Origin of the sequence: Rhodococcus sp. IEGM 1370 (assembly GCF_033142325.1) — a bacterium.
Lineage (GTDB): Bacteria > Actinomycetota > Actinomycetes > Mycobacteriales > Mycobacteriaceae > Rhodococcoides.
Window position 1 is genome coordinate 113,392 of sequence record NZ_JAWLRY010000001.1, and the last position, 230,183, is coordinate 343,574.

221 protein-coding genes, 4 tRNA genes and 1 pseudogene (2 of these 226 only partly in view) are annotated in these 230,183 nt (G+C 64.3%); 127 read left to right on the forward strand and 99 right to left on the reverse strand.

Annotation, left to right across the window (positions count from 1 at the left end):
• Both R4P47_RS00580 and R4P47_RS00585 read right to left on the reverse strand, forming a co-directional pair.
• Positions 1–39, reverse strand: partial view of a TetR/AcrR family transcriptional regulator gene (locus R4P47_RS00580; RefSeq protein ID WP_411567277.1) — the beginning only. 570 nt of this gene lie to the left of the window's left edge; the window shows 39 of its 609 coding nt (coding positions 1–39); the start codon lies at positions 37–39; the stop codon falls past the left edge of the window.
• Positions 36–707 (reverse strand): class I SAM-dependent methyltransferase, encoded by a 672-nt coding sequence (locus R4P47_RS00585; protein WP_317783871.1) that lies wholly within the window; start codon positions 705–707, stop codon positions 36–38. Before R4P47_RS00585 ends, R4P47_RS00580 begins: the two co-directional genes overlap by 4 nt.
• Positions 708–836: 129 nt before the next feature.
• Between R4P47_RS00585 and R4P47_RS00590 the strand changes: the two genes are divergently transcribed.
• Positions 837–1,268 (forward strand): hypothetical protein, encoded by a 432-nt coding sequence (locus tag R4P47_RS00590; RefSeq protein ID WP_188078536.1) that lies wholly within the window; start codon positions 837–839, stop codon positions 1,266–1,268.
• A gap of 71 nt (positions 1,269–1,339) precedes the next feature.
• On the opposite strand, the gene R4P47_RS00595 is transcribed toward R4P47_RS00590, so the two are convergent.
• The 7 genes from R4P47_RS00595 to R4P47_RS00625 all read right to left on the reverse strand — a co-directional run bounded on the left by R4P47_RS00595 (position 1,340) and on the right by R4P47_RS00625 (position 6,822).
• Complete coding sequence (locus R4P47_RS00595; RefSeq protein WP_317783872.1) at positions 1,340–2,824, reverse strand: carboxyl transferase domain-containing protein; 1,485 nt, start codon at positions 2,822–2,824, stop codon at positions 1,340–1,342.
• Between the two features lie 24 nt (positions 2,825–2,848).
• Entirely contained in the window at positions 2,849–4,048 is a 1,200-nt protein-coding gene (locus tag R4P47_RS00600) for an ABC transporter permease (protein ID WP_317783873.1), read from the reverse strand.
• A complete protein-coding gene (locus tag R4P47_RS00605) occupies positions 4,045–4,938 on the reverse strand; it encodes an ATP-binding cassette domain-containing protein (RefSeq protein WP_317783874.1) in 894 nt (297 codons plus the stop codon). Before R4P47_RS00605 ends, R4P47_RS00600 begins: the two co-directional genes overlap by 4 nt.
• A 16-nt stretch (positions 4,939–4,954) precedes the next feature.
• Positions 4,955–5,500, reverse strand: a complete 546-nt coding sequence (locus R4P47_RS00610) for a hypothetical protein (RefSeq protein WP_149405068.1) — start codon at positions 5,498–5,500, stop codon at positions 4,955–4,957.
• A 2-nt stretch (positions 5,501–5,502) separates the two neighbouring features.
• On the reverse strand, positions 5,503–6,033 hold the full coding sequence (locus tag R4P47_RS00615) for a hypothetical protein (RefSeq protein ID WP_149405069.1): 531 nt from the start codon (positions 6,031–6,033) through the stop codon (positions 5,503–5,505).
• Positions 6,030–6,302: a helix-turn-helix transcriptional regulator gene (locus R4P47_RS00620; protein WP_032372936.1), complete on the reverse strand. Its 273-nt coding sequence runs from the start codon at positions 6,300–6,302 to the stop codon at positions 6,030–6,032. The genes R4P47_RS00615 and R4P47_RS00620 overlap by 4 nt, the downstream gene beginning before the upstream one ends.
• Before the next feature lie 64 nt (positions 6,303–6,366).
• Positions 6,367–6,822: a MarR family winged helix-turn-helix transcriptional regulator gene (locus tag R4P47_RS00625; RefSeq protein ID WP_149405070.1), complete on the reverse strand. Its 456-nt coding sequence runs from the start codon at positions 6,820–6,822 to the stop codon at positions 6,367–6,369.
• Between the two features lie 81 nt (positions 6,823–6,903).
• On the opposite strand from R4P47_RS00625, the gene R4P47_RS00630 reads away from it, so the two are divergent.
• Positions 6,904–7,734, forward strand: a complete 831-nt coding sequence (locus R4P47_RS00630) for an alpha/beta fold hydrolase (protein ID WP_317783875.1) — start codon at positions 6,904–6,906, stop codon at positions 7,732–7,734.
• Positions 7,735–7,799: 65 nt separating this feature from the next.
• Here the strand turns inward: R4P47_RS00630 and R4P47_RS00635 are convergent, their stop codons facing one another.
• Complete coding sequence (locus R4P47_RS00635; RefSeq protein ID WP_317783876.1) at positions 7,800–9,431, reverse strand: ABC-F family ATP-binding cassette domain-containing protein; 1,632 nt, start codon at positions 9,429–9,431, stop codon at positions 7,800–7,802.
• Between the two features lie 54 nt (positions 9,432–9,485).
• On the opposite strand from R4P47_RS00635, the gene R4P47_RS00640 reads away from it, so the two are divergent.
• Entirely contained in the window at positions 9,486–10,334 is an 849-nt protein-coding gene (locus R4P47_RS00640) for an aldo/keto reductase (RefSeq protein WP_283347745.1), read from the forward strand.
• A gap of 41 nt (positions 10,335–10,375) precedes the next feature.
• Positions 10,376–11,197: a uroporphyrinogen-III synthase gene (locus tag R4P47_RS00645; protein WP_269594855.1), complete on the forward strand. Its 822-nt coding sequence runs from the start codon at positions 10,376–10,378 to the stop codon at positions 11,195–11,197.
• Here R4P47_RS00645 and R4P47_RS00650 read toward each other — a convergent pair.
• Positions 11,194–12,261, reverse strand: a complete 1,068-nt coding sequence (locus R4P47_RS00650; protein ID WP_317783877.1) for an NAD(P)-binding domain-containing protein — start codon at positions 12,259–12,261, stop codon at positions 11,194–11,196. The genes R4P47_RS00645 and R4P47_RS00650 overlap by 4 nt on opposite strands.
• A 62-nt stretch (positions 12,262–12,323) precedes the next feature.
• On the opposite strand from R4P47_RS00650, the gene R4P47_RS00655 reads away from it, so the two are divergent.
• The 3 genes from R4P47_RS00655 (at position 12,324) to R4P47_RS00665 (ending at position 15,252) form a co-directional block, all read left to right on the forward strand.
• On the forward strand, positions 12,324–13,055 hold the full coding sequence (locus R4P47_RS00655) for an enoyl-CoA hydratase (RefSeq protein WP_317783878.1): 732 nt from the start codon (positions 12,324–12,326) through the stop codon (positions 13,053–13,055).
• Entirely contained in the window at positions 13,052–14,386 is a 1,335-nt protein-coding gene (locus tag R4P47_RS00660) for an ammonium transporter (RefSeq protein WP_269594857.1), read from the forward strand. Before R4P47_RS00655 ends, R4P47_RS00660 begins: the two co-directional genes overlap by 4 nt.
• 191 nt (positions 14,387–14,577) lie before the next feature.
• A complete protein-coding gene (locus R4P47_RS00665; protein ID WP_149405078.1) occupies positions 14,578–15,252 on the forward strand; it encodes a hypothetical protein in 675 nt (224 codons plus the stop codon).
• A 73-nt stretch (positions 15,253–15,325) separates the two neighbouring features.
• On the opposite strand, the gene R4P47_RS00670 is transcribed toward R4P47_RS00665, so the two are convergent.
• The gene (locus tag R4P47_RS00670) at positions 15,326–16,273 is read right to left on the reverse strand and encodes an alpha/beta hydrolase (protein ID WP_317547782.1); all 948 of its coding nucleotides are present in this window, start codon (positions 16,271–16,273) and stop codon (positions 15,326–15,328) included.
• Between the two features lie 198 nt (positions 16,274–16,471).
• On the opposite strand from R4P47_RS00670, the gene shbA reads away from it, so the two are divergent.
• A complete protein-coding gene (shbA, locus tag R4P47_RS00675; RefSeq protein WP_068051103.1) occupies positions 16,472–17,053 on the forward strand; it encodes an RNA polymerase sigma factor ShbA in 582 nt (193 codons plus the stop codon).
• Positions 17,054–17,168: 115 nt separating this feature from the next.
• Positions 17,169–18,815, forward strand: a complete 1,647-nt coding sequence (locus R4P47_RS00680; protein ID WP_317783879.1) for a hypothetical protein — start codon at positions 17,169–17,171, stop codon at positions 18,813–18,815.
• A gap of 62 nt (positions 18,816–18,877) precedes the next feature.
• On the opposite strand, the gene R4P47_RS00685 is transcribed toward R4P47_RS00680, so the two are convergent.
• Together R4P47_RS00685 and htpG are read right to left on the reverse strand one after the other, a co-directional pair.
• Complete coding sequence (locus R4P47_RS00685; RefSeq protein ID WP_317783880.1) at positions 18,878–19,678, reverse strand: crotonase/enoyl-CoA hydratase family protein; 801 nt, start codon at positions 19,676–19,678, stop codon at positions 18,878–18,880.
• A gap of 81 nt (positions 19,679–19,759) precedes the next feature.
• Positions 19,760–21,685, reverse strand: coding sequence for a molecular chaperone HtpG (htpG, locus tag R4P47_RS00690; RefSeq protein WP_317547778.1), 1,926 nt, complete (start codon positions 21,683–21,685; stop codon positions 19,760–19,762).
• A 94-nt stretch (positions 21,686–21,779) separates the two neighbouring features.
• Between htpG and R4P47_RS00695 the strand changes: the two genes are divergently transcribed.
• The 8 genes and pseudogenes from R4P47_RS00695 to R4P47_RS00730 all read left to right on the forward strand — a co-directional run bounded on the left by R4P47_RS00695 (position 21,780) and on the right by R4P47_RS00730 (position 30,813).
• Positions 21,780–22,895, forward strand: a complete 1,116-nt coding sequence (locus tag R4P47_RS00695) for an MBL fold metallo-hydrolase (protein WP_317783881.1) — start codon at positions 21,780–21,782, stop codon at positions 22,893–22,895.
• A 19-nt stretch (positions 22,896–22,914) separates the two neighbouring features.
• Positions 22,915–25,311: an HAD-IC family P-type ATPase gene (locus tag R4P47_RS00700; RefSeq protein ID WP_317783882.1), complete on the forward strand. Its 2,397-nt coding sequence runs from the start codon at positions 22,915–22,917 to the stop codon at positions 25,309–25,311.
• A 42-nt stretch (positions 25,312–25,353) separates the two neighbouring features.
• Positions 25,354–25,542: an antitoxin gene (locus R4P47_RS00705; protein WP_068051116.1), complete on the forward strand. Its 189-nt coding sequence runs from the start codon at positions 25,354–25,356 to the stop codon at positions 25,540–25,542.
• A gap of 77 nt (positions 25,543–25,619) precedes the next feature.
• Positions 25,620–27,249 (forward strand): annotated as a pseudogene (locus R4P47_RS00710) (Na+/H+ antiporter).
• A 28-nt stretch (positions 27,250–27,277) separates the two neighbouring features.
• A complete protein-coding gene (locus tag R4P47_RS00715) occupies positions 27,278–28,471 on the forward strand; it encodes an alpha/beta hydrolase (protein WP_317783883.1) in 1,194 nt (397 codons plus the stop codon).
• The gene (locus R4P47_RS00720) at positions 28,468–29,640 is read left to right on the forward strand and encodes a sensor histidine kinase (RefSeq protein WP_094639800.1); all 1,173 of its coding nucleotides are present in this window, start codon (positions 28,468–28,470) and stop codon (positions 29,638–29,640) included. Before R4P47_RS00715 ends, R4P47_RS00720 begins: the two co-directional genes overlap by 4 nt.
• Positions 29,637–30,440 carry a LytTR family DNA-binding domain-containing protein gene (locus R4P47_RS00725; protein ID WP_317783884.1) on the forward strand — a complete coding sequence of 268 codons (804 nt, stop codon included), beginning with the start codon at positions 29,637–29,639 and terminating at the stop codon, positions 30,438–30,440. Before R4P47_RS00720 ends, R4P47_RS00725 begins: the two co-directional genes overlap by 4 nt.
• A gap of 67 nt (positions 30,441–30,507) precedes the next feature.
• Entirely contained in the window at positions 30,508–30,813 is a 306-nt protein-coding gene (locus R4P47_RS00730) for a hypothetical protein (protein WP_231893895.1), read from the forward strand.
• A 13-nt stretch (positions 30,814–30,826) separates the two neighbouring features.
• On the opposite strand, the gene R4P47_RS00735 is transcribed toward R4P47_RS00730, so the two are convergent.
• Complete coding sequence (locus R4P47_RS00735; RefSeq protein ID WP_317783885.1) at positions 30,827–31,594, reverse strand: GAP family protein; 768 nt, start codon at positions 31,592–31,594, stop codon at positions 30,827–30,829.
• Positions 31,595–31,614: 20 nt separating this feature from the next.
• Here R4P47_RS00735 and R4P47_RS00740 point away from each other — a divergent pair, with 20 nt between their 5' ends.
• The 6 genes from R4P47_RS00740 (at position 31,615) to R4P47_RS00765 (ending at position 39,526) form a co-directional block, all read left to right on the forward strand.
• On the forward strand, positions 31,615–33,357 hold the full coding sequence (locus R4P47_RS00740) for a cation acetate symporter (RefSeq protein ID WP_317532606.1): 1,743 nt from the start codon (positions 31,615–31,617) through the stop codon (positions 33,355–33,357).
• Between the two features lie 260 nt (positions 33,358–33,617).
• Positions 33,618–33,917 carry a DUF485 domain-containing protein gene (locus R4P47_RS00745; protein WP_032378306.1) on the forward strand — a complete coding sequence of 100 codons (300 nt, stop codon included), beginning with the start codon at positions 33,618–33,620 and terminating at the stop codon, positions 33,915–33,917.
• Entirely contained in the window at positions 33,914–35,581 is a 1,668-nt protein-coding gene (locus R4P47_RS00750; RefSeq protein ID WP_262498252.1) for a cation acetate symporter, read from the forward strand. Before R4P47_RS00745 ends, R4P47_RS00750 begins: the two co-directional genes overlap by 4 nt.
• Positions 35,582–35,663: 82 nt before the next feature.
• Complete coding sequence (locus tag R4P47_RS00755; protein WP_317783886.1) at positions 35,664–36,095, forward strand: SRPBCC family protein; 432 nt, start codon at positions 35,664–35,666, stop codon at positions 36,093–36,095.
• A gap of 49 nt (positions 36,096–36,144) precedes the next feature.
• Entirely contained in the window at positions 36,145–37,776 is a 1,632-nt protein-coding gene (locus R4P47_RS00760; protein WP_317783887.1) for a substrate-binding and VWA domain-containing protein, read from the forward strand.
• A 97-nt stretch (positions 37,777–37,873) separates the two neighbouring features.
• Positions 37,874–39,526 (forward strand): substrate-binding domain-containing protein, encoded by a 1,653-nt coding sequence (locus R4P47_RS00765; protein ID WP_317783888.1) that lies wholly within the window; start codon positions 37,874–37,876, stop codon positions 39,524–39,526.
• A 1-nt stretch (position 39,527) separates the two neighbouring features.
• Here the strand turns inward: R4P47_RS00765 and R4P47_RS00770 are convergent, their stop codons facing one another.
• The 4 genes from R4P47_RS00770 to R4P47_RS00785 all read right to left on the reverse strand — a co-directional run bounded on the left by R4P47_RS00770 (position 39,528) and on the right by R4P47_RS00785 (position 45,247).
• A complete protein-coding gene (locus R4P47_RS00770; RefSeq protein WP_269594595.1) occupies positions 39,528–40,265 on the reverse strand; it encodes an energy-coupling factor transporter transmembrane component T family protein in 738 nt (245 codons plus the stop codon).
• A complete protein-coding gene (locus tag R4P47_RS00775; protein WP_317532610.1) occupies positions 40,262–42,292 on the reverse strand; it encodes a DUF2232 domain-containing protein in 2,031 nt (676 codons plus the stop codon). Before R4P47_RS00775 ends, R4P47_RS00770 begins: the two co-directional genes overlap by 4 nt.
• A gap of 23 nt (positions 42,293–42,315) precedes the next feature.
• Positions 42,316–43,680 (reverse strand): DEAD/DEAH box helicase, encoded by a 1,365-nt coding sequence (locus R4P47_RS00780; protein ID WP_317783889.1) that lies wholly within the window; start codon positions 43,678–43,680, stop codon positions 42,316–42,318.
• Positions 43,681–43,903: 223 nt separating this feature from the next.
• Entirely contained in the window at positions 43,904–45,247 is a 1,344-nt protein-coding gene (locus tag R4P47_RS00785) for an HNH endonuclease signature motif containing protein (RefSeq protein WP_317783890.1), read from the reverse strand.
• A 180-nt stretch (positions 45,248–45,427) separates the two neighbouring features.
• On the opposite strand from R4P47_RS00785, the gene R4P47_RS00790 reads away from it, so the two are divergent.
• The gene (locus R4P47_RS00790; RefSeq protein WP_317783891.1) at positions 45,428–46,120 is read left to right on the forward strand and encodes a recombinase family protein; all 693 of its coding nucleotides are present in this window, start codon (positions 45,428–45,430) and stop codon (positions 46,118–46,120) included.
• A gap of 90 nt (positions 46,121–46,210) precedes the next feature.
• Positions 46,211–47,749: a site-specific integrase gene (locus R4P47_RS00795; protein WP_317783892.1), complete on the forward strand. Its 1,539-nt coding sequence runs from the start codon at positions 46,211–46,213 to the stop codon at positions 47,747–47,749.
• Between the two features lie 15 nt (positions 47,750–47,764).
• Here R4P47_RS00795 and R4P47_RS00800 read toward each other — a convergent pair whose 3' ends face one another.
• The 7 genes from R4P47_RS00800 to R4P47_RS00830 all read right to left on the reverse strand — a co-directional run bounded on the left by R4P47_RS00800 (position 47,765) and on the right by R4P47_RS00830 (position 55,340).
• Entirely contained in the window at positions 47,765–48,295 is a 531-nt protein-coding gene (locus R4P47_RS00800; protein ID WP_317783893.1) for a hypothetical protein, read from the reverse strand.
• Between the two features lie 343 nt (positions 48,296–48,638).
• A complete protein-coding gene (locus R4P47_RS00805) occupies positions 48,639–49,706 on the reverse strand; it encodes a hypothetical protein (RefSeq protein WP_317783894.1) in 1,068 nt (355 codons plus the stop codon).
• A gap of 211 nt (positions 49,707–49,917) precedes the next feature.
• A tRNA-Arg gene (locus tag R4P47_RS00810) sits at positions 49,918–49,990 on the reverse strand.
• A 115-nt stretch (positions 49,991–50,105) separates the two neighbouring features.
• On the reverse strand, positions 50,106–50,732 hold the full coding sequence (locus R4P47_RS00815; protein WP_317783895.1) for an isochorismatase family protein: 627 nt from the start codon (positions 50,730–50,732) through the stop codon (positions 50,106–50,108).
• A gap of 154 nt (positions 50,733–50,886) precedes the next feature.
• On the reverse strand, positions 50,887–53,304 hold the full coding sequence (locus tag R4P47_RS00820) for an FtsX-like permease family protein (protein ID WP_317783896.1): 2,418 nt from the start codon (positions 53,302–53,304) through the stop codon (positions 50,887–50,889).
• Between the two features lie 50 nt (positions 53,305–53,354).
• Positions 53,355–54,056, reverse strand: coding sequence for an ABC transporter ATP-binding protein (locus R4P47_RS00825; RefSeq protein ID WP_094668584.1), 702 nt, complete (start codon positions 54,054–54,056; stop codon positions 53,355–53,357).
• Positions 54,057–54,140: 84 nt separating this feature from the next.
• Positions 54,141–55,340: a PucR family transcriptional regulator gene (locus tag R4P47_RS00830; protein WP_256986296.1), complete on the reverse strand. Its 1,200-nt coding sequence runs from the start codon at positions 55,338–55,340 to the stop codon at positions 54,141–54,143.
• Between the two features lie 368 nt (positions 55,341–55,708).
• Between R4P47_RS00830 and R4P47_RS00835 the strand changes: the two genes are divergently transcribed.
• On the forward strand, positions 55,709–56,614 hold the full coding sequence (locus R4P47_RS00835) for an acyl-ACP desaturase (protein WP_149405098.1): 906 nt from the start codon (positions 55,709–55,711) through the stop codon (positions 56,612–56,614).
• Positions 56,615–56,766: 152 nt separating this feature from the next.
• The gene (locus R4P47_RS00840) at positions 56,767–57,627 is read left to right on the forward strand and encodes a universal stress protein (RefSeq protein WP_149405099.1); all 861 of its coding nucleotides are present in this window, start codon (positions 56,767–56,769) and stop codon (positions 57,625–57,627) included.
• Here R4P47_RS00840 and R4P47_RS00845 read toward each other — a convergent pair.
• From R4P47_RS00845 to R4P47_RS00855, 3 genes are read right to left on the reverse strand one after another with little or no spacing between them, the layout of a single operon-like run.
• Positions 57,620–57,946 (reverse strand): cupin domain-containing protein, encoded by a 327-nt coding sequence (locus tag R4P47_RS00845; protein ID WP_032395790.1) that lies wholly within the window; start codon positions 57,944–57,946, stop codon positions 57,620–57,622. The two genes, R4P47_RS00840 and R4P47_RS00845, sit on opposite strands and share 8 nt — an antisense overlap.
• Before the next feature lie 54 nt (positions 57,947–58,000).
• A complete protein-coding gene (locus R4P47_RS00850) occupies positions 58,001–58,510 on the reverse strand; it encodes a dihydrofolate reductase (RefSeq protein WP_149405100.1) in 510 nt (169 codons plus the stop codon).
• The gene (locus R4P47_RS00855) at positions 58,507–59,307 is read right to left on the reverse strand and encodes a thymidylate synthase (protein ID WP_149405596.1); all 801 of its coding nucleotides are present in this window, start codon (positions 59,305–59,307) and stop codon (positions 58,507–58,509) included. The genes R4P47_RS00850 and R4P47_RS00855 overlap by 4 nt, the downstream gene beginning before the upstream one ends.
• Positions 59,308–59,336: 29 nt before the next feature.
• Here R4P47_RS00855 and R4P47_RS00860 point away from each other — a divergent pair, with 29 nt between their 5' ends.
• Positions 59,337–60,203, forward strand: a complete 867-nt coding sequence (locus tag R4P47_RS00860) for an Fpg/Nei family DNA glycosylase (protein ID WP_317547765.1) — start codon at positions 59,337–59,339, stop codon at positions 60,201–60,203.
• Here the strand turns inward: R4P47_RS00860 and R4P47_RS00865 are convergent.
• Positions 60,196–61,740 (reverse strand): carboxylesterase/lipase family protein, encoded by a 1,545-nt coding sequence (locus R4P47_RS00865; protein ID WP_149405102.1) that lies wholly within the window; start codon positions 61,738–61,740, stop codon positions 60,196–60,198. The two genes, R4P47_RS00860 and R4P47_RS00865, sit on opposite strands and share 8 nt — an antisense overlap.
• 74 nt (positions 61,741–61,814) lie before the next feature.
• On the opposite strand from R4P47_RS00865, the gene R4P47_RS00870 reads away from it, so the two are divergent.
• The 5 genes from R4P47_RS00870 (at position 61,815) to R4P47_RS00890 (ending at position 67,056) form a co-directional block, all read left to right on the forward strand.
• Positions 61,815–62,375: a molybdenum cofactor biosysynthesis protein gene (locus tag R4P47_RS00870; protein WP_149405103.1), complete on the forward strand. Its 561-nt coding sequence runs from the start codon at positions 61,815–61,817 to the stop codon at positions 62,373–62,375.
• A gap of 126 nt (positions 62,376–62,501) precedes the next feature.
• A complete protein-coding gene (locus R4P47_RS00875; protein WP_269594603.1) occupies positions 62,502–63,893 on the forward strand; it encodes a GntP family permease in 1,392 nt (463 codons plus the stop codon).
• 32 nt (positions 63,894–63,925) lie between these two features.
• On the forward strand, positions 63,926–65,146 hold the full coding sequence (locus R4P47_RS00880) for a CoA transferase (RefSeq protein WP_317783897.1): 1,221 nt from the start codon (positions 63,926–63,928) through the stop codon (positions 65,144–65,146).
• On the forward strand, positions 65,147–66,070 hold the full coding sequence (locus tag R4P47_RS00885) for a hydroxymethylglutaryl-CoA lyase (RefSeq protein ID WP_317547763.1): 924 nt from the start codon (positions 65,147–65,149) through the stop codon (positions 66,068–66,070).
• Positions 66,067–67,056 carry a D-glycerate dehydrogenase gene (locus R4P47_RS00890; RefSeq protein WP_317547762.1) on the forward strand — a complete coding sequence of 330 codons (990 nt, stop codon included), beginning with the start codon at positions 66,067–66,069 and terminating at the stop codon, positions 67,054–67,056. The genes R4P47_RS00885 and R4P47_RS00890 overlap by 4 nt, the downstream gene beginning before the upstream one ends.
• On the opposite strand, the gene R4P47_RS00895 is transcribed toward R4P47_RS00890, so the two are convergent.
• Together R4P47_RS00895 and R4P47_RS00900 are read right to left on the reverse strand one after the other, a co-directional pair.
• Positions 67,044–67,820 carry an IclR family transcriptional regulator gene (locus R4P47_RS00895; protein ID WP_262498255.1) on the reverse strand — a complete coding sequence of 259 codons (777 nt, stop codon included), beginning with the start codon at positions 67,818–67,820 and terminating at the stop codon, positions 67,044–67,046. The two genes, R4P47_RS00890 and R4P47_RS00895, sit on opposite strands and share 13 nt — an antisense overlap.
• Positions 67,821–67,875: 55 nt before the next feature.
• Positions 67,876–69,306 (reverse strand): NAD(P)/FAD-dependent oxidoreductase, encoded by a 1,431-nt coding sequence (locus R4P47_RS00900; protein WP_317783898.1) that lies wholly within the window; start codon positions 69,304–69,306, stop codon positions 67,876–67,878.
• A gap of 29 nt (positions 69,307–69,335) precedes the next feature.
• Here R4P47_RS00900 and R4P47_RS00905 point away from each other — a divergent pair, with 29 nt between their 5' ends.
• On the forward strand, positions 69,336–70,094 hold the full coding sequence (locus tag R4P47_RS00905) for an SDR family oxidoreductase (protein ID WP_317783899.1): 759 nt from the start codon (positions 69,336–69,338) through the stop codon (positions 70,092–70,094).
• A 10-nt stretch (positions 70,095–70,104) separates the two neighbouring features.
• On the opposite strand, the gene R4P47_RS00910 is transcribed toward R4P47_RS00905, so the two are convergent.
• Genes R4P47_RS00910 through R4P47_RS00920 form a run of 3 tightly spaced genes read right to left on the reverse strand, consistent with a single transcriptional unit; the run spans position 70,105 to position 72,375 of the window.
• A complete protein-coding gene (locus R4P47_RS00910; RefSeq protein WP_317783900.1) occupies positions 70,105–70,350 on the reverse strand; it encodes a DUF2630 family protein in 246 nt (81 codons plus the stop codon).
• 16 nt (positions 70,351–70,366) lie between these two features.
• Complete coding sequence (locus R4P47_RS00915) at positions 70,367–71,614, reverse strand: hypothetical protein (protein WP_317783901.1); 1,248 nt, start codon at positions 71,612–71,614, stop codon at positions 70,367–70,369.
• Entirely contained in the window at positions 71,611–72,375 is a 765-nt protein-coding gene (locus R4P47_RS00920) for a crotonase/enoyl-CoA hydratase family protein (protein WP_149405111.1), read from the reverse strand. Before R4P47_RS00920 ends, R4P47_RS00915 begins: the two co-directional genes overlap by 4 nt.
• Before the next feature lie 61 nt (positions 72,376–72,436).
• Between R4P47_RS00920 and R4P47_RS00925 the strand changes: the two genes are divergently transcribed.
• Complete coding sequence (locus R4P47_RS00925; protein ID WP_317783902.1) at positions 72,437–73,039, forward strand: TetR/AcrR family transcriptional regulator; 603 nt, start codon at positions 72,437–72,439, stop codon at positions 73,037–73,039.
• Positions 73,026–74,642, forward strand: coding sequence for an acyl-CoA dehydrogenase family protein (locus tag R4P47_RS00930; RefSeq protein ID WP_317783903.1), 1,617 nt, complete (start codon positions 73,026–73,028; stop codon positions 74,640–74,642). Before R4P47_RS00925 ends, R4P47_RS00930 begins: the two co-directional genes overlap by 14 nt.
• Before the next feature lie 67 nt (positions 74,643–74,709).
• Here R4P47_RS00930 and R4P47_RS00935 read toward each other — a convergent pair whose 3' ends face one another.
• Together R4P47_RS00935 and pgi are read right to left on the reverse strand one after the other, a co-directional pair.
• Positions 74,710–75,678 (reverse strand): type IV toxin-antitoxin system AbiEi family antitoxin domain-containing protein, encoded by a 969-nt coding sequence (locus tag R4P47_RS00935; RefSeq protein ID WP_317547757.1) that lies wholly within the window; start codon positions 75,676–75,678, stop codon positions 74,710–74,712.
• 125 nt (positions 75,679–75,803) lie between these two features.
• Positions 75,804–77,453 (reverse strand): glucose-6-phosphate isomerase, encoded by a 1,650-nt coding sequence (gene pgi, locus R4P47_RS00940; RefSeq protein WP_317547756.1) that lies wholly within the window; start codon positions 77,451–77,453, stop codon positions 75,804–75,806.
• Between the two features lie 82 nt (positions 77,454–77,535).
• Between pgi and R4P47_RS00945 the strand changes: the two genes are divergently transcribed.
• The gene (locus R4P47_RS00945; RefSeq protein ID WP_094686773.1) at positions 77,536–78,987 is read left to right on the forward strand and encodes an NAD-dependent succinate-semialdehyde dehydrogenase; all 1,452 of its coding nucleotides are present in this window, start codon (positions 77,536–77,538) and stop codon (positions 78,985–78,987) included.
• 47 nt (positions 78,988–79,034) lie between these two features.
• On the opposite strand, the gene R4P47_RS00950 is transcribed toward R4P47_RS00945, so the two are convergent.
• Positions 79,035–79,325, reverse strand: a complete 291-nt coding sequence (locus R4P47_RS00950) for a chorismate mutase (RefSeq protein WP_068050144.1) — start codon at positions 79,323–79,325, stop codon at positions 79,035–79,037.
• A 296-nt stretch (positions 79,326–79,621) separates the two neighbouring features.
• On the opposite strand from R4P47_RS00950, the gene R4P47_RS00955 reads away from it, so the two are divergent.
• Positions 79,622–82,114, forward strand: a complete 2,493-nt coding sequence (locus R4P47_RS00955; RefSeq protein ID WP_317532623.1) for a UvrD-helicase domain-containing protein — start codon at positions 79,622–79,624, stop codon at positions 82,112–82,114.
• A gap of 69 nt (positions 82,115–82,183) precedes the next feature.
• Here R4P47_RS00955 and R4P47_RS00960 read toward each other — a convergent pair whose 3' ends face one another.
• Positions 82,184–83,203, reverse strand: a complete 1,020-nt coding sequence (locus tag R4P47_RS00960; protein ID WP_149405118.1) for a M23 family metallopeptidase — start codon at positions 83,201–83,203, stop codon at positions 82,184–82,186.
• A 240-nt stretch (positions 83,204–83,443) separates the two neighbouring features.
• On the opposite strand from R4P47_RS00960, the gene R4P47_RS00965 reads away from it, so the two are divergent.
• From R4P47_RS00965 to R4P47_RS01025, 13 genes are all read left to right on the forward strand, one after another.
• Positions 83,444–85,309 (forward strand): hypothetical protein, encoded by a 1,866-nt coding sequence (locus tag R4P47_RS00965; RefSeq protein ID WP_317532624.1) that lies wholly within the window; start codon positions 83,444–83,446, stop codon positions 85,307–85,309.
• Between the two features lie 146 nt (positions 85,310–85,455).
• The gene (gene sucC, locus R4P47_RS00970) at positions 85,456–86,619 is read left to right on the forward strand and encodes an ADP-forming succinate--CoA ligase subunit beta (protein ID WP_032377331.1); all 1,164 of its coding nucleotides are present in this window, start codon (positions 85,456–85,458) and stop codon (positions 86,617–86,619) included.
• A gap of 8 nt (positions 86,620–86,627) precedes the next feature.
• A complete protein-coding gene (gene sucD, locus R4P47_RS00975) occupies positions 86,628–87,539 on the forward strand; it encodes a succinate--CoA ligase subunit alpha (protein ID WP_068050146.1) in 912 nt (303 codons plus the stop codon).
• A 134-nt stretch (positions 87,540–87,673) separates the two neighbouring features.
• Entirely contained in the window at positions 87,674–88,021 is a 348-nt protein-coding gene (locus R4P47_RS00980) for a DUF2200 domain-containing protein (protein WP_317547754.1), read from the forward strand.
• Between the two features lie 68 nt (positions 88,022–88,089).
• Complete coding sequence (locus R4P47_RS00985; protein WP_188078541.1) at positions 88,090–89,313, forward strand: acyl-CoA dehydrogenase family protein; 1,224 nt, start codon at positions 88,090–88,092, stop codon at positions 89,311–89,313.
• A gap of 105 nt (positions 89,314–89,418) precedes the next feature.
• Positions 89,419–90,543 (forward strand): dimethylsulfone monooxygenase SfnG, encoded by a 1,125-nt coding sequence (sfnG, locus tag R4P47_RS00990; RefSeq protein ID WP_149405125.1) that lies wholly within the window; start codon positions 89,419–89,421, stop codon positions 90,541–90,543.
• 95 nt (positions 90,544–90,638) lie between these two features.
• Complete coding sequence (locus R4P47_RS00995; protein ID WP_317547751.1) at positions 90,639–91,850, forward strand: DUF5336 domain-containing protein; 1,212 nt, start codon at positions 90,639–90,641, stop codon at positions 91,848–91,850.
• 71 nt (positions 91,851–91,921) lie between these two features.
• Positions 91,922–93,403, forward strand: coding sequence for a DUF6350 family protein (locus R4P47_RS01000; protein WP_317547750.1), 1,482 nt, complete (start codon positions 91,922–91,924; stop codon positions 93,401–93,403).
• A 71-nt stretch (positions 93,404–93,474) separates the two neighbouring features.
• Positions 93,475–94,098: a phosphoribosylglycinamide formyltransferase gene (gene purN, locus R4P47_RS01005; protein ID WP_316629424.1), complete on the forward strand. Its 624-nt coding sequence runs from the start codon at positions 93,475–93,477 to the stop codon at positions 94,096–94,098.
• A complete protein-coding gene (gene purH / locus R4P47_RS01010) occupies positions 94,095–95,648 on the forward strand; it encodes a bifunctional phosphoribosylaminoimidazolecarboxamide formyltransferase/IMP cyclohydrolase (protein ID WP_317547749.1) in 1,554 nt (517 codons plus the stop codon). The genes purN and purH overlap by 4 nt, the downstream gene beginning before the upstream one ends.
• A 290-nt stretch (positions 95,649–95,938) precedes the next feature.
• Positions 95,939–96,667, forward strand: coding sequence for an endonuclease domain-containing protein (locus R4P47_RS01015; RefSeq protein WP_317547748.1), 729 nt, complete (start codon positions 95,939–95,941; stop codon positions 96,665–96,667).
• 116 nt (positions 96,668–96,783) lie between these two features.
• Complete coding sequence (locus tag R4P47_RS01020) at positions 96,784–98,169, forward strand: ATP-binding protein (RefSeq protein ID WP_317547747.1); 1,386 nt, start codon at positions 96,784–96,786, stop codon at positions 98,167–98,169.
• Complete coding sequence (locus tag R4P47_RS01025) at positions 98,169–100,115, forward strand: VWA domain-containing protein (protein ID WP_317547746.1); 1,947 nt, start codon at positions 98,169–98,171, stop codon at positions 100,113–100,115. The genes R4P47_RS01020 and R4P47_RS01025 overlap by 1 nt, the downstream gene beginning before the upstream one ends.
• Here the strand turns inward: R4P47_RS01025 and R4P47_RS01030 are convergent.
• The 7 genes from R4P47_RS01030 to rpmB all read right to left on the reverse strand — a co-directional run bounded on the left by R4P47_RS01030 (position 100,096) and on the right by rpmB (position 103,217).
• Positions 100,096–100,686 (reverse strand): DUF1707 domain-containing protein, encoded by a 591-nt coding sequence (locus R4P47_RS01030; RefSeq protein WP_317547745.1) that lies wholly within the window; start codon positions 100,684–100,686, stop codon positions 100,096–100,098. The genes R4P47_RS01025 and R4P47_RS01030 overlap by 20 nt on opposite strands.
• Before the next feature lie 25 nt (positions 100,687–100,711).
• Positions 100,712–101,176, reverse strand: a complete 465-nt coding sequence (locus R4P47_RS01035; RefSeq protein WP_068050174.1) for a hypothetical protein — start codon at positions 101,174–101,176, stop codon at positions 100,712–100,714.
• Positions 101,177–101,222: 46 nt separating this feature from the next.
• Positions 101,223–102,149, reverse strand: a complete 927-nt coding sequence (locus R4P47_RS01040; RefSeq protein ID WP_094639540.1) for an AEC family transporter — start codon at positions 102,147–102,149, stop codon at positions 101,223–101,225.
• A gap of 85 nt (positions 102,150–102,234) precedes the next feature.
• Positions 102,235–102,489 (reverse strand): 30S ribosomal protein S18, encoded by a 255-nt coding sequence (gene rpsR / locus R4P47_RS01045; RefSeq protein WP_008719028.1) that lies wholly within the window; start codon positions 102,487–102,489, stop codon positions 102,235–102,237.
• A 16-nt stretch (positions 102,490–102,505) separates the two neighbouring features.
• Positions 102,506–102,811: a 30S ribosomal protein S14 gene (rpsN, locus tag R4P47_RS01050; protein ID WP_068050178.1), complete on the reverse strand. Its 306-nt coding sequence runs from the start codon at positions 102,809–102,811 to the stop codon at positions 102,506–102,508.
• 2 nt (positions 102,812–102,813) lie between these two features.
• Complete coding sequence (gene rpmG, locus R4P47_RS01055; RefSeq protein WP_170944568.1) at positions 102,814–102,984, reverse strand: 50S ribosomal protein L33; 171 nt, start codon at positions 102,982–102,984, stop codon at positions 102,814–102,816.
• Positions 102,981–103,217: a 50S ribosomal protein L28 gene (gene rpmB, locus R4P47_RS01060; protein ID WP_032404320.1), complete on the reverse strand. Its 237-nt coding sequence runs from the start codon at positions 103,215–103,217 to the stop codon at positions 102,981–102,983. Before rpmB ends, rpmG begins: the two co-directional genes overlap by 4 nt.
• A 137-nt stretch (positions 103,218–103,354) precedes the next feature.
• Between rpmB and mrf the strand changes: the two genes are divergently transcribed.
• From mrf to R4P47_RS01090, 6 genes are all read left to right on the forward strand, one after another.
• Positions 103,355–104,587 carry a ribosome hibernation factor-recruiting GTPase MRF gene (mrf, locus tag R4P47_RS01065; RefSeq protein WP_317547812.1) on the forward strand — a complete coding sequence of 411 codons (1,233 nt, stop codon included), beginning with the start codon at positions 103,355–103,357 and terminating at the stop codon, positions 104,585–104,587.
• The gene (locus R4P47_RS01070; protein ID WP_094608307.1) at positions 104,584–104,844 is read left to right on the forward strand and encodes a type B 50S ribosomal protein L31; all 261 of its coding nucleotides are present in this window, start codon (positions 104,584–104,586) and stop codon (positions 104,842–104,844) included. The genes mrf and R4P47_RS01070 overlap by 4 nt, the downstream gene beginning before the upstream one ends.
• 3 nt (positions 104,845–104,847) lie before the next feature.
• Complete coding sequence (gene rpmF, locus R4P47_RS01075; protein WP_032388658.1) at positions 104,848–105,015, forward strand: 50S ribosomal protein L32; 168 nt, start codon at positions 104,848–104,850, stop codon at positions 105,013–105,015.
• Positions 105,016–105,041: 26 nt separating this feature from the next.
• Positions 105,042–106,100: a VIT1/CCC1 transporter family protein gene (locus tag R4P47_RS01080; protein WP_121870663.1), complete on the forward strand. Its 1,059-nt coding sequence runs from the start codon at positions 105,042–105,044 to the stop codon at positions 106,098–106,100.
• 317 nt (positions 106,101–106,417) lie between these two features.
• Complete coding sequence (locus tag R4P47_RS01085) at positions 106,418–107,599, forward strand: RtcB family protein (RefSeq protein ID WP_317547743.1); 1,182 nt, start codon at positions 106,418–106,420, stop codon at positions 107,597–107,599.
• Positions 107,600–107,762: 163 nt separating this feature from the next.
• Positions 107,763–109,481 carry a metallophosphoesterase gene (locus R4P47_RS01090; RefSeq protein WP_317783904.1) on the forward strand — a complete coding sequence of 573 codons (1,719 nt, stop codon included), beginning with the start codon at positions 107,763–107,765 and terminating at the stop codon, positions 109,479–109,481.
• Between the two features lie 69 nt (positions 109,482–109,550).
• On the opposite strand, the gene R4P47_RS01095 is transcribed toward R4P47_RS01090, so the two are convergent.
• Positions 109,551–110,567 (reverse strand): magnesium and cobalt transport protein CorA, encoded by a 1,017-nt coding sequence (locus R4P47_RS01095; protein ID WP_094686688.1) that lies wholly within the window; start codon positions 110,565–110,567, stop codon positions 109,551–109,553.
• A gap of 109 nt (positions 110,568–110,676) precedes the next feature.
• Positions 110,677–110,958 (reverse strand): PASTA domain-containing protein, encoded by a 282-nt coding sequence (locus tag R4P47_RS01100; RefSeq protein WP_317783905.1) that lies wholly within the window; start codon positions 110,956–110,958, stop codon positions 110,677–110,679.
• A gap of 112 nt (positions 110,959–111,070) precedes the next feature.
• Between R4P47_RS01100 and R4P47_RS01105 the strand changes: the two genes are divergently transcribed.
• From R4P47_RS01105 to R4P47_RS01150, 10 genes are all read left to right on the forward strand, one after another.
• Positions 111,071–111,685, forward strand: coding sequence for a trimeric intracellular cation channel family protein (locus tag R4P47_RS01105; RefSeq protein ID WP_317783906.1), 615 nt, complete (start codon positions 111,071–111,073; stop codon positions 111,683–111,685).
• Between the two features lie 55 nt (positions 111,686–111,740).
• Positions 111,741–112,427, forward strand: a complete 687-nt coding sequence (locus R4P47_RS01110; protein WP_032395747.1) for a response regulator transcription factor — start codon at positions 111,741–111,743, stop codon at positions 112,425–112,427.
• A complete protein-coding gene (locus R4P47_RS01115; protein ID WP_149405599.1) occupies positions 112,427–113,878 on the forward strand; it encodes a sensor histidine kinase in 1,452 nt (483 codons plus the stop codon). Before R4P47_RS01110 ends, R4P47_RS01115 begins: the two co-directional genes overlap by 1 nt.
• 101 nt (positions 113,879–113,979) lie before the next feature.
• The gene (locus tag R4P47_RS01120; protein WP_317783907.1) at positions 113,980–115,515 is read left to right on the forward strand and encodes a S1C family serine protease; all 1,536 of its coding nucleotides are present in this window, start codon (positions 113,980–113,982) and stop codon (positions 115,513–115,515) included.
• An 89-nt stretch (positions 115,516–115,604) separates the two neighbouring features.
• Positions 115,605–116,102: a molybdenum cofactor biosynthesis protein B gene (locus R4P47_RS01125; RefSeq protein WP_037191958.1), complete on the forward strand. Its 498-nt coding sequence runs from the start codon at positions 115,605–115,607 to the stop codon at positions 116,100–116,102.
• Positions 116,103–116,110: 8 nt separating this feature from the next.
• The gene (locus R4P47_RS01130) at positions 116,111–116,314 is read left to right on the forward strand and encodes a hypothetical protein (RefSeq protein ID WP_269594632.1); all 204 of its coding nucleotides are present in this window, start codon (positions 116,111–116,113) and stop codon (positions 116,312–116,314) included.
• Between the two features lie 561 nt (positions 116,315–116,875).
• Positions 116,876–117,562 (forward strand): MspA family porin, encoded by a 687-nt coding sequence (locus R4P47_RS01135; RefSeq protein WP_317783908.1) that lies wholly within the window; start codon positions 116,876–116,878, stop codon positions 117,560–117,562.
• Between the two features lie 319 nt (positions 117,563–117,881).
• Positions 117,882–118,163, forward strand: a complete 282-nt coding sequence (locus R4P47_RS01140; RefSeq protein ID WP_317783909.1) for a hypothetical protein — start codon at positions 117,882–117,884, stop codon at positions 118,161–118,163.
• Positions 118,164–118,561: 398 nt separating this feature from the next.
• Positions 118,562–119,230 (forward strand): MspA family porin, encoded by a 669-nt coding sequence (locus tag R4P47_RS01145; protein ID WP_317783910.1) that lies wholly within the window; start codon positions 118,562–118,564, stop codon positions 119,228–119,230.
• Positions 119,231–119,292: 62 nt separating this feature from the next.
• The gene (locus R4P47_RS01150; protein WP_317783911.1) at positions 119,293–120,024 is read left to right on the forward strand and encodes an MspA family porin; all 732 of its coding nucleotides are present in this window, start codon (positions 119,293–119,295) and stop codon (positions 120,022–120,024) included.
• 111 nt (positions 120,025–120,135) lie between these two features.
• On the opposite strand, the gene mscL is transcribed toward R4P47_RS01150, so the two are convergent.
• The 4 genes from mscL to R4P47_RS01170 form a co-directional block, all read right to left on the reverse strand.
• The gene (gene mscL, locus R4P47_RS01155) at positions 120,136–120,609 is read right to left on the reverse strand and encodes a large conductance mechanosensitive channel protein MscL (RefSeq protein ID WP_037191966.1); all 474 of its coding nucleotides are present in this window, start codon (positions 120,607–120,609) and stop codon (positions 120,136–120,138) included.
• 43 nt (positions 120,610–120,652) lie between these two features.
• Complete coding sequence (locus R4P47_RS01160; protein WP_317783912.1) at positions 120,653–121,315, reverse strand: SAF domain-containing protein; 663 nt, start codon at positions 121,313–121,315, stop codon at positions 120,653–120,655.
• Between the two features lie 89 nt (positions 121,316–121,404).
• Complete coding sequence (locus tag R4P47_RS01165) at positions 121,405–121,749, reverse strand: FmdB family zinc ribbon protein (RefSeq protein WP_317783913.1); 345 nt, start codon at positions 121,747–121,749, stop codon at positions 121,405–121,407.
• Positions 121,750–121,902: 153 nt separating this feature from the next.
• Positions 121,903–122,496 (reverse strand): 5-formyltetrahydrofolate cyclo-ligase, encoded by a 594-nt coding sequence (locus R4P47_RS01170; RefSeq protein ID WP_317783914.1) that lies wholly within the window; start codon positions 122,494–122,496, stop codon positions 121,903–121,905.
• 107 nt (positions 122,497–122,603) lie between these two features.
• Here R4P47_RS01170 and R4P47_RS01175 point away from each other — a divergent pair, with 107 nt between their 5' ends.
• The 13 genes from R4P47_RS01175 (at position 122,604) to R4P47_RS01235 (ending at position 132,913) form a co-directional block, all read left to right on the forward strand.
• Positions 122,604–123,557, forward strand: coding sequence for a UTP--glucose-1-phosphate uridylyltransferase (locus R4P47_RS01175; RefSeq protein ID WP_037192236.1), 954 nt, complete (start codon positions 122,604–122,606; stop codon positions 123,555–123,557).
• A gap of 33 nt (positions 123,558–123,590) precedes the next feature.
• Entirely contained in the window at positions 123,591–124,850 is a 1,260-nt protein-coding gene (gene glp, locus R4P47_RS01180) for a gephyrin-like molybdotransferase Glp (protein WP_032395737.1), read from the forward strand.
• Positions 124,851–124,922: 72 nt separating this feature from the next.
• The gene (locus tag R4P47_RS01185) at positions 124,923–125,570 is read left to right on the forward strand and encodes a GNAT family N-acetyltransferase (RefSeq protein WP_149405146.1); all 648 of its coding nucleotides are present in this window, start codon (positions 124,923–124,925) and stop codon (positions 125,568–125,570) included.
• A gap of 137 nt (positions 125,571–125,707) precedes the next feature.
• Positions 125,708–126,577 carry a gephyrin-like molybdotransferase receptor GlpR gene (gene glpR / locus R4P47_RS01190; protein ID WP_149405147.1) on the forward strand — a complete coding sequence of 290 codons (870 nt, stop codon included), beginning with the start codon at positions 125,708–125,710 and terminating at the stop codon, positions 126,575–126,577.
• Between the two features lie 55 nt (positions 126,578–126,632).
• Positions 126,633–126,705, forward strand: a tRNA-Ala gene (locus R4P47_RS01195).
• Between the two features lie 368 nt (positions 126,706–127,073).
• Positions 127,074–127,916, forward strand: coding sequence for a glycosyltransferase family 2 protein (locus R4P47_RS01200; protein ID WP_094639552.1), 843 nt, complete (start codon positions 127,074–127,076; stop codon positions 127,914–127,916).
• Positions 127,913–128,557, forward strand: a complete 645-nt coding sequence (locus R4P47_RS01205) for an acetyltransferase (protein ID WP_317783915.1) — start codon at positions 127,913–127,915, stop codon at positions 128,555–128,557. Before R4P47_RS01200 ends, R4P47_RS01205 begins: the two co-directional genes overlap by 4 nt.
• A gap of 166 nt (positions 128,558–128,723) precedes the next feature.
• Complete coding sequence (locus tag R4P47_RS01210) at positions 128,724–129,587, forward strand: glycosyltransferase family 2 protein (RefSeq protein WP_411567278.1); 864 nt, start codon at positions 128,724–128,726, stop codon at positions 129,585–129,587.
• Between the two features lie 368 nt (positions 129,588–129,955).
• Positions 129,956–130,408 carry a GyrI-like domain-containing protein gene (locus R4P47_RS01215; RefSeq protein WP_068049769.1) on the forward strand — a complete coding sequence of 151 codons (453 nt, stop codon included), beginning with the start codon at positions 129,956–129,958 and terminating at the stop codon, positions 130,406–130,408.
• Positions 130,408–130,842: a GyrI-like domain-containing protein gene (locus tag R4P47_RS01220; RefSeq protein ID WP_183130221.1), complete on the forward strand. Its 435-nt coding sequence runs from the start codon at positions 130,408–130,410 to the stop codon at positions 130,840–130,842. The genes R4P47_RS01215 and R4P47_RS01220 overlap by 1 nt, the downstream gene beginning before the upstream one ends.
• A 188-nt stretch (positions 130,843–131,030) precedes the next feature.
• The gene (locus R4P47_RS01225) at positions 131,031–131,705 is read left to right on the forward strand and encodes a ScbR family autoregulator-binding transcription factor (protein WP_317783917.1); all 675 of its coding nucleotides are present in this window, start codon (positions 131,031–131,033) and stop codon (positions 131,703–131,705) included.
• Between the two features lie 59 nt (positions 131,706–131,764).
• A complete protein-coding gene (locus tag R4P47_RS01230) occupies positions 131,765–131,935 on the forward strand; it encodes a hypothetical protein (protein ID WP_317783918.1) in 171 nt (56 codons plus the stop codon).
• Positions 131,936–132,010: 75 nt separating this feature from the next.
• Complete coding sequence (locus R4P47_RS01235; RefSeq protein WP_317783919.1) at positions 132,011–132,913, forward strand: SDR family oxidoreductase; 903 nt, start codon at positions 132,011–132,013, stop codon at positions 132,911–132,913.
• Here R4P47_RS01235 and soxR read toward each other — a convergent pair.
• Positions 132,829–133,329, reverse strand: a complete 501-nt coding sequence (gene soxR / locus R4P47_RS01240; RefSeq protein WP_068283494.1) for a redox-sensitive transcriptional activator SoxR — start codon at positions 133,327–133,329, stop codon at positions 132,829–132,831. The genes R4P47_RS01235 and soxR overlap by 85 nt on opposite strands.
• A 64-nt stretch (positions 133,330–133,393) precedes the next feature.
• Here soxR and R4P47_RS01245 point away from each other — a divergent pair, with 64 nt between their 5' ends.
• Positions 133,394–134,632: an arginine deiminase gene (locus R4P47_RS01245; protein WP_317783920.1), complete on the forward strand. Its 1,239-nt coding sequence runs from the start codon at positions 133,394–133,396 to the stop codon at positions 134,630–134,632.
• Positions 134,633–134,636: 4 nt separating this feature from the next.
• On the opposite strand, the gene arsC is transcribed toward R4P47_RS01245, so the two are convergent.
• Positions 134,637–134,984, reverse strand: coding sequence for an arsenate reductase (glutaredoxin) (arsC, locus tag R4P47_RS01250; protein WP_149405150.1), 348 nt, complete (start codon positions 134,982–134,984; stop codon positions 134,637–134,639).
• Between the two features lie 62 nt (positions 134,985–135,046).
• On the opposite strand from arsC, the gene R4P47_RS01255 reads away from it, so the two are divergent.
• The 3 genes from R4P47_RS01255 to R4P47_RS01265 all read left to right on the forward strand — a co-directional run bounded on the left by R4P47_RS01255 (position 135,047) and on the right by R4P47_RS01265 (position 136,583).
• Entirely contained in the window at positions 135,047–135,715 is a 669-nt protein-coding gene (locus tag R4P47_RS01255) for an NAD(P)H-binding protein (RefSeq protein WP_317783921.1), read from the forward strand.
• Positions 135,716–135,725: 10 nt separating this feature from the next.
• Positions 135,726–136,094, forward strand: coding sequence for a GntR family transcriptional regulator (locus tag R4P47_RS01260; protein ID WP_037191990.1), 369 nt, complete (start codon positions 135,726–135,728; stop codon positions 136,092–136,094).
• 66 nt (positions 136,095–136,160) lie between these two features.
• On the forward strand, positions 136,161–136,583 hold the full coding sequence (locus R4P47_RS01265; protein WP_317783922.1) for a DoxX family protein: 423 nt from the start codon (positions 136,161–136,163) through the stop codon (positions 136,581–136,583).
• A 72-nt stretch (positions 136,584–136,655) separates the two neighbouring features.
• On the opposite strand, the gene R4P47_RS01270 is transcribed toward R4P47_RS01265, so the two are convergent.
• Complete coding sequence (locus R4P47_RS01270) at positions 136,656–138,167, reverse strand: dolichyl-phosphate-mannose--protein mannosyltransferase (protein ID WP_317784069.1); 1,512 nt, start codon at positions 138,165–138,167, stop codon at positions 136,656–136,658.
• 107 nt (positions 138,168–138,274) lie between these two features.
• On the opposite strand from R4P47_RS01270, the gene rsmI reads away from it, so the two are divergent.
• Positions 138,275–139,099 (forward strand): 16S rRNA (cytidine(1402)-2'-O)-methyltransferase, encoded by an 825-nt coding sequence (gene rsmI / locus R4P47_RS01275; RefSeq protein WP_317783923.1) that lies wholly within the window; start codon positions 138,275–138,277, stop codon positions 139,097–139,099.
• Between the two features lie 4 nt (positions 139,100–139,103).
• Here rsmI and R4P47_RS01280 read toward each other — a convergent pair whose 3' ends face one another.
• Together R4P47_RS01280 and R4P47_RS01285 are read right to left on the reverse strand one after the other, a co-directional pair.
• The gene (locus R4P47_RS01280) at positions 139,104–139,532 is read right to left on the reverse strand and encodes an SRPBCC family protein (protein ID WP_317783924.1); all 429 of its coding nucleotides are present in this window, start codon (positions 139,530–139,532) and stop codon (positions 139,104–139,106) included.
• Between the two features lie 14 nt (positions 139,533–139,546).
• The gene (locus R4P47_RS01285) at positions 139,547–140,566 is read right to left on the reverse strand and encodes an alpha/beta hydrolase (RefSeq protein ID WP_149405154.1); all 1,020 of its coding nucleotides are present in this window, start codon (positions 140,564–140,566) and stop codon (positions 139,547–139,549) included.
• Between the two features lie 171 nt (positions 140,567–140,737).
• Between R4P47_RS01285 and R4P47_RS01290 the strand changes: the two genes are divergently transcribed.
• Positions 140,738–142,117, forward strand: a complete 1,380-nt coding sequence (locus R4P47_RS01290) for a wax ester/triacylglycerol synthase family O-acyltransferase (RefSeq protein WP_317783925.1) — start codon at positions 140,738–140,740, stop codon at positions 142,115–142,117.
• Between the two features lie 71 nt (positions 142,118–142,188).
• Here the strand turns inward: R4P47_RS01290 and metG are convergent, their stop codons facing one another.
• On the reverse strand, positions 142,189–143,733 hold the full coding sequence (gene metG / locus R4P47_RS01295; protein ID WP_068049793.1) for a methionine--tRNA ligase: 1,545 nt from the start codon (positions 143,731–143,733) through the stop codon (positions 142,189–142,191).
• A 21-nt stretch (positions 143,734–143,754) separates the two neighbouring features.
• On the opposite strand from metG, the gene R4P47_RS01300 reads away from it, so the two are divergent.
• The 3 genes from R4P47_RS01300 to rsmA all read left to right on the forward strand — a co-directional run bounded on the left by R4P47_RS01300 (position 143,755) and on the right by rsmA (position 146,805).
• Complete coding sequence (locus R4P47_RS01300; protein WP_317783926.1) at positions 143,755–144,582, forward strand: TatD family hydrolase; 828 nt, start codon at positions 143,755–143,757, stop codon at positions 144,580–144,582.
• Between the two features lie 101 nt (positions 144,583–144,683).
• Complete coding sequence (locus tag R4P47_RS01305; protein WP_317783927.1) at positions 144,684–145,811, forward strand: transglycosylase family protein; 1,128 nt, start codon at positions 144,684–144,686, stop codon at positions 145,809–145,811.
• 118 nt (positions 145,812–145,929) lie between these two features.
• A complete protein-coding gene (gene rsmA, locus R4P47_RS01310) occupies positions 145,930–146,805 on the forward strand; it encodes a 16S rRNA (adenine(1518)-N(6)/adenine(1519)-N(6))-dimethyltransferase RsmA (protein WP_149405157.1) in 876 nt (291 codons plus the stop codon).
• 8 nt (positions 146,806–146,813) lie between these two features.
• On the opposite strand, the gene R4P47_RS01315 is transcribed toward rsmA, so the two are convergent.
• Together R4P47_RS01315 and R4P47_RS01320 are read right to left on the reverse strand one after the other, a co-directional pair.
• Entirely contained in the window at positions 146,814–147,629 is an 816-nt protein-coding gene (locus R4P47_RS01315; protein ID WP_317783928.1) for a DNA/RNA non-specific endonuclease, read from the reverse strand.
• A 12-nt stretch (positions 147,630–147,641) separates the two neighbouring features.
• On the reverse strand, positions 147,642–148,631 hold the full coding sequence (locus tag R4P47_RS01320) for a YafY family protein (RefSeq protein ID WP_317783929.1): 990 nt from the start codon (positions 148,629–148,631) through the stop codon (positions 147,642–147,644).
• A gap of 182 nt (positions 148,632–148,813) precedes the next feature.
• On the opposite strand from R4P47_RS01320, the gene R4P47_RS01325 reads away from it, so the two are divergent.
• The 4 genes from R4P47_RS01325 (at position 148,814) to R4P47_RS01340 (ending at position 153,386) form a co-directional block, all read left to right on the forward strand.
• On the forward strand, positions 148,814–149,749 hold the full coding sequence (locus R4P47_RS01325; protein WP_094633226.1) for a 4-(cytidine 5'-diphospho)-2-C-methyl-D-erythritol kinase: 936 nt from the start codon (positions 148,814–148,816) through the stop codon (positions 149,747–149,749).
• Positions 149,749–151,545 (forward strand): ABC-F family ATP-binding cassette domain-containing protein, encoded by a 1,797-nt coding sequence (locus R4P47_RS01330; protein ID WP_317532635.1) that lies wholly within the window; start codon positions 149,749–149,751, stop codon positions 151,543–151,545. Before R4P47_RS01325 ends, R4P47_RS01330 begins: the two co-directional genes overlap by 1 nt.
• Positions 151,546–151,658: 113 nt before the next feature.
• A complete protein-coding gene (locus R4P47_RS01335; RefSeq protein WP_317532636.1) occupies positions 151,659–152,342 on the forward strand; it encodes a DUF4166 domain-containing protein in 684 nt (227 codons plus the stop codon).
• A gap of 45 nt (positions 152,343–152,387) precedes the next feature.
• The gene (locus tag R4P47_RS01340; protein ID WP_317532637.1) at positions 152,388–153,386 is read left to right on the forward strand and encodes an enoyl-CoA hydratase/isomerase family protein; all 999 of its coding nucleotides are present in this window, start codon (positions 152,388–152,390) and stop codon (positions 153,384–153,386) included.
• Positions 153,387–153,396: 10 nt separating this feature from the next.
• Here the strand turns inward: R4P47_RS01340 and R4P47_RS01345 are convergent, their stop codons facing one another.
• The 3 genes from R4P47_RS01345 to R4P47_RS01355 form a co-directional block, all read right to left on the reverse strand.
• The gene (locus tag R4P47_RS01345) at positions 153,397–154,056 is read right to left on the reverse strand and encodes a hypothetical protein (RefSeq protein WP_269594658.1); all 660 of its coding nucleotides are present in this window, start codon (positions 154,054–154,056) and stop codon (positions 153,397–153,399) included.
• Positions 154,057–154,203: 147 nt separating this feature from the next.
• Positions 154,204–154,857 (reverse strand): nicotinamide riboside transporter PnuC, encoded by a 654-nt coding sequence (gene pnuC / locus R4P47_RS01350; protein WP_317532638.1) that lies wholly within the window; start codon positions 154,855–154,857, stop codon positions 154,204–154,206.
• 6 nt (positions 154,858–154,863) lie between these two features.
• Positions 154,864–156,558, reverse strand: coding sequence for a peptide chain release factor 3 (locus R4P47_RS01355; protein ID WP_037192020.1), 1,695 nt, complete (start codon positions 156,556–156,558; stop codon positions 154,864–154,866).
• 146 nt (positions 156,559–156,704) lie between these two features.
• On the opposite strand from R4P47_RS01355, the gene R4P47_RS01360 reads away from it, so the two are divergent.
• On the forward strand, positions 156,705–158,339 hold the full coding sequence (locus tag R4P47_RS01360) for a fatty acyl-AMP ligase (RefSeq protein ID WP_317532639.1): 1,635 nt from the start codon (positions 156,705–156,707) through the stop codon (positions 158,337–158,339).
• Between the two features lie 94 nt (positions 158,340–158,433).
• Here R4P47_RS01360 and pth read toward each other — a convergent pair whose 3' ends face one another.
• The 3 genes from pth to R4P47_RS01375 form a co-directional block, all read right to left on the reverse strand.
• Positions 158,434–159,021 carry an aminoacyl-tRNA hydrolase gene (pth, locus tag R4P47_RS01365; RefSeq protein ID WP_317783930.1) on the reverse strand — a complete coding sequence of 196 codons (588 nt, stop codon included), beginning with the start codon at positions 159,019–159,021 and terminating at the stop codon, positions 158,434–158,436.
• Between the two features lie 105 nt (positions 159,022–159,126).
• Complete coding sequence (locus R4P47_RS01370) at positions 159,127–159,804, reverse strand: 50S ribosomal protein L25/general stress protein Ctc (protein WP_317532641.1); 678 nt, start codon at positions 159,802–159,804, stop codon at positions 159,127–159,129.
• A 242-nt stretch (positions 159,805–160,046) separates the two neighbouring features.
• Positions 160,047–160,625: a helix-turn-helix domain-containing protein gene (locus R4P47_RS01375; protein ID WP_317532642.1), complete on the reverse strand. Its 579-nt coding sequence runs from the start codon at positions 160,623–160,625 to the stop codon at positions 160,047–160,049.
• Between the two features lie 73 nt (positions 160,626–160,698).
• On the opposite strand from R4P47_RS01375, the gene R4P47_RS01380 reads away from it, so the two are divergent.
• The gene (locus R4P47_RS01380) at positions 160,699–161,649 is read left to right on the forward strand and encodes a DMT family transporter (protein WP_317532643.1); all 951 of its coding nucleotides are present in this window, start codon (positions 160,699–160,701) and stop codon (positions 161,647–161,649) included.
• On the opposite strand, the gene R4P47_RS01385 is transcribed toward R4P47_RS01380, so the two are convergent.
• Positions 161,592–162,761 carry an aminotransferase class V-fold PLP-dependent enzyme gene (locus tag R4P47_RS01385; RefSeq protein WP_317532644.1) on the reverse strand — a complete coding sequence of 390 codons (1,170 nt, stop codon included), beginning with the start codon at positions 162,759–162,761 and terminating at the stop codon, positions 161,592–161,594. The two genes, R4P47_RS01380 and R4P47_RS01385, sit on opposite strands and share 58 nt — an antisense overlap.
• Before the next feature lie 147 nt (positions 162,762–162,908).
• Between R4P47_RS01385 and egtA the strand changes: the two genes are divergently transcribed.
• Genes egtA through egtD form a run of 4 tightly spaced genes read left to right on the forward strand, consistent with a single transcriptional unit; the run spans position 162,909 to position 167,185 of the window.
• Positions 162,909–164,165, forward strand: coding sequence for an ergothioneine biosynthesis glutamate--cysteine ligase EgtA (gene egtA, locus R4P47_RS01390; protein WP_317532645.1), 1,257 nt, complete (start codon positions 162,909–162,911; stop codon positions 164,163–164,165).
• Positions 164,162–165,466, forward strand: coding sequence for an ergothioneine biosynthesis protein EgtB (egtB, locus tag R4P47_RS01395; protein WP_317532646.1), 1,305 nt, complete (start codon positions 164,162–164,164; stop codon positions 165,464–165,466). The genes egtA and egtB overlap by 4 nt, the downstream gene beginning before the upstream one ends.
• Positions 165,467–166,207: an ergothioneine biosynthesis protein EgtC gene (gene egtC, locus R4P47_RS01400; protein ID WP_317532647.1), complete on the forward strand. Its 741-nt coding sequence runs from the start codon at positions 165,467–165,469 to the stop codon at positions 166,205–166,207.
• 9 nt (positions 166,208–166,216) lie between these two features.
• Positions 166,217–167,185, forward strand: coding sequence for an L-histidine N(alpha)-methyltransferase (gene egtD / locus R4P47_RS01405; RefSeq protein ID WP_317532648.1), 969 nt, complete (start codon positions 166,217–166,219; stop codon positions 167,183–167,185).
• A gap of 104 nt (positions 167,186–167,289) precedes the next feature.
• Here egtD and R4P47_RS01410 read toward each other — a convergent pair whose 3' ends face one another.
• From R4P47_RS01410 to R4P47_RS01450, 9 genes are all read right to left on the reverse strand, one after another.
• The gene (locus R4P47_RS01410; protein ID WP_317532649.1) at positions 167,290–168,147 is read right to left on the reverse strand and encodes a DUF559 domain-containing protein; all 858 of its coding nucleotides are present in this window, start codon (positions 168,145–168,147) and stop codon (positions 167,290–167,292) included.
• 204 nt (positions 168,148–168,351) lie between these two features.
• On the reverse strand, positions 168,352–169,737 hold the full coding sequence (locus tag R4P47_RS01415) for an ABC transporter permease (protein ID WP_317532650.1): 1,386 nt from the start codon (positions 169,735–169,737) through the stop codon (positions 168,352–168,354).
• Entirely contained in the window at positions 169,734–170,486 is a 753-nt protein-coding gene (locus R4P47_RS01420; RefSeq protein WP_317532651.1) for an ABC transporter ATP-binding protein, read from the reverse strand. Before R4P47_RS01420 ends, R4P47_RS01415 begins: the two co-directional genes overlap by 4 nt.
• An 81-nt stretch (positions 170,487–170,567) precedes the next feature.
• A complete protein-coding gene (locus tag R4P47_RS01425; protein WP_317532652.1) occupies positions 170,568–171,227 on the reverse strand; it encodes a response regulator transcription factor in 660 nt (219 codons plus the stop codon).
• Positions 171,227–172,423, reverse strand: a complete 1,197-nt coding sequence (locus R4P47_RS01430; RefSeq protein WP_317532653.1) for a sensor histidine kinase — start codon at positions 172,421–172,423, stop codon at positions 171,227–171,229. Before R4P47_RS01430 ends, R4P47_RS01425 begins: the two co-directional genes overlap by 1 nt.
• Positions 172,424–172,441: 18 nt before the next feature.
• The gene (locus R4P47_RS01435; protein WP_231893907.1) at positions 172,442–173,071 is read right to left on the reverse strand and encodes a hypothetical protein; all 630 of its coding nucleotides are present in this window, start codon (positions 173,069–173,071) and stop codon (positions 172,442–172,444) included.
• 172 nt (positions 173,072–173,243) lie between these two features.
• A complete protein-coding gene (locus R4P47_RS01440; RefSeq protein WP_121870612.1) occupies positions 173,244–174,227 on the reverse strand; it encodes a ribose-phosphate diphosphokinase in 984 nt (327 codons plus the stop codon).
• Complete coding sequence (gene glmU / locus R4P47_RS01445) at positions 174,224–175,696, reverse strand: bifunctional UDP-N-acetylglucosamine diphosphorylase/glucosamine-1-phosphate N-acetyltransferase GlmU (protein WP_094670508.1); 1,473 nt, start codon at positions 175,694–175,696, stop codon at positions 174,224–174,226. Before glmU ends, R4P47_RS01440 begins: the two co-directional genes overlap by 4 nt.
• 52 nt (positions 175,697–175,748) lie before the next feature.
• Positions 175,749–175,819, reverse strand: a tRNA-Gln gene (locus R4P47_RS01450).
• A gap of 288 nt (positions 175,820–176,107) precedes the next feature.
• On the opposite strand from R4P47_RS01450, the gene R4P47_RS01455 reads away from it, so the two are divergent.
• The 4 genes from R4P47_RS01455 (at position 176,108) to R4P47_RS01470 (ending at position 182,402) form a co-directional block, all read left to right on the forward strand.
• Positions 176,108–176,746, forward strand: coding sequence for a TetR/AcrR family transcriptional regulator (locus tag R4P47_RS01455; protein WP_094613864.1), 639 nt, complete (start codon positions 176,108–176,110; stop codon positions 176,744–176,746).
• A 189-nt stretch (positions 176,747–176,935) separates the two neighbouring features.
• Complete coding sequence (locus R4P47_RS01460; protein WP_149405181.1) at positions 176,936–177,580, forward strand: ScbR family autoregulator-binding transcription factor; 645 nt, start codon at positions 176,936–176,938, stop codon at positions 177,578–177,580.
• Between the two features lie 326 nt (positions 177,581–177,906).
• Positions 177,907–181,485 carry a transcription-repair coupling factor gene (gene mfd, locus R4P47_RS01465; protein ID WP_256980718.1) on the forward strand — a complete coding sequence of 1,193 codons (3,579 nt, stop codon included), beginning with the start codon at positions 177,907–177,909 and terminating at the stop codon, positions 181,483–181,485.
• A gap of 2 nt (positions 181,486–181,487) precedes the next feature.
• Entirely contained in the window at positions 181,488–182,402 is a 915-nt protein-coding gene (locus R4P47_RS01470) for a MazG family protein (RefSeq protein WP_317532654.1), read from the forward strand.
• Positions 182,403–182,510: 108 nt separating this feature from the next.
• Here R4P47_RS01470 and R4P47_RS01475 read toward each other — a convergent pair whose 3' ends face one another.
• From R4P47_RS01475 to efeU, 4 genes are all read right to left on the reverse strand, one after another.
• Positions 182,511–183,152: a dihydrofolate reductase family protein gene (locus R4P47_RS01475; RefSeq protein WP_317783931.1), complete on the reverse strand. Its 642-nt coding sequence runs from the start codon at positions 183,150–183,152 to the stop codon at positions 182,511–182,513.
• 210 nt (positions 183,153–183,362) lie between these two features.
• Positions 183,363–184,613 carry an iron uptake transporter deferrochelatase/peroxidase subunit gene (gene efeB / locus R4P47_RS01480; protein WP_317783932.1) on the reverse strand — a complete coding sequence of 417 codons (1,251 nt, stop codon included), beginning with the start codon at positions 184,611–184,613 and terminating at the stop codon, positions 183,363–183,365.
• On the reverse strand, positions 184,594–185,733 hold the full coding sequence (efeO, locus tag R4P47_RS01485; RefSeq protein WP_317783933.1) for an iron uptake system protein EfeO: 1,140 nt from the start codon (positions 185,731–185,733) through the stop codon (positions 184,594–184,596). The genes efeB and efeO overlap by 20 nt, the downstream gene beginning before the upstream one ends.
• A 14-nt stretch (positions 185,734–185,747) precedes the next feature.
• Complete coding sequence (gene efeU / locus R4P47_RS01490; protein WP_317783934.1) at positions 185,748–186,629, reverse strand: iron uptake transporter permease EfeU; 882 nt, start codon at positions 186,627–186,629, stop codon at positions 185,748–185,750.
• A 177-nt stretch (positions 186,630–186,806) separates the two neighbouring features.
• On the opposite strand from efeU, the gene R4P47_RS01495 reads away from it, so the two are divergent.
• The 6 genes from R4P47_RS01495 (at position 186,807) to R4P47_RS01520 (ending at position 191,203) form a co-directional block, all read left to right on the forward strand.
• Positions 186,807–187,529: a lytic transglycosylase domain-containing protein gene (locus R4P47_RS01495; RefSeq protein WP_128645303.1), complete on the forward strand. Its 723-nt coding sequence runs from the start codon at positions 186,807–186,809 to the stop codon at positions 187,527–187,529.
• An 88-nt stretch (positions 187,530–187,617) separates the two neighbouring features.
• A complete protein-coding gene (gene eno, locus R4P47_RS01500) occupies positions 187,618–188,904 on the forward strand; it encodes a phosphopyruvate hydratase (RefSeq protein ID WP_037192069.1) in 1,287 nt (428 codons plus the stop codon).
• Between the two features lie 192 nt (positions 188,905–189,096).
• A complete protein-coding gene (locus tag R4P47_RS01505; RefSeq protein WP_317783935.1) occupies positions 189,097–189,651 on the forward strand; it encodes a septum formation initiator family protein in 555 nt (184 codons plus the stop codon).
• A complete protein-coding gene (locus tag R4P47_RS01510; protein WP_032377244.1) occupies positions 189,648–190,178 on the forward strand; it encodes a DUF501 domain-containing protein in 531 nt (176 codons plus the stop codon). The genes R4P47_RS01505 and R4P47_RS01510 overlap by 4 nt, the downstream gene beginning before the upstream one ends.
• The gene (locus R4P47_RS01515) at positions 190,175–191,119 is read left to right on the forward strand and encodes a Ppx/GppA phosphatase family protein (protein ID WP_317783936.1); all 945 of its coding nucleotides are present in this window, start codon (positions 190,175–190,177) and stop codon (positions 191,117–191,119) included. Before R4P47_RS01510 ends, R4P47_RS01515 begins: the two co-directional genes overlap by 4 nt.
• Before the next feature lie 10 nt (positions 191,120–191,129).
• A tRNA-Leu gene (locus R4P47_RS01520) sits at positions 191,130–191,203 on the forward strand.
• A 90-nt stretch (positions 191,204–191,293) separates the two neighbouring features.
• Here the strand turns inward: R4P47_RS01520 and R4P47_RS01525 are convergent.
• Positions 191,294–191,731: a hypothetical protein gene (locus tag R4P47_RS01525; RefSeq protein WP_317783937.1), complete on the reverse strand. Its 438-nt coding sequence runs from the start codon at positions 191,729–191,731 to the stop codon at positions 191,294–191,296.
• Positions 191,732–192,293: 562 nt separating this feature from the next.
• Between R4P47_RS01525 and R4P47_RS01530 the strand changes: the two genes are divergently transcribed.
• Positions 192,294–192,878 carry a hypothetical protein gene (locus tag R4P47_RS01530; protein WP_317783938.1) on the forward strand — a complete coding sequence of 195 codons (585 nt, stop codon included), beginning with the start codon at positions 192,294–192,296 and terminating at the stop codon, positions 192,876–192,878.
• Here the strand turns inward: R4P47_RS01530 and R4P47_RS01535 are convergent.
• Positions 192,870–193,070, reverse strand: coding sequence for a hypothetical protein (locus R4P47_RS01535; protein ID WP_317783939.1), 201 nt, complete (start codon positions 193,068–193,070; stop codon positions 192,870–192,872). The genes R4P47_RS01530 and R4P47_RS01535 overlap by 9 nt on opposite strands.
• Positions 193,071–193,399: 329 nt before the next feature.
• Here R4P47_RS01535 and R4P47_RS01540 point away from each other — a divergent pair, with 329 nt between their 5' ends.
• The gene (locus R4P47_RS01540; protein WP_317783940.1) at positions 193,400–196,495 is read left to right on the forward strand and encodes an NACHT domain-containing protein; all 3,096 of its coding nucleotides are present in this window, start codon (positions 193,400–193,402) and stop codon (positions 196,493–196,495) included.
• Between the two features lie 265 nt (positions 196,496–196,760).
• On the opposite strand, the gene R4P47_RS01545 is transcribed toward R4P47_RS01540, so the two are convergent.
• Together R4P47_RS01545 and R4P47_RS01550 are read right to left on the reverse strand one after the other, a co-directional pair.
• Positions 196,761–197,942 (reverse strand): lipase family protein, encoded by a 1,182-nt coding sequence (locus R4P47_RS01545; RefSeq protein WP_317783941.1) that lies wholly within the window; start codon positions 197,940–197,942, stop codon positions 196,761–196,763.
• Between the two features lie 333 nt (positions 197,943–198,275).
• Positions 198,276–198,875: a TetR/AcrR family transcriptional regulator gene (locus R4P47_RS01550; protein ID WP_317783942.1), complete on the reverse strand. Its 600-nt coding sequence runs from the start codon at positions 198,873–198,875 to the stop codon at positions 198,276–198,278.
• Positions 198,876–198,911: 36 nt separating this feature from the next.
• Between R4P47_RS01550 and R4P47_RS01555 the strand changes: the two genes are divergently transcribed.
• Both R4P47_RS01555 and R4P47_RS01560 read left to right on the forward strand, forming a co-directional pair.
• Positions 198,912–199,712 carry an alpha/beta hydrolase gene (locus tag R4P47_RS01555; protein WP_317783943.1) on the forward strand — a complete coding sequence of 267 codons (801 nt, stop codon included), beginning with the start codon at positions 198,912–198,914 and terminating at the stop codon, positions 199,710–199,712.
• A 247-nt stretch (positions 199,713–199,959) separates the two neighbouring features.
• Positions 199,960–201,453, forward strand: a complete 1,494-nt coding sequence (locus R4P47_RS01560; RefSeq protein WP_317783944.1) for an MFS transporter — start codon at positions 199,960–199,962, stop codon at positions 201,451–201,453.
• A gap of 35 nt (positions 201,454–201,488) precedes the next feature.
• Here the strand turns inward: R4P47_RS01560 and R4P47_RS01565 are convergent, their stop codons facing one another.
• Together R4P47_RS01565 and R4P47_RS01570 are read right to left on the reverse strand one after the other, a co-directional pair.
• Complete coding sequence (locus R4P47_RS01565) at positions 201,489–202,682, reverse strand: PrsW family intramembrane metalloprotease (protein ID WP_317783945.1); 1,194 nt, start codon at positions 202,680–202,682, stop codon at positions 201,489–201,491.
• Positions 202,679–203,305: a hypothetical protein gene (locus tag R4P47_RS01570; protein ID WP_317783946.1), complete on the reverse strand. Its 627-nt coding sequence runs from the start codon at positions 203,303–203,305 to the stop codon at positions 202,679–202,681. Before R4P47_RS01570 ends, R4P47_RS01565 begins: the two co-directional genes overlap by 4 nt.
• Positions 203,306–203,487: 182 nt before the next feature.
• On the opposite strand from R4P47_RS01570, the gene R4P47_RS01575 reads away from it, so the two are divergent.
• Both R4P47_RS01575 and R4P47_RS01580 read left to right on the forward strand, forming a co-directional pair.
• Positions 203,488–203,982, forward strand: a complete 495-nt coding sequence (locus R4P47_RS01575; protein ID WP_317783947.1) for a hypothetical protein — start codon at positions 203,488–203,490, stop codon at positions 203,980–203,982.
• Positions 203,972–204,463: a hypothetical protein gene (locus R4P47_RS01580; protein ID WP_317783948.1), complete on the forward strand. Its 492-nt coding sequence runs from the start codon at positions 203,972–203,974 to the stop codon at positions 204,461–204,463. The genes R4P47_RS01575 and R4P47_RS01580 overlap by 11 nt, the downstream gene beginning before the upstream one ends.
• A gap of 128 nt (positions 204,464–204,591) precedes the next feature.
• Here R4P47_RS01580 and R4P47_RS01585 read toward each other — a convergent pair whose 3' ends face one another.
• A complete protein-coding gene (locus R4P47_RS01585) occupies positions 204,592–204,861 on the reverse strand; it encodes a hypothetical protein (protein ID WP_317783949.1) in 270 nt (89 codons plus the stop codon).
• Between the two features lie 178 nt (positions 204,862–205,039).
• Here R4P47_RS01585 and R4P47_RS01590 point away from each other — a divergent pair, with 178 nt between their 5' ends.
• Entirely contained in the window at positions 205,040–207,493 is a 2,454-nt protein-coding gene (locus R4P47_RS01590) for an excinuclease ABC subunit UvrA (RefSeq protein ID WP_149405196.1), read from the forward strand.
• 35 nt (positions 207,494–207,528) lie between these two features.
• Here R4P47_RS01590 and R4P47_RS01595 read toward each other — a convergent pair whose 3' ends face one another.
• Both R4P47_RS01595 and R4P47_RS01600 read right to left on the reverse strand, forming a co-directional pair.
• Positions 207,529–208,842 carry a lipase family protein gene (locus R4P47_RS01595; protein ID WP_317783950.1) on the reverse strand — a complete coding sequence of 438 codons (1,314 nt, stop codon included), beginning with the start codon at positions 208,840–208,842 and terminating at the stop codon, positions 207,529–207,531.
• Positions 208,839–209,402 (reverse strand): TetR/AcrR family transcriptional regulator, encoded by a 564-nt coding sequence (locus R4P47_RS01600; protein ID WP_317783951.1) that lies wholly within the window; start codon positions 209,400–209,402, stop codon positions 208,839–208,841. Before R4P47_RS01600 ends, R4P47_RS01595 begins: the two co-directional genes overlap by 4 nt.
• 77 nt (positions 209,403–209,479) lie before the next feature.
• Between R4P47_RS01600 and R4P47_RS01605 the strand changes: the two genes are divergently transcribed.
• Genes R4P47_RS01605 through R4P47_RS25070 form a run of 3 tightly spaced genes read left to right on the forward strand, consistent with a single transcriptional unit; the run spans position 209,480 to position 211,857 of the window.
• Positions 209,480–210,277: an SDR family oxidoreductase gene (locus R4P47_RS01605; protein ID WP_317783952.1), complete on the forward strand. Its 798-nt coding sequence runs from the start codon at positions 209,480–209,482 to the stop codon at positions 210,275–210,277.
• Between the two features lie 41 nt (positions 210,278–210,318).
• Positions 210,319–211,269, forward strand: coding sequence for an alpha/beta hydrolase (locus R4P47_RS01610; protein WP_149405199.1), 951 nt, complete (start codon positions 210,319–210,321; stop codon positions 211,267–211,269).
• A 42-nt stretch (positions 211,270–211,311) separates the two neighbouring features.
• Positions 211,312–211,857: a DUF6924 domain-containing protein gene (locus R4P47_RS25070; RefSeq protein WP_411567279.1), complete on the forward strand. Its 546-nt coding sequence runs from the start codon at positions 211,312–211,314 to the stop codon at positions 211,855–211,857.
• A 235-nt stretch (positions 211,858–212,092) separates the two neighbouring features.
• Here the strand turns inward: R4P47_RS25070 and R4P47_RS01615 are convergent, their stop codons facing one another.
• The 4 genes from R4P47_RS01615 to R4P47_RS01630 all read right to left on the reverse strand — a co-directional run bounded on the left by R4P47_RS01615 (position 212,093) and on the right by R4P47_RS01630 (position 215,227).
• Positions 212,093–213,409 (reverse strand): PQQ-binding-like beta-propeller repeat protein, encoded by a 1,317-nt coding sequence (locus R4P47_RS01615; RefSeq protein WP_317783953.1) that lies wholly within the window; start codon positions 213,407–213,409, stop codon positions 212,093–212,095.
• Positions 213,406–214,191: a hypothetical protein gene (locus R4P47_RS01620; RefSeq protein WP_317783954.1), complete on the reverse strand. Its 786-nt coding sequence runs from the start codon at positions 214,189–214,191 to the stop codon at positions 213,406–213,408. The genes R4P47_RS01615 and R4P47_RS01620 overlap by 4 nt, the downstream gene beginning before the upstream one ends.
• A complete protein-coding gene (locus R4P47_RS01625) occupies positions 214,192–214,785 on the reverse strand; it encodes a hypothetical protein (protein ID WP_317783955.1) in 594 nt (197 codons plus the stop codon). It lies immediately after the preceding gene.
• A gap of 103 nt (positions 214,786–214,888) precedes the next feature.
• The gene (locus R4P47_RS01630; protein ID WP_317783956.1) at positions 214,889–215,227 is read right to left on the reverse strand and encodes a hypothetical protein; all 339 of its coding nucleotides are present in this window, start codon (positions 215,225–215,227) and stop codon (positions 214,889–214,891) included.
• A 69-nt stretch (positions 215,228–215,296) separates the two neighbouring features.
• On the opposite strand from R4P47_RS01630, the gene R4P47_RS01635 reads away from it, so the two are divergent.
• Complete coding sequence (locus R4P47_RS01635; RefSeq protein ID WP_149405202.1) at positions 215,297–216,526, forward strand: hypothetical protein; 1,230 nt, start codon at positions 215,297–215,299, stop codon at positions 216,524–216,526.
• A gap of 88 nt (positions 216,527–216,614) precedes the next feature.
• Here R4P47_RS01635 and R4P47_RS01640 read toward each other — a convergent pair whose 3' ends face one another.
• Positions 216,615–216,893: a hypothetical protein gene (locus R4P47_RS01640; protein ID WP_068046628.1), complete on the reverse strand. Its 279-nt coding sequence runs from the start codon at positions 216,891–216,893 to the stop codon at positions 216,615–216,617.
• 378 nt (positions 216,894–217,271) lie between these two features.
• Between R4P47_RS01640 and R4P47_RS25075 the strand changes: the two genes are divergently transcribed.
• The 5 genes from R4P47_RS25075 (at position 217,272) to R4P47_RS01665 (ending at position 222,584) form a co-directional block, all read left to right on the forward strand.
• The gene (locus tag R4P47_RS25075; RefSeq protein WP_411567288.1) at positions 217,272–218,060 is read left to right on the forward strand and encodes a GGDEF domain-containing protein; all 789 of its coding nucleotides are present in this window, start codon (positions 217,272–217,274) and stop codon (positions 218,058–218,060) included.
• Positions 218,061–218,082: 22 nt separating this feature from the next.
• Complete coding sequence (locus R4P47_RS01650; RefSeq protein ID WP_317783958.1) at positions 218,083–219,396, forward strand: EAL domain-containing protein; 1,314 nt, start codon at positions 218,083–218,085, stop codon at positions 219,394–219,396.
• Between the two features lie 151 nt (positions 219,397–219,547).
• Positions 219,548–221,056 (forward strand): acetyl-CoA acetyltransferase, encoded by a 1,509-nt coding sequence (locus R4P47_RS01655; RefSeq protein WP_317783959.1) that lies wholly within the window; start codon positions 219,548–219,550, stop codon positions 221,054–221,056.
• A 40-nt stretch (positions 221,057–221,096) separates the two neighbouring features.
• Entirely contained in the window at positions 221,097–221,696 is a 600-nt protein-coding gene (locus tag R4P47_RS01660) for a TetR/AcrR family transcriptional regulator (RefSeq protein ID WP_317783960.1), read from the forward strand.
• A 96-nt stretch (positions 221,697–221,792) separates the two neighbouring features.
• Positions 221,793–222,584: an enoyl-CoA hydratase-related protein gene (locus R4P47_RS01665; protein WP_317783961.1), complete on the forward strand. Its 792-nt coding sequence runs from the start codon at positions 221,793–221,795 to the stop codon at positions 222,582–222,584.
• Between the two features lie 18 nt (positions 222,585–222,602).
• On the opposite strand, the gene R4P47_RS01670 is transcribed toward R4P47_RS01665, so the two are convergent.
• From R4P47_RS01670 to R4P47_RS01690, 5 genes are read right to left on the reverse strand one after another with little or no spacing between them, the layout of a single operon-like run.
• Positions 222,603–223,916: an MFS transporter gene (locus tag R4P47_RS01670; protein ID WP_317783962.1), complete on the reverse strand. Its 1,314-nt coding sequence runs from the start codon at positions 223,914–223,916 to the stop codon at positions 222,603–222,605.
• Between the two features lie 21 nt (positions 223,917–223,937).
• On the reverse strand, positions 223,938–225,167 hold the full coding sequence (locus R4P47_RS01675) for an alpha/beta hydrolase (protein WP_317783963.1): 1,230 nt from the start codon (positions 225,165–225,167) through the stop codon (positions 223,938–223,940).
• The gene (locus tag R4P47_RS01680; RefSeq protein ID WP_317783964.1) at positions 225,164–225,409 is read right to left on the reverse strand and encodes a hypothetical protein; all 246 of its coding nucleotides are present in this window, start codon (positions 225,407–225,409) and stop codon (positions 225,164–225,166) included. The genes R4P47_RS01675 and R4P47_RS01680 overlap by 4 nt, the downstream gene beginning before the upstream one ends.
• The gene (locus tag R4P47_RS01685; protein ID WP_317783965.1) at positions 225,406–226,041 is read right to left on the reverse strand and encodes a VOC family protein; all 636 of its coding nucleotides are present in this window, start codon (positions 226,039–226,041) and stop codon (positions 225,406–225,408) included. Before R4P47_RS01685 ends, R4P47_RS01680 begins: the two co-directional genes overlap by 4 nt.
• Before the next feature lie 29 nt (positions 226,042–226,070).
• A complete protein-coding gene (locus R4P47_RS01690) occupies positions 226,071–226,823 on the reverse strand; it encodes a maleate cis-trans isomerase (RefSeq protein WP_317783966.1) in 753 nt (250 codons plus the stop codon).
• A 252-nt stretch (positions 226,824–227,075) separates the two neighbouring features.
• Between R4P47_RS01690 and R4P47_RS01695 the strand changes: the two genes are divergently transcribed.
• Together R4P47_RS01695 and R4P47_RS01700 are read left to right on the forward strand one after the other, a co-directional pair.
• Entirely contained in the window at positions 227,076–229,178 is a 2,103-nt protein-coding gene (locus R4P47_RS01695; RefSeq protein ID WP_317532666.1) for a hydantoinase/oxoprolinase family protein, read from the forward strand.
• A 20-nt stretch (positions 229,179–229,198) separates the two neighbouring features.
• Positions 229,199–230,183, forward strand: partial view of a hydantoinase B/oxoprolinase family protein gene (locus R4P47_RS01700; protein ID WP_317532667.1) — the 5' end (the start) only. The gene runs 1,337 nt beyond the window's last position; only the first 985 of its 2,322 coding nucleotides appear in the window; it begins with the start codon at positions 229,199–229,201; its stop codon lies beyond the right edge, outside the window.

The window sequence follows — 230,183 nt, forward strand, 5'->3', positions numbered from 1 at the left end:
TCGTCTGCCCTTGGCTGTTCTCGGCAGTTCCTTGCTCACGGGTCTCCGACTCCTCGGTCGATGCTGTGAACGGCGAGTTCGGTGAACACTCGTCCGTTCGATTCGACAGTCCGGCGGACCTGCAGGCCCGCCGTGACCGCCAGCGCGTACAGCGCGCTCGCGCCCACGCTGGCCCAAGTGAACCATTCGCCCACGCAGTCGTCGGTTTCCCATCGGACCGTTCGATTGCGATCGTCGACACCCGAAGCGGAATCCACTTCGACGACGGCCGTGCCGGTCTCGTGCAGCAGCGAGCGAACCGTCCGCAGAAGTGCAGCCGGGTCACCGCCGATGCCGATGTTGCCGTCCGCGAGCAGCACGTGTGACCACTGGCCCGCCCCCGGTATCGCGCAGAAGATGTCCTGCTGCAACGCGAGACCGCCGCGATGGTTCGTCATCTCCACAGCGACCGAGGACGTATCGACTCCCAGAGCGGGAACGCCGGCTCGGGTGAGAGCTTCGGTCAAACGCCCTGGTCCACAGCCCAGATCGAGGGTGGGGCCGGTGCAGAAAGCGATCGAGGCTTCGTCCGCCCTGATGTCTTCGATCGTCGAATGGGTTCCGCCCATCCAGCGCGCGATCGGAAGTTCGGTGCGGCGGCCGTCGTGATCGGTGATCCACGAGGGCAGGCCGGCTCGGCCGCGGCGGTAGACGTCGTCTGCAATCACCCGACTGAATGTACCAGTGGGTACAGTAGAGGGCATCGCGAGCCGAAGTCGTCAAATTTCCTGCCGGTGCCGTCAAGATTGCGTCAACACCTCTGTTCGACGTCACCGCGCGGAGCAAGACTGCTTCTCATGACACTTCTCGACATGCTTCCGTCCCTCGGTGCCGCCTACGTTGCGCGGTGCGATCCAGCGCTCTGGCCTGCCGACACGCACTGTGTGTGCGGCCGCATCACCGTCGACGGCGTTGCGTTGGAGGACCTGGCCGATGCGCAGGGCACTCCGGTGCAGTGGGGCTCGATTCTGGTGACTCGGGTGCGTTCGGTGATCGCCGGGGAGGTGGGCGTCGACGCCGAGTTCGGGGATCTGCGCCAGGCCGTGGTGGTCAATCGGCATTCGGTGGGCGCGGTGGTCAAGGTCGACGTGCACGGCCCGGGTCGACGCTGCGTCAGTCCGGTGGAGTTGCCCGCCGACCTGCGTGCCGGCGACGTACTGGCGCTCGTGACCTCGCAGGTGCACGGCGGAGCCTGCGGTCGTTCCGCAGGCTCCACTCCGGTCTCGTAGCAGGGGTCGAGGCGGGAGTGGAGCCTGCGGAACGACCCGAAGGCACCTCGCGCACATGCGGCAGAGCCGCTCTATCCGAGATTGCGGTAGCGGCCGAGTCTGTTTCGAGTCCGGAAGGCGGGATCGAGGGTCGACAATTGGCGGAGTTCCCGGACGATGGCGTCGGCGATGCGGCCGGAGAACGCGGCGGGCTCGTCGGCCGCATCGGGGAGTTCGGGAACGATGGCGTCGACGATGCCGTCGCGCAGCAGGTCGACCGATCTGATGCCTTGGGCCTCGGCCATGTCGGGGGCGTGAGCGGTGTCGCGGTGCACGATGGCACTGGCACCCTCGGGCGGAAGCGGTGCGAGCCAGGCGTTCTGGGCGCACAGCACCCGGTCGGCGGGGAGAAGCGCGAGCGCTCCACCGCCGGTCCCTTGGCCCAGCAGAATCGAGACGGTCGGGGTATCGACGGTGACGAGATCGGAGATCGAGCGCGCGATCTCGGGCGCCAGGCCTCCCTCCTCGGCCTCCTTGGACAGTGCCGCCCCGAAGGTGTCGATCACCAGGACCAGCGGTAGGCGCAGTTCCTCGGCCAGGCGCATGCCGCGTCGCGCTTCTCGCAGTGCCGCCGGGCCCATGGTGGCGGTGGCGGTGCTGCTGCTTCGGTCGTTGCCGAACAGGACGCAGGAGATCCCTTGGATTCGGCACAGCGACAACAGAATCGACGTGTCGGCCTCGCCCTGACCGGTGCCGCTGAGCGGAACATGTTCGCTGGCAGCGTGTTCGATGAGCTGCCGAATGCCGGGGCGATCCGCGCGACGCGACGACTGCACCGAATGCCAGGCAGACTGCTCCGGTATCTCGGCCGGCTCATCGCCGGTGAGATCGGGCCACACGGTGGCGTCGAGGATCACTCGAAGTGTGCGAATCAGTAGGTGACGCAGGTGATCCAACGGCACTACGCCATCGATGACGCCGTGCTGGTAGAGATTCTCGGCAGTCTGCACCCCGTCCGGAAAGGGCTTGTCGTACAACGCCTGATAGACCCGCGGACCGAGAAATCCGATGAGCGCACCGGGTTCGGCGACGGTGACGTGCGCCAACGATCCCCAGGACGCGAACACCCCGCCGGTCGTGGGGTTGCGCAGATACACCAGGTACGGCAGGTGCGCCGCCTTGTGTGCGGTGACGGCGGAGGCGATCTTGACCATCTGCACAAAAGCCAACGTTCCCTCCTGCATGCGCGTGCCGCCGGAGGTGGGGGAGGCGATGAGCGGCAGGCCCTCCGCGGTGGCGCGCTCGATGGCCGAGGTGATGCGCTCGGCCGCAGCAACGCCGATCGAACCGGCGAGAAACGCGAACTCGCACGCGATCATCACCACTCGCCGGCCGTCGATGGTGCCCTCGCCCGTCAGCACCGACTCGTCGACCCCGCTCTTCTCCCGCGCCTTCGCCAGGTCGCGCTGATAGGAGTCGTTGGGGTGCACATCGACCGGCTCGGAGTCCCAGGACACGAACGATCCGCCGTCGAGAACGGAATCGAGAATCTCGGCGGCGGATGTCCGTGGGCTCATGTCGGGGAGCCTACGCAGCGAACCCTAGCGAGCAAACGCTTCCTTCCACGAGACGGTCTTGCCGATCCGGAGAATGGATCGCTGGTAGATCTTCGCTGCACCCATCGCCAGGATCGCGGTGGTGACGATCATCAGGACTGCCGATCCGACGATCTGAACCGGCGAGGTCACCCCGGCTGCGATACGCAGTGGCATCATGATCGCGGAGAACGGGGGAATCCAGCTCAATGTGTTGGCCAGGGTGCTCTCCGGATCGCTGACGGAATAGAAGGCCGCGAAGAACATCGCCATGATCAGGATGAGTAGCGGCATGGTCGTCGAATTGACGTCCTCCTGCCGCGAGACCATCGACCCGCCGGCGGCGTAGAGCACCGCGAAGAAGGCGAATCCCAAGATGAACCACGCCAGCGTTGCCGCGAAGACGCTCACCGCGGCACCGGTGACCGTCAGGACGCCTGTGCCCAATCCTGCTCCTACACCGGCTGTTCCGTACAGGGCGAGCTGCAGAATGCCGACCGCACCGATACCGAGAATCTTTCCCCACAGCAACTGCAGGGGGCGGACGGTGGAGAGCAACAGTTCGACCACGCGTGAGGACTTTTCCTCGACGACGCCCATCGCGACGTACATGCCGAAACCGATGATCTGCGCATACAGCAGGAACACTGCGGACAGGGCAAGAGCAGTCCGCTGACCGGCCTCGGGATCCGGCGGATCGATCGCGTCGACGGTGACCGTCGCGGCACTTGTCGCTGCCCCGAGTTCGTTCTGATCGACACCCTGTTGCGCCAGTGCAGTATTGGTGGCCTGCGTTGCGACACTGCCTTCGACGACGGCGCGCAACGTACCGGTCAGATCGGACTCGGTGACGGCCGTGTACGCACCCGCGGTTCCGTCCGGAATCAATGCCACGTCGAGATCCCCGGATTCGACGCCGCTGCGAGCGGCCGCCGCGTCGGCGATCTCGCGCACCTCGACCGGAGATCCGACGGCGTCGCCGGTTGCTTCCACCACGGCCGCGATGGACTGGTCTCCGGCGATGCCGACGACGTCACGCTCTTCGTCACCGCCACCGGAGAAGATCGAGAACGCGATGATGCCGCCGACGATGACGGCCAGGATGATCACGTTGCTGATGACGAAGCTCTTCTTCATCACCTGAACGGTGAACTCGCGCTTGGCTATCAAGGACACTGCGCTGAAGGAGTTCAGTTGGGAGCTCATGCCACTACCGCCTCTCGGAACAGGTCGCTCAGGGAAGGTTTCTGGATGGAGAATTCGTGTACCGGACCGGTTGCCAGTGCAGCCCGCAGGATCTCCTGATCGTCGGCCCCGGGTGCCAGGCCCAGGACGGTGACGCCGTCACTGTGGCCGAGGGTGCTCACCCCGGCGATGCCCGACGCCCATCCGGGTGCCGCGTGCGGTGCATGGACGCGCAGTTGCGCATCTCCCGATCCGCGTAGCTCGTCGACGGTACCGACGGCCTTCATCGAGCCGGCGGCGATGATGCCGACGCGATCGCACAGACGTTGCACCAGGTCGAGCTGGTGACTCGAGAACACCACCGGTACTCCGGCAGCGGCCTTTTCGCGCAGCACCTCGCTCATCACGTCGACGGCGATGGGGTCGAGACCGGAGAATGGCTCGTCCAACACGAGAACCGCGGGGTCGTGCACCAGCGCGGCCGCCAACTGCACCCGCTGCTGGTTGCCCAGGCTCAGCGCGTCGACTGTGTCGTTGACGCGCTGATCGATGCCGAGGCGTTCGGTCCAGCGGATCACCGCAGCCTTCGCGTCCTTGGACGACAGGCCGTGCAGTTCGGCCATGTACGCCAACTGCGGGCCGACCTTCATCTTGGGATACAGGCCGCGCTCCTCGGGCATGTAGCCGATGGTGCGACGAACATCGAGGTCGACGGGCTTGCCGGCCAACAGAACCTGGCCGGAATCCGCCGACAAGACTCCGAGCGCGATGCGCATCGTGGTGGTCTTGCCAGCACCGTTGCTGCCGACGAAGCCGAACAGCTCGCCGGGCCGGACGTCGAAGCTGAGGTTGTCCAGGGCGATCTTGTCGCCGTACTTCTTGGAAACGGAGTCGATCGTGAGGGTGCTCATGGTGCCCTTTCGGTCGTTACTTCGGGTCGAAATCTTCGGGGTCTTCGGGGTCGGGGGTGATCCACGCGAGAATGAGTGCGGGGGTGGAGATTCCGATCATCAATGCTGCGAGCGTCCAACCGCCGCCGGCGTACGCGAGACGGGGGAGGTCGGGAAGAGTGCTGGCCAGGATGATCAGCGCGAAGACTGCGACCAAGACCAACCCCTGCGTCACAGTGAGGCCGATGGAGCGAGCTTCGTTGCGCTGCTGTATTTCCCACTCGTCGAGTGCGCCGGTGGGCGCATCACTGTGGCGGCCGGACACCGTCTGCAGTGCCGTCCAGATCGGAAGGAAGATGATTGCGGCCGGAATCCACGCGATGGCGGCCCACGAGAAGAACAGCGTCGAGATGCTGATGACGAGGAACGTCAGGTCGGCAGCAATGACTGCGATGGCGAGAATGCGGCGTCGACGCTGCGTGCGCCACTTCGGCAACCAGTGTCTCGTGTTGGCGTCGTTCTCGAGGAATCGCCGCGTGCGATACGCCTGGTAGCGGGTGAGAATGTCGGTGCGTTCGCTCATTGTCAGCCGTCCTCGGGGTCGGGGTCGGGAGTGGTCCATGCGAGAAGCATTGCGGGAGTAGCACCTCCAGTGCTCAAAGCGGTCAGCATCAGTGCGCCGCCGGAGATCCCGAGATTCGTTGCCCCGAAAATCGATCCGAGGAACAGGTACGCCGCGGCAGCGGTGCCCAACACCTGAGTAACCGTCAGGCCGATGGATCGGGCCTGGTTGCGGAGCTGGACTTCGAGCTCGTCGAGCGCTTCCACCGGTGCTTCGGCGCGCCGATTGGACACGATGCCGAGGACGATGGTCGCGAACGCGAACACGATGTAGCAGATTCCCCAGAATCCGATCGCCCACTCGAACAGCGGGTCCGACAGTGCGAAGCCCGCGGAAGCTGCGAGCAGCACCAGGAGGATGGTGACGAAGGCTCGGCGGCGTTTCTGGACTCGCAATCCCGGCAGCCAGTTCGCATAGGTCTTTTCGTTCTCCAGAAACACTTTCGTCCGGGCTTCCTGATATCTACTGAAGATGCTGGGACTGTGCGTGTTCATCGATCCTTCTCCCTTCGGAAGAGTTCGGCGGAGAGTGGTCCGAGTTCGGTGCGTGAGAACACTGCTTCGATCGGCAGATCGAAGACGTCGCAGATGCGCATCGCAAGGTCGAGGCTCGGGTAGTGGTCGCCTCGTTCGAGGGCACCCACTGTCTGGGGGTTGACTTCGACGAGTTCGGCCAGTTGCGCGCGGCTCATCTTCCGTTCTGCCCGCAGAACACCCACCCTGTTGAAGATCGGGAGCGCGGTACCGCGCTTGACGGGGCTCATGACAATGAAGTGTTGTATAAACCCAACGATCTGTCAACGGTTAATAACAGATTGCTTCCGTTGACTACGTTGCCTGTTGGTCCCGGGCGTCGGCGACGATGGCGCGCATCGTCGTCAAAAACTCGTCGATCGTTGCCCGCTGATCGGGAGTGAAGCGTGCGAGCTCGTCGACCGCCCGACCGATGACGGGGCCGAAGAACGTCGTGCCGAGTTCGGCTGCGTGTGCGGTGACGTGCAGGAGTACGCGCCGCCGATCAGCTGGGTCGGGTTCACGCGATACCAACTCGCGCTTGGCCATTCGATCGATCAGGGCGGTAACGGACGCGGATTCCAAACCCAGTTGCGCGCCGAGCCAGCCGGGTGTGGCACGCGTTCCGGCTCGGTCTGCATCCAGCAGGCAGATCAGCGCGCGGATGTCGGTCGGGTGAAGTGAGTGCTTCTGGGCGAAGCCTGCGCCGAGGAGATCGAGCTCGACGGTGAGTGCTCGCAGCTGATGCACGGCGGCGACAGGTTCGGTCATGTGCTGATCCCTCGGGAGATGCTGGACGAGCGGTCTCTCTATTGTCTACTATCTCGATCATCGAGAGAGTAGAGGGTTGTAATGTCGCTGGACGAATTCTTCTCCGCCTACGACCGGGTGCTGCTGAAGTGGCCGGCAGATACCCACGCCATCGACGTGAAGACGGTGCACGGCACCACGCGAATCAACGCCTGCGGACCCGCCGACGGCCCGGCGCTGGTGCTGCTACCGGGGGCGGGAGCGACGTCCACCGTGTGGTTCGCCAACGTCGAGGCACTCTCGCAGCACTATCGGGTGTACGGGGTCGACATCATGGGCGACGTCGGGCGCAGTGTTCCAGGTGACCATCCCATCGACTCCGTGGACGAGCTGCTGAACTGGGTGACGGCGGTTCTCGATGCACTGGACCTTCGAACTGCGGCACTCTGCGGACATTCATACGGCGCGATGATCGCCCTGGCGTTCTCTCTGCGCAACGAAAGCCGCGTCGACGCGCTCACTCTGCTCGATCCCAATGCCTGCTTCGGCTCCATGAGTCCGCGGTACCTGCTCCATGCGCTACCGATACTGCTGCGGCCCAACGAAAATCGGCAGCGCCGCTTCGTAGCGTGGGAGACCGATGGCCTGGCTTTGGATCCCGACTGGCTCGACGTCCTCGCGCTCGGAGCCGCACATTTCCCGACGGCAAAGACCATTGTTCCGAAGCGGCCGAAGCCCGCTGCGTTCGAGGGCTTCGATGTGCGCACCACTGTGGTCCTGGCGGGGAAGGGGAGGGTGCACAACGCGGCTCGTGTCGAATCGGCTGTGCATGCTGTCGTGCCGACGGCGAGGACGGTGGTGCTCGAGAACGCCACCCACCACGGGCTGCCGATGCATCCTGCCGCCGAGGTCAACGAAATTCTGCTCAGTTGATGAAAATCGGGTGCAGCTGACCGCGCTCACCGCGGTCAGCTGCACCCGATTTCGACTCCCCGCGTCTACAGTTCCGACAGCTGCCCGTCGTTCATCGTCCAGTGTCTTGTGCTGCGGACCGTATCGAGCATTCTGCGGTCGTGGGTGACCAGCAGCAGTGTTCCCTCGAAGTTCTCCATCGCACGTTCGAGTTGTTCGATGGCAGGTAGATCGAGGTGGTTGGTCGGCTCGTCGAGTACCAGCAGGTTGACGCCGCGGGCCTGCAGCAGCGCGAGTGCAGCGCGGGTTCGCTCACCGGGCGAGAGAGACGACGCCGGCCGCAGTGCATCGTCGCCGCGGAGGCCGAACTTGGCCAGCAGTGTGCGCACCTCGGCGTCGGGCCACTCGGGAACCGCTGCGCTCAAGGCGTCGGACACTGTTCCCTCGCCGACGAAATATGCTCGTGCCTGATCGATTTCACCGATCGCCACACCCGAACCCAACGATGCCGAGCCCTCGTCCGGGTCCAACCGGCCCAACAGCACCGACAACAACGTCGTCTTGCCGGAGCCGTTGGGCCCCGTGATCAGAATCCGATCGCCCCACTCGATCTGCGTCGTCACCGGGCCGAAAGTGAACCCGGATCGCCGGACAATGGCACCGCCCAGAACTGCGACGACAGTGCCACTGCGTGGAGCCGCCGCAATCTCCATCCGCAGCTCCCACTCCTTGCGAGGCTCCTCGACCACCTCGAGTCGCTCGATGCGCCGCTGGGTCTGACGGGCTTTCGCGGCTTGCTTCTCGGTGGATTCGGCGCGGGTCTTGCGGGCGATCTTGTCGTTGTCGGTGGCCTTCCGGCGTGCGTTGCGTACCCCCGACTCCATCCAGTTCCGCTGCATCTGTGCCCGAGACTCCAACGCGGACTTGGTGTCTGCGAACTCGTCGTACTTTTCCCTGGCGTGCTGGCGCGCAATCTCCCGTTCCGCCAGATAGGACTGATAGCTGCCGTCGTACACATCGATGCGCCGCTGCGCCCGATCGAGTTCCACTATTCTCGTCACCGTCCGCGCCAGGAATTCACGATCGTGACTGACGACGACGATCGCCGCCCGCGTCGCGACGACGAACTGCTCCAGTTGCTCGAGTCCCGCCAGATCGAGGTCGTTGGTGGGCTCGTCGAGCAGCAGGATGTCGTAGCGAGCGAGCAGAATCGCGGCGAGCCCCGCGCGGGCAGCCTGCCCACCCGACAGCGCCGTCATCAGCGCAGACCCGTCGACATCCAGACCGAGATCCGCGAGAACCTTCGCCGTGCGCTCCGCCAGATCCGCGCCGCCGAGTGCCAGCCACTTCTCCAACGCGGGGGTGTAGAGGTCCTCGTCACTCGAGCCCAACGCCTCGGCGGCTGCGTTCATGGAGGCTTCGGCCGCCGTGACCCCGGTACGTCGACCGAGGAAGTCCAGCACCGTCTCCCCGGCGATCCGCTCGGGCTCCTGCGCCAGATATCCGACGGTCGCGTCGGGCGGGCTGGTGTAGATCTCGCCCTCGTGATCGGCCGTCCCCACCCCCGCGAGCAGGGTCAACAACGTCGACTTGCCTGCACCGTTCGCTCCGACGAGCCCGATCACATCACCCTCGGCAACCGTCAGATCGAGTCCGGAGAACAGGGTTCGATCGCCGTGAAAAGCGGCGAGATCATCGATACGAAGCGTTGCGGTCACACCGAAACACTAAGGGGCGGGAACAACACCACCCCACCCACCGTTGCCATTCGTATGACGTATTCAGCCGAGACCAGTACTGTCCCGACCATCGTGCTCAACGACGGCACGTCCATTCCCCAGCTGGGGTTCGGTGTGTGGCAGGTGCCCGACGACGGTGCGCAGGCCGCAGTGACCGAGGCGCTGAAGGTCGGCTACCGCAGCATCGACACCGCCAAGGTGTACGAGAACGAGACCGGCACCGGCCGCGCAATCGCAGAGTCCGGCATCGCCCGTGACGAGCTGTTCATCACCACCAAGCTGTGGAACGACGATCAGGGCTACGACTCCACTCTGAAGGCATTCGACGCGAGCATGGATCGCCTCGGACTCGAGTACCTCGACCTGTACCTCATTCACTGGCAGCAGCTCGACCGCGACAAGTACATCGACACGTTCAAGGCGTTCCAGAAGCTCAAGGCCGACGGCCGCATCGGTTCGATCGGCGTCTCCAACTTCACCATCCCCACCCTGGAGAAGCTGATGGATGCCGTCCACGAGGTGCCGTCGATCAACCAGGTCGAGCTGCACCCGCGGTTCGTCCAGGAGGAGTTGCGCGCGTTCCACACCTCGAAGGGCATCGCCACCGAGGCCTGGAGCCCGCTCGGCTCGGGCACCATTCTCGACGAGCCGGTGTTCGCGAAGATCGGTGACGCGCACGGCGTCACTCCGGCCCAGGTCATCCTGCGCTGGCACATTCAGCTCGGCAACGTGGTGATCCCCAAGTCGGTGACCCCGAAACGCATCGCCAGCAACTTCGACGTGTTCGGCTTCGAGCTCAGCAACGACGAGATTCAGCAGATCAACGCGCTGGACTCCGCAGACGGCCGCACCGGCCCGGACCCGGACAAGTTCAGCAGCTGACCTGTCACATTCCGGGCACGTCGGGGGCCTAGTCTGTACCCATGTCCGATTCGCTCGCAGGCAAGACCGTTGCCCTCACTGCCGAGCGACGTGCAGACGAACTGGCCACCATGCTCGAACGCCGCGGCGCGAACATCGTTCACGCCGCGGCGATTCACGTTCTGCCCCTGATCGACGACTCCGATCTGAGGTCCGCCACCGAGGGCATCGTCGAACGCCCACCGCAGATCGTCGTGATCAGTACCGGCATCGGTTTTCGGGGCTGGCTCGACGCGGCCGCCGACTGGGGTATGCGCGAAGAACTCGTGACAGCGCTGGGGCACACGCGAATCCTTGCCCGAGGTCCCAAGGCGCGCGGGGCAATTCGTGGCACGGGGCTCCGCGAGGAGTGGTCGCCGGCCACCGAGGCCTCGCAGGAAGTCTCCGATCATCTCGAGGCCGAGGGTGTTGCCGGGGTGGACATCGCAGTTCAGCTGCACGGGGTGATCACCGAGTGGGAGCCGACCATTCACCTCAGTGATGCGCTGACCGAACTCGGCGCGCATGTCCGACCGATCCCGGTGTACCGCTGGATTCGCCCCGCGGATCAGGCTCCACTGGTCGACCTGTTGGAACAGATCATCGAGAATCGGGTGGATGCGGTGACGTTCACCAGCGCCCCCGCGGTGGCGTCCCTGCTCTCGACCGCCAAGGACAACGGCATGCTCGACGCCTTCCTCGACGCGCTTCGAGGACCTGTCGCCGCGATCTGCGTGGGGCCGGTGACGTCGGCACCGTTGGACGCGTTGGGCGTTCCGACCTCCATGCCGAGCCGGGCGCGATTGGGTGCGCTGGCGAAATTCGTGACCGAGCGGCTCGGTTAATCCAGGGTATCGAGCAGTTCGGTCACTGCGGCTCGCCCGGCTCGGTTCGCCCCGATCGTGCTGGCGGACGGCCCGTAGCCGAGCAGGTGTACGCGATGGTTCGCGGCCACGCGGGTGGTGAGCCTGCCGTCCATGACGATTCCGCCGCCGTGCCCGCGCAGGCGCAGCGGCGCGAGGTGGTCGAGGGCGCTCCGAAATCCGGTGGCCCACAGAATCACATCGGCGTGCTGAGTCGACCCGTCCTCCCACACCACCGAATCTTCTTTGATGGACGAGAACATCGGCTTGCGTTCCAGAGCCCCGCGTTTCTGGGCGGCAGCCAACGACGGCGTCAGCAGCAGTCCGGTCACCGAGACGACCGAGCCGGGTGGCAGGCCCGCCCGCACACGTTCCTCGACCATGGCGACGGCCTTGCGGCCGGCATCGTGATCGAATTCGCTGTCCCGGAACACCGGTGGTCGACGCGTCACCCATGTCGTGGACGTGACCTGTGAGATCTCGTCGAGCAGTTGGACGGCCGAGATGCCGCCGCCCACCACGACGACGTGCTTGCCTGCGAACTCGTCGGCCGTCCGATAGTCCTTGGTGTGCAGTTGCCTGCCTGCAAAGGTCTCGGCTCCGTCGTAGTGCGGAACGAACGGCTTCTCCCACGTGCCGGTCGCATTGATCAGCCCCTCGGCCATGACGACGGTCTCGCCGGCTTCGACCCGGAATCGGGGTTCCCGATCGCACACGACGGTCACCGTGACGGGGCGTCGAACATGCAGTTCGAAGCGTTCCTCGTACTCGCGGTAGTACCGGGGGACGGCGTCGGCGGCGGCGATGGTCTCGGCCGGCTGGTCTCCGAGCGTGTCCGCGAAGGCCATACCGGGCAGGTCGTGGACGCCGTTGACGGTGCTCAGCGTCAGCGAGGGCCAGCGGAACTGCCATGCGCCGCCCGGCCCGGGGGAGCGATCCAACATCACGAAGCCCTCGCCTGCGGTGAGTCCGGTGCGGTGCAGGTGATAACCGGCAGAGAGTCCGGCTTGGCCGGCACCGATGACGGCGACCCGAGTGTCGATCATGGAGACCAGTAGATCAGGCCCCGCACTGTCATTTTCTGTACTGGTGGGTAACCTCTGCTCTCGTGATCGGACTCTCTCGTGACGGCGACGTCGTCACCCTCGAACTGCAGCGGCCGGATCGACGGAACGCGTTGAACTCCGAGTTGTGCCTGGCGGTGCATCGCGGAGTCGAACAAGCCGAGCGTGACGGCGCGCGGGTCGTGGTCGTCACCGGCCAGGGCACCAGCTTCTGTGCGGGTGCCGACCTGACGGGGGACGCGTTTCCCGAGCATTTCGGGCGGATCCTCGAAGAGATGCTGACGGCAATCCAGCGGACCTCGATTCCGGTCGTGGCCGCGGTGAACGGACCGGCCGTCGGTGCCGGCACGCAGTTGGCTGTCGCGTGCGATCTGCGAGTCGTTGCGCCGGGCAGCTTCTTCGAAATACCGTCGACCCGGCTCGGCATCGCGGTGAGCAACTGGACCATCCGGCGGTTGGCCTCGCTCGCGGGCGGCGGTGTTGCGCGCACCATCCTGCTCGGCGGTGAGCGGGTGTACACCGAGCAGGCGTTCACCTGCGGGCTGGCGAACAAGCTCGGCGACCTGGACGTCGCAACACAGTGGGCGCAGTCGATCACCGAACTCGCTCCCTTGGCGTTGCGTCACCTCAAGCTCGTCTTCAACGACGATGGAGCACAGGATGTTCCGACGCCGGAGCAGGTCGCTGCGTTCGAGGCCGCGTGGAGCAGCGAGGACATGAAAGAAGCGCGCCGCGCACGATCCGAGAAGCGCAAGCCGAAGTTCGTGGGACGGTGATCGCCGGCGCGCCCGATGCGGGCGATACGGCGTGGCTGCTGACCAGTACCGCGCTGGTGCTGCTGATGACTCCCGGCCTGGCCTTCTTCTACGGCGGCATGGTGCGCTCGAAGAGTGTGCTGAACATGATGATGATGAGTTTGTCGGCGATCGCAGTGGTGTGGCTGCTGTGGTTGGCGTTCGGATTCTCGATGGTGTTCGGCGACAACGTGATCGGCGGGTGGATCGGAAACCCGTTGCAGTACGCCGGTTTCGAGGGTCTGCTGGGTGGGGTGTACACCTCGGCCGCAGGGACGGTGTCGATTCCGTTGGTGGGAACCGTTCCAGCACTGGTGTTCGCGGCGTTCCAGGCGGGATTCGCGATGGTGACGGTGGCGCTGATCTCCGGTGCCGTCGCAGACCGAATGCGATTCGTACCCTGGGTACTGTTCGCGGCGCTGTGGTCCACACTCGTCTACTTTCCGGTGGCGCACTGGGTGTTCTCGCTCGACGGGCTCACCAGTGAATTCGGCGGCTGGATCACCAACAAGCTCGGTGCCATCGACTTCGCCGGCGGAACTGCGGTGGAGATCAACGCAGGCGTCGCCGGCCTCGTTCTCGCGCTCGTGGTCGGCAAGCGGCGTGGTTGGCCGCGAGATCCCATGCGCCCGCACAATCTTCCGGCCGTCATGCTCGGAGCCGGGTTGCTGTGGTTCGGTTGGTTCGGGTTCAACGCGGGATCGTCGTTGGCCGCGGACGGCGTCGCCGCGGTGGCTCTGGTGAACACGATGGGTGCCGGAGCGATGTCCATGGCGGCGTGGCTCGTCGTCGAGAAGCTGCGGGACGGCCATGCGACGTCGTTCGGTGCGGCCTCCGGCGTCGTGGCCGGGTTGGTGGCCATCACACCCTCGTGCACGGCGGTCACCCCCATCGGCGCCGCGGCGATCGGCATCGCGTCGGGTGCGCTGTGTGCCCTGGCCATCGGCCTCAAATACCGCTTCGGCTACGACGATTCGCTCGATGTCGTCGGTGTGCATCTCGTCGGTGGCATCGTCGGCACGCTGATGATCGGACTCGTGGCCAGTGCGCAGATGCCGGCAGGGGTGGACGGTCTGTTGTACGGCGGCGGGCTGCATCAGCTGTGGGTACAGGCGGTCGCGGTGGCTGCGGTGTTCGCCTACTGCGCCGTCGTCACCACCGGCATCGCGTTCGCGATCAAGGCTGTCATGGGAGTGCGCGCCGACGCGCAACACGAAGCCGACGGTCTCGACGAGCACGAGCACGCCGAGTCCGCCTACGACTTCGGGGTGAGCCACGGAGGCAGCAACAAGCCGGGTCTTTTCGGTAAGTAGAGACAACCCGCGCGTGTCGTTTACGAACGGTTTGGACTTCGAAAGCCTTTCTGTCCCTTATGAGTCGATGCGCGCAATCGTTGTTCGGTTCGACCCCGATCGTTCATCTTCGGTTCTCCTGACCCGCGTGTTCCACCCATAGTTTTTCGCTGCTCGCATCGAGTGATGGACACGACGAAAGACTGAGGAACATGAAGCTGACTCGATTCGCGGCAACGTCCGCATTGGTCATTGCAGCGATGACGACCGCCATGGGCACCGCCTACGCGGATCCGGCACCGGCTCCCGCCGCTGCCGTCGGGTGGAACGTCACCCAGGCCGGCAACCAGGTCCTCGTCGACACGACGGCCGGCACCCTAAGCAACGAGGACAACCACCTCGTCGTCCGCGACGCCAACGGTGTGCTGGTCGACTCGGTGCCGTTGGCCATTGCCGCAGACGGCTTCTCGCACCCCGTCGCAGCCGTCATCGACGGAAACCACGCCACCCTGACCGCCGACGCCTCACCTGCCGCGGCAACCCCGGTCTCCGCCTCTCTCCCGGGTCTGCAGCAGGTCGACCTGCCCGCCGCGGTCTCCGGCGTCAAGGACAACATCAGCCTGTCCGCTTCGGTCGGTGGATTCCTCGGAGCCGCAACCGGTCTGGTCACCGGTTGCTTCCTCGGAGCCATCGCCGCCGGCACCGTCTCCGCGCCTGCCCTGCTGCTCTTCGGTGCAGCACCGGTAGCCGGATGCGTCGGCGGCGCACTGCTTCTCGGCTCGGGTGCTTCGCTCGCCGGAACCGCCATCGGTGGTCTCGGTGCCATCGCAGGCAACGCAGGGCAGTTCATCCAGCTCCTCAACGCTCCTCCCGCCGTCAAGAAGTAACTCTCGTACAGCAGTGCTGTGGCCCGCATCGGATCCTCCGTTGCGGGCCACAGTCGTCGGCAGGTTCTTGTCGCTAGCGAGCCAGCGCGAGATCTCGCACGTGTGCACGGCGAGCCGCCGTCACGAGTTCGACGACGGCATCGGCCACTTCGCGGGCCCGTTCCAGGATCACCATGTGCCCGGCCTCTGCGACGCACACCAGGCGAGCGTCGGGCAGATGTTCGGCAATGGTTTCCGAGTGACGCATCGGTGTCATCAGGTCGTCCGAGCCGCACAACACCAGGGTGGGGATCGAGGCGAGAGCAGCCAGGCCGGCCACCTCGTCGAGACCTCGGAATGCCCCGAGGAAGCCGGCCAACGTCACGATGGACGTCTCGCCCAGCATTGCCGTCGCGAGCGTCACCACCCTCGGACCGACTCTTCGGGATCCGCATCCCGCGGTCCTGACGATCGGGGCCCACACGCCGCGACTGAGTCGCTTGGCACCCGACATCAGTCGAGGGGCGCGTCGAACAGCGGCCTGGAACACCGACACCGCGGGATGCGCGAGGGCACTGCCGAGTCCGTCGTCGGTGATTCCACCCGCCGACGTCGCGATCAAACCGACTCCGACCAGGCGCGTGCCGATGGCCTCCGGGTTCTGACGGGCGTAGGAGAGCGCCGTCATTCCCCCCATCGAATGGCCGACGACGACGAACGGTCCCGACGGGACCATCGCACGGATGACGTCGGCCAGGTCCTCACCGAGCTGATCGATGGTGCAGCTCTCCGGCGCGGCCGCACTCGACTCCCCGTGCCCGCGGTGGTCGTACATCACGATCCGCACGTCGTCTCCCCAGGCGTGTTCCACCTGTGCACGCAGGTCGGTCCACGACTGCATCCGCAGGCAGTGTCCGTGCACGAACACCGCGGTCAGTGGCGCATTCGGATGCCCGAACTCGCGAACCGCCAGAGCGGTGCCGTCGCCGGCAGCGACGGTGCTGCGGCGACCGACCTGATGGCTCTGCTCGCTGGTGATCATGGGCGCTCCGCGGGTGTGAGTGTCACGTGCTGCGACGACGGTGTTGTCCGGTACTTCGCTTCGTCGACACGCCGTGTTACCTGAATCACAATTTTTGTTCGGTGTGGTACCCACTCGGACCAAGCCGGGTGGGAATCGGCACCGAAGTACTGGTGAGCGTTCAGGAGAGGACGCGCGTTGCCAGTGAGGAGATCGGCCATGAGTTTCGGCATGGACAGGCTCGAGGACGTTGTGCCCCGCGCCGTTGCGGGAGATCGACTCGCTCTCGAACAGGTGCTGGTGTTGATCCAGCCACCGGTTCGTCGATACTGCGCAGCTCGCATCGGGAATCTCGACGTCGCCGCGGACGATGTGGTGCAGGAGGTCTGCCTCGCACTGGTCACCGCCATTCCCAAGTACCGCGACATGGGGAAGCCCTTCATGGCGTTCGTGTACGGGATCGCCGCGCACAAGCTGGCCGACGCAGGTCGTAAATCGGTTCTGCGACAGTCGTTCTCGATCGACGAGATGCCGGAGGAGCAGTCCACCGATGCCGGGCCGGAGCAGCTGGCGCTCGGCGACGAACTGCGTAGCCACACCCAGGCATTGATGGACACCCTGCCGACGAAGTACCGCAAGATCATCCTGATGCGAGTCGTGTGGGGAATGACGGCACCGCAGACCGGCGAAGCACTCGGAATGACGGCCGGAGCCGTGCGAGTGGCCCAGCATCGCGCGATGAACATGCTGCGCGCCGAGCTGTCGAACTTCTCGCTGCTGGCGGCGCGCGCAGTCGCCTGACAAACCTCGCCAAAGCGGGACTCCGGGGCCGAATGTCCGAATCGCCGGAGTGAGTAACCGTAGCTACATCTTTCCAAGACACGTCGGCAACGTGGCGGTTCTACGTTGTTGATCCATGACCGCCGTACAGCCTGCGCCGACAGACACCGCGCTGAAAGAGACGCTCGAGGACTACACGCTGCGCTTCGCGCCGCGTAGCTACCGAAAATGGGGAACCGGTGTCGTCGCGACGTCTGCGCTCGGCGGCATCGCGTATCTCGCGGACTTCGCCATCGGTGCCAACATCGGAATCTCGTACGGAACCGGCAACGCACTCTGGGGCATCCTGGTGTTCGCCGTTGTCATCTTCCTGACGGGACTTCCGCTCGCCTACTACGCTGCCCGCTACAACATCGACCTCGACCTGATCACGCGCGGGAGTGGATTCGGGTACTACGGATCGGTGGTCACCAACGTCATCTTCGCGACGTTCACGTTCATCTTCTTCGCGCTCGAAGGCTCGATCATGGCGCAGGGACTCGAACTCGGCCTGGGCATTCCGCTGCCCATCGGCTACGCGGTGTCCACGATCATGGTCATCCCGCTGGTCATCTACGGCATGAAAGCCCTTGCCAAGCTTCAGGTCTGGACCACCCCACTGTGGCTGGTGCTGATGGTGCTGCCGTTCGTCTACCTCGTGTTCAGCAATCCCGATTCGGTCGGCGAGTTCTTCGCCTACGGCGGTCAGGACGGTGCCGACGGCAAGGGGGTCAACATCGGATCGGTGATGCTCGCGGCCGGCGTGTGTCTGTCGCTCATCGCGCAGATCGCCGAGCAGATCGACTACCTGCGTTTCATGCCGCCCAAGACTCCCGAGAATTCCCGACGCTGGTGGACCGCAGTGCTTCTCGCCGGTCCGGGCTGGGTCATCTTCGGTGCGCTCAAGCAGGTCGTCGGACTGTTCCTCGCCGTGTACCTGATCGCCAACGTGGTCGACGGATCCACCATCGCCAACGAGCCGGTGCACCAGTTCCTGGAGATCTACGAGAACTTCATGCCGGGCTGGCTCGCCATGACCCTCGCGGTGATCCTGGTCGTCATCAGTCAGATCAAGATCAACGTCACCAACGCGTATTCCGGGTCGCTGGCGTGGACCAACTCCTACACCCGCATCACCAAGACCTACCCGGGGCGCATGGTCTTCGTGCTCTTCAATCTCGCGATCGCGCTGATCCTGATGGAAGCCAACATGTTCAGCTTCCTCAACGACATTCTCGGCTTCTACGCCAACTGCGGTATCGCGTGGATCGCCGTGGTGGCGTCGGACATCGTCTTCAACAAGTACATCCTGAAGCTCTCGCCCAAGGTCCCCGAGTTTCGACGCGGCATGCTCTACAACATCAATCCGGTCGGCTTCGGATCGATGGCGGCGTCGGCCATCCTGTCGATTCTGGTGTTCTTCGGGGCATTCGGACCGGCGATCAAACCGTACTCGCCGATCGTGGCTCTCGTTCTCGCACTGATACTTCCGCCCATCCTGGCCGTTACGACCAAGGGCAAGTACTACCTGCGGCGTACCGATGACGGCATCGATCTGCCGATGTTCGACGAGCACGGCAACCCGTCCGACGCACTCGTGATGTGCCACGTCAGCGGAATGGAATTCGAGCGACCCGACATGATCGCGTCCAACGTGCCCGGGCCCAACGGGGAGAAGCAGTACATCAGTTCACTGTCGCTGAGCACCGACAAGACGGGGGAGCACATCCTGCCCCCGCAGTAGCGACTTCGTCGCAGGTGAGCGGAAACTCGTAGTGGGGCCCGAGTTTCCACTCACCTGGCGAGTCAGCGTCCTCGGAACTCGGGATCGCGACGCTCGAGCATCGCGTCGACAGCCTCGGAATGATCCTCGGTGTGGTGTGCGATGGCCTGATAGGCAGCGGACAGTTCGAGCAAGGATTCCAGACTCTGCTGCTGGCCCTCGCGCAACAACTTCTTCGTCATACGCAGTACCTGCGGTGGGTTGGCCGCCACGCGCCGAGCCAGTGTGTGGGCAGCGTCGAGCAGATCCTCGGGCTCGACGACCCGAGAGACCAGGCCCCATTCCAATGCCGTGGCGGCGTCGATGGCCTCGCCGGTGAACGCCATTTCGCTCGCCCGTGCCATGCCGATGGCCCGGGGGAGCAGCCACGCCCCACCGTCTCCGGGAATGATGCCCACCTTGGCGAAACTCTCGGCGAATGTCGCAGTGGTCGAGGCGATTCGGAGATCGCACATCAAGGCCAGATCGCAGCCTGCTCCGATGGCAGGGCCGTTGACCGCGGCGATCGTGGGAATCTCGCAGTGATACAACGCCTTCGGGATTCGTTGGATGCCGTGGCGGTAGCCCTGCCGCAGCTCGGCCGGGCTACCACCGAACATTCCCTTCTTGTCCCGCATGTGCTTGACGTTCCCGCCCGACGAGAATGCCGAACCGGCACCGGTCAGGACGGCAACCCTGATCGATTGATCCCCGTTCGCGTCGGCGATCGCGGCCTCGAGGGCGTCGATGGTCTCCACCTCGGAGATGGGATTACGGGCCTGGGGGTTGTTCAACGTCCAGACGACCACGTCGCCTTGTCGTTCGGTAAGAACAGGTTCTCTCACGGTCGGGCCTTTCGTTGCTTGGCCGCAGTGGCGCGGTTAAGTGCCGCCTGGGGCACATAACCACACCACTGCCGCAGGCACTCAGATGGTCCGCGTCAAACGATCGGCGAGCAACTTGGAGAACTTCGCCGGATCCTTGAGCTCGGTACCCTCGGCGAGAAGTGCCGTCGCATAGAGCAATTCGGCGGTCTCGGCGAGGTGCGGATCGTCACTGCGATCCTCGCGGGCCTTCTTCAGTCCCGTCACCAGATCGTGGGTCGGGTTGAGTTCGAGGATCCGCTTGGAGGTCGGCACGAACTGTCCCGACGCCTTGTACATCTTCTCGAGTTGCGGGGAGAAGCTGAACTCGTCGCCGACGACGCAGGCCGGGGACGTGGTGAGTCTGGTGGACAGGCGCACCTCCTTGACGTCCTCGCCGAGGGTCTCGGTCAGCCAGGTGAGCAGGTCCGCGAATTCCTTGTCCTGCTCCTCGCGCTTGGCCTCGGATTCCTTCTTCTCCTCTTCGGTGTCGAGGTCCACCTCGCCCTTGGCGATGGACTGGAACGACTTTCCGTCGAAGTCGGTGACGTTGCCGACCCACACCTCGTCGACGGAATCGGTGAGCAGCAGCACCTCGAGCCCGCGAGCCTTGAAGGCCTCCATGTGCGGCGAGCTCTCGATCTGCTGACGGGATTCACCCGTCATGTAGTAGATCTGCTGTTGGCCGTCCTTCATCCGGTCCACGTACTCGGCGAGGGTGGTCACACCCTCCTCGGAGTTGGTGGACGCGAACGAGGAGATGCCCAAGAGGGTTTCGCGGTTGTCGGCGTCGGAGATCAGGCCCTCCTTGAGGACCGTGCCGAACTGCGACCACAGCGTCTTGTACTTGTCGGGCTGCTCGCTCTGCAGTTCCTTGACCGTGGAGAGCACCTTCTTGGTCAGGCGTCGACGGATCGCACGGATCTGCCGGTCCTGCTGCAGGATCTCGCGAGAGACGTTGAGCGAGAGGTCCGCTGCGTCGACTACGCCCTTGACGAAGCGCAGGTACTCGGGCAGCAGTTCCTGCGAGTCGTCCATGATGAACACGCGCTTGACGTACAGGTGCACGCCGGCCTGGCTCTCGCGCATGAACAGGTCGAACGGTGCCTGCGACGGAATGAACAGCAGCGCTTGGTATTCGAACGTGCCCTCGGCCTTGAACGGGATGACCTCGAGCGGCTCGTCCCAGGCGTGGCTGACGTGCTTGTAGAACTCCTTGTACTCCTCCTCGGACACCTCGTCCTTGGAGCGGGTCCACAGAGCCTTCTGAGAGTTGATCGTCTCCGTCTCGATCGTGACGGTGTCCTCGCCGCCCTCTTCTTCACTCTTGACGCGCTTCTCGACGTCGATGCGAATGGGCCAGGCGATGAAGTCGGAGTACTTCTTGACCAGTTCCTTGATCTTGCGCTCGGACGCGTAATCGTGGAGGTGGTCCTCCTCGTCGGCGGGCTTGAGGGCCAGCGTCACCGACGAACCCTGCGGGGCGTCGTCGACGTCGGTGATCTCGTAGGTGCCCTCGCCGGTGGACTCCCACTGGGTGGCCGTGCTCTCGCCCGCCTTGCGGGTGAGCAGCGTGACCTTCTCGGCCACCATGAACGTGGAGTAGAAGCCGATGCCGAACTGGCCGATCAGTTCCTCGGAGGCGGCCGCGTCCTTGGCTTCCTTGAGCTTCTTGCGAACCTCGGCGGTGCCGGACTTGGCCAGCGTGCCGATGAGGTCGATGACCTCGGCGCGCGACATGCCGATGCCGTTGTCGCGGATGGTCAGCGTGCGGGCCGCAGCGTCGATGTCGATCTCGATGTGCAGATCCGAGACGTCGACGTCCAGGTCCTTGTTGCGGTACGACTCCAGGCGCAGCTTGTCCAGCGCGTCCGAGGAGTTCGAGATCAGTTCACGGAGAAAGCTGTCCTTGTTGGAGTAGATGGAGTGCACCATCAGATCCAGGAGCTGACGCGTCTCCGCCTGGAATTCGAGCTGTTCGGTACTCAATGTCTCCCCTTCTAGCAGCAAAACCGACGCGAATATTCTACGGCAAGACTACGGGTGAGCTGCGAAGACGTCGGCGCCGCCTACTGTGGTGGCCGTGACGAAGACGAAGTTCGTTCTGGGAGCAACGGCAGCACTGAGCGGGGCCTGGTTGGCGCGTGCGCTGTGGGGTCTGCCGTCGGCCATCGGTGCCCGACGCGTGCACATCACTCCGTATGCCGCCGGGTCTCCGCGATACCGCGATCGCCGGTTCCACAACTCCGACCCGAGCTCGAGCTACGTACCGGGGCGCGGCGAGAAGGGACAGCAGAACATGTTCGTCTCGCTGATCACCGAACGCGGCAAGGGCAGGCCGCAACGCCCGATTCCGTTGGCGCCGCCCATCGCGCCGGTGGACGCGGGCGAGCTGGCCGTCACCTGGTACGGCCACTCGAGTGTGCTCGTCGAGGTCGACGGCTATCGCGTCCTCGCCGATCCGGTGTGGAGCAACCGGGTGTCCCCGTCCTCGGTGGTGGGCCCGGCACGGCTGCATCCGACGCCGGTCGAGTTGGTCGACCTACCGACGGTCGACGCCATCGTGATCTCCCACGATCATTACGACCACCTCGACAAGGCGACGGTGCAGAAGCTGGCGAGTACACAGTCGGCTCCGTTCGTCGTGCCGCTCGGCATCGGCGCTCACCTGCGTAAGTGGCGGGTGCCCGACGAGCGCATCATCGAGCTGGACTGGGACGAGCAGACCAACATCGGCGGCCTCACCGTCACGTGCACCGAGGCTCGGCATTTCTCCGGCCGCGGTCTGACCCGGGACTCGACGCAGTGGGCGTCCTGGGCCTTCGCCGGTCCGATTCGACGCGTCTTCTTCGGCGGCGACACCGGCTACACACCGAAGTTCGCCGAGATCGGCAGCAACTACGGCCCCTTCGACCTGACGCTGCTGCCCGTCGGGGCCTACGACGCCCGCTGGCCGGACATCCACATGAATCCCGAGGAAGCGGTGACGGCGCACATCGACCTGACGGCGTCGAGCATCTTCGTTCCGATTCACTGGGCCACGTTCAACCTCGCCTTCCATCCGTGGTCCGAGCCGATCGTGCGGCTGCACGCCGCTGCGCAGGACGTCGGTGTGCAGGTGGCAGTGCCGATGCCGGGCCAGCGCATCGACGGCACCCGAACCCTGCACGACGATCGCTGGTGGTCTCGGCTCGGCTGAGCGGGTTTAAGCTGCACGCATGTCTATCGAGGCCGATGCTCAGCGGGACACCGGGCTGACCGAGGCGGAGGTCGCCAGGCTCAGGGCCGAGGGAAAATCCAACGACGTTCCGGCCCGTGCTTCTCGGTCGGTTCGCGACATCGTCCGCGGCAACGTGTTCACCCGAATCAACGCGATCCTCGGTGTGCTGTTGATCATCGTGCTCTCGACGGGCTCGGTGATCGACGGCATGTTCGGGCTGTTGATCGTCGCGAACAGCGGCATCGGCATCGTGCAGGAGATTCGCGCGAAGCGCACGCTGGATCGGCTGGCCATCGTCGGACAGAACAAGCCTCAGGTTCGACGCGAGGGCGTCTCGAAGCAGATTCCCCCCGACGAGGTCGTGCTCGGCGACATCGTCGAGCTCGGCCCCGGCGATCAGATCGTCGTCGACGGTGAGGTGATCGAGACCGCGAGCCTCGAGATCGACGAGTCGCTGCTCACCGGCGAGGCCGACACGGTGCACAAACTCGAGGCAGCACAGGTACTTTCGGGAAGCTTCGTGGTGGCGGGCAGTGGGGCGTACCGCGCGACGAAGGTGGGCCGCGATGCCTACGCGGCCAAGCTCGCCGAGGAGGCCAGCAAGTTCACACTGGTCAAGTCCGAACTGCGCAGTGGCATCGACAAGATTCTGAAATTCATCACGTACCTGATGATTCCGGCCGGCGCGCTGATCATCTACAACCAATTGTTCTCCAGCGGTCAGGCTTTGAAGCCGGCCCTCAACGGTATGGTCGCCGCGCTCGTTCCGATGGTGCCCGAGGGCCTGGTGTTGATGACGTCCATCGCGTTCGCGGTGGGCGTGATCCGACTCGGTCAGCGGCAGTGCCTGGTCCAGGAGCTGCCTGCGATCGAAGGCCTCGCCCGCGTCGACGTGGTGTGTGCGGACAAGACCGGAACCCTCACCGAGAACGGTATGCGGCTGTCCGAGTTGATGCTGATGGACGAGCACGATTCCGACTCCGTCACAGCGGCTCTCGCATCTCTGGCGCACGACGATCCGCGGCCGAATGCGAGCGTGCAGGCCGTCGGCGAAGCGTATCCGGACGCGCCCGGATGGACGCAGAGTGCCGTGGCCCCGTTCTCCTCGGCCAAGAAGTGGAGCGGACTGTCCTACGGCGACCACGGGAACTGGCTGCTCGGTGCACCGGACGTGTTGCTCGACGCCTCCTCCGACATCGCTCGTCGCGCCGAGGAAACAGGCTCGCGTGGCCTACGGGTGTTGTTGCTCGCCAGCTCGGACCGCTCGGTCGACGACGACGAGGCACCCGGCGTGGTGACACCGCGAGCACTGGTGATTCTCGAGCAGAAGGTGCGCGAGGATGCCCGAGACACGTTGGAGTACTTCGCAAGCCAGCACGTCGAGGTCAAGGTCATCTCCGGCGACAATGCCGTCTCGGTCGGTGCGGTCGCGGGTTCGCTCGGGCTGCCCGGCGGCGACGCTCCGATCGACGCGCGTGATCTGCCCGAGGACTCCGAGAAGCTGGCCGACGCCGTGGCGTCCTCCACCACGTTCGGTCGGGTCCGTCCCGATCAGAAGCGGGCGATGGTGGGCGCGTTGCAATCTCGCGGCCACACGGTCGCGATGACCGGCGACGGCGTCAACGACGTGCTCGCACTCAAGGATGCCGATATCGGCGTCTCGATGGGTTCGGGGAGTGCGGCCACCCGAGCCGTCGCGCAGATCGTGTTGTTGGACAACAAGTTCGCCACGTTGCCCTACGTCGTAGGGGAGGGGCGACGCGTCATCGGCAACATCGAGCGTGTCTCCAATCTGTTCCTCACCAAGACCGTGTACTCGGTGTTGCTGGCGTTTCTGATCGGGCTCTCGGGGGTGCTCTCCCAGATCTTCCACTTCGAGCCGATTCCGTATCCGTTCCTGCCCCGGCACGTGACGATCGCCGCATGGTTCACCATCGGAATACCGGCGTTCGTTCTCTCGCTCGCGCCCAACAACGAGCGGGCGCGCAGCGGATTCGTCTCGCGGGTGATGCGGCTGGCCGTCCCGTCCGGTCTGATCGTCGGCTCGTGCACGTTCGTCTCCTACCTGCTGGTCTACGCAGGCCCCAACGCCAGCGAGACCCAGGTGACGCAGGCCAGTACCACCGCGCTGATCACGTTGATCATGATCGCGCTGTGGGTGCTGGCCGTCGTCGCGCGGCCCTACAACTGGTGGAAGATCCTGCTGCTCGGTGGGTCGGTCGGTGGCTATCTGCTGCTGTTCGCAATCCCGTTCTGCCGCACCTTCTTCAAGCTCGATCCGTCGAACGTCGGAGCCACCACCAGTGCCTTGATCATCGGCGGCATCGGTATCGCGCTCGTCGAGGTGGCTCATCGATTCGGATCGGTACTACGCAATCGGCAGAACGAAACGTAGGCTTCCGGGTGTTCCGTTGCACCCGACCGGCAGGAGAGTTTCATGGGCTTCGCAGACAATTTGAAGGGCATGGTCGACAAGGGCAAGGACCTTGCGGCCGAGAACTCGGACAAGATCGACGACGTCGTGGAGAAGGCCGGGGACTTCATCGACAACAAGACCGGCGGCAAGTACTCCGACAAGGTCGACAAGGTTCAGGACGCAGTCAAGAAGGCGATTCCGGACAAGTAGGACCTTTCGGTCTTCTGCATCGGTGATCGTGGCCGTCGGTCGTACCCCGGGGTGCGGCTGACGGCACAATCGTCGGGGTGGACGGACCGATTCTTCTTCTCGTAGTCATCTTCGCGATCGCAGTCGCCGGTTTCGCCAGGCGCATCGATCTGCAGGTCCCGCTCGTCCTGGTCACCGTCGGCTCCATCGCCTCGTTCGTTCCCGGGGTTGCCGCACGTCAGCCTGTCGCCTCAGCTGATCCTCGGCGTGGTGCTTCCGCCGCTGCTGTACTCCGCCGCGCTGGATTTCTCGTTCGTCACGTTCAGGCGAAACCTCGGTCAGATCCTTCGGCTCGGACTGGTCATGGTGATCGTGACGACGGTCGCCGTCGGATGGTTCGCCAATCTGCTGATCCCGGAGCTGACCTTGGGTGCGGCTCTGGTCCTCGGTGCCGTCGTCGCCCCGCCCGACGCGGTGTCCGCCGTCGCCGTCGGCCGCAAGCTCGGTCTGCCCGCGCGGATGATGGCGATCCTCACCGGCGAGTCCCTGGTGAACGACGCGGCCGCGTTGACTCTGTTCACCCTGGCCGTCGCGTCGGTGACGGGCAGTCGAATCGAACTGGGCTCACCGGTGCTGTTCTTCCTGTACGAGATCGTCGGCGGTGTGCTGGTCGGATTCGTCCTCTCGCGCCTCGTTCGTTTCGTGCGAAACCGGATCGCCGACTCGGCGCTCGAGACTGTGCTCGGACTCGTCCTACCGTTCGCGGCCTACCTGGCGGCCGAGGAAATTCATGCCTCCGGTGTGCTCGCCGTCGTCACGGCAGGCTTCGTTCTGGGCCGCGTCACCGCCGACGTCTCGGTCTCCACGAGGGTCCAGGAACGGCAGGTGTGGCCAACGCTGGATCTTCTGCTCGAAGCATTCGTGTTCGCCTACATGGGTTTACAGCTGAAGTTCGTCATCGAAGAGGTTCAGCGTGAGGGGTTGCCGGTCCACCACGTGTTCGCCTATGCGGTGCTGGTGCTCGTCGCGGTCATAGCGGTGCGTCCAGCGTGGATCTTCGCAAATTCCGGTCGAGACATACTGCTTCGTAAGCTGTTTCGACGATCTGCAACCGGTGAAGCGGGATTGACGTGGCAGCAGAACCTCGTGCTCTCGTGGGCGGGCATGCGTGGGGTGGTCACGCTCGCTGCGGCGGCCGGTGTGCCGCTGACCACCGTGCTCGGTGACGAATTCCCCGGCCGCGCAGTGATTCAGGCCGTGGCCTTCGTCGTCGCGGTCGGGACGTTGCTGCTGCAGGGGCTGACGCTTCCGTTGCTGATCCGTCGACTCGACGTCGCAGATCCACTCGAGCAACAGCGCAACGACAATCAGCGGTTGCTTTCGCAGGCCATCGCCCGTACCGCGGCGGAGGACTATCTCCAGCGCGCGGCGAAGGACGGAATTCCAGGAGTGGACAGCGAACGTGTCGCGGAGGTGATCGAGCGTGTTCGCCGTTCGGTGCGCGCTCGATTGGATGCCGACGAGACCGAGGATCGCGAGAAGCGAATCGCGGCGGCAGGGGCGTTGTTCGATTCGCTGCGGCACAACGTCCTGGTCGCGCAGCGGGCGGCACTCATCGCGGCCCGCGACTCGGGGGAGTTGGAGGACGAAGCTCTGCGGGCAGTGTTGAATGGCTTGGACGTGGAAGAAATTGCGGCGGAAGCCCGCATCGCACGACGCACGACGTAGACGAACGCAATGTAGGAGCGCAGAGACAGTGAGGTCGACCGGATCGGTGGTCGCCGCGGCACTGGTGTTCGCCCTTGCCGCATGCAGCACTCCCGTCGCCGAATCGGTCGACCCGGCCACCGTGCAGGCCGCAGGCTCCGCTCCGGCACCCGAGGGTTCGGAACGCGGTGAGATCGTGTCCTCGATGCTGCTCGGTCAGGTCGACATCGGGGTCGCCTACCTCGGCGCGACCGCCACGAAAATCGTCTACCGCACCACCGACGGGGTCACCGGAGGCGGCACGGAGACCTCGGGAACGGTGTTCGTGCCCAACGGGTCTGCGCCGCCGGGAGGCTGGCCGATCGTCTCGGTCGGGCACGGAACCACCGGTGTCACCGACGAGTGTGCGCCCTCGCTGTACCCGAACCTGTTGGGCACCATCGGCTTGGTGACGCCGTTCCTCGAACGCGGAACAGTGGTGGTGGTGACGGACTACCAGGGCCTCGGAACGGCGGGTGACCCCGCCTACCTCGACCGGGACGCCGCAGCGTACGACGTCATCGACGCGGTACGCGCGGCCCGCAACGTGGTCCCCGACGTCGGCGCCAGGTGGGGTGCAGTGGGCACCTCCCAAGGCGGACAAGCAGTCTGGGCGGCAGCCGAGCGCAACGACGACTACGGCGACGGTCTGCAACTGGTCGGAGCCGCGGCGCTCTCGCCCACGGCCGATCTGACGCGATTCTTCGCGCCCGAGACCGAGCAGAGCGTGCCGCGTCAGCTGCTGGTGCCGTATCTCTACGAGGGTCTGCGCACCGCGGATCCGAGTGCCGAACGCTCCGACTACATCCGCGGCACGTTCGCCGACAACGTGACCGCACTGACCGCCTGCAGTGACCTGCTCGGCTTCTCCAAGGCCGACGCCGGAGCCGTCCTCGATCCGGCCGATGCCCTCCCGGACTCCGGGGAGGCATCGGATCGGATGACGCGGTGGCTCGAATCGGAGGCGCTACCGACCACTCGCACCGGGGTACCGCTGATGGTCCTGGTCGGCGAACGCGACGACCTCATCGATCCCCGGTGGACCCGCGACGCGGTAGCGCGGGCCTGCGCACTCGGCGACGATGTCGAGCTTCGCTCCGAACCGGAGCAGGGCCATGCCGAACTGGCCGCCAACGGCATCGGAGTCGACTGGCTCGTCGAACGCTTCCTGAACGTGCCCACCTCGACCACGTGCGCGCGATGACCGCGGCACTGGCGGCACTGGCGGTGATCGTGGCCGTGATCGTCTCGGTGATCGCCGTGATCAGCCTGCGCGGTCGACGTGACCTCACCACACCTGCCGAGCGGGCCGTCCACGCCACCCTGCACACCGCCTCGCTGGCGGCCAAGCCGTTGCGCGACGGTCTCGACGCTCGTTCGGCCGCCGCCGCCGCGCCGCATCTGCGGGTGCTGACGGGTGCGGACGCACTGGGCATCTGCGATCCCGACGGTTCGCTTTTGGCCTGGGACGGGCCCTGGGACGAGCTGACACCGGCATTCGTCGAGGCGGCGAAACGGGCGGTGGACGGGCAGCGGCGCGTCCTGGTGCGTCTGCCGCTGGGGTCGATCCACGAGGTCAGAGCGCTGGTGGTGCAGCCGTTGGTCGTCGACGAGTCTCCCGTGGTCGGGGTGTTGGGGGCCGCTGTCGTGGCCGAGCCCGGGCCCGGCATGCTCGGTGCCATCGCCGAGGTCGCGCGCTATGCGTGCGGGCAGATCGAGCTCGCCGAACTCGATGCGTCGAGGGCGCGGTTGGACCGAGCCGAGGTGCGGGCCCTGCGCGCACAGATCAGTCCGCACTTCATCTACAACGCATTGGGCACGATCGCGTCGTTCGTGCGGACCGACCCGGATCGGGCGCGGGAGCTGGTGCTCGAGTTCGCCGACTTCACCCGATACTCGTTCCGCAACGCAGGAGAGTTCACAGTGCTCGCGGACGAGCTGCGCAACATCGATCGGTACCTGACGCTCGAACGTGCCCGCTTCGGCGACTCCCTGCAGGTCACGTTGCAGGTCGCGCCCGAGGTGTTGGGCGTCGCCCTGCCGTTTCTCGCGCTGCAGCCGCTCGTCGAGAACGCCGTCCGGCACGGCCTGTCCGGTAAGGCCGACGGCGGCCGCGTGACGATCATCGCCGCCGACGAGGGCACCGACGCGGTGATCAGTATCGAGGACGACGGTGTGGGGATGGACCCCGAGGTGTTGCGCTCGGGAAGCCTGCACACCGAGGACGCGGCCCATGTCGGATTGGCCAACGTGGACGATCGGCTGCGGGCAGCCTTCGGAAACGACTACGGTCTCGTAGTGGACACCGCACCGGGCGCAGGCACCAAAGTGAGCATGCGGGTGCCCAAATTCAGGCCGGGAGTGCGGGCATGACGCAGGCTGCCAAAGACAACTCCGGCCGCGGATTGGTCGTCCTCGCCGTCGACGACGAGCGCCCGGCGCTGGACGAACTCGCCTTCCTGCTGCGCCAGCAGGAGACCGTCGCCGAGGTGTTCACAGCGCAGGACGCCACCACTGCACTACGACAGCTTCAACAGACCTCCGCGCAGCACGTGGTCGACGCGGTGTTCCTCGACATCAACATGCCCGGGCTCGACGGCCTCGAACTGGCCGGCATCCTGTCGGCATTCGCGCGGCCACCGTCGGTCGTGTTCGTCACCGCCCACGACGACCGAGCTCTGGCTGCCTTCGATCTCGGTGCCGTCGACTATCTGCTCAAGCCGTTGCGGGAGGATCGGCTCACCGAGGCGCTGCGCCGGGTGCTGCTCGCGCGGCGTCGCCCTGCCGAGTCCGCGGACACCTCGGCCGACGAGGTCATTCCCGTCGAACTCGGCGGAACCACCACCCTGGTGCACCGGTCGTCGGTGGCGTGGGTCGAAGCCGACGGCGACTACGCGAGACTGCACACCTCCAACGGCTCACACCTGGTGCGCATACCCATCTCGGCCCTCGAAAGTCGTTGGGCCGATGCCGGATTCCTGCGCGTGCATCGCTCCTACCTGGTCTCGCTGCGGTTGGTCACGGGGATCCGCAGCGTCGGTTCTGGTCTGGTGGTGTGCCTGCGGGCCAGCGGGAACCTTGCTGCCTGCGAACTGCCGGTGAGCCGACGGCACGCCAGAGAACTCAAGGACAGACTGGTCCGCGGTCCGTTGCAATCGTGGTCGTCTCGGTGACGAGGGATCGGCAGTGAGCCAGCCGCACCGACAACGGGTGGTGCTCTCGCAACGTCGCGGCGCACGGATGGTGCGCACCCGCGTCGAAGTGCAGGAGCAGACCGAGGTCGGCGACGCCCTGGTTCGTAGCCTCGTTCGCGCCCAGCTGTTGCTGTCGGTGCGCCTGGCGGTCATGACGCTGTCGATTCTGTTCGCAATTCCGTTGCTGGGCATGCTCCTCGCCCGCTTCACCGACGTCGCGCCGTTCGGCATCGGTCTGCCGTGGTTGGTGCTGGGGGTGGCGATCTATCCATTGCTGTTCGGTGTCGGCTGGGTGTACACGCGTCGAGCCGAACGCAACGAGCAGGACTTCACCGCCTTGACCGATGATTGACGTCGACGAGGGATCAGAGGGCGTTCAGTGTCATGTACGTGCCGAGGCCCAACAGGATCACGGCCAGAACGAGGCCACTGTGCGCGATGAATCCGTCGACGACCGCGTTCAGTGGCCGGCGGGCACGGTCGCGGAAGACGAGCAACGCGAGTGCGGGTGCCGCGACACCGAGGCTGGACACCACCACGAACACCACGAGAGCCGCAGCCTGGACGGCCACGGCCGACGACGCGTCCACGATCACCGCCACGGCCGACAGTGCGATGACCACACTCTTCGGATTGACCGATCCGAGGAGGAACGCGGTCGCGAATGCCCTGCCACCGTCGAGGCGACGTGCTCTGTCCACCCATCCCGGTTCCTCGCGGGCCGGGCCGTGTCGTACGCGCTCGATCAGCTTGCGGGCACCCAGGATCAGCAGAGCGACGCCGAGCGCGATTCTCAACCACCGCACCCAGGCGGACGAGTCCGAGGCCACCACCGCGGTGTCCACGACCACCAAGCCCGCCGTCGCGACGACCGTGACGCCGACCAGCCATCCGGCGGTGAACCGAGCGAGTACGGAACCGGTGTTGAGTGTGGCCAGGGCAGCGGCCATCGCTGTGGTGGGCAGGTGTGCGATCAGCGCCCCGGCCGCCAACGGAAGACACGCAGAGACGGCTGCCGTCACGGACATCAGGTGGCGCTCGTCCACTGCATCGGTAGATCGTCCCACTGCACCACCCGAGATGTCGTCGATTTCGCTACCGTCCGCGAAGTGCGCCGTTCCCGTGCAGGGCATGGCGAGCAGGGGCGGATTCGGTGAACGGGTCCATTCCGATCGCGACGGTGATCGCATTGCTCGCGGCCGCGCTGGCCACCGTGGGCATCGGTATCTACGGAGTTCGGTTGGCACGCACCACCTCCGACTTCCTGGTGGCCTCGCGAAGCGTCGGTCCACGCTGGAACGCCGCCGCCATCAGTGGTGAATACCTTTCCGCTGCATCGTTCCTCGGGGTTGCCGGGCTCATCGCGAAATACGGAGCCGATGCGCTGTGGTACCCGGTAGGGTTCACCGCCGGCTACCTGGGTCTGCTGCTGTTCGTTGCGGCTCCGCTGCGTCGAAGCGGCGCGTACACGGTGCCCGATTTCGTCGAATTCCGGCTCGGCGCACCATGGTTGCGCACCGTGGCGATGCTGGTGGTCGTGGTCATCTGCGCGCTGTACCTGGTGCCGCAGTTCCAAGGCGCAGGCCTGACGCTGAACATTCTGTTGGGGGTGCCGGGGTGGGTCGGGGCCCTGGCGGTGGGGCTCATCGTCATCGCGAACGTCGTCGGCGGTGGCATGCGCTCGATCACCTTCGTCCAGGCCTTCCAGTACTGGCTCAAACTGACCGCGATCGCCATCCCGGCACTGGTGCTGGCCGTGCACTTCTTCGCCGACGACCGTAGCGTCGGCAGCCCCGCCCCACCGACCGTGTCCGAGCAGACCGTCGTCGACATCACCACCGACGTTCTCGTGCAGGTCGATTCGCCGATCGTCGTGTCGGTGGCGGGAACCCTCGACGACGAGAGCGTCGACGGGCGAGTCCTACTGGACGCAGGCGAACACCGGTTGGGCTCGGGCACGTTGCTGACGCTCGACGCCGGATCGCCCGTTCCTGTCGTCGCAGGCGCGCCGACCACCGACCGAGCGTGGGCGATGCCCGGCGGGGGACTGGGCGGAGCGCATCCGCTCTATCAGGTCTACTCGCTGATTCTGGCCACGTTCCTCGGAACTCTCGGCCTGCCGCACGTGCTGGTGCGGTTCTACACCAACCCGGACGGCCGAGCGGCGCGGTTGACCTCGCTCACCGTCCTTGCGTTGCTCGGCATGTTCTACCTGTTCCCGACGGTGCTCGGCGTGTTCGCCCGGCTGTACGTGCCGCAATTGCTGATCACCGGAGCATCCGACGCCGCAGTGCTGCTGCTGCCCGGCTCGGTGCTGTCCGGAATACCGGGCCAATTGCTGGCCGCGCTCGTGGCCGCCGGTGCCATCGCGGCATTCCTGTCGACCTCATCCGGTCTGTTGGTCAGCATCGCCGGGGTGCTCAGTACCGACGTTCTCTCGGGCAAGGTCCGAGACTTCCGCGTCGCCGCGATTCTCGCCGGTGCCGTGCCGTTGGCGCTGTCGATCGGCGTTGTCTCCCTGGACCTCTCGCGCACCGTCGGGCTCGTCTTCGCCGTCGCCGCGTCCACCCTGTGCCCCCTGCTGGTACTGGGCATCTGGTGGCGCGGACTCACCGCGGCGGGAGCGGCAGCCGGACTGTTCCTCGGCGGCGGCATCTCCCTCGTCGCCGCGTCGATCTCCGTCGTCACCCCCATCTCCGACGGCGTCCTCGGCGGCTGGGCGGCAGCGATTCTCGGCTACCCCGCCGCCGTCAGCGTGCCCGTCGCCTTCGCCGCGATGATCGCCGTCAGCCTCGCCACCCGAAAAACCGTCCCGTCGGACATCTCCCGCATCTTCGCGCGACTGCACCTGCCCGAAGGCCTCGACATGGGCAAAGATCGCGAGCGCGAACTCTGAGACCACTGGGTCATTCCGCAGGCTCCACTCCCTCAGTGGGTCATTCCGCAGGCTCCACTCCCGCCGCCGCCGCTCAACTGCCATTCTCGACCGCTCGTCGCACACTCCCGCTTCCCATCGTGTGATCGACACCACCTCCTGATTTTGTGACCTGACTCTCATTACTGTTCCGAGTCAGCTACAGCTCACATCTACTTCAGGAGTCCAAGGTGACCGCACCGGAAACCAATTCGCCACCGGACGCGCAAGCGTTCGTCGACATGCAGGCCAGTCCAGAGTTCCAGGAACTTCGGCGTCGTCTGCGTAGCTTCGTGTTCCCGATGGCCGGGTTCTTCCTGGTCTGGTACGTCATCTACGTGCTGCTGAGCACCTACGCGGTCGACTTCATGTCGACCAAGGTGTGGGGCAACATCAACGTCGGGCTGCTGCTCGGCCTCGGCCAGTTCGTCACGACGTTCGCCATCACGGGCATCTACGTGAAGTTCGCCAACCGTGAACTCGATCCTCGCGCCGCAGCCCTGCGCGCCGAGATGGAAGCCTCCCAGGGAGCCAAGTCGTGACCACATCGCTGATTCATTCCGCAGGCTCCACTCATCTACTCGCCCAGGCCGCCGATACAACAGTCGGTGAACCGCTCGTCAACATCGCGATCTTCGGTGCGTTCGTCATCATCACGATGGCCGTCGTCATTCGAGCATCGAAGAAGAACGCCACCTCCGCGGAGTTCTTCACCGCAGGCGGCGGATTCTCCGGACCGCAGAACGGCGTCGCGATCGCCGGTGACTACCTTTCTGCAGCAAGCTTTCTCGGTATCGCCGGTGCCATCGCCGTCTACGGCTACGACGGCTTCCTGTACTCCATCGGCTTCCTCGTCGCCTGGCTCGTCGCGCTGCTCCTCGTCGCCGAATTGCTCAGGAACACCGGCAAATTCACGATGGCGGACGTACTGAGCTTCCGGCTCAAGCAGGGCCCGGTTCGCACCGCGGCCGCGCTGTCGACCCTGACCGTCTCGCTGTTCTACCTGCTCGCTCAGATGGCCGGTGCCGGCGGACTCGTCGCACTGCTGCTCGATATCTCCGACCGCACCGGACAGTCCATCGTCATCGCGATCGTCGGTGTGCTGATGATCGCCTACGTGCTCATCGGCGGCATGAAGGGCACCACCTGGGTCCAGATCATCAAGGCCGTTCTGCTCATCGCAGGTGCGGCGTTCATGACGGTGCTCGTTCTCGCCAAGTTCGGCCTGAACTTCTCCGAGCTGCTCGGCAGCGCCCAGACCATGGTGGCCGGATCGGCCAACGAGGCCGTCGCAGCCCGTGACGTCATCGAGCCAGGTGCCCAGTACGGCGGCAGTGCCACCTCGAAGATCAACTTCCTCTCGCTCGGTATCGCACTCGTGCTCGGCACCGCGGGTCTGCCGCACGTGCTGATGCGCTTCTACACGGTGCCCACCGCCAAGGAAGCTCGTCGCAGCGTCGTGTGGGCCATCGCGCTCATCGGTGCGTTCTACCTGTTCACCCTCGTCCTCGGCTACGGTGCGGCAGCGATCGTCGGACCCGACCGCATCCTGGCCTCGGCCGGCGGTCAGAACTCCGCGGCTCCGCTGTTGGCCTTCGAGCTCGGCGGCGTGATCCTGCTCGGCGTCATCTCGGCGGTTGCCTTCGCGACCATCCTCGCCGTGGTCGCCGGCTTGACGATCACCGCCTCGGCGTCGTTCGCTCACGACATCTATGCGAGCGTCATCAAGAAGGGCAAGGTCGACGACAAGAAGCAGGTCAAGGTCTCGCGGATCACCGCCGTCGTCATCGGCGTCCTGGCCATCGGCCTCGGCATCCTCGCCAACGGGCAGAACATCGCCTTCCTGGTGGCACTCGCGTTCGCCGTTGCTGCGGCCGCGAACCTGCCGACCATCCTGTACTCGCTGTTCTGGCGTCGCTTCACCACTACCGGCGCACTGTTCAGCATGTACGGCGGCCTGATCTCGACGATCGTGCTGATCATCTTCTCCCCGGCCGTCTCCGGATCGCCGACGTCGATGGTCCCCGGCTCTGACTTCGCCTGGTTCCCGCTCTCCAACCCCGGCATCGTCTCGATCCCGTTGGCATTCATCCTCGGCATCGTCGGAACTCTGATCTCGAAGGACACCGAGAACACCGACAAGCAGGCCGAGATGGAGGTTCGCTCCCTCACCGGTATCGGTGCGGAGAAGGCCAGCGCTCACTAGTCGATAGCAGGTTCCACCGAAAATGTCCGTGTGAGCAAGGCCTCACACGGACATTTTTCGTGCAGCGGTTACCATCCCTGCTGTGGCCAAGCTGAAGGTTTCCCTCGACGTCCCACTCACCCCCGAGCAGACGTGGGCGCACGCGTCCGATCTGTCCGGATACGAGCAGTGGCTCTCCATCCACGAAGCGTGGCGCGGTGAGCTGCCCGAGCAGCTGGCCGTGGGCACCACCTTGGACTCCGTCGCCAGCGTGAAGGGCATGCGCAACCGGGTGTCCTGGAAGATCGAGTCCTACGATCCGCCCGAGAAGCTCGAGCTCAAGGGCAACGGTAAGGGCGGCGTCAAGATCGGCCTGAACCTGTCCGTGAAATCCAAGGGTGACGGTTCCGAGATCACCATCGACGTCAACCTCGGCGGCGCACCGCTGTTCGGTCCGATCGGCTCCGGCGTTGCACGCGCTCTCAAGGGCGACATCGAGAACTCGCTGAAGACGTTCGTCAAGATCTACGCCTGACGCGGCAGGGGTGGAGCCTGTGGAACGACCAGTGAAGTAGGAGCCCGCCATGCCCGGTAGACACAGTGCCCCGTCGTCCGCGACGAGCAGCAGAGGATTCGCCAAGTACGGCGTCGTGGCCGTGGCCCTGTTTCTCGTGGTGGGCGGCGGAGTGGTCGTCGCGCAGAAGGCATTCGGTTCCGAGTGCGGCGATCCCGCGTCCTACTCTCTGGCCGCGGACCCTGCGATCGCGCCGGTGCTGCAGAAGATCGTCGACGAGACGTCCGCGGAAAGCCTCGGTTGCGCTCGGATCGAGGTCACCGCAGCCGAATCCGGTCAGGTCTCGGCTGCGGTCGCCAAGGGCGACGATGTTCCCTCTCTCTGGATTCCGGATTCCTCGCTGTGGATCGGCAAGACCGTGCGGTCCACCGCGTCGCTGATCGACCTGGCGAGTCAGTCGGTGGCCGGCACCCCGGCTGTGCTCGCGGCCCGCAAGGACGAGGTGCCGTTCTTCGACACCTGGCTCACCGCATTGAAGCTCGAAGGTCTGCGCATCGGCAACCCGCTGACCAACACCACGTCCGATGCGGCCATCCTGGGGGCGGTGGCCGAGGCCGGATCGGACGAGACCGCCCTGGACTCGGTCGGTGCGGCGCTCGTCCCCATCGCTCAGGCCCAGGCCGCCACTCGCGGTGAGGCCGATCCGACGGTACGGCTGGACGATCTGGTTGCCGCCGGCGGTGTCGCAGTGGTCTCCGAGCAGGCCTTCCTGGCCTACCAGCAGGACAACAGCGTCGAACTGGGCGCGACGGTGCCGCCGACGGGCAGCATCTTCCTCAACTTTCCGCTGGCCGTGACCGAGCCCGCAGGGGATCGACACGAGACCGCGAAATCCGTCGGGACGGCACTGGCCACGGCCATCGAATCCGAACAGGGGCAGCGGGCTCTGTCCGATGCGGGGTTCCGCTCCGCGGACAACGCACCCCTCGATTCCGATCGCGGGATCGGTGACGTGACGCCTCTGACGATCGCCGACCAGCAGGCCGCCGAGTCGACGCTGCGCCAGTACCAGGTGTTGGCGCTGCCGTCGCGGACTCTGGTGATGGAGGACGTCTCCGGATCGATGAACTACAGCGCGGGGGCCGATTCACGTATCGCATTGACGGTGCAGGCCAGCGAAACCGGAAATCGACTGTTCCCCGACAACGCGTCGATGGGGTTGTGGGCATTCTCGATCGGACTCGGCGGCGAATCGCAGGACTACCGTGAGCTCGCACCGATCCGGCGAATGGACGAAAAAGTCGGCAACACCACGCAGCGTGAGGTGCTGCTGCAGCAGACTCGAACGCTTCCGGCCCTGGTCGGAGGTGGTACCGGTCTATACGACACCACGTTGGCAGCGTTCCGCACGGTGCAGCAGGGCTACGATCCCGACGCGGTCAACAGCGTCATCATCCTCACCGACGGCACCAACGAGGACCCCGACAGCATCGCGCTCGACGAGCTGCTGTCCACTCTGCGTGCTGAGCAGGACCCGTCCAGGCCGGTCGTCATCGTCACGATCGGAATCACCGATGACGCCGATGCCGGTGTGCTGCAACAGATTTCGGCGGCAACGGGCGGTACGAGCTTCGTTGCACGAAATCCCGCGGAGATCCCGAACGTTTTCGTCAATGCGCTGAGAAGTCGCTCCGGTCGCTGAGAAGGCTACTATGCTGTGCGTCGCGTCACTTCTGAGGGCGCGTGCGCTTGCACTCGTCCTGTGAGTGCAGCGGGGGGCCGAGCAGGGGGTTGCATCGATGTCGGGACGTCACAGCGGTAGTGCTCGGCGGTTCGGTTCGGCCGCGATCTGGTCGGTGCTTGCGCTGGTGGCAGTCGTCGTCGTGGTCGGTGGCTGGTTCGGCGTTCAGGCCGTCCGCGCGTCCGGTGCCGATTCCTGCGATTCCGTCGATACCGTCTCGCTCGCCGTGGACACCTCCATCGCCGAACCCGTCGAGCAGATTCTCGCGCAGGCCACCGAGTTCGATCGTGGTTGCGTGAACTTCGAGGTTCGCCCCGAACGACCCGCCGACACCGCCACCGAGATCGCCGGAACCGAAAATCGCCCGGACCTGTGGATACCGGATTCGACACTGTGGCTGCTCAAGACTCTCCGCTCGACCGGTGCGCTTCCCGAGCTGGCCAAGGCCTCCGTCGCGAACACGCTGCCGGTCCTGGTCTCGAAGTCCGATGCCGCGCCGGTGACCGATACCTGGCTCAGCGTGCTCCAGCTTCCCGGGCAACGCATCGGTGATCCCCTGACCAGCAGCGCCTCGAATGCCGCGATCCTCGGTGCGCTGGCCGAATCCGAGGTGGCGATCTCCGACGCCAAGGCCGTGTCGGCGGCCCTGGTCCCGATGGCTCAGGACTTCGGACGAATCGCGGACACTCCACACGACACCCCGGATCTGGTGGCCCAGGTGGCCGCCGAGGGTGGCACCAGCGTGGCGACCGAGCAGGCACTGCTTGCGTACGAGGCCGACAATCCGGGATCGGGACTGAGCGAGTCGGTTCCGCCGACCGGCAGCTATTTCCTCAACTACCCGCTGGCCGTGACCGCGCCTGCCGGCCCCGAATACGACCGCGTCAAGCAGGCCGGAGCCGCTCTGGGCTCGGTTCTCGCCACCGCGTCGGCCGCCGAGACCCTGGTTGCAGCCGGCTTCCGAACATCGAGTGGCACACCGCTTCCCGACGGCCGAGGCGTCGGGTCCGTCGCGTCGCTCGAGATCAAGAGCCCGCTGTCCATCGAGACGACGCTGCGGGACTGGGCCGTGCTCGCACTGCCGTTGCGCACCCTCGTCGTCGAGGACGTGTCGGGTTCGATGGCCGCGAAATCGGGCGACTCCACCCGCATCGCGCTGACCGTGGACGCGTCGGTAGGTGCCAACTCGCTCTTCAGCGATCAGACGCAGATGGGGTTGTGGGCGTTCTCGATCGGTCTCGGTGGTGGCAAGCAGGACCACCGTGAACTGGTGCCGATGGGTAAGGCCGACGGTACGTTCAACGGAAAATCGCAGCGCGACGCCATTCTCGATTCGATCCGGGGGCTCCCGGCTCTCGTCGGCGGCGGAACGGGGCTCTACGACACCACGTTGGCTGCATTCCGGCGAGTCAAGGAGGGGTACGACCCCGACTACGTCAACAGTGTCATCATTCTGACCGACGGTGCCAACGAAGACGAGGGCAGTATCTCCCTCGACGAGCTGCTGGCGTCGCTGCAGAAGGAACAGGATCCGGTGCGCCCCATCGTGATCATCACCGTCGGCGTCACCAGTGACGCAGATCCGGTTGCGCTGCAGCAGATCTCGGCTGCGACCGGCGGAACGAGCTATGTCGCCGAGGATCCACGCGACATCCCGGAGGTGTTCGTCAAGGCCTTGAACTCGCGCACCGAACGTCTCGCGGGGGAGTAGGTCAGCCCAACAGGAAGCTGATCGCGATCGCCGCGGCGCACGCCAGAGTCACCACGATCAGTGTCACCGCGTCCGAGGCCTTGAACCGCGCGTCGGTGGCGGTGATCATTCCGGTACCTCCGCGAGCGGTGATGGCCCCACCCATTTCGTCGGCCCGCCTGATCGCCACCGACATCACCGTCGTGACGATGTCGACCAGGGAATTGTCCGACGCGCTGTTGACGACCGGCTTGGGGCGCAGGCGTCGGGCAGCATTGAGGGTGCGCATCTCTTCGATCAGCAGCGGAAGCGACCGCAGGCTCAGGGCCACGGCGATGGCCCACTCGTCGACCGGCAACTTCAGCTTCTTCAGCGGTGCGCCCAGTTTGGAGACCGCAGGCGCGATGTCGCTCATCGAGGTGGTCCAGCCGATCATCATCGATGCGCCGAGCAGGACGAAGATGAACAGCGTCGCGCGCAGATACACCAGCACTGCCGCGCCGCCGATCGGCAGATTGATGAGAGCTCCGACGCCGAACAGTGCCCAGATCCACCACGGTGGACGCGGAATTGCGGTGATCGGGACATGAGCGATGATCGCGGCGATGACCAACAGCGCGAACACGATTCCGAGGGCAGGCCACGTCGGTGCCACCACGAGAGTGATGCTCAGCAGCAGCACGGCGACGAGTTTGGTGCCGGCCCACAGGCGGTGGATCGGTGAGAATCGCGGGACCTGACGCAGTACGACGGTGGTCACGAGTGCACGCTCCCCAGGATCGAATCGGAGACGATGTGGCCGTCGGCCATCGTGATGGTGCGGCTGCAGACGGTGTCCATACCGTCCACGTCGTGCGAGATGACGACGATGGCGACGCCGCGATCGCGCAGTCCGGCGAGAACGCCGATGATGTCGTCGCGGCCGGGAGGGTCGAGCCCGGCCAGCGGTTCGTCGAGAACCAGCAGTCGAGGCCGACGCGCGATCAGCCCGGCCAGCACCACGCGTCGCATCTGACCACCACTGAGCGAATCGATGTCGCGAGCGGCCAACGACCTGTCCAGGCCGACGGCATCCATCGCGGCCGACACTGTGGCAGAACCTGTTTCGGGACCGGCAGCGGCAGCGATGTCCTCGGAGACGGTGCGCCGCTGCAGCTGCAGGCGAGAGTGCTGAAATGCGAGTCCGACGTCGCCAACACGTGCGGTCATCGCCTTGCCGCCGAGCTGGGCGGTGCCTCTGGTCGGGCCGGTGAGGCCGGCCATGATCCAAGCGAGAGTGGACTTGCCCGAACCGTTCCCACCGAGAACGAGCACACCCTCACCGCGTTTGACAGTGATGTCGATGCCGTTCAGTGCTACCTGCGCCCACGGTGTGCGCCGGTTGTACGTGTGCGCCACGCTGCTCAGTTCCAGAAGACGTTCGCTCGAATTGTCGTGCAGCGCAGCGGGGTTCTCCGTCCGAGCGTGCATCCACGTCGAGTCGTGCTGCACCTGATAACCCTCGTGCAGATGTACGACGCGATCCGCGGCGACGGTCTCCGAGACATGGTGGGTGACGAGCACGACCGACATCGCGTGCCTGCGGGGCAATTCGGCGAGGAGCGAGACCAGATGTTCGCGCCCGGAGGCGTCGATCATGGCGGTTGCCTCGTCGGCGATGAGCAGTGCGGGACGGCGAGCAAGTGCTGCGGCGACAGCGAGTCGCTGCATTTCGCCGCCGGAGAGGGAGGCCGTGTCGCGCGCTCCCATACCGCCGAGCCCGACCTCGTCGAGCAAGGCCTCCACGTCGGGGCGTGAATCGCCGGGCGGCAGTCCCCACACCACGTCGTCGGCGACGCGGGTGCCGAGGATCTGGCTTTCGGGGCGCTGCAGCACCACCGCGGTGCCGCCGTAACGTCCGAGTCCGGTCGAGCCGGGCCTGTCCACGGTGCCCTCCGACGGTTCGAGGCCGGCGAGGATCCGCGTCAGCGTCGATTTGCCGGAACCGTTGTGGCCGACGATCGCCACGAATTCGCCGGTGTCGATGCGGAGGTCGACGCCGGTCAACGCGGACGTCGTGCTTCCCGGGTACCGGAACCCGACCGCGGTGAGCGTGACCGGCAGCGGCCCGATCTCGTCGTCGGTGCTCGAGGCCAGAGGCTCGGGGGTGGGGATGGTGGAGAGACGGTCCAGAATCGCGGTGAGGATGAGCCACGCGAACAACGTTCCGGTGACGATGCCGAAGGCGATCGATCCGCCGACCCACCACCACCAGTTGTCGAGCACGGCCGTGCTGCTGCTGCGGAGCACGTCCGCGGCACCCTGCAGCGCCGACGTGCGCTCGAGCAACCGAGAAATGCCCTCCATCGTGTTGCGAAGCGTTTCGAGGAACAGCTCGCGCAACGGAACGAGGATGAGCAGCATCAGCACGGTCAACGCCCCGAGCACCGGCCCGACGACCATCGAGGTGACGAGAACGCCGAACAGTCCTTGCTTCCTGCGCTTCGCCCGCCCGACCAGGCCGCCCAGTAGGGCGGCGCTGGCGACGGTGATTGCCGTCTGGGTTCCGGCCGCGACGAAACCGACGAGGGTGCCGGCCACCGCCGAGGTGACCAGTGCGCGAGTCCGGTACCGGAGTGCGACCACCGACATGGGAATCGCCGCGACGACCTGAAGGATCGCCGCCATCGGAACCAGCACACCGATCACCGTCAACGCGACGGTGAAGCTGCTCATGACGGCAGCGGTCGCCATTTCCTGCGGACCGAGGGGCCCTGACTTCGGCGTGTGGGAAGAGCTGACGGTCACCGCTCCAGTGTGCCAGCCTGAGATCAGCGGCTGCGCTGGCTCGTGGCGGGGCCTGCTGCACGACGGCTGTGTCCGCCGCCACCGCTACGCGGCTGACCACCGCTGCGCGGCTGCCCACCGGATCGGGCCGGGCCGCCGCGTCGGGCGTTGTTGCTGTTGCGAGGGTTCGCGGCGCGAACTTCCGGCTCGGCCTTCGGCATCGGCTGGACGTAGCGGGCCTGCTCACCGACGAGGTTCGCCACTGCGGGCGAGTCGGCGGTGACGCGGACGGGCGTGACCTTGATGTCGGCCTTGCGCAGCAGAACGGCGGTGTCCTTGCGCTGCTCGGGCAGGACGACGGTCACGACGTCTCCGGCGCTTCCCGCGCGAGCGGTGCGGCCGGAACGGTGCAGGTACGCCTTGTGCTCGGCCGGGGGATCGACGTGGACGACCAGCTGGACGTCGTCGACGTGAACGCCGCGGGCTGCGACGTCGGTGGCGACTAGAACACGGGCCTGGCCGGAGGAGAACGCGGCAAGGTTGCGGTCACGGGCGGCCTGCGAGAGGTTGCCGTGCAGGTCGACGGACGGGATTCCGGCGTCGGTGAGCTGCTTGGCGAGCTTGCGGGCCTGGTGCTTGGTGCGCATGAACAGGATGCGGCGTCCGGTTCCGGAGGCGAGCTGGTGGACCAGCTTCTTCTTGGCTTCGACGCCGTCGACCTCGAACACGCTGTGCGTCATGGCCTCGACGTGTGAGGTGGCCTCGTCGACGGAGTGCGTGATCTGGTTGTGCAGGAATCGCTTGACCAGCTTGTCGACGCCGTTGTCCAGGGTCGCGGAGAACAGCATGCGCTGGCCCTTGTCCGGGGTGGCGGCGAGGATGCGGGTGACGACGGGCAGGAACCCGAGATCGGCCATGTGGTCCGCCTCGTCCAGGACGGTGATCTGAACGCCGTCGAGGGTGAGGTGGCGCTGCTTCATCAGGTCTTCGAGGCGACCGGGGCACGCGACGACGATGTCTACTCCACCCTTGAGTGCGGAGACCTGGCGGACCTGCGAGACACCACCGAAGATCGTGGTGACCTTCAGCGAGTACGCGGACGCGAGGGGTTCGATCGCGACGGCGATCTGGGTGGCGAGCTCACGCGTCGGCGCAAGGATCAGGCCACGGGGGCGGCCGGGCTTGCGGTTGCCGGGAAGCTGGCCGGCGAGGCGAGCGACCATCGGGATGGCGAATGCGAGTGTCTTACCGCTGCCGGTCTTTCCGCGTCCGAGCACGTCGCGTCCCTGCAGTGTGTCGGGGAGTGTGTCGGCCTGGATGGGGAATGCCTCGGTCTTGCCCTGGCTCGCGAGTACATCCGCGATGGCCTGGGGTACGCCGAGTGCAGAAAAAGTCTGTGGGGTCGTCATAGTGATGAAAAGTGCCTTTCGGGCAGGGTGTTGCACCTGCGGGCCTTCGGGCCGAGATGCAAGGTGGCGAGACTGCCGGTGGGCAGTTTCGATCGCCGTAAGAGAAGCCTGTGCAGGGTGCACATGGAGGTTCGGGAGCATTCCACGACGTCTGGCGTGCAGCTACGCGCGCCGTTGACGAGTGTAACCGAGTCGGTGCTCGGTATCTTCCCGCCGCAACCCGTCATGCGGCGTCGTCGTCGAAGAGGCCGGTGATCATCACGTTCTCGATCGTCGAGCTGTACAGCTCGACCACCGGCATCGGCGGCGCACTCGAGTCATAGCTGTGCCCGGTGGGTGAGATGAGCCGGTAGCGGTGTCGCGCGTTGCGTTTGTCTCGCCATGCTTCGGCTGTCCAGCCCTCACCTTCTTTCGCGTAATTGCATGCGGCACAAAGGCCTGCGCCGTTCTCGGCACTCGTTCTGCCACCCGCGGAGTGCGGTCTGATGTGATCGTGGTGACGGATCGGTGCGTCGCACCACGGGGTTCGGCAGGTGCGATCGCGGAGATCGATCAGGCGTCCCAGCGCGGTGGGAAATGCGCGCGAAGTGGACTCCACTGCCGTCAGCGCACCGGACTTCGGGTGCGCGTAGAGGCGGCGCAATGCGACGTGCGTCTCACTGTCGAGTGTGTCTCGGATCAGTTGCCGTGCGACATCGGACGGAATGTCGCCGTAGCCTTGCATGTATGCGGACGTGTCACCGCCGGCGAGGAGGGTGGAATCCGAGATCACGATGTCGACGGTCACCGGCGGGCCCTGAGCTGCAGATGCGCCGGTGATGCGCTCGAACACGAGGTCGGCCATGATCTGATCGCGGGTGCGTGTGTCACCGCCGGAGTTGATGATTGTGTCGGCGTCTCGTCTCAGCGTCGCCCACATGCAGACCATCTTTTCCATCGACGTGAGGACCGTGAAGAAGCCCATCGATTCGGGTGCTGGACGGGTGCTGGTGCGGCGGGCGGCGTAGGCCTTGGCGCGTCGTTTCACCTGGGAGGCGGCGTCGAGCTCGTTGGCGAGTGCGCGGGCGCGGCCTTCGATGGTGCGGTCGCCGGCACCGGCCAGGGTGGCGGGGTCTGCGCACAGTCGTGCGTCGATGGTGCGGCGATCGTCGACGGTGAGGCATGCGGTTTCGCGAGCGAGGATCATGGCGCGCCACTCGTTGAGTTCCCCAGCTTTCAGCCGCGCGAGGGTGTGCGGCATTTCGTGCACCAGCGCGCGAGCGAGTCCCAGGTGAGTGCCCCCACGGTTCGGTGATTCGCGCCGAGCCAGTCCGATCTGTGACGCAATACCATTGCGCCACTGGGCTTTCGGCTTTCCGTGCTCTCTGCGTTCGTTGCTGATGGCTGTCGCAACGGCGTCGGTCACCACGGCTTGGGTTGCCACGCTGGCGCACTTGACGGTCTCGAGAGCGGAGATCAAATCGATGCCGGCTGCTGCGTCGACTTGGAGATCGGACGCCTGAAGACGCGCAACGAAGCGCAGCACTTCCGCGGACGTCAACGGTGAATCTTGTACAGCTGTGACCACGAGTTCCTCCCCAGTACTCGAATGCATGTTCGATGCTACGGGCGTTTTCGGAGTCTGGCAAGTGCTGGTGAAGATGCTCTGAAGTGATCGGGCGATTGGCGGCTAAAGGAGTCCTAAACGCTTTCGACGACCGACGGCGACGTTTCCGGCCCCATTCAGCAAGGCGAACAGGAGAACGAAATGACGACGATGCAGGCGTTCGACCAGCGCGAACACGCGGGACCAAAACTCAAGGGCCTTAGAGTTATCGGCTATGCGCGGGTCTTGACCAGCGCCCAGAAGAAGGGGCACGGCCCTGGAGCACAGTCCGACGAGATGCGCCGCTACCGCCAAGCCAACGAGCTCCAGTTACATACTGTCACATACGATGTGATGAGCAGTGGGAGCGTGCCGAAGCTCTTCGGTCGCCAGACAGCGATTGCAGCGATCGAGTCAGGTCTGGCGGACGGACTGCTGGTTCGGGCCGTGGATCGCGCCACGCGGGACCAGCTCGATGCGGCATCAATCGCCAAGCGCGCCAACACGAATGGTTGGACCCTGTTTGACTGCAACGGGGCGAACTCCATCGATGCGAGCCAGCGATTGCTCTTCGACATTCGAGTAGCGATCGCTGCCGAGGAGAAGCGGAAGATCAGCGAGCGGACCAAGGAGGGCTTGCGTCGGGCCAAGGCTCAGGGCCAGCAGCTCGGCAGGCCGTCGAAGATCGACCCGTCCATCGTCGCGGAGATCATCGCCATGCGCCAAGAGGACGGCCTCAGCGCCAAAGTCATCCCACGCAAGCTGGACGAGTACGGCGTGCCCACCCGAGGCGACGGCCTCCAGTGGCACCACAGCACGATCCGTCGACTGCTCCAGCGAGAGGGCGTGGCCTGACATGGACACCTTCGCTCTGATCCTCGTCGTCGTTCTGCCCATCGCGTTCATCGTGATCGGCGCAATTTTCGGAACCGGAAAGAAGTAGCAATGCCCCACATCGAGAAGGCAGAGACCAAGCGCACCAAGGACGGCAAGCCAGTGCCGTCGTATCGGGTGCGGTGGACCGAGAAGGCACGCGACGAGCACGGGCGACCGATCCCCTTCGATCCAAACCGTCCCGATGGTCGAGCCAAAGAGGTCAACCGGCAGCGCACGTTCCGCTCGAAGGAAGCAGCGCAGGAGTACTGCGACGAGCTAAACGCTCAGCGGCACAAAGTAGTTGCCGCGTCGCCGTCGGAACTGCGCAAACTCGGAGACCAGGCACTTGGATACTTCGCCCACCAGTACTTCGAGGGCTTGGCCGGGGCGGTGAAGCCGCGGTATGCGAGGGAGACCGAAGCCGTCTACAAGCGCTACATCGCCGACACGTTCGCCACACGGGCAGTCGCCTCGATCACTGCCGCCGACATTCGCCGGTTCCGGGCTGACCTGCTGAGCCCGCGACCGAAGCGTAGCTACCGACCCGACGAGCCGGTGGAGTTGGTTACGTTGGCGAGGACCACGATCAAACCCGCTTACGACGTATTGCGGAGGATCTTGGACGTTGCGGTTGTGGACGGGGCGATCCCGGCGAACCCAGTCCACTCGGTGCCGCTCGGTCGGACCACGGCCACCGTCGACGCGGACACCCCCGAGTTCGAGGCGCGACCACTGACCGCCGACCAGGTCGGCGCTGTCGCCGACCATATCTCCCGCGTCCAGGGCTACCCGATTTATGCCCTGGCTGTGACGACGAGCGCCTACAGCGGACTCCGCGCGGGAGAGCTCGCAGGCCTCAACCTCGGAGACGTGGGTCTACCTGAAGTTGAGGGCCGCAACGGGTCTCTGCGCGTGACGCGGACAAGGCGAGCGGTGCGCGGTGGCTTCGAGACCGGCACCCCGAAGAGCAAGCGAAGCCGTAGGACGGTACCGATTGACGGATGGCTGGCTGACGACTTGCGCCGGTACCTCCGTGAGGTTCACCCGTTCGGCAACCCCGACTGCGCGGATTACGACCCGGACGCACCGTTGTTCCCTGGTCGGTATGCGACGGGGGAGACGTTGCCGGACGGCCTGACTCAAGACGCGACCCGACCAGAGCGCGCGACGGTCGTTGACCCTGAGGTACGTCGGAAGAACGGAGCCGCCGACCGCCGCAACGCGACCTTCGACCCGACGGTGACCTGCATTCGGCCCGCCCCGTCCGAGGGGTACAAGTGGAGCGTTCCGATCAACCCCGGCAACGTCGCTGACCACTACTTCGAGCCCGCCCTACGCGCGGTCCGCCTGCCGCACTCCCGCTGGCACGACCTCCGCCACACGTTCGCGGTTCTGAGCTTGTCTAACGGTGAGCACTACATGGCCGTCTCGAAGTGGCTTGGGCACGCGTCGTTCGTGACAACGCTCAACGTCTACGCCGACTACATCGCCGAGAACGAGGGCGGGAAGCAGGCCCCGCTCGCTCGCCCGACTGCACAGGCGGTTCAGCCTCAGAAGGAGGTTCGAGAATCGAACGTGGTTCAGTTTCGCCCGCGCTCGACAGCCTAGCGTCGTTGAACGGGCTCACGTGGGACTAAAGGTCCAGTCTTCCTCCGAGCCCGGGATGTTCATATAGAACGGGCGACGCCCTCTGTTCACAAGCCTGAATTCCTGACTTCCACGCCCGGTTCTTCGCTGAAACCAGCTCCGGCCAATTCTGATTGTCTTTGGTTTACCGGCTACTAGAAGATCAAGATTGCCCCACCACTCGTACATATCGATGTCTTCGTCGCTGGTCGCGTCGATATACAGGCTGAACTTCGCCGACTCGCTTGGGGCGAGCTGGAAATCAAAAGGCTCTGTCGGGTTGCCGCCCCTTTCGGTCCAAACTATGGTGCATCTGTTGGCGTTCAATTCAACTTGAGCGCGTCGAAACTCTGCTGACGCTCCGCCTACACCCTTCATGACAATGCAGCCGTCTGGGAGTGGGAGACCTTTAGCTTCAACACTAAAACTTCGGACATAGACATGCATTTCCTCTTTAGCGGTAAATATCAGCTCATAATTGCAGTGTATTGCCGCGATGCCTTTCAAGTTGCCGGCCCATTCTGCCATGTCTGTGGCGAAACCGTTCGGCGGTGGTGGTAGATCGGGGGGCCTTAACGGGACAAATTGCGCGTAAGAGATGGTGTCAAGTGGGTGGTCAGGGCTATCTTTCTGATATCGGTTTCAATGTGTACATGAACGGGCGCGCGACTTTTAACGGCGCGGATGAGGGGCTTCCATAGAAGCGCTATTGCAGCCGCGAAGAGTAGACTGACTAAAAACTCGATACCAGAACTAGCCGCCCATCCTGGAATCTGTTCTAGCAGCGAGGGATTCGTCTCAGTATTCGAGAGGTACATGATTGGATTATGCCTGCTTGCGAGCATCGGCGAGTCTCAACACGCGGCAGACCTCACTCGATGGGCGGGTTAACGCGGTATTTGAACGAGCAAATTCCGTCGTATCCCCAAGATCGCTGATATTTGCTTGAGTTTCGGAGGGCAAACGCAACCGTTGTACCCTCCCCAACGTCGGTAGTTGACACCTCCCACGCAATTTCGACACGGTCGCCGGACGCTTTTACACGCGAGACGGAACGGTCGAACCCACCGACAAAACCCATCGTAGAGACGTACATGATCCACGATAGTTCACGCCCCCTCGGGTCCGTTCCGGCTAGTTCGAATCGAACTGTCTCGCCCACTTCGAGTCGCGGTAAATTATTTCCTGGCGAATCGGAGCTGCTCGCACCGGACTGAGCGTCAATACCAAAGCTGTCGCGAGCCGAGTCGATAGACGAGTAATGATTTGCCGCTCCATCTACGCTGCTCCGGAAACGTGCAAGTTGATTTCGAATCTGTCCGGAAGCACCTGCGAGAAGCAAGCGCTCAGCAGGTACGACGGGACGCGAATGGCCGATCGTATTGCGCACATCGAAAATGATATCGAGGTAAACCTCCGTTCTTTTTCTGTCGTCCAAAACTGGCTTGACTTCACCCCAGTTCTTTTCGATTATTCTGCGAAGCAAGTAAATCTCGGTGTAATCGAGCAGGTCCGGGCTGACCGCCACGCCGTCACGCTTCTTGTCTTCTTCACTCTGTTTGTCGCGAAGTTTTTGTAGTTCCTCCTCGGTAAGACCGCTGGCCCAACCGGGGACCACAAGGCGGATCACATCCCTGAGTGCCGTTTCTGCCGCCACGAGCTCTGAGTACGCGTCTACCGAGCCGGTCTCCTGCGGCCTGCGCGGGGCTGGCCCAGGAACCTTGACGTCTAGGTAGCCGGCCAAGGCAATCAATCTCTCGGCGCCAGCCTTAATCAAGACGTCGGTCCAGGGCAAGTCCGGATCGTCTCGGATGCCGTATACAGACAGCAGGCTGATGCGGTCTGAACCCTCCAGCCGATTCTCTAACGCGTCGCGCACTGCAATCGCGAGATCGAATAGGTCCCCTGCTGGCAGCGCGGTATCCGTAGCCTCAGTCACTCAAGCATCATCCCAGAGTGGTCTGACTTCCCGGGCTTGCCGCGCAGGTCGACGTGAGCAAGCGGTCCGGCACTTTCCCCGCGCAAAAGACGTGTGGAGGTCGGATCGGCCCCGCGCCTCACGCGTATCTCACGCGCGTTTCGGGCTTTCCGACGTGCTGGTCCTGCACTGAGAGAGGGATGAAAATCCTCTGAGCAGCGCCTTTAGACGGTGCCCTCGGCAGGATTCGAACCTGCGACCTACCCTTTAGGAGAGGGTTGCTCTATCCCCTGAGCTACGAAGGCTGGTGATCGTTCTGCTGAACCGAAGCCATTGTCCAGCAGCGGCTTTCGATTCATCGAACAATCGGTTGCGGATGGGTTCGCTGCCACGGTGCACAGCTGGCCCACATCGCGCTCGCTAGTCTAGCGGCCCACCGTGTCGATCGTGAAGCAGGTTGCCGCTGCTCATCACCGCGCCGGTCAATGACGTGATCAGGTTCAGGGCAGTGCGGTGCTGGTGAGCGGTGTGATCGGCAGTCGACTCGATGCCGACGAAGCACTGAATGTCGCGGGCGAAAGCGTCGAATGTCGTCGCGAGAATTCCCGCCGAGGCGAACACTCCCACGATGATGAGCTGGTCACGGCCGCGTCGGCGCAGTTCGACCTCCAGATCGGTGGCGTAGAAGGCGCTGTAGCTGCGCTTCGCGATCGGAACGAAGTCCGGCTCGGAAATCGCAACCTCCTCGGCGGACGGACCCAAGCCCCACATCGGTCCCAGCAGTCCACGCTGCTCGATGGCACTCGCTGCCCGCGGGCCACTCGCCAAGATCGGTATCCCCACGGCCCGGGCGCTCGAGACCACCGTCGACACCTCTGCAGCAACCCGCGAACGCACCGAGTTGTGCAGCACGTTCAGGTAATACGGCTGCATGTCGTGGACCAGTACGGCGGCGCGCTCGGGCTGCACCTCCCAGCCGGGACCACCCACGCAGTCGCGCAGACTTTCGACGTCGTACTCCTCGACTTCGACGCTGAATGTGGCCACATCGGTCATCCTCGTACAAACGCGCGCGCATTCGCTAGGCGCGCGCAGTCTTGCTATCCAGCCACTGTCTATTCCGCTCGCACCTGACGAATGCGCGCGCGTTTGCGGATCTGAGGGCCCGACGGATCCCGAGGCCAGCGGCCCCGCCCACCATTTAATCCGCCGCGATAGCGTCCACGATGCTCAGTCGAGAGGCATGCACGGCAGGCGGAGCCGAACCCAGCAGCGACAGGCCGAGGGCAACGAGTCCGTACAGCAGCACCGACCAGCTCGCGGTGTAGGCGACCGGAATTCCGATGCTGGCTCCGAGGATCAGGGTGCTCAGGTATTGCAGACCCGCACCGATGATCAGGCCGAGCACACCACCGACGACGCCGACCGAGAGCGCCTCGGCGAGCACCATTCGCGCCAGGGTTCCGCGGCCACCGCCCATGGCGCGCAGTACGCCGAGTTCACGTCGACGCTCGAGTACCGACAGTGTCAACGTGTTGAGCAACGCGACCGCAGCGACGAGCGCGACGATCCACTGCAACGCGATGGCCAGTGCCCCGGACTGTCGGATAGCGGCGCTCGTTCCCTCAAGTGCGGCGTCGCCGGTGTAGACGAAAGCCTCGGGTGGCAGCGCCGCGCGCAGCGAATCCTGGACTGCCGCAACGTCTCCGTCGACACTGATCTCGAGGTAGGTAGCCCCGGGCCGGTCGTACCAACGCTGCATCGAATCCAGCGAGATCGCCATCGTCCCGCCGGCGGCGTTGATGTATTCGACCAGGTCCAGCACTCGCACGGTCTGCACCCCGGTCGGCGTCGGCAGATCGATGGAGTCACCCACCGAGACACCGAGTGTTCTGCCGAACCCCTGAGAGAGCACCACACCGTCGCCGGCGAGCACTGCCGCGCGCACGTCGTCGGAGAGCGATGCGAGCGTTACCGCGTTGCTACCGTCGGCGACGCCCTGGATGGATACCGTCTCGCCGTCGATCGTGGCGTATGCCCACTGTCCCTCGACGATGCGAGAGACCCCCGGCGTCGCCCGGACAGCGTCGTCGACAGAGGCGGGAACGATCGGGCCCGACGGTATGGCGTCGGGTGAGGTCATCGACACGTACAGGTCGGTGTTCGCCAAGGACGACAACGATTCGGCTGCCGAGTCGGTCATGTTGGTCAGCGAACCCGACACTCCCACACTGACTCCCACGGCGATCACGATCGTCATCACGGTTGCCCAGATTCGCCGTGGGGCGCGTTCGATGGTGGCGGTCGCGAGGCGTCCGGCACCACCCCAGCGGCGGGGGACCGCTGCGGTGACGGACACGATCGGCCCGGTCGCACCGACACACAGAGCGACGACGCCGAACATGAACAACGCACCGGCTCCGAGGGTCAACTGCCCGTCGACGTTGACGGCGAACAGGAAGGATCCGGCGACGGCGAACACGCCGAACACGGTCGCGGCCAGGGTGAATCGCAGACCGGGGCCACCGGAGGTCTCTCCGCCGCCGACTGCGAGCGCTTCGATCGGCGAGATGCGGTACACCTGCACGGCGGCGACGGCCGAGGCCCCGACGCAGGCCAGCACGCACGCGACGATCGCCACCGGAATCGCGAAGCCGGGCAGCACGTATTCGATTCGCGCATCGAAGGCTTGCGAGAGGAACGGTGGCAGACTCTCGATCGCGATGCGGCCCATCACGATTCCCAGCGGAACTCCGACGGCACCGCCCACGAGACCGACCAGAACGGACTCGAACAGCAGGTCGCGGACGATGTCGCCGCGGCGGCCACCGACTGCCCGGAGCAGAGAGATGGTGGGTCGACGCTTCGCGATGGCCATGTTCATGACGTTGAAGACGAGGAACGCCGCGACGACGAACGCGATGAGCGAGACCATCAGTGTCGCATTGCGTGTCAGGCTCATGGCCTGGTTCGCGCGGTCGGCCCGGAAGTCCGGATTCATCACCGACACCCGGCCTGCCAACGCGGTATCGAGGTCGGTGCGCAGAGAGTCGCCGCTGCCGAGGACGAAGATCGAATCGAGCTGATCGGGGCGGTCGGTGAGCGCCTGAGCCGTCGGGACGAGCGCGACGGCGAACATGCCCCCGCCGATGCGCTGCGTCCCGGGGCCGTCGACCACGCCGACCACCGCGGTCGGAACATCGTCGATGGTGACGGTGTCGCCCTGCGTCAGACCCGTTGCGGCCCCGACCAATACCCCGTCCGGATCGGTGAGCAATCCTGACGCGTTTCCGACGGCACCTTCCAGATCGGATTGCAGTGCCGTGATGGATGCGTCGACACCGAGAATCGTCAGGTCTCCGACATCGGACCGAACGGTGCTGCGCAACAGTGGAACCGCTGTCTCGACGCCGGGAACAGCACGTACGGCGTCGAGTTCGCTCTGATCGAAACCGGAGTCGGTGACACCGACGATCTCGTAGTTCGCGTTACCGGCGATCGACACGGCGAGCCGCTCGACGGATCCGGTCAGGGAGCCGTACGTGCCGAGGACGGCGATGAGCAGCCCGGCCGCGACGGCGACGACACCGGCCGAGACCAGCGAACGCACCCAGTGCATGCGGAGATCACGAAGGCTGATGACTCGAAATCTGCTGAGCGCGGTACCTATCACCGATCGAGGCCGGCCGTCAGGGTATCGGTCTCGACGCGACCGTCGATCATGCTGACGATGCGATCGGTGGACCGTGCTGCCTCGAGGTCATGGGTAGCCATCACCACTGCTCGACGACCGTTGCTGGCGTGCGCCACGTCGGCGAGAATCTCGAGGACGTTGTGGGAGGTCTTCGAATCGAGATTGCCGGTCGGTTCGTCGGCGATGAGCAGCGCCGGATCCATCATCAACGCCCGGGCGATCGCAATGCGCTGGATCTGACCACCGGACAACTGTGCCGGTCGGTGCTCGGATCGGTTCGAGAGTCCGACCATCTCGAGCAGACGCATCGCGTCGGTCTTGGCCTTCTTGATGGGTGTGCCGTCGAGCAGCTTGGGCACGGCGACGTTCTCCCACGCGGACATCGTCGGCAGCAGGTTGAAGAACTGGAAGACGAACCCCACCTGGTGGCGTCGGAAATCGGATTGGGCGTTGTCGTCGAGGGTGGTGACCTCGACGTCGTCGAACCGGATGGAACCCGACGTCGGCGTGTCGAGAGCGCCGAGCATGTGCAGCAGCGTCGACTTTCCGGCACCGGACGGCGCGACGAGCGAGACGAACTGGCCACCCTCGATCGTGAGATCGATACCGTCCAACGCGCGTACCGGTTGCTCGCCGGTGGGGTACTCCTTGACCACACCGGACAGCTCGAGCTTCAAATTGGTCATGCAACGATCCCCTGCTCCTCGAATACTTCCGACGCTACCTGCCGTCGGGTCGAGAAACCGGTCGGAGTTCTCAGATCACGCTGCGCCGCGCGAGGATTCGAGCCGCCGAGCCACCAGTGCGGCCTGCAGGTGCCGAATTCCCGAGGGGCGGGTGGGATCGAACCCGGTGAGTTGGGCGATCCGCTTGAGGCGGTAATCGACGGTGTTGGTGTGCAGATGGAGCTGGCGAGCGGACCGCTGACGGTTCAGATCGTGGGAGATGTGGATCTCGAGGGTCTCGAGCAGCTCGGGGGACGAATCGAGGGGCTCGAGGATCTGGGTCAGGTGGCGACGGCCGGGGCCGGGCCGCGTGAGCTGGTACTCCAGCACCAGGTCGTCCATGCGGTACAGGCCGGACGGGCGGTGCAACTGGTGCGCCAACGACAGCAGTTCGTGTACCTGATCGGCTGCGGTGGGGATGTCGGCGGTTGCGGCTTGTTCGGCGGTGACGGTAACGGGAACCTCGGCGGCGGTACCGATGCGATGTACCAGGGCCTCGACCCACTCGTCGTCGTGGGTACCGGGGATGAGCACGGTGCCACCCTCGGTACTGAGCAGAGACAGGGGAGTGCGGCCGCAGATCGTGGCCAGCTCGGCCTGGACGCGGCGCAGCTTTCTACGGGCGGCGACGGTCTTCTGAATGTTGGGATCGTTCTCGTCGGGGTGCGGCGGAACAGAGATGGCGAGCACGAGGTAGCTGTCGGCGAGTTCGATGCCGGACTGACGGGCCATCGAGACCGCGTTGTGGCCGCTGAGCAGCGAGGTCACCAGGGTGTGCGCTGCCGTGTGGTGCTCACTTGCCACCGCTTGGAGCTCCTCGACGTAGCTCTTGCTGGCGGCGATGGACACCTTCTCCGACAGCAGCACGAACATCCGCGCGGCCTCGATCAGTTGAGCGGCGTCGCCCTCACCTGCCCTCTTGGACACCAGATTCCAGCCGATCTGGATGCCCTCGTGGTAGACGCTGAGCACGGATTCGAGGGGCACGCCCTCGCGTGCCCACTGGCTGGCTTTGACGCGAAGTTCGGCCAGGTCGGACTCGGCCGGAGCGCGCCGTTCGTCGAGCATCTGCACGGCGATGCTGATGCACTTGACGGTGAATTCGGTGACGTCGCCGTGGAGCTGTTCGCCCGGCAACGACCCGCAGGGGGTGTTGGCGGCGAAGTGCCCCACGAGGAGCCGCGCCACCGCACGGAAGTCGCGAAGAGGAGCCGACGCAGGCTGACCCGCGACCATGATTCCGAGGCTAGTCGAGTTGTGAACGGTCACAGATCAACCCTTCGTGTTGGGATCTTCAGGTCATCGGAGAGCAAACTTACTTGCGCGTATCGATGCGCTTCCGCGGCTCAATGTATGCAATTCCCGACGAAACCGCGGCGTTTTCGTACTTCAAGTTTGTTTCCTGGCCTCTAACAGGGTCGATCATAGGTTGTTATCAACGCGTGATCCACCATTTCGGCAAAACTCGTTGTGACCTGTCTCGAGCGCGCGCCCCAGGCGCTTGCGACTTGCCCTAAACAATCTGCAAGCGCTCCACGGTGCGAGTTCGGCGGATCTACCTTTGTCTCCGTCGGAGTGGGTAGGCGGGCGACGAAGGGGCGGGTATGCGCAGAGATATCGGGCAGTTCGCGGTACTGCGAGAACTGTTGCCGACCATCGAGGCCAACCTGGCTCGGCATCGCGCCGAGGCCGTTCTGTGGGAACCGGCCGACTACGTCCGAGCCGAGATGTACTGGGGTTCGCGTCCCTCGACACTGACCGAAGCTGCCAAAGCGGCACTGGTGACCACCCTGCTCGTCGAACAGAACATTCCGCTGTATCGGCGGGATACTGCAGCCTCCGAGAACGGGGTCTGGCCGTCGTGGCTGACCGAGTGGAGCGACGAACGAACCCGGCATGCAGTGGCCGTCACCGATTACCTGGTCGTCACCCGCAGCGTCGACCCGGTCGCCCTCGGTCGAGCCCGAGCGCAGTGCATGACGGTGGGTTTCGACGCCCCGATGAACGGAGCGCATCTGCTCCGGTCGCTCGCCCAGGTCACCCTCGACGAGTCGGTGTCGAGCGTCTGCCATCGCAACACTGCCGTTCAGTGCCACGATCCGGTGGCCGATCGCCTGCTCGGACGCATCGTCGCCGATCAGGACCTGCATGTCCGCTTCTTTTCGGACCTTGTTTCTGCGGCGCTCGAGGTGGCACCGTCGCTCACCGTCACGGCGATCACCGAGGTCGTCATGAACTTTCAGCTGCCGGGCACCAACCTGCCGGGGTTCGCGCGCAGCGCGATGCTCATCTCGCGGGACGGAATCTACGATCTGCGCCGCCATCTCGACGATGTCCTACGACCCCTGTTGGCGCAGTGGCGCATCTTCGAGCGCACCGATCTCGGTGCCGGAGCCCGCAGTCGCGACCAACTGGCCGACTATCTCGATCATCTCGACGCCCAGGACGCCGCAACCCAGCTCGGCCGCACACGAGTCCGGGAATACTCGAACGCATTGCGCGCCAGCTGACACCACATACCCCGGGGGGGTCCGTGGGACCGGTGCCTCTTCGATTCGATTCGAATCGAAGAGGCGCTCGGGCGGACCCCATCGACTAGCCTGAACGCCTATTCGTCATACGCGCGAGGATTGGTTCTCGCGCAAGACCGGAGGCCCGAAACGTGACAGGCTCTCGACCGATCATCGTCGGTATCGACGGATCCGCCGCAGCGGACAAGGCCGTGATCTGGGCGGCTCTCTGCGCTCACCGACGCGATCGGCGATTGCACATCGTCACTGCCGTCGACATGCCGGGGGTGGTCGACCTGAGCGAATTCGCAGGAGAAGCAACCGAATTCGTTGCCACGGCCAAGTCGAGGTTGGTGGCGGCAGAAACGCTGGCCGCACTGGTCGTCGACGATCCTGCCTTCGAGGTGACCTCCAGTGCCGTCGAGGGCGGCGTGATGGATGTTCTCATCGGCGTCTCGGCGCAGGCCGAGATGCTGGTGATCGGGGCCAGCGAAACCGGCGCTGTCACACTCTCGTTGGCCGCGCACAGCGTGTCCCCGGTCGCGGTGGTGCGAGGCCGCGACATCGATGGCCGCCCGGTTGCCGAGGGGCCGGTGATCGTCGGTATCGACGGCTCGGACGTCAACCAGGCTGCGGTCGAGTGGGCTTTCGTCGAAGCATCCGCTCGCGACGCCGTGCTGATCGCGGTTCACGTGTGGTCCGACGTCGATCTCACCCAGTCGTTCGGCCGTGCGCCCAAGGACTGGCAGGCCATCGCCGACGGCGAGGAGGTTCTGCTGGCAGAGAGCCTCGCCGGCTGGCAGGAGAGGTTCCCCGACGTCGAGGTGCAGCGCGTCGTCGCTCAGGACCGTCCGGTGCGGGTTCTGAGCGGACTGTCCGAAACCGCGGCGTTGATCGTGGTGGGCAACCGGGGGCGCGGCGGATTCGGTGGAATGCTGTTGGGCTCCACCAGTTTCGCGCTCGTCAACACCGCGGACTGTCCGGTACTGGTCGTGCGGAAAGCACTCACATAGCGACGGTCAGCAAAAAGCTCACGTCTTCGAGGGCCTCGACGCTGTGGCGGGCGTCGGGGATGACGAGAAGGTCGCCGGTCGAGCCCTTCCAGGAGCGCTCACCGGAGATCAGTTCGAGCTTGCCGCTGAGCACCAGGACGGTGGACTCGCCCGAGAGGTCGTGCTCGGCCAGCTTGTTGCCGGCGGCCAGTGCCACCACGGTCTGCCGCAGGTGGCGTCGGTGGCCGCCGTACACCGTCTGTGAACTGCGGCCACTCGACGCGCCGACTGCAAGTTTGAGCTGTTGGCGGGCAAGGGCGGTGAGTGACTTCTTGTCCATGATCGTCAGTATGACGCACCGCTCGCAGTCGCGACGGGGGAATCCTGAACGCGCTCAAGAAGGTTGGGTAGGCTTTCCGTACTCGACCCAGCGGAATCGGGTTCCGTCGACCCGGCTGCTCTGCCACTCACCTGCCGTCGCGACCCAGCCGTCGGGAATCTCGGGGGCCTTCGTATCGCCCTCCACGTCGAGATCGACCTCGGTCACTTCCAGGTGGGTCGCGATATCCATTGCACTGCGATAGATTTCGCCGCCCCCCATGATCCAGACCGGGCTCTCGCCCACCAGGGCCACGGCGTCGGCGACACTCGGTGCATTCTCGGCACCGTCGGCGGTCCACGAGGAGTTGCGAGTGACCACGATGTTGCGACGGCCCGGCAGCGGACGGAACTTCGCAGGAAGTGAGTCCCAGGTCTTACGGCCCATGATCACCGGATGCTCGGCCGTCTTCGATTTGAAGTGCGCCATGTCCTCGGGGACGTGCCAGGGGATCGATCCCGCGTCTCCGATGACGCCCGCGGTGGTCTGAGCCCAGATCAGGCCGACGAAGTGCGGTGCACTCACACCGCTACCGGGGCCTTGATCGCCGGGTGATGCTGGTAGTCCACTATCTCGATGTCCTCGTAGGTGTAATCGAAGATCGAATCCCGTTGCGCCAGTTTCAGAGTGGGGTATGGATACGCCTCGCGTGAGAGCTGCTCGGTGACCTGCTCGCGGTGGTTGTCGTAGATGTGGCAGTCGCCGCCGGTCCAGACGAACTCGCCGACCTCGAGGCCGGTCTGCGCCGCCACCATGTGCGTGAGCAGTGCGTAGCTGGCGATGTTGAACGGCACGCCGAGAAACATGTCTGCGCTGCGCTGGTAGAGCTGGCAGGAGAGTTTTCCGTCGGCCACGTAGAACTGGAAGAACGCGTGGCACGGCGGGAGCGCCATCCGCGGGATCTCGCCGACGTTCCACGCCGAGACGATCATTCGCCGCGAATCCGGATCGGTCTTCAGGGTCTCGATGACCTGGCTGATCTGGTCGATGTGCTCGCCCGACGGGGTGGGCCACGACCGCCACTGCACTCCGTAGACGGGGCCGAGCTCGCCGTCCGGAGCTGCCCACTCGTCCCAGATGCTGACGCCGCGCTCCTGGAGCCACGTGGCGTTCGAGTCTCCGCGCAGGAACCACAACAGCTCGTAGACGATCGACTTCAGGTGGACCTTCTTGGTGGTGATCAACGGGAAGCCCGCTGCCAGATCGAAGCGCATCTGATGCCCGAACACGCTGGTGGTGCCGGTTCCCGTGCGGTCGGATTTCGCCGTCCCGGTATCGAGGATGCGGCGCAGCAGATCTTCGTACGGAGTCGGAACCATCACGACGGTCATCGTAGCTGCATACTGGACGCATGCCGGAATTACCCGAGGTGGAAGCCCTTGCCGGCTTTCTGCGCGAGCATGCCGTCGGAGCCGTGATCGGCCGAATCGACATCGCTGCGCTCAGCGTTCTCAAGACATTCGATCCGCCGATCACCGAGCTGCAGGGCAAGGACGTCACCGATGCCGCCCGCTTCGGAAAGCACCTGGCGCTCCGAGCCGGTGACCTCTGGCTGATCACCCATCTCTCGCGTGGAGGATGGCTGCGGTGGGTGGACAACCCCAGCGCCGCGCCGCCGAAGCCGGGCAAAGGGCCCCTCGCGCTGCGGATCCACTTCTTCACCCCCGAGGGAGCGACGCCCGCGATCGATCTCACCGAAGCGGGGACCAAGAAACGGCTGGCGGTGTGGGTGGTACGCGATCCGCAACAGGTGGCGAGTATCGCCCGGCTCGGACCCGACGCGCTGACGGTCACCGAGCTCGAATTCGCCGAGATCCTCAGCAGCACCACCGCGCGACTGAAGACTTCGTTGGTGGATCAGTCGCTGTTGGCCGGCATCGGCAATGCCTACTCGGACGAGATACTGCACGTGGCGAAGCTCTCGCCGTTCGCATCGTCGAGCAAGCTCGATTCCGAGGCCGTCGGGGCGCTGTACGCGGCAATGCGCTCGGTGCTGTCCGACGCGGTGGCCCGCTCGGACGGGCAGGATGCGGCGCGTCTGAAGGGGGAGAAGAGATCGGGGATGCGCGTGCACGCCAGAACCGGACTTCCGTGCCCGGTGTGCGGCGACCCGGTACGCGAAGTCGCCTACGTCGATCGCTCTTTTCAGTACTGCGCGACGTGTCAGACGGCCGGCAAGATTCTCGCCGACCGTCGTATGTCGCGATTGCTCAAGTGACGGGCTCTAGCTTCTGGCTGTCGTAGCCCCGGTAGCCTTCCCACGCCTTGCGACGGTCGCTCCGTGGGTCCTTCTGTACCCGCGTGCGGGTGTCGAAGATCAACGTCTTGCGGTCGGTCTCGTTGTACTCCGGCCACGATTCGAGGGGTTTTCCGTTGGTGGCGAACGCAATCCAGTTCGACTGGACCTGCTCGGTGACTTCGGCGAAGGCCTTCCGTCCGCCTGCGAGCGTCAGCGCCTTGCCGAACAGTGTTTCGCTGATGCCGAACACGGCGAACAACTCGAAGCCGTGGGTGGCGTCGAATCCGAGCAGCTTCATCGACCGCGGGGCGAAGTCGAACCGGTAGAAGTACGTGGGTGCATGACGCGAATGTCCTTCGGCCACTTCGAGAGAGGGCTTCCAGAACGTGAAGTCTCCGCCGAAGTCGATGGCTGCCCTCTCGTTGGGGTAGCCCCGGTAGCCTGAAGTGACCACGGCCTCGGCGTCGGGATCGGTGAGCGAGAACAGCTTGGTGATGCGCTCGGGGTTGGTGGGCAAAGCGTCGAGGAACTTCGGAAACAGTGTTCCCTCACGGGCATTGGTGCCGATGATCAGCGGGACGCGGTGCGCCGTTCCGTTCGCGTATGCCTCGACCGGGCTGACCGGGAGGAAGTCGCCGTCGATCACCGGGCCGAACGGGAGCAGACCCGGGGTGCGGTGCAGGGTGGTGAGGCCGAGTTTGGTGCCCGCCCGGCCGAGCCGGAGCACCTCGGCGTTGTCGAGGGTCTCGGTGGCGGTCTCGACCGTGCCGCCGAGGTAGCCGACGTACTCGCGCGCCCACTGGTCGGCGCGCTCCTTGGTGGCCGTCATTCCCGGGGCGGAGCTTTCGGAAATGGCTTGCGCGAACAGGCCTTTCGCGGCGGGAACGGTCATGAGAGTGGTGACGGCATTGCCGCCTGCGGACTCGCCGAAGATGGTGACGTTGTTCGGATCGCCGCCGAAGTTCGCGATGTTGCGCTGCACCCATTCCAGCGCCGCAACCTGATCCCGCAAACCCAGGTTGGAGTCGAACGGCCGCTCGGGAGTGGAGAACTGGGACATGTCGAGGTACCCCAGTGCGCCGAGTCGGTAGTTGACCGACACGTAGATGATGCCGTCGCCGTCCTTCAGCGAGCGGCGTACCAGAGAGCCGCCGCCGTACAGCGGGGTCGCCGATGTGCCGAGCGTGTAGGCACCACCGTGGATGAACACCATGACCGGCCGCGGGCTCGCGCTCGGTGTGCTCGGGGCCAACACGTTGAGCGTCAGGCAGTCCTCGCTCGACGGTTGGTACTTGCCCACTGCGAGCATCGTGCCGCGCTTGTGCTGAACGGAGGCATTGCCCCACTCGGTGGCGTCGCGCACACCCGACCAGGGCTCGGTGGGTTGGGGCGCTCTGAAACGAAGCGGTCCGACGGGCGGGGCGGCGTAGGGAATGCCTCGCCAGGTGGTCAGATCACCCACCGGCTTTCCCTCGATGATGCCGTCCGATGTGGTCACGCGGGTCGTCACAGCCATGTCGCGAGTGTACTGATCTCTCCTTACCCGCGGGTAAGAACAGCGGGGGACGGGCACACGGCAGACTCGAAGGCATGTCCTTCGAGTACCGCGCCGAGATCGTGCAGCTGCTGCGAGCGCCCACACACGCCTATTTCGGCAGATCCAAGGACGGCCCGGCCGACGTACCGACGGACCTGCCGGAGAGTGTCCAGATCGTGGCCCACAAGGGCATCCGGGGCGATCGGTTCTTCGGCGTGCGGGCGCATACCGAGGCGGCGGTGAGCTTTCTGGCCGTCGAGGCCTGGGAGGCAGTGGGGGATGTGCTCGGCGTCGAGGTCCCCGACCCGGCCGTGGCCAGGAGAAACGTCGTAGTGCGTGGGCTCGAGCTCGACCCGTTGCGAGGTCTGGAATTCGAGCTCGACTCCGGTGACGGCTGGATCCGCTTTCGCGGTGGGCGACCGGCCCACCCCTGCGCGTGGATGGACCGGATGGTCGTCGACGGTGCCCGCAAAGCGTTGATCGGTCGCGGCGGGCTTCGCGTGGAACCGTTGTCCGACGGGATCTTGCGGGTCGGCGAGGTGGCGGTGCGCTCGCCGGTCGAACTCGACGCCTCGCGAGCTGCGCTGTCGGTTCGGCGCGCACAGCCCATCTGACGCCAAGTCGGGGTCACTCTTGCTCACGAAGTAAATCTGTGCCCATAATGTGAGCAATGGTGCGACGCATCACACCGGTCCGTCTTCGATGGCGACGGTCACTCTCTCTGGTGGGAAGAACTGCCGATGTCCGACATGTGGATCGTGATCAACACCGTCGTCGCTGTGCTGGCGGTGGTGGTCTTCATCGTTCGTTTTCACTTCAATCCGGTGATCTCGCTGGTTCTCGGGGCCGCGTATCTGGGTCTGGCGACAAAGCTCGGAGTGTCGACCACCGTCGACACCATCACGGGCGGATTCGGCGAGATCATGGCCGAGGTGGGGCTGCTCATCGCCTTCGGAGTCCTGATGGGCTCGGTGCTGCAGGAGATGAGCGCCATCCAACGACTCGTCGGCACGTTGCTGAAAACGTTCGGGCCCAAACGACTCCCGTACGCGTTGTCGCTGACCATCGCGACCGTGCTGCAGTCCATCTTCCTCGACGTCTTGCTGGTGATCTCCGCTCCGCTCGCCCGCAACCTCGCCCCCAAGATCGGCAAGTACGGTACGGCGAGAATGGCTACAGCACTGGCCATCTCGCTCGAATGCGGCATCGTGTTCATGGTCCCCGGTGTCGCGACGCTCGCGCTGGCCGGACTGCTCGGAGTGCCCCTGGGCAAGATGATGATCTACGGATTGATCCTGATCGTTCCCGTCGTCGTGCTGTCGGTGGCCATCATGTCGTTCGTCTTCCGACACGGCTGGTGGAACGAGGAGAAGGACGAGCAACAGATCACCGTAGTCGAGCAGCCTGTGGTTCCCGAGCCTGCCGATTCCGACGACGAGCCCCTCGAAACCGGAGGTGGCGTGGCGCAGAAGGTGCGCACCGAGAAGCAGACGTCGCTGCTGGTGTTGCTCTCGCCGTTGCTGCTCGCGCTCGTTCTCATCGCAGTCGGAGCGGTTCTCGAAGTCGCCGAAATATCGGTTCCGGTGGTCGAATTCATCGCCAGCCCGGTCATCGCGCTGCTCATCGGCTTGGTGGGGACCTGCCTCATCGGCCGCTATCACGTCGGTCAGGCCCGGGTGGAGAAGGCTCTCGCCCGTGGTTTCGCCGAGAGCGGTCAGATTCTCATCCTCACCGGTGTCGGTGGTTCGCTCGCGGCCGTCATCAACGAGGCGGGTCTCGGCGACATCCTCGGCCAGTACTTCACCGCCAGCACCGCGGCTCCGTTGTTGATGGTGTGGGTCATCGCTGCCGCGTTGCACATCGCCGTGGGCTCGGTGACGATCTCGGCCATCACGTCCGCGGGCATCCTCGCCCCGGTCGCTCCGTTGATCGGGCTCGATCCGGTGTTCATCGCGCTCGCCGCCGGTGCCGGATCGCTGTTCGCCGTGCACGTCACCAGCAACACCTTCTGGCTGCTGCAGTCCTTGATGGGACAGTCGACCAGGGGCACACTCAAGACGTGCTCGGTGGGCGTCTCGGTGGCATCGGTCATCGCCATCGCGTTGATCGTGCCGATGAGCTGGATCCTGTGAGCCCTGATTTTGTGAGTATCGAAAGGAACACGATGGCATTGCCGCTCAGCGGAGTTCGAGTTCTCGAGCTCGGCAACTACATCGCCGCCCCTACCGCGGCGCGCATGCTCGCCGATTTCGGTGCCGAGGTGATCAAGGTCGAACGGCCGGGAACCGGAGACGAACTGCGTAACTGGCGGCTCTACTCCGGCACCACATCGATGCTGTATCGCACGATCAATCGAAACAAGAAGTCGATCGTGCTGGACCTGCGTACCGAACAAGGACGCAAGGACGTCGTCGACCTCGCTGCCAAGTGCGACATCGTGTTGGAGAATTTCCGTCCCGGCACGCTGGAGAAATGGGGTATCTCGCCGGAAGTGCTCAGCGCAGCCAATCCCGAATTGATCATCACGCGCATCTCGGCCTTCGGGCAGACCGGCCCCATGTCGCAGCGACCCGGATTCGCCGCTGTCGCAGAGGCATACGGCGGCTTTCGCAATCTCGTGGGTGATCCGGACCGGCCACCGGTCCGAGTGGGAGTCTCGATCGGCGACTCGATCGCCGGACTGTACGCCGCGTTCGGTTGCGTCATGGCACTGTTCCAGCGGCAGACACAGCGTGCGGCGCAGGCACCCGACGAGCAGTCGCCGCTGACGTTGGCGCAGCGTTCCATCGATGTGGCGCTGAACGAATCGATCCTGTCGATGATGGAATCGCTGATTCCGGATTACCTCGCCTACGGAGTCGAACGTGAGCGCACGGGCGGCCGCATGGAGGGCATCGCCCCGTCGAACGCGTACCCGTGCAACGACGGTCACTCGATCATCATCGCCGGCAACGGTGACGCGATCTTCCAGCGCTACATGGAGACCATCGATCGCCCCGACCTCGGAGCCGATCCGGACCTGGCTTCCAACGCCGGCCGATGGCGTCGACGCGACGAGCTGGACGCAGCCATCTCGGCCTGGACCGGATTGCATTCGCGCGAGCAGGCTTTGAAGATTCTCGACGACGCCGGAGTGCCGTCGGGCCCGATCTACACCGCTGCGGACATCGTCGCCGACGAGCAGTACGCCGCCCGCAACATGATTCAGCACTTCTCGGTCGACACCGGAGGCGACAAGCCGACCGACGTCGGATTCGTCGGCGTCGTCCCGGTGATCGGCGACGCGTCCCTGCCGATTCGTTCCGTCGGACCGGATCTGGGCGAACACACCAGGGAAGTACTCTCGACTCTGCTCGGCCGCACCGACGAAGAGATGGGCGTGTAAATGTATCGCTTCGCTCCCGCCGCAGAGTTGCGCGACGTCACGATGCGCGACGGTCTGCAGCTCACCGGCAAGATGCTCCCCACCGATCGCAAGCTCGAGATCATCAGGGCCCTCATCGAACTCGGCGTACCGTCGCTCGAGATCGGGTCGATGGCGCGGGGCGACAAGGTGCCCCCGATGGCCAACACCCTCGAGGTGATCGGTGAGCTCACCGCCGCCGAACTCGCCCGATGCTGGGTGTGGGTTGCCACTCCACGGCATGTCGAGAAGGCCGCTGCCGCTGGGGCTCGCAACTTTCAGTACTGCTTCTCCGCGTCGGACTCGCACAATCAGGCCAACATCGGTCGGACCACCGAGGTGTCCCTGGCCGCGATGCCCGACGCCGTGGACATCACTCGATCGGTGGACGGTGAGATCGAACTGTGTATCGCGACCTCCTTCACCTGCCCGTTCGAGGGACAGGTGTCGCCGGACCGCGTCATCGAGATAGCCAACGACGAACGTGCCAGCGGTGCAACGGACATCGTCATCTGCGACACCCTCGGACAGGCCGTCCCGGTTCAGGTGTCGTCGCTGATCTCTCGGGTGCGAACCGAAACTCCCGATCGCAGAGTGGTGTTCCACGGTCACGACACCTGGGGCCTGGGCGTCGCGAACACACTCGCCGCGATCTCCGCCGGAGCCACGATGGTCGACGGTTCGCTCGGCGGGCTCGGCGGTTGTCCCTTCGCGCCGGGGGCCAGCGGCAACACCTCGTCGGAGGACATCCTGTTCGCGACGCGACCGGACTGGTTCGAGCCGAAAATCCTGGCGGCCATGGCAACTCTGTCGGAGGAGCTGCTCACCGAATTGAACGAGCCCATGCGCTCGAAAACCGTTCAAGGTGCACGTTCCGAGGCCCGTGCTTTCGAGTGGGTCGCATGAGTCGAATCCTCGTCACCACCGAGATCCCCGCGCCGGGCATGGACATCCTGCGCGCCGCGGGAGAAGTGGACCTGCGGGAAGTCGATCACCAGCAGTTGGTCGAGGCCTGCGCATCGGGTGAGTACTCCGTGGTCGTCTCTCAATTGCGTGATCGGTTCGACGCGGAGTTGCTGGAGTCGGCGTCTCTCGTCGGAATATCCAACTATGCAGTCGGATTCGACAACATCGATATCGCGGCGGCAACCCAGCGGGGCATCACTGTCGCCAACACCCCCGGGGTGTTGACCGATTCGACCGCGGACATCGCGATGTTGCTGATCCTCTCGACGGCCCGCCGCGCCGTCGAGGCCGATGCGTTCGTCCGTTCCGGCGCGTTCACCGGCTGGGAGCCCGAACTGCTTCTCGGCAGCGATGTCTCGCGCCGTGTGCTGGGACTGGCCGGCTTCGGTCGGATCGCCCGCGCCACTGCGCGTCGGGCATTGGGTTTCGGGATGACGGTCAAGTTCTGCCCCCGCCCGCCCGGCGATCGCGAGGTCTCCGAGAACGAGCTCGGCGAGTTCGCCGGTCGCGTCGAGCATGCGTCGTGGGACGAGATCGTCACGACCAGCGACTTTCTGTCCCTCCATGTTCCGCTGTCGGATTCCACGCACCATCTGGTGGACACCGCCGTACTCGGGGCGATGAAGCCGTCGGCGATCGTGATCAACACCGCGCGCGGACCGGTGGTCGACGAGGCAGCTCTGGTGACCGCACTTCGCGAGGGCACCGTTGCCGCAGCGGGATTGGACGTCTACGAGCGTGAGCCGGCCCTCGAGCCGGGCCTCGCGGAGCTGCCCAACACGGTGTTGCTTCCGCATGTGGGGAGCGCCACGGTGTCGGTGCGTTCGGAAATGGCGCGGCTGTGCGCAACCAATGCAGCGGCGATGTTCGGTGGTTCGATGCCGCCGCATCCGGTGAATCCCGACGCCTGGTCTCACGCGGGGTAGCGGCCGCCCAGGGTTCTCGTGATCTGTTCGGCATGGGAGATCAGCAGATCCACCCAGTCCTCGCACTGCGACTGCGGCATCCGCAGCGTCGGACCGCTGATGGTGACGGCACCGACGATGTCCGCGGCCGAATCGAACACCGGCGCAGACAGTCCCGAGGCACCGGTTTCGCGCTCGCCGGTGGTGATCGCGTACCCGTCGGCTCTGGTCTGCGCCAACAGCGTTCGCATCGTCTCTGCCTCGGTCACCGTCTGCTCGGTCAACGATTCGAGTTCGCGAGACAGGACGCGCTCGGCGAGCTCGTCGTCCCAGGCCAGCAGGACGCGGCTGGCCGATCCTGCGCTGAGCGGGATGACCTTGCCGACGTACATGTCTCGGCGCAGGGCATGCCGCGTCTCGGCGATGGCGACGCACACGCGGTAGTTCTGTTCGGGCCGAAAGAAGCATGCGGTCTCGGTCGTCAGGTCTCGCATGTCCTTGAGCACGGGGTTGACGACCGACAGCACGTCGAGGTCCTTGGTGGCCGTTGCGGCCCAATAGGCCATGCGGACCCCGATGCGAATGCGGTCGCCGCTCCGATCCAGAAATCCCTGCTGCACAAGGTTGGTCACGAGACGCTGCACCGTCGAGGTCGGCAGGCCGGTGGTCTGTTGGATCTCACCGAGGGTCATGGACGGACGGTCGAACGAGAAGGCGTCGAGAATCTCGGTGATCTTGCCCAGCACCAGAAGCGGTTGCTGCTTCGACGCACTCTCGGTGTTCACCCGTCCAATCTACTCGGCCACGCGATCCGCGAGGCGATTGTGCCCGAGCGCGTACTCAGCGTCGAGATTCGAGCAGCCGCAGCCAGATCTCGCTGACCGTCGGGTACGACGGCACCGCATGCCACAGGTCGTCGAGCGAAACCTTGCCGACCACAGCCACCGTGGCTGCATGTACCAGCTCCGCCACACCCGGTCCGACGAAGGTCGCGCCCACGATCGTGTCGGTGGTGCGGTCGATCACCAGTTGCGCCCGCCCCGAGTAATCGTCTTGCAGCAGAGACGAACCCGCTACGGCGATGTCATGGGCCACAATCTCGACGTCGATGCCTTCTTCTCGGGCCTTGGCCTCGGTCAGTCCGACGGATGCCACCTCGACCGGCGTGAACACCACCTGGGGGATCTGGCCGTGATCCGCTGATGCGCGGAATCGCTTGCTGTCCAGCGGCTTGCCGTCGGCCCTGGCGGCAATGACGTCACCGGCCACTCGGCCCTGATACTTGCCCATGTGTGTCAGCGGAGCTCGGCCGTTGACATCGCCCACCGCGTAGAGCCAGTCTTGGCCGGGAACGGTCAGATGATCGTCGACGTCGATGTAGCGCCCGTCCTCGAGCCCGAGGCTCGACAGTCCTAGGTCGGAACTCGCCGGAGTACGTCCCGCAGCAACGAGCACTTCATCGGCGACGATCTCGCTGCCGTCGACGACGAGACGGACAGTACCCCCGTGGATTCGGCCGATGCCGGTGGCGGCCGGGTTCTCTCGTGACACCGACTCGAGGGAGGCGTCGAGCATGATCTTCGCGCCTCGCCCCTTCAGAGCCTCGGCGACGAGTTCGCCTGCGAACGGCTCGGAACCGGCCAGCAGCGACGATCCGCGCACGATCATCGTGACCTTCGCGCCGAGCGAGAGCAACCAGGTGGCCGCCTCCGTCGCGACGACGCCACCGCCGATGACCGCGATGTGACCGGGGGTTTCGTGAATGTTGGTGGCATCACGGGAGATCCACGGCAGGGCATCGCGCAGGCCGGGTGTGTTCGGTACGGATGCGGTGGTTCCGGTGGCGAGGACGACTGCGTGACGGGCAGTGAGCGTGCGGCCGTCGACCTCGACGGTCTTGACCCCGGTGAGGCGACCGTGGCCACGGATCACCGAGATGCCCGCCGACTCGGCCCACGCCACCTGCGAGGAGTCGTCGAGACCGTGGGTGAAGGATTCGCGTCGGGCCAGGACGGCGTCGGCGTCGAGGGGTTGATCGCCCACCAGTTCCCTGACGCCCGGCATGTTTCGTGCGGTGTCGAGAACCTCGCTGGGGCGCAGCAATGCCTTGCTCGGCATGCATGCCCAATAGGAGCATTCACCACCGAGAAGTTCGTGCTCGATGATCACGGCGGTGCGGTCGCTGCCTGCGATGGCGTACTGGGCGGCATTCTCGCCGACCGGTCCACCGCCGATGACGATGACATCGAATTCCGAGCTTTCTGAGGCCATTGCTCCACAGTGACATAGGCTCGCCGCTTATGGCGACCACTCGGAACAAGATTCTGATCACCGGAGCGAGCTCGGGACTCGGTGAGGAAATGGCGCGACGGTTCGCAGGCATGGGCCGGGATCTGGGGCTCTGTGCGCGTCGGGTCGAGCGGTTGGACGACCTTCGCGCCGAGTTGATGCACCACAACCCGAACATCACCGTGGTGGTCCGAGCTCTCGACGTCACCGATCACGACGCGGTCGGTGAGGTGTTCGGAAAACTGCGAGACGAACTGGGCGGACTCGATCGAGTGATCGTCAATGCCGGGCTCGGCAAGGGTGCGAAGATCGGTACCGGGCGAGCCGAGGCCAACCTGCAGACCGCCCACACGAACTTCATCGGGGCGCTGTCGCAGGCCGAGGCGGCACTGTCGATCTTCCGAGCACAGAAACACGGGCACCTGGTGTTCGTCTCGTCCGTCAGCGCCGACCGGGGACTGCCGGGGGCCAAGGCGACCTACTCGGCGAGCAAAGCCGCAGTGGCCTCGCTGGGTGAATCGTTGGCCACGGAACTGTCGCGAACCGACATCGCCGTCACCACCCTGCTGCCAGGCTTCATCGCCACCGACATGTCGGCCAATGCGGGCGACAGTGCCGCTCTCACAGCCACTCTGGACGAGGGAGTGTCGGCAATGGTCGACGCGATCGAGAGCGAAACCCGCCGCGCCGCGCTACCGGGACTCAAGTGGCGGGGCATCGACGCGGCGCTGCGGTTCCTACCGAACGTGCTGACGGATCGAATGGTCTAGGTTCCGGGGTTCACTGCAGGTACCCCTCGACCCGGTCGACGCTGTTGACGGTTGCCGCGTCGGGGTTCTTGCCTGCATCGATACGCGCCCTACGCTGGCGGAGCAGGTCCCAGCACTGGTCCAGGGCGTGCTCGAGGGAGGCCAGTTGGGCCTTCTCGGTGTCCGGGTCGACGTCCCCGGATTGGGCTTCGGTGCGGAGCTTGTGCTCGGTGGCGATGAGCTGCTGGATCTTGGTGTGGATATCGTGCTCGTTCATGGCGACAACGCTAGACCTACCAGGGTTTGGCGGCCAGGTTCCGCGTCGCCAGGGCTCGTTGCACGGCCGCGGTGAGCTCGGCCGGCGATCCGGCGAGTGCGTCGTCGGTGCACACCAACGACAGCGTGTAGTTGCCGTCCAGTCGGGACAGATAGGTGGACATTCGGATCGTCGACAGTGCGTCCGACGGGTTCGGATGGATCGCCCGGGTCGCGAGTCCGCACGATCGGTGCGAGCCGAGCGCAGTGATGCCGTCGGGAATGTCGCCGATGTTGGAGCACAACACTTCTCCGCGCCCCGGGGTCGACGTCAGCTTCGCGGCGACGCGGTGGGGGAGCAACTGGACGATCTCGGGTGGATAGCCTGCCGGAGCTCCGACGGGCTTGCCGAACGCTGCCTTGCAGGCTGCTCGGATGGCCGCGGGCGAGTCGTCTCCGCGGACGGCGACGGTGGCCATGCCGATCGCATTGGCATCACCGGACCCGGTGCGGAAAGGAATGTCGACGGTCACTGCGGGAGAACCGAGTTCGTTCATCGTGGCGGCGACGACGGAGACGAACAGCGAATTGGCCGATCCGCCGACGCGTCGGGCAGCCGAATCCCACTCCGCAGCATCGACATCCACGATCACCGACGTCATTCTGTTCGCGTGGTGCGGTGCGATACCGCCGCTGTCGGCGGTGGTGAACGCTCGCAATTCGGCTCTGGCTTTCTTGCTGACCCACAATCTTGCCGTCGCCGCGATGGAGCGTAGGAGGACGGTGACGATCATCGCGAGCGCATCCTTCACATCCGAGCCCGGGTGCAGCACATGCACCGGTACCGATCCTGAGAATGCTTGTGCCGCAGCGTCGATGAGCTCACGAGCATCGGCCAGCGCGTGCGAACACACCAGGGACAGCACGGTTCCCCCGTGTGCAACGGGTGCGGCCGTCAACCGCCAGCCGGGCCCGTACTGCGGATCGAGTCGAACGTCTGCCTGCGCGTCGGCCCAGCCGATGATGTCGTCGACCGCGTCGGTGCCGTACTCGAGGGGAAGCGACTCGGACGAGATGTCCCATCGAAGTCGTGCCCCGGGGATGCGGGGCTTGCCGACTCGACGACCGAGCTGCCCGACGGCCAGTTCGTCGTGGATCCTGTCGAGTTCTTCCCTGCTCACCGTCTCGGTCGTGCGCCAGATACCTTGCAGTGCAATGGGAATTCCGTAGCCGCGGTGGGTTCGGAGAAATATCTCGTCGATCACCGACAGGCGCGTGGACTTCACGGACTCGGGGTGCCGTGACGTCCCGCGCCCGAGACGAACTTGCTCGCGCCGGTGAGTGCGTCGGCGGTGATCGAGATGGCTCCGTGCCGAAACTCGTTCTTGAGCGCTGCCTCCTCGTCGAGGCCGTCCTGTTCGAGGACGGACAGGCGATCCTCACGCATGCAGGTCTGGGGTAGCAGGGCGAGTTCGGCAGCCAATGCCTCCGCCTCCGAGCGAGCTCGCCCCACCGGAACGACCCGGGTGATCAGTCCGATGTTCAGAGCTTCCTGCGCATCGACTGCGCGACCGGTGAGGACCATGTCCATCGCCCGACCGGTTCCGACGATGCGCGGCAAACGCACTGTGCCGCCGTCGATCAAGGGAACACCCCAGCGTCGGCAGAACACGCCGAACGTCGCGTCGTCCTCGGCGATGCGAAGGTCGCACCACAGTGCGAGTTCCAGTCCGCCCGCCACGGCGTACCCGGAGACAGCCGCGATGACGGGCTTGGACAACCGCATTCGCGTCGGACCCATCGGGCCGTCGCCGTGTTCGGTGGCGTGGTTGGAGCGTGATGTCCCGAGTGCCTCGAGATCGGCTCCCGAGCAGAACGTGCCGCCTTCGCCCCACAGCACGGCCACCGACGCGGACTCGTCGGCGTCGAACTCCTCGAACGCCTGGGTCAGCTCCTGGGCGGTCGGGCCGTCGACAGCGTTCCGCACCTCAGGGCGCGACAGGACGATTGTGGTGACGGGGCCTGATCGTTCGATCCGTACCGACATGTCTGTGAACCCTACTCGAGTTCTCTTGCGTGAAGCAGTGAATCAGTGCTTCAATCCTTGCATGCCCTATCGACGGACGCCCGCGGTGCAGGCCAGACTCGACGCCGGTCGTGAAAAACTGTTCGACGCTGCCATCGAGGTGCTCTCGACCCAGGGCTACGCAGGCCTGTCGATCGCCTCGGTCGCCGCGGCAGCAGGGGTGTCCGCAGGCAGCGTCTACACGCATTTCGAGGGCAAGTCGGATCTGGTCGTCGCTATCTTTCGCGAGGTCTGCAGCCGCGAGGTCGCTGCAGTGGTGGCCGTTTCCGGGCACGGCAGCACCGCCGAGCGGGTCACGGCAGTGGTGCAGACCTTCGCCGGACGGGCTTTGAAGAACCGAACGATGGCGTACGCGTTGTTGGCCGAACCGGTGGACCCGGCCGTCGACGCCGAGCGGTTGGTGTTCCGGCAGAAATTCACCGATGCCTTCGCCGACGCCATCGTGGCCGGCATCGCAGCGGGAGAGATCCCCGAGCAGGACGTGCGCATCTCGGCAGCAGGGCTGGTCGGTGGCGTCGGCGAAGTGCTGGTAGGTCCGTTGTCATCGCAGAACTCGGTGGACGTGATACCGGGTCTGGTCGCATTGTCGTTGCGCACGTTAGGAGTTCGAGATGGACACGCATGAGGTATTCAACCAGGCAGTCGACCTGAGTCCGTTCGACACGTCCGCGGACCCGTCGTTGCTCGACGGCGTGGCGCGTACCGGTGGCGGCTGGGCGCTCGACGAGATTCGGCAGCTGGGAGTCCTCGCAGGTGGAGTGGCGGCACAGGACTGGGGCCGGATCGCCAACGAGAACCCGCCGGTGCTGAAGACTCACGATCGATACGGCAATCGGATCGACGAAGTCGAATTCCACCCGCACTGGCACGATCTTATGACCGTTGCCGTCGAGCACGGGCTGCACGCCAGTCCGTGGGCCGACGATCGCGTCGGTGCTCACGTTGCCCGCGCCGCGAAATTCTACGTCTGGGGGCAGGCCGAGGCCGGGCACATGTGCCCTATTTCGATGACCTATGCCGTCGTTCCGGCGTTGCGGCACAATCCTTCTCTGGCCGCGCAGTACGAGCCGCTGCTGGCCTCGCGAGAATACGACTTCGGGCTGCGTGTTCCGTCCGAGAAGCGCGGACTGATCGCCGGAATGTCGATGACCGAGAAGCAGGGCGGATCCGATGTCCGCGCCAACACCACCACGGCCACTCCGTCGTCGGACGGAACGTACTCGATCACCGGCCACAAGTGGTTCACGTCCGCGCCGATGTCGGACATGTTTCTCACCCTGGCGCAAGCACCCGGCGGGCTGTCGTGTTTCATGCTGCCGCGCGTGCTGCCCGACGGCACTCGCAATCGAATGATGTTGCAGCGCTTGAAGGACAAGCTCGGTAACAAGTCGAACGCATCCGGTGAGCTCGAGTATCACGGGGCCACCGGCTGGCTCGTCGGCGAAGAGGGGCGCGGCGTGCGCACCATCATCGAGATGGTCAACATGACTCGGTTGGACTGCGTCATCGGGTCGGCTGCCGGAATCCGCAACGCCACAGTGCGCGCAGTCCATCACGCGCGTCATCGAGCTGCGTTCGGGGCTGCACTCGTCGACCAGCCTCTGATGCGAAACGTACTGGCAGACTTGACCATCGAATCCGAGGCCGCCAGCGCTGCCATGATCCGCCTGGCACAGGCCACCGACGGCTCCGCCCGCGGCGACGAGCAGGAGAGTGCGCTGCGCCGAATCGCGTTGGCCGTCACCAAGTACTGGGTATGCAAGAGGGCACCGGCCCACGCCGCCGAAGCACTCGAATGTCTCGGTGGCAACGGCTATGTCGAGGAATCGGGTATGCCTCGGTTGTTCCGCGAATCGCCGCTGATGTCGATCTGGGAAGGCTCCGGCAACGTCGCCGCACTCGATTCCCTACGCGCACTGGCCCGTCAACCCGACAGTGTCGAGGCCTTCTTCGGTGAGATCGGCCAGGCGTCGGGCGTGGATTCTCGCCTGGACGACGCCATCGCCCGCGTCGGCAAGGAACTCTCCGACACCTCCGACATGGAATACCGGGCCAGGCGAGTCGTCGAACTGATGTCCCTGACCTTCCAGGGCGCGCAGCTGGTGATGCACGGCAATTCCGCTGTGGCCGATGCCTTCTGCGCCACTCGACTCGACCGTGACTGGGGCATTGCCTTCGGCACCCTGCCCGTCGGCGTCGATACGGAGGCGGTGTTGGCGCGGGTGTGATTTGGCGGCTCGAGTCTGAGGGGGATCGGCTCCCCACATTTGGATTTGTGACGCCGATCGGAGTCGGTTATCCGAAACTGGGGAGCTGATCCGTCGAATGGCGCTGGTCTCCGAACCATCCGGCCGGTGTGGGAAGGCCTGCTGCGCGGGCGAAGGCTTGCTCGAAGCGGCGAAGTAGTGCTTGCGGATAGTCGAGGTCCCGCCAGTTCCACCGGACGATGATCCAGCCCAACTCGCGTAGCCGGTCCTCGCGATACTTTTCGTCGAGCAGTACACGCTTGGAGTCGTACTTCGACTCGCCGTCGAACTCTCCGATCACTTTGAACTCCCAGAACAGAAAGTCGACCCGTCCGACGAAGCGGCCCGCACCGTCGTACACCCATTGATTGAGCAACGGAGTCGGCAGGGGAAGCGTCTCGAAGAGCACCCGACTGCGAGATTCGCCTACACTCTCGCTGCGCCCGGTCATCAGCGACACCGCTCGCCGGGCAGCGGAGATACCCGTGCGGAACCGCGCCGTCTCCACCGCAGCCGACAGAGCGTCGGTGTCGGTGTGACCTGACCTGAGTGCGCTGTCGCCTACACACACCGACCGCTCGACGGTCGTGGTGCGTGCGATGTCGACGACGGTGCGGGCCGCCGAGGTGACCGGATAGCCGTTGATCGTCGTACGCTCGGAGGGCTCGAGTGCGGTGCCGTGAAGGATTCGTAGCGGCCGACGCTTGCTGGCGTAGTCGAGACCGTGTGTCATGTGCACCTTGTCCAGCGGTAGCTGCCAGATGTCGAAGTCCCAGGCGATCGCGGCCGAGACATGGCTGAGCACGTGGTCCGGGGGAGCCGACATCAGATAGGACCGCGCGAGCAAGGAATGTCGTTCGGTAGGACTCGCCGATTCGATCGATGCTGTCGACACGTAGAACCCCGGCCGCAGGACCGACAGTTCCCCGGTGCGGCGGAGTCGTCGCAGGTCGTCGTCGGTCAACCCGAATGCGAGTGCATCGGCTCGGGTGAACAGATCCGTCTGGGGTAAGTCCATGATTGCTTGGACGCGCCGGGTGCCGAAACGGATCCATCAACAACGGAAAAGCTCCCCACTTTTGAATATCCGACGCCGATCGGAGTCTGAAATCCGAAACTGGGGAGCTGATCCGCCGCCACAACTCAGGCCGAACGACCCCGCTGCGCCCGGTACCAGCGCACCAGTGCATCGGTGGATGAATCCGATTGTGCAGCAGGAGCTTCGGCGTCGGTGAGAACCGGCGTCAGTTCGAGGGCCTGGGTCTTGCCGAGTTCGACGCCCCACTGGTCGTAGGAGTCCACTCCCCAGATGACGCCTTCGACGAAGACCTGGTGCTCGTACAGGGCGATCAACTGACCGACGACCGACGGCGTGAGTTTGGGGGCGAGGATGGAGGTGGTGGGCCGATTGCCGGGCATCACCTTGTGCGGCACCACATCTGCCGGAGTGTCCTCGGCGGCGATCTCCTCGGCGGTCTTGCCGAAGGCGAGGACCTTGGTCTGGGCGAAGAAGTTGCTCATCAGCAGATCGTGCATCGATCCGCTGCCGTCGCGGGTCGGCAGATCGTCGGTGGGCTCGGCGAATCCGATGAAGTCCGCCGGCACCAAACGTGTTCCCTGGTGGAGCAATTGGTAGAAAGCGTGCTGGCCGTTGGTGCCCGGTTCGCCCCAGAAGATCTCGCCGGTCGGCGTGGTGACGGGTGAGCCGTCGGCCTTGACGGACTTGCCGTTGGACTCCATCGTCAGCTGCTGCAGGTACGCGGCGAAACGGGAGAGGTCATTCGAATACGGGAGCACCGCACGGGTTTCCGCGCCGAAGAAGGAGCTGTACCACAGGCCGATGAGGCCGAGCAGTACCGGCGCGTTCTCGGCGAGCGGCGTCAACCGGAAATGCTCGTCGATGCGATGAAAGCCGTCGAGGAACTCGCCGAACGCTTCCTTGCCCACAACGGCCATGACCGACAACCCGATTGCCGAATCGACGGAGTAGCGTCCGCCCACCCAGTCCCAGAAGCCGAACATGTTGGCGGTGTCGATCCCGAAGTCCGCGACGCGTTCGGCGTTGGTGGACACGGCGACGAAGTGCTTGGCGACGGCATCTTCACCGAGCGCGTCGACGAGCCAGCGGCGGGCCGCGGTGGCGTTCGTGAGTGTCTCGAGGGTGGAGAACGTCTTGGACGCGATGATGAACAGCGTCGACGCTGGGTCGAGTCCGTCGAGCGCACCGACGAGATCGGCTGGGTCGACGTTGGAAACGAACTTCGCGGAAATCCCCGCGTCGGCGTAATGACGGAGCGCGTTGTAGACCATGACCGGTCCCAGGTCACTACCGCCGATGCCGATGTTGACGACGGTGGCGATCTTCTCGCCGGTGGCACCGACCCATTCGCCCGAACGCACTCGGTCGGTGAATTCGCCCATCGCAGTGAGGACTTCGTGCACATCGGCGACGACGTCCTGGCCGTCGACGGTCAACGACGCGTCGGCCGGTAGGCGCAGCGCGGTGTGCAGTACGGCGCGGTCCTCGGAGGTGTTGATGTGCTCACCGGCGAACATGGCGTCGCGCTTGCCCTCGACGTCGGCGGTGCGCGCGAGTTCGACGAGCAGTTCGAGGGTTTCGCGGGTGATCCGGTGCTTGCTGTAGTCGATATGAAGATCGGCGGCGTCGAGCGTGAACGTGTGCGCTCGGTCGGCGTCCTCGGCGAACAGCGTCCGAAGATGAGTATCGGCGATCGAGGAGTAGTGATCGGTCAGCTTCTGCCAGGCATCCGTGCCGGTGATATCGACGCTCATACGAACCAACACTAATCCGGTGCCGAGTCATGCGCGCGTCGTTTGTCGTTTGCATCGGGCGCTGCGGAGGCATCATGGAGGTATGGACCAACGTGCATTGATCGATTCGATTCCGGCAAAACTGTGGATCGGCGGCAAGGCCGTCGACGCCGAGGGAGGCAAGACGTTCCCGGTGAACGATCCGGCGACCGGCAAGCCCCTGACAGAGGTGGCCGACGCATCGCCCGCCGACGCGATGAAGGCGCTCGACGCCGCCGCGGCGGCGCAGAAGGGTTGGGCGGCAACGCCCGCCCGCGAGCGCAGTGAGATTCTTCGAGCGGCATTCGAGAAGGTCACCGAACGCGCCGACGACATCGCGCTGCTGATGACCCTCGAGATGGGTAAGGCCCTCGCCGAATCCAAGGCCGAGGTGAAATACGGTGCCGAGTTCTTCCGCTGGTTCGCCGAGGAAGCGGTACGCATCGGCGGTCGCTACACCCCGGCCCCGGCGGGCAACGGTCGAATCCTCGTCACCAAGGCCCCGGTCGGGCCCGTCCTGGCGATCACCCCGTGGAACTTCCCGTTGGCGATGGGCACCAGAAAGATCGGTCCCGCTCTGGCCGCCGGCTGCACCATCGTCGTCAAGCCTGCTCGTGAGACCCCGCTGACGATGTTGCTGCTCGCGCAGATCTTCGACGAGGTCGGCTTGCCCGAAGGCGTGCTGTCGGTGCTGACGACGTCCAAGTCCGGTGATGTCACAGGCCCCCTTATCGAGGATCCGCGGATGCGCAAGCTCACCTTCACCGGCTCGACGGGTGTCGGCAAATCTCTCGTTCAGAAGTCCGCGACTCGCTTGCTGCGCACGTCGATGGAACTGGGCGGCAACGCACCGTTCGTGGTGTTCGACGACGCGAACATCGACGACGCGGTGGACGGTGCCATGCTCGCCAAGATGCGCAACGGCGGCGAGGCCTGCACCGCCGCGAACCGCTTGCACGTGCACAACAGCGTGCGCGAGGAGTTCACCACCAAACTCGTGGAAAAGATGGCCGAGATGAAGCTCGGCCCCGGCGTCGACCCCGATACCAAGCTCGGACCGTTGATCAATGCCGATCAGCTCGAGACCGTGCAGGAACTCGTCGACGACGCGGTGGCCAAGGGCGCGACGGTGGCGCTCGGGGGCACCGCGCCGGGCGGGGACGGCTACTTCTACCCGGCGACCGTGCTCACCGAGGTGCCTGCTGATGCACGCATTCTGAAGGAGGAGGTGTTCGGGCCGGTGGCTCCGATCGTCGGCTTCGATACCGAGCAGGAAGGTATCGACGCGGCCAACGCCACCGAGTACGGCCTGGCGTCGTACATCTACACCGAGAGTCTCGATCGTGCGCTACGGGTGGCCGACGCAATCGACAGTGGCATGGTGGGCGTCAACCGCGGAGTGATCTCGGACGCGGCAGCGCCGTTCGGTGGAGTGAAAGAATCCGGATTCGGCCGCGAGGGCGGATCCGAGGGAATCGAGGAGTATCTCGAGACCAAGTACATCGCTCTGAAGTGAGCTACTGACGGTTGGGCGTGCGCACCGCGCGCCCAACCGGGGGTGGATCAGTGGCCGAGGCGACCGCGACCGAGGCGGAGCAGGAGCATGGCCAGCGTGTGACCTTCCTGGCCCAGGCTGCTGAAACGCTCGAGAACCTTCATCTCGCGGCTGTGCACCAGGCGCGGTCCGCCGGAGGCCATACGGGTGCGGCCGATGATCTGCGACACCTCGGAGCGACGCTTGATGGCCGTCAGGATCTCGGCATCGAGGCGATCGATTTCCTGGCGCAGGTCGTTGATCTCGGCTTCGCTCGTGGGCACTGCGGTCTCTGAGTCGATCTTCGTCGTCATGGCCATCGTCTCTCCTCGGGTCACATCTTGGATCGCTGCGTCGTCCGTCACCGTTACGCCTTTCGTATTCGGAACTGCATCGCCGTTCGGTTCGGTCCCGTCCGGAACCAGGGGCGTTGCGTCTATCGACAGGCTCCTGCACGCGTGGCCGAACAATGGCCGACCCGATGCAGGCGATGACGTACGGTTTTTTCGATCACCGATCCAGTGTGCCACGGGTCAACCCTCCTGAAAAGTCGTCGGTTCGGCCGACGACCACGCGATGTGGGTTTGTCGGTACGCGCCGGTAACCTGACCACACGATGAACACATTCCTCCAGGGCCTCCAATCCCGACAGAACACCTCGTCCGACACACTGCTGGAAGGTCTCAATCCTCAGCAGCGTGAGGCCGTCGTGCACACCGGATCTCCGCTGCTCATCGTGGCCGGAGCCGGGTCGGGCAAGACGGCGGTGCTGACGCGTCGTATCGCGTATCTGCTGGCCGAGCGAGGAGTGTCACCCGGCCAGGTTCTGGCCATCACGTTCACCAACAAGGCCGCTGCCGAGATGCGCGAGCGAGTCGCCGGACTCGTGGGACCGCGGGCGAACGCCATGTGGGTGTCGACGTTCCACTCGAGTTGCGTGCGGATCCTGCGCGCGCAGGCTGCGCTGCTGCCCGGTCTGAACTCGAACTTCTCCATCTACGACGCGGACGACTCTCGGCGACTGCTGACGATGATCTCCAAGGATCTGCAGATCGACACCAAGAAGTTCTCGGCGCGGCTGCTCTCGACGGCCATCTCGAACCTGAAGAACGAGCTGATCGGCCCCGACAAGGCAGCGGAGGACGCCGACGGCGATCCCGCCGAGCTCCCACGGCTGGTGGCCAAGGTCTACGGCATCTATCAGCAGCGGCTGCGCGCCGCCAACGCGATGGATTTCGACGACCTCATCGGCGAAACGGTGGGCATTCTGCAGGCGTTCCCCCAGGTGGCTCAGTACTACCGACGCCGGTTTCGGCACGTTCTGGTCGACGAGTACCAGGACACCAACCATGCCCAGTACATGTTGGTCCGTGAATTGGTCGGCACCCCCGACGCCGACGGCGCACTCGAGGGCACTGTCGCTCCGGGCGAGCTGTGTGTGGTGGGCGACGCGGATCAGTCCATCTACGCATTCCGTGGTGCCACGATTCGCAACATCGAGGAATTCGAGCGCGACTATCCCGACGCTCGCACCATCCTGCTCGAGCAGAACTACCGATCGACGCAGAACATCCTCTCGGCCGCCAACGCGGTGATCTCGCGCAACATCGGCCGGCGTGAGAAGAAACTGTGGACCGATACCGGCGAGGGCGAGTTGATCGTCGGTTACGTCGCCGACAACGAGCACGACGAGGCGTCGTTCGTGGCCTCCGAGATCGATCGACTCGTCGACGGCGGAGATGTGCGCTTCGACGAGGTGGCCGTCTTCTATCGAACCAACAACTCCTCGCGTGCGCTCGAGGAGATCTTCATCCGACTCGGACTGCCGTACAAGGTCGTCGGCGGAGTCCGATTCTACGAGCGCAAAGAGGTACGAGACCTCGTCGCGTACCTGCGGGTGCTGTCCAACGAGGACGACACCGTCAGCATGCGGCGCATCCTCAACACTCCGCGCCGGGGGATCGGCGATCGTGCCGAGGCCTGTGTCGCCGTGCACGCCGAGCAGCGAGACATCAGCTTCTCGCGCGCATTGCACGACGCGGCCGCGGGCAAGGTGGCGTTGCTCAACTCGCGGCAGCAGAAGTTGATCGCGCAGTTCATGGAGTTGCTCGACGAACTACGTGCAGTGCTCACCGCGACCGACGGGGACGGCAACGACATCGCAGACATCGGTGATGTCGTCGAAGCCGTTCTCGATCGCACCGGCTACCGCGCCGAGCTCGAAGCCAGCAGTGATCCGCAGGACGGCGCGCGCCTCGACAACCTCAACGAACTCGTCAGCGTCGCAAGGGAATTCACCTCGGAGGCGCGTAATCAGGCCGCGGTGGCGGCAGAGGCTCTCGAAACCGGGGACGACGAGAACGGCGACGCGGACGGTGGCGTCGACGGGTTGGCCGAGCCGGGGTCGCTCGCGGCGTTCCTCGAACGGGTCTCCCTGGTGGCCGACACCGATCAGATCCCCGATTCGGGTACCGGCGTCGTCACCTTGATGACGCTGCACACCGCCAAGGGTCTGGAATTCCCGGTCGTCTTCGTGACGGGTTGGGAGGACGGCCAATTCCCGCACATGCGGGCGCTCGGCGACCCCAATGAACTGTCCGAGGAGCGACGCCTGGCGTACGTGGGGATCACCCGTGCGCGGCAGCGGCTCTACCTCACGCGCGCGATCATGCGCTCGGCATGGGGGCAGCCCATCGCTAACCCGGAATCACGCTTCCTGCAGGAAGTTCCGCAGCACCTGATCGACTGGCGACGCGAGGATCCGGGCACCGGGGGAGGCCGAGCCATCGGCGGGGGCAGATCGGGCAGCTACGGATCGGGTGGCGGATACGGCTCGAACAATTACGGTTCGAGCAATTACGGCTCCGGCAGCTACGGCGGATCCTCGAATCGCGGTCAGAGTTCGACGCCGAGTTTCGGTGCCGCCAAGGGGCGCAACTCCAATCTCGTTCTCGCCGTGGGCGATCGAGTCAGCCACGACAAGTACGGCCTGGGTACGGTGCTGGAATCGACCGGTGCCGGAGTCAAGGCGATGGTATTGGTCGACTTCGGTTCGGCTGGTCGCGTGAAGATGATGCTCATCGGCGGCGTCCCGATGACCAAGCTGTAACAGAGCCGAGAACGCGAAAGCCGGACCCTGCGAAAGCGGGGTCCGGCTTCGAGTCGAAAGCTGGTGTACTCAGTCCATCTCTGGGCCGAGGGAGATTCCTCGGGAAGCGAGCCACGGAAGCGGATCGATCTTGACCTCGCCCGGAAGGTGGACCTCGAAGTGCAGGTGCGGGCCGGTGGAGAAGCCGCGGTTGCCCATCGTCGCGATCTGATCGCCTGCCATGACGTCCTGACCGACCGTGACGGTCGAGGTGTCGATGTGGCCGTAGACGGTGATCGTGCCGTCGGCGTGCTGGACGCGAACCCACATGCCGAAGCCTGCGGCCGGACCTGAGTCGATCACCTTGCCGTCGGCGACGGCGTAGATCGGGGTTCCGATGGCGTTGGCGACATCGACGCCGGCGTGGAGAACGCCCCAGCGGGTGCCGAAGTTGGAGGTGTAGGTGCCCTGCGCCGGCAGTGCGAACAGCGGCCTGCGCGCAGCAGCTTCGCGGGCGGCACGCTCTTCGCTGAAGCGCTGGCCCTTGGCGAGCAGGTCGTTGAACTGGCTCAGATCCACCGGCGCAGCGATGCTGAGGATCTGCGGAGCCTCCGACGGCGTCGCGCTGGTCGAGTCGGCTTCGACCTCGGTGGTCTGCGGAGCGGTGGTGGCCGCGACTGCTGCCGCAGCGGGTGCTTCACCTGCGGCGAGTGCGTACTCGGAGGTGGCGACCGCGGTGGGTGCGTCGTCGTTGACGACGGCCTGGCCGGCCGCGACTACCGCACCTGCGGCCACTGCGAGAACTGCAGCTCGGCCCTTGAGTGCGGTGGGGGGAAGGGGGATGCGGTGTGCGCCGCCGCGACGGGCCACGGGGGTGGCGTCTGCGGTAGTGACGAATGTGGTGACGACGGTCGGCGACTCGTCGGCTGCGACGTAGGCGGTATCGACGTACTCGGCCTCGGCGTACTGGTACGCGGGGTAGGCATACGCGTCGTATGCACCGTTGTCGGCAGGCGCGGCGGCGGGCTCGTAGCTGTAGACCGTGGTCGCGTCTTCGGCCGAGGGTCGAGAGAATCTGCTCGATGTGAAGGACGCACGGTGTTGCTGCAAGACCTACAACCTCCGTTATCCGTGACCTGGCCGTTACTGAAAGACTCGGCAGACGGTAACGAAATGATTGCGGGGCGCGCAAGTTAACAGCCCAAACCGGCGGCATATGTGAGATGGCTCACAAGTCGACCAGCGGTTATGTCGTGACGGGCCACATTCGTAATCGGACACGAGAACACGTGGACGGCACACGGTGACAGTAACGGTTCTCGCACCGATCGAGCCGATACCGTGATCCGAGTGCCGACTCCCTCCTTCGACGACTCGTCCGCCCCCGGCTCCGAGCGAGCGGAACCGCAGCGGATCCGACCCCAGGACGGAGAGTTCGGCCGAGCCGACGATCCGTCGCCCACTCCGCGCATCGCGCTTGCCGTCACACTCGCTCTGATCGCTGCGGTTGCCGCAGTCGTGGCCCAGCTGATCGGCGTCGTCCGCAGCGCCGACGGTTCGCCGGTGGGTACCGGGGCAATGGTGGCTGCGATCCTGGCCGGTGCCGTCCCCGTCGTCGTTGTCCTCGGAGCCGCGGCGGGTGTGGTCGGCAAACGCGTCGAGTTCGCCGCAGCCCTGCTGGCCGGATACGGCGCAGTGGCACTCGGCCTCACGTTGCTCGACGTTGCCTTGCTGTCCGATCCCATCGACGCGAATCGGCTAGAGCTCTTCCGCCCACTGAGCGCCGCGATGCTCGACGCGACCGCCGGTGCCTATGTTCTGCTCGTCGGTCACGCTGTGTCGGTGCTGGCGGGTATTGCGGGGTGGTCTGCGGTGCACCGCGCCGGGCTCGGTGACGGGTACGGCCACTCGGTGTATTCGGAACACGTGGGGCGCGCGGCGGCGGGGCGTGTCGGGCCGTTGCTCGCGGCGCTGCTCGGCGCGTTCGGTGTGCTGGCGGCCGTTGCGGCTTTTGCCTCGCTGTACCGCTCGTCCGATCCGGTGGTGATCGTGACGGCGGTGGTGGAGTCGCCGGTGTTCGTCGCGGTGGGCTCCGGGGTCGTCGGTATCGCGGCGCTCGTGGTGGCTGCGTCGGCCCTGGCCTCTCTGTCGCCGCAGGTGGCGTCGGGTGCGTCCGTCGGTGCCGGGCTCGGCGTACTCGGTTTCGCCGGGGTCGGACTGCTCGCTGGGCTGAGCACCGGAGCTCGGGTCGACGCCGGGCTCGGTGCCTATCTGGGAACGCTTGCGGGGCTCGGACTGCTGATCTGCGGCGCAGTGCTTGCACCCGTCGCTGCAGCGCGTGACCGTCGGGCGCTGGAGAGAGCGCAGCAGCGTGAGTCGGGTGCGCGAGGTGTCCGCGGTGTCGCCGGCCTCGGATCGACGAGGTGGCATGCCGCGGCCGGCAGCATCGGCGTTCTTGCAGGTGTGCTGTTCGTCGTCGGATCGTTGTTGCCGATTCTGGAGACCGACTCGGGGATCGCCGTGCCGCAGATATTGGCCACTCGTGTGGTGATGGTCGCGGGGTTCGTGATGATTCTGGGTTCGGTGCCGCTGCTGTTCTCCGAATTCGCCTCGGCTGCGCGGCCGTTCGTGTCGATCTTCTGGCTCGGCGCGATGGCGGCTGCGGCCTCGGTGCTGCAGTCGGTGGTGCTCGCCGAGGACGTGGACGGCGTCGGTGCCGGAATCGGCGCTCTGGCGATCATCGCGGGTGTCGTCGCAGCGGCAGCCACCGGACTACTGGCCCTGTTCGCCGGCTCGGCCGAACGCGACGACGTCGACACGTCCGCGGACGCATCAACCGACGGCGTGGTGCTCGGCACCGGCTTGTTCGGTGCAGTGCTTCTCGCTGTGGGCCTGGCTCTGCCGCTGTATCGGGGCAGCGATTTCACTGCCGCCACCGTCACCGAATTTCCGTGGGGCTGGGACACCTGGGGGCAGATGCTGCTCGCCGTCGGAGTGGTCGTGGCCGCCGTCGTCGCGGCGCGAGCTCGGGCCGCACGCGGCAGCGTCCTGCTCGGCGGAGCAGCCGTCGCCGGGATCGTCCATCTGGCGTCGTGGCCGCTGACATCTGCACGCGCCACCGATCCGGAAATGGGGCCTGCGGTGCTCCCGTTGGTGGCGGGAATCGTCGTTCTCGGTGTCGCCGCGGCACTTTCGGCCCGCCGCGACGATCGGTGACGGCCGCTTCATCGAGCCGGTGGCGGTGAGATAGGCCACATAGCATGCATGCGCCCGATGCGCTGTCGGGACACCTGGATAAAGTCCATGCTCAGACCCGCTCACACCCCTGGAGCGGGCGTCAACGTAGACGAGACGGTGAGCTGATGGATCTCTTCGAATACCAGGCGAAGGAATTGTTCGCCAAGCATGGCGTACCCACCTCCGCCGGTCGTGTCACCGACACGGTCGCCGGAGCAACACAGATTGCCGAAGAAATCGGCAAGCCAGTAATGGTCAAGGCACAGGTCAAGGTCGGCGGCCGCGGCAAGGCCGGTGGCGTCAAGTACTCCAAGGACGTCGCAGCAGCCACCGAGAACGCAGAAGCGATTCTCGGACTCGACATCAAGGGCCATGTCGTCAAGAAGCTTCTCGTTGCAGAAGCCTCCGACATCGCCGAGGAGTACTACATCTCCTTCCTGCTCGATCGCACCAACCGCACCTACCTCGCCATGTGTTCGGTCGAGGGTGGCGTCGAAATCGAGGTGACGGCGGAGGAGAACCCCGACGCACTCGCACGTATTCCGGTCGACGCCGTCAAGGGTGTCGACCTTGCTTTTGCTCGTGAAATCGCTGAAAAGGGCAAGCTTCCCGCCGAGGTGCTCGACGCCGCTGCGGTGACCATCCAGAAGCTGTGGGAGGTCTTCATCAACGAAGACGCTCTCCTGGTCGAGGTCAACCCGCTGGTTCGCACCCCGGACGATCAGATCCTGGCCCTCGACGGCAAGGTGACGCTCGACGCCAACGCAGACTTCCGTCAGGCCGGCCACGCCGAGTTCGAGGACAAGGACGCAGCCGATCCCCTCGAGGCCAAGGCCAAGGAGAACGACCTCAACTACGTCAAGCTCGACGGACAGGTCGGCATCATCGGAAACGGTGCCGGACTGGTCATGTCGACCCTCGACGTCGTCGCATACGCGGGCGAGGCACACGGCGGCGTCAAGCCCGCCAACTTCCTCGACATCGGCGGCGGTGCCTCGGCCGAGGTCATGGCCGCAGGCCTCGACGTCATCCTCGGTGACGAGCAGGTCAAGAGCGTGTTCGTCAACGTCTTCGGCGGAATCACCGCGTGCGACGCAGTAGCCAACGGCATCGTCGGCGCACTGAAGAAGCTGGGCGACGACGCCAACAAGCCGCTGGTCGTCCGTCTCGACGGCAACAAGGTCGAAGAGGGCCGCAAGATTCTCGCCGACGCCGCGCACCCGCTGGTGACGCTCGCCGGAACCATGGACGAGGGCGCCGACAAGGCCGCCGAGCTGGCAGCGAAGTAGAGGAAACAATGTCTATCTTTCTGAACAAGGACAACAAGGTCATCGTCCAGGGCATCACCGGCGGCGAAGGCACCAAGCACACCGCCCTGATGCTCAAGGCCGGAACCCAGGTCGTCGGTGGCGTCAACGCACGTAAGGCCGGCACCACGGTCAAGCACGTCGACGCCGACGGCAACGACATCGAACTCCCGGTCTTCGGCTCCGTCGCCGAGGCCATGGAGAAGACCGGAGCGGACGTCTCCATCGCGTTCGTCCCGCCGGCATTCTCCAAGGACGCCATCGTCGAGGCCATCGACGCCGAGATCCCGCTGCTCGTCGTCATCACCGAGGGCATCCCCGTGCAGGACTCCGCGTACGCGTGGGCCTACAACGTGGAGAAGGGCAAGAAGACCCGCATCATCGGGCCCAACTGCCCCGGAATCATCACCCCCGGTGAGGCTCTCGTCGGCATCACACCCGCCAACATCTCGGGAACCGGCCCCATCGGCCTGGTCTCCAAGAGCGGCACGCTGACCTACCAGATGATGTTCGAGCTGCGTGACTTCGGCTTCTCGACCGCCATCGGCATCGGCGGCGACCCGGTCATCGGAACCACCCACATCGACGCCATCGAGGCGTTCGAAGCGGATCCCGACACCAAGATCATCGTCATGATCGGTGAGATCGGCGGCGACGCCGAAGAGCGCGCAGCCGATTACATCAAGGCCAACGTGACCAAGCCGGTCGTCGGCTACGTCGCAGGCTTCACCGCGCCCGAGGGCAAGACCATGGGCCACGCAGGCGCCATCGTCTCCGGCTCGCTGGGAACGGCGCAGGCGAAGAAGGACGCACTCGAGGCCGCAGGCGTCAAGGTCGGCAAGACGCCGTCCGAGACCGCTGCCCTCGCGCGCGAAATCCTGGAATCGCTTTCTGTGAAGTAAGTTTCACATCGTAAGGAGCCCGCCACCGAATCCGGTGGCGGGCTTTTTCGTGCGCGCGCCCCTGTTCGCGTCAATGGACCACTGCACACGTCTGGGCGCGGCAAAGTCACATTCACGCGGCGGGGTCTAGATTGATGCGCGTGCACAGGATCTTCACCACCGCCTTCAGCTCGGTCTATCCGCACTACGTGAACAAAGCCGAGCGAAAAGGCCGGACGAAAGCGGAGGTCGACGAGATCATCCGCTGGCTCACCGGTTTCGACCAGTCGGCCCTCGACCGCCATCTCCAGGCCGAAACGACGTTCGACGAGTTCTTCGCGGCAGCGGACCTCAACTCGAACGCGACCCTGATCACCGGAGTCGTCTGCGGCATTCGCGTCGAGAATGTCGAGGACCCTCTGATGCAGAAAATCCGCTACCTGGACAAGCTGATCGACGAGCTTGCCAAGGGCAAGAAGATGGAGAAAATTCTGCGGAGCTGAGGGCGCTGTTGAAATCACGCTGATTCGAAGTGTGGTCCCGGGCTCGGAGCCGGACTTCACTGATCGTCATGACAACCACAGAGAATCGTGCGCTCACCAAGAACTGGCCCGACGCCCCCACCACTGCTGCCGGGTGGATTTCCCGCGCGGGTGAGGTAGCTCAACTGCTCGCTGTCGATGCCGTCGCTCGCGACAAGGGCCGCGAGATTCCCACCGCCGAGGTGCAGTTGCTCAAGGACGCGGGCCTGGTCACCCTGCTCGGCCCCGTCGAACACGGTGGTGGCGGACAGGATTGGCCCACGGCGTATCAAGTGATTCGCACCGTGTCGAAGGCCGACGGTTCCATCGGTCAGCTGCTCGGATACCACCTGCTGTGGTTCTGGGCTGCGCGGCTCGTCGGAACTCCCGAGCAGATCGAGGCCGTCGAAGCGGACGCGACGAAGAACAAGTGGTTCTTCGGCGGTGCCGTCAACCCTCGGGACAACGATGTCGCCGTCACCGACGAGGGCGACACCATCGTGTTCGACGGCTCCAAGACCTTCTCCACCGGCAGTCGGGTCTCCGACGTCACCGTGCTCGAAGGTGCTCTCGAAGGCAGTACCGATCACGTGTTCGCGATCGTGCCGTCGAACATCGAGGGTCTGTCCTTCCATGACGACTGGGACAACATCGGCCAGCGTCAGACGGAGAGCGGAAGCGTGACCATCGACAAGGTTCGCGTCGACTGGGCCAGCGCAGCAGGATTCGTGGACAAGGCTTTTCAGCCCCGCGTCTACAACACTCTGAACGTGCCGACCATCCAGCTGGTGTTCGTCAATTTCTACCTCGGTATCGCCAGGGGCGCACTCGAGGAGGCTGCGTCGTACACCAAGGACAAGACCCGTGCGTGGCTGCACAGCACCGTGGACAAGGCCGTCGACGAGCCGTACATCATCGACATCTACGGCGATCTGACCTCCAAGCTCTGGGCCGTCGAAGCTCTCGCCGACGCAGTGGCGTTGGAAGGACAGAAGATTCACGACAACGCCTGGAACGTCACCGCCGAGGAGCGCGGTGATCACGAGGTACGCGTCGCCGCCGTCAAGGCTCGCGCCACCGAGGTCTCGCTCGAGATCACCTCGACGGTGTTCGAGGCGCTCGGTGCCCGAGCCACGGCCAGCAAGTACGGCTTCGACCGCTTCTGGCGCAACGTACGTACGCACACCCTGCACGATCCGGTCGCGTACAAGCGACGCGAGGTCGGGCGCTGGGTTCTCACGGGCGAACTGCCCGAGCCCACCTGGTACTCGTAGTCCCGACCTTTCTGGCCCCGATCCGCCCCCGATTTCCGGATGAATGTGCCATTCACACCATCTGAGTGCGTGGATGGCACATTGATCCGTCGAAGGATGACGCACATGAGCACCGAAAAGATCACCGACGCAATCAAATTCGCATACTGGGTTCCCAATGTCTCGGGAGGTCTGGTCACCAGCACCATCGAACAGCGCACCAGCTGGGAGTACGAGTACAACAAGAAGCTGGCGCAGACGGCCGAGAACAACGGATTCGAGTACGCCCTGAGTCAGGTTCGCTACGAAGCCAGCTACGGGGCCGAGTTCCAGCACGAGTCGACCAGCTTCTCGCTTGCGTTGCTGTTGGCCACCGAACGGCTCAAAGTCATTGCTGCAGTGCATCCCGGGCTGTGGCAGCCTGCGGTTCTGGCCAAGCTCGGTGCCACTGCCGATCACCTCTCGAACGGCCGATTCGCCGTCAACGTCGTCAGCGGCTGGTTCAAGGACGAGTTCACCCACCTCGGCGAGCCGTGGCTCGAGCATGACGAGCGGTACCGTCGCAGTGCAGAATTCCTGCAGGTGCTGCGCAAGATCTGGACCGAGGACGACGTCGACTTCCGCGGCGACTTCTATCGGATCCACGACTTCACCCTCAAGCCCAAACCGCTGAACACTCCCGACCGCCCCAACCCGGAACTGTTCCAGGGCGGCAATTCGTCTGCAGCGCAGGAGAATGCCGGACGGTACTCGGACTGGTACTTCAGCAACGGCAAAGATTTCGACGGCGTCACCGAGCAACTCGACAACCTCCGACGCGTCGCGCGTGATCATCAGCGCGAGGTCAAGTTCGGACTCAACGGCTTCATCATCGCGCGAGACAGCGAGAAGGAAGCCCGAGACACGTTGCGCGAGATCATCGAGAAGGCGAACAAGCCCGCTGTCGAAGGGTTCAAGGGCGCGGTGCAACAGGCGGGCAATTCGACGGGCGACAAGAAGGGAATGTGGGCCGATTCGACGTTCGAGGATCTCGTTCAGTACAACGACGGCTTCAAGACGCAGTTGATCGGCACACCGGAGCAGGTGGCCGAGCGCATCGTTGCCTACCGTCGCCGCGGCGTCGACCTGATTCTCGGCGGCTTCCTGCACTTCCAGGAGGAGATCGAGTACTTCGGGGCGAAGGTCCTGCCGCTGGTTCGGGAACTCGAGGCCGCCGAGGCGAACGACCAGGAGTTGGTGGCAGCCCGCTGACCTTTCGGTTCCGTGATCGGTCGGGTCCGTGCAGTAGCGTGAGTTCTCGGACCCGACCGACCTGGGGTACGGACAATCTCAGATGAGGAGACGCGATGACCTACTCGCCCGGCGGCCCTGAAACAGGGGGCTCCAACTCTGGTGGCTACGGCGGAGGTGGCCCGTCCTACGGCCCGTCGTCCTTGCCGAATCAGCCGTCGTCCAACCCGCAGGGTCATCCAGGACAGAACCAGCCCTTTCACCAGCCGTCGGTGTCCAATCCCTTCGGCCCTCCGGTGCCGGGCACCTCGGCACCGGCCGGACCAGGGCCGGCCGCGTCCGGACGTAAGTCGCCCGGATCAGGTCTGGCGAATCTGCCGAAGATTCTCACGTTCGTGATCCTCGGGCTCGGCGTCGTCACCTTCCTGCTCGGCCTGCTGGACCTCGTCACCGCCGAGGTCACCTCGTCTCAGGAACTGCCGAGCAGCATTCAGACGTCGTTCAGCACCACCTTCTTCGCCTCCGGCGGAAGCGCCGTGTCGGTTGCTCTGCTGCTGGCAGCGGGCTTGATCGCCGGTGCCTCGCTCATACAGAAGGACGCCAGGAACCAGGCCGTGGTGGCCGCCCTGGCGATCGCCGGCTGGCTGGTGCTGGTCTTCCAGTCGTTCAGTCTGCCCAGCGCAGAGGGCAACGAGTTCGCCAGCACCACCAGCTCGCTCGGTATCGGTGCGATCCTGGTGCTTGTCCTCGGCTTCGTCCAAGCAGCCGCCGCGGTGCTGGCACTGTTGCTCGACGCGGGCATCGTCAAGGCTCCGGCTCCCAAGCCTGCGGGCTACGGCAACCAGAATCAGCAGCCCGGATACGGCCAGCAGAACCCGTACAACGCGCCGACGACGTCGTTCGGTGGGCCCTCGCAACCGCAGGCATACGGCAATCCGCCGTCGTACGGTCAGCCCCAGGGAACCTCGTCGAACTTCGGTCAAGGTCCCAGCGGTCAAGGTCTCAGCGGTCAAGGTCTCAGCGGTCAAGCACCGAGCGGACAGGCCTCGGGTCAGCATTCCTACAACCCGGGTGGGCAGCCGCCGTACGGACAGTCCGCCCCCAACCCCTCGTCGCCCCAGGGCGGCTATGCACCGCCGCCGTACACCGGTCCGAGCGGGCAGGCCTATCCGCCGAACCAGTACCAGTACGGCCAGCCTTCGGGATACGGCCAGCCTCCGGCGAAGTCGGACGAGCTCGAATCGGGCGAGCAGTCGACGCCGTACGGCGCGCCCACGCAGTCGTTCGGTGCCACTCCTGCTGTGGACGACGAGAAGAAGCACGACTGATTCAGGCATCACAACCCACTTCGCGGCGCGCCTGACCGGCGCGCCGCGAAGATGATGCGACTCTCGTTGCGATGAGCGATCTATTGAACCGAGAGACGCGACGCGCGGCCGCCCGGGCTCCCCGCGCGAGCACCGGACCGACGCCCGATCAGTCGCGCATGCTCGCCGCAGTGGCCTTCAAGACCTCCGGACTGGTCGTGGTGATCGCGACGACCCTTGCTCTGGTCACCCTCGTCTCGGCCAACAGCGACCTCACCGGAACGCTCGGAGCGATCGCCGGTTCGTGGTTCGCCGTGCACCTGGTGCCCCTGAGTATCGGCGGCACATCCCTCGGCGTCGCACCGCTGCTGCCGACCCTGATCATCGGCTGGTCCGTCGCTCGTACCGTCCACCACGCGGTGGACTCCGACACCGACCGTCGCGTGCTTCGGTGGGTATTCGCGGCGTCGATGGCCGGCCCGCTCGCCGTCACCGCCATTGCTCTGGCCGTCGCCAAGGACGCGTCCACCGTCATCGGACTGTCCAGTCCCAATGCTCTCGTTGCCTTCTCCTGGGTCGCAGGCGTGCACGCGGCCGCGTCCGGAACCGGTCTGCTCTTCGCGTGCTGGGACTCGGTGGTGATCCGCCGCGGACTTCCGGACTGGGTTCGCGCGCTCGTTGCGCCCTTCGTGCGCGCGCTGTCGATCCTCGCTGCAGGCGGGGCGGCGGTCGTACTGCTCGCCCTGCTCGTCTCCTGGGAGACCGCCGGCGCACTGCTCGAGAGCGGAGGCGATGTCGTCGGCATGCTCGGGCTGACCGTGCTGTCCGTGCTCTATCTCCCCAACATCGTCATCGGTGCACTCGCGGTGGCCACCGGTTCCACAGCCGGGTTCGGCGACGCGTCGGTCAGCCTGTTCTCCACCACCGGAGGACCGCTACCGCCGCTGCCGATCCTGGCCGTCCTCCCCGAGGGATCGGCCCAGACGATCTGGGTCGTCATGCTCGTCGTCCCGATCGGCGCCGGGCTACTGCTCGGCCGCGACTGCGCCATCCGCAGCGCCGACATCCAGGTTGCAGTGTCCTCGGTATGGGCCGTGGCGGCCGCGGCCGGAGCGCTCGCAGCACTGCTCGGCTACGCCGCAGGCGGAAACCTGGGCACCTTCGGCACCGTCGAAGTCACCGTCTGGAGCTTCGGGCTGCTGACGTTCGCGTGGCTGGCCGTCGTCGGTTCCGCCTCCGCAGCCTTCGTCGTGTGGCGTCGAGCAGAACCCGAGCCGACTCGCGACGAGCCCGTTCCGACTCCGGTACCTGCGGCCGAGCTGGCTATCGAACCTGCCCCATCCGAACCTGCCCCATCCGAGCCTGACCCGTCCGAGACCGCCCCGTCCGAATCGGAGGACGACGAACAGACCGAGGTGGTCGAGGATGTCGTCGAGGCGGAGGTCGTCGACGACGTCCCGGCAGAGATGCCACCGGCCGAAGAACCGGACGCGACCGTCGAGGCCGCTACCGCCGAACCGTTGGATGCCGAGATCGTCGCACCTCCCGGAGATCAGGACGGACCTGCCCGGTAGGGCTCGACGGCGCAGCGACTAGGCTTTCCGCTGGCTCGAACGATCCGCCTCGACAATTCAGGAGTAGTGCGCTGACTGCCTTGCGTGAGACACCCGCGCGGGTCGTCGTCCTCGCATCGGGGACCGGCTCGCTTCTGCAGTCGCTCATCGCCGCGACTGCTGCCGAGAGCTATCCCGCGCGCATCGTGGCCGTCGGAGTCGATCGAGAGTGCGACGCAGCCCGCCGTGCCGACGAGGCCGGAATGCCGAACTTTCGAATCGGATTGAAGGACTACGCCGATCGAGCGCAGTGGGACATCGCGCTCACCGACGCCGTTCTGGCGCACGAGCCCGATCTCGTCGTCACCGCCGGTTTCATGAAGATTCTCGGCCCGCAATTTCTCGGGGCCTTCACCGGACGCATCGTCAACACTCACCCCGCGCTCCTGCCATCGTTCCCCGGCGCACATGCCGTGCGGGACGCACTCGACCACGGCGTCAAACTGACCGGTTCGACGGTTCATCTGGTCGATTCCGGCGTCGATACCGGGCCGATCCTGGCGCAGGAAGCCGTGCCGGTCCTCGACGGCGACGACGAAGCTGCTCTGCACGAACGCATCAAGATTGTCGAGCGACGGTTGCTGGTCGACGTGATCGCAGCCGTGGCCACCACAGGTGTCACCTCCGATGGACGAAAGGCTCAGATAATCCGATGAGTGAACGTAAAGCAGTGCGCCGCGCGCTGGTCAGCGTCTACGACAAGACCGGACTGATCGAACTGGCGACCGGCTTGCACGGTGCGGGCGTCGCTCTCGTGTCCACCGGATCGACGGCGAGCAAGATCGCCGACGCCGGAATCCCGGTCACCAAGGTCGAGGATCTCACCGGATTCCCCGAGACCCTCGAAGGTCGCGTCAAGACGCTGCATCCTCGCGTGCATGCCGGCGTGCTCGCCGATACCCGTAAGCCCGAACATCTTTCGCAGCTCGAGGAATTGGGCATCGAGGCCTTCGAGCTCGTCGTGGTGAATCTGTACCCGTTCACCGAGACCGTCGCCAGCGGGGCGACGCCGGACGAATGCGTCGAACAGATCGACATCGGTGGACCGTCGATGGTGCGCGCCGCAGCCAAGAACCACCCCTCGGTTGCCGTGGTGGTCGATCCGTCCCGCTACGAAGACGTGCTCGCGGCCGTGGCCGGTGGCGGATTCACCCTCGCCGAACGGACTTCCCTTGCGGCACAGGCTTTTCAGCACACGGCCGCCTACGACGTCGCGGTGGCGTCGTGGATGAGCAATGTGCTGACCCCCGATACCGAATCGTCGTTTCCGGAATGGATCGGCGGAACCTGGGATCGCTCGGCCGTGCTTCGCTACGGCGAGAACCCGCACCAGGCTGCGGCGCTCTACGTCGATCCTGCGAGCTCCGGCATCGCGCAGGCGGAGCAGCTGCACGGTAAAGAGATGTCGTACAACAACTTCACCGATTCCGATGCGGCGTGGCGGGCGGCGTTCGATCATGCCGAGCCCACCGTCGCGATCATCAAGCACGCCAACCCGTGCGGTATCGCCGTCGGCAACGACATCGCCGAGGCGCACCGCAAGGCCCACGCCTGCGATCCGGTGAGTGCCTACGGCGGCGTCATCGCAGCCAACCGCGAGGTCACCGTCGAGATGGCCGAGCAGGTGGCCGAGATCTTCACCGAGGTCATCATCGCGCCGTCCTACGCCGACGGTGCTCTCGGAGTGTTGCAGCGCAAGAAGAACATTCGTGTACTGCTGGCGGAGGCTCCGTCCACCTCGGGCGTCGAACTCAAGCCGATCTCCGGCGGCGCACTGCTGCAGCAGCGCGACGTTCTCGACGCAGACGGCGACAATCCTGCCAACTGGACCCTCGCTGCCGGCGAGCCCGCCGACGAGCAGACCCTGAAGGATCTTGAATTCGCCTGGCGCGCAGGTAGGGCCGTGAAGTCCAACGCGATCCTGCTCGCCCACGGAGGGGCGTCGGTCGGTGTCGGAATGGGCCAGGTCAACCGCGTCGATGCCGCCCACCTCGCCGTCCAGCGAGCCGGGGATCGCGTCGTCGGCTCGGTGGCGTCCTCCGATGCCTTCTTCCCGTTCCCCGACGGTCTGCAGGTGCTGATGACAGCAGGCGTCAAAGCCGTTGTGCAGCCCGGTGGTTCGGTACGCGACAACGAAGTGATCACAGCGGCACAGGATGCAGGCGTGACGCTGTATCTGACGGGTTCGCGACACTTCGCGCACTAGTGCGTGATGCCGAGTTCGCAGTTATGCAGCCACATACCTCACTTTCGGCCGCATAACTGCGAACTCGACAATCTGTGGATGGATGAAAAGTTATCCACAGAGTGCACAGTGGGCCGTTTCAGGGGTGTCGACCCTGCCAGGGTTGAGCCATGGGGATTCAGGTCGGACCGTTTCGGGGTTCGCAGGCAATACGCTCGGGCGCTCTCAGCAGGCACGAGCTGAGTCGCAACTATGTGAGGGTCTTTCGCGACACGTATGTCTGCGACGGGACCGTTCTCGATGCGCGAACGATGGCCGTCGCCGCATCGATCTGTGTCGGCGATGGTGCCGTGATTGCAGGGGTCTCCGCGGCGGCAGTCCACGGCGCGAAGTGGATCGACCCGAGCGCTCCGCCGAGTGTGCTGGCGAACGGAAGGTCGCATCAGTTGCCCGGTCTGCGAATCCATCGCGATGCCTTCGACGGCGATGATGTGTGCGTCGTCGGGGAAATTGCTGTCACCACACCGGTGCGCACGGCATTCGATATCGGGCGCTGGGTCCAGCCGCCACTATCCGTGGTCCTCCTCGACTCAGTGGTTGCTGCAACCGGGGTAGACGTGGAAGCTGTACGTGCTTATGCGCAGCAGCGGCCGGGCATCCGAGGCATTCGGTGCCTGTTCAGTGCACTCGATGTCGTCGACGGTGGAGCGGAATCGCCACAGGAGACGCGCACCCGGCTCCTACTGGTCGGGGCAGGCCTGCCGAAGCCCGAGACACAGGTCGAGATCCGCGACAGTTCCGGCAGGTTCGTGGCGCGGATCGACCTGGGGTGGCGTCGTTGGCGGGTGGGGGTCGAGTACGACGGCGTTCACCATTGGCTCGACGAGCGTCAGCGGACCCGTGACATCGAGAGGTCAGAGGAATTGCAGCAGTGCTATTGGCAGATCGTTCGGGTCAATTCCGAGCAACTGCGGCTGCGACCTCACGACGTTGTGGCACGCGTCAGAGCCGCGCTTCGAGCGGCAGGCGCACCGGTGTAGCGAGCTCGCACTTATGCGGGCGATTTGTCCAGTTCAGGTGGCATAGGTGCGAGCTCGACGGAACCACAACCGACCACTAGATGGCAGCTTTCGGCAAACGCTCGTAGCGTGGAGAAGTGACCTCTACCAAACCTGGCATCTCCACTCTCGGCGAACTCAAGGCATCCGGACATCGGCAGCGGTCGATCAAGGAAGAGCTGCGGGAAAATCTTCTGAAGGCATTGCGCGACGGCACAGATCCGTGGCCGGGGATCGTCGGATTCGGCTCGACGGTGTTGCCGCAGTTCGAGCGCGCGATTCTGGCCGGTCACGACGTGGTTCTGCTCGGCGAGCGCGGTCAGGGCAAGACGCGACTGCTGCGCACCCTGAATTTGTTGCTCGACGAGTGGGTGCCGGTGATCGCCGGAGCCGAACTCGGCGAGCACCCCTACGAGCCCATCACCCCTGCCAGCATCAGGAAGGCGAAGGAACTCGGCGACGACCTTCCCGTCGAATGGCGGCATCGCAGCGAGCGGTACGCCGAGAAGCTCGCGACCCCGGATACCTCGGTGGCCGACCTCGTCGGCGACGTCGATCCGGTGAAAGTAGCCGAGGGTCGCAGCCTCGGCGACCCGGAAACCATCCACTTCGGACTGGTCCCGCGCAGCCACCGCGGCATCGTGGCGATCAACGAGCTCCCCGACCTCGCCGAGCGCATCCAGGTGTCGTTGCTCAACGTCATGGAGGAGCGCGACATCCAGGTGCGCGGCTACACGCTGCGCCTGCCCCTCGACGTCATGTTGGTCGCGAGCGCGAACCCGGAGGACTACACCAATCGCGGACGCATCATCACCCCGCTCAAGGACCGCTTCGGAGCCGAGATCAGGACTCACTACCCCCTCGAACTCGACGCCGAGGTGGCCGTCATCGAGCAGGAAGCGGAGCTGCAGGCCGCGGTCCCGACCTACCTGCTCGAGGTGTTGGCCCGATTCACCCGACTGCTGCGCGAGTCACCGTCGGTGGACCAGCGCTCCGGCGTTTCCGCCCGATTCGCGATCGCCGCAGCCGAAACCATCGCTGCCGCAGCCGTTCACCGGGCCGCGATCCTGGGGGAGGCCGAGCCCGTGGCCCGGCCGGTGGATCTCGGCACCATCATCGAGGTGCTGCGCGGCAAGGTCGAGTTCGAATCCGGTGAAGAGGGCCGCGAAATCGAGGTCCTCGAACACATGCTGCGTCGGGCGACGGCCGATACCGTACGGGCGCATCTCGGCGGCATCAACCTCGCAGCACTGGTGACGGCGGTGGAGACGGGCGAACCGATCGTCACCGGCGATCGCATCACCGCCAAGGCTCTGCTCGACGAGCTGCCCGACGTCGAGGTCATCGGCGACATCCACGAGCGGCTGAATGCCACCTCGGACGGCGAGAAGGCCGCTGCCGTCGAACTTGCCCTGGAGGGCCTCTACCTCGCGCGTCGCATCTCCAAGGACCCCGACGACGACGGTCAGACGGTGTACAGCTGATGCGTCGCTCCAGATACGGGCGGTATCACGACGGTCCGGATCCCCTTGCGCCACCGGTGGATCTGCGCGAGGCGCTCGACGCCATCGGCGAGGACGTGCTCGAGGGCGCGTCACCGCGTCGGGCATTGCAGGAGATGCTGCGGCGCGGGACCAAGAACATGCGTGGGCTCGACGACCTGGCCGCGCAGGCTGCGAAGCGTCGTCGAGATCTGTTGAAGAAGAACAACCTCGACGGCACGCTGCAGGAAGTACGTGAGCTGCTGGACAAGGCAGTGCTCGAGGAGCGCAAGGCGTTGGCGCGTGCCCTCGACGACGATGCGCGCTTCCAAGAGATGCAGATCGGCGATCTGTCACCGTCCACTGCGCAAGCGGTGCAGGAGCTTTCGGACTACGACTGGCGCTCGTCCGAGGGTCGCGAGAACTACGAGAAGATCAAAGATCTGCTCGGACGGGAAATGCTCGATCAGCGTTTCGCGGGCATGAAGCAAGCTCTCGAAGGTGCCACCGAGGAGGACCGTCAGGCCATCAGCGACATGCTGAAGGACCTCAACGAATTGCTCGACGCCCACAACAAGGGCGAGAACACCGACGAGCAGTTCGAGAAGTTCATGGACAAGCACGGTCAGCATTTCCCGGAAAACCCCGAGAATGTCGACGAGTTGTTGGACTCGCTCGCCCAGCGGGCGGCAGCGGCGCAGCGGTTGCGCAACTCCCTGACGCCCGAGCAGCGGGCCGAGCTGGATGCATTGGCACAGCAGGCCTTCGGCGACTCGAATCTGCTGAATCAGCTCGATCAGCTCGATCAGAACCTGCAGCAGGCCCGGCCCGGTGAGGATTGGGACGGCTCGCAGAACTTCCGCGGCGAGAACGGTATGGGCCTGGGCGACGGTACCGGTGCGCTCCAGGACATCGCCGACCTCGAGAACCTGGGAAATCAGCTCTCGCAGCAGTACAACGGTGCCGCACTGGACGACATCGACGCAGACGCCCTGCTGAAGCAACTCGGGCCCGAGGCTGCGGCCGATGCCAGAATGCTCGCCGAACTCGAAAAGGCTCTGCAGCAGCAGGGTTTTATGGACAAGGATGCCGACGGGCAATGGCGTCTGTCACCCAAGGCGATGCGTCAGCTGGGGCAGTCCGCGCTCAAGGACGTCGCGGGAAAGCTGTCCCGACGCGGCGGCGAGCGAGACACCCGCAAGGCAGGCGCGATGGGCGAGCCCACCGGAGCGTCGCGAGCGTGGGAGTTCGGTGACACCGAGCCGTGGGACGTGACCCGCACGGTCAACAATGCGGTACTGCGCTCGGCGGCAACAGGATCGGGCTTCCCGGTGCAATTGCAGGTGACTGATGTCGAGATCAGCGAGACCGAGACGCGGACGCAGGCAGCGGTGGCACTGCTGGTCGACACGTCGTTCTCGATGGTGATGGACGGCCGCTGGGTGCCGATGAAGCGCACAGCACTGGCGCTCAATCACCTGGTCAGTACCCGATTTCGCGGGGACGATCTGCAACTCATCGGATTCGGCAGGCACGCACAGACATTGACGGCCTCGGAGTTGGCGGGGTTGGACGGTGCCTACGATCAGGGCACCAATCTGCATCACGCGCTGATGCTTGCGGTGCGGCATCTGCGGCGTCATCCCAATGCGCAGCCCGTGGTGCTGATCGTGACCGACGGTGAGCCGACGGCGCATCTCGAGCCGGACGGTCACGCGTACTTCGACTACCCACCGTCTTCGAAGACACTGGGACTGACCGTGCGCGAGCTCGATACCGTCGCGAAACTCGGGGCGCAGGTGACGATCTTTCGGCTCGGCGACGATCCCGGTCTGGCTCGGGTGGTCGACAAGATGGCCGAGCGTGTGGGCGGGCGCGTCATTGCGCCGGATTTGGATGGACTGGGTGCTGCGGTGGTGACCGACTACCTCAAGCGTCGGCGATCCTAGGTTTGTCGGGGTCCTTGATCTCGACCGACACCCCACCCCAGAACGCAAAGCCGGTGACGACGACGCGCGGTGCGCCGGGGTGGGCCGCGCTGACGTGCTCGAATCCGCCCATGATCCCCATGCCGCGGACCTCGACGCTCACTCCGGGCGGCACGGTGACCTCGATGCCGCCCATGATGGCCACGCAGTTGATGGTGGTTTCCTCGGCGGAGAACGATGCACGGCGTAGGTCGAGTTCGATGCCACCCCAGAAGGCGAACGCGTCGATGCGCGCCGCCGCGGTCCACTCTCCTTTGCGCATGGCACCGCTCATGATGGCGATCACGCGGTCGTTCGCAGAGCCACCGGATGGTGCACGTGCGGGAGGCGGAGACAGGACCAGGTCCCCGGTCAGTACGTCGAGTTCGCCGTAGGTCTTCGCCCGGTACACCGCTGCCGTGCGTTCGTCGTACTCGGTGACGGTGAGTTGGCCGTTCGCGAAGGCGTCGCTCAGCAGCTGCGCGACCAGATTTCTGTCCGCATCGGCCGCGCGAATCCGGCTTCGATCTCGGTCTGGCAGATGATCGCTCACCGCCCGGACCCTACCTGCGTGAGGGTCAGGCCGCATTCAGGATGGTGCGGCTCCCGAGGGGAGAGGCCAACGTCATCTGCATGGTGGCGTAGACGGCCACCATGATGCAGGACTTGTCGGCGGCGTCGGGCTTGGTCCCGGTACGCAGTTCGATGGTGACGGTGGTGTCGGTCTCGGTCACCGACGCGTCGGCTCCGTAGCACTCGGGAGTGCCGGTGACGAAGTGGACCGCGATGGTGTTGGGGGAGACCTGGCTCCACGACTCGAACGGAGTGGTGGTGGCGCGGATCAGGTCGGGGGTGGGCTCGAACATCGTGCCGACGTCGCCGACGGGCACTTCGTGAGGAACCGGAGGTGCGCTGGGTTGCTGAGCGAGACCGACCGGTGTGGTGGATCCGACCGTCGGCGTCGTCTCGTCGTCGCTGCCGGAGGCGGTGCTGCAGCCGACCAGCAGCAGACACAACATGACTCCTGCAGCGAGAAACCTCATGAAACCAAACTAGCGCTGTGAGCTGAGGAGAACCTTTGTGTTCGGCTCATGCGAGGAAGAGCGTCACGAGCGCGATGACGGGGATCGAGACGAGCGTGGTCACGAACGCAGTGTCTCGGGCCAGCACCACCCCGCGCTGGTAGCGGCTGGCGAAGACGAACACGTTCTGTGCGGTCGGCAGTGCCGAGACGACGACGATGGCGAACAGATCGTGGCCGTCCAGACCGAACACGAACCGGGCCATGAGGTAGCCGAGCAGGGGTTGCAGTGCCATCTTGAACACCGTGGCCAGGGCCACGTCCCGTCGTGGACTGATGCCCTTCTGCAGCACTCGGGCACCGTAGAGAGACAGGCCGAAGGCGAGCAACGCGCCGGGGACGGACGCGTTCCCGACGAGCTGGAACGGCTGCATCAACGCCTCGGGCAGCTCGAAGCCGGTGATGGACAGAACCAGTCCTGCTGCGCCGGCCAGCACGATCGGGTTCCGGAACGGTGTGGTGACGGTCTTGAGCACCGAGACCTTCTCGATCTCCGTCGAGACATCGAGAATCGTCACCGCGATCGGGGTGTAGACCATGATCTGGAACAGCAGCAGGGGAGCGACGAAGTTCGCGTCGCCGAGCACGAAGACTGCAATCGGGATACCCAGGTTGGCGGCATTGACGTACGAACTCGCGAGTGCGCCGACGGTCGCGTCGGGCACGGTTCGTTTCAGAGCCAGCTTGGCTATGACGAAATAGACGGCACCGACGAGCAGTGCGGTGGTGCCGGCTACGGCCAGTACAGGCGACAGAATGACCGACAGATCCGAGTTCGCCAACGTGACGAACAGCAGCGCGGGCGTCGCGACGAAGAACACGAGTCGGCTCAGTACGAACTGGCCGTGTTCGCCGAGCACTTTCAGGTGGGCGAGCAGGTAACCCAGTGCGATGACGACGAAGATGACGGTGAAGCCCTCGAGGACGCCGGACATCTACGGACTGCTCATCTCTGGATCGGGAACGCCAGAGAGGCCACGTAGCCGATGGCTACGTGGCCTCTCTGAACGAAAGTTTGGATCAGCGGCTGGTGAAGGGCAGCAATGCCATCTCACGAGCGTTCTTCACTGCAACAGCGACCTGGCGCTGCTGCTGCGGGGTGAGCCCGGTGACCCGACGGCTGCGGATCTTGCCGCGGTCCGAGATGAACTGACGAAGGAGGTTGATGTCCTTGTAGTCCACCGTGGTGACCTTGGCGGCGTTCAACGGGTTCTTCTTCGGTCGACGGCCTGCCTCTGCGCGGACCTTCTTCGACGGTGCTCTCTTGACTGCCATCTGAAACCTTTTCCCTTTACCAGCTCGACTTGTGGACGCCTGGCAGCTCCCCACGGTGAGCCATCTCGCGCATTTTCACGCGGGACAGCCCGAATTTCCGTAGATAACCGCGCGGACGTCCATCCGCAGCGTCACGATTGCGTAATCGTACCGGACTCGAATCGCGCGGCAGACGCTGCAGTGCTGCTTGGGCCTGTGCGCGCTCGGAGTCGCTGCTCGAGGGCCTGCGGATGGTCTCCTTGAGCTCGGCGCGACGGGTTGCCCACCGGGCGACGACGACCTTGCGCTGTTCGTTCTTGGCGATCTTCGACTTCTTCGCCACGACTACCGCTCCTCTCGGAAATCGACGTGCTTGCGCACGACCGGGTCGTACTTCTTCATCACCAGTCGATCGGGATCGTTGCGACGGTTCTTGCGAGTGACGTAGGTGTAGCCGGTCCCCGCGGTCGACTTCAGCTTGACGATCGGACGGACGTCCGTGCTCTTGCCCATCAGATCTTCTCCCCACGTGCGCGGATCTTGGCGACGACGGCATCGATGCCGTCGCGGTCGATGGTCTTGATGCCCTTGGCCGAGAGCGTGAGAGTGACGCGTCGGCCGAGGCTGGGTGCGTAGTACGTCTTGCGTTGGATATTGGGGTCCCACCTACGGCTGGTTCGCACGTGGGAGTGCGAGACGGATTTTCCGAAGCCGGGGGTGCGGCCGGTGACTTGGCAGTGCGCTGACACGAGCACTCCTTTCTTTCCGTTATAACAATCGTTTTCGACAAAGCGTGATCTCGAATGTAGCGTGCATCCTCAGAGAATGACAATCGTTGTCGAGAAGAAGGGTGCTCGTGAACAACTCACCGGACGATCGAACCCCGATGGTCCTCGTCTCCGGCTGGACCGGAGCCATGGACGCGGTCGTGACGTCGCTGCTCGCGCCGGGGACGGTCGCGGTCCGCCACGATCTGAGCCGCGTCGCCGAAGGCGTCGTGCGTCGCACACTCTCCGTACTGGGGGAGAACCCGCGCGAGACCATTCTGGAGCTGGCGCACGGCTGCGTCTCGTGCACACTTCGGGAGGATCTGCTGCCGCTGCTGCGCGCACTGTCCGCCCGCAGCAACGTCGATCGCATCGTGCTCGCCATGGACCCCGCGCTCGAGCCCGAGGCACTGTGCTGGGCCGTGGACAACGTCGTCGTTGCGGGTGTCGTCGGGCAGATCGACGGCCCGGCCTCGCGTGACGTCCGCATCGAGGCAGTGGTCGACTGCCTCGATGCCGCAACCTGGCTGGCCGACGCCACCGGCGACGACGCCATGGCCGACCGAGGGATCGTCGCCAGTGGGGACGACGATCGAACCGTCGCGCAATTGGTGGTCGGACAGGTCGACTACGCCGATGCGCTCGTCGTCACCGCGGGCCCGGACGTCGACGCGTGGGAGCGGGCCCGGCTTGCTGCAGTCCTCGCGCGGCTGGCACCGAATGCGCCCGTCGTCTGGGTGTCCCGGGACGCAATGGTCGACGCCCCAGCGCTTCTCGCGTCCGTGCCCGCCGATGCCCGTCGCGGTGCGATCACCGACGCGCATTCGCCACTGCTGCGCGGTCAGCCGCCGCTGACCGTCGACTGCGGCGTCACCCTGGTCGAGTTCACCGCAACGCGGCCGTTTCATCCCGAGCGATTGCACGAGGCCATCGACGTGCTGCTCGACGGTGTCGTCACCGCACGGGGGCGGGCATGGGTCGCCACTCAGCCCGACGAAGCGCTGTGGATCGAATCGGCCGGCGGCGGTCTTCGTGTTGCGAGCGCCGGAAAGTGGCTTGCCGCAATGGAACCGGAGCAACAGGACCGCGTCGACGCCACCCGTCGGGCAATGGCGGCGCTGCGATGGGACGAGACGTTCGGCGATCGTGACACCTCGCTGGTGATCCTCGTGCACGAGGCCGACCCCACCGAGATCGACCGAACGCTGCAGTGGGCGTTGGTATCCGACGACGAGATGACGGACCCCTCGGCGTGGTCCGGCTGGACCGATCCGTTCGGTCAGTGGCACGAAGACCCCTGCGACAGCAGCGAATCCCCGTACGCAGAACAATCACGAGAGGCTACAGAATGAAACCAGGCATCCACCCCGACTACCACCCGGTCGTGTTCCAGGATTCGAGCACCGGCAACAAGTTCCTCACCAGGTCCACCGTCACGTCCGCGCGCGAGACCGAATGGGAAGACGGCAACACCTACCCGCTGATCGTCGTCGACGTCTCGTCCGAATCGCACCCTTTCTGGACCGGAGCCGCCCGCGTGATGGACACGCAGGGACGCGTCGAGAAATTCGAGAAGCGTTACGGCCGCCGAAGCCGAAAGGACGTCTGAGTCATGGCTGTTCCGAAGAGAAAGATGTCGCGCTCGAACACCAGGAGCCGTCGTGCGCAGTGGAAAGCCGTTGCCCCTGATCTGGTGACCGTGCGTTTCCAAGGTCGCGAGTTCCGAGTGCCACGGAGATTGGTCAAAGCAGTGCAGACCGGGGTGTACGACCCGAGCTGACCCTCTACGGGTCTATCTTCACTTTCATGAACGACGGACCCAGTGCGCGAGATGTGAAGCGGTGGCGGCAGTATCTCGCCGACGAGCGGGCCGAGGCTGCCGTCTATCGCGATCTGGCAGGACGACGCGTCGGCGAGGAGCGCGACATATTGCTCGCACTCGCCGATGCGGAGGGCCGCCACGAGCAGCATTGGCGAAACCTACTGGGCGAGCGGGTCGGCATGCCGCTCAAGGGCGACATCCGCACCCGCATCCTCGGTGTGCTGGCGCGTCGGTTCGGCTCGGTGTTCGTGCTCGCATTGGCGCAGCGCGCCGAAACGCGCTCTCCGTACGCCACCGACTCCGATGCCACCGACGCCATGACGGCCGACGAGCAGATCCACGCCGAGGTCATCAGGGCCCTGGCAGCTCGCGGTCGCAATCGACTGTCCGGAACGTTCAGAGCCGCAGTGTTCGGTGCCAACGACGGCTTGGTGAGCAACCTGGCTCTGGTGCTCGGTATCAGTGGGTCCGGTGTGTCCAATCAAATCGTCCTCGTCACCGGACTCGCGGGCCTGCTCGCCGGCGCGCTGTCGATGGGCGCGGGCGAGTACGTCTCGGTCCGCTCGCAACGCGAACTGCTCGAGGCGTCGTCGCCGGACAGTGCCGCGCGCGATGCCGTCCAACACCTCGACGTCGACGCCAACGAATTGGCGCTGGTCTACCGGGCGCGGGGAATGACCCACGAGGAAGCCGACGCCAAAGCCGCCGAAGTGCTGCGATTACTACCTGCCGACGAGATGGCCCCCGATGTCGATCAACACGAGTCCATCGGAACCGGCCTCGGTGCCGCCGGGGCCAGCTTCTGCTTCTTCGCCTCCGGTGCCGTCATCCCGGTGCTGCCGTATCTGTTCGGCCTCGAAGGTTATGTGGCACTTGCCGTTGCCGCAGTCCTCGTCGGAATCGCATTGATCTGTACCGGCTTGGTGGTGGGACTGCTCAGCGGTGGGCCACCGGTCAAACGCGCTCTGCGACAGTTGGCCATCGGCTACGGCGCGGCTGGGGCGACATATCTACTGGGCTTGGCATTCGGTGGAGGAGTGTAGGTCCCGGCGTTGTGGGCAGGTTTGCACACTATCGGTCCCCAGCGACGGGATCCCATCATCACAGCACACCTCTGTGCATTCAGTCCCACTACGTTTCGAATAATTCGCTCGCGTGGGCAAGGTCTCGCTCGATAGGGTCCTCGTCATGCGCGCAACCGTTCTGTCTGGTGCCGCTCTCGACACGAGAGCAGGTACGGGCCTTGTGCTGCGCGCGTATTCACCGGAGCGATGCGCCGCTCCCTGCGGTAAACAAGCTCCGCTCGTGAATCGACCCATCGAATAGCGCCCTCTTGTGCAAGGGGGCAGGAAGGAACATCATGCCCCCGAACAAGGTGGGCTTGCGTTTGCTCAATTGGGCTTCACAGCTCGAAGACAAGACTCTCGAGCAGGCCCGTGAGACCTCGTCGATGCCGTTCGTGCATCCGCACGTCGCACTGATGCCCGACGCCCACAGCGGTATGGGCAGCGCAGTCGGAACTGTGATCCCGACATTGGGTGCAGTCATTCCGGCTGCAGTCGGAGTCGATATCGGCTGCGGAATGATCGGCGTCCGAACAGAATTCACCCTAGACGACGTCGACGGCCGCAATCTGACGGACCTGCGACTCGCCATCGAGGCAAGCATCCCGCTGTCTCCGGGCAACTACAACGTCGGCGTCGACCGGTGGGATTTCACCGCGCCCAAGTTGCTCGAACTCGAGGAGTTGGCGGCCAAGGACGGTGTCGAGCTGAACCACTCACCGCAGTGGCGTGAGCAGCTCGGTTCGTTGGGCGGCGGCAATCACTTTGCCGAGTTGTGCCTCGACGAGACCGATCGAGTGTGGCTGTTTCTGCACAGTGGATCGAGGGGCGTGGGCAACAAGATCGCCAAGAAGCACATCGCCATTGCGCAGCGATTGTGCGCGCAGTGGTGGATCCCGTTGCCGAACAAGGACTTGGCGTACCTGCCCGAGAGTGCGCCGGAATTCGGACGGTACATCCGAGACCTGAAGTGGGCGCAGCGGTTCGCGTACCTCAACCGTGCCGAGATGATGGACAGGTTCGGTGCGGTGTTCGCCGAGTGGATGGGGACCGACGACCATCGCGAGGTCGAGCGGATCAATTGCCATCACAACTACACGGTGAAGGAAACGCATGCGCACAAGGAGGTCTGGCTCACGCGTAAGGGCGCGGTAGACGCACACGAGGATGTCAAGGCGATCATTCCCGGGTCGATGGGAACTTGTTCGTACGTGGTCGTCGGTAAGGGCTCGCGGGCCGGACTGTGCTCGGCTCCTCACGGTGCCGGTCGGCAGTTCTCGCGGACCGAGGCCAGGAAGCGGTTCACCCACGAGGACCTGCAGGAGCGAATGAAGGGGATCGAGTTCCGGGACAGTGCCGATTTCATCGACGAGATTCCCGACGCCTACAAGTCGATCGATGTCGTGATGGAGGATGCCCGGGACCTGGTGAGCATCGAGCACGAGTTGCGGCAGATCCTCAACGTCAAGGGGACCTGAGTTCACCTCCCGTCGTGCCTGGAAGTTCGTAGTGGGTCACGAGTTTCCATGCACGACGGGATTGTCCTCGTTCGTCCCGTTGTGCATCGGTGTTCTCATGCTGTTCACTCAAGTGCTTCGCTTGGTTAACGGAGAGAGCGGGCGTCACCGCCACGATCGAATCATGACGCTCAATCCCGCAGGCGAGACCGTCGCGACCGGCATCCCGGGCACACTCGCCGAGAACATGACCATGGCCGAGCAGCACGATTGGCATCGGTCGTTCCTGCGGCGACACCCCGTCAGTCGCCGAAACTTCCTGGTGGGAGCGGCCGCGACGGCCGCCGCGGTGGGCGTCGGGAATTCGGTGTTCGCACGCACCGCCTATGCGCAGGACGCTCCGCTGGCCGTTGCCGGTCGGCACATGGGATTCGGAAACGACCCGGCGACGCAGTTGCGGTTCTCCGCTCAGCTTTCTCGGAACCCCGGGCTCACCGGAGTCTTTCTCGACCACGGCCCCACGCCGGCGCTGGGCGCGACGACCTCTGCCGAGGTGCGCAACCTGATCAGCCAGGTACCGCAGACCGACGGCGGAATTCTGTCGGCAGAGCAGTACTACGTGCATGTTCCCGTCGACAATCTGACGCCGAAGTTGCCGCACTACTACCGCTGGCGCACCGCCGACGGCTTCGTGAGCGATATTCGCAGCGCATCTCCGGCGCTGCCGTCGGGCCGCATCGCACCGTTCAGGTTCACGATGATGGGCGATCAGGGTGTCGACGAAACGCCCTCGCAACCAGAAGGTCTGGTGGCCGGCGACTACGACGACCAGTATTACAAAGCGGACAACGAACCGTCGGTCAAGCACGCGCGCAACATCAGTCGGCAGATCGAGGCCTCGCACCCGGACTTCCACATCCTCGCCGGTGACATCGCGTATGCGGACCCGTCGGGTGCCGGTCTGCCGCCGCAGTTCGCGAAGCACGGACAGACGCCGCCGAAGGGATTCGACAAGTTCAACCCGTTCGTCTGGGACGGCTATTTCCAGGCGATCGAAGCCAGCGCGTCGACCGCGCCGTGGTTGTTCGCCACCGGAAATCATGACATGGAAGCGCTGTACAGCCCCAACGGATACGGCGGCCATGCGGCGCGTCTGGATCAGCCGAGCAACGGCCCCAAGGGCTGCCCGTCGGCGTACTCGTTCGTCTACGGCAACACCGCGGTGCTCTCGCTCGACGCGAACGACGTCAGCTACGAGATCAAAGCCAATACCGGGTACAGCGGTGGGGCCCAGAACACCTGGGTGGAGCAGACTTTGGCGAAGTACCGTGCCGATCCGAACATCGACTTCATCGTCTGCTTCTTCCATCACTGCGCGTACTCGACCACGTCGACGCATGCGAGCGACGGCGGGGTGCGCGACGCATGGGTATCACTGTTCGACAGGTACGAGGTGGATGTGGTGCTCCAGGCCCACAACCACGTCTTCGAGCGCACCGATCCCATTCGCGGCAATCGCGCGACTCGGGTGGCCGGTGACAACGCCACGGTCGACGGAAAGACCGACGGCACCGTGTATTACACCGTCGGCGGTGGTGGACGTCCCCGCTACACGTTCCAGGACGGCGAGGGCGTGAGCTATCGCGGCAACGAGTTGCCCGACACGGCAGTTCCCAACAGCTACGTCTGGGCACCGGACGGCACCAAGTCGGCCGAGTCCATCACCTGGTCGAGGGTGCGGTTCCTGAACTACTCGTTCGTCAGAGTCGATGTGGTGCCGGGTATTCCGGGCATCACCGCCAGCAGAATGACGATCGGTGCCATCGACGAATACGGCACCGAGTTCGACAGGTTGACCTTCACCCGCGACATCCCGATCGGCCCGAGGTTCGGTTCGTCCTGAGTGCCTGCGGCAGTGGTGCGGTTGAGTGCCCCCTGAGGCACTCGACCACACCACTGCGGCGGAGCCGCACTACAACCACTTCTGGCGCTTGAACACCACGAACAGTGCAGTCGAGCAGATCGCCATGGCGAGCAGTGCCATCGGGTAGCCGAGTTGCCATTTCAATTCCGGCATGTCGTCGAAGTTCATGCCGTAGATGGCGGCGATCAGGGAGGGCGCGAAAAGAATTGCACCCCATGACGAGATGCGTTTGACCTGTTCGTTCTGCTCCAGGCTGGCCTCGGTCATGTTGCGCATCTCTTCGTTCTGCTGCTGCGCGACGATGGTCGAGTGCACGGTCAACGCATTCTGCAGGTTGGACCGAAAGGACTCGATGCGGTCGGAGACTCGGATCGCGTGATCGTGCACGTCGCGCAGGTAGCGCTGCAGTTCCACGTCCACGTTGTACTTGTCCGAGCCTCGCTTGAGCGATTCGATCATTTCGACAAGTGGTTTTGCAGCACGGTCGAATTCGGACACTTCACGGAGCAGCGAATAGATTCGACGCGAGACCGACGGATCGCCGGTGAACAGCTGATCCTCGATCTCGTCGATGTCGTTCTGCAGTCCGGTCACCACCGGGACGTACTCGTCGACCACTTGATCGAGGATGCCGTAGAGGATCGCTTCGGGTCCGAGTTCGATCAGTTCGGGAGATCCTTCGAGGCGCTTTCGCACCATCGCCAGGTCGGGGGATTCGGCATGGCGAATGGTGACGACGAAATCCGGACCGAGAAAGATGTGCAATTCGCCGAATTCGACCTTTTCGGTCTCGTCGACGTACCGCGCGGGCCGGAGAACGACGAACAGTTGCTCGGCGTACCGTTCCAGTTTCGGCCGCTGGTGGGCTGCGATGGCGTCCTCGACGGCGAGCCGGTGCAGGCCGAACTCGTCTGCCACAGCCATGATTTCGGCGACCTCGGGTCGGTACAACCCGATCCATGCCATTCCGTGCCGCTCGCGCATGACCTCGAAGGTGATATCGAGGCTCTCGGGATTGGCAGTGCGTTTTCCGTTCACGTAGACGGCGTTGTCGATGATCGGCACTTGTTCGTTCACCTCGGTTCTGCGAAATTCTGCTGCGCACCGAGACTATCGCTTGCAACCGCAACGCGGACAGTCCCGCCGCCGGTTACGACGGGACGGTGCGGGCGAGCTAGTCGCGTCCGACGATCACCAGGATGGACGCGTTTTCGTTGACCTTGGCCCCTGCTTGAAAGCTGGTTCCGAGGACGATGGCGTCGGGTCGGTCGTAGTTGACACTCACGTTGGTGAAACCGGCATCCGAGAGTGCCTCCAAGGCTGCGCTTTCGGAGCTGCCGGCCACATCGGGGATCGTGGCCCGATCCGTGGAGGCTTGGGCGACCGCGCCGCCACCGAGTACAAGTGCTCCCGCCGCTGCGACTGTGGCGATGGTTTTCTTGAATCCGATACGCATGAGGTGCTCCTGGGGGTTGACATCGGTTACAACTCGAAGGTGCTCCCCGATGCTGGGGCCGGCCTCGGATGTTGCTGTGAGATCCCTGTCAGCGCCGTGACATGCTGGTCCGATGCTTCTCGACGTGCTCGGATTGATCGGTATCGCGGCCTTCGCGGCCTCCGGTGCGTTGATCGGAGTACATCGCCGGTTGGATCTGTTCGGGGTGTGCGTCGTCGGAATCACGACGGGCATCGGCGGTGGCATCATTCGTGATCTGCTGCTCGGCATCCACCCGCCGACGTCCCTGGACACGTGGCCGAACCTCACCGTCGGCTTCCTCGCCTCGCTGGTCGTGTTCGTCGCGCATCGGCAGATGGGCAAGGTGCGACGCGGAGTTCTGGTGCTCGACGCGTTCGGGATGGGCCTGTTCGCATCGACCGGCGCGACGATTGCCTTGGCTTCGGGCGGTAGCGCGTTGGCCGGAGCTCTCATCGGCACGACGACGGCCGTGGCGGGCGGCGTGATCCGAGACGTTCTGGTCAACGAAGTTCCGCTGCTGCTGCATCGGGACCTCTATGCGCTGCCGGCTCTGCTCGGTGCGTCGGCCGTGGTGTTGGCCGACGCTGCGAGTCTCCCGGAGAACGCGGGTCTGATCGTGGGAACACTGCTCGCGACGGGGTTGCGTCTGCTCGCGCTGTGGCGAAAGTGGAACCTCCCGCTGGCCAAGCACCTACCCACTCCGTAGTCGGATTGGGCACCCCTCTCAGACATATCTCAGTCGACCAGGACAAACTGTACGGATGCGGATATTGGTGGTCGACGACGATCGAGCAGTGCGTGAGTCGCTGCGCAGGTCGCTGACGTTCAACGGGTACACCGTGGACCTGGCGGTCGACGGTCTCGACGCGCTCGAGCAGGTTGCGGCGGCGCGTCCCGACGCCCTGGTGCTCGACGTGATGATGCCTCGGCTCGACGGCCTCGAGGTGTGTCGTCGGTTGCGCAGTGTCGGCGACGACCTGCCGATTCTCGTGTTGACGGCCCGGGACTCGGTGTCCGAGCGCGTCGCCGGCCTCGATGCCGGTGCCGACGACTACCTGCCCAAGCCCTTCGCGCTCGAGGAGCTGTTGGCTCGACTGCGGGCACTGCTTCGGCGTACAGCGATGGAAGCGGGCATCGACTCGGAGACCATGACGTTCGCGGACCTGTCGTTGGACCCGGTCACCCGTGAGGTCTCGCGCGCCGAACGCTCGATCAGCCTCACCCGGACCGAGTTCTCGTTGCTCGAGATGCTGATGACCAATCCGCGGCGGGTGCTCACCAGGAGTCGCATCCTCGAGGAAGTGTGGGGTTACGACTTTCCGACGTCGGGCAATGCGCTCGAGGTGTACGTCGGTTACCTGCGGCGCAAGACCGAGGCGGAGGGGGAGTCGCGGCTGATCCACACCGTTCGCGGTGTGGGTTACGTCCTGCGCGAGACGCCCCCGTGATGGTCGCTTCGTTCGGGCGCAAGTCGACCGACGGTGTCGGCTCGTCGCCGACGGGGATGCGACCACCGATGCCCCTGACACGGTCGGTGTCGCTGCGGTGGCGGGTGACATTGCTCGCGGCCTCCGTCGTCGCAATTGCGGTGGCTGTCATGGCCATTGCCGCGTACACGGTTGTCTCGCGGGCACTGTACGGCGATGTGGACACTCAATTGCGTTCTCGTGCATCGGCTTTGGCGGAGTCGACTCTGGTGTCCTATGATCCGCGTTTCGTTGCCGGAGCCACGTTGTACAGCACCGATGTGAGTGTGGCGCTGATCTACCCGGACATGTCCAGCTACAACCCGCCCGGGCCCAAGGTGCCGATCGGCGACGCCGAACTCGCTGTCGTGAGCGGACAACAGGAATCGTCTCTGCGCACACTCGACGATCAACGGGTGCTCGCGCTACGCACCAAGGACGGCAGCACTCTCGTCGTCGCACAGAGACTGCTGCCGACCGGGCAGGTGCTCGACCGTCTGGCGTGGGTGCTGTTGATCGTCGGTGCGTGCGGAGTGGTGCTGGCCGCTGGAGCTGGTATGGCCGTGGGCCGCACCGGTTTACGCCCGATCGCCCGGTTGACGGCTGCCGCCGAACGAGTGGCGCGCACCGACGATCTGACGCCGATTCCGGTGACCGGTGACGACGAGTTGGCCCGTCTGACAGAGAGTTTCAACACGATGCTCCGTGCGCTTGCCGAATCTCGGGGCAGGCAGAGCAGATTGGTCGCTGACGCCGGCCACGAACTACGGACACCGTTGACCTCGCTGCGGACCAACATGGAGTTGCTGATCGCGGCCGGACGCCCCGGAGCCCCGTCCATCCCGGACGAGGACATGGCCGAGCTGCGAACCGACGTGGTGGCGCAGATCCAGGAATTGTCCACCCTGGTGGGTGATCTGGTCGATCTGGCGCGCGAGGATGCGCCGGAGACGGTGTTCGAGCGAGTCGACCTGGCCGATGCCGTCGAACGCAGTCTCGAGCGAGCACGCCGCCGCCGCAACGAGATCGATTTCGATGCGACGCTGATGCCGTGGTTCGTCTACGGCGATCAAGCAGGCCTGTCGAGGGCCGTGCTGAACGTGCTCGACAATGCGGCGAAGTGGAGCCCGAGCGGCGGTGAGGTGCGAATCGCCATGCGGCAGATCGGCGATGGTCTGCTCGAGTTGACGGTGGACGACGCAGGACCGGGCATTCCCGAGGAAGATCGCGAGCTGGTGTTCGAGCGCTTCTACCGCTCCACGGCATCACGCTCCATGCCCGGAAGTGGCCTGGGCCTTGCCATCGTGCGACAGGTGGTCGTCAAGCACGGCGGCACCATCGGGGTCGAGGTGTCCGAGCGCGGTGGTGCCCTCATTCGAATCGTGTTGCCCGGTGAGGGTGCTCCTGATCCCACGACACTCTCGGCAAACTGATAGCCGGATCTCAGCGCACTCTCAGTACCGCCCTGCACAGTGAATAGCAAGAAGGCGGGCGGACCTCTACGACGAGGTCTCTACTGAAGGAAGCAACAACGATGAGCGACGACCGTAACGAATCCGAACAGACCGGACAGGGTGCCGGTGGCGAGCAGCATCCGGCGGACCGGGCTTCGCGCGGCGACGAGCAGAGCTACCCCACCCAGCAGCACCCGCCTCAGCAGGATTCCACTCACCAGCACCCGACGCAGCAGTTCCCGTCCCAGCAGACTCCACCCCACAACGCAGGGTCGCAACCCCCACAGCAGGGTTATCCGCAGCAGTACGCCGGCTACGGACAGAACCCCTACCAGCCCGGCTACGGGCCGTACGGTCAGCAGGGCGACCCACAGACCGCCCAGCACACCCACGCCCAGCCGCAACACGTTGCACCGCAATCCAACTCTGCGCCTGCCGCGGTGAAGACCCGCTCGGGGCGTTCTGCGCTGGTGGCCGGTGCCATCGCACTCGTGCTGGTCGGTGGCGGAATCGGCGGCGCAGTCGGTGCCATCGCGACCAACAACGCCAACGGCGGAGGGGGAGTGACCAACTCGTTGAACTCCACCGTCACCGCCGCAGAGCCGGCCGCCAATTTCCCCGACGGTTCTGTCCAGGCCGTCGCGAACAAGGTCCTGCCGAGTGTGGTGCAGATCCAGGTGACGGGTTCGCAGGAGGAAGGTGAGGGCTCGGGCGTCATCCTCAGCAGTGACGGCTTGATCCTCACCAACAACCACGTCGCGACGGGCGCAGGTGCCAACGGCAAACTCACCGTCGCGTTCTCCGACGGATCGGTCGCCGACGCGACGATCGTCGGTGCCGACTCGGTCTCGGACATGGCCGTCATCAAGGCCGAGGGCAAGTCGAACCTGACGCCGATCGAGCTGGGTTCGTCGTCGAACCTCGAAGTGGGTCAGCAGGTCGTCGCGATCGGCTCTCCGCTCGGCCTCGCGGGAACGGTCACCACGGGCATCGTGTCCTCTCTGAACCGGCCGGTGTCCACCTCGGGGGAGTCCGGCAATCAGAACTCGGTGATCGACGCCATCCAGACCGACGCTGCGATCAACCCGGGTAACTCCGGCGGCGCGCTCGTCAACACCGACGGACAGCTGATCGGCATCAACACTGCGATCGCCACGATCGGCGGCAGCCAGGGATCCGGAGCCCAGAGCGGATCCATCGGGCTCGGGTTCGCGATCCCGGTGGATCAGGCCAAGCGCATCGCTGACGAGTTGACCACCACAGGTAAGGCCACTCAGGCGATGATCGGGGTGCAGGTGCCGTCGCAGGACGACGCCAACGGCGCAACCGTCGTCGAGGTCACCGAGGGGGGCCCCGCCGCATCGGCAGGCATCCCGACGGGTGCCGTGATCACCAAGCTCGACGACCGCGTCATCTCGAGCGGTGACGCGTTGATCGCCGCGGTGCGCTCGCACGCTCCAGGAGACTCCGTCACCGTCACGTACAACGAGGGTGGCAGCGAGAAGACGGCCACGGTGACGCTCGGTACCGCGGAGCCCGCCCCGGCCCAGACTCAGACGCAACAGCAAGAACAGCAACTGCCCTTCCAGGTACCGTCGTTCCCGGGCGGTCGCTGATGTTACGAGAACCAGGCAGGCACGGAACGGTTGCAACGATTTACGCACAGCGTGAGCCGGGTGGAGGCCTTACTACTACGGTGAGCGGTATGGAACTCGACGCACCACTGGCAGGGCGCGCGTTGGTCGTCATCGTGGACGACCGAACAGCGCACAGCACCGAGAAGGACTCGAAGGGCCCGCTCGTCACGGAACTGCTGACCGAGGCAGGTTTCCTCGTCGACGGCGTCGTCGCGGTGACGGCAGACGAGGTGGATGTGCGGAACGCACTCAACACCGCGGTGATCGGCGGTGTCGACCTGGTGGTCTCCATCGGTGGCACAGGCGTCTCGCCGCGCGATGTCACTCCCGACGTCACCGCGGAGGTGCTCGACCGCGAGATTCCGGGTATCAGCGAGGCACTGCGATCGTCGGGACTGGCAGCCGGTTCGCTGGACGCCGGTCTGTCGCGTGGACTGGTCGGTGTATCCGGAAGCACGCTGGTGGTGAACCTGGCCTCGTCGCGGGCTGCGATTCGCGACGGAATGGCGACGCTGACGCCGCTGGCGAGTCAGGTCATCGCCGAGCTGTCCGGATTGGACGCATAGCGATACCGATGAGCGAAAAGCCGAACGACGATCGATCGGCCGAAGACGACGCGAGCCGGGCCCGAGCAGAACGGGCCCGGCTCGCTCGCATCTTCGGTGAAGTTCTGCCGGAGACGACCGGAGACGAGCGAAGCGACGGTGCGGGTACCGAATCCGGCGGCCCGTCCTCGGACGAATGGTTGAAGCAACAGCGACCACCTCATTACTTCTGATGTGATCCACAACACATTTATTCGCTCTGAATGACAGGTCTGTTAGTTACTCGTTTACCTGGCGTTAGCGAGCTACCCGGCAGTAGCTCGAGGCGGCAAGGTTCAAAACGGACGTCGCGGACGCCTCGCAGACCGGACTATTCGGCTGACCGGGACATGACGGAGTCGAAGTATTCCCACATCAGGGTCGGTTTACCCGAATGAGGCAGATGTAACAGTTCGACGCCTCCGAGAGATGCTGTGACTCGGGTTATCGCTAACACTGCTGTGAAAGTTGTTCACGCCGCCGAAACACATCACGAGTCGGCAACGTTTGGGGGCCGATCGTAGGGATTGTCACGGTCAGGCATCTCCTCTAATGTTCCCCTCAGCTTCCGACAGTGAGGGTGTGGGACCAACCGGTGCCTCGCCTCGAGTTCGGAACTGAACTACAGGATGAGGCCGTCACGGTCGCATCCGGCTCGGGCTCGTACGCATCGTTGCGTCCGATCTAGTTCGAGGGTGAAAGCCACAAGCTTCCCCGTGCGACACCGCGCTGGGACTGAACATGATGAGGAATAAATGACGGAGATCCAGAAGTCGCGGCGTAGCCGGGGACTCAAGTCCATGAGCGCTGCGGTTGTCGCCGGCGCGTCGGTCGTCGGTCTGGTACTCGGTACCGGAACCGCGTCCGCTGCAGTGGACAGCACCAACACGGTCGTCGATGCCAACGGCAACGTCATCACCGTGTCGCTGTCCGACACCTTCATCAACAGCGTCTCGCCGCTCGACGGCAACCCGCTCACCCGTGAGTGGTTCGCCAACGGTGTCGCAGGCTGGACCGTCACCGGTCCCGACGCCGACGACTTCGAGGGCACCGTCGCCATCGGCTACCAGGTCGGCTACCCGATGAGCCTGGGTGGATCGGTCACCTTCGGTTACACCACCCCGAACTTCAGCCTCGGCGCTGAGATCAACAACGCCGGCGAAGGTTCGATCAGCGGAAGCACCAGCGACCTGCTCCCGTCGGTTGGCTTCGAGGCCGAGATCGCTCCCGGACCCGGCATCGTCGACGCCACCGCTGCCTCGGGCAACGTCCAGGGCACCGAAGGTGACGCCGAAGGCCCCTCCGGCACCATCCAGATCGCGAACGCTCACGGCACCGCTACCGGCATCCTCGGTAACGTCCGCGTTCGTCCGTACGTCTCGGTCACCAGCTCCACCGGTGACGTTGCTGTCACGTACGGCGCACCGTGGACCTTCAACTGATCTCGATCGGTTGATCAACAGCAGCACCCTCGGCTGACCTAGCCGAAATCGATTGGGCCCGCCCGGGTATCCCGGGCGGGCCTGATTGCTGTGTACTAGTGGAACCGAACGAATCGATAATGCAGGACTGTGCTTCGGTATTGCCTGCGAGAAGGGGTCCGGGGGACCGACAATGAAAACGAAAGCTCTCTCTGCCGCCGCCTGTGCGGCATTTCTACTTCTGGCCGGCTGTAGCAGTGAATCCTCGGATGCATCATCGGGGGAGAATGCCGAAAGCTGCACAGCCTTCGCGACTTCGCACAATGCCTTTGTCGCCACTGTGGAAGCTGTCCCCACCGATCAAGCCGGCGTCGAGAAGTGGACCGCGGACAAATCCGCTTCGCTGAGTGAATTCACCACCCAATCGGAACAGGCAACAGGCGATGTCAAGAACGCTCTGACGACGCTCGTGGCCGATCTGCCTGCCGATTCGCTGGAACTGTCCGAGCCGGACAGTGAATCCGGCCAGAAATTCGTCGACAATTCGAATGCAGTTGCCTCGGCTTGTGAAGCCGACGGCACATCCATCACGCTCGACGAGTTTCCGCTGTTGAAGTTCTAGTTCGGGAGAAACAGTCGACTATGCCCTGCAATCTGCGGATTGCAGGGCATAGTCGCGCCGATCGACCGAATTGGGCGCCGAAAGAGATCCTCGGATCGCACCTGCGTCGGTATTCGGTCCGTTTTGTTGCATGCATTGTGCACCCGAGACGTCTTTTCTTGCTTTGTATCAGCACAATTCGAGCGATCGATCCGAAAAGTGACAGCTGGTTGCGAGCCGGCCCGCTGTTTAGGTAGCGCAAGCAGGGAAGGTATCTGTGAGATGCTGATACACGCAACCATGTTGCGTCCGTTGTGGATGCTTCGTACCGATTTGTACAGTATTCTTCTGCGAGAAAAGATGTCCCCCGATCGGTCCGACCATCGGATGGGGCATCGGCCGGTCATACGAGGGGAATCATGAACAATATTCGTCACTCCGTGCTGCGCAAGGTAAGTCGAATTGCTGCAGTGAGCGCGGCGTCGGCCGTAGCTGTCGGAATGCTTTCGGTCGGTGCTGCCAATGCCGATACGTTCGTTCCATTGCCGAACGGTGAGAAGGTGGCGGGGCCGTACAAGATCTCGCATCTCGACGAGTCGGCTGTCATCTCGCCCGCGATCGCGAACAATCCCCTCAATCGAAACGGCTGGGTCACCGGCACCGCTACTGCCGACACTCCCGAGGGAGTGACCGGAACCCTGAAGACGGGCTACCTCGTCGGTTGCCAGCTCGACATGGACGACCTGAGCCTCGATATGAACGCCGGCTTCGGCATCGAGGGCGGCAACACCAACATCATCACGCTCTTCCCCATCCCGTTCCAGATCGGCGGCGAGGGTGAGACCACCAACAAGTTCGAGGGTGGCGTCGGAATCAACGTCCCCATCAAGGACAAGGAAGTCGCGCAGGTCGAGCTCGGCAGCAAGGACGTCAAGGGCCCGTTCACCGCGATTCAGTACCAGGACGTCGGGATCTCCGTGGAGAACTGCGGTGGCTACGCACAGGCACGCTCGTACACCACACTCGAACTCACCGGCAACTACCGCTACAAGGGCACGCTCTACGGCCAGCCGTTCAGCCTCGGCTGAGCATCCCACCACTTCACCCACCCTCGCCTAGAGCGCGTTTCACTTTCCCAAAAGGGGTAGCTATGCAGAACACCACCACCGTGCGGCGTGGATTCCAGACGGCCGCAGCCGGAGCCGTCGGCGCGATCGCCATCGGGTTCCTGTCCGCCGGAGCGGCCAACGCCGACACCTTCGTTCCACTGCAGGACAACGAAATCAGCAAGACGCTGATCGACGGAACCACCGTGACCGTCAAGGGATTCGGCCAGAGCGCGCTGATTTCGCCGTCGATGGGTGCCACACCTACCCAGCGCAACGTGTGGGTCACCGGCAACTACACGGTCGAGACCTCCAACGCCAGTGGCGGATCCATCGAGCCGGGCTTCCTGGTCGGGTGCCAGGTCGATTTCAGTGCCGCGATCGGTGCCGATGGAAACGCGTCGTTCGGCCAGGGCAACACGATCTCGCTGGAGCCGGGTGATCTCAGCTCGCTGACAATCGACCGCACTCAGCCGAACACCTACGACATCGGTGCAGGCGTCGAGCTGAATCTCGCCCCCGGCCAGTTCAACGACGTCAAGCTCGTGGCCGACGAGAAGTCCGCGGAGATCGACGGTGTCACGGTTGCGACCGAGGTCTCGAACGAGTTCTCGTTCGACGGCAACGGCGGCGGCTACACCTACGCCGACGAGACCCTGAGCGTCGCCGGATGTGCCGGCTACGCGGAGGCCCGCTCGTACGTGAAGGTAACCATCGACAACGATGCGGTCACGGCAACCACCACACTGTGGGGACAGCCGTTCAGCATCGGCTGACGCTACAGCCGAGATCCACGTAGGGGGGTCGCACCCCCGCAACGAATGAATGCGCCATTCACGCTGTCAGACAACGTGAATGGCGCATTCATTCGTCGAAGCAGACCGGCGTCAGTCCTTGGAATGTTTGCCGAGATCCGGAGCTGCGTCCATGGCCTCGCCGCTACCGCCGGTGGTGTCGGCTGCGGTTGACAGTTTCTGTCCCGCTGCGGTTCCTCCCGCGAGGATGTCGCGAATCTGCACCAGCACGTCGACGTCGCTCAGTTCCTTCTCCGGCTGGCTCACGAAGCGCTTCTTCGCCGTGTTCACCGGGAGTATCAGCACGAAGTAGACGACGGCCGCGATGATGACGAAGTTGATGATCGCGGTGATGACGGCACCGACGTTGACGAACGATTCCGGCGACGACGTGATCTGAAACCCGAAGCCGTATTCGTTGCTGCCACCGAGGGCAGCGACAAGGGGGTTGATGACATTCGTCGTGAATGCGGTGACGATCGCGGTGAATGCCGCGCCGACGACCACTGCAACTGCGAGGTCCACGACATTGCCGCGGAGTAGAAAGTCCTTGAAGCCCTTCAGCATGAGCCCTTCTCCCAACGTTCGGTTTGTTCTGTCTCGAGAGACGTTAGTGCAGGGTCACCGTGAGCGCGCTGACCAACGAGGCAGCCGCGACCGTCGTCGCGTCGTTCGTCGGTAGGGCCAGTAGTACGACGCGGTCTCGCTGCCGAGTGCCACCGGCGTCGGCGGACACGAGCACAACCATCGCTCCTGACGCCAGCACCCGGGCCGCGGGGACGGCATTCGGGTCGTCCTGAGACTCCACCGTCAAGACGTCGACGCGATCGCCTTCCCGCAGCAGGTCGGTCACCGCGGCGTCGGCGAGATGCACCGGTACCACGCGTGCCTCCGTCCCCAGAGCCGTTGTGGCGGTCCGAGATCCGAGCAGGCGCACGTCGGTGAGCAATTCGCCCGCTCGGACCGGCCCGGTGAGTGTCTGACCGTCCACGGCCTCGGATTCGACGAGTGCGCCCTCGGGGACGTTCGCCCGGTCCCACTCGGCGACCACCACATCGGCCGGCGTCAGTACGGTGCCGGGCGTCAGGTCGCGTCCGGCGGTGATCACCTGGACTCGGTTGTCGCCGGCTGCGTCGTCGAGGAACAGCACCAGCGCGACCGCGACCAGAACCCCGGCTGCGATTCGTCTGAATTTCGTGGATCCGACCCACGCCGGACGCAGGGTGATGCGATCGAGCAGCGTCGAGTCGAGTCGATTCTTGCCGGCAGCCATGGCGCAAACGGTATCGCTGCCCGAGCCGGAACAGGCACCGAAAAGGCCGGGCTGTGGATAACGGCCCGGCCTGTGGATGAAGCGGAAAACTACTGGCTGGCAGCAGCTTTCGTGGTCGACGACGTAGAAGAACTGCTCGACGACGACGAATCCGAAGATTTCTTCTCGGCGGGCTTCGATTCGGACTTGCTGTCCGATTTCGTCGCCGCCGCATCGGACTTCTTCTCGCTCGCGCCTTCGCTGGAGGTGCTGGCGCCGCCGCGGCTGTCGGTGCGGTAGAAGCCGCTGCCCTTGAAGACGATGCCGACGGAGTTGAACAGCTTGCGAAGCTTGCCCGAGCACGCGGGGCACACCGTCAGCGTGTCGTCGGTGAAGGACTGAACGATGTCGAAGCGGTTGTCGCACTCGGTGCATGCGTATGAGTAAGTGGGCATCGTGTTTCCTCCGCGCTGGTCACCGAGGAAATTCGCCGCTCTGCTGGCCGAGGCCGAACACCGCCGGTGTCTTGTCTGTTCGTCGAAACTGTCGAAACTGGGGAGAGCATTAGCACTCTACAGTCAGGAGTGCCAACGAATCGAATCCTAGCGTTATTCCGTACTCAAGCGTACGAGCCCGCCGGCGGTGAGCACGTGCGTCACCCGTCTGTCGTGCGATTCGGCGGGTAGCCGATCGACCACTTCGCTCTCGCGCACCACCGCGACCAGCATCGCGTCGGGTCTGCACAGGTCGAGAGTTCGATCGTAGAAGCCTGCGCCTCGGCCCAGCCTGTTTCCGTTCCGGTCCACGGCCAGCGCCGGAACGAGAACCAGAGTGCACTCCGACACCACGTCGGGATCGAGCGTCGGTCCCGACGGTTCCAACAGACCGAACGGGGCTTTCACCAACGACTCACGCCCGGCGTATCGAGCCCAGCGCAAGGGACCCGGCTCGTGCGCACTCGGAAGCAGAACGACCGACCCGGCCGCGGCCATCGCGTCGAGCATCTCGATCGAACCCGGCTCGCTGCCGACAGGAACGTACGCGGCGACGACGGGGTGTTCGGCAGCCAATTCGCCGAGGACGTGACAGAGTGCAGAGGACTCCATTGCGCGTTGCGCACCGTCGAGCAGTCGGCGTTCGGCGAGAACATACTTTCGCCATCGATCCTTGGGCGTGTTCTCCGTGAAATCGGGAACGGTCACAACGATTCGTCCTCCCTTCCTGTGCTGTCGTTCAACGATATGCACTCGGGGGTAAAACGCAGCACACGGCGAGCAGATCACCAGAAACCATGGATAGGGTGAGCACCATGACAGAAGCCGTTACAGCGACGACCGCCGCCACGCCCGTGCATTTCCGCACGGCCATCGTTCCCGCAGCGGGCATGGGTACCCGGTTCCTGCCGGCCACGAAAACCGTTCCGAAAGAACTGCTTCCAGTGGTCGACACTCCCGGTATCGAGCTCGTCGCCGGCGAAGCCGCAGATTCCGGCGCGCAGCGACTGGTGATCGTCACGTCCCCCGGCAAGGACGGCGTCGTCGCTCACTTCGTCGAGGACCTCGTACTCGAGAACAAGCTGGAGGCCAGCGGCAAGCTCGAAATGCTCGAGAAGGTGCGGGTTGCCCCGGGTCTGCTCGACGTCCAGTCGGTCATTCAGCACGAGCCGCTCGGACTCGGACATGCCGTCGCCTGTGCCGAGGAAGTTCTCGACGACGACGAGGATTCCGTTGCCGTTCTGCTTCCCGACGATCTGGTGATGCCCCGCGGTGTGCTGGACGTCATGGCCCGCGTGCGCGCCAAGCGCGGAGGCTCGGTGTTGTGCGCCATCGAGGTTCCCGACGACAAGGTCTCCTCCTACGGCGTCTTCTCGGTCGAGATCGTGCCCGACGCGGTCAACCCGAACGTCCTCAAGGTCACCGGTATGGTCGAAAAGCCCAAGCAGGAGGACGCCCCGTCCAACCTGGCCGCCGCAGGCCGGTACTTGCTGGACCGCGCGATCTTCGACGCTCTGCGACGGATCAAGCCCGGTGCAGGCGGCGAGCTGCAGCTCACCGACGCCATTGCCCTGCTGATCGAAGAAGGCCACCCCGTCCACGTGGTGGTGCACCGCGGATCGAGACACGACCTCGGAAATCCCGGGGGATACCTGCGCGCTGCGGTTGACTTTGCTCTACAACGTGACGACTACGGTCCGGCGCTGCGTGAATGGCTGAACGAACGCTTGAGCGACAGCTGGGCACCGGAACTGACCACGTACGAATAGCATCGCGGGTCGATGCCATAGAGGAAGGGCCAGATGCGCTCGGTCGAAGATCAGCAGACCAGGGTGACCGCCGCGGCGGTGGCTCCACGGCCTGTTCGGGTCGCCATCTCGGAAGCACAGGGCCTGCTGTGTGCAGAAGAAGTGGTCACCGAGCGTCCCCTTCCCGGTTTCGACCAGGCAGCCATCGACGGCTACGCGGTGCGGAGCGTCGATGTGGCGGCCGCGGGCACCGACCTGCGCAACGAGGACGACGAACGCATCGACCTCACGCTTCCCGTCGTCGGCGAGGTGTCCGCCGGATCGCGCCAACCCATCCGGTTGCAACCCCGGCAGGCAGTGCGCGTCGATACCGGCGCGCCGCTGCCCACGCTGGCCGACGCGGTGCTGCCGCTCGATCGCACCGACAGCGGACGGGCCCGAGTCAAGGTGTTCCGTCCGGTGCGCTCGGGTGATTACGTCCGCAAGATCGGCGACGACGTACAGCCCGGAGACGTGGCGGTGCGCGCAGGCACGATCATCGGCGCAGCTCAGGTGGGACTGCTCGCAGCCGTCGGGCGCGACAAGGTGCTGGTGCATCCGCGGCCGCGGCTCTCGGTCATCTCCGTGGGCGGCGAACTGGTCGACACCGATCGAACCCCCGGGCCCGGCCAGGTGTACGACGTCAACTCCTATGCGCTGGCCGCCGCGGCGCGCGACGCCGGAGCCGACGTCAACCGCGTCGGGATCGTCAGCACCGATCCCAAGCGACTGCGCGAAGTGGTCGAGGGTCAGTTGATCCGTTCCGAGATCGTGGTCATCGCCGGAGCAGTGGGCGGCGGTGCATCGGACGGTGTGCGTGAGGCGCTCGGCGAACTCGGTGACATGGAAGTGGAGCGAGTTGCCATGCACCCCGGATCCGTCCAGGGCTTCGGTCAACTCGGACGCGACGAGGTCCCCACCTTTCTGTTGCCGGCCAACCCCGTCAGCGCGCTGGTGGTGTTCGAGGTGATGGTGCGTCCGCTGATTCGCATCGCTCTGGGCCGACGGCAGCCGATGCGTCGGACCGTGACCGCACGAACCGTCGCGCCGATCACCTCGATCGAGGACCGCAAGGGATTTCTCCGCGGCCAGCTCATGCGTGACGAGGGAACCGGTGAATACCTGGTCCAGGCCCTCGGCGGTGCACCCGGATCGTCCTCGCATCTGTTGGCCACACTCGCCGAGGCGAACTGCCTGGTCGTCATCGATCCCGAGGTCACCGAAATCCGAACCGGCGAGGAAGTCAAGGTCTCGTTCCTCGCTCAGCGAGGCTGACGCCAGTGGTGCGGTCGAGTGCCGCCTGGGGCACTCAACCGCACCACTGCGCGGAGCGCATACGATCGACGGATGCCGCGAACGTGGTCGAGCCACCCAGGTTGGCCGGCGAAATTGGGTCCAGTGCGAGTGGCCGGCGGAACCGTCACGTTGAGGCCGGTACGGATGCGCGACGCGGCCGCCTGGAGTCGGATTCGTACTGCGGATCGCGCCCACCTCGAACCCTGGGAGCCCAGTGGCGAGGGCAGCTGGAATTCGCGACACCACATCTCCTCGTGGCCGACCCTGTGCTCGGGCCTCAAGTCCGAGGCGCGCAAGGGACACATGCTGCCGATGGTCATCGAAGTCGACGGTGAATTCTGCGGGCAGATCACCACCGGAAACATCGTGCGGGGCGCACTGCGTTCGGCCTGGATCGGGTACTGGGTCTCCAAGGAGGTCAACGGCAAGGGTGTGGCCACCGCGGCTCTGGCGCTCGGTCTCGACCATTGCTTCGGCCCGGTCGGACTCCACCGCGTCGAAGCGACGGTTCGACCGGAGAACCTGGCCAGCCAAGCGGTGCTGCGCAACGTCGGCTTTCGCGAAGAGGGATTGCTCTACAAGTACCTCGACGTCGACGGCGAATGGCGCGATCACAAGCTCGTCGCGATCACCTCGGGTGAGGTGCAGGGAACCGTTGTCGATCGGTTGGTTCGCAACGGTCGGGCCGCGTGGGCCTGACGGCCGACCGCGTCTGATGTTGTCAAAGTGACAGGAGTGTAATTCGGGTCGGCGCGTCTGCATCGTTCTCGCGCCTCCTCCCCATAGCCTGATGACGTCACAAGTGTCACCGTTGCCCAGGGAGGAGAACATCGCCGATGCCGAACTCGATCATCTGGATCGGTCTCGTAGCCGTCTGGCTCTTCGTTCTTCTGCCCATGCTGATGACCAAGCGTCCGCAGATCATGCAGACGACCGACGCAGCGCTCGCGACCCGCGTGCTGCATCGGGGTGGCACGAAGCGAAAGCAGCGCGGCCCCGCGACCGGGCACCGCAGTGATCCCCACTGGCGACCGGAGGACGACCTACGAGTCTCCGCGCCGGCCCGAGAGATCTTCGGCCCCGCGATTGCGACTGTTCGTCCAGACTCACCCGATCTACCCGGTACCGCGGAGGACCCGATGGACACTCACGCAGCAGACAGCGACCTCGAGCGCGATGCACCCGACTCGGATGCATCGAATGCAAGTTCGCCCGCGCACGAACCCGGTGTCGTCGACGACGATTTCGTCCCTCGCCGACGCGGCCGCGGCGGTTTCGACCCCGAGGCCGATGCGATCGCCCGTGCCGCGCGGTACGCGTTTCGACAGCGCGCAGTTCTGGGGTTGGTATTCGCGGCGATCACCACTGCGGCTCTGGCCTTCATCATCTCTCCGACGGTCTGGTGGCTGTGCGGACTGTCCGTGGCCGTCCTCGTCGGTTACCTGTACTACCTGCGGCGTCAGGTGCAGATCGAGGAAGAGGTCCGTCGACGTCGGCTCACCCGGATGGGCCGGTCCCGTCTCGGTGTGGAATCGGAGACCGACGACGAACTCGAGCTCGTCCCGCAGCGGTTGCGTCGCCCCGGTGCGGTGGTGCTCGAGATCGACGACGAGGATCCCGAATTCGAGCATCTCGATCACTACGAGGAGCCGTTCCAGGCACGTCGTGACGAGGACCGGGACATGCGCAGGGCCCAGGGCGCGTAGCTGCCGCCCGAAGCGGCTTTGCTAGAGTTACCCAGCCGGTCGACATGACGGCGAAGGGGCTGTGGCGCAGTTGGTAGCGCGTCTCGTTCGCATCGAGAAGGTCAGGGGTTCGATTCCCCTCAGCTCCACCCAAGACAAAAACCGTCACTCACCCGAGTGGCGGTTTTTTCGTTGTCCGGTAACAGTTGTCCGGTAACAACGGCGGCGAATATTACCGCGAAGTGAATTCCGAATGGATTTGTATCGACCGAACTAGGTGGTCGGTTCGGGGGTTCATTCTCGAAGGCGGGTGCTGGATAAACCCCAATTGCACTATCGACGCGCAAAACCTTCGATTCGATTGTTTGGAGCGTCGGGACCTGGCTTCGGGAATCTTTCGGACCCGTGAGCTGCGGATATGCAACTCGGGCATCTTTAGGCAATTACCGGGACATGTCGTAAGTTCTAAGAGGTTGCTGTGAAGAATTGAAATGTCGAAATTTGTCAGGGGATCGAAATGAACACGCTCAGTGTGGTAATTCCGGTACTCGACGAGGTCGATCATCTGGGCGAATGCTTGACGCTGCTGCTCGATCAGGGCGACGACATCGACCGCATCGTCGTGGTGGACAACGGGTCCACCGACGGAACGCTTCAATTGGTGAACAACGTTCGCGCGCGGACGAACAAGGTCGTGCTGGTGCACGAACCCAATCGCGGCGTGGTCCACGCTCGCAACACCGGATTCGACCTGGTGGACTCGTCGATCATCGGTCGAATCGACGCCGACACCCGTGTTCGACCCGGGTGGGCGCGCTCGATCGTCGATTTCTTCGACGAGCATTCCACCGTCGCTGCCACGGGTGGCCGGACGTTCCTGTACGAATCACCCTGGGCCCGACCCCTGGCGTGGATGCACTCGCGCGCCGAGCGACGTGAGCCCTCGGTGCGCTCTGCGCTGGCGGTATCGGGCAACAACTTCGCGATCCGCGCATCGGCCTGGCGCACGGTTCGCGGTGCGGTCAGTGAGCGAACCTGCGTACACGAAGACATCGACCTGTGCCTGTGCCTGGCCGCCGAGCATCTGCCCGTCGCCCAGAACGGATGGATGAAGGCCGCAGTGTCCGGTAGGCGCGCGACGACATCGCCGGTGAAGTACGTCCACTATGCGTTGGCCGGCTACCGCTCGTATGAGGAGCACGGTCTCGCGTCGCGCAAGCTGGGTCGCATCGTGGCCATGGATTGGCTGATGCACACACTGCGCTGGCCCATCTCGCGACTGTTCGCAGCCGTGCCGTGCCGGGCGCTGCCGGTCGACGATCGTGCCGAGTCCGACGAACGGATGCGAGCTGCCGCGTGACGGCTCTCTCGCGTGTCCGCGACTGGATGCGTGACCCGGGGGACGTCCGCTGGGCCCTCGTGCAGATGCGTCAGGCGACCGTCGTCTCGTTGGCGAACGTGCCGTTCCTGCCTGCAGTGTTGCGCGCATCCGTTCTGCGGCCTGCGGGTCTACGGAATACCGGTCCGTGCCTGATGTACGGCGGTTCCATGATTCAAGGACAAGCATCGGTTCGGTTGGGAACCGGCGTGTTCGTGAACTTCGGCTGCTATTTCGACACCGTTGCCGACATCGTGATCGGTGACCATGTCTTCATCGCCGATCACGTTCGCATTCTCACCAGTACGCACGAGACCGGGCCGTCGCGGCGTCGAGCAGGCGCACTGCGGGGAGAGTCGGTGGTGATCGGTCCGGGAGCGTGGATCGGGTCCGGCGTGGTCGTGATGCCGGGTGTACGCATCGGTGCCGGATGCATCATCGGGGCGAACTCGCTGGTGACGCGAGACTGCGAACCGGATGGCGTGTACGTCGGGTCCCCGGCGCGCCGTCGCAGAGAGTTGAACGCCCCTCCCGTAGCGGAGCAGTGGATCGGGGACAAGGCCGGTTCTCGTGATCGGGAGGCAATGCAACGATTGATACTTCCTCCGAATTCCGAATTCTGAACCATAAAGTCCGAATAATTCGACGGGTTCTTTTCTTGAAGTAATGATGTAGCATCGTCAACGTCAGCGGCTCGGAATCGAATGCATTCACCGTGTAAGGATGTCGGGCTACACGATTGCCAAAAATGTGTCAGGGGTTGGCGTTGTGAATACTCTTTCCATTGTTGTGCCTGCATTCGACGAGTCGGCTCACATAGGCGAATGTCTGGATGCTTTGCTCGTTCAGCGCGATCGCATTCACGAGATAATTGTCGTCGACAACAATTCGACCGACGACACCGCGGCCATCGTCACCGAATACGCGCGGCGTTTTCCGCAGGTGGTTCTGCTGCGAGAGTCCGAGCGCGGCGTCGTGCACGCCCGCAACGCCGGTTTCGATCACGCTCGCGGATCGGTCATCGGCCGCATCGACGCCGATACCCGCATCGAGGCCGGCTGGGTCGACTCGGTGCTCGACTTCTTCGAGCGCCGCCTCGACTATGTCGCAGTCACCGGGCCGATCTACCTCTACGACTCCCCGTGGGCGCGACCGTACCGGGCGTTCGTCGACCGTTCCGTACGGAAAAGGCCCTCTGAGCGTTGGGTTTCCGCCGCTTCGGGCAACAATTTCGCTATCCGCAGATCCGCGTGGGAAGCGGTTCGCGCTCGCACGAGTCTGCGTACCGATCTACACGAGGACATCGATCTGTCTCTGTGTATCGACAAGGTCGGTCTGCGGATCGCGCAGATCGAGCCGATGCGCGTCGAGGTGTCCGGACGTCGTTTGCTGACGCCACCCCTCGAGTACCGGTACTACGTTCAGAGTTCGTATCGCACGTGGGCCCATCATGGGCTGGCCGGCGGTTGGCTGCGCAGATTGCTGATTTCGGACCTGGTTCTGCACACGATGCATTGGCCCCTGACGCGAATTCTGTCGTCGTGCGAATCTCGAATTCTTCCGGTCTCGCACTCCGGAGCGGGCACTACCTCTGTGCGTGAGCTGTCCGGTATTCGCGACCAGAGTTACGCTGCAGCAACGCGCGGAGAGTGAATCGTTCGACATTGTTCTGTGCCCGATTCGCAGTTGGGGGAATGTAGGACCGCGCTCTGCGCGGGGACCGTCGATCCGTACCGGTTTCCTGTATCGGTTCTTCGGCAGGTGCAGGCACGGCCGAAATTGCCTGCGGAATCGAGCGCGTCCGGTCGACGGGACAGGGTGGGACGAGGTAACCGATGCGGCCTCCGGGTCTCCGGAGAAACCGTCGACGACAGCTGTTGCGGCGATCGAAACGGGTGCGAAGTACGGTTGATCGATTGACGATCCACCTACCAGTCGCGCCGGTAGATTGACGGGCGATATTGTGAACGGACCGGTTCCGAGCACAGGATCTGCCCCTGCAACTTCTCTACGGAGTGTGAATGTCGTTCGAGATCGTCGACCTCGCTGAAACGTGGGTCGCGGGTCTTCCCGTTCGCAGCCCCAAACGGGCGCTCGGCCGCCTCGACGACCCGGCTCTCGATCAAGCGTGGTCCGCAGTTCTCAATCAGGAGACCTCGGGTCCGCTCGCGTCCATTTATACCGACTTCGCCCCCGGTATTGGCTCGTACAATACGCAGGTAGTCGGTTATCAGTGTTCTTCGCTCGATCGAGTTGCGCGCGGACATCTGGTGGCAAAAGTGCCCGCGGCGAAATACGCACGGTTTTCTGCGGTGGGGTATTTCCCCGACGTTCTCACCCGATTGTGGAACCAGATCGATCATGCCGAAGAGCAGGGCGAGATAGTGCGATCGTTCACCGGCGACTACGAGTGCTATCCCCACGCGTACAAGATCGACCTCTATCTGGCGATCACCGCGCCCGGCGGTTCGTGATGACCTTCCGGGTGACGGCGCGCAGTGCAGAGCTGTTCAGTGGGTTGGTGGCACCGCGAGTGGAGCCCGGCGCGGAATCGAGCGGCAGCGAATGGATGCGATTCCTGCGAGATCGTCTGCGCGAGAAGCATATCGACGCGCACCAGGTGTGCACGGTGTACGTTCCGGACCCCCACGGTACGGTCAACGCGGTGGTCGCCGTCTCGGTGGACGCGCCCGGCGACGTCGCGGTGGGGGATGTCTTCGTGTCGGTACCGACCGGAGTGTTCGCGGTATTCACGCCCACCGGAGCATTGGCGGATCCGATCGAGGACGTGTGGGCTCAGGTCGAAGAGTGCGTTATGTCCGGATCGATATTTCGCGCCTACAAAGAGGAAGTCGAAGTCGTTACGAATACCGGAGAAGTGGAACTTTTCATTTCAATCGTTTTGTAAACGAGCTGTTCTTCATGCAATTGTCACTTTCGAATCACAAAATCGCCACCGAACCGGTTACTATTGTCGAGCGCTGGCAGCCCGATATGGCGAAGTGAATTCCACGTTCACCTCGATCGGACTACGGGTAGGCAGCGGATACAGAGCGTCGATGTCATGCAAGGTCGACAGAGCAGGGGTGTTCCAACATGGTGAGACAACTGAGAGCAGAAGCAACACGAGCGGCCGCACTGCGCGCTGCAGCAGATCTCTTCCTCGAGGTGGGGCATGCGAATGCCACGCTGAGTCAGGTGTCAGCGCAGTCCGGTGTGACCAAGGGTGCGTTGTACTTCCATTTCGCGTCCAAGGAAGAACTGGCGCGTGCGATCGTCGACGAGGGACATGATCGCGTGTCCACCGCGTGCGCCGGCCTGGTCGACAGTCGTAGCCCGGCTCTCGAGTCCGTCATCGGAATCTCGTATTCGGTACTCGAGCTCGCCGCATCGGATCCCCTGGTGCGCGTCATGTACCGGTTGCAGATGGAGATCGACGGATCCGACACCGCCCGCGGCAGTGTGTTCGGTACCTGGGGAAACATCTTCGAGCATCTCTTCGAGCGGGCAATCGAGCACGGTGACGTCGCCGACCATCTGGATGCAGGCAACGCTGCGCTGCTGGTGTGCGAGATGCTCGCCGGAGTTCTGATGGTGTCCGAGGCGCAGTCCCGGCTCGCGGATGCCCCCTCGCGCATGGAGAAGGTCTGGAACACCGTCCTTCCGTCCCTGGTGCCTGCTGACAAACTTGCCTACTTCCGCGAATTCGCGGCACGGAGTCTGTCCAGTTTCGTGCGCGAGAGCATCACGTCGGCGTCTGTCACCGTCTGAGAAATTCCGTGATCTCGGGGTGCTTGCCGCACACCCGGTTGCCGGGCACACTGTGTGACATGGAACACACTGTGCACCGGCCGCGGATGTCGGACAACGAACTCCGGAAAGCGATCGGAACCCTGCAGCAGCGTGCGGACGACGCACGCAAACAGGGTGCCGACGACGATGCTGCGCGAATCGAGCGCACTGTCGCCGACTACCGAGACGAGATGTCGCAAAGATTGTGACAACTCTCCCGGTCGTCACCGCGTAGGGTCGAAATCGAACTGACACGTGGCAACCGGTGGGGGTTACAAGCTTCGATGGCTACATACGATCTGCGCGGTAAGAAGACGTTGATCACTGGAGCAGGCAGCGGAATCGGTCGGGCAACGGCCATCGCTGCTGCAGGAGTGGGAGCGGAACTCTTCCTGACCGATATCAACGGCACCGGTTTGGCGGAGACGGTGGACCTGGTCGGTCGCGCGGGCGGTACCGTCAGTCACTCGTTGCCCTTCGATGTGTCCGATTTCGAAGCCGTCACCGCGTTCGCGGACGACATTCACGCCGAGTTCGGCAGCCTGGACGTCGTGATGAACGTTGCCGGCATCTCCGCGTGGGGAACCGTCGAGAATCTCGAACACCGGCACTGGAAGTCGATGGTCGACGTCAATCTGATGGGGCCTATTCACATCATCGAGAAGTTCCTACCTCCGATGATCGACGCCGGACGGGGTGGCCATCTGGTCAACGTCTCGTCCGCCGCCGGATTGATTCCCCTTCCGTGGCACGCTGCCTACAGCGCCAGCAAGTACGGTCTGCGCGGAGTCTCCGAGGTACTCAAATACGACCTCAAGCGCCACGGAATCGGCGTCAGCCTGGTGGTGCCCGGTGGCGTCAAGACCGGGCTGGTGCAGACGCTTCAGATCGCCGGCGTCGATCGTGACGATCCGCGGGTACAGAAGTTGCAACACAGGTTCGAGAAGCGTGCCGTGGAACCCTCGTTTGTCGCCGATGCCATTCTCGCCGGAATTGCCAAGCGCAAGTACCTCGTCTACTCCTCCAACGACATCCGGTTCGGGTACTGGGTCGCCAGAAAATTCGCCCCGCCCTACGAATTCGTACTGCAGAAGGCGAACGATCAGTTCTCCAAGCTGCTCGTGCCGCGTCGAGTCGAGGGTTCGTCGAAATCGACGTCCAGCGTGCGCGCACCGGGCCCCGAATAGGACAGTTCGTCGTGTGGGTTGACCAATGCGCAGCCGGCCAGCGACAGGCAACCGCACCCGATGCACCCGGTCAAGTTGTCCCGAAGCCGGATCAATTGCTCTATTCGAGAGTCGAGTTCGCGATGCCACTGCGTCGAGAGCCTGGCCCAGTCCTCGCGCGTCGGAGTCCGCTCGTCCGGTAGTTCGCTCAACGCCTGCCGGATGTTCGCCAGTGGGATCCCGACCTTCTGCGAGATCCGGATGAAGGCAACCCGGCGCAGAGTTTCGCGATGAAATCTGCGCTGGTTTCCCGAGGTTCGGCGACTGCTGATCAGCCCCTGTTTCTCGTAGAAGTGCAAGGCCGAGACCGCAACTCCGCTGCGCTCGGACAGCTGGCCGGGAGTCAGTTCTCGGACGTTCCACTCGGGCATCGGCACGACCTCGACAATACTTCAGGTCCTGATCCCAGCGGCGGCCGGCGAATGGGATTACCGTTCGTTCATGAGTGTCGATGCGGTTGCGGGCCCGTTGGGTGCCGACTCCGAGGTAGGGGTGCTGCGCACCGTCATGCTGCACCGGCCGGGAGACGAGCTTCGACGCCTCACACCGCGCAACAACGATCAGCTGCTGTTCGACGGTCTGCCGTGGGTCGATCGCGCACAGGACGAGCACGACGCGTTCGCCGATCTCCTGCGAGGTCGAGGGGTCACGGTGCTGCTCCTCGGTGAGCTTCTCACCGAGGCCATGACGGTCAGCGGCGCAGCGCGAATGCAAGGTATCTCCGCCGCCGTCGATGCCCGACGGCTCGGCCGGTCGCTTGCCGAGGACCTCGCCCAACATCTACGAGGTGTGCCGGCGGCCGAATTGGTGCAGATCCTCATGGCGGGAATGACTTTCGACGAATTGCTCGAGGCGGAGACGGGGGAGCCGCAACCGAGCGGGGCATCGCTGGTTCGGCGAATGCATCACGGTGGGGACTTCGTCATCGACCCGCTGCCGAACCTGTTGTTCACCCGCGACTCGTCGTTCTGGATAGACGACCGAGTGGCGATCACCTCGCTGGCGCTGCCTGCCCGTGTGCGGGAGACGTCGCTGACCGATCTGATCTATGCATTCCATCCGATGTTTCGCGGCGTGCGGCGCGCGTACGAGTCGCGGACCGCTCCGGTCGAAGGCGGCGACGTGCTGCTGCTCGCTCCGGGGGTGGTGGCAGTCGGAGTTGGCGAGCGCACCACGCCCGCAGGCGCAGAAGCGTTGGCGCGCAGCCTGTTCGAGGACGATTTGGCGCACAGTGTGCTGGTGGTGCCGATCGCGCAGGAGCGCGCGTCCATGCATCTGGACACGGTGTGCACCATGGTCGATACCGACGCGGTGGTGATGTACCCGGCGATTCAGAACACGTTGTCCGCGTTCACCATTCACCGCGAAGATGCAGGGGTCACCATCCGGGGCGGTGACCCCTTCCTCGAGGCGGCCGCCGATGCGATGGGCATCGGCAAGCTGCGCGTGATCGATACCGGACTCGATCACGTCACCGCCGAGCGCGAACAATGGGACGACGGCAACAACACGCTCGCCATTGCGCCGGGAGTCGTCGTCGCGTATGAGCGCAACGTCGAAACGAATGCACGGCTGGAGGCGTCGGGCATCGAGGTGCTGCGGATCTCCGGATCGGAACTGGGTTCGGGGCGGGGCGGCCCCCGCTGCATGTCGTGCCCGGTGTCGCGCGAGAGGTTGTAGCGCTCTACAGCACGGTCTGTACCTTGTCGGCCGGGCGAGCGAGCACGGTGCCCTTGTCGGTCACCACGATCGGGCGCTCGATGAGTATCGGGTGCTGGACCATCGCCGCGATCAGCGTGTCGGCGTCCGCGCCTGCCAGCCCCAGTTCCTTGTAGATGCTCTCGCGAGTTCGAATGGCCTGACGCGGTTCGAGGCCGGCGTCGGCAAGGAGCGCGCGCAGCTCGTCCTCGGTGGGAGGCGACTCGAGGTATCGAATCACCCGCGGCACCACACCGGTTTCCTCGATCGCTTTGAGGACCGTACGAGAGGTGTTGCACCGGGGATTGTGGTAGATGGTTGCCGAGCCAGTCATGTTTGCAATCTTGCCACGCGGGTAGCCACCCCGACAGATTCACGCCAGGAACGGGAGTGGTTATGACCGACAAGCGCATTGTCATTGCAGGTGGCCACGGCCAGATCGCGCAGCACCTGACTCAGGTGCTCACGGCGCACGGAGATCGTGCGGTATCGCTGATTCGTAACAGCGACCACGTCGATGCCGTCACCGCGCTGGGCGCGCTGCCGCAGGTGATCGATCTCGAATCGGCCTCCGTCGACGAGGTTGCCGCAGTGCTCGCCGACGCGGACGCGGTGGTGTTCGCTGCAGGTGCGGGCCCGAACAGCGGTCCCGAGCGCAAGGACACGGTCGATCGGGCCGGCGCAGTGCTTCTGGCCGATGCGGCAGAGAAAGCAGGCGTTCGCCGCTACGTGCTGATCAGCTCGTTCGGTGCCGGGGAGCCGGTCGCCGAGGATCTCGATTCCGGCTGGAAGGCCTACATCGAGGCCAAAACTGCTGCGGAAGAAAATGTTTCGGCCAGAAGCGGACTGGACTGGACGATTCTGCGTCCGGGCAAGTTGACCGATGAGGACCCCACCGGCTCGGTATCGCTGACCGAGCCGCCGCTGGACTCGGGTGAGGTGACTCGCGCCGATGTGGCCGCGGTGATCGCGCAGTTGCTCGATACCGGCTCGGCTGTGCGCAAGACGCTGATGTTGACGTCCGGGCCGACTTCGATCGTCGACGCAGTCGACGCGCTCGGATAAGGCATCGACCGTGCGCGTACACATCGATTCGTCGAACACCACCCCGGTGTTCGAGCAGCTACGAATGCAGATTCTGGGGCTGGTGCGATCGGGCGATCTCATCGCCGGTACCAAGATCCCGACGGTCAGAGGTCTCGCCGAGGAACTCAAGATCGCACCGAACACGGTGGCGAAGACCTACCGGGAGCTCGAGCAGCAGGGAATCATCGAGACGAGGGGCCGGTCCGGTTCGTTCGTCGCATCGGGCGGCGATCCGTCGCGCGACATCGCGGCCCGGGCGGCGACGGAGTTCGTCAGGACGGTCCGGTCCATCGGACTGGACGACGATCAGGCTCGATCGTTCCTCGAATCTGCCCTCAAGGGTGCGAGCGGCAGTTAAGTTGACGCTTCAACCTACTTCTGTCAGGGTAGGGCTGCCCTTGTAGCCCTGTCAGAAGGATGTGTCATGAACTCCACCGTCGTACGCGACGTCGTTGCCCTCGTAGCTCGAATCGGCCTGGGTATCGTTTTCATCGCCCATGGCTGGCAGAAGCTCAACACCTACGGCCTCGACGGCACCGCAGCAAGCTTCGAGATGATGAACGTGCCGCTGCCCACGGCGTCCGCCTACTTCGCCACGTTCGTGGAACTCGTCGGCGGCGGTGCGCTCGTGCTGGGCATCTTCACTCCGGTCGCGGGTCTGCTGTTGTTCCTCGACATGCTCGGTGCTGCGGTCTTCGTGCACTTCGAGAACGGCGTGTTCGCTGCGGACAACGGTTACGAACTGGTTGTCGCCCTCGGGGTCGGCGCGCTGCTGCTCGCCGCATTCGGTGCCGGACGCATCAGCATCGACGGACTCACCAAGGGCAAGACTGCGTTGCTTGCGTAGGTCGTTCCGCAGGCTCCACTCCTGCCTTGCATAGGTCGTTCCGCGGGCTCCACTCCTGCCTGGCTCGATCGCTCAGCGCCAGCTCGGCAGCCACAACTGTTGCTGCCACATCTCCGGCGTGATCGGCATTGCGGTCAGAATCGGCCACAGCCATACGAAGTTGGCTATCACCACGGCGAGGTACAAGGACACCAGTAGCAGTCCGGTACCTCGCCGTTCGGCCGATGCGGTGGCTTTGCCGATGATGTCGCCCAGCACCAGTGCGAAGCCCATCACCATGAACGGTGCGAGAGCCACTGCGTAGAAGTAGTACATCTGTCGGTCGAGTGTGGTGAACCACGGCAGCAGTGCTGCGGAGTACGCCACGAGCACTGTGGCGTAACGCCAGTCGCGTCGGACGAACACCGACCAGATCACCCAGGCCAGCATCGGCAGTGCCAGCCACCACATCGCGGGCGTGCCGATCAGCATGATCGCCTTGACACACGAGGACGCCGAGCAACCGGACACGTTCTCGCCGTCGGCGAAGTAGTAGAGCATCGGGCGCAGACCCATCGGCCAGGTCCACGGCTTCGATTCCCACGGGTGTCGGTTGCCCGCCGAGTTGGTCAGTCCCTCATGGAATTGCAGCACGCTGCTGCTGTAGAACCACAGGGACCGCAACGCGTCGGGCACGAACGAGAACGGACCTCCCGTACCGACGCCACTGCCGACCTCGTGTCGATACACGCCGGTCTCGGAGGTGAACCACGCCCACCAGGTCATCAGATACACGGCAATCGGAACGACCACCAGCGCGTACAGGGCAGGCCCGATGTCGCGCAACGCCGTTCCCCGCCATGGCCGCCGAACTCCGTATGCGCGGCGTGCCGCCACATCGAATGCCACGCTCAACAATCCGAAGAATGCGATGAAGTACAGACCCGACCACTTGGTGCCGCAGGCGAGTCCCAGCATGATGCCGGCTCCGAATCGCCACCACCGCACTCCCATTCGCGGGCCGAGCACGCTGACGTCCATGCGGCCCTCGGCGCGCACCCTCGACAGACGCTGTCGCATGTCGTCGCGGTCGACGACCAAGCAACCCAGCGCAGCGGTGACGAACAGCGCGAGAAAGATGTCGAGCATGCCGATGCGGCTGCTGACGAACGTCACGCCGTCGACGATGAGCAGAATGCCTGCGATCGCCCCGACCAGTGTCGATCGGGCGAGGCGTCGCACGATTCGAATGACCAACAGCACCAACAGGGTTCCGGCCACGGCCGAAGAGAAGCGCCAACCCCAGCCGTTGTAGCCGAAGAGCGCCTCACCGATGGCGATCAGTTGCTTGCCGACCGGTGGATGCACCACCAGCCCGTATGCCGGATTGTCCTCGAGCCCGCCGCCGGTGAGAACCTGATAGCCCTGCGGGGCGTAGTGCTTCTCGTCGAACACCGGGGTTCCGGCGTCGGTGGGGTATCGCAGCATCGTGAAGCGCGTGATCGCGCAGATCACGGTGATGACGATGGTGACGATCCACCCGCGGCGGGCATCGGTGTCGTGGAACCAGTCGCGCGCGGCAACGGTGGGCCCGGGACTGACCATCGACCGGTCGCCGGAGCGCTCAGAGGTCAGCAAGGTCACGTACCGATCGTAGGCGTTGATCGGCAGTGCTCGGCACGCCGCTGCACAGCGTGCGGGACACTGGAGGCATGCTCATCCTTGCCGCCACCCCGATGGGCGACGTCGGTGATGCCTCGCAGCGCCTGCGTGATGCCCTCGGCACTGCCGATGTCGTCGCCGCCGAGGACACCCGGCGCACCAAACAACTCGCGTCCTCGCTCGGCGTGGTGATCGCAGGAAGAGTGGTCAGCTTCTACGACCAGGTCGAAACCGCCCGCCTTCCGGCTCTCGTCGAGGCAGTGGGCGAGGGCAAGACGGTGTTGCTGGTGACCGACGCGGGGATGCCGTCGGTGAGCGACCCCGGCTACCGCCTCGTGGCAGCCTGCGTCGATGCCGGTCTGCCGGTGACGTGTCTGCCCGGGCCGAGCGCGGTCACCACGGCCCTCGCGCTGTCCGGTCTGCCCGTCGAACGCTTCTGCTTCGACGGATTCGCGCCGCGCAAGCAGGGACAGCGACGCACCTATTTCCGAACCGTGCTCGCCGAACCGCGTGCCATCGTCTTCTTCGAGGCACCGCACCGTCTCGTCGCGTGCCTCGAGGACGCCGTCCACGTCCTCGGTCCCGACCGCCGCGCCGCGGTGTGCCGGGAGCTCACCAAGACCTACGAGGAGGTGCGCCGCGGCGGCCTGGGGGAGTTGCTCGAATGGGCGAGGGACGGGGTGCGCGGAGAGATCACCGTCGTGCTCGAAGGAGCCGTCGCCGTCGCCGAGGAACCCGAGGATCTCGTTGCCGACGTGGAAACGCTGGTGGCGTCGGGCATGCGGTTGAAGGACGCCTGCGCTCAGGTGGCGGTCGACGGCGTCTCCAAACGTGAGGTCTACGAGGCCGTTCTCGCCGCACGTAAGGAGCAGTAGGGCCTCAGCCCACCACTTGCTGACGCAGACCCTCGGTGGCCGCTTCGAGGATCGTCTTGGTTCCCTTCTTCACCAGGAAGCCAGGGAGCGGGATCTTCGGGTCCACGGTCAGCTCGAACTCGACATGGGTGCCGTTACCCTTGGGCGTCAACGTGTATCGGCCGTCCTGGGCCTTCTGCTGAGTGCTCTCGACGAGAGTCCACGACACCTCGTTCTCGGACCACGTGTACTCGACGAGTTGCTCGTCGTTGACGCCGATGATCGAGACGTTCATCTTGACGTGGTGTGGCTTGCCGTCGTCGAACCGATCGACGACCTCGCACTTCTTGTGGACCGGGGACCACGAAGGGATGCCCTCGACGTCTGCGAGTACTTCCATTATTGCCGCTGCGTCTGCGTCGATGTCGACGGACTTGTTCGCTGTGACTGCCATGGGGAGAAGGTATCTCAGCTTTCTCTGCGGGGGCTGACGTTCCGCGCGAACTCGCCGATCGCTCTGAGCGCGCGGCGGGCTTCGGGTACGAAATCGGCTGCCTGGAACACGTGGACCTGATCCTCGTACACCTGAAGTTCGCACTCGACTCCGGCGACAGCGAGACGCTGAGCCATGAGTTCGGCGTCGGCATAGACCATTTCGGTGGAACCGACCTGGATCAGCACCGGCGGCATGCCGGCCAGATCACTGTCGACGGGTGAGACCCGCGGGCCCCGTCGGCCCTCGACGACGATGCGCGCATCGACGCGATCGGCCAATGCGGTCAGTGCGGGAACGGCGTTGGGCGGAAAGATCGAACACTTCGACGCGTTCTCGTGGTCGAGCTTGCCGGAGGGGTCCATGTCGGTCAGCGGAGACATGGTGAAGATCCCTGCGGGGGCGGGCAAATCGACGGAGCGCAGCGCCAGAGCGACCATGAACGCGAGATATCCGCCCGCCGAATCGCCGCCGAGGACGATCTGTTCCGGGCGGTAACCGGAGTCGAGCAGGAAGCGGTACGCGTCGACGCCGTCCTCGACCGCGTGGCTGATCGGATTGCGCGGCATCATGCGGTAGTTCACCGAAAGCACCGCGCCGTCGATGTTCTTGGAGACGCGCGAGGTCATCCGGCGATGAGTGCGCAGGCCGCAGCAGACGAATGCGCCGCCGTGCATGTACAGGACGACGCGATCGCTTCCGGCGCCCTCGGCGCGAATCCATTCGGCCTCGCACTCGGCCAACATGACCCGGCTACGGGTGGTACCGCTGATCTGCGGAACGAGCAGGCCGGCGTAGTCGACCAGCCCCATCGGCCACGGAAGCGACGGTGCCTGTGCCCAGACGGTCAGAAACGGTCGCACCGTGAACTGCAGGGATTTGGACAGAATCTGTGACTGCACACTCGCGCCGCGGATATCGCGCCTGCGTGCGGTGGCTGTCGGGTCGGTCGATTTCACTACGGTGAGCGCCGGATTCATAGCCGTCGCCTCCATCCCCGTTGTCGTTGCGCGGCGCGTGTGCGCCGTGCGTCGGAACCCCGCTCTATTTGGAACCCCTGGTAACGGACAATAGCGGGTAGCTTTTCGTGACCCGACGTAAGGTCGTGTTCTGAGTCACATTCGGTGCCGTACCGTGACCTAAAACAAATGGAAAAGGGACAGCTCATGGCACTCATGCCCATCACCGAATCGATGTTTCTGATCGCCGAGTCACGGGAGCACCCGATGCACGTGGGCGGTCTCGAGTTGTTCGTCCCGCCCGGCGATCCGCACGACTTCGCCGAGGAAGTGCACCGCAAGTTCACCACCGGTGAGGTGCACGAACTCTTCCGCAAGCGACCGTCGCGTCCGGTGCAGATCATGGGCAACCTCGCGTGGGCATTCGATCAGGAAGTCGACTTCGAGTACCACGTTCGGCGAACCGTGCTGCCTCAACCGGGACGTATTCGCGAGCTGTTCCAGTTCCTCTCGCTCAACCACAGCGCACCGCTGGACCGCTACCGGCCGATGTGGGAACTGCACATCATCGAGGGGTTGGCAGACGGCCGAATCGCGTTGTACACCAAGGTGCATCACTCGTTGGTCGACGGTGTCAGTGCACTGAAGCTGATGCAGCGCACGCTCACCACCGATCCCGACGATCGAAACGGCGTCGCAACGTGGGATCCGTCGCTGTTCGGTAGGCGCAAGAAGCAGGTCGCCGTCGAGCAGCCCGGGCGGTTGGCGCAGCTGGGCAGTGGGCTCTCGATGGGACGCAAGATCGTCGGGGACCTGGTGGATTTTGCGCCGGCATCGGCTCGAATCGGATTGCGCGCGTTGAAGAAAGAGGGCGCACAACTGCCGTTGCAGGCGCCGAGGACGATGTTCAACGTGCCCATCGGAGGAGCCCGCCGTTTCGCCGCCGAAAGCTGGTCGATCGAGCGCATCCGCACGGTCGGGACTGCACTCGACGCCACACTCAACGACATGGTGCTCGCGATGTGCGCCGGGGCCCTACGCGCGTATCTCATCGACCAGAACGAGCTGCCCGAGGAACCGCTGATCGCCATGGTGCCGGTGTCGCTGCGCAAGGAGGGTGACGACAAGGACGCCGGAAACTCGGTGACGACCATCCTGTGCAATCTCGGAACCGACGAATCGGATCCGATCCGGCGGCTCGAGCGGATCAAGGATTCGACCGTCAAGGGCAAGCAGATGATGAGCGAGTTGAACACCCTCGAAGCGCTCACCGTCGGTGCGATCACCATGGCCCCGTTGCTGTTCGGGCCCGTGCCGGGATTCGTCGACTACACCCCACCGCCGTTCAACGTCATCATCTCCAACGTGCCCGGATCGAAGGAAGACCTGTACTGGAACGGCGCGAAACTCGACGGCATCTACCCGGCGTCGATCGTGGCCGACGGGCAGGCGCTCAACATCACCGTCGCCAGCAACGGTGATTCGTTGAACTTCGGTCTCATCGGATGCCGACGCAGTGTGCCGCATCTGCAGCGCATGCTGACGCATCTGGAGAACACGTTGGAGGAGCTCGAGAAGACCTTGTGAGAGCGGCTTCGCCGCACGTGAGCGAAACCTCGTAGTGGGCTACGAAGTTTCGCTCACATGCGCGGAGCGCTCTACTCGTACTTGGGGAACACCGGCGTCGGGGTCGGTAGGGCAGTGCCGGGCACCGAACGTGTTGCGATGTCGGTGAATTCGCGGTTCGACGCCCCGAGCAGGTCGAGGATGCGCGACGCGGAGTCGGGCATGACGGGCTGCGCCAGGATGCTGACGATGCGCAGCACCTCGATCGTCACGTACAGCACGGTGGCCATGCGATCGGGATCGGTCTTGCGCAGCACCCACGGCTGCTGCAGAGAGAAGTAGCGGTTGGTCTCGCCGAGTACCGACCAAATCGCCTCGAGTGCGGAATGGATTGCCTGCACGTCGAATTCGCGTCGGCAGATCTCCAGCAGTGCGTCCGCGCGAGCCAGCATCGCCTCGTCCTCGGCGGTGAACTCGCCCGGGGTGGGGAGCTTTCCTTCGAGGTTCTTGGCGACCATCGTCAGCGAACGCTGCGCGAGGTTGCCCAGTTCGTTGGACAGGTCGGCGTTGACGCGAGCGACGATGGCCTCGTGGCTGTAGCTGCCGTCCTGACCGAACGAGACCTCGCGGAGGAAGAAGAAGCGCACCGGATCGAGACCGTAGTTCTCCACCAACGACTTCGGGTCCAGCACGTTGCCGAGGGACTTGGACATCTTCTCGCCCTTGACGTTCAGGAACCCGTGCACGAACACCCGCTTGGGTAGCTCGATGCCCGCAGACATCAGGAATGCCGGCCAGTAGACGGTGTGGAAGCGCGTGATGTCCTTGCCGATGATGTGCAGGTCGGCAGGCCAGAACTTCCGGTACGACTCGGATTCGGTCTCGGGATAGCCGGCACCGGTGAGGTAGTTGGTGAGCGCGTCGACCCACACGTACATCACGTGCTTCTCATCGCCGGGGACGGGGACACCCCAGTCGAACGTGGTTCGGGAGATCGACAGATCCCGCAGGCCGCCCTTGACGAAATTCACGATCTCGTTCCGGCGCGTGTTCGGCGCGATGAACTCCGGCGACGCGTCGTACAGCTCGAGCAGTTTGTCCTGGTACTGCGACAGTTTGAAGAAGTACGACGACTCCTCGGTCCACTCGACGGGAGTGTTCGTCTCCGTCGCGACGCGCGAGCCGTCCTCTGCGAGGGTGGTCTCGGCCTCGGTGTAGAACGCCTCGTCGCGCACCGAGTACCAACCGGAGTAGGAGTCGAGGTAGATGTCGCCGTTCGCCTCCATCCGCTTCCACAGTTCCTGGCTGGCGGCGTGGTGATCGGCGTCGGTGGTGCGGATGAAGCGTCCGTACGAGATCTTCAGCAGGTCCTGCGCAGCCTGGAACGCGTCGGAGTTGCGCGCGGCGAGCTCGCGCACGTCCACGCCTTCGGTCTGTGCGGTCTGCTGCATCTTGAGGCCGTGCTCGTCGGTGCCCGTCAGGAATCGCACGTCGTAGCCGTCGAGGCGCTTGAAGCGCGCGATGGTGTCGGTGGCGATGTACTCGTAGGCGTGTCCGATGTGCGGAGCGCCGTTGGGGTACGCGATCGCCGTGGTGACGTAGAAGGGTGGCCGTGAGGCATCAGCTGGCGCAGTCATGGTGCGCCTACTCTAACTAGCGTGAGCAGAGACCGTCCCGCACCACCGTTGCCCGAGCCCGTCGGCACTCTCGTCGACGCGCACACCCACCTCGATGCGTGTGGGGCGACCGACGCGGCGAGTGTGGCCGCGATCGTGGACAAGGCCGAGTCCGTCGGTGTCACGCGCGTGGTCACGATCGCCGACGATCTCGATGCCGCGCGGTTCGCGGTCGACGCGTCGTCCTGGGATCCGCGGGTGTGGGCCGCGGTTGCGATCCATCCCACGCGCGCGAACGTGCTCGACGAGGCGGCCAAGGCCGAGATCGAGCGATTGGCGTCCGACCCTCGCGTGGTTGCCGTCGGGGAGACCGGGCTGGACTACTACTGGCCCGGCAAGCTCGACGGGTGCGCCACGGTGGCCGAGCAGCACGACGGATTTCGGTGGCACATCGATCTGGCGAAACGACTGGGTAAGCCGCTGATGATCCACAATCGCGAGGCCGACGAGGATCTGCTCGCCGTTCTGACTGCGGAAGGCGCTCCCGAGACGGTGATCTTCCACTGCTTCTCCGGCGGTCCCGAGACCGCGAAGGCGTGTGTCGACGCGGGCTACGTTCTCAGCTTTTCGGGGACCGTCAGCTTCAAGAACGCGCACGCAGTGCGGGAGGCCGCGGTACTGGTGCCCGACGAGCTGGTGCTGGTGGAGACCGACGCACCATTTCTCACTCCGCATCCCTTCCGCGGTGCTCCCAACGAGTCGTACTGCCTGCCGTACACCGCGCGGGCGTTGGCCGAGATTCGTGGCCAGGATCCGGCGGAGCTCGCTGCCCACGCCACGGCCAATGCGGAACGCGTGTACGGCCTGTAGCTGCTGAAGTTGCGGCGTGGGTACTAATTCGTTACCGTACCGTGACCGAACTCGGGCGTTTCGACGCCGAAGTCAGCTCGCAACCGCCAGGACTACGAAACTTGTCGACTATCAGACGCCTCAACTCCGCCCGTTCGACCACGCTCTACCTGGTCGTCGCGGCCCTGTTGATGACGCTCGTCGCCGGTGGCGTCATGGCCGTGAGCCGTCACAAGACCGTGACCATCGACGTCGACGGCGACATGATTTCGCTGAGCACGATGAAGACCGACGTCAACAGTGCTCTGGCCGACGCCGGCTACGCGCCGTCGGACAAGGATCTGGTCGTTCCTGCGCCGGACTCCGGTCTCAGTGACGGCGACACAGTGGTCCTGCGCCGCGCCCGCGAGATCACGCTGAACGTCGACGGGCAGCCCGAGAACATCTGGACCACCGCCCTGACAGTCGAGGAAGCTCTGCAGCAGACCGGTCTGGCCGAGGACGTGCACGTCTCCGCCTCGCGCTCCGAGCGACTGCCGCTCGACGGCACCGAACTCGATGTGGCACTGCCCAAGCAGGTCTCGCTCCTCGACGGTGGAGCACCTGCCGCGCCGGTCACCCTGGCAGCACCGACCGTGCGTGAATTCCTCGAAGCAGCGGGTGCGCCGCTCGAGGAAGCCGACACCGTCAGCCCCGATCCCGACGCAGCCGTCACCGACGGCGCCGAGATCGTCGTCACGCGTGACCGCACCGTCACCAAGACCGAAACCACGGACACCGATGCTCCTGAGCAGCGCATCGAGGATCCGACGATGAACATGAGCCGCACCGTCGTCGAGAACCCGGGTGCCCCGGGGGTCTCCGACATCACCTGGAAGATCAACATGGTGAACGGCGTCGAGGTCGGTCGCGAGAAGGTCGACGAGACGGTCAAGGTACCCGCGCAGCCGAAGACCGTTCGCGTCGGAGCCAAGCCGGGCACCGAGGTGCCGCCGGTGGAGAACGGTGCGATCTGGGACGCGCTCGCGCAGTGCGAGGCGACCGGCAACTGGGCGATCAACACCGGCAACGGCTTCTACGGCGGCGTCCAGTTCGACCAGAACACCTGGGAACGCCAGGGCGGCCTCAAGTACGCACCGCGCGCCGACCTCGCCACCCGCGAGGAGCAGATCGCCATCGCGTCGGTGACACAGAAGTCGCAGGGCTGGGGCGCATGGCCAGCCTGCACCTCGCGCCTGGGTTATCGCTGACTGCCTCGGGTCGTTCCGCAGGCTCCACTCCTGCGTTTCTGGGTCGTTCCGCGGGCTCCACTCCTGCGTTTCTGGGTCGTTCCGCGGGCTCCACTCCTGGCCCCGTAGAGTTTCCGCCGTGTCCGAACATGTGAGGGGATCTGCGGCTCTGCTCGGTCCTGCCGAAGTCCGCTCCCTCGCCGCCGAGCTCGACGTGCGCCCCACCAAGCAGCTCGGGCAGAACTTCGTGCACGACGCCAACACTGTTCGACGCATCGTCGCCTCCGCGGGTGTGGGCCCGCAGGACACAGTCCTCGAGGTCGGCCCCGGTCTCGGATCGCTGACACTCGCGCTGCTCGATGTCGCCGAGGCCGTCATCGCCGTCGAGATCGACCCCAAGCTCGCGAACCGATTGCCCACGACGGTGGCCGACCGGGCCCCCACTCTGGCCGATCGGCTGACGGTGATCGAGGCCGACGCGCTGCGCGTACGAGCCGCGGACATTGCGGGGGAGCCGACCGCTCTGGTGGCCAACCTGCCCTACAACGTTGCCGTTCCCGTGCTGATCCATCTGTTCTCGGAATTGCCGAGCCTTCGCGTCGCCGTGGTGATGGTCCAGGCCGAGGTGGCCGATCGACTCGCCGCGGTACCGGGAAGCAAGATCTACGGCATCCCCAGCGTCAAGGCCAGATTCTTCGGGGACGTCAAAAGGGCAGGCGCAGTGGGCCGTTCGGTGTTCTGGCCGGTACCCAAGGTCGAGTCGGGGCTGGTCCGCATCGATCGGTACGCCGAGCCGCCGTGGCCGACCGACACCGCGCATCGCAAGGCCGTGTTCGCGGTGATCGATGCCGCATTCGCGCAGCGACGCAAGACCCTACGAGCAGCCCTGGCCGGGTGGGCAGGCTCCCCGGTTGCCGCCGAACGGCGGCTGCGTGAGGCCGGGATCGACCCCACTGCTCGCGGCGAGACCATCGACGCCGCAGCCTTCGTCCGTTTGGCCGCCACCGAAGCCTGAGGCCGTCTCTACAGGTGGATGTCCGTCAGGGCAGTCAGCTCGGTCCACGTCGACGCGCCCTCGCGGGCAGCAGCCACCGGCGCGTAGCGGTCGGCGTCGATCAGAATGCCCACGTCCAGGCCTGTCATCGACGCGATGTCGGCCACCGGAACCTGATAGGTCCGGTACGGGCCGAGAGGCGGGGGATCGGTCTCGAGCCGCAGCGGTTTGTCGAGGATCGGGTCCAGAGACGGCGACTGGTCGAGAACGTATCCGGTGCATGCAGGAGCCGAATCCTGCGACCAGGCCGCGATCTTGAAGAACTGCCGCGGAATGGCGACGCCCCGGTAGATCGGATCGTCGTCGGCGAAGATGCAGCCGCTGAAGACCGAGAGCTTTCGGTCGTACTGCTCGGCGTTTCCCAGTACGTAATCCTCGAGCCCCAGCCACAGTGACTTCGACTGGTTCAGCGTGGCCGTCTGCGGAGCGCACACGGTGTAGTGGAACGTGTCCTCGTTGGCGCGCTCGGCCACCGCACGCTCACCCCACACCGGATCTCGCCGGCGAACCAGATGCCCGCGATCGAGGTCGTTGTTCCGGTACAACTCGTTGCCGGCCTGCTGCGCTGCCGGTAGCCGATCGTCGAGTCGCCAGTTGTCTCCGCGTCCGACATCCTGCAGGCTCGCGCCGTCGATGTTGACGCCGGTGACCGCGGCCAGGCGTCGGGCAGGGTCGATGGACACCGAGAAGTGCGTGTACGGAAGTACCACCACGTCAGCGCGATCGGGCAACGGAACGTCGATGTCGGCCAGGAACTTCGGGTCGAAACCGAGTGGTGTCGTCATCTGCCCATTGACTCACGTACCGGTTACCGGAGGGTGAACCGCCGCCAGGTATCGCTCGTTCAGTCTCGCGTGCCGCTCGGCCACGATGCGGCATTCCTCGCGCAGTTCCGGTGGATCGAGCACCGTGAAATCGGTGTCGAACGCTGCGAGCCACCGTGCGATCGAGGGCAGCGAATCTCCGGCCAACACCACCGCGCAGGTGCCCTCGTCGATGGATTCGAGTGTGCCCCATTGCTCGTCGATCATCGGAGCGATCTCCTCGATCGGGGCGTGCAACGCGATCCGCGCCTGAACCTGAGTGAACGCGCGATCGATTCCCTTCGAGACGAACGCCGCCGCACCGCCCGGCGGCAGCTCCCGCGGAGTGAACCGCGGACCCGTCGGAATCTTCGGATCCAGGCGATCCACTCGATACGACCGCCAATCCTCCCGCAGCACATCCCAACCCAGCAGATACCAGCGTGCCCCCGCCCGCACCAGGCTGTACGGCTCCACCTCGCGCCTGGACTCGGAACCGTCGTGCTTGCGGTAATCGAACCGCAACCGCTCGTGGGCATGACATACCGCCGCCACCGCGGACAGCACCGACGCATCCACCGCCGAACGCGAGGTCTGCTCCACCACGTCGATCCGCAACGCGTCGAGCCGATGCTGGATGCGCGACGGCATCACCTGCCGCAACTTCGTCAACGCCCGCAACGACGCCTCGCCGATGCCCGCCACCGAGCCACCGGCCGCCGACTGTAACCCGAACGCCACCGCCAACGCCTCGTCGTCGTCGAGCAACAGCGGCGGCATCTCGGCACCGGGACCGAGCTGATAGCCGCCACCGACTCCCGGCGTCGCATTGACCGGGTAACCGATGTCGCGCAGCTTGTCCACATCGCGCCGCAGCGTCCGAGGAGTGACGTCGAGTCGCTCCGCCAGTTCCGCGCCCGCCCAATCCCGACGCGTCTGCAGCAGAGACAACAGCCGCAACAACCGAGCCGATGTTTCCTTCATGACGTCACGATGCCACGCATTGCGGACAACTACAGTCCGCATCGGCCGATCGTTGCGGCCCCCGAAGTCCACTGAATGTGACATTGACCCCCGAAAAGTCCACTGAACGTCACATCGACTACCCACCGGAGGCCGCCCTGGTGGTGAACTCGGTCGCTGTTTCTCCACTACTGTGGTTACTCGTGCTGTCTGTCGTTCCCACACCCGTCGTCGTTCGGGCCCCGTCGAAGGTGAATTTGCATCTGTCGGTCGGTGACCTGCGTCCCGATGGCTTTCACGAGCTGACGACGGTGTTCCAGGCGCTCTCGCTCTCGGACGAACTGTCGGTGGTTCCGGCCAAGACGCTCTCGGTTCGGGTGCGCGGCGACGACGCGAGGGTGGTTCCCACCGATTCACGGAATCTGGTGTGGAAGGCCGCCGAGTTGCTGGGGCATCGCGTCGGGCGAGAGCCGTCGGTGGAGATCACCATCGACAAGGGAATTCCGGTGGCCGGTGGGATGGCAGGCGGAAGTGCCGATGCAGCCGCGACTCTGGTGGCACTGAACGCGATGTGGCACCTCGATCTCTCGCGCGACGAGCTCGACGAGGTGGCGGCTCAACTCGGCAGCGACGTGCCGTTCTCGTTGCACGGCGGAACGGCGGTCGGAACCGGTCGCGGGGAGAAGCTGCTTCCGGTGCTCTCGCGCAACAGTTTTCACTGGGTACTGGCGTTGGCGAAGGGCGGTCTGCAGACGCCTGCCGTCTACAACGAGCTCGACGAACTGCGGGCCAAGGGTGATCCGCCTCGCCTCGGCGGCACCGAGGATCTGATGCATGCGTTGGCGTCCGGCGATGCGCGTGCACTCGCGCCGTTGCTCGGCAACGACCTGCAGGCCGCTGCGGTGTCGCTCATGCCGCAGTTGCGTCGCACGCTGCGTGCGGGAGTCACCGCCGGGGCGTTGGCGGGCATCGTGTCAGGCTCGGGCCCCACCTGCGCGTTCCTGTGCGCCGACGCCGACGCGGCGGTGTCGGTGAGCGCTGAACTGTCCGGTGCAGGCGTGTGCCGCACCGTCCGTGTTGCGAGTGGACCGGTTCCCGGTGCTCGTGTTGTCACTAGCGAATCGATTGGTTTTTCCTGATGGTCAATCTCGTCAATCTCGAAAACGTCAGTAAGTCCTTCGGCGTCAAGCCGCTGCTCGACGGTGTCTCCCTCGGCGTGCAGGAGGGCGAACGCATCGGCATGGTCGGCCTCAACGGCGGCGGTAAGACCACCACCCTCGAGGTTCTCGCCGGCATCGAGCCGCCAGATTCGGGACGCGTCAGCCGGGTCAACGGCTTGCGGATGGCAGTGGTCACGCAGCGCGGCGTGCTGCCTCCCGGTTCGACCGTCGGCCAGGTGGTCCTCGACCCGCTCGGAATGGCCGAGCACGAGTGGGCGGGTGACTCTCGGGTGCGAAATATCCTGACGGGCATCGGTATTGCCGACCTCGGGCCTGCAGGTAGCTCGGGACTCGACGCGCCGATCGACAACCTCTCCGGCGGTGAGCGTCGACGAGTTGCGTTGGCAGCGGCCCTGGTTCAGGATCTGGACCTGCTGGTGCTCGACGAGCCGACCAACCACCTCGACGTCGAGGGCGTGCAGTGGTTGGCCGCACACCTGGTCAGCCGTCGCAGTGCGCTGGTGGTCGTCACCCACGATCGCTGGTTCCTCGACACCGTCGCCAATCGCACGTGGGAAGTGGTCGGCGGTGGCGTCGAGGCCTACGAGGGTGGCTACAACGACTGGGTGTTCGCGCGCGCCGAGCGGTCCCGTCAGGCCGACGCGTCCGAGGAGCGTCGACGCAACCTCGCGCGCAAGGAGTTGGCGTGGCTGCGCCGCGGTGCCCCGGCCCGTACCTCCAAGCCGAAGTACCGCATCGAGGCGGCCGAGGCTCTGATCGCCGACGTTCCCGCCCCACGCGACTCCGTCGCGTTGTCCTCGTTCGCTCAGCGCCGTCTCGGCAAGGTCGTCATCGAACTCGAGGACGCGCGCCTCGAGACCCCCGACGGCCGCGAACTGGTGAAGGACTTCACCTGGCGTCTGGCTCCCGGTGAGCGCGTCGGTCTCGTCGGCGTCAACGGTTCGGGCAAGACGACCATGCTCCGGACGCTCGCCGGTGAACTGCAGCCTGCTGCCGGCAAGCGCATCCAGGGCCAGACCGTCAAGATCGGTTGGCTGAAGCAGGAACTGGACGACCTACCCAAGAAGCTGCGCGTTCTCGACGCGGTCAAGGAAGTGGCCGAGCGGATCACCCTGGGCGACAAAGAGATTTCTGCCGGGCAGCTCGCGGAGCGGCTCGGCTTCACCCCGGCGCGTCAACGCACCCCCGTCGGAGATCTCTCCGGTGGCGAGCGTCGTCGGCTGCAGCTCACTCGCGTGTTGATGGCCGAGCCGAACGTGCTGCTGCTCGACGAACCCACCAACGATCTCGACATCGACACCCTCCAACAGCTCGAGGACATCCTCGACGGCTGGGCGGGCACTCTCGTCGTCATCAGTCACGATCGGTACCTGATCGAGCGCATCTGTGATTCGACGTGGGCACTGTTCGGCGACGGCAAGCTCACCAACCTGCCGGGCGGCATCGAGGAGTACCTGCGCAGGCGGGCCGTGCTCGCCGCCGACGCGACGCCGGACTCGCTGACCACCGGAAGTGCACCGCGCAAGGCCACCCGTGATGCGGCCTCCGAGCGCGCGGCCCGTAAGGAACTCAGCAAGCTCGAGAAGCTCGTCCTCCGGCTCTCCAAGCGTGAGGTCGAGTTGCACGCCGAACTCGTCGACGCGTCCACCGAGCAGGGCAAGCTCGTCGCCCTCGACACCGAACTCAAGCAGGTCCTCGCCGACAAGGATGTCGCCGAGGAACGATGGATGGAACTGGCCGCCGAGTTGGAGTAGTGCGGCGGAGCCGCATGTGACTAGCTGAGTGATGGGTCGTTCCGCAGGCTCCACTCCTGGCTCGTAGCCTGCTACGAAGTTTCGTGCACGTGCACGCAGCGCATACTGGGGTCATGACATCGGTCGTCGCGGAAGTACTCGGTTCGGATTTTGCCCGTCTGCATCCCAAGGTTCAGTGGCGCTTCGGATTGCAGTCCTCGGACGATCTCGCTCAGTTCGGAGTGGGCGTGATGGAGGAGATGACGCATTCTCGACTGGTGCCGCCGCCGTTGCTGTGGGCCGGACGCAAGCGCGGTCTCTTTCCCGCCGGTGTCGGCAAGGACGTGCCGTTCACCATTGCCAACTATGCGTATGTCGACGAATTGGGCCGCGAGACAATGTCTTTCGTGCGTCGCTTCGCTTTCGCGGGTCGGCCGCAGGGGATGAATTCGGTGATGGTGTCCTCCGCCGAGTCCGACGCGTATGCCCTCGATTACTTGGGCTTCTCCTCGGACATGGTGGTGCACACCAGGTGTGAGGTCGATGCCGATGGCGGGCTGATCCTCGAGAGCGAGGTGCCGCGATTCCTGCTCGGCCCTCTCGCGCCGAAGTTGCCCAAGGTGGCGTCGGCAGTGACGATCGGTCGGGAGTGGTGGGATGCGGCCGAGGAGCGGCATCGCATCGAGATCGAGGTGAAGAGTCCGGTGATCGGACAGCTGTTTCTCTATCGAGGGTGGTTCACTGCGGAAGAGCGGCCCTGTCTCGCCGCCGACATTCCCGATGACGCGCGTCCGCGGTCGGTCGAGTCTCGCGAATAGCGCTACTGTTACGCGTCGAGCTATCTGCGTGTGAAGGAGTCAACAGTGGCCGTTGTCGAAGCCGAGATCGTGGGCGGCGTAGGGCATATCGTCCTGAACCGGCCGGAGGCTCTGAACTCGTTGAACGGTGCGATGATCGAGGGCATCCGCACCGCACTCGACGCGTGGCGAGACGACGATGCGGTCACGTCGGTTCTGGTGACGAGCAGTTCACCCCGGGCATTCTGTGCAGGCGGGGACATCAAGGCGATTCGGCAGGCCGTAGTCGACGGTGACCACGAGGCCGGCCCGGCGTATTTCGCGGCGGAGTACGACCTCGACGAACTGATCGCGAACTACCCCAAGCCGTACATCGCCGTGATCGAAGCCGCGGCTTTCGGCGGTGGCCTGGGCATTTCGATTCACGGCAGCATCCGCATCGTCACCGAGAACGCCGTGTTGGCCATGCCGGAGACGGCGATCGGGTTCGTGCCGGACGTCGGGTCGAGCTACTTTCTCTCGCGCCTGCCGGGCCATGTCGGACGGTACCTGGCGCTGACGGGAACTCGTATCTCCGGATCCGATGCGCTCGCACTGAATTTGGCGACGCACTTCTGCCCGAGTGACTCGGTGGAGAGTTTGAAGGCAGACATCCTCGCCGGCATTGCCGTCGACGAGGTGTTGAATCGATACACCACCGCGCCGTCGACGACCGAGCTGTCGTTCGACGCAGAGGCGGTGGCAGCGGTGTTCGAGAAGGAATCGCTCGTCGACATCATCGACGCACTGGTGTGCGACACACCGTGGTCTCGGACGACGAAGACTCAGTTGGCGACGCTGTCGCCCACATCCCTGATGGCCACCGACGCGCTGATCGCACGCGGAGCAGACAGCACGTTGCGTGAATGCCTCGATCGGGAGTTGCGGATGGCGACGTGGATCATCGCCGAACCGGACTTCGCCGAGGGTGTTCGTGCAGTGTTGGTCGACAAGGACCGCGCGCCGCAATGGAAGCCTCTGGTGCTCGAGATGGTGCGACCAGAGGCATTCCAGCAGCTGCTGTGACCGGTACGGGTCAGCGGTAGCCCTTGGCGGGGTTCTGCAGGTCCAGCACGATGGTCTGGCCGTTGGAGCGCACGTGGATCTCGGGGTTCTGCAGGCCACCCGAGACGAGGTATTCGCCGAGGAGCTGGAGCAGCTCGTCGGGGCCGACGGAGGTGTCGGGGGTGCGGATGTCGCCGGTGCGGCTGCCGAGCTCGTTCTGGGTCAAGCGTCCCGCGATGCGTACCGAGGCGACACCCATGGCGGTGCGACGGTCGGGTCCCTGGCCACGCCCGAGCGACGGCGAGGCGGTGGAGCCGTGAGACGTGGAGCGGCCGTTGGTGGGCAGGCCGTGTTCTGAGATCTGATCGCTTGTAGTCACTTCAACCTCGTTCGATTCCGTGGCGGGCTTCTCTGGACGACGTCGATCCGCGCGGGGGGTCGTTGAATCCGTGTCGGACGACGTTGCTGGTGCAGGCGTTGTTGCGGACGCCTTCTCGGTGGACGTGACCACTGCCTCCGACTTCTCGGTGGACAGGGTCTCGACCGCCTTCTCGGCGGGCGCTGCCGCCGAAGAATCGGTGCGGCCACCGGCGGGTGAAGCGGAGTCGGACTTCGGCGGCGTCGCCAAACGATGCGCGGGAGCGCCACCGACCTTGATCCCGGCCAATGGGTAGTTCGATCCCTTTGTCATGTCGTTTTCCACTTCATCGTGATTCCCAGGTGGTTCCGCGCCGAGATGTCACGATCGGGTATCGATCAGGACGGGCTACTCGGCGTCGAGCACGCAGAAACGTACTCGAAGTTTGTTCGGACAGGCTGAGAGTAGCATCACGATTGTTTACGACGCCATTTTTTGACCGAAGTTCTTGTTCTGGATCCTGAACCACACAATGAATCCCCAGGCCACGAACGCGGCGTACACGAGGTAGAGAACCGCGGACGGATAGAACCCGGCGACGATCAGCAGCGGAACACCCACGATGTCCACCGCTATCCAGATCAGCCAGAACTCGGTGAGTCCACGGGCCATTCCGAAGGCGGCCAGCATGGATCCGGTGAAGATCCACGCGTCGGCCCACTTGCCGAACGAGCCGAGGTAGCCGAACAGTTGCGCGAACACCACCGTGCCGACGATCGCGACGACGAGCATCGCCGTCCGCTCCCGCGCCGTGCCCCACCGCGGCAGAACCGCGGCCCCGGACCGCTTCGAATCGCGCAGCCAGCGCATCAACCCGTAGACGCTCACGGCGATGAACATCAGCTGACGCCCGGCCTGGCCGTACAGATCGAGTGCCTGCGGAGTATGGAACACGCCGCCGAGAAAAACGGTGAACAGCAGTGCATTTCCGATGATCCCCACCGGCCACGCCCACACGACGCGTCGCATCCCCCCGATCGCCGAGAGCAAGCCGAAACCGTTGCCGACCACCTCACGCCACAGAATCGGGTGCCCCAGAACGGAGAATTCTGCGTCGAGCAGATCGATCAGCACGGGTTGCTACTGATCACCCGCGGCGACGAGAGGTTCGAGGGTGAGCTCGGGCATTTCCTTCTGGATGTACTGCAGACGCCACTTGTCGCTCACCAGTGCCAACAGCGCGCCGTCGGTGCGAGTGAAGACCTCGACACCGCGTTGGCGACCCAGTTCGACGGCCGAGGCTGCATCGGTGCGTCGAGCAAGGGAGTATCCGAGCGGTTCCATTCGAGCGTCGACGCCGAACTCGGTCTTCATGCGTGCGGTGACCACCTCGAACTGCATGGGTCCGACGGCGGCGAGCACGGGGGACGCGTCGCCGCGAATGTCGTTGCGCAGCACCTGAACGACGCCCTCGGAATCGAGTTGCTCGACGGCGCGGCGGAACTTCTTGTACTTGTCGGCGCTGTCGACGCGCAGTGCCGAGAAGTGCTCGGGTGCGAACGACGGAATGGGCGGGAACTCGACCTTCTTGTCGGTGTAGAGCGTGTGCCCCGGGGCGAGCGCGGTCGCGTTGACGAGGCCGACGATGTCTCCCGGGTAGGCGTTCTCGACGGTCGTACGATCGCGACCGAACACCGTCAACGCGTACTTGGTGGTGAACGGCTTCTTGGTTTGCGAGTGGGTGACGACCATGCCGCGCTCGAACACTCCGGACACCACGCGCATGAATGCCAGTCGGTCGCGGTGCGCGGTGTCCATGCCCGCCTGCACCTTGAACACGACGGCGCTGAACGGGTCGGTGACCTCGCGTACGCCGCCGGAGACGTCGTCACGCGGGCCGGGTGACGGCGCGAGGGCCACGAGGGTGTCGAGAATCTGTCGAACGCCGAAGTTGAGCATCGCGGAGCCGAAGATCACCGGCGACGTCTGGCCGGCCAGGAACATCTCCTGATCGTGCTGTTGACCGCTCGAGATCAGCAGATCGCTCTCCTCGACGGCGGTGTCCCAGTCGACGCCCTCACGTTCGGCGGCGGCCTCGGCCGTCATGAATTCCTCGGGAGCGATGGTCGCGCCACCGGCGGTGCGGGTGAATCGGATGTAGCTGCCGTCCTGCACGTCGAGCAGGCCGCGGAAATCGCCGGCGATCCCGACTGGCCAGTAGAGAGGCGTCGGCGTCAGGCCGATTCGCGACTCGATCTCGTCGAGCAGCTCGAGCGGCGACTGGCCCGGGCGGTCCCACTTGTTGATGACGGTGATGACCGGGATGCCGAACTGCCGGCACACCTGGAAAAGCTTGAGCGTCTGCGGTTCGAGTCCCTTGGCGGCGTCGATCAGCATCACGGCCGCGTCGACGGCGGTCAGCACGCGGTAGGTGTCCTCGGAGAAGTCGGCGTGGCCGGGAGTGTCGACGAGGTTGATGACGTTGGTGATCTCTGCGTCGGGTGAGGTCTGGTAATTGAACTGCAGCGCAGTCGAACTCACCGAGATCCCGCGAGCCTTCTCCATCTCCATCCAGTCGGAGACGGTGGAGCGGCGGCCGGCCTTGCCGTGGATGGCACCGGCCTCGGAGATGACACGGGCATGCAGGGCGAGGGCCTCGGTGAGCGTCGACTTACCGGCGTCGGGGTGCGAGATCACCGCGAATGTTCGACGCCTCGCGACCTCGGTCTCGAGCTCTTTGGCCTGGCCTCGGGTGGTCCCGGACTCGTCGAGCGCAGCCGGTCCGGACCCTTCGAGCGTTGCGTCGACGTCGGGGGTGCTGGACGGGGTACTCACGAAGACCTCATTCTCGTAGCAAGGGCGGCACCGAAAGAGTGGCCGGGGCAAAATCAAAGGATACGCGGCCCGTTGTTCCCCTCGGTCGGGGCGGGAGTGCCTACTGTGAACGGTAGGCCGGGAGATCCCTCACGAGGAGACGTGCGTTGAGCAAGTTCACCGAAGAGACGTTCGAGACCGCGAGCACCAGCAAGCACGGTCTGGTCACCGGCGAGCCCGACGAGGCGCTTCGGCAGTCCTGGGGTGAGATCCACGAGCAGGCGCGGCGAATGGCCGGGGCTCTGGCCGACGCAGGCGTCGAACACGGGGACGCGATCGGGATTCTGGCCGGTCAGCCGGTGGACATCGCGCCTGCGTGCCAGGCGACGTGGATGCGCGGGGGATCGGTGACGATGCTGCACCAGCCCACTCCGCGGACCGACCTCGCCGTCTGGGGCGAGGACACCGAGACCGTCGTGCGGATGATCGAGGCCAAGGCCGTGATTCTCGGGGCACCGTTCGATATCGCCGCACCCGTGCTCGAGGAGCGCGGCATCACCGTGCTGAAGATCGAGGACATGAAGACCGGTCGCGATATCGATCCGGTGCCGACGGCCGAGTCCGACATCGCGCTGCAGCAACTGACGTCCGGCTCGACCGGTTCGCCGAAGGCCGTGCGGATCACACACGAGAACTTCTACGTCAATGCCTACGCCATGATCGATCGCATCGAATTCGATGTCGATTCCGATGTTATGGTCAGTTGGCTGCCCCTGTTCCACGACATGGGGATGGTGGGCTTTCTGTCGGTGCCGATGCAGGTCGGTGCCGAGGTCGTCAGCATCACTCCACTGGACTTCCTGCGCTCGCCGCTGTTGTGGGCCAAGCTTATTCACAAGTACCGCGGAACCGTCACCGCAGCACCCAACTTCGCGTACTCGCTGCTGGCGCGGCGGCTGCGTCAGGCCGAGGACGATCTGGATCTCGATCTGTCCACTCTGCGCTATGCCTGGAACGGAGCCGAGCCGGTCGACCCGGACACCATGATCGCGCTCGCCGAGGCCGGGGCCCCGTACAAGCTCAACCCACTCGCTCTGGCTCCGGTCTACGGAATGGCGGAAACGACTCTCGCAGTGTCGATTCCGGATCCCGACCAGGGGCAGGTGATCGATGTGGTCGACGCGGACCTGCTCGAGACCCTCGGTCGCGCCGTCCCGTCGACCCGTGGCAACACCCGTTCTCTCGCGACGCTCGGCAAGTTCGTTCCCGGATTGGAGGGACGCGTCGTCGACAAAGAGGGACAGGTGCTCACCGCCCGCGGCGTGGGCATCATCGAGGTGCGGGGCAAGGCCGTCACCCCCGGCTACATCACCGTCGAAGGACCGGTGTCGACGCTCGACGCGGACGGCTGGCTCGATACCGGCGACGTCGGCTACATCACCGAGGACGAACTGGTGGTCGTCTGCGGACGTATCAAGGACGTCATCATCATGGGTGGTCGCAACATCTATCCCACCGACATCGAACGGGCCGCGGGCACTGTTGCCGGTGTGCGGCCGGGCAATGCCGTCGCCATCCGGCTCGATGCCGGTGAGAAGCGCGAAAGCTTCGCTGTGGCAGTGGAAACCAACGACATCGACAAGCCGGACGAGGTCAAACGCATCGAACGGGAGGTGATCCACGCGGTGCACTCGGAGGTGGGTGTGCGACCGCGAACAGTTGCGGTGTTGGGGCCGGGCAGTATTCCGAAGACGTCGAGCGGCAAACTGCGACGGGCGAATTCGGCGTCGCTGTTGAACTGACACGAACGGCGGGGACCTCACACCCTTTCTGTGGGGTGCGCGCGTGTGCTCGGAGGTGAGAACAGGCGCTCACCGTGCAACAGGGGTGTGAGCTTCAGCGCGGGTGCACCCGGTTCTGCGCTGCTTCCAAGCCGGCCGAGAGCAGGAGTTCCGCGGCGTCCGCTGCTTCTTCGACGACCACGCCCAGATCCTTGCGCTCGGCAGCCGAGAACGGCTTGAGTACGAACGACGCCGGATCCATTCGCCCCGGAGGCCGTCCGACGCCGACGCGAACCCTCAGGTAGTCCTTGGTGCTCAGGTGCTGGGAGATGGAGCGCAGCCCGTTGTGGCCGCCTTCGCCGCCGCCGAGTTTGAGTCGGAGAGCGCCGAAGTCGATGTCCAGCTCGTCGTGCACCACCACGATGTTCGCCGGTTCGATCGAGAAGAATCGCGCCAACGCAGCCACCGGCTGGCCCGAGAGATTCATGAACGTCCGCGGCTTGGCGATGATCACCGAGCGAGAACCGAGGCGGGCCTGGACGACGTCGGAGTTGGACTTCTTGTGCGAGGAGAACGCCCCGCCGATGCGTCCGGCGAGGGCGTCGGCGACCATGAAACCGACGTTGTGGCGGGTCTTTTCGTACTGCGGGCCGGGATTGCCGAGGCCGACGATCAGGGCAGGCGCTGTACTTTCGGCACTCACGGGGTCAACACTCACGCTCGTCATTGTCGCATCACGCCTTCGAAACGAACGACGCGCTGTTCCCGATGTGGGAGCAGCGCGTCGTACGCGGTCGGTGGAGAGAGATCAGCTGTCGCTGTCCTTGCTCTCCTCGTCGTCCGAATCCTCGTGGCTCTCGGCCTCTTCCTGAGTTTCGGCCTCGCCCTCTTCGGTGATCGGCTCGGTGCCTTCGCCGTCTGCCTCGAGCTCTTCCTCGGACGGTGCCTCGACGACGTTGACGAGCAGCTGCTCGGGGTCGGACATCAGGGTGACGCCCTCGGGCAGCTCGACGTCCTTTGCGTAGTACTGGGTGTCGATCTGGTTGTCCTCGACGGAGATGACGAAGTTCTCCGGGATCTCCAGGGCGTCGGCCTCGATCTCGATGTACGTGGAGTCGGTGACGACCAGGGTGCCCGGAGCTGCATCGCCTTCGACGATGATGTTGACCTCGACGGTGACGCGCTCGCCCTTCTTCAGGACGAGGAGGTCGGCGTGCTCGATGCTGCGACGGATCGGGTGCACGACGATCGACTTGGTCAGCGCCAGCTGCGACTTGCCGTCGATGTCGAGGGTCAGCACGGCGTTGGTGCCGTCGTTACGCAGCACGGCTGCGAACGCGCGAGCGTCCAGAGCGAGGTGCTGGGGATCGGTGGCGTGTCCGTACAGAACGGCGGGAACGAGGCCGTCGCGACGGGTGCGGCGGGCAGCGCCCTTGCCGAATTCGGTGCGGACGAGCGCGGTGAGATTGTTTACCTTCGATGCCATGGTGCTGGATGCTCCTGATAAATGTGGTTCGTGCGGCGTACTTCGTCGGGCGGTCAAGCTCGTCGGGGCGGACACGAACGAGCGCGGCCAACGGGGCCGAGCCGCGTCGATAACGGTGGATCCGGAACTATTCGGATCTACCCTCGCCGAGACAACCTGGGAAACAATACACGACCACGTCACGTGCGTGGAAGCTCGACCCCTGCTACGAGCCCGGAGTGGAGCCGGCGTAACGACCGCAGTTACTGTCGTGCACCTGCGAGCGCAGCGAGCAGATCCGACGCGATGCCCCGCGCGACCACGATGGCGTCATCGCGAGCTCCTGCCGTCCCCATGACCACCGCGCCCTCGTGCAGCACCGACAGCCGGGTTCCCAGCTGTTCGGCATCGGGATATCCGGCTTCGCTGGCCAGTCGCGCGAACAACGATCTGGTCCAGGCTTTCTCGGACTCGATGATCGCGAGCACCGGGCTGTCGGTGCCGCCGAACTCGGCGAAGGCGTTGACGAATCCGCAGCCGCGATGGTTGTCGCGCATCCAGACGTCCAGGGCGTCGTACACCCCGAGGATGCGGGCGTCGCCGGGTTCGAGGGCATCGACGAATTCCGTCACGTGATCGCACCACAGAGCGTATCGACGGGTGAGGTATCGCTGCACCAGGCCGTCCTTGGAGCCGAATCGGTCGTACAGGGTCTTCTTAGTGGTGCCGGCCTCCTCCGCGATCAGGTCGACTCCGACAGCTCGGATGCCGCGGGCGTAGAACAGCTCGCTGGCGACGGCGAGGATGCGTTCTCCGGCGGGGGTGAGGGGCTTGTCGAGCATGGTTGCCTTCCGAAAGCGCTGGTGAGAAGCAGGTGCACTGCAAGTATACAGACCTGTATGTTTACATCGCAGCATGAAAGCGAATGTCGACGCCGTTGCAGGTACGGCCCTGGTGGTGCTGTGGAGTTCGGGCTTCATCGGAGCCGAACTCGGTACAGCCGAAGCCCCCGCGCACACTCTGCTGGCCTGGCGTTATGTCGCGGCTGCGGTGCTACTGATCGCTTGGTGCCGGTACCGGCGGCTGACCCCCACCTGGCATGCCATCCGAATCCACGCGGTCCTCGGCCTCTTCTGTCAGTTCCTCTACCTCGGTGCCACGATCACCGGGATCGGGATGGGAGTGCCACCGGGAGTCGCCGCATTGATCGCCGCACTGCAGCCGCTGGTCGTCGCGACGGCATCGAGCCGGATCTTCGGCGAACGAGTCGGAGGGCGGCAGAGTCTGGGGCTCGTCGTCGGCATCGCGGGTGTCTCGCTGGTGGTGCTGGGGGATATGTCCGGTGCCGACCTCGCCTGGCCCGTCTACCTACTACCGGCGGCCGGGATGCTGGCTCTGTCGATGGGCACGATCGGTCAACGAGTGCTGGCACCGAAGGAGCCGATCGCGCTGGCGATGGCCATCCAATGTTCTATCAGCGCAGCCGGTTTCATGACATGGAGCGCGTTGGCCGGTGATGTCGCACCGCCCATGACGACGGGCTTCTGGGCAGCTGTCGCGTGGACGGTCGTGCTCTCGACTTTCGGTGCGTACGGCGCGTACCTGTTCGTGGTGCGTCGCAACGGGCCCACCCGCGCCAGTGTGTTGCTCTACCTGACCCCGCCGACGACGATGCTGTGGGCCTGGCTCATGTTCGACGACGCGATCACCTGGCTCGGAATCGGTGGACTCGCGGTCTCAGCGGTCGGCGTCGGGCTGTATCTCCGCAAAACCCGTGTGAGCGAAACTTCGACCCCTGCGACGAAGTCTCATGCACGTGCGAGCGCAGCGAGCATCGTGTCCAGTTCGGCGAACGTGACGAAATAGTGGGGAGATGCACGAACGACCGCGTCGAGTCCCCGGCCGGTCATGTCCAGGCGCGTCGAGCTGCGATGGCTGACGGTCACGGTCACCCCGCGCTCCCCGAGTCGGTCGCGCACGGCCACGGGATCTTCGCCGTCCACGGTGAACGAGACGATGCCGTTCTTGCGGTCGCCGAGGTCGTGCACGGTCACTCCGGGGATCTTCCGGAGCCCGGCCCGCAGGTATTCGGCACGTTCGACAACGGCTTCCTCGACCTGGTCGACACCGAGCTCGAGGAGATAGTCGACGGCCGCCCCGAGCGCGAGTCTGGCCGCGACGTCGCATTCCCAGAACTCGAATCGCGTGGCATCGTCGGCCATTCGATACGTCTGTCGGTCCACCCATTGAGCGCTGTGCAGGTCGAGGGCCGGCGGATGCAGCGTCGACGCCAATCCCGGTCGCAGATAGAGGAAGCCGGTTCCGCGGGGGCCGCGCAGCCATTTGCGGCCGGTGGCCGAGAGGGCATCGACTCCCAATTCCTCGACGTCGATGCGCATCTGCCCGATGGACTGGCAGGCGTCGAGCAGGACCAGTGCGACGTGGCGGTGCGCGAGATCGGCAACGGCACGGGCCGGATTGATCAGTCCGCCGTTGGTGGGGGCGTGCACCACCGAGATCAGTTTCACCCGGTCGTCGAGCATCGATTCCAGTGCGTGTACGTCGATACGTCCCGATTCGTCACTCGGGACGATCTCCACCGTTGCGCCGGTGACCTCGGCGCGGTGGAGGGCGGAGATCGCGTTGCTGGCGTATTCGGCCTCGCACAGCAGTATTCGGTCACCGGGAGACAGCGGCACCGAGTAGAAGAAGTCTGTCCAGGCCCGGGTCGCAGAATCGCTCAATGCGATGCTCGACGCCGGGGCTCCGATCAAGGTTCCGATCGAGGTCTTGACCGCGGCGAGATCATCGAGTCGTTCGTTCGCGGCCCGGTAGCCACCGATTTCCGCTTCCCGGCGCAGGTGCGCGATCGCGGTATCGAGGACGACGCTCGGAGGTAGAGACGATCCGGCGCTGTCGAGAAAGACCCGGCCCGACGCACCGGGGGTGTCGCGTCGAATGCGGTCGTGATCGAGCATCGGTCGTCCTTTCGGTAGCGAACTCTCGGGCACCAGAGTTCCACAATCGGTAGCCTCGATCAGACGAGGGATCGCGGCGTTTTCGATCCCCGCGGCTGGGTACGTACTCCGAGCGGAGAACGTGTTGAGTGCGGAAAGAAGGAATGAGTGTCGTCCAACGAGAAGTCTCTCGGGCTGAGCTCGCGCCCGGCAGCAGAGGCATATGTATCGAAGGTGTGTTTCAAGCTGGGGCCACCGGCTCTCATCGGTGCCGAACTCGAGTGGCTCACCGCCCTCGACGACGGAACGCGTCCGACCCTCCCAGCTCTGGCCGCTGCGCTCGGTGTTCACTCCCCGCGCAGTATCGATCCCGAGTCACCCGCCCTGTCGTTGCCGGGCGGCAGTATCGTCACCGTCGAACCCGGCGGTCAGGTCGAATTGTCCAGTTCGCCTTATCTATCCGTTTCCCAACTCGCACCGATGCTCGACGCCGATGCGCGGCTGCTGCGGGACATTCTCGGTAAGGCCGGCATCGACATCGCGTCCGTTCCGGCCGATACTGCTCGGGCACCCGAACGTCTCCTCGTGCTACCGCGGTACTGCGCGATGGAGAATCGGTTCACCACCATCGGCCCCTTCGGAAAGCTGATGATGTGCAACACCGCAGCGGCTCAAGTGAGCGTCGACGCGGGTCGTGATCGTGCCGAGGTCGCCTCGCGCTGGCACATGCTTCATGTCATCGGTCCTGCCTTCGTGGCTGCGTTCGCTCGCTCTCCCGAACTTTCCGGCGCACCCGCGGGACGCTGGGCATCCCAGCGGATGCGGACCTGGCTCGAACTCGATTCCAGCAGAACCGATTCCAGCAGAACGTCGGTGCCCAACACCGGCGACCCGATCACCGACTACGCCCGGTGGGCGCTCGACGTTCCGTTGCTCTGCATCCAAGGCGTCACGCAGAACTGGGAAGCGCCGCAGGGCACCACGTTCGCGCAGTGGGTGGACAATCCCGGCATCGTCGGACGCCCGCCGACCTACAGCGATCTCGACTACCACCTGACTACCCTGTTCCCTCAGGTGCGTGCCTGCGGGCACTTCGAGATTCGCTATCTCGACGCGCAGCCGGACGGGCAGTGGGTGGTTCCGGCGGCGGCGTTCGAGGCGCTGCTGTCCACACCCGAGCTGGTGGCCCGAGCCACCGAGATCGGCGGCGGGACGGCGGGACGGTGGCTCGACGCGGCCCGCGTAGGGCTGGCAGACCGCGAGCTCCGCAGAGCCGCAACCGAATTGCTCGACCTCGCAGCGGAGGTCGGTGGCGAGTTCTCCGACCACCTGTCGGCAGCGTCTCGACGATGCAGTGCCGGCGAGACGCCGAGCGAACTCGACACGGCGGCACGGGAACTTCGGACTCGAAAGGAATCGGTGTGAGCGCCGAACAACTCAGGAGCAGAATAGAAACGGTACTCACGCGCAGCCGAGCCCGCAGTGCGGCGCTCACCGATTGCGTGGACGAGACCGAACTGATGTCGCAGCATTCGCCGTTGATGAGCCCGCTGGTCTGGGATCTCGCCCACATCGGTAGCCAGGAAGAGCTCTGGCTCGTCCGTGATGTCGGTGGTCGCGATCCGGTGCGTCCCGACATCGACGAGCTGTACGACGCCTTCAAACACTCTCGTTCCTCGCGGACGTCGCTTCCGCTGCTCACTCCGGACGAGGCACGCGTCTATGTCCAGACCGTCCGTGACAAGGCCTGGGATGTGCTCGACCACAGCACTTTCGAGGGTAGACCGGTCGAGAAACATGGCTTCGCGTTCGGCATGATCGCCCAGCACGAGCAGCAACACGACGAGACCATGCTCGCGACCCATCAACTACGTTCGGGACCAGCGGTTCTGACCGCTCCTGCGCCTCCCAGTTCGGCCACCCCGGTGTCGGGTGAGGCCGTCATTGCCGGAGGCCCGTTCTCGATGGGGACCTCGCTCGACCCGTGGGCCCTCGACAACGAGCGACCGGCTCACACGGTGCACGTACCGACGTTCGCCATCGATCGGGCCCCGATCACCAACGCGCAGTTCATGGAGTTCATTGCCGACGGCGGTTACGAACGCCGCGAGCTGTGGACCGACAAGGGGTGGCAGCATCGCGTCGACGCGAACCTGACCGCGCCGCAGTTCTGGGAGTCCGACTCCGACGGCACCTGGTGGCGTCGGAGTTTCGGAGTGCGCCGTCCGGTGCGACCGCATCAGCCCGTCGTGCACGTGTGTTGGTTCGAGGCCGACGCCTACGCGCGGTGGGCAGGCAAGCGTCTGCCGACGGAGGCGGAATGGGAGAAGGCTGCGCGATTCGACGCCGAGACCCGCTCCAGCAACGCCTACCCGTGGGGCGACGCCGAACCCACTGCGGCACATGCCAATTTGAATCAACGGCATCTGGAACCGGCAGACGTCGGCGCGTATCCCGACGGTGCCTCTGCAGCAGGCGTGCACCAACTCATCGGTGACGTGTGGGAGTGGACCTCCTCCGATTTCGAGCCGTACCCCGGCTTCGAGGCCTTCCCGTACGCCGAGTACTCCGAGGTGTTTCTCCGCGGCGACTACAAGGTGTTGCGCGGCGGGTCGTTCGGCACCGACGAGGTGGCGTGCCGGGGCACGTTCCGTAACTGGGACCACCCGATCCGCCGCCAGATCTTCAGTGGATTCCGGTTGGCCCGCGACGTCGAGTCCAGCTGAATGTGCCGTCATCTCGGGTATCTCGGCCCCCGCACGTCCGTCGGGGGAGTGCTCACCGACGGTGAACACAGTCTCCGTGTGCAGGCGTATGCCCCCAGCGACATGCGCGGCGGCGGCACCATCAACGCCGACGGGTTCGGTGTCGCGTGGTGGGACGGCGACGCAGCCGCGCACAGCTACCGAAATCCCATGCCCATCTGGACCGATCCGGCGGTGGACGATGTTCTGTCGCAGATCGATTCGACGTCGGTGATCGCGGCGGTGCGATCGGCGACCGTGGGAATGCCGGTGGAGCGCACCGCATGCGCACCCTTCACCGACGGCCGTTGGGCGTTCAGCCACAACGGTGTGGTGTTCGGTTGGCCGCAGTCGATGGCCGACCTGTGGTCGGAGGTGCCGCCCGTCGACGCGCTTGCGTTACCTGCGCCGACCGATGCCGCCGCTCTGTGGGTCGTGCTGCAGACCCTGCTGCGCACCCACGATCCCGAGTCGGCACTGCGCATGTTGGTCTGCAGGGTTTTCGCAACCTCGCCCAGGGCGCGCCTGAATTTTCTGCTGTCGGACGGCGAGAGCATGTACGCCACGGCGGTGCATCATTCGCTGTCGGTTCTGCGGACCGAGGATTCGGTGACGATCGCCTCCGAACCCCTCGACGATCGACCCGACTGGATTTTCATCGACGACCGACGCATGGTCGTCGCCACGACAACCGATCTCACCATTTCCAGCCTGGAATCATAAAGGAGCGTCATGAGCACGGTGGACGTACATCTGGCCGACACAGCATTGCTCGACGAGTTGCGTAAGGACGTGCGGGACGGTCTCACTGCCGACCCGAAGTGGCTCTCGCCCAAGTACTTCTACGACGCGCTGGGCAGCGAGCTCTTCGAGCAGATCACGGTGCTGCCGGAGTACTACCCGACGCGGACCGAGCGCGCCCTCCTCGAGGAGCATGCTTTGGACGTCGCCGAAGCAACCGGATCGACGATGTTGATCGAGCTGGGCTCCGGCTCGTCGGAGAAGACGAAAATCCTGCTCTCTGCCGGGGTGAAGCATGGGTCGCTCGAAACCTATGTACCGCAGGATGTATCCGTCACGGCCCTCGAAGGTGCCATCGAGCAGATCTCGCACGAATTCCCGGCGCTCGAGGTGCGCGGCATCGTCAGCGATTTCACCGACACGCTGCACAATCTGCCCAGCGGCCAGGCTCGTACGATTGCATTCCTGGGCGGAACGCTCGGCAACCTGATCCCCGAGGAACGCCGGGAGTTTCTCGGAGCCATCGCCGACGCCCTCGATTCCGGTGAGCACCTGCTGCTCGGTGTCGGCCTGGTGATCGACCCGAAGGTTCTCGTTCCGGCCTACGATGACGCCGCAGGGGTGACCGCGAAGTTCAATCGAAACGTGTTGTCGGTGATCAACTCTCGCCTGGATGGCAACTTCGATCCCGATGCCTTCGAGCATGTCGCGCTCTGGAATGCCGAGCAGGAGTGGATCGAGATGCGGCTACGGGCCAACGCGCCGCAGGAGGTGTACCTCGCCGACCTCGATCTGCACGTGCACTTCGACGCCGGTGAGGATCTGCGCACCGAGATCTCGGCGAAATTCCGGCCGGAGGGAATCACGGAAGAACTCGCTGCGGCGGGATTCGGCGTCGAACATCTCTGGTCCGACGCCGATTCCCGCTTCGCACTCATTCTTGCGCGCAAGGACGGGTAGCGGGTCCACCGGAGTGGGCACCAGTGCACGCAACGACCGCCGATCGACGGAATCCCGTCGATCGGCGGCGATAGTGCGCAACCCTGCCCGCTGCAGCCGCGTATTCACGGGAGTCGACGGTCCGTTGCTGCGATCGACTTCCGACGACGCCGCACCACGGCGATGATTTCGTCCACGACGCGATCGAGGTCGGCAAGCGCTGTGGCCGCCGAGTAGCGCAGCACCAACCATCCATCGAGCACCAACTCGTTCTGGCGTCGACGATCGTTGTTGAACGTGGCGGGATCCGTGTGGAACTCTCGGCCATCGATTTCGACGATCACTCGTGCGGAAAAGTCGACCAGGTCGCCGTAGAACTTTCCGACGCGCGCATTGATCTCCATCGTGAAGTTGCGGGCTGTCAACGCCCGCGTTACCACGCGCTCCGGCTCTGATCGTGTTCTGGGGCAGCACGTTCGAAGCTGCTTCCGGACGGAAGCCATCCCGTGCATTCCCTTCGACGTGTCACACAGTGCGGCAACCCGTCGCCACGGCAGATGATGGTCGATGGCGTCGTCGAAGAATTTCTCGAGATCGGGCGTCGACAACGAGGTCGCGACGTCGACGAACGTCTGCTCCAGCGACATCACTCGCAGGCCTCGGTGGAGCTGGACCTCGACGAGGCGTCGGCGATGAACTCGAACCCACGGCACCGATCTCGACTGGACGTTCGGGGCCACCGTGACAGAGACGAGTCGCGGTTCGTAGTCGATCAGTCCCCACAACCAGGCCGCACTTTCGTGGCTCAACACGGCGTCCGGTTTCCACAGAAGCGCACCGGTGCACAGTCCGAGGTAGTCCGGTTTCTCCGTCGCGTAGACCTTCGGCAGCAGGCACACGAGCTCCCCCGACCGCGATCGTCTCGAAATGCCGCTCGTACTGAGCCCTTGCGCCACCAATTGCTGCACTGTGTAAACCCCCATGGCTACACCGTTGCGTCTGGGGAGCCTCTGCAACAGTGGCAATCTCGCAATTGTGGATACCTCGATGACGTTATCCACAGGCAGTGCCCGGCAGAGTGGGCACCAGTGCACACAACGATCGCCGATCGACGGAATCCCGTCGATCGGCGGCGATAGTGCGCAACCCTGCCCGGCGGGCATCACCCAGCACTGTCGAACACGAGGCTAGGCATCCGCCAACGCGACCACCGGCGAAATTCGATTAGCCCGTCGTGCCGGAGTCAGTGATGCCCCGAGTGCGAGGAGGCCACCGCACAGCACGGTTCCGGCGATGACGGCCCACGGCAGAGTGGGGGCCGTGAGTCCGCGTGAATCCAGTGAGCCGAGCAGCGATTGTGCTGCGGCCCAGCCGTATCCGATGCCGAGGATCAGCCCGAAGCCCATCGAGGCGACCACCATCTGGCTGCTCTCCGAGACGATCATCGACCGAATCTGCTTGCGGGTGAATCCGAGTGCACGCAATAGACCGATCTCCCGGGTGCGCTGCAGAATGCTCAGCAGCAGGTTGTTCACCATCCCGACCGCCGCGATCACGGCCGAGAAGCCGATGAGTCCGGTCATGATTCCCACTGTCACGGTGAGGACCTGGTCGACGGAGGCTTCGTCGAACTCGTTGACGAGCATCGACCGGTAGCTGTACATCGCGACCGCGAACGTGGTCACCAGCGTCACCCCGATCAGCAATCCAACCGCGGTACGGGTGCTGCGATCCGGATAGCGAATTGCGTTGGCCGAGGCCAGTCTTGCTGCAGGTCCGCGTCCGAACAGTTTTCCGACCAGCCTCAGCGTTGCGGGCAGAATTCGATAGGCACCGACCATGATGCCGGTGAACGAGGCGACGCCGCCGAGGAACGCGACCAGCACACCCGTCGGGTTCACCATCCCGATCAGGATTCCGAGCCCGAGCAGTGCCACTCCGCCGGCGATCAGCACGATCGACATGCCCGTCCTGATTCGACGCGACCGCGGAGCCTCCACTCCCGTGTCCACGGCACCCCCGGTTGCCTGAACAGGAGTCACGTCCAGCACCTTTCGAGACCCGACGTAAGAGGCGAGGGTCGTCGTCAGCACCACGATGACCACCGGCAGACTCACCAACGGTTGGACGGACGTGTACTGCACATCCGGCAGCTGCCCCGCCGAGACCGCAACGGCCCGGGCCAGATGACTCGCTCCGATACCGACAACCAAACCGAGTGCACCACCGAACAATCCGACGAGAAAGCCTTCCCTGGCCACCGATCGACGCAGGTCACGCGCCCGTGCACCCAGTAAGCGCAGAAGAGCGATGGTGCGGGTGCGGCCCGCGACGATCGTCGCGAACGTGTTCGAGGTGACCACCGCCGCGACATACAGTGCGAGACCGATGAACACCAGCGCCACGCTGTACAGCGCAGTGACGGCAGCACCGTCGGTATCCCCGAAGATGTCGACCAGAAAGGCCGTGGCCTGAATCAACACCACACCGAAGAACGACGCGAGCGAGGTCACCAGCAGACTGGCACCGTGCTCCTTCGACGCCTGAGCCGACGTCAACCCACCTGCCTTCATGATGCGTGCTCCATTCCCAGCATGTAGCTCGAAATCTGTTCTGCACTCGAACGTCCCAGTTCGTTGACGATGTGACCGTCGGCGAGGAAGACGATGCGATCGGCGTAGCTTGCCGCGATGGGGTCGTGGGTGACCATCACGATCGACTGGCCGTACTCGCGCACCGCCGCGGCGAGAAGGCCGAGAACCTCACGGCCGGTGCGGGAATCGAGGTTGCCGGTGGGTTCGTCGGCGAAGATCAGATGTGGACGGGTCCCCAGCGCGCGGGCGATCGCGACGCGCTGCTGCTGCCCACCCGAGAGCTGATGCGGCCGGTGGTTCACCCGCGCCTGCAACCCCAGGGTGTCGATGAGCTGCTCGATCCAGGCCGCCTCCTCGGCGGTGGGTGCACGGCCGTCGAGCTCGAACGGCAGCAGGATGTTGCCCCGAACATCGAGGGTGGGAACGAGATTGAAGGACTGGAAGATGAAGCCGACCTGCTTGCGTCGCAGCGTGGTCAGAGCGTCGTCGTTGGCCGAGGTGATGTCTGCACCGGCCAGCATCAGATGACCCGAGCTGGCGTTGTCCAATCCCGCCATCACATGCATCAGGGTCGATTTGCCGGAACCGGACGGCCCCATGATGGCAGTGAACTGGCCACCGTGAATGTCGAGAGAGACGTTGTCGAGGGCGCTCACCGGATTGGTCGAGTCACCGAAATGTTTGCTGACTTGGAATGCCCGGGCAACAGGGCCTGCTGTGATCGTCATGCCCACAACGCTATGAATTCGCAGGACCGGAGTAATCAGGCGCGAGTCTCTGCGTCGTACATCTACAGGATGACTTCGGTGTCAGTCTCCGGTGAGTCCGTGCTCGAATGCGTAGACCACCAACTGCACTCTGTCACGCAGGTGCAGCTTGGCGAAGATGCGACTGATGTGCGTTTTCACCGTCGCCTCGCTGAGGAATTCCATCTCGGCGATCTCGGAGTTGCTCAGCCCGCGGGCGGTGAGTCGGAAGAGTTCCTTCTCCCGCGCGGTGAGGGTGGCGAACTCGGCCGGCACCTTCGGCACCACCGGTGTCGGCGTGAAATGCGCCAGCAGACCCGTCGTCGCCGACGCGGCGATCACCGAGTTGCCTGCATGAACCGTCCGGATCGCCGCGAGCAGAAATTCCGGGTCGGCATCCTTGAGTACGAATCCGCTTGCCCCCGAACGAATCGCTCGCGCCGCACTCTCGTCGAGGTCGAACGTCGTCAGCACCAGAATCCGCGGGGGAGTATCGGATCCGGCCACGATCTGCTCGGTCGCGGCGATACCGTCGAGCACAGGCATCCGGACGTCCATGAGCATCACGTCGGGACGTGCCGACGCGCCGAGCTCGACGGCTTCCTTCCCGTTGCCCGCCTCACCGACGAACTCCAGATCGGCCTGCGAGGAGATGAGCATGCGAATGCCCGCCCGGAACAGTTGCTGGTCGTCGACCAGTGCCACCTTGATTCGATCGGCCATCAGTCGATTCCCTTCGTGGACGATCCGGCGGCAGGAAGCCAGGCAGTCACGGTCCACGACGAGCCGTCGCCGGACGCGGTGCACATGCCACCGGCGAGGCTGGCGCGTTCTTTCATTCCTGCGACACCGTGACCGGAGGATTCGGGGCTCGAACGCCCGGGGAGAACGCTGTTGCGCACCGTCAGTTCGATGCCGGCAGAATCGGATTCGATGGTCACGGTCACCGGTCGGTCCGGATCACCGTGCCGCAGGGCGTTGGTCAACGATTCTTGGGCAATGCGATACAGCGCCAAGTGCGTCCCGGCGCCCAACGACACCTCGGTGGGGTCGATCGAGGAGTCGATGGTCAGGCCGGTGGCTCGCATCTGATCGAACAGACGCTCGAGATCGTCGGGGGTGGGGTTCGGGAGATCGCCCTGACTGTGGCGCAGCTGTCCGAGCAACACCCGAACGTCGGACAGCGCCTCGCGCGCGGTGTCGGAGATGGTCGTCAGGGCAGTGTCGACGGCAGCGGGGTCGACGGCGCGCACATAGCGTGCACCGTCGGCCTGCGCGATCACCACGGCGAGCGAATGCGCCACGATGTCGTGCATGTCGCGGGCAATTCTGTTGCGCTCCTGCTCGATTGCCACTTCGTGTTCGGCGCGGGCCTGATGCACTTCGGCGAGCTCACGTGCGTGTGCGGATTCGATGGCGGTGCGCCGGGCATAGGCCAAGCGACCCAGGGCCCAGGACAACCCGAGCATCGCCCACAGGCCGACGAGGAGGAAGGCGAACTGCAGGAGTCGGGGTTCCTGGAAGCCCTCTTCCGTGGCCGGGCCGAACGGATTGCCGTCCACGAACGCCAGGTACAGAGCCGCTATCACGCCACCGGCGACGGCCGAAGCGAGCCCGAGGCGTCGAAGCACGTTGTCGCCGTACGCGGCCGAGCAGTACAGAATCGCGAAGATTGCGATGTCCGCCGAGAGGGGGAGTACCCCGCTGATCATCTGCACGACGGCCAGCACCCAGGCCAGTGCTAACGACAGTCGCGGTGACCGTCGCCGAACTGCCAGCGCGACGCCGAAACCGACCAGGACGCCGAAGCCTGCGGAACCGTACGGGCCGTCCAGCGTGGACGGCATCATGAGCAGAACGAAGACGACGGCGTAGGCGACGTCGAGCACCTGCCGTGAGATCGAACGCTTGCGCAGCACTCGATCAGACTACGTGGATCAGTTGGTGCGGCGACGAGCCTTCTCGAGCGCGGCCAGAGTCGACAGGACAGTGGTGCGCTGCCGTTCGAGATCCTTCATGCGCGCACGTGCCGGCAGGCCCTGAACGCCGTCGAGCGCGCTGATCTGCTCGTCGACGGAGGTGAGCTGGCCGAGCAACTTCTGCACACGGGACTGCAGTTCGATCGCATCGATCCCGGTGACGCCGGCCTGCGACTTCTTCGTCGGTGCCTTCGCGGGCGTTCCGGACGTCGTGGAGGCCGGTGCGTTGCCCGCGGCAGCGGCCCTGGGGCGCAAGGCTTTGCGGACGGCGGCAGGATCGGGCAGCTTCTCGAGCCGAATGCGGTTGAGCACCTCACGCGCATCCCGAGCGGTGACGCGGTACTCGCGCTCCTCCTCGTCCTCGGACGCCAGCGTGCCGCCCAGGGGCCGCAGGCCGTACATCCCGATGAAGTGCTTGGCCTCGTCGATGACGGCTTCCTTCTCGCGGCACAGACCACAGCGCGGCTCGTTTCGGAAGTCCTCGACGCTGTCGGTGCTACCGCACCAGACGCACCCGCCCGGCGTCCATCGGGCAATTCTGACCGTAGTAGTTCCAGCCGGGCCGTGGGGAGAGTCTGCGTCGATCACGACGAGTCATCTTAGGTGACAACGAAACCCGCCCCGCACACCCCCGTCTCGCGAGCTGCAGGTTCCGGTCACGGACGTGACGTAGTTCATGCAGAGCGGACGGAGAGTGGGCGGGGCGGAGTGAAACAGACCCGAAGGTCGGCAGTGGAGCCTGCGGAGTGACCCGAAAAGGCTATGCGCTGCCGTTGAACAAGCTTGTGACGGAGCCGTTTTCGAAGACCTCGCGGATGGTGCGAGCCAGCAGCGGCGCGATCGAGAGCTCGGTCAGCGTTGCGAAGCGCTTCTCGTCGCTGATCGGCAGGGTGTTGGTGACGACGACTTCCTTGGCACCGCAGTTCGCGAGCCGCTCGGCGGCCGGGTGGGACAGAACTCCGTGGGTGGCGGCGATGACGACGTCACCGGCTCCGGCTTCCTTGAGCACCTTCACGGCACCGGCGATGGTGCCGCCGGTGTCGATCATGTCGTCGATGAGGATGCAGGTGCGGCCTTCGACGTCACCGACGACGCGGTTGGACTTGACCTGGTTGGGCACCAACGGGTCACGTGTCTTGTGGATGAACGCCAGCGGCGCACCGTCGAACGAGTCGGCCCACTTCTCGGCGACGCGCACGCGGCCGGAGTCGGGGGAGACCACGGTGATGTGCTCGAGGCTGTAGGTCGCCCGGATGTGATCGGCGAGCTGGCTGTGTGCGTGCATGTGATCGACGGGGCCGTCGAAGAAGCCCTGGATCTGATCGGTGTGCAGGTCGACGGTGATGATGCGGTCGGCACCGGCGGTCTTGAGCAGATCCGCGACCAGACGAGCGGAGATGGGCTCGCGTCCCCGGTGCTTCTTGTCCTGACGCGCGTACGGGTAGAACGGCAGGATCGCGGTGATGCGCTTGGCCGATCCGCGCTTGAGCGCGTCGATCATGATGAGCTGTTCCATCAGCCACGTGTTGAGCGGGAACGGATGCGACTGCAGCACGAAGGCGTCCGATCCGCGGACCGACTCCTCGAAGCGAACGAAGATCTCGCCGTTGGCGAAGTCACGCGCGGTCTGCGGGGTGACGTCGATCCCGAGTTCCTTGGCGACCTGCTCGGCCAACTCCGGATGTGCTCGACCAGAAAACAACATCAGGTTCTTCTGGTTGTCGATCCAATTAGGGGTGGTCACTGCTCTTCGCCGTCCTTTTGTTCTTGCCGATCACGATCTGCGAGCGCCGCTGCTTTCGCAGCTTCGGTTCCGGGCCTGTTGTCGATGACCCAGCCTTCGATATTGCGTTGCTTGCCACCGGAGACGGCCAGCGCGCCGGGAGGAACATCGTCCCGAACCACTGTTCCTGCACCGGTGTAAGCGCCGTCGCCCACATGAACGGGAGCGACGAACGTCGAGTCGGAACCGGTCCGCACATGGGATCCGATTTCCGTGCGGCTCTTGTTGACACCGTCGTAGTTGGCGAAGACGTTGGAGCAACCGATGTTGCTGTGGTCGCCGATCGTGGCATCGCCGACGTAGGTGAGGTGCGGGACCTTGGTGTTGCGGCCGATCGTCGCGTTCTTGGTCTCCACGTAGGCACCGAGTTTGCCGCCCTCGCCCAGGACCGTGCCGGGACGCAGGTAGGTGAACGGTCCGACGGTGGCATCCGGTCCGATCACGGCCTGCTCGGCGTGGGTGCGCACGACCGACGCGCGCTCGCCGATCTCGACGTCACGCAGGGTCGAGTCCGGTCCGACGACCGCGTCGTCGGCGATGTGGGTCTTGCCGTGGAGCTGGACGCCGGGTTCGATGCGGACGTCCGCGCCGAGGGTGACGTCGATGTCGATCCAGGTGGTCGACGGATCGACGACGGTGACGCCGGCCCGCATGTGTCGTTCGACGATGTGACGGTTCAACACGGAGGTGACGTGCGCCAGCTGGACGCGGTCGTTGACGCCCACCACCAGATCGGGATCGGCGAGCTGGGTGCCGTAGACGGCTTTGCCGTCGGCCTTGCTGATCTTGACGACATCGGTCAGATACAGCTCGTGCTGGGCGTTCGCGGTGCTGAGTTTGCCCAGGGCGGTACGCAGCGCCACGGCGTCGAACGCGTAGACGCCGGAGTTGACCTCGCCGATCAGCACCTGGGCCGGGGTGGCGTCGGCGTGCTCGACGATCTCGGCCACCTCGCCGTCGTCGGTGCGGACGATACGGCCGTAGCCGTTGGCATCGTCGGGGACGAAGGTCAGCACCGTGGCGGCAGCGGGCCTGGGGGCACTCAGGTGCTCGTCGAGCAGAGCTTTGAGAGTGTGACCGTCGAGCAGGGGCACGTCGGCGGCGGTGACGAGGATCGTGCCCTCGAAATCGTCGGGCAATGCGGCCAGGCCGCACTGCACGGCATGTCCGGTGCCGAGCTGGCGATCCTGGACTGCGGTGTGAATCGTGCGCCCGAAGGTGGCCGCGAGGTCCTGGACGGCCTCGGTCACTCGTTCGCGATCGTGTCCGACGACGGTCACCAGGTGGTCGGGACCCAGGTCGGCGGCCGCGTGGAGGGCATGCGCGAGCATGGTGCGGCCGGCGAGGGGATGCAGAACTTTCGGAGTCTTCGACCGCATTCGGGTACCTGCACCCGCAGCGAGAACGACCACGGCGGTCTGCACAGGCATTGAGCTCCTCAGGCGGTAACGCGAAGACGGTATGCACGAATGATGTTGCTCGCTCCGCCGCCAGGACTCGAACCTGAACTATCTGAACCAAAATCAGAGGTGCTGCCATTACACCACGGCGGATAAACGGCCAGCGGTCTCGCCAGTGGCCGACGAATCGAACGACTCATTCGTTTGCCGCTGCGCTCCCACTGAGCGCAACGATCCTCGCACGCGAGGTGGTGGTGAGTCGAACCGCGATGAAGATTCCGCCCTCCGGGTCGTTCCTGCAGGCTCCACTCCCGCCCTCCGGGTCGTTCCTGCAGGCTCCACTCCCGCAGGGACAAACGGATGGATCGGACATCGTTAGTGTGGGGGAGGCGTCGATTCCGGCGTCGAAAAATGCAGGGTCGGTAACGGGAGCGGATTTCGATGACAGGCGCAGCCTCGGAGCAGGAACGCTCACCTCGAGTCCGAATGACAGGGACGCAGCGGCGCGAGCAGTTGATCGAGGTGGGGCGCACGCTGTTCGCCGAACGCGGGTACGAGGCCGCGTCGGTCGAGGAGATCGCCGGACGAGCGAACGTGTCCAAGCCGGTCGTCTACGAGCACTTCGGCGGTAAGGAAGGTCTCTACGCCGTCATCGTTGATCGGGAGATGTCGACGCTTCTCGGCATGATCACCAAATCACTCGACCTCAACCGCTCGCGGATTCGCGTCGAACGCGTCGCACTTGCACTGCTCACCTACATCGAGGACCGCACCGACGGTTTCCGCATTCTCGTGCGCGATTCCCCTGCGGCTGCCGAGGACGGCAAGTACTCGTCGTTGCTCAACGAGGCCATCGGTCGCGTCGGGCACATGCTGGCCGGGGATTTCTCACGCCGCGGACTCGATCCCGAGTTCGCGCCGATGTACGCCCAGGCGCTGGTCGGAATGGTGTCGATGACGGCGCAGTGGTGGCTAGACGTGCGAACACCGTCGAAAGAAGTGGTTGCGGCGCATGTGGTCAACCTGTGCTGGAACGGGCTGACGAATCTGGAGGCCGACCCTCGATTGACCGAGGAATGAGAACTCGGTTTCGTCTCTTCGCGGTTAAAGAGGGGGTATCGTCCCCTTTGTCGGTCATGAGAGCTGTGTCACACACGGCGTAAGGCTCGATCGGACCGATGCATGTTGGCACGAGACGTAAAGCAAGTCAGTGGTACCGTTCGGGCGTAATTTGCGCAGTGGCAGTTCAGAATTGCGAAGGCGGATCCCATGGTCAGGCAGGCCCGCGCTGAAATAACCCGCGACACCGTGCTCGCGGGCGCAGCGAACGTATTTCTGCGCCTGGGGTACGCGAACGCGAGTCTCAGCGAAATCATCTCTCAGTCCCAGGTCACCAAAGGCGCTCTGTACTTCCACTTCGGTTCCAAGGAAGAACTCGCGCGTGCGGTCATCGACGAGGGCAACGCTCGGCTGACCACTGCGTGCATGCAGTTCAACGACGGTCGCATCCCCGCACTCGAGGCGGCGATCGGCATCTCCTACATCGTCGTCGACCTTTCGGTCAGCGACCCCATGGTCTCGGCCATGCTCCGGCTGAGCCATCAGATCGGCGATTACCGCGGCACCGAGGGCAATGTCATGGCCGGGTGGAGCGAGTCGTTCGACAAGCTCGCCGCCAAGGCCATCGCGCAAGGCGACATCGACCCCAACTCGGACTCGCGCACCATCGGTTCGCTCGTGCTCGAGATCCTGGCCGGCGTGCACATGGTTGCGGTTGCCACCTCCACCACCGAGGAACTGCCGTCGCGCATGGAGCGTCTCTGGTACTACCTTCTCCCGGCTCTGGTCCCCGCCAACAAGCTGGACTACTTCCGCGAATTCGCAGCGCGTCGAGTCATCCGCTTCGGCCCGTAACTCACGAGTTCTTCGCAACGAAAGCCGCTACGTCGTCGCGCAGTCGATCCGGGTATTCACCGTTGATCGCATGTGAGGCGTCGGGATAGAGGTGGGGCCTTGCCGTCGACAGCCCGGCGTCTCCCGCCTGCCGAGCTGTCGGTGTGCTCCCATAGACTCGGTCACGACTGTGCGTATGCAGCCGTCGCCTCGAATCGCTTCTAGGAGCATTGCTGTTGTCTTCCGATTCTCTGCCTGCCATTTCTCCATCCGGGCCGGCCCCGATCGTTCCCGACGCGGCGCTGCAACTCTCGGGTCTGGCCAGCGTCGCGCTGACGGATTCGTCCATGGTGGCCGTCGCCGATGCGATCGGAACCGCCGAGCACACGCTCATCGGACCGCACTCGGTTCGCCCGTTCGTTGCCGCCGCGATCGCTCAGCACACGCAGCTGTTGATCGTCACCGCCACCGGACGTGAAGCGGACGATCTCACCGACGAACTGCGCCAGATCCTCGGCGGCGGCGTTGTCATGTTCCCGTCGTGGGAGACGCTTCCGCACGAGCGACTCTCACCGAGCGCCGACACCGTGGGCAAGCGGCTGGACGTACTCCGCCGGCTGGCTCGCCCCGGCGACACCGATTACGGCGATCCTCTGCGCGTCATCGTCACCACCGTCCGCTCGTTGGTGCAGCCGATGGCACCCGGTCTGGGCGAGATCGAACCCGTGACCCTGAAGGTCGGCCTGGACATCGACTTCGACGGCTTGATCCATCGACTCGTCGAGTTCGGCTACCTGCGCGTGGACATGGTCGGCAAGCGCGGTGAGTTCGCCGTCCGCGGCGGCATCCTCGACCTCTTCTCGCCGACGGCAGATCACCCGGTGCGTGTGGAATTCTGGGGCGACGAGATCACCGAGCTTCGCGCGTTCGCGGTCTCCGATCAGCGTTCGCTGCCCGATCACGAGGTCGATCTCGTCATCGCTCCGCCGTGCCGCGAGTTGCTTCTCACCCAGGAAGTTCGCGACCGCGCCGCGGTACTCGCAGCCGACAACGCCGGCGACACCGCGTTGGTCGAGATGCTCGACAAGCTGTCCGCCGGCGTCCCGGTCGAGGGCATGGAGGCGTTGCTGCCGCTGCTGCAGCCGGGTGAATTGCAGTTGCTCGCCGATACTCTCCCCGCAGGTACACACGTATTGCTCTGCGACCCCGAGCGAATCCGCACGCGCGCAACCGATCTGGTACGCACGGGCCAGGAGTTCCTCGAAGCATCCTGGACGGCAGCATCGATCGGTGGAGCTGCGCCGCTCGATACCTCCACCCTGGACACCTCCAGCCTCGAAGGTGCGTCACTGGATCTCGGTGCCTCGGCCTACCGTTCGCTGCGACAGGTTCGGGAGTCGGCTCAGGTGCACGGTCGGCCGTGGTGGACCATCAGCCCGTTGGCATCCGGAAACGGCGAAGAAGTCGAACTCGCCGTCGATTCGGTCCCGGAGGTCCGTGGGTCCGAGGAAGCACTGACGGCCCTGTTCGCCACGCTGCGGGCGCACATCGCCACGGGTGGTCGTGCGGTCATCTCCGTCGCGGGCGCAGGTACCGCCACCCGCATCATCGAACGCCTCGCCGAGGCCGAAGTGCCTGCAGCGCACCTCGATTCCGGTGCGGTCCCGGTCGCCGACGTCGTGAACGTCCTGTGCGGATCGTTGCACGACGGTCTGGTGTTTCCCGACGCGAAACTCGTGGTCGTCACCGAGAGCGACCTGACCGGCAACCGCGTGGCCGCAGCGGGCGAGGGACGCAAGCTCCCGGCGAAGCGTCGTAATCAGGTCGATCCGCTCGCGCTCGTCGCCGGCGACAGCGTCGTGCACGATCAGCACGGCATCGGTCGATTCGTCGAGATGGTCGAACGCACCATCGGCGGTGCCCGACGCGAATACCTCGTCGTCGAGTACGCACCCAGCAAGCGCGGCCATCCCGGGGATCGACTGTTCGTCCCGATGGACTCGCTCGATCAGCTCTCGCGTTACGTCGGCGGCGAGCTCCCGTCTCTGAGCAAGCTCGGCGGATCCGACTGGGCCAACACCAAACGCAAGGCGCGCAAGGCAGTTCGCGAGATCGCCGGCGAGCTGGTGCAGCTGTACGCGGCTCGTCAGGCCGCTCCCGGGCACGCTTTCGGACCCGACACTCCGTGGCAGCTCGAGATGGAAGATGCGTTCGGATTCACCGAGACGGTCGACCAGATGACGGCCATCACCGACGTCAAGGCCGACATGGAGAAGGCGGTTCCGATGGACCGCGTCATTCTCGGTGACGTCGGCTACGGCAAGACCGAGATCGCGGTTCGCGCCGCATTCAAGGCGGTGCAGGACGGCAAGCAGGTCGCCGTGCTGGTGCCGACAACACTTCTGGCGCAACAGCATCTGCAGACCTTCACCGCACGCATGGCGTCGTTCCCGGTGACCGTCAAGGGGCTCTCGCGCTTCACTCACGGTTCCGAATCCAAAGAGGTCATGGCGGGGCTGGCCGACGGTACGGTCGACATCGTCGTAGGTACGCACCGGTTGTTGCAGACCGGTGTCGCCTGGAAGGACCTCGGATTGGTCATCGTCGACGAGGAGCAGCGCTTCGGCGTCGAGCACAAGGAGCACATCAAGTCGCTCCGAACCCACGTCGACGTCCTGACGATGTCTGCGACTCCGATTCCGCGAACGCTCGAGATGAGCCTCGCCGGCATCCGCGAGATGTCGACCATCCTCACTCCGCCCGAGGAGCGGCACCCGGTCCTCACCTACGTGGGCGCGTACAACGACAAGCAGGTCGCCGCGGCCATCAGGCGTGAGCTGCTGCGTGACGGCCAGGTGTTCTTCGTGCACAACCGAGTCAGCTCGATCGACAAGGCCGCCAAGAAGATTCGCGATCTGGTCCCGGAGGCCAGGGTGGCGACGGCGCACGGTCAGATGAACGAGGAAACACTCGAGCGCACCGTGCAAGGGTTCTGGCAGCGCGAGACCGACGTCCTGGTGTGTACCACCATCATCGAGACCGGCCTCGACATCTCCAACGCCAACACCCTGATCGTGGAGCGGTCCGATTCGCTCGGCCTGTCCCAGTTGCATCAGCTGCGCGGTCGAGTGGGCCGCAGCCGCGAGCGTGGTTACGCGTACTTCTTGTACCCGCCCGAGAAGCCGCTCACCGAAACGGCCTACGACCGATTGGCGACCATCTCGCAGAACTCCGACCTCGGTGCCGGTATGGCGGTGGCGATGAAGGACCTCGAAATCCGCGGTGCCGGAAACGTTCTGGGAGCAGAGCAGTCCGGTCACGTCGCGGGCGTCGGATTCGACCTGTACGTGCGGCTCGTCGGTGAAGCGGTCGAGGCGTACCGCGCCGCAGCCGACGGAAAGCCCATCACCACCGACGAAGCCCCCAAGGAAGTGCGCATCGACCTTCCCGTCGACGCCAACATCCCACCGGACTACGTCACCAGCGATCGGTTGCGCCTCGAGGGTTACCGAAAGCTCGCTGCGGCAGCCGATTCCGAGGGCATCGACGCGGTCATCGAAGAACTCGTCGACCGGTACGGTCCGCTGCCCGAGGAGGTGGGCCGACTGGTCTCCATCGCCAAGCTGCGGCTTATCGCGAAGGAATACGGCCTGACCGACGTCAATGTTGCCGGAACACAGGTGAAGCTGGCTCCGATGGACCTACCCGATTCCAAGCAGATCCGCCTCAAGCGGCTCTACCCGAGCGCTGCCTACCGGGCCACCACCGGTGTGGTGCAGTTGCCACTGCCGCGCGTCGAAGGCGGCGGCGTGGGGGCGGCGCGCGTACGCGACGTCGAATTGGTGCAGTTCATCGCCGATCTCATCCTATCCTTGGACGGTAAGCCATCTCGGTCGGTGTTGTTGGAGCAAACAGTGGGGGTGTAGCGGTGACGGTAGTTCTGCTCGACCCTGTTCGGCCCACGCAAGTGCCGGTGGATGCTGTCGAATTTCTTGGCGGTGCAGTGCAATTCACCGAAGAAGTGCCGGTGCGAGTGCGGTGGCTGTTCTCGGGAACCGCTGCGCCCGACGCCGTCGACGCGGTGCTGGTGAGCACCGATCCCGCCAACCCCGACGTCCAGGAACGGATTGCACGCGGAGAACGGGTCATCGCCGCCGAGAAGCTGCCCGGTGACGACCTCATCGCGGCGGTCCGGCTCATGGATCGGCTGCGCACCCTCGGCGGATGGGAAGCGCAGCAGACCCACGAGTCGTTGCGCGGCTACCTGCTGGAAGAAACGTACGAGCTGCTCGACGCCATCGCCGCGGGCAACCTGGTGGACTTGCGCGAAGAACTCGGAGACCTGTTGCTGCAGGTGCTGTTCCATTCCAGAATTGCTCAGGATGCCGCCGAGAACGCGTTCGATGTCGACGACGTTGCCGCAGGACTGGTCGCCAAGCTCACCCACCGCAGCCCACACCTCGGTCGAACGGGCAACGGCCCCATCGACATCGCCGAACAAGAGCGAGCCTGGGAAGAGAAGAAGGCGTCGGAGAAGGCACGCGGATCCTGCGTCGACGGAATCGCCCTGTCTCAGCCGTCACTCGCCCTGGCGCAGAAAGTGATCGGACGGGCCACCAAGGCAGGCCTGCCCGACGAGCTGATTCCCGACGGGCTTCGCGTCGTACACATCGGGGTCGATCACTCGCACGGAGGAGACAGTGCCGAGGACCTGCTGAGGCGTCGGGTATTGGATTTCGCTGTGTTGATCCGTAATGCCGAAGCCTCCGCCCGCAATGCAGGCATCGGGCCGGGGGAGATGTCTGCACTCGACTGGATCGAGCACTGGGGTCTGCGAGGCTGAGGGCTCACCACCCCGCCCGCTCTCTCTCCGTACCCTCGTCCCTCGGGTTGGGATCAATGTGGGGTTCAGTCGGTCAGAGTGCAACAAAGTCGCATTGATCCGGCCCGGCTACCTGCGCCAGAACAAGTGATGAGTGATGCCGCTGCTACTGGGGATGACCTCGTGCTCGAATCTGTCGTTCAACTCGTCGGGTGAATCCCACAGCTTCAGGCCCGAGCCGAATTCGATGGGCGAGACGACGATGTGCATGGTGTCGACGAGATCGGCGTCGAGGAATTCCCGAATACTGGTGACGCCGCCGCCGAGTCGCACGTCCTTACCGTCGGCCGCCTCCTTTGCTTGCTTCAGAACTTCGGAGGGATCCCCGTCTACGAAGTGAAACGTTGTGTCGGAGAGCGTGATCGAGGGTCGCTCGTGGTGGGTGAGCACAAAGACGGGATTGTGGAACGGCGGCTCGTCACCCCACCAGCCCTGCCATTCGTGGTCGGTCCACGGTCCGCGTTGGGGTCCGAACTTGTGCCGGCCCATGATCTCGGCACCGATGTTGTTCGCGAAGTCGCGGGCGAAGTAGTCGTCGAGTCCGCGACTACCACCCGAACCGGCGTTTCCAGGGAAGCTGGCGGTGCCGAAGTACCATCCCATCAGGGCCAGATGGTCGAGTCCGAACGGGCTCTCGAAGCTCTGGTCGACCCCCGCAGCGATTCCGTCGCTCGACACGGTGAAGTTCTGTACCCGAACAAGCTGTCCCATGTGTGCTCCCGAAGTCGATGGTAGAACGTACGACGTATGGACCGAGCCGACTGTACAAACTCACCGCTCGCCCGCGTCAATGGACCACTGCAGCGGTCAGACGTATGCAGTGTGCCATCCACTCAGACCGGGTTCTCGCGTGAATGAACCCTTGCAGCGGTCAGACGTATGCAAGGGTCCATTGACGCGGACGGGGGTGGCGGGGCCCGCCTACTCGAACAGCGTCGAACCCCAATACTCGGATTCTTCGACGCCGGGTGGGCAGGCGAATACCGCAGACCCGACGTGTTGGATGTATTCGTTCAGTGCGTCCTTGCGCGAGAGTGCCAGTTGCATCGGGACGAATTGGGTCAGTGGGTCGCGGCAGTAGGCGATGAAGAACAGTCCGGCGTCGAGGTGGCCGAAGCCGTCGGATCCGTCGGTGAAGTTGTATCCCCGACGCAAGAGTTGGACGCCACCGAGGTTTTCCTTCGACGCCAAGCGCACGTGCGCGGTCTTGTCGATGAAGGTGCCCTCGGGTCCCTGGGACTCGAAGTCGAGTGCGTCGAATTCGTCCTTCTGGCCCAGCGGTGCGCCGGTTCCCTTGCTGCGCCCGATCACTCGCTCTTGTTCCTTCAACGTGGTGCGGTCCCAGGATTCGATGAGCATGCGAATTCGACGCGCCACGAGGTACGAGCCGCCGGCCATCCATTCCTGATCATCATCAGAAGCAACCCACACGTTGTCGTCCAGCAACGACGGGTCCTCGGCCTTGAGGTTGGCCGTTCCATCCTTGAAGCCGAACAGGTTTCGCGGTGTGGCCTGGGTAGTCGAGGTGGACGATGTCCGCCCGAACCCGAGTTGTGACCACTTGACCGACACGGTGCCGAATCCGACGCGAGCGAGGTTGCGGATCGCGTGGACGGCAACCTGCGGGTCGTCGGCGCAGGCCTGGATGCAGAGGTCGCCGCCGGAGCGACGCGGGTCTAGGTTGTCGGCCGGGAAATGCTGCAGATCGGCAAGTGACGCAGGCTTTTTCGATGCCAGGTCGAATCGATCGAACATCGACGGTCCGAACCCGATGGTCAACGTCAGCGACGACGCCGTCAGGCCGAGTGCTTCGCCGGTATCCGACGGCACGTTGTACTCGCCACCGTCGACCGCGCCGCCGTCGAAGGTCTCCTCACCATGCACCAACCGCTCGGCCATCAGCGTCCACTTCTTCAGCAGCGCAACGAATTCGTCGCGAGAGTCGGTGGTGATGTCGAAGGCGACGAAGTGCATGCGATCCTGCGCCGGGGTGACGATTCCGGCCTGGTGCTCTCCGCGGAATTCGACCACATCCGATGTCGGCACCTCGGCACCCGACGCCGTCGCATGTCCCGCGATTGCCCCGACTCCGACGAGTGCAGCACCGGTCCCGACGGCACCGAAGAGGCGCCGTCGGGAGAACTGGCCGGTCTTATTGTCCTGCAACGACACCCTGCACCTGGCTCACTTCGGCGGACAATGCGTCGATCTTGTTGGACAGTTCTTGGCGCTGCGGCTCGGTCACGGTGTCGTAGAAGACGAAGCCGTCGCCGTTGCGGTACTTGGCGAGTTCGGCATCGAGTTCGGCGAAGCGTGCGTCGATCGCGGTGCCCAGCTCGGCGTTGCGCTCGTCGAGGATGGGGCGGACGGCGGCGATGGCGGCCTGCGAGCCGTCGACGTTGGCTTGGAAGTCCCACAGGTCGGTGTGCGAGAAGAAGTCCTCTTCGCCGCTGATCTTGGTCTTGGCGACCTCGTCGAGCAATCCCTGTGCGCCGCCTGCCACCTGGATCGGGTCGATGGTGAAGTCTTCGGCCTTGATCTTGTCTGCGAGCTCGGTGATGTCGGCCTCGAGCTGATCGGCCATCGCGTTCGTGTCGGGCTGCAGTCCCTGTGTCCACAGGTCCTTCTCGATGCGGTGGAAGCCGGTCCATTCGGCTCCGGGCTCCACATCGGGCTCACGCAGATCGATGCGGGGGTCGAGGTCGTCGGGGAAGCTCTCGGCGACAGGCTCGATGCGCTCGTAATAGCTACGCGTGATGGGGAATTGAGCCTTGGCCGCGTCGACGTTTCCGCTCTTGACGGCGGTGACGAACGAGGCGGTGGTCTCCTGCAATGCATCGATCTGGCTGACGACGTAACGCTTGTAGCCTGCGGCGGCCTCGGTGAGGAGTCCGTCCTCGCCTGCGGTGCGGACCGAGTCGCCGGTGACGACGTAGTCGGCGCGGATCCCGTCGCCCACCATGCCTGCCTTGCACGCGGTTTGGTACGTGCCGGGATCGGGCAGGGCGACGATGAGCTGACGCGTCAGGCCGGGTCCGATGTTCTCCACCTCGCCCATGACGCGGTCGCCTTCGCCGTAGACGTAGAACTCGGTGACCTTGCTGCCGTTGTTGGTGATCTGGAACGTCGAGTTCCCGGTGGTGCCCTCGGAAGCGCCGACGTCGCAGGAGGAGTCGGTCGCGGTGACGGCGATATCGCCCGACGCGGCCTCGGTGGAGGACTTCTCGGTGCATCCGGCCAGAGCCATCGGCAGAACCGCGACGGCGGCCAGAGCGTAGGTGGTACGACGCATGGTGGTGGTGCCTTTCAGGAGGATTGCAGTGCTGGCTCGGGTGTCGCGGGAACACGGACCGGGCGAAGGAAGAGGTAGAGGACGATCACGATGTAGAGCACCCACGCGATCGCTTGGAACACAGTGGGTTCGGGCCGGAAGTTGAAGATGCCGGCGAGCACGGTGCCGTACCAGCTCGAGGCGTCGAAGTGTGCGGTGATGTCGAAGGCGACGGCGCTGCCGCCGGGGAGGACTCCACCGATCTGCAGTGCGCGGATGCCGTAGGCGAGGATCCCGGCGGCGACGACGATCAGGAAGATGCCGGTGTACTTGAAGAACACCGCGAAGTTGACCCGCACGGCACCGAAGTAGAGGAATACCGTCAGCACGGCGGCGACGACGATTCCGAGCAGCAGTCCCAGCAGTGGCCACAGACTGCCGTTGGTGTTCTCGGCGTAGCCGACCATGAGCAACGCAGTTTCGACGCCCTCGCGGCCGACGGCGAAGAACGCCAGCGTCAGCACAGCAGCGGGCCCGACGGTCAGCGCTTTCTCCATGTTCGCCCGCAGTTCGCCGGAAATGTTCTTCGCGGCGGTGCGCATCCACAGCACCATCGCCGTCACGATCACCACAGCAACGAGTGACGCCGCTCCGGCAATGATCTCGGCGGTCAGCCCGGTGACGGTGGACGTGCCGTAGTGGATCACGAAGAAGATGGCGGCGACCATGGCGACGGCAAGGCCTACTCCCAGCCAGACCCACTTGAGCGCGTCGCGGCGATCGGCTTTGACGAGGAACGCGACAAGGATCATCACGACGATGCCGGTCTCGAGCCCTTCGCGCACGCCGATCAAGCCACTGCCGAACATTTGGGTGGCGATCGACGGCGCTGAGCCTGCGGCGGCGAGAACTGGCATGAATCAGGCTCCTGCGGTGCGTCGAACATTGGTACGCCTTCCCTCGCAAAGGGTAGGCGACCCTCATGTGTGAAGGCTGACCAAAACATACACCCTGCAACCCGGCCCGAATACGCGTTGACCAGGGGTTATCTCGGTCTTTAGCTTTCTATTACCTTGCGTGTGCAGGATGGTGAGGTGATCTCCCGTATCTGCGTGCTCGCCACAGCATCGGTCCTCCTCGCGTTGACGGCGTGCGGCACCGGCGAACCGAAGCGCGAGATTCCCGAGGGCATCCCGCCCGGACCGGGCACCGAAGTGCCGGCCATCGACTTCAACGCGCCGGGACGCACGGCCGATCTGTTGCTCGCCTGGGCCGAACCCCAGACCGACGCGCTGGGCATCTCGGTGACCGCCTTGGCGTCCTACGGGCACGCTGCGGCGATCATGACCGAGACGGATGCCGACTGCGGAATCGCATGGACGACGCTCGCCGGCATCGGCTACATCGAGAGTCGGCACGGCACCTACCAGGGTTCGTCGGTGGCCCCCGACGGTCTCGTTGCGCCGCCGATTCGCGGAATCCCACTCGACGGCGGACCGGGCGTGGCCGAGATTCCGGACACCGATGGCGGCGTCATGGACGGTGATACCGAGTTCGATCGGGCGATGGGCCCGATGCAGTTCATTCCCGAGACGTGGAAGAAATGGGGCGTCGACGCCAACGGCGATGGCGTCGCCGATCCCGACAACATCGACGACGCAGCGCTGACCGCGGCGCGATACCTGTGTGCGCGCGGCGGTGATCTGCGGACCGCGCAGGGCTGGGAGACGGCGTTGATGGCCTACAACCTGTCGGGTCAGTATCTGCGGGATGTGCGCGATCGTGCGGCCGCGTACTCGGTGGGCACCAGGCCGTAGGAACTCCATGCATCGCGGGCAGTGCAGGGGAGCGGCTAGTCTTGCACCCGGCACAGTCCGTCGGTACCCGTTTATAGGAGAAGCATTCGTGGCCATCATTGAGCAGGTCGGAGCGCGCGAAATCCTCGATTCTCGTGGCAACCCCACGATCGAGGTCGAGGTCGCATTGGACGACGGGACGCTGAGTCGCGCCGCCGTTCCCTCCGGTGCATCCACCGGTGAGCACGAGGCCGTCGAGCTTCGTGACGGCGGAGACCGCTACGGCGGCAAGGGTGTCGAGAAGGCCGTCAATGCTGTGCTGGACGAGATCGCGCCTGCCGTCATCGGTCTGGACGCCATCGAGCAGCGCACCGTCGACCAGGCCCTGCTGGATCTGGACGGCACTCCGGACAAGTCTCGCCTCGGCGCGAACGCCCTGCTCGGTGTCTCGCTTGCCGTCGCCAAGTCCGCTGCCGAGTCCACCGGACTCGAACTCTTCCGCTACCTCGGTGGCCCCAACGCGCACATCCTCCCCGTTCCGATGATGAACATCATCAACGGTGGCGCGCACGCCGACAGTGGCGTCGACGTGCAGGAATTCATGATCGCCCCCATCGGCGCACCCACCTTCAAGGAATCGCTGCGCTGGGGTGCGGAGGTCTACCACGCACTCAAGTCCGTGCTCAAGGCCAAGGGCCTGGGCACCGGCCTCGGCGACGAGGGCGGCTTCGCTCCCGACCTCGCAGGCACCAAGGCTGCCCTCGATCTCATCCTCGAGGCCATCGGCAAGACCGGCCTCAAGCCGGGACAGGACGTCGCACTCGCTCTCGACGTGGCGGCCACCGAGTTCTACACCGCAGGCACCGGCTACGCCTTCGAGCGTGAGACCAAGTCCGCCGAGCAGATGTCGGCGTTCTACGGCGAGCTCGTCGACGCCTACCCGCTGGTCTCCATCGAGGATCCGCTCGACGAGAACGACTGGGACGGCTGGGTTGCGCTCACCGAGGCCATCGGAGACAAGGTGCAGATCGTCGGCGACGACCTGTTCGTCACCAACCCCGAGCGTCTCGAAGACGGCATCGTCAAGGGTGCGGCCAACGCGCTGCTGGTCAAGGTCAACCAGATCGGCACGCTCACCGAGACCCTCGACGCCGTGGATCTGGCGCACCGCAACGGTTACAAGACGATGATGAGCCACCGGTCCGGCGAGACCGAGGACACCACCATCGCTGACCTGGCAGTTGCCGTCGGCAGCGGCCAGATCAAGACCGGTGCTCCGGCTCGAAGCGAGCGCGTGGCCAAGTACAACCAGTTGCTGCGTATCGAAGAAGCTCTCGGCGACGCGGCGCGTTACGCCGGCGAGTTGTCTTTCCCCCGGTTCAATTACGAGGGATAGCGAACAGGCTCGTATGACACGAAGTGGAGAGTGATGATGGCACGGCGCGGCAGGTCCGGGACCAGTCCAGGTGGACGTGATCCCCGACCCCGTGGCCGTTCCTCCTCTTCGAGTCGGTCCAAGGCCGGGGGCGTCTCTCGCGACGAGAAGGCCTCCGGCCGGCAGGCCACCCCTCCCGAACCTTCCGAGCAGGTGCGCGACGCGGTGGTCGGCGGCAAGGCTGCGCCCCGGCGCGTCGGTGTTCGTCGGCCCAAGATGCCCGAGCGGACGTTCTTAGGGCTGTCCACCGGACGAGCTGTCATCCTCGGAGTCGTGGTGTGCGCGCTGGCGTTGACGCTGGCCGTGCCGCTGCGCACGTACTTCTCGCAACGCAGTGAGCTCGAGTCCGTGTTGGCCGAGCGTCAGACCCTGCAAGATGAGGTGGACGCGCTCCAGACCCAGAAGTCTCAGCTCGACGAGCCGTCCCGCATTGCGGCCGACGCTCGCGAACGACTGCGTTTCGTCATGCCGGGGGAGACGCCGTATCAGGTGCAGCTGCCCGGTGATTACTCGCCGAGCTCCGCGGACCTCGCGGTGGACGACACTCCGACGGGACCGTGGTTCACCGAATTGTGGAACACCGCGGTCCAGCCGCAGGGTTCGGATGAGCCGCAGGAGCCGACGTCCGCACCGATGCCTCTCGTACAGCCAGAACCCGCACCGGCCCCGCCGCCGGTGCCAGAACCAGAAGGAGGACCGGTCGGGTGAATTCCTCGGCAGTCTCGCAGGAAGATCTCGATGCGGTCGCATCGCAGCTCGGACGTGAACCGCGTGGCGTACTCGAGATCGCGTACCGATCTCCGGACGGCAGGCCGGGTGTGGTGAAAACCGCCCCGAAGCTGCCCGACGGCACGCCCTTTCCCACCCTGTTCTATTTGACGGATCCGCGGTTGACGGCCGAGGCCAGTCGCCAGGAATCGGCCGGGGTGATGCGGGAGATGACCGAGCGCCTCGGTACCGATCCCGAATTGGCCGCGGCATACCTGCGCGCCCACCAGTCGTATCTGGCCGAGCGTGACGAGATCGAATCTCTCGGAACGGATTTCACCGGCGGCGGTATGCCCGATCGCGTCAAGTGCTTGCACGTCTTGATCGCGCATTCGTTGGCCAAGGGCCCGGGCGTCAACCCGCTGGGTGACGAGTCGGTCGCATTGGCGGCCGAGAACTCGTTGCGCGGCAAGGCAATTCCGGCCGATTGGCCGACCATCGAAGAACTACGTGCGGAGAAGCAATGACCAGGGTTGCAGCAATAGATTGCGGCACCAACTCGATCCGCCTGCTCGTCGCCGACAACAACGGCAAGTCGCTCGCCGACGTCGCTCGCGAGATGCGAGTGGTGCGGCTCGGGCAAGGCGTCGACGCCACCGGAGCATTCGTTCCCGAGGCGATCGAGCGCACCCGCGTGGCATTGGTGGAGTACGCAGAGATCATTCGCAAGACCGGGGCCACAGCAGTGCGGATGGTCGCCACCTCGGCCACTCGCGATGCGTCCAATCGAGAGGTTTTCTTCTCGATGGTGCGCGAGGTGCTCGGCAAGGTCATCCCCGGTGCCGAGGCCGAAGTGATCACAGGCGACGAAGAAGCTCGACTGTCGTTCGCCGGTGCGGTCGGTGAACTCGACGCTGCCGCAGGCCCTTTCGTTGTCGTCGATCTGGGCGGCGGTTCCACCGAGCTCGTACTGGGCGACGCGAAAGGCGTGAAGTCCGCCTTCTCGGCGAACATCGGCTGTGTGCGCCTCACCGAGCGCTTCTTGCACAGCGACCCGCCCACCGCCGACGAAATCAACGGTGCGCGTGAGTATGCCCGCGAGAAATTGGCGGAAGCATTCGAGGAAGTGTCGATCGGCGACGCGTCGAGCTGGGTGGGAGTGGCCGGCACGATGACGACCATCGCCGCGATCGCCAAGGAACTACCCGAGTACGACGCCGACGCCGTGCACCTCTCGCGAGTGCCGTTCGATCAGCTCTTCGAGGTGTGCGAGCGACTGATCGGCATGACGCATACGCAGCGAAGTGCGTTGGGCCCCATGCATCCCGGTCGGGTCGACGTCATCGGCGGCGGTGCAATTGTGTGCAGTGTGCTGGCCGAGGAATTCGAGCGACGCGGTGCCGTAAGCTCTTTGACCGTCAGTGAGCACGACATCCTCGACGGCATCGCGATGTCGATCAAGATCTGATTGCAGTACGGCCCCTATAGCCCAATTGGCAGAGGCAGCGGACTTAAAATCCGCACAGTGTCGGTTCGAGTCCGACTGGGGGCACTGGAAATCCGCAGGTCAGAGTCGGATCCTTCGGTTCGCTTCCCAACTCTCGTAGGGCCGTGAAAAGGCCGTGAGGTGCGGGCTGATTGACTATGGCCTTGGTTCTCCGGGGTCAAACCCGCGCTCGGTTGACAGGTCCCAGAGATATTGGTTGTACTTGCGCTCGTAGTGGAGGAATGCCGCAAGGCAACTGTTGATCGCGGTCTTGTCCCCGTCCCGTATGTAGCAGACGTTCGCTGCCGCGAGTACGCCGCACTGAGTTGCGAACAAGGCGTGTCGCCAGGAGTCTTCAATGCGTTTCTCGTGACCCATTTGCGCGAGCAGAAAAACGCTTGACAGTGTTACAGCGCTCGCGTGGGCGATGCCTGACAACTGCTGATACTCTCGTCGGCCCATCGTCGGGGACAGTGCGTGGACCAACGCCGAGTAGTTTGGAAGCGGCACTTTGGGCAGCTCTTGTGTGCTCTTCCAGTCGTTGAATCCGTTTGACAGCTCGACCAGTTGAGGGTCCGCGTAGGGCTTCGCCACCCCCCAAGGGCGTTGTATCCCTCACGAAAAAGATTACATAGCTTCGCCAGTCGAATGTCAGGTGTGTCGTCAGCACCCGAAATGTAGAGGGCACGACTGGAGTACTCAGCAGCGGAGCGAGCGAGGACCGCGGGTGAAACAACCATCGGCTCTTTCAGCGCCAGCAGTTGCCCGACGCTGTGAACGAAGTCCCTGGCACCTACGAGGTAGAACCGCGACATACGGTGAGCGGTTAACAACGGGTCAGGTATTGTTCCGCTACCCCGCTCCTCATCGAATGCCGCGATGTCGGGCACTGTCGGCTCCCGGTAATCGAGGTACGCCGTCGCGTGCATGACTCCAGAGATGTTCGCGCTTAGTCGACTTGCTTCGGACAGTGATGGAAGCTTGGCCATAGTCCGCAGAATACGTTCTGGTCTAGGATACCGAGCGTATCGCCGGACCTGCGGCGCGGCGACGTTGATCTCTGCGGGAGGAATGGGAAGATCTGCTGATGACTCAGAGGATGCGCCTGGATTTGAATCTTGGAGCACGAGCTCCAATCAGCTTGCTCTCGCAAGTTGTGCAGGACATCGATACCATCACTCAATTCGGCGGCCAACTGCAGAGAGAAGCCGATCGCGATCGAGCGGCGCGGGCGATCAGGAGAAATCCGCGGCAGTGGGTACGGTCGCTCCCCGACGAAGTCTTCCCAGACTACGAGTGGTACTTCTGGGAAGGACGGGGATTGCGGCCCGCTGCAGTCCCATCGTCAATCCTGGAATTGGCTATCACAGACTTCTTGCGGGCGGAGGATTCCGTGGGCGAGACCGTCGCGACCGTGGAGAGCCTGGACTATCGAAATCCGCTCGAACTTGTTGCTTCAGTTGGAATCGTTACCTACGCGGTCTTTGTGAGCGTTCGCGACTGGCACGAGCGCCGCCGATTAAACCGGCTTTTCGTGGACGACTACGAAAGCGCCGTGCTCACAAGAATTGAAGTGCGTCAGCATCTCGTTGATGGGCTGGAGACGGGTCAGTATCGCTTGTCTGAAGAGCAAATCGACCGACTCTTGACCCCCGACGTATCGACCGCATTCAAGAACATCGGAAATGCCCTCCCGACGCTGGAACTCTTAGCCGACGGCGACGAGCCGCCTTCAGCCTGAGCGGTGTCCGAACAGCGGCACGACGTTCGGCTGCTGGGCGTTGGGTTCCGTCGGGACGGCTGTTGGCTCGGGCAGGTTGTTGCCTGCGGCGCCGGCCTCCTCCGGAATCCAGTCGCCGTATGTATCGAACCTCAGCGTGAATGTACTGTATCCCAACCACTTTGATTCCTGCATGAAGTGCGTCCCGGCCATTATCTGCATTGTGGCGAACGTGTGGCGGAGGTCGTGGAGCCGGACCCCGCGATGGCCGGGTATCGCCGTCTGTCGGGGCGCTGGCTGGCAGGCCGACGGTCACCAACGCCGGTCGGAAGATCGTGTCGTCGAACGCGTCCGTCGCCAACGTCTTCGACCAGTCCAGCGGGACCGCGTAGCGTTCGCCTGCTGTGCGGTACCCACCCCCATTCTTCCGCGACGGCCACTTGATGCTCTGGTTCCGCTGGCATGTACCAGGTTGGCGGGCTGGGCACGGTCGAGTCATCGATCTGCCGCCGAGTTGGGAGCGCATCTGCTAGTTTTAGCGAATGATTGAGACAGTTGCTGCAGTTATAGCATCTAAGGTTGCATTTGGTGCGATTTCTGCGGGCGCAGGAATAGGTACGAAGTCGGTATGGAAAAAAATTAGCAATACCAGGAAGGTGAGTCTGCCTAGCGTAAAGCAACTAGAACCAGTTAACGCTTGGTTTGTTGCACAACTGGAGCATGCGTTGCCGAACGATACCCTGCAAAGGGAGAAGATAGAGTCTTATCTGTGTTCACGTGATTTTCTTACCTTGTCGCAGCACGCGTTCATTTTTCTGCTCGCCGGCCGAAGTGTGAAATCAAATGCAGTGTTGAATCAATCGATGACTTCTGGGCTATCGTTGCACGGCTTTGAGTCTGAAGAAGATTCTGGCACATTGTTCAATATATTTTCGACTACCTGCGAAATGATCTATGAGATAGCCGCGCAGGACGAAAAAGACATTCCGACGTCTACGCTGGATAGCGCGAATTTTGTCATTTCAGCGCAGTATTTGGCCTCAATTGACGAGCAATTGAGGAGGCTTGAGCATCCAACAAAGGCTACCTTCGATGAGATTAAAGTTAAAGTGGAAGCCTTTAATAAATCAGTGATTACGGTTTGCGATAAGATTACTCCACCAAACTTGGATGGGGCAGATCCGGTCCCAATGGATGGACTATTTGTGGCCCCGGAACTAACGGAAGAAATACAGGGCGACGAAGGCAATAGCGACTGGACTATAGAGCGCCTGCAGATTTCGCATCGAACAGTGATTGTGGGGGACCCGGGTGGGGGTAAAACGACGCTGACGAGAAAACTTGCGCGCGACATGGCCCTCAACTACTCGAACCCGAAAGTAGAAAAAGCCAATCTCGCGGTTCCGTTTCGGGTCGTCTTAAGAGACTTTGGTGCCTGGTTCGACAAGGAATCGGGATCGGTGCTGGAGTATTTGGCCCTCTCATCGAAGAAAGACTTTCAAGTTGAAGTCAACATCGATGTTGTGCAATTCCTTCTAGATTCCGGACGCCTTTACTTGATATTCGATGGATTAGATGAGCTTCTTGATCCGCAGTCAAGGAAGAAGATTGCGGAAACAATAGATGTTTTCTGCTGTCATAATCCTTTAGTTAACGTCCTAGTAACATCGCGTCGAATTGGATACGACCATAACCCTCTCGATCCGTCAGTTTTTACCCGCCTCGACCTCGGCAAGCTGTCGGAGCAATCTGTCAAAACGTATGTCACGAATTGGTTCAACCTACTTCCGGACGGGAAGCTAGAACAGAAATCGGATCTGATAGCTCGTTTCATGGAAGAGTCAGCTCACGCCGATGACTTGCGAACTAACCCTCTGATGCTAGGGCTTATGTGTACGCTCTATCGGCGCGAATCGTACATTCCGAGGAGCCGCCCCGATTTGTATGAGAAGTGTTCAAAGCTACTTTTTGAGATGTGGGATAAGAGGCGGAACTTGTTTACGCCGCTTCGATTTGACGCTTACGTCCGACCAACTTTGGCGTATGTCGCAAACTCGATATACGAAAATCAAGAGTTCCAATCTGGCGTAACAGAGCGAAAATTGGTTAGTCTGGCATCGGCGTATCTGTCGGTAAAGGCGTTTCGTACTACCGAAGAAGCGGAGTTGGCAGCGGCGGAGCTAGTCGAGTTCTGTAAGGGTCGAACTTGGGTTCTTACCGAGGTCGGATTGTCTCCAACTGACGAGCCCATATTCCAATTCTCGCACCGCACATTTCTTGAGTACTTCACAGCAGTGCATCTTACTCGAACCTCTAGCAATATCGATATCTTGTTCGAACGAATTCACCTAGGAATCGCGTCGGGCGACCTGGATGTCGTTGCTGAACTGGCGCTGCAGCTCAAGACGCGTGATACCGATGGAGACGCAGACTATTTCATCAGAAGAATAATCTTGCAATACACTGAAAGTTCAGACGAAGCGGCCCGTAACACGCTTGCTCAATTTGTTTCGAGAGCACTGTCGTATTCCCTGATAGAGCCATCAACGATAGAAGAAGTATGCATATTCGTCTTTCAACACGTCTTGCAAGGATTTGTAACGTTCGAGCCAGACGTTCTAAATATTTCGGGGAATTCGAACCTATTCCTAGGATCACAGGACTCGGACAAGTTTTTGGACAGTAGTATTAGTAGTCGGCATGCAATTGCGGAGACTCTCTGCTCGCAATCAATGCTTGAGTCGCGTGTTCAAGTGCGATCAATTTCGTGTCAGTACTTTGGCAGTCTTCTTGGTAAAGACCCGGTTGATCAAAGATCTCTTGAGTCGCTATCCGCGTATTCTTTCAAACTTCCGCAACTTTTTGGTTATGAAAAGCCGGAGGACTACCCCGAGGATCTTCAGAATTTGCATCTTCAAGCGTCCGCGATATTGCAGTCCAACAAGGCGAAGTGGCCCTGGGCTGCTGTCGGCCTATACTATAATCACCTTGTGCCTATCGCGGACCTGTTGAGGGATTTTCCGTTAAACACAATATTTCAAGGTCCTCGAATACCGGCTACCCCAATTCGGTATTTTGCTCCTGCCGTTTACGAGTTGCGGAAAGTTTTTTACGAGACCAACGGTCGGAGTGCAAGTCCAATCTTCGAAGAGTATCCGGGCTCACTTGATGCTTGTGCTGAGCACATCTTGTCGAATTATCCGTTTAAAATTTCAGTTGCAGGTGATTCTGATCTCGGGATGAGCCCGTCGTCGATTTTTAGGGTTTCGGAGGACTTCGGGACGGTCCCGCTGCGGCAGCTAACTGATGTGCAACTCCGTCAGGCGTGTACGGTACTGGCTGCATTGTGTGAACAGGAAAATCATAGAAGTAAGGCCCTAACTCGAACTTTCAAAGCGGTCCTGAAAGCCACAAAGTCGCCTGATGTGCAAGCAATGTGCGAGCTCGTGCTTGCTCGGGCTGACAATGAGGCCCAGACTGTGGAGCTGGTCTTCGACGACGATCGCGGTATCCTCAAATCATGGTCGAATAACAAGATTGCTTTTCTGACAACAGTAGATGATCAGAATGCAGATAGCGACGAAGCTGACGTGCCGGGCTTTGATCCAGTTCAATCTGAATCGAAGAAAGAACGCTAAAACGTATCCCGCTTTAGCTGAGTGTTTAGGCTGCCCTAGAACTTCGTTGTTCTGGATCGTATTTCGAGGCTTACTCTGGTTGGAAAAATGCCAAGATGACTCGTCCTGAGTCGGTGGTGCAACGTCGAACACGGGCCGCGTCCGGGGGCGCGCCCACACCCGCGACGCGATGGCCGACCTCCCGGACAGCGACCTCGCCGCGGCGCATCGGGTGTTCACCGCCATGATCGACGCGATGCAGACCTATCACGCCGAACTCGGCGGGCTAGACCGAACCGCTGACCGCGAATTGCTCTGCGGTCCAACGTAACACGAATGGCAGACCAGTCATGGCGCCGATGAAGTGGTCGCCTGCCACGGGCTCGTAGTGCACGTTGGCACCCTTGCTGCGCCACTGCTCGATCAGGGCAGTCACACCGGCCTCGGGTATGAAGCGATCGCCGATCCACTTGCTCGCGGAACCGTGGAAGAACGCGACCGGCACCGTCGGCGCGTCGGCGCCCGGACGGTTCGCAGTGATCACCCGCCGCGCGATGTCGGAGTCGAACGGGTCGGGCTCGGACGCCAAGTCCTCGATTCGCATGCGTACCAACCCGCCCAAGGCCAGGGGGAGGACGGACATGTCCTTCACCCAGGACGCCAACAGCAGCGCCTTCGGGCCGAACAGCTCCACCATCTCGGGGTGCTCACGCGCGAGACCCATGGTCGCCGCACCCAGCAGGCCGGCCGCGACGGTGCCGTTCATGGTGTCGAGCAGCATCGAGAAGTCGGTGGGCGTTCCACCGGCGACGGCACCCGTCAACCTCACGTCCGGCGCGTACCTCGGCTGCAGTTGCGCCGTCCACGTGGTGGCGATCGCGCCGCCGCTGTAGCCGTAGGCCACCACTGGGCTGTCGGCGAGCTCCGGGGCGACGACCGTCATCCCGCGTAGCGAGTCCAGGACGGCATGCCCGGCCATCGTGCCTTCGGAGTACGACATCCGCGGGCCTTGGTGATCGGCGACGAGGACGGCGTATCCGCGGGCGAGCCAGAGCGGCATCACCGGCGGGAGGTCGGCACCGACACCGTGCACGAGCCGGTACGACGGCGTGCTCTTGGCTCCGAGGGAATCGATGGCCACGTTGTGGGCGACGACGGGCCGCGGTCCGCGCCCGGTCCATGGCCGTTTCGGGATCAGCAGCGAGGCGGTGACGCCGGCGGGGAGACCCCGCGCGTCGGTCGATCGAACCATGAACTGACGCAGGGCGGTTCGCGGCCGGGGCACCAGACCGCGGGTCGTGCGCTGCCGGATCACCACACCGGGTGCGAGGTCCTCGATGCCGGGAGGGGTGAGGAAGAAGGCGTCGTTGTCGATCGGGGTCGGAAGGATCGCGGCATGAGGATCGTCCGGAGGCTCCAGGGGCAGTCGTCGAGTCAATACGCGATCGAGCACACCGAACAGAGTCATGATCCCCCGACATTCTTCTCTAGCCTTACCGATTCCCCGCGGTCACCGTACAGTGCGAGGCGGTCGGTGAACGAGAGAATCGAGAAGAGTTCGTGCGGATCCACTTCTAGGGACTTGGCATCCGCACAGTGTCGGTTCGAGTCCGACTGGGGGCATCAGAGTCCATCTGGATCCAGATTTCTAGATCAGGAACTGGTTTTGGGTGGCAGCAAGGATGTCGGTGGCCTCTCAGGTATCTGAGTGAACAACCGAAGCAACAGGTTAGAGCTCTGTAGGAGCCTTGGTCCAAGTCAACGGCGCGGCTTAGGTGCCAGTGTGGCTTTCGGTCCTGCACTACTCGACAATGGACGATGCGGCCAGCTTGGCGGTCGCGATCAGTGCATGTCGTGGCACGGCGTTTCGGGATTGGACCGAGAGCCCATGCCAGATCGCTTGGACGACTCCGACGATGGCGTCGGCCGATGTTTCGACCGGTAGATCGCCCGCTTCGATGGCACGTTCGATTCGCGCGAGTAACGTGCGTTCGTTCGCGCGGTGAAGCTCGGCGATGTATTGCGCGGCGTCCAGCGTGTCAGCACTGTCGTTCGTCACTGCACTGCTGACGAAACACCCGGGATGAGTGTCGGAAGGCGCGGTGAACTCGAGCACTGAGTTCGTCAGAATCGACTCGATCACCGCAGCGATCGAGTCGAGACCGACTGCACGGGTGTAGATATCGCGATACTCGACGGTGTATGTGCGGACAGCTTCCTCGAACAGTCCTGCTTTACTGCCGAAGGCTGCGTACAGGCTGGACGTCGACAGTCCGGTCGCAGTGGCGAGTGCACGTGTGGATGTGCCGGAGAATCCGTACCGCCAGAAAAGCCGCGCAGCAGCGAGCAGTACGAGATCGCGGTCGAACGCCAAGGGCCTGCCGCGTGACGGTGTTGCCATGGTTGAATTTTAGAGCGATTGCTCCATAATTGTCATATGGAGCGAACGATTCAGAAATCGGTGCCCGTGTCCGGCGGCAGCTGGGTCAACGTCGATGTCTACGGCAACCCGGACCTGCCAGGCCTTCTCATCCTTCCTGGAGTCATGAGTGATGCTCGATCCTGGGCTGCGGTGGCGCGATCGGTGAATGCGTGGCCGTCGGTCACAGTCGTCAATCGGCGCGGACGCAGACCTTCGGGGCCACTGACCGCCGAGTACTCGATCGGTGTCGAGGTAGACGATCTTGTCCAGGTGCTGAGTGCGATTCCCGAGCCGGTCAGCATCTTCGGGTGGAGCTACGGCGGACTGATCACGTTGCTCGCCGCAGACGAACATCCTGTCGAACATCTCATCGCGTACGAACCAGTTCTCCCGCCTTTCGCTCGACATGCTCTGAGCGACCTGAAAGAGGCAGCAGCACAGAGTGATCGGGGGAGGAGCGTCGAAATCGTCAATCTGGACATCTCCGGCTTCTCCGCCGAACACGTCGACATCTTGCGGGCCGATGCAAAGCAGTGGGAAGCGCTGTGCGAGCTCGCTGAGCCGCTGTACGACGAGTTGAGTGCGCTCGACGCAGCGCATCTTCCCGATGTTCTGGCCGGGAATGTCGAGCGAGTCGACCTGATCATCGGCCAACACAACCGTTCGATCGAACCGTACGGCACATCCTTCGACCGGATCAGCCGTCGAATCCCGAACGCGCGCGTTCATCAACTCGATGGCAACGGCCATCTCGCTCACATCGAATCACCCGGCCAGCTCGGACGGTTCATCGACGCAACCCTTGCGTCGGTGTGACTCGGTTTCTCTCTGGGATAGAAGTCTATGATCCGGAAGAGTTTGCGGTGTAGGTGATTTCGCCGTATGAATCGCAATTGCGAGAAGACGCTCCACTCGCCGCCGATCAGCAGTCCAGTAACGAAGTCGGGTTCCCTTGCCTGTTGCTGGCTGTTAGAGTCGGATTACCGGAAGTAAAAGCGAGGTCTTCAGCCCCGTTCATACGCCGCTCACCGAGCTGCCACTTCTCCTTTGGATGGAGACGTGTATGCGCCTGAAAAATGAGCGACCAGCCAACACGGATGAGGCGCAGACCTCTTCGACGCGGCACCGTCCGCAGACTTTGAAGGCCGCCGCGGTAGCACTGGCCGGGCTTTCTGCGGTGTTTCTTTTCGAGATGCTCGACAACTCGATCCTCAACGTTGCCCTTCCCACCATCGGGCGTGAACTCGGTGCGTCGACCACCGCGTTGCAGTGGGTCTCCGGTGTGTACGCGGTCGTGTTCGGGGGACTGATGCTGCTGTTCAGCGCCATCGCAGACCGATTCGGGCGACGTCGAATGATGTTGAGCGGCCTGACATTACTGGCGCTCGCCAGCGCGGCTACCGCCCTCGTCGAGACATCCGAGCAGCTCATTGCGGTGCGTTCCGCGATGGGCGTCGCCGCAGCCATGACCACCCCCGGCTCCATGGCGCTCGCGTTTCGGCTCTTCGATCAGGAGTCCTTACGCGTTCGAGCCCTCACCCTGATTTCGACAGTCGGCCTGGTTGGCTTGGCGATCGGACCGACAGCAGGAGGCTTCGTTCTCGCCTTCGCGCCCTGGCAGGTCCTGCTCCTGATCAACGTACCCATCGCGATTCTCGCATTCGTCGGAATCCGCATGGGCGTCGCGAAAGACCTCCCAGAGGAGTTGCACCGCGACCCCCTCGATGTCGCTGGGGCGTTTCTCGGCACAGCCACCATCGTCCTGGCACTCCTCGCGCCGACCCTGTTCGTCGAGGTGGGTCCCGCTTCGTGGACGCCGTGGGCAGCAACTACCGGAACCCTTGCTGCGGCAACGCTGTTCGTCGTCCGCGCTCGCACGGCAAGGTACCCGCTCCTGGACCTTGAACTCGTCGCGCTTCCCCTCGTGTCCAGCGGTCTCGCCTACAAAGCCGCGTCCGGTCTCGCCATCGCCGGCCTCGGCTACATGGTCACACTGCAGCTGCAGTTCGCATGGGGGTGGTCGCCGGCCCTCGCATCGATAGGGATGCTCCCTCAGGTCGTCGTGCTGCTCTTCAGCGGCCGACTAATCGCGCCGTTCCTGCGACGAGTGGGGATGAACCACGCCGCCTGGATGAGTGCGGCGGCGGTGGTGCTCGGGCTGGCGGTCTTCGCCGTAGGTAGCCGATTCGGATATGTCTGGGTCGCTCTTGCCCTCGTCCTCGTCGCGGTAGGTATGCGCATAGTCGGTGTCGTCGCAGGTACCAACGTCATGACCGGTCTCCCGGAGAGCCGTACCACCATCGGGGCCGCCATGGTCGACACGTCGAGTCAGGTCGCCACCGGCGTCGGGATCACCGTCACCGGCACCATCATCGCCGCGCTCTTCACGGGCAACATCTCGAGTACCACGTGGAACGCCGAGCAAGCGGCCTCGTTCCAAACCGGAGTCACAGTGGCGGGGTTCGCCATCACGGCGACGGCGGCTGCACTCGTGTTGCTTGGGATGAGCCGGGCGAGGGCAAGTCGTGGCGCACCAGTAGCCCCGGGGGCACCGTGACGACCTGCATGCCCTGGTTCCGGTCCGGTTGTCGGTCAGCCGGCCTTGACGCGCAGACGCTCGACCTCGGAGCGAGAGTGACGCACGGCTTCGGTGTCGGCTCCCTTGTCGTTGGCGAGGTCATGGGCGAGGTCGAGAATCGCGCGCCGAAGGTGCTTGCGTGCTCGGCGCGACTTGTGATGGGGCGCAGACTTGATGAACGCCTTGCGCGCCTTCTTCTCCAGGACACCCTCGAGCTCGGCGTCGGTCACATAGCCTGCTTCGACTTCGGGGGCAAGGATGTCGCGGACGAACTGGTACTCGCGCGGTGCGGCGCGTCGGAATGCGATCGTCAGAATCGTGAACCCGAGAACGATGGAGCCGAGCATGACGGGGAAGGTCAGGATGCCTCCCATCCCGAGGCCGCCGGCGTCGTCCCAGGTGAAGTGCAAGAACATTCCCGCCGCCACGAAGGCCACCCCGCGCCCGATCTTGCGTGGCTGAGCAACGGTCCCGATGATGTAGATGACGCCGGCGCAGACCAATGCGCTGAAGAGCGGGTGAGAGACGAAGCTGAAAGCAATGCGCGTGAGCGACATGTGCACGGCGTTGCCGACAGGGTCGGTGCCGAAGGCACGGGCGGTGGAGTTGGCGGCGTACTGGAAGTCCTCGAAGATCGCGAACCCGAGTCCGATGAATGCCCCGACGATCAGGCCGTCGTTCGCGGTCCGGATCAACCGGGGCGCAAGGCCCATGAGCAGAACGAATCCGCAGAGCTTTGCAGCCTCCTCGGTGAACGGTGCCGTGGCACCCGCTGCCCAGTCTGCAGTCCACTCTTGGCCGAACAGCTTGGTGTAGATGCTGAGCATCGCGTTGTTCGCGGTCAACGCGAACCCGAACGTGGACGCAACAGCGCCCCACAGGAGCGCAGCGAGGATGAGGCGGCCCGGTTGGCGTTCCCACCGGTCGATGTGACGGAACCAGGCGAACCACGCCAGTCCACACAATCCGCACAGGACCGCTGCGACCGCGAAGCCGTCGGCGTAGAACCCGGTCGTCGGTGCGAAGAAGGACCATGCTTGGAACGCGCCGATTCCGGTGAGCAACACGTACACCCAGAACGAAAGGTTGTGCGGCTGTAGGAAAACGAAGCGCTCACCCCAACCGGAGACCTCCAGAGCATGGGCCTGGCGTTGCCGGGCCTCGGGGCTCACCGTATCGGCCGTTGTGGTCGTTCCTGTCTTGCTCATGCGTTGCTCCCGTCAACGGTCCGGATACTCGCGATCATGGTCTGGACGTCGTCGGTAGCTGCCGTCATCTGGGTGGGAGGACCGTATGCGGTGATCTTCAGACCGGTGTCGGCGAGGACGAATGCTGCCACTACGCCGTCACCGTTGACGCTGCTGTAGGGCTGCGCGACTCCGGTCTCACCTGAGTCCGTTGTGAGGGTGGTCCTGTCTCCGTCGACCCGGAATGTCGGGTCGTCGGTGCGGGAGGTGACTTTCTCCACTTGGTCCAACAATTCGTCCGGAGTGCCGTCGAACGAGTCCGTCGCGACCGCGAAGGTGACGCCACTCGCGGAGATGGTGGCATCGCCGTGTCTGCGGCCATCCGCGCTCACGCGGAAACCTTCCTCGACGTTCCAGCCGGTGGCCGGAGTGAGGACGATGCTGTCTGTGATCGCGAGCTGCTCTCCGGCGAGAACGGGGTCGTTCAAGTCGATGGCTGCGTCGACACGCGGTATGACGATGGTCATGACGAGGAAAACCGCGACGACGAACAGTGCCGGCGGCCACGTTCGTCGATCGAGGCCGAGCACTCGGTGCTCAGCCGGCACCCGATGTTTGTGCGGCGCAACATGTATCTGTGTCACGGGAACTCCTTGACGCTGATTGCTGTTTCGTAACTGCACTCAGACGTCGGGGTCGGCGCAGTCCGGTGGAAGTGGAACGAACACAGCCCCCTCTGTTAGCGGTTCGATGTGCACCAGAAAATCCGATCGGTATGCAGCAACGAAGTTGCGTTCCTTACATTGTTAGATTTATTGATATCAAGGTGAGTGGGAATCCGTTGCGGCTCTGCTCGAAAAAAACCGAAAGTACATTTACTCCGAGGAAATCAGAAGTCCTACTCATCGAAATATGGCAATCGCGTGCCGTTTTCTCGCTTTCGATCTCGGCGAAAGGTTCCGGGATCACCGTAATTCTTTGTACGGTGAACGGTATGAAGGGGTCGGCGGATATTCGATCGAGCATTGTTCACGGGGATGCAGCCAAGTCGCTTGTCGACGGCCTCGCCGATGCCGAAGTTACCGATCGGTGGAGAATTCGTAGCCGATGCCATCGCGAATTCCGCAAGGATCGGGTGGAAACCGTTCTGCCCCACTCCGCGGATCACAGTGCACGAGGAATATCCGTCATGTCGGGTTCCATCATCGCCGGTCAATCGAGGAGAGAAATGACAATTCATCGCAGCAAGGAGTGCTTCGGTGCCCTGGTCGGTCAGGACGAAGTCCGATTCGACATCGCCGCGGTGCATCGTGTCGCGTGAGAGCAAGGCCAGGGCGGGAGCGCAGGCGGCCGTCGGTGATGATCCGATCCTCGATGTGGCCCTTGCGGTTCCGCGGGGTTCGACTTTCGCTGGTGCCGTGGGCCTGGGTCTCGGTGCCGGTATCGGCGGCGGAGGTAACTCGACGACAGCTTGGGAGTTGGGTGGTCTGATGGCGGGGCGTGCGGGCGCGGGTCGACGTCAGAAGATGCCTCCGTCGGTGGTGCTCGCGATGTCCGAGACGACGTTGTACGCACTGGCGCGCAGGCGATCCGGACTGTTCGGATCGTGGAAGAGGCTGGGGCTGCTGACCAAGATTCCACGTTCGCACCTGAGCGTGACGCACAAACGGCGCGGAACCGTTCTTCGTCTGACGTTCACGGACACCACGTCTGGAGTGCCGCTCGAGGTCGAGACGACTCCGGTAGGAAACCTGGGGATCGACGACTTCTTGAAGGCGCTCGACAGCACGTCGCAGGGCTGACTACTCGAGTGCCTGTGTCCGTGCGTCGTTCGATGGCCGGCAGGTGGGTGGACGACGTCGGTTGGCGAGAGGTATTGCATAGCAACCGATAACAGAGGTTTTCGTGGCACTGCTCACTCTGTCATCGTTCACACGATGGTGGCCGCGTACGCCACGAACACGGCCGCGCCGCCGAGGGCTGCGCCGATCATGGCCTCGCGGCCATTGGTCGCGAGGCCCTTCTCGTCCCGGCTCACCCCGACCCACCCGCACACCACGGCGGCGACACCGGTCGGGACAGCTACGAAATCTCCGATGAAGGGTACGAACGCGCAGACCAGAGCGATGATGCCCAGGATCACCGCGGCACTGCCTGCACCGTTGCGAAACAGCGGCCGTGTGCTGTATTCCTCGGCCATGCCGTCTCCTTCTTCACGGTCCTGATGCAGTGGTTGGATGCCAGTTCGTCGCTCGCGGCACGACGAGCAGACCCACCCGAAAACATACCCTCGATCTCCTCGTGGGCGCGATGGCACCGATGCATCGCATCTCGCACTTCTGGGCCCTCGGTTCGAGGATGCCAGCTAGGCTCGTTCGGTGACGGACTCAACGTGGGACGGGTACGTCCGTGTGCGCGGCGCTACCGAGCACAACCTGGCAGCTGTCGATGTCGACATACCCCGCAATGCATTCGTCGCGTTCACCGGAGTGTCGGGGTCCGGAAAGTCGTCACTGGCTTTCAGCACCTTGTACGCCGAAGCGCAGCGACGCTACTTCGAATCGGTCGCCCCCTACGCGCGTCGACTGCTTCAGCAAGTGGGCGCACCCCACGTTGCCTCCATCACCGGCCTTCCCCCAGCCGTTGCCCTGCAGCAACGCCGGGGTTCGCCCAGCTCGCGCTCCAGCGTCGGCACCATCACCACCATGTCGAACCTGCTCCGCATGCTCTACTCCCGGGCCGGTACCTATCCCGACGGTGCGCCGCTGCTGTCGGCGGAAGCGTTTTCACCCAACACTGTCGCCGGGGCCTGCCCGCGATGCGGCGGTTTGGGCGAGTTCCATGATGTGACAACGGAATTGCTCGTTCCCGATACGTCGCTGAGCATTCGTGAGGGCGCGATCGCGGCGTGGCCGGGTGCCTGGCAGGGCGCGAACCTGCGCAGCATCGTCAGCGGCATGGGTATCGACATCGACGTACCGTGGCGCACGCTGAAGAAGAAGGACCGAGAGTGGCTTCTCTTCACAGACGAGCACCCCAAGGTGTGGATAGAACCGGAAGAGGGCCGAGTCGACCACAGTTACGAAGGCAAGTTCTGGAGTGCCCGCAGCCATGTCATGCATGTTCTGTCCGACTCGAACAGCGAGCGCATGCGAGAACGCGCCCTGCAATTCACCGAGACCGTCCGCTGCCCTATGTGCTCCGGCAGCGGACTGCGCGCCGACGCGCTGGCCGTCACCATCGCGGGCCGCTCGATCGCCGAGATCAATGCGCTCTCACTGACAGAACTTGCCGCCGTACTGCGCCCGATAGCCGAACAGTCGGGGGAGACCACGGAGGTGGCGGTACGCATCACCGCCGACCTGCTGGCCAGGATCGACGTGTTGCTCGAGTTGGGCCTGGGATATCTGGCGCTCGGCCGTAGCTCGACGACGCTGTCGCCCGGCGAGACGCAGCGGTTGCGGATCGCCACTCAGCTCCGTTCGGGTCTGTTCGGGGTGGTGTACGTGTTGGACGAACCCTCCGCAGGACTGCATCCCGCCGATGCCGAGCCACTGCTCGACGTCCTGGACCAGCTGAAGGCGTCGGGAAACTCCTTGTTCGTCGTCGAACACGACATGGACGTGGTGCGCCGCGCCGACTGGGTGGTCGACATCGGACCCGCAGCGGGTGAGGGCGGCGGACGGGTGCTGTACAGCGGTCCCGTCGCGGGTTTGGAGGAGATCGAGGAGTCGGTCACCAGTAGGCACCTCTTCGGTCGAGCGGAATCCGTGCAGCGGGAGGCGCGCCCCACCCAGGGCTGGCTCACTCTGGCCGGGGTCACCCGGCACAATCTGCGGGAGTTGACGGCGGACTTCCCGCACGCGGTCCTGACGGCAGTAACGGGTGTGTCGGGCTCCGGCAAGTCGACACTCGTCAGCCAGGTCTTGTTCGAGGTGGCGCGCCACCGACTCGAGACCGCGGCAGACGAGGACGACGGCATGCAGATCGAGGTCGACGTGGCCGAGGTCTCCGGAATCGAGACGTTCACCCGCCTGGTCCGGGTGGATCAACGGCCCATCGGCCGAACACCCCGATCGACGCTGGCCACCTACGTCGGAATGTTCGACATCGTCCGCAAACTGTTTGCCGCCACCGATGAGGCGAAGGCCCGCGGATGGGCACCTGGACGGTTCTCCTTCAATGTCGCGGACGGACGATGCCCCACCTGCCAGGGCGACGGTTTCGTCGAGGTGGAGCTGCTGTTCCTCCCCGGCACCTATGGTCCCTGCCCCACCTGCCACGGTGACCGGTACAAACCGGAGACTCTCGAAATAACGTGGCGTGACAGGACAATTGCCGAGGTACTGCACATGTCGGTGGACGAGGCTGCGATGTTCTTCGCCGACATCACGGGAGCATCCCGCAGTCTGGAGACGTTGCGCGACATCGGGCTCGGTTACCTTCGACTCGGTCAACCCGCCACCGAGCTGAGCGGCGGTGAAGCGCAGCGCATCAAGATTGCCACCGAATTGCAGCGCACCCGACGCGGCACTGCCCTGTATCTTCTGGACGAACCGACCGCAGGGCTGCATCCCGCCGACGTCGCACTACTCATGCGCCAGCTGCACCTGCTTGTCGACGCCGGCAACACCGTGGTGATGGTGGAGCACGACCTGGATGCCATAGCCTCCGCAGACTGGGTCATCGATCTCGGTCCCGGTGGTGGCGACAACGGGGGCTCCGTGGTATCAACCGGGACGCCTGCCGAAGTCGCGGTGTCCCCGAACAGCATCACGGGACCGTATCTGGCTCGACGGCTCCGATCCTCGACTGCCGCTTCGTCCAATTAAGCTTCAGCATCTCCGGGTCTCGATGTGGTTGTGTATCAACCGATTCGGCCGGCGAATGCGCGTCCGGTGGACACGGCGAGTCCGAGCAATCCGCGCAACCCCGGCAAAGATCCGGCCAGTGACCACACGGTGATCGTCGACGATTCGTCGGTCGGCTTGCCCGCGAAGCGATCCGAGAGCCAATCCAGAGTGACGGGGGCTGCTATCGGGTGCAGCGACAGGTGTTCGCTGAGACGATCGCGGATGTAGGTGACGTTCGCTCCCGCAGCGCGATACCGGCGTACTTGCCCGTCCACGTCGTCGACGTCGATCATCGGATCATGCACCGCCTGCACCACGAGAAGCGGAAACTCGGGTGCCGACTTGCCGGGCTGGATATCCTGAAAAATCTGCACCATCTCGGGTGTCGCCAAGAGGTCTGCCATCGGCATATCGAGGTGCCGCTCCAGATCGTGCATCACCATGGACGCGACGGCGTGCACTGTCGTCTTGCGGTGCAGGGATGAGAGGGTCTCGAGCCCGGCAGCAGCGACGTGTTCGCGAACGAGGCGGTCGAGTACGGGGTAGGTGCGACGGAGGCCTTCCACCACCATCGCGGGCAGCGCCGCGAAGATCGTGCCGTTGAGGCGGGAGAATGCAGATCCGGGGTCGCCGACGGGCGATCCGAGTGCTGCGCCGACGATGTCGAGTTCAGGGGCGTAGCCGGCCGCAGCCTCGGCGGCCCATGACGTCGCCAATCCGCCGCCCGAGTACCCCCACAGCGCGACAGGGGTGGTGGCTGTGAGGTCGAGCGGCTCGAAAGACAGTGCCGCGCGGACGCCGTCGAGTGTGCAGTAACCGGGCTCGATCGGTGCTCCCCACAGCCCGTCCATGCCCTCGTGATCGGGAAGGGACAGAACCCATCCGCGGCGCAGTGCGTACAGGACGATCATGAACTCGAACTGCGGTACGGAGCCGACGGCTCGAGCGCCCGCCCGCAGAACGTAGGACGGGAAACACCGATCCGACAAGGCGTCGATCGCGCACTGATAGGACAGCAGTGCTCGCTCCGGTCGCGCTCGGCCCCCGACGGGAAGAACCACCGTCGTGACCGCGACACGCGCTGCCCCGTCGAGGCTGGTGGTCCGGTACAGAAGTTGCCACGCCGACACCTTCTGCCGAATGACACCGAACAACGCGAGGGTCACCGCGCGGGACCGCAATACGGTCCCCGGCTCCGCATACTCGAAACCGGCAGGTGCCCGATAGAACGGGTCCATGCTGGGAATTGCGATGATCGATTCCGAGTCGGCGTGGTCGGCCGCGGCTCGCGGACGACCGGTCGACGCGGTATCGGGTTCGGTACTCATAGTGGATTACTTCCTGATGAGGGTGCGATGGTGTCGACGAGTTGCTCGATGACTGCTCGGGAGACTTCTGGCGACGCCGCGTGAGTCAGCAATCCCTCGACGACGAACGTACCGATACGGAGCATGGCATCGGCCGCCTTTCCGGACAGTCCTGCAGCCGCGATATCGGCGGCAAACAGCGATTCCGCGAAGGCATGAAACCCGTTGTGCCACTGATCGATGGCCTCGGACTCGGTCACCCGATCGTGCACGGTGGAGACCAGTGGGCCGACTCTGCGGAGCCGCTCCACCAGCCAGAACAGCCGGTCGACAAGTGGTAGATCGACGATCTGGAGATAGTCCGTGGCGTCCTCGGCGGCGATTGCCGTCAGAACAGCGACCAGGATGTCGTCCTTGTCTCCGAAGTACCAATACAGCGTGTTCGCAGTGACGCCTGCTGCTTTCGCCAGACGACTGATCGAGGTGCGATCGAAGCCGTCGGACACGAACATTTCGCGGGCGGCGACCACGATGTCCTCGCGCTTGCTCTCCCGGTCGTGAAGTCCGCGATTCCTGGGCATACGACCAACCATATCTTGAATGGTCTTCAAGACCCTGCTACCTTCCTTGAATACCGTTCAAGAGTGGAGGCCCGTCGATGGCGAAGACCGGAAGAACCGCGCTGATCACCGGAGCATCAGCGGGCATAGGCGCGGCATTTGCTCGACACCTCGCCGCCGAAGGGCACAACCTCGTGCTCGTCGCGCGACGCGAGGACCGGCTCACCGCCCTGGCGGACGAGCTGTCGTCTCGGCACGATGTGCGATGCGACGTCGTGCCCGCGGATCTCGCCGATCCCGCTGCGCCCCGGGCCATCGTCGAAGAAACGAAATCCCTCGGCGTCGACGTCGACATCCTTGTCAACAACGCGGGCATGTCGGGGAACTCCACCTTCGCAGATGCGCCGTTCGACGCACTCGCCGCGGAGATACAGGTGATGATCACTGCCGTCACCGAACTCACTCATCTCACGGTGCCCGGCATGAAAGAACGCGGATACGGCCGAATCGTGAATCTGTCGTCGTTGGCGGCATTGCTTCCCCCTGGTGCAAGTCTGCTGTACACCGGAATCAAGTCCTATGTGCTCGACATCTCGCAAGCACTCGACATGGAGTTGCGGCCGCATGGCATCCACGTGACTGCGCTCTGCCCCGGCTTCACCCACAGTGAGTTCCACGACGTGATGGGAACCCGAGATGCAGCGACCTCCAAGCTGCCAGCTCTTCTGTGGCAGAGCCCCGAGGACGTCGTCCGAGAAGGTTGGCAGGCCGTGAACAACGGCACGCCGGTGTGCGTGCCCGGGATGGTCAACAAGGTGACTGCTGCTGCCGCGAAGCCGATTCCGACTCGCATCGGCTACTACCTCGGCAAGACCCTCAATCCTTTCAAGCTGTGAGATCCGATCACCACCCTGCTGTAGAACAGAGAGACGAACGCATGACCACCGACGAACATTCCGGCTTCACCCGTACCGAAACGTCGTTTGTGTCGGACGGAGTTCGTTGCGCGGCAACGGTCTTTCGTCCCGCGGTGTCCGCCGCCGTGCCACTACCGGCAATCGTGATGGCGCACGGATTCGGCTCACCTCGGGCGATGCGCCTATACGCCTACGCCGAGCGTTTCGTCGAGGCCGGCTACGTGGTCTGCGTCTTCGACTATCGGTACTTCGGGGACAGTGAGGGCGAACCGCGCCAGTTGTTGGAAGTGGATGCTCAGCTTGCCGATTGGCGAAACGCAGTCGACTTCGCTCGCTCTCTCGACGGCGTCGACGAGAACCGAATCGTCGGGTGGGGCACGTCCTTCGCCGGCGGCCACGTACTCACGTTGGCGGGCAACGGCGTTCGGTTCACAGCGGTCATCGCACAGGTGCCCCACATCGACGGTATCGCCGCCGTTCGCGCAACCGGGTTCAGGCAGGCACTGCGGCTGGCACCGGCCGCCATCACCGACAGCGTCCGCGCCGCCCTCGGACGGTCGCCGCACTACGTCGACAGTGTCGGGCTACCTGGCACACGCGCTGTGATGGTCTCACCCGACGCGATGAAAGGGCGTGACCGCCTGGTCCTCGAGTCGGGCCTGACCGACGGCGACTACCCCGAGACCGTGGCGGCGCGGATACTGCTGAAAATCTGGCGGTACTCCCCGGGTCGCACGATGTCGGCAATCGACTGCCCAACGCTGGTGCAGATCGCGTCCGAGGATTCCGTCACCCCGGCGTCCGTCGCGCAACGCGCCGCGGCGAAAGTTCGCAAAGCCAAGGTGCGCACCTATTCGGGCGGTCACTTCGATCCGTACGTCGAACCCCTGTTTTCCTCGGTCATCGGTGATCAACTCGCATTCCTCGCCGACAACGTGCCCTTGAAATTGCGTACGGTTCCCTCCATCTGATCGTGCGGTTCGCTGCACCCGTCGTTCTCGGATTGGATCACCATGCCCGACGGTACGAACAACTCTGAACTTTGGCTGTTGCGAACATATTTCGGCGATGGCGACGATCCCGCGTGGACGAGCCTGACGGAGCAGGCCCGCCACACGCGATCTTCGGTGTCAGGTGCCGCGCTGGTCGTTTCCTCGGACCGAACGCAGTGTCAGCAACGTATTCGTCGGGTCCTCACGAGACTGGCCACGCGTGCCGAGGCGAACGACGGCTTGTACGTTGTCATTGCAGACAAGCAGACGTTCGTGCGCCACGACCGAATGCTGCTCACCATCGATTGTTCTGCAGTGACACGAAACGCCGAACGTCTTCCCACCATCCATATGGCCCCGCCCGATGCCTTTCGGTTGGGGATAGATGGCCGATCGCCGAATACCCGGCGCTCGATCGAGCCGGTTCGCCGACCGACAACGGAACTCGAACCTGCACAGATCGATTCCGAGCGAACGGTCGCCGAACTCATGGCAAGCGTAGGCGACGCGATCCGAGCCAGTCTGCGGTGGCGAACGGAGATGACGCGAGACGGTTCCTGTGGGTAGACACCGGGAATCGCCGTCGAGAACCCACGGATATCACCCACCGGTCTTCCCCTCACAGTTGAGCAATGGGCATCCGGCCTGTGCGCATTCTGGACCGAGATGGTCGCCTACGGACGCATCGGCGACTTCCGTGCGCCCTGGGTAGGACGGTGACGAATCTACTAGTTTCCCAAGCGCCGGATCGGATGTCGCAACGATCGCGGTTCGGTCGAAGCAGATCGACCTGAGTCGAGGCTCAACGAAGCAAGTTCATTCGCTTCTCGTTGACTGCCACAACGCCGCCGCCAGTGGCAAGCAGTGCAACCCTCTCGGACCGTCCACCGGTATTGCCGAGCAAATCCTCGATCGCGATTGTTTCGAGGCGAGCGCCGGTTTCGGGCTCGATCGCGAGGATCTCCCGAGAATCGGCTACATAGGCCAGGCCCTCGCGCACAGCGGTAGGCATGAAAGGTAGAGATTCGACGTCGGGACCCCACGCCGGATCCCCGGTGAACAGGTTGCGTGCGAGTGGACCGATACCCAAGACGACATCACCGACAATCGCGATGTCCCCCCCGGTGCCGGCGTCGTCCGAGGTCCACAGTTTCTGCCCCGTCGTAGGGTCGAAGGCGCTGCTGCCCAACACAACCGGATCGTCGGGGTCGTTCGGTGCGTCGACCGTCGTGCGCTGGTAGACCTCTTCGTCGGTGGTCGCGACAACTCGTCCGGTGGAATCGACCAGGTCGGTGCGAAACTCGAACAGGTCAGAGCATCGGCGGCCGGCAAGAACGTAGATCTGATCGCCTCGATCGAACTGGTCGCGCGCGCAGTCGGGGGACGAGATGTTGTCGGTGATGTCACCGGATCTGGAGTCGAACAGTGCTGTGCCCGAGGAGAACCGGGCCACTCCCGCATTGCCTGCGAACGCGAGGATTTCTCGTGAGTTGTACGGGTCGACCCAGGTGTCGTCGAGGGTGAGGGACCACGACGCGTCGGGGTCGTCGATCGTTCCTCGATGGATCCGGACGGTGTACCCGTCATTCTCGCCCTCGACCACGTAGAGGTCTTCGCCGTCGGTGCCGACTGAGAATATGTTCCAGTCGGTATCGTGTCGGGTGGCGGTTCCGGTTGCACTGTCGATCGTCACGATCTGATCGGTGCTCCGGCACAGCAGCAGTGTGTCGAGTACGTGGGACGAACAACTTTCGATCCCGTCGGCGGGTGTTTTCCACCGCACCAGACCGGTTGCCGCATCGAACCCGATCAGTTGGGACTGCTCGAACTCGTCCGTCTCCTGATTGATCAACCCTGCCTTGGCGACAAGAATGTCGTCGGCGTCTATGACGCCGCCCTCGACCTCGCCGAATCGTCCACCCACGGGATCATCGAAGGTGGCGAACGGATTGCCGAGCACGTCGGCGGCGTCGAGCGTCCACACAGCGCCGGGCGACGTCGGAGTCTGTGCTGCAAAGGGTTCGGCGTCATGGGGGCCCGTTGCCACCAGCGCGACGGCCGCGCCGACGCTTACGAAAGCCACCGCAGCGGTGACGGCAAGCCGTCGGTACGGGTTCACAGCACATCCAATCCGTCGGCGGTGGCAATGGTGCGCAATGTGTTTGCGCTCAGTGGTTCGTCCGGACGCTCGGCGTGCGATCGGACTTCGACCTCGGTTCCCGACGGGTAGGTGACGGTCACGGTACGGCGCATCCCGCCGTTCGGTCCCTCGGGCAGTGCAGGCGAGTACGAATAGGGTGCCTCTTCGATCCGCAGCACCGCACCGCCGTCGAGCGTCTCGAAGTCGGTCGGCCGATTCTGGTAGGCGGGGTCGTAAATGTCCGGCATCACGGGGAGTTCCTGTCCGCCTCGTATGGATATGGTCAGGTCGGCACCGGTGCCGACGGCATCGACGTGCGTACACACCACACCGGTCTCGAAGTCGGCGAGCCTGAGCGTGTTCAATCCGGGATCGAACCGCTCACCTGTATCGACGCGCTCCAACGCGGTGTTCAAGTTGGTGGCGAGTTCCGCGTCGATCGCTGTGTCGCCGGAGAAGAGGCCGAAGGAGTCGTCGCATCCTTCGCGAGGTTCGGGTGTGTCGGCGGGGACAGGTGCCGATATCCGCAGCTCCGGTAGTGTCACAAGAGCTTTCAGCTCATCGATGGTGAGAACGATGTCGCGGTCTCCGGTGTTGGTCGACTGAAATCCCTCAGCGTCCGATGCGGTTGCGGTGATGTGCGTGCCGTCGGGTGCGTAGGCGGTGACCGTGCGGTAATTGGTTCTCGTACCGCCGAATTCGGACCACGATACGTTGGTGTCGACCACGGTGCCGTCCGCCGATGTCGTGCGTTCCTGCACTTATCCGGCCCTGCACGGTGGCACACCCGTGTTGTCCTGCGCCACGGATACTGCCAGCAGGCCTAGTGTGTTGCCGCGTCCGAGCTCGGCCGATGCCGTTGCCCAACCGGGTTCCTGAGGCTGGCCTGGTTCGCTGGAGGTTTGGGGGATCGGCTGAAACACCAATGACTCGCGCAGGCTTGCGAACAGAACCTCGACACCATGCGGAAGGGCTTCGGCGACAGCATCGGTCATCATCACCGACCTGGGTCCCGAGTACCACGAGGCCTGAGGGTTGTCGTATGCATCCTCGCTGGTGGTGATCCGTCCCCACACCGATGACGTCCCGTCCGGAGGTTCGACGACGTCGCATCCGGAGATAGCCGTCGGGAATATCACCTCGGGCGTTCTGTAGGTGGTGTCGACGGGTGCAGAAGGGCCAGGAGTGATGGAGTGTGTGGTGGTCGTGGCTACTGACTCGGCGCGGTTCTCGGGCTGCTCTGGCGGTGCGCCGCGCTCGACGAGCGCTGCTACGCACACCCCGATGGCGACGATGGACACGATCGTGAGCGCATCGGCCCACATCCCGGCACGCTGAGGACCAAGTCTGCTCACCGCGTCAAGATACCTGTCATGTGCATCCGATCCGCGCACGGTTCAAAGCTGACCAAAACCGCAATGATCCCCGGTCTCTCTGCGGGCCAGGGCAACTGAATCATCAGAACAGTTGCTCGAACTGGTACCAGTCGCCGTCGAACTCTTCGTACCCGATATCGCCCTCGTGCTGGGGCTCACCGATATACGGTGCGCCGTCGGGGAAGTGCGCCAGGCCGATGGAGTTCAACAGTCCGCCTTCGATGAAGAACAGGCAACCGCCCTCGACGGGCTGGGTCCGATACACCCGGTAGACACCGAGGGTGGTGCCTTCGAACGACTGCACGCAGTGGTCCGCTGCGGTGCTGAGCGAGCGTTCGACACTGCGAACGCAACCTTCGGCGGCGATGCTCGGTAGGTCGCCATCGCCCAGCGCTCCGTTACACACGCTGAGAACGGTCACATTGTGACAGGGTGGGCGCGTGAGAAATCTGTGGGTGTCGATGCCAGCGGTCATCACTCGGGTGACGCGATGAATACCGCTGCACGACGACTACTTCCCCCCGTCACCGTTCTCGTCGGTGCGTTCACGGCGGTCCTGGCTTTGACGACGCCGGTACCGCGCAATTTTGCGTTCGTTGCTGGCGGCGACAGGCTCGATATCCTGCTCGACAGTAGCGCGTCCGCCTGGTCACTCGGCGCGATCGTTGCCGTCGTCACCGCGGTATTCGCGACGCGGAAGCAATCAGCTCTCATTGTGGCAGCCGTTGGCGTCGCGGCCCTGTCGGTTCTACTGTCGGTGCCGATTCCTGCAGAACTGCAGCTTCGGGCGATCGCAGCCGGTTTGATCCTGGGTGGTGCCGCGGCGGTGACCGCCCTCAGTCGAATCCTGCAGCACGCGTTGCTGTTCGGCGCTATCGGCGGTCTGGCGGCATCGAGTGTGTTGCAGAACGTCCCCAGCCAGTACGTGGACTACGCCGGTTCCGCCTTCCAGCAGGCACCGCAGACGCCAGTGCTGCTCGCCCTGGTCGTCTTCGCGGCGCTGCTGGCGGTGTCGTCGTGGGCGAAAGTGTTCGAGGAAGTATCGCCGGTGCAGTCGCGCGGTCGAGTGCTCGCGGTGGGGATCGTCATTCCTCTCGTGGGTCTGGTCTTGTACTGGCTGTTCGAGCGGTCGGTGAACTCGCTCGGTCCGGGCGGTGCAATGCAGAACCGGTGGTTCTTGGGTCTCGCGGTCATACCGCTACTTGTCGGTGCGGCGTTTGTGCTGCCCGCGGTGACAGGAGCGATCCTGCTTGCGGCACTTGCCTTCCTATCGGCCCCGACAGTGGGATCCCTGACGTGGGGGACAGCTTTGGTGTTCGTCGCGATGTTGGTGCTGGGCGGGGTGGTCGGCCATCGTCGGCCGTCTCCGATGGTGGGGTTCGTAGTACTGGCCGTCGTCGCAGCTACGGGAGTGTTCACCGGCCCACCCTTGGACACCGTCAATATCGTTGCGACCCTCGTGGTTCTGCCGCTCGGAGTGGGCGTGGCGTATGCGTCGTTGTTGCCGACAACCGCCCCTGTTGCGGTGATGTCGGTGACGACGCCCATCGTGGTATCGGTTCCCGTCGTCGCCGAATTCGGTTGGACCGCTTACTCTCCGCTGGTCGAGCTCGAGCCCACGTTCTCGCCGAGCACGTGGGTGTGGGTGTCGACGGGCATCTCTGTGGTGTCGGTTCTGGTGGCGGGTGCGGCTCTGGTCGTGTTGAGGCGAAGGGAATAGTCCGACCGGAGATGCCGATTCTGCGCAATCGTGCGAGAGGTATTGCACAGCAATCGATGCATGAGATTTTCGTATTACTGCTCATCGTTCACACAACGGTGGCCGCATATGCCACGAACACCACGAACATGGCCGCGCCGCCGAGAGCTGCGCCGATCATGGCCTCGCGGCCATTGGTCGCGTGGCCCTGTTCGTCCCGACCGACGCCGACCCACCCGCACACCACCGCGGCGACACCCGTGGGGATAGCGACGAAATCCCCGATGAAGGGTACGAACGCGCAGACCAGAGCGATGATGCCCAGGATCAGTGCGGCGCTGCCGGCGCCGTTGCGAAAAAGCGGCCGTGTGGAATGTTCCTCGGCCATGCCGCCTCCCTCTTCGCGGTCCTGATGCAGCGACTCGATGCCCGTTGGTCTCACGCGACACGGCGAGCTCATACACCAAAACATACCCTCGCGATGCTCGCAGGCGCGACGACACCGATGCACTGCATCTTGCCGCCTACGTGCCATCGAGGGGTATCTCTCGCCGGTCTGGATCTTGTCGGCGAGGTCGGTGTCCGTACATAGCACGGGACCGATTCGGCCCGACGGCTTCGACCCTGAACTGGGCTGTCGGTCAGCGCGGCGTAGTTTCTCGCCGTAGGCTTCAGTAACGGCTCGGGGGCCCGTGTGCGCCTACTTCCGCGACAGTCGTTCACTGCGTGCGAGGTTTCGAATTGTCAGGAGTTGCTTGTGCCTCGGATGTGCAGCCATTCGCCCCCGTGCGTTCGGCCCGTGCCGGATGCCGGTGACGATCGTGACGTCGCGGCAGCGGCTCGCGACGCCGTAGCCGATCGAGCCGACCGTGCTGCTGATGCCCGTGATGCGGTGGCCCTGAGCTTGGATTGTGACGACCGATCACACGATCAGTGCCACGGGCGGGGCCGAGCGTATCGGCTCACCGCGGCCGGTGACCGTGCCCGGGCCGGCGCGGATAGGTCCGCGTCGCGCCAGGATCGGATCGCAGCAGCGCATGATCGCCGTACTTCGGCCACCGATGACCTGACCTCTGCATACCGCCGGGACGCGGGGATCGGTCAACTCGAACGCAGCCTCGGTATCGCCCGCGACTCGGGTACCGCCATGGTCGATTGTTTTGTCGATGTGGACGGCCTCAAGACCATCAACGACACCGACGGACATCCGGCCGGTGATCGCATACTCCGACGGGTCGCCGAGGTCATCGATGATCATTTGGACTGCGACGACACCCTGTTGAGGTACGGGGGTGACGAGTTCATCTTCTCCGTGCTCGGTCCGGCTGCTCTCGACATCGACGACACCACCGATGCAATCGAAGCGAGACTTCGCGAAAGCGATGACATAGCGATCACATGTGGCGTCGCGTTCGCGCGCGAGAGGGACACAGTCGCCGATGTGATCGAAAATGCAGACAGGGAGCTGTACCGCCAGCGCCGTGCCTCCCGGACCACAGTTGCTCCACCTACGGCCGCAGACGCGATTCCTGGTCACCGACCGGCCCGATCATGATGAAGAGGAGCACGAGGAAACCTTGACTTCCAGCGCCGTTCGCAGCATCCTCGCGGATCCTCGGTCCGTTCGTCCGCACTACCAACCGATCGTCGAACTCGACAGTGGCAAGGTAGTCGGCTACGAAGCTCTTGCACGGTGGCCGGGCCACCCGTCGGTGGACCCCGGTGCTGTGTTCGCGAGTGCTGCCGAATGCGGAGTGATCGACGAGGTCGATTGGGCTTGCCGGTGCGCTGCGATGACCGGCGCACTCGATGCCGGTATGCCAGAGAATGTTTCGCTGTTCATCAATATCGAGCCGCAATCCTCGCGCATCGTTCCCGCGTACGCGCGCGAGATCATCGGTATGGCTGCGAACCGGTTGAATGTCGTAGTCGAGCTCACCGAGCGCTCACTGTTGGCCAACCCTGCAGAGCTACTCGAAACGGTGGCGCGTGCACGAAAGAGCGGTTGTCTGATTGCCCTGGACGATGTCGGATCGCATCCCGACTCGCTCGCTCTGCTGGAATTCGTTGCCCCGGACATCATCAAGCTCGATTACACTCTCTCGCAGTCGGATCCATCGTCGCAGCAGGCTGCAGTCGTCCTCGCCGTCGCTGCGTACGTGGAGTCGAGTGGGGCGCGGATAGTTGCGGAAGGCATCGAAACAGACGCCCACCTTGACCGTGCGACCGCGCTCGGAGCCACTTTCGGACAAGGCTGGATGCTCGGCCGTCCCGCGCCGCTTCCGACCCTCGGAAACCGGCAGCACTCGGGTGCCATCTCCGCCCGGCCCATCCTGTCGGTGAAATCAGGTGCGCACGCGCGAGCGGACACAGCGGTGCCCTCGGTTCCGTCGGACCTCCTGACGACTTCATCGGCGCAGGTGGGTAGTAAATCGTTGCTACTGGCGTTGACCCGGCAACTCGAAGATCACGCGCGCCACATGCCCGATCCGCTCACCATTCAGGCTGCGTTTCAAGACTCGGCGTGGTTCACGCAGTCGGTGGCCGACCGCTATGCGAGGCTGGCCGCCGTCAACCCGTTCGTGGCGGCCTTGGGAGTCGGGATGGACACCGAACCCGCAGCAGGTGTGCGTGGTGCGGAACTTCATCCCGATGAGCGTTTCGTCGGCGAGTGGACCATCACGATCGTCGGATCTCACTACTGCGCTGCGCTCATAGCCCGCGACCTCGGCGACGACGGGGACGACCACGACCGTCGGTTCGAGTTCCTACTGACACACGACCGGTTGACCGTCGTCGCTGCGGCACGGTCCATCATGCGCCGAGTCCTGCCCAAATATACTGTTGCGGAGACAGATCGCGACATCGACGCCGGTGGCACTGCTCTGTGAGTACTGAGTCACGCGTTACCGGACAGTCAGTCGGTCGATACACAACGCGTCTGGTCTACGCAGCCCTGCGCCGCGTTGCATAGCCGTTCCGTCTATGCCCAAGTGAATTGCGCAGCATTGCGGACATTTTCTGTCTGTATATGCTGTGTGCATGTCCATCAATGCGGAACGAGTCCCGGTCATCGTGGGTGTGGGTGACCTGAAGTTCACAGGCGACGGCACTGCGCAGAGCGCCATCGAACCGCTCGATCTCATTCTGCGCGCTGTAAATGCGGCGATCGAGGACACAGGAGCACCGGGTCTGAGCGCGCAGCTCGATGCGATACATGCAGTTCGCACCACGAGCTGGAACTACGCCGATCTTCCGTCTCTGGTCGCCGAGAGGTTGGGCGTCACCCTCACATCCAGCTCCTCGAGCACGATCGGTGGACATCACCCCGCGCGCCTACTCGACCAGGTCGGTCGAGATATCGCCGAAGGACGCACTACTGCAGCGCTGGTGGTGGGCGGCGAGGCGCAGGCCTCCGTCCGAGCCATGACGAAAGCGGGTGTGGAGCCCGGTGAATCGGGTTGGACCACCGCACCGGGAGGCCCTCCGTCGTTCTCGCCCGAGGACCTCGGCAGCGCCGAAATGCAGCGAGCAGGAATCCTGGCACCGGTCCAGATCTACCCGCTCTTCGAGAACGCTCGTGCCCACAGCCGTGGACTGAACCCCGACCAGGGGCTGTGCGAATCCGCCGACATGTACTCCCGCTTCTCGGCAATCGCGGCCGAACATCCCGCTGCCTGGAGCCCCGTTGCGCGCACGCCGGAAGACATCGGCACAGTCAGTTCATCGAATCGGTCTGTGTCCGATTGCTATCCGCTATCGATGAACGCCATGCCGTTCGTCGATCAAGCAGCTGCGGTCATGGTCTGTTCCTTGGCGACCGCCCGCCGGGCCGGTGTGGCAGAGGACCGAATCGTGTACCTGTGGGGGGGTGCGGGCGCAGTCGACAATCCGGATGTGTTGGCGCGCCCGATGTTCGACGACGCACCAGCTCTTCGCGCGGCTGTGCGGCGGGCACTGTCGAGGGCCGAGGTGGCCAGCGAGGACCTGGGATTCATCGATGCGTACAGCTGCTTTCCGATCGTGCCGGCGCTGTTGGCCGACGAGCTGGGCCTGGCAGAGGAGGCGACTCCCACTGTTCTGGGCGGACATTCGTTCTTCGGTGGGCCGTTGAGCAGCTATTCGCTCCATGCCATTGCGGAATCGACGCGACTGCTGCGCAAGAATTCCGGCGTCGCACTGGTGCATGCAAATGGCGGCTATCTGACGTACCAGCACGTGGTGCTGCTGTCGACGAGTGCTCATCGCGATGGATACATCGGCGACCCGGAGCAGGTGACTGTGTCGGGTACGCCGGCACGCGTCGTGCACAGCTACTCGGGAACGGCGACCATCGAGACGGCTACGGTCACATACGACCGTAGCGGCCTGCCGGAGCAAGCGTTTGTTGTGGCTGCCACCGACGATGGGGCGCGGGTAGCGGGCCGAGCTGGACGTGAATTCGCAACGATGCTTCACGACCTCGTGTCCGTGCAGAACGAGTCGGCTATCGGACGCCGAATAGACCTGGTGGACAACGAGGGAAACCTTGCCGTCGAATTCTGCATGTAGCCGTCGCGTTCGGCCGGCATACCGGTGAGAGGATGCAATCATGTCTGAAGACTCTCCGCGCGGACCGGGCAGGCCCCGTGACGCGGACATGGAGGACCGCGTGTACACGGCCGTGCTCGAGGTGTACTGGGAAACCAGTTGGCGCGGATTCACATTCGACGCAGTCGCGCGGCAGGCCAAGGTCGGCCGCGCCGCGCTCTACCGCCGCTGGGCCGACAAGGAAGAACTTCTGGTCCAGGCGCTCGAAGCTCGGTCGCCGCTGTCGACGCCTATCGACACCGGATCGGTCCGTGGGGACCTCGTCGAGCTCGCGGAACAATTGGCCGTCGGCTACGGGGAGCTCTCCGGCTTGGTCTCGCTACGGGTGACTCTCGACGCGAGGGTGAATCCGGACCTGTTGTCCCATCTCACCGACACTCTCAACCAGAGCCGTCTCGTCACTGCTCGACGCATCGTCCGCCGGGCTGTCGCGCGAGGAGAGCTGCCCGAGGGCACGTCGACGACGTTACTGCTCGAACTCGTGACGGGAGCGGTGTTGGCGCGCGCGCTCTTCTCTCAGGCCTACTCAGGATCGAGAACCACTGCTGCCGTTGACCACTCGACAGTCGTCGTCGACACCGTTCTGCGAGCGTTGAGCTAGCCGATGAATGATCGGGTCACCGGCCGAACCATTGCAGACAGTGACTGTCTGAATTAGTGTTGTGGGGTCTCACGGCCCGAAGGAATGAGGATCGACGTGTCCGAAGTAGTACTCACCGAAGTGCGGGGACACACCCTCGTCGTCACCATCGACCGGCCGGAGGCAGCCAACAGCATCAACGCCGATGTGCACCGCGGTTTGGGCGCGGCGTGGGAGCTTGCGCAGGAGACCGACGACATTCGAGTTGTGGTGTTGACGGGCGCAGGCGACAAAATCTTCTGCGCCGGTGCAGATCTGAAAGCTCTCGGCACATCCGGACCCGCGGGGGTGACTCCACCGGAGACCGCGCACTGGGGTTTTGCCGGGATCGTCAAACACCATATTGCGAAGCCGGTGATCTCCGCAGTCAACGGCAGCGCCTTGGGCGGTGGGACGGAACTCGCGTTGGCCGGCGATCTCGTTGTAGCCGCGGAGAATTCGACCTTCGGACTTCCCGAAGTGAAACGGGGTCTCATCGCCGGAGCGGGCGGTGTCTTCAGATTGACCACAGCCCTGCCGCGTGCCGTCGCGCTGGAGCTACTGCTGACCGGGAACGCCATGAGCGCCCAGGACGCGCTCCGGTGGGGATTGGTCAACCGCGTCGTTCCTCAGGCCGAAGTGCTGAGCACTGCTCTTGCCCTCGCAGACGTCATCTCCGCGAACGCACCGCTCGCGGTTCAGGCGAGCAAGCGCGTCGCTCGTGGGATCAATGACGGCGAGATCGAGACGGAAGCCCGCAGCTGGGAACTCAGCGAACAGACCCTGGAGTCACTGAGCCGATCGGCGGACACTGTCGAGGGAATCATGGCCTTCATGCAGAAACGGGATCCGGTGTGGACCGGAAAGTAAATCCGATCGTGAATGCACTCATTTTGCCTCGGGTACCTGGTGTAGACCTTCCGACGTAGATGCTCGGCTGCTACGCAGCTGTCGTCCCGCCGGAATCAGGATCGTCACCCCGGCTCCGATGATCGCCGGCAAGGCGAAAGCCAGAAGCTGAGTGCTGGTTCCCGCACCCGCGGCGACGAACAGTCCGCCGTAGGTGGGCCCCACGATCGCGCCCAGTCGCCCCACCGCGAGTGCGACGCCCAGTCCTGTGGTTCGGCATGACACGGGGTAGTAGCCGCCGATGAAGGTGTTGAGCAGGATTTGCGTCCCTGTCGTTCCCATTCCTGCGATCAGCACCAGAACGTACACGATCCCGATCGGGGGAGTGGTCGCGATCAATGCCAACGACATTGCTGCACAGAGGAATCCGAGGGTGGTCACCGGTTTGATGCCGAACCGATCGGCCAGGTAGGCACCAGCGAGTGCGCCCACTGCACCGCCGACGTTGAGCACCAGCAGGAAGGACAGTGCGGCACCGAGCGGGTATCCGGCCGATCGCATCACTGCAGGCAACCAGGTCGCGACGCCGAACAACACGAGCAGACACAGCAGGGTCATCACCCAGAAGGACAGCGTCACTCGCGCACGGTTCGCGGTGAACAACGCACCGATTCCGCGATCTGTCGATGTCGGCTCCCCACCGGAAACCTCGACTGTGTCCTCGAGTCCGTAACGAGTCGAGATCCTTTGTGCTGCATCCGTCCTACCCCGCGCGTTGAGGAAGGCGGGCGACTCAGGGAGGTATCCGATCATCATCGGCAGAATCAACAACGCCGGGATCATCCCAGCTGCGAACATCGCTCGGAAGCCGAATGCCGGGACGAGCCACAGCGACAGGATCCCCGCCGCGATACCGCCGACGCTGGTGCCCACGAACCCCAGTGCGACCGTTCTCGCTCTGGTGTCGAGGCGGGAAAATTCGATCAGCATCGACGCCGCGGTCGGCATCAGAACCCCAGCACCGACGCCGACGACAAATCGCGCTGCTCCGAACAGTTCGGGCGAGGGTGCAATTGCGCAGCATCCCATTGCGGCCGAGAACAAGGCGACCGCGGCGATCAAGGCGCGTCGTCTGCCCCAACGATCCGCGATGCTGCCCGCGGCCAGTGCCCCGACCAGCATGCCGACTCCCACCACGGATCCGAGTACACCGACGGTTGCCGGATCCAGGTCCCACGGCTCGTATGCCAGGAGCGACGGCACCACCGTTCCGTACATCAGAAGGTCGTACCCCTCCAACGTCAAGGCCGCCAGGCACAGCGCAACGACGGGAGAAAAAGTGTTACGTGACATGATATTCCGCTCGCGAGAGGGTCAGATGAAGTGTTGGGACAACCAGTCACCGATATCGGCGGCGGCCAGAGACGCGCCGGTGGGCGCGCCATCGCGAATGGGGCCACCGAAGTGGGTGCCCTCGATCGCCACGTGAGACTTGTCCACAGAGCCCAGAGCCTCGACCATTCTCGACGTGTCCTCCGGGAAACACGCCTGATCGCCGGTCAATTCGACGAACAACGACGGGACCGTGACCGACGGTGCGCACCGAACGAAGTCGGCATTGGAGCTCAGACCGGACCACGTCGACAGCCAGGCATCCGGGGTGGCCAGACGGGCGAAACCGACAAGCCCGTAATTCGTCAGATCGGGCCGCCGGCCGAACAACGAACCGTAGGGGCGGGCGTTGGAACTGAGCGACAGGTCGGTGAATCTCAGGTCCGCGTCGGTGCGATAGACAGTCAATATCCTCGGTGCCAACGCATCTCGACGGTCGTGGGCGTCGCCGCTTGTCTTGAAACGCCGTCGGGCCTCGGATGCTTCGGCGACCCGTGACCGCGCGATCGCGTCGAGGCGAGCGACGCGCTCGAGCTGAGCGGCGCGGTACTTCTGAACGAAATCGGCGGAATAGTTGGAGCTTTCCGGTGCCTCGACGAATCCGTTCGCACTGTCGAAAGGATCGAGTGCCGGGTCGACGGACATGGGGTCCGATTCGTCGACCACGGACGGATCGATCAGTCGCAGCAGCAGCGCGCCCTGTCCTGGGTGTGGAGCCATGAAAATCGCACCGTCCGGTACGGGCATCTCCGCGGATGCGAGGTCGATCGGTCGGCCGGCCGGCGTTGCTGCCAGCCGCTCCTCGGGCGTGAGCCCGGCCTGCTCGCAGTAGAACGCGAACAGCGTGCCACCGCCCGAGTGTCCCAGTGTGACAACGTGATCGAAAGCGCGGGAGCGAAGGAACACCTGCCCGGCGGCGGCGTCGAGCAAAGCCTGCTCGTGCACCAGCGAGATGTCGTTGTTCACCGATCGCGTGCCCTGGGTCCACACTGCATATCCGCGTGCAAGCAGCTCTGGCACGAGAACGTGATGCGTCAGATCCTGGCGCGGGTGCATCAAGGCAACGACCGTCTCGGCACCGGGAACGGTCCGCAGCACGCCGCTGACCTTGGCACCGTCTGCGGTGGTCAGCTCGTGCGTCGACGTGACGGTGTTCGACGGGGCCTCGGCTGCATCGATGTACCGGCCTGCGCCGAGTCGGGTCCGATTCATGACCGCTCGACGCGCAGGGCGTCTTTGTCCCACTGCGTGATTCGAGACTCCGACAGGCCGGAGACGCTGCTGTACCAGACGGCGTGCCTGCATCCGGTGGCCCGACGGTCGATGACGATGTCCTTGTCCGAGACTATGCGGAAGTACGGGCCGACGTGGTCGACGCGTACGGCTGGGTCGACGTCGGCCACCGAGGCGATACTGGTGTTCTCGGGTATGTCGAGCACATACAACGTGGTCACGACACTCCCACCTCGTTCTCGGCCGACCAATCAGCCGCACGTTCGACGATCAGTTCGGCCTTGCGGGTCAACAGGTTCGCCATGCTCGGGTCGGGTCCGCGCACGATGTCGATCAGAGCGTCGATCGTCAGGTTCGCGTCGAGATCTTCCTGCGGCGTGACCGGACGCATCGCGCGGGTGAGCTCGATCATGTAGCCGTTGGGATCGTGTGTGTAGATCGATTCGATCGTCTCGTGTTGGATCTGCATCTCCACGGGCCAATCACTGCCGTCCAACCGTCGCCGATATTCCATCAGGTCCGCTTCGCTGTCGACGTGAATCGCGAGATGACGCGAGCGGATGAAGAAGATCGGTACGTCCTCGGCGAAGCGCGAGTACGAATCACCCTGTGGTCCTCCGTCGAACGGTTCGAGACCGAAGTAGTAGAAGAACGCGAGTCGGTCGTCGTTGCCGATGTCGAAGAAGAAGTGGATGAAGTCCGGATGCTTCTCCGGGCCCCATCCTGCTGCGCAGACGGAGTGGACGACGGGGAACCCGAGAACGTCACGGTAGAACTCGACCGTTGCTGCTGGATCGAACGTGGGGTAGGCGACGTGGTCGACGCCCCGCACCTTGTGTGGCAAGTCGGACATGAAGATTTCCTCTCTACGAAAGTGACGATCTAGGACGTGACGACGGCGTCTGCCCGAAGAAGTGAGCCGGCGTCCGGAAGATCGACGGGTAGGTCGAGCGCACGGAGCAGGCTGTAGGCACCTGCCGTCGCGGCCGACAGAACGGGGATGCCGAATTCGTCCTCGGCAGCCTGGACGAGCGGTAGGGACGGCATCTGTACACACGCGGAAATCACCAGAGCGTCGGCACCGGTGAGATCCAACGACCGTGCCGCGTCCATGACTCGTTCGCCTGGGATGCGACCGACTTCGGCGTTGTCGGACACCTCCAGCGCACGCCAATCGAGTACGCGAATGCCCTCGGCCTCGATGTAGTCGACGACCTTCTCCGCGAGTGGTCGCATGTACGGCGTCACGAGAACTATGTTCTTGGCGTCCAGCGCACGCAGGCCTTCCACAAGAGCGCCCGCGCTCGACCTGACGGCTGCATCGGACCCGCCCGTGGCGAGTTGTTCCGCTATGAGCCCCTCCACCCGTTGGTGTTCCCCGGGCCCGGCGACCATGAGAGCGACGAGGCACGCATAGAGAACAGCGTCGATTCCGGCATCGCCCAATTCGAGGATGCACCGTTCGCGCTGGGCATTCATGGCCCGCAATTGTTCCGGCGACACGGCCTGCATGCGCATGCGCGAGGAGTGGAACGAAAACCGGGCATGTCGATGTCGCGCCAACAATGCGGGCATCTCCGTTTCCACGGTGACGTTGGAGCTCGGTACGACCAAGCCCACACGATGAATACTCATGAACTGCCTTTCGGTAATTGACGCTGATGACGAGTATTCGACGTTTGCGACGATTCGTCAAGCGGCTTGGACCAGGGAAATCGAATCGATGCGTCCGTTCGGGCAGTATCGAGCAGGGTGACAGCACTCACATTCGTGCTTGACATGTCGTCGTCTACGTCGAATACTCGACGCAGACGTAAGCAGTGTTCGAGGGTGTTTCGCTCTCACACGCCAGGACGTCTTCGACTCGGACCTAAGGAGCACACCGGCATGACCTATGTGATCGGAGTGGACGTCGGCGGAACGTTCACGGACGCAGTACTCGACGACAGTTCCGGGACCGTGGTCGCTGCAAAAGCGCCCTCGACTCCGCCCGACTATTCACAGGGCGTCATCGACGTTCTCGAAGCGTTGGCCGAGCAACTCGGATGCCCGGTGCAGGAAATGCTGGCGAACACCCACCACATCGCGCACGGCACCACGTCCTCGCTCAACGCTCTGGTGATGGGTAACGTCCCGCCGGTCGGGTTCCTGACCACCAAGGGGCATCGCGATTCGATCTACATCATGAACGTCGAGGGCCGGTACCTCGGTGGCTCGCCCGAGCAACTGCAGAACGTGTTGGGGCAGAGCAAGTCCCACGGTCTCGTTCCCAAGCGGCATGCGCTGGAAGTCACCGAACGCCTCGATCGAGACGGCAACGTCGTCGTAGCCCTCGACGAAGAGTCCGCACGTATCGCCGTCCGAAGCCTCGTCGACGACGGTGTCTCCGGCATCGCGGTCTCGCTGCTCTGGTCGTTCCGTAACCCTGTGCACGAGCAGCGCATTCGTGAACTCGTGCACGAGATCGACCCCGACATGTTCGTCTCGCTGTCCTCCGAGGTGAGCCCGCGCATCCGCGAGTTCGCTCGTAATGCAACCACGATCATGAGTACCCAGATCGGCCCAGGGTTGCGCGATTACCTCGGCTCGTTGGAAAAGAAGCTACGTGCCCTCGATCTCGCGGGACCACTGCTGGTGATGCAGAGCAACGGCGGTGCCGTTGCCGCAGCCGAGGCCCCGAAGAACGCCATCAGCACAGTCGGGTCCGTGTTGACCGGCGGCGTGGTCGGAGCGGTGTCGCTCGGAAAGCAGCTCGGTCACAAGAACATCATCGCCACCGACGTCGGCGGAACCACCTTCCTCGTCGGCCTCGTCGTGGACGGTGAGCCGGTGCGTGCGTCGAGCACCATCATCAACCACCACCCGATCAATGTCCCCACCCTGCAGGTACACGCCATCGGCTCGGGCGGCGGTGCCATAGCGTGGGTGGATGCGGGTGGCAACCTCCAGATCGGTCCGCACAGCGCCCAGGCGGTACCCGGACCCGCCTGTTACGGGCAGGGCGGCACCGAACCCACCAATGCCGACGCCAATCTCGTCCTCGGGATTCTCCCCGAGCGCGGCCTGCTGGGAGGACGCAAACCACTCGACAAAGAGCGTGCGCGCGAGGCCATTCGACGCCGCATCGCGGAACCGCTCGGTCTGTCGGTCGAGGACGCAGCCGCCGCGATCTACGCCGTCCAGAACGCACAGACCGGCGACCTGCTGCGCAAGACCGTCGTCGAAGCCGGGCACGACCCGCGCAACTTCGTTCTCTACGCGTTCGGCGGAGCCGGCCCATCACATTGCGCCGCCTATGCAGCCGAAGTCGGCGTCAAGGAGGTCATCGTTCCGCTCGGGCAGGTGGCATCGGCGTTCTCGGCCTACGGTCTTGCGTCGTCGAACATCGTGCTCGCGGCCGAGCTGTCCGACCCGGCAGCGATGCCGCTCGATCCTGCTCGCGCAGAAGCGAATTTCGACGGTCTCGAGAAGCGCGTCCGCGAAGCCCTCGGTCGACAAGGGCTCAATTTCACGTCTGTCCAGGTCGAACGTGAAATCGACATGCGGTACACGATGCAGTTGGCAGAAGTTGCAACAACCATTCCCGAGGGCTCGCTGGACTCGGCGAGCGTCGCACACGCCTCCGATCTCTTCGAGCAGCGTTACGCAGATCTGTACGGCAAGGACAGCGGATTTCGCGAAGCCGGCATTCAGGCGATCACCTATCGCGTGCGTGCAACCGGCGTCCTGCCGTTCTCGCCTACCCTCCCCGAGCTCAAGTCGGCCGACTCCGCCGACTCCTCGGTCGCTCGTATCGGCACCCGAAAGGTCAACCTGGACGGTCGAATCGGCTATGTCGACACCGACATCTACGACTACAGCAAGCTCGCCGCCGGGCACGTGCTCGCCGGTCCCGCCATCGTCGAAGTCCCGACGACCACAGTCGTCGTCCCGCACGGAACCACCGGAACTGTCGACCGCCTCGGCAACCTCAACATCGTCGCCGGCTGAGACCACAGGAGAACCGAACCATGACATCCGCAATTCCCGGGTCCGAGATCTTCTCGTCCCGCCCCGTCGACCCCGACGCCCTCGCCCGCACGCTCCCACCGACGCTGCCGGTGCACACCGTCACCCAGCAGCAGATCGACGAGCTCGACCCGCTGACCTACGAGGTCATCCGTCACCGACTCTGGTCGGTCACCGACGAGATGGGCGAGGCACTCAAACGAATGTCCGGCTCACCCATCGTCACCGACGCGAACGATTTCGACTTCGCGATCAGTGACGAACTGGGACAGGAGGTTCAGGTAGGCCTCTACAACACCATGCTCGTCGGAGCCGTCGACCTGGCGATCTACTGGACCCTGCAACACCGCGCAACCAACCCGGGCATCGTGGAGGGCGACATGTTCCTCTGCAACGACCCATGGGTCGGCGGGGGACTGCACCAGAGTGACGTCATCGTCTACCAACCCATCTTCCACGAGGGCAAGCTCTTCGCGTGGACCAGCGCGATCTGCCACGAACCCGATCTCGGTGGTTCCGGCCTCGGATCGTTCGACCCGTCGGCGAAAGATGTTTTCTCCGAATCGCTTCCGACTCCGCCGGTCAAGGTGGTCCGCGACTACGAGCTACAGCGCGACGTCGCCGATCTCTGGGTTCGACGCTCCCGTGTTCCCATGCTGGTCGGGCTCGACCTGCGCGCCAAGATCGGCGCGAACACCGTCGGCCGCAATCGCATGCTCGCCGTCATCGAGCAGTACGGTGCCGACACCGTCAAAGCTGTCATGAAGCGCATGATGACGGACGCCGAAGGGCGACTGCGCAGCAAGCTCTCCTCGCTCCCCGACGGGACCTGGAAGGCCACCGGCTACCAGGACCAGTCGCACACCGGTGACCGCGAGGTTCACAAGATCACGGTCGCGATGAGCAAGACCGACGACCATCTCACGTTCGACTTCACCGGCACCGACAAGCAGACGGGCGTCATCAACTGCACGTACGCGGGCATGC

Coding starts and splice junctions, on each gene's coding strand:
- R4P47_RS01375 (WP_317532642.1), bottom strand. CDS start 160,625: ATGCTCGACAAGCCCCTCACCCCCGCCGGAGAACGCATCCTCGCCGTC.
- R4P47_RS01200 (WP_094639552.1), top strand. CDS start 127,074: ATGAACACGCTCAGTGTGGTAATTCCGGTACTCGACGAGGTCGATCAT.
- R4P47_RS01100 (WP_317783905.1), bottom strand. CDS start 110,958: ATGCGTATCGGATTCAAGAAAACCATCGCCACAGTCGCAGCGGCGGGA.
- R4P47_RS00950 (WP_068050144.1), bottom strand. CDS start 79,325: ATGGCCATGACGACGAAGATCGACTCAGAGACCGCAGTGCCCACGAGC.
- R4P47_RS01380 (WP_317532643.1), top strand. CDS start 160,699: ATGAAAGCGAATGTCGACGCCGTTGCAGGTACGGCCCTGGTGGTGCTG.
- R4P47_RS01255 (WP_317783921.1), top strand. CDS start 135,047: ATGACCGACAAGCGCATTGTCATTGCAGGTGGCCACGGCCAGATCGCG.
- R4P47_RS01245 (WP_317783920.1), top strand. CDS start 133,394: ATGAGTGTCGATGCGGTTGCGGGCCCGTTGGGTGCCGACTCCGAGGTA.
- R4P47_RS01315 (WP_317783928.1), bottom strand. CDS start 147,629: ATGACGACACCACTCGGTTTCGACCCGAAGTTCCTGGCCGACATCGAC.
- R4P47_RS00900 (WP_317783898.1), bottom strand. CDS start 69,306: ATGGCCTCAGAAAGCTCGGAATTCGATGTCATCGTCATCGGCGGTGGA.
- R4P47_RS01540 (WP_317783940.1), top strand. CDS start 193,400: ATGATTGAGACAGTTGCTGCAGTTATAGCATCTAAGGTTGCATTTGGT.
- R4P47_RS00630 (WP_317783875.1), top strand. CDS start 6,904: ATGTCGCTGGACGAATTCTTCTCCGCCTACGACCGGGTGCTGCTGAAG.
- R4P47_RS01285 (WP_149405154.1), bottom strand. CDS start 140,566: ATGGAGGCGACGGCTATGAATCCGGCGCTCACCGTAGTGAAATCGACC.
- R4P47_RS00620 (WP_032372936.1), bottom strand. CDS start 6,302: ATGAGCCCCGTCAAGCGCGGTACCGCGCTCCCGATCTTCAACAGGGTG.
- R4P47_RS01145 (WP_317783910.1), top strand. CDS start 118,562: ATGAACAATATTCGTCACTCCGTGCTGCGCAAGGTAAGTCGAATTGCT.
- R4P47_RS01330 (WP_317532635.1), top strand. CDS start 149,749: ATGGTCAATCTCGTCAATCTCGAAAACGTCAGTAAGTCCTTCGGCGTC.
- R4P47_RS01070 (WP_094608307.1), top strand. CDS start 104,584: ATGAAACCAGGCATCCACCCCGACTACCACCCGGTCGTGTTCCAGGAT.
- R4P47_RS00865 (WP_149405102.1), bottom strand. CDS start 61,740: ATGGCTGTGACGACCCGCGTGACCACATCGGACGGCATCATCGAGGGA.
- R4P47_RS01135 (WP_317783908.1), top strand. CDS start 116,876: ATGACGGAGATCCAGAAGTCGCGGCGTAGCCGGGGACTCAAGTCCATG.
- R4P47_RS00845 (WP_032395790.1), bottom strand. CDS start 57,946: ATGGACAAGAAGTCACTCACCGCCCTTGCCCGCCAACAGCTCAAACTT.
- R4P47_RS01000 (WP_317547750.1), top strand. CDS start 91,922: ATGAGCGATCTATTGAACCGAGAGACGCGACGCGCGGCCGCCCGGGCT.
- R4P47_RS01080 (WP_121870663.1), top strand. CDS start 105,042: ATGAACGACGGACCCAGTGCGCGAGATGTGAAGCGGTGGCGGCAGTAT.
- R4P47_RS01040 (WP_094639540.1), bottom strand. CDS start 102,149: ATGTCCGGCGTCCTCGAGGGCTTCACCGTCATCTTCGTCGTCATCGCA.
- R4P47_RS01555 (WP_317783943.1), top strand. CDS start 198,912: ATGGAGCGAACGATTCAGAAATCGGTGCCCGTGTCCGGCGGCAGCTGG.
- R4P47_RS00830 (WP_256986296.1), bottom strand. CDS start 55,340: ATGGTCGCGGGTCAGCCTGCGTCGGCTCCTCTTCGCGACTTCCGTGCG.
- R4P47_RS00735 (WP_317783885.1), bottom strand. CDS start 31,594: ATGCCCTGCACGGGAACGGCGCACTTCGCGGACGGTAGCGAAATCGAC.
- R4P47_RS01270 (WP_317784069.1), bottom strand. CDS start 138,167: ATGGTCAGTCCCGGGCCCACCGTTGCCGCGCGCGACTGGTTCCACGAC.
- R4P47_RS00730 (WP_231893895.1), top strand. CDS start 30,508: ATGGTGCGCACCCGCGTCGAAGTGCAGGAGCAGACCGAGGTCGGCGAC.
- glmU (WP_094670508.1), bottom strand. CDS start 175,696: ATGCCTGTGCAGACCGCCGTGGTCGTTCTCGCTGCGGGTGCAGGTACC.
- R4P47_RS01585 (WP_317783949.1), bottom strand. CDS start 204,861: ATGGCCGAGGAATACAGCACACGGCCGCTGTTTCGCAACGGTGCAGGC.
- sfnG (WP_149405125.1), top strand. CDS start 89,419: ATGAGCACCGAAAAGATCACCGACGCAATCAAATTCGCATACTGGGTT.
- R4P47_RS00725 (WP_317783884.1), top strand. CDS start 29,637: ATGACGCAGGCTGCCAAAGACAACTCCGGCCGCGGATTGGTCGTCCTC.
- R4P47_RS01410 (WP_317532649.1), bottom strand. CDS start 168,147: ATGGGGGTTTACACAGTGCAGCAATTGGTGGCGCAAGGGCTCAGTACG.
- R4P47_RS01535 (WP_317783939.1), bottom strand. CDS start 193,070: ATGGCCGGGACGCACTTCATGCAGGAATCAAAGTGGTTGGGATACAGT.
- R4P47_RS00600 (WP_317783873.1), bottom strand. CDS start 4,048: ATGAGCTCCCAACTGAACTCCTTCAGCGCAGTGTCCTTGATAGCCAAG.
- R4P47_RS00905 (WP_317783899.1), top strand. CDS start 69,336: ATGGCGACCACTCGGAACAAGATTCTGATCACCGGAGCGAGCTCGGGA.
- R4P47_RS00605 (WP_317783874.1), bottom strand. CDS start 4,938: ATGAGCACCCTCACGATCGACTCCGTTTCCAAGAAGTACGGCGACAAG.
- mscL (WP_037191966.1), bottom strand. CDS start 120,609: ATGCTGAAGGGCTTCAAGGACTTTCTACTCCGCGGCAATGTCGTGGAC.
- R4P47_RS01640 (WP_068046628.1), bottom strand. CDS start 216,893: ATGGCCGAGGAACATTCCACACGGCCGCTTTTTCGCAACGGCGCCGGC.
- R4P47_RS01235 (WP_317783919.1), top strand. CDS start 132,011: ATGGCTACATACGATCTGCGCGGTAAGAAGACGTTGATCACTGGAGCA.
- sucC (WP_032377331.1), top strand. CDS start 85,456: ATGGATCTCTTCGAATACCAGGCGAAGGAATTGTTCGCCAAGCATGGC.
- rpsR (WP_008719028.1), bottom strand. CDS start 102,489: ATGGCAGTCAAGAGAGCACCGTCGAAGAAGGTCCGCGCAGAGGCAGGC.
- R4P47_RS01385 (WP_317532644.1), bottom strand. CDS start 162,761: ATGCTCGATCACGACCGCATTCGACGCGACACCCCCGGTGCGTCGGGC.
- R4P47_RS00800 (WP_317783893.1), bottom strand. CDS start 48,295: ATGGCAGAATGGGCCGGCAACTTGAAAGGCATCGCGGCAATACACTGC.
- R4P47_RS25070 (WP_411567279.1), top strand. CDS start 211,312: ATGCCCGACGGTACGAACAACTCTGAACTTTGGCTGTTGCGAACATAT.
- rsmI (WP_317783923.1), top strand. CDS start 138,275: ATGCTCATCCTTGCCGCCACCCCGATGGGCGACGTCGGTGATGCCTCG.
- egtC (WP_317532647.1), top strand. CDS start 165,467: ATGTGCCGTCATCTCGGGTATCTCGGCCCCCGCACGTCCGTCGGGGGA.
- R4P47_RS00870 (WP_149405103.1), top strand. CDS start 61,815: ATGTCCTTCGAGTACCGCGCCGAGATCGTGCAGCTGCTGCGAGCGCCC.
- R4P47_RS01675 (WP_317783963.1), bottom strand. CDS start 225,167: ATGAATCGGACCCGACTCGGCGCAGGCCGGTACATCGATGCAGCCGAG.
- R4P47_RS01415 (WP_317532650.1), bottom strand. CDS start 169,737: ATGAAGGCAGGTGGGTTGACGTCGGCTCAGGCGTCGAAGGAGCACGGT.
- R4P47_RS00920 (WP_149405111.1), bottom strand. CDS start 72,375: ATGTCGGTACGGATCGAACGATCAGGCCCCGTCACCACAATCGTCCTG.
- arsC (WP_149405150.1), bottom strand. CDS start 134,984: ATGACTGGCTCGGCAACCATCTACCACAATCCCCGGTGCAACACCTCT.
- glpR (WP_149405147.1), top strand. CDS start 125,708: ATGCCGAACTCGATCATCTGGATCGGTCTCGTAGCCGTCTGGCTCTTC.
- R4P47_RS00945 (WP_094686773.1), top strand. CDS start 77,536: ATGGACCAACGTGCATTGATCGATTCGATTCCGGCAAAACTGTGGATC.
- R4P47_RS00820 (WP_317783896.1), bottom strand. CDS start 53,304: ATGCACTGGGTGCGTTCGCTGGTCTCGGCCGGTGTCGTCGCCGTCGCG.
- R4P47_RS01230 (WP_317783918.1), top strand. CDS start 131,765: ATGGAACACACTGTGCACCGGCCGCGGATGTCGGACAACGAACTCCGG.
- R4P47_RS00890 (WP_317547762.1), top strand. CDS start 66,067: ATGAGTCGAATCCTCGTCACCACCGAGATCCCCGCGCCGGGCATGGAC.
- R4P47_RS01035 (WP_068050174.1), bottom strand. CDS start 101,176: ATGAGGTTTCTCGCTGCAGGAGTCATGTTGTGTCTGCTGCTGGTCGGC.
- R4P47_RS00700 (WP_317783882.1), top strand. CDS start 22,915: ATGTCTATCGAGGCCGATGCTCAGCGGGACACCGGGCTGACCGAGGCG.
- metG (WP_068049793.1), bottom strand. CDS start 143,733: ATGACTGCGCCAGCTGATGCCTCACGGCCACCCTTCTACGTCACCACG.
- R4P47_RS01425 (WP_317532652.1), bottom strand. CDS start 171,227: ATGGCCGATCGAATCAAGGTGGCACTGGTCGACGACCAGCAACTGTTC.
- R4P47_RS01125 (WP_037191958.1), top strand. CDS start 115,605: ATGGAACTCGACGCACCACTGGCAGGGCGCGCGTTGGTCGTCATCGTG.
- mrf (WP_317547812.1), top strand. CDS start 103,355: ATGGTCCTCGTCTCCGGCTGGACCGGAGCCATGGACGCGGTCGTGACG.
- R4P47_RS00765 (WP_317783888.1), top strand. CDS start 37,874: ATGTCGGGACGTCACAGCGGTAGTGCTCGGCGGTTCGGTTCGGCCGCG.
- R4P47_RS01560 (WP_317783944.1), top strand. CDS start 199,960: ATGCGCCTGAAAAATGAGCGACCAGCCAACACGGATGAGGCGCAGACC.
- R4P47_RS01150 (WP_317783911.1), top strand. CDS start 119,293: ATGCAGAACACCACCACCGTGCGGCGTGGATTCCAGACGGCCGCAGCC.
- R4P47_RS01370 (WP_317532641.1), bottom strand. CDS start 159,804: ATGGCATCGAAGGTAAACAATCTCACCGCGCTCGTCCGCACCGAATTC.
- rpmF (WP_032388658.1), top strand. CDS start 104,848: ATGGCTGTTCCGAAGAGAAAGATGTCGCGCTCGAACACCAGGAGCCGT.
- shbA (WP_068051103.1), top strand. CDS start 16,472: ATGAGTTTCGGCATGGACAGGCTCGAGGACGTTGTGCCCCGCGCCGTT.
- R4P47_RS01660 (WP_317783960.1), top strand. CDS start 221,097: ATGTCTGAAGACTCTCCGCGCGGACCGGGCAGGCCCCGTGACGCGGAC.
- R4P47_RS01160 (WP_317783912.1), bottom strand. CDS start 121,315: ATGGCTGCCGGCAAGAATCGACTCGACTCGACGCTGCTCGATCGCATC.
- R4P47_RS00930 (WP_317783903.1), top strand. CDS start 73,026: ATGGACACGCATGAGGTATTCAACCAGGCAGTCGACCTGAGTCCGTTC.
- R4P47_RS25075 (WP_411567288.1), top strand. CDS start 217,272: ATGTGCAGCCATTCGCCCCCGTGCGTTCGGCCCGTGCCGGATGCCGGT.
- R4P47_RS01610 (WP_149405199.1), top strand. CDS start 210,319: ATGACCACCGACGAACATTCCGGCTTCACCCGTACCGAAACGTCGTTT.
- R4P47_RS01185 (WP_149405146.1), top strand. CDS start 124,923: ATGCCGCGAACGTGGTCGAGCCACCCAGGTTGGCCGGCGAAATTGGGT.
- R4P47_RS01090 (WP_317783904.1), top strand. CDS start 107,763: ATGACGCTCAATCCCGCAGGCGAGACCGTCGCGACCGGCATCCCGGGC.
- R4P47_RS01600 (WP_317783951.1), bottom strand. CDS start 209,402: ATGCCCAGGAATCGCGGACTTCACGACCGGGAGAGCAAGCGCGAGGAC.
- R4P47_RS00955 (WP_317532623.1), top strand. CDS start 79,622: ATGAACACATTCCTCCAGGGCCTCCAATCCCGACAGAACACCTCGTCC.
- R4P47_RS01690 (WP_317783966.1), bottom strand. CDS start 226,823: ATGAGTATTCATCGTGTGGGCTTGGTCGTACCGAGCTCCAACGTCACC.
- R4P47_RS00645 (WP_269594855.1), top strand. CDS start 10,376: ATGTCCGATTCGCTCGCAGGCAAGACCGTTGCCCTCACTGCCGAGCGA.
- sucD (WP_068050146.1), top strand. CDS start 86,628: ATGTCTATCTTTCTGAACAAGGACAACAAGGTCATCGTCCAGGGCATC.
- R4P47_RS00925 (WP_317783902.1), top strand. CDS start 72,437: ATGCCCTATCGACGGACGCCCGCGGTGCAGGCCAGACTCGACGCCGGT.
- R4P47_RS01605 (WP_317783952.1), top strand. CDS start 209,480: ATGGCGAAGACCGGAAGAACCGCGCTGATCACCGGAGCATCAGCGGGC.
- R4P47_RS00745 (WP_032378306.1), top strand. CDS start 33,618: ATGCAGGCCAGTCCAGAGTTCCAGGAACTTCGGCGTCGTCTGCGTAGC.
- R4P47_RS00790 (WP_317783891.1), top strand. CDS start 45,428: ATGACGACGATGCAGGCGTTCGACCAGCGCGAACACGCGGGACCAAAA.
- efeU (WP_317783934.1), bottom strand. CDS start 186,629: ATGCCAGTTCTCGCCGCCGCAGGCTCAGCGCCGTCGATCGCCACCCAA.
- R4P47_RS00910 (WP_317783900.1), bottom strand. CDS start 70,350: ATGAACGAGCACGATATCCACACCAAGATCCAGCAGCTCATCGCCACC.
- pgi (WP_317547756.1), bottom strand. CDS start 77,453: ATGAGCGTCGATATCACCGGCACGGATGCCTGGCAGAAGCTGACCGAT.
- R4P47_RS01280 (WP_317783924.1), bottom strand. CDS start 139,532: ATGGCAGTCACAGCGAACAAGTCCGTCGACATCGACGCAGACGCAGCG.
- R4P47_RS00995 (WP_317547751.1), top strand. CDS start 90,639: ATGACCTACTCGCCCGGCGGCCCTGAAACAGGGGGCTCCAACTCTGGT.
- R4P47_RS00780 (WP_317783889.1), bottom strand. CDS start 43,680: ATGACGACCCCACAGACTTTTTCTGCACTCGGCGTACCCCAGGCCATC.
- R4P47_RS01345 (WP_269594658.1), bottom strand. CDS start 154,056: ATGACAAAGGGATCGAACTACCCATTGGCCGGGATCAAGGTCGGTGGC.
- R4P47_RS01670 (WP_317783962.1), bottom strand. CDS start 223,916: ATGTCACGTAACACTTTTTCTCCCGTCGTTGCGCTGTGCCTGGCGGCC.
- R4P47_RS01695 (WP_317532666.1), top strand. CDS start 227,076: ATGACCTATGTGATCGGAGTGGACGTCGGCGGAACGTTCACGGACGCA.
- R4P47_RS01215 (WP_068049769.1), top strand. CDS start 129,956: ATGTCGTTCGAGATCGTCGACCTCGCTGAAACGTGGGTCGCGGGTCTT.
- R4P47_RS01110 (WP_032395747.1), top strand. CDS start 111,741: ATGCGGATATTGGTGGTCGACGACGATCGAGCAGTGCGTGAGTCGCTG.
- R4P47_RS01635 (WP_149405202.1), top strand. CDS start 215,297: ATGAATACCGCTGCACGACGACTACTTCCCCCCGTCACCGTTCTCGTC.
- R4P47_RS01460 (WP_149405181.1), top strand. CDS start 176,936: ATGGTCAGGCAGGCCCGCGCTGAAATAACCCGCGACACCGTGCTCGCG.
- R4P47_RS00985 (WP_188078541.1), top strand. CDS start 88,090: ATGACAACCACAGAGAATCGTGCGCTCACCAAGAACTGGCCCGACGCC.
- R4P47_RS01685 (WP_317783965.1), bottom strand. CDS start 226,041: ATGTCCGACTTGCCACACAAGGTGCGGGGCGTCGACCACGTCGCCTAC.
- R4P47_RS01105 (WP_317783906.1), top strand. CDS start 111,071: ATGCTTCTCGACGTGCTCGGATTGATCGGTATCGCGGCCTTCGCGGCC.
- R4P47_RS00670 (WP_317547782.1), bottom strand. CDS start 16,273: ATGATCACCAGCGAGCAGAGCCATCAGGTCGGTCGCCGCAGCACCGTC.
- R4P47_RS01115 (WP_149405599.1), top strand. CDS start 112,427: ATGGTCGCTTCGTTCGGGCGCAAGTCGACCGACGGTGTCGGCTCGTCG.
- R4P47_RS00885 (WP_317547763.1), top strand. CDS start 65,147: ATGTATCGCTTCGCTCCCGCCGCAGAGTTGCGCGACGTCACGATGCGC.
- R4P47_RS00860 (WP_317547765.1), top strand. CDS start 59,337: ATGCCGGAATTACCCGAGGTGGAAGCCCTTGCCGGCTTTCTGCGCGAG.
- R4P47_RS00795 (WP_317783892.1), top strand. CDS start 46,211: ATGCCCCACATCGAGAAGGCAGAGACCAAGCGCACCAAGGACGGCAAG.
- R4P47_RS00705 (WP_068051116.1), top strand. CDS start 25,354: ATGGGCTTCGCAGACAATTTGAAGGGCATGGTCGACAAGGGCAAGGAC.
- R4P47_RS00595 (WP_317783872.1), bottom strand. CDS start 2,824: ATGAGCCCACGGACATCCGCCGCCGAGATTCTCGATTCCGTTCTCGAC.
- R4P47_RS01025 (WP_317547746.1), top strand. CDS start 98,169: ATGCGTCGCTCCAGATACGGGCGGTATCACGACGGTCCGGATCCCCTT.
- R4P47_RS01515 (WP_317783936.1), top strand. CDS start 190,175: ATGACCAGGGTTGCAGCAATAGATTGCGGCACCAACTCGATCCGCCTG.
- R4P47_RS00720 (WP_094639800.1), top strand. CDS start 28,468: ATGACCGCGGCACTGGCGGCACTGGCGGTGATCGTGGCCGTGATCGTC.
- R4P47_RS00980 (WP_317547754.1), top strand. CDS start 87,674: ATGCGCGTGCACAGGATCTTCACCACCGCCTTCAGCTCGGTCTATCCG.
- R4P47_RS01220 (WP_183130221.1), top strand. CDS start 130,408: ATGACCTTCCGGGTGACGGCGCGCAGTGCAGAGCTGTTCAGTGGGTTG.
- R4P47_RS00680 (WP_317783879.1), top strand. CDS start 17,169: ATGACCGCCGTACAGCCTGCGCCGACAGACACCGCGCTGAAAGAGACG.
- R4P47_RS00625 (WP_149405070.1), bottom strand. CDS start 6,822: ATGACCGAACCTGTCGCCGCCGTGCATCAGCTGCGAGCACTCACCGTC.
- R4P47_RS00590 (WP_188078536.1), top strand. CDS start 837: ATGACACTTCTCGACATGCTTCCGTCCCTCGGTGCCGCCTACGTTGCG.
- R4P47_RS00935 (WP_317547757.1), bottom strand. CDS start 75,678: ATGGACTTACCCCAGACGGATCTGTTCACCCGAGCCGATGCACTCGCA.
- R4P47_RS01015 (WP_317547748.1), top strand. CDS start 95,939: ATGGCCGTCGCCGCATCGATCTGTGTCGGCGATGGTGCCGTGATTGCA.
- R4P47_RS01225 (WP_317783917.1), top strand. CDS start 131,031: ATGGTGAGACAACTGAGAGCAGAAGCAACACGAGCGGCCGCACTGCGC.
- R4P47_RS01265 (WP_317783922.1), top strand. CDS start 136,161: ATGAACTCCACCGTCGTACGCGACGTCGTTGCCCTCGTAGCTCGAATC.
- egtD (WP_317532648.1), top strand. CDS start 166,217: ATGAGCACGGTGGACGTACATCTGGCCGACACAGCATTGCTCGACGAG.
- R4P47_RS01595 (WP_317783950.1), bottom strand. CDS start 208,842: ATGAGTACCGAACCCGATACCGCGTCGACCGGTCGTCCGCGAGCCGCG.
- R4P47_RS00615 (WP_149405069.1), bottom strand. CDS start 6,033: ATGAACACGCACAGTCCCAGCATCTTCAGTAGATATCAGGAAGCCCGG.
- R4P47_RS01335 (WP_317532636.1), top strand. CDS start 151,659: ATGACATCGGTCGTCGCGGAAGTACTCGGTTCGGATTTTGCCCGTCTG.
- R4P47_RS01455 (WP_094613864.1), top strand. CDS start 176,108: ATGACAGGCGCAGCCTCGGAGCAGGAACGCTCACCTCGAGTCCGAATG.
- R4P47_RS01545 (WP_317783941.1), bottom strand. CDS start 197,942: ATGACTCTGTTCGGTGTGCTCGATCGCGTATTGACTCGACGACTGCCC.
- R4P47_RS01420 (WP_317532651.1), bottom strand. CDS start 170,486: ATGACGATCACAGCAGGCCCTGTTGCCCGGGCATTCCAAGTCAGCAAA.
- R4P47_RS01085 (WP_317547743.1), top strand. CDS start 106,418: ATGCCCCCGAACAAGGTGGGCTTGCGTTTGCTCAATTGGGCTTCACAG.
- R4P47_RS00835 (WP_149405098.1), top strand. CDS start 55,709: ATGCGCAGAGATATCGGGCAGTTCGCGGTACTGCGAGAACTGTTGCCG.
- R4P47_RS00875 (WP_269594603.1), top strand. CDS start 62,502: ATGTCCGACATGTGGATCGTGATCAACACCGTCGTCGCTGTGCTGGCG.
- R4P47_RS01550 (WP_317783942.1), bottom strand. CDS start 198,875: ATGGCAACACCGTCACGCGGCAGGCCCTTGGCGTTCGACCGCGATCTC.
- R4P47_RS01130 (WP_269594632.1), top strand. CDS start 116,111: ATGAGCGAAAAGCCGAACGACGATCGATCGGCCGAAGACGACGCGAGC.
- R4P47_RS01655 (WP_317783959.1), top strand. CDS start 219,548: ATGTCCATCAATGCGGAACGAGTCCCGGTCATCGTGGGTGTGGGTGAC.
- R4P47_RS00650 (WP_317783877.1), bottom strand. CDS start 12,261: ATGATCGACACTCGGGTCGCCGTCATCGGTGCCGGCCAAGCCGGACTC.
- purH (WP_317547749.1), top strand. CDS start 94,095: ATGAGTGAACGTAAAGCAGTGCGCCGCGCGCTGGTCAGCGTCTACGAC.
- R4P47_RS01120 (WP_317783907.1), top strand. CDS start 113,980: ATGAGCGACGACCGTAACGAATCCGAACAGACCGGACAGGGTGCCGGT.
- R4P47_RS01290 (WP_317783925.1), top strand. CDS start 140,738: ATGGCACTCATGCCCATCACCGAATCGATGTTTCTGATCGCCGAGTCA.
- mfd (WP_256980718.1), top strand. CDS start 177,907: ATGGTGGCCGTCGCCGATGCGATCGGAACCGCCGAGCACACGCTCATC.
- R4P47_RS00640 (WP_283347745.1), top strand. CDS start 9,486: ATGACGTATTCAGCCGAGACCAGTACTGTCCCGACCATCGTGCTCAAC.
- efeO (WP_317783933.1), bottom strand. CDS start 185,733: ATGCGTCGTACCACCTACGCTCTGGCCGCCGTCGCGGTTCTGCCGATG.
- R4P47_RS00760 (WP_317783887.1), top strand. CDS start 36,145: ATGCCCGGTAGACACAGTGCCCCGTCGTCCGCGACGAGCAGCAGAGGA.
- R4P47_RS01165 (WP_317783913.1), bottom strand. CDS start 121,749: ATGCCCACTTACTCATACGCATGCACCGAGTGCGACAACCGCTTCGAC.
- R4P47_RS01565 (WP_317783945.1), bottom strand. CDS start 202,682: ATGAGCAAGACAGGAACGACCACAACGGCCGATACGGTGAGCCCCGAG.
- R4P47_RS01475 (WP_317783931.1), bottom strand. CDS start 183,152: ATGGGACAGCTTGTTCGGGTACAGAACTTCACCGTGTCGAGCGACGGA.
- R4P47_RS00610 (WP_149405068.1), bottom strand. CDS start 5,500: ATGAGCGAACGCACCGACATTCTCACCCGCTACCAGGCGTATCGCACG.
- glp (WP_032395737.1), top strand. CDS start 123,591: ATGCGCTCGGTCGAAGATCAGCAGACCAGGGTGACCGCCGCGGCGGTG.
- R4P47_RS00665 (WP_149405078.1), top strand. CDS start 14,578: ATGAAGCTGACTCGATTCGCGGCAACGTCCGCATTGGTCATTGCAGCG.
- R4P47_RS01175 (WP_037192236.1), top strand. CDS start 122,604: ATGACAGAAGCCGTTACAGCGACGACCGCCGCCACGCCCGTGCATTTC.
- R4P47_RS01320 (WP_317783929.1), bottom strand. CDS start 148,631: ATGAAGGAAACATCGGCTCGGTTGTTGCGGCTGTTGTCTCTGCTGCAG.
- R4P47_RS00880 (WP_317783897.1), top strand. CDS start 63,926: ATGGCATTGCCGCTCAGCGGAGTTCGAGTTCTCGAGCTCGGCAACTAC.